The sequence below is a fragment of the Paenibacillus sp. sgz302191 genome, from assembly GCF_057749925.1.
The window spans coordinates 115,343-346,028 of the sequence record NZ_JBYLHY010000002.1 but is presented as its reverse complement, the minus strand read 5'-3'; the positions used below and the strand labels follow the sequence as shown (position 1 = coordinate 346,028).

The following is a 230,686-nucleotide window of genomic DNA, read 5'->3' as shown; positions in this document are numbered from 1 at the left end:
CTCAAACACTTTATCCAGTTGCTGACCGTTAACTGATTCTAATATAATTTTAAACATATTATCACTCTCCAAACCCTAATCCACCTGGAAAAGTATTTACTAGGTTACCTTTTTTATCAGTAATCACTGTTATCGTATTCGTTGGTGCACCGCTCCTATTGATCGGTAAATTACCAACTGGGTAACCAACATCAACCTGGCGAACAAAATCTCCCGAAGTCGGTGAAATATTTACTGGTGAATTCACAACTTGTTTTGATTGTAATAATTTCTTTAATTCATCCCGAGAGATAGAGAATTGTGATTTGTTAGGTCTATCTACTCCACCATGCTTTCCTAGTGCATAATTCAGACCAGAACCTTTCACATTAGCATCACCGTTACGCACATTAATTCTTTTATAAACTAGTTTAGGGATATTTGCAACTTCACCCGCACCCCCGGAGCGAAGCATACTTCCCATATTATCCCCCGCAACGGGGCCATCGAGTTTCCCTGCTCTTCTGACCAAAAGCCCTTCCAGCTTCTGCTCAGCGGCTATAACACCCTTGGTGAGATACTTGCCGCCGACTTTCAGGCCGGGGATAGGGATGATGCCGAGCGTGGCTCCGATGCCTTCGCTCCAGCGGTCCGCAGCAGATAGCTGTTGGCCGGTGATCAGATTCGTGCCGGTGAACGCCTGCTGGAAGCCTTTAACCGTGCCGACCCATGGAATGATGTCGAGCAGGAAGCTGCCGCCTTGCGCCAGGTACGACGTATCGCCGTCGCGGCTGAGGCCGAAAGGATCGACGTACGAAACAGGGTTTCCGTTTACGTATGCATAACGGTTCAGCGATTGCGCCGCGCTGATCGTTCCCGTTACTACATCGCGGTTTACGAAACGGCGGATTTCCGGGTTGTAATAACGCGCCCTCATGTAGTAAAGGCCGTTCGGGTCGGTCATCACGCCGTCGCGCCCGTTGTAGCGGAACGGATTCGGCGTAGTGCCCTCCTCGGAAAGCAGCTCGCCGTACGGTGCGTACGTGTACTTGTCAGTGACTTGACCGCTAATGTCGGTCAGTGCTATTGTGCTGCCCCTGCGGTCGTAGTGGTAGGCCCGATAATCGCCCGAGCTATTTTCCCGGCCGATCAAGCCGAGACCGTAGACATAGTAGGCTTGGGTATTGCCGTTTGCGTCTTTTTCCATCAAGATCTGCGAAAGCATGGCGTTCGGGTTGACGACATATTTGGTCGTAACGCCGTTCACTGTCATGCCGACGCGGATGTTCTCGCTGTTATAAGCGTAGCTGACTCCGCCTGCAGAGATCAAGCGATTTCTAGTGTCGTACTGGTACCCCTGAAGCTGGCCGCCAAGCGGGCCTGTAATCATGTTCCCATCCTGATCGTAGGCGGCATTCATGCCGTTAAAGGTAGCCAGCCTATTGTCGGCCGAATAGGTCATGGTGCCGTAAGCGACAGGCATTTTTGTTGCACCGTAGGTGCTGGAAGTCACGGTCGGCGCATTGTTCTTCTCAGTCAGAACGTTGCCTGTCTCATCATACGTGTACGCATACCGGCTGATCCATTCTCCGCTTGCCGCTTGGTCCGTCAATCCGGTTAATTGGCCGTTCGCGTCATAGGCTCTCGTCTCGACCGATCCGTCAGGACGGGTTGTGGTCGTAAGCCGCCCAACGGCATCGTAGCCGTACGCGGTTTTGCGGCTCGCCCAGTCGGACACTTCTTTGAGCCTATTCACGGCGTCATATGTGTAGGTTACTTTTTTGCCGTCCGGATAGGTCAGGCCCGTCAAGTTGCCGTTCGCATCATATTCATAGCGAAGCGTGTTGCCGTCGGCATCGGTATAGGTCGATACTCTGCCCAGCGCATCGTAGGTGCGCAATAGCGCGGCTCCTTTTTCGTCGGTGACTGCCGTTATGCTGCCGTTCTTATCATACGTGTAGGCGACGGAGCCTGCCGGGTCGGTGAAGCCCGCGAGTCTTCCTGCATCGTCGTATTGATAGGAGGTGTTCTGGCCGCGTCCGTTCGTTTCCTGCTGCAAGCGTCCGTTCGCATCGTACAAATAGCGGATCGCCGCGCCTGCCGCGTTAGTTTCGCTCAAGAGGCGTCCGGCCCGATCATATGTGTAAGCCGTTTCGTTACGATTCGGGTCATAGTAGGAGGCGAGTTGGTCGGCTGCATCATAAGTCTGACCGCTGACACCGTTCTTGGCATCGGTCGCCTGCGTGATTCGGTTCATTTTGTCATACGCGTATTTCGTTTGGCGCCCTTTGGCGTCCGTTATTTGCGTAAGACGATTCAGCGAATCGTACTGTTGGGTGAGCTTGTGATTGAGCGCATCCTTGATTGAAGCTGGGTTGCCCATGGTGTCATAATCAACGGCATACACTCGATTCCCGAGCGCATCGAAGGCAGCAACAGTTCTGTCAACGGCATCGTATTCGTAACGGATCGTTTGGCCGAGTGCGTTGGTGATCTGGGTCAGCCGTCCTTTGGGATCGTAGCCGTACGTCGTCGAGTTGCCGCGCGCATCGGTTTCCTTAACAAGTCTGTCTTCCGCATCGTAGAAAAAGCGTGTTGTATGCCCAAGCGCATTGGTAACGCTGGCCAGATTGTCATTCGCATCGTAATCGTACGTCGTCGAGTTGCCCAATGCGTCGGTTTCGGCAAGCAAATTGCCTCTCGGGTCATAGGAATACGAAACCTGATTGCCCAGCGGGTCTGTGGATGTCAGGATCTGATCCTTGTTGTTGTAGGTCAAGGACAGCTTTTTGCCGTCGTTGCCCGCCAAGCTTATGACGCGTCCCGCCGCATCGTAACCATAGTGCACGGCATTGCCCTCAGCGTTGGATACAGATTCCAGGACACCGCCCGCATAGCTAAAGGTCATCGTTCTTCCCGCGCCGTCTGTCGCGCTAAGCAGCAAGCCGTTGACGTCATACGTATAACGAGTCGTACCGCCGTCCGGAGTCGTCAGGCCGGTCAGATTGTTGGCCCCATCATACGTGCTGAGAAGCTGATCTCCTGCAATGTTCGTCACGCTGATCTGATTGTTGTTCGCATCATACGCCATTGCAACCGTCTTGCCGGATGAGTCCGTCGCACTTGTCATATTTCCTGCGGCATCGTAAGCAAACGTATTGCTTTGGCCGAGCGCATCCGTAACGGAAGTCCGGTTTCCGTTCGCATTGTACGTGTAAGTCGTGCTTGCTCCCAGCTCATCCTGAACTTCGATCAAACGATTGCCGTTATGTTTCAAAATCCGCTTGTTACCCGTGCGGTCGGTTATCGTGGTGGTCAGGGTGCCGCCGTTTTCTTCGTACTTGAACGTTGTCGGCGCATGGTCGGCTACGGCGTCCTGTTGAGCGATTATGCGGCCTCGGCTATCGTACGTATTGGCGAAACGGAGCGTTCCCTGCTCGGTGCCTGTCAAAATGCGTCCCGATGCATCATACGTATATTCGCTCGTACTCCCGTTTGCATCCGTAATCCCGGTCAAGTGATTATTCTTATCATAAGTTAACCGCACCTGTCTGGACATGTTGTCCTGGACCGAAGCCAGCAAGCCGTTCGCCCCATACGCGAAGGTCAGGCTTTTACCCGATAGCGGTTCGTTTGCGGAAGCCAATTTCCCTGCCTGGTTGTAAGCAAAAAGCAGTCCGATTCCATTCTTGTTTTGCAGTTTGGTCAGTTTGCCTGCCGAAGAGAACTCATAGCTGGTTCCTTCTTTCCGCTCCAGCAGGTAGGAGCCGTCTGCTTTTTTAACAAGTTTGTCCTGCTTGGTTGCTTCGTCCGAAGACGTGTAGCTGCCGCTGCCTATGCTTGTAAAATCGTTGTGGCGGTTCGCATTCCAATAAACCTGAACGCCGCCTTGTCCTGTGTCTTTCAGGCTGATCTCATAGAGATGTCCCCAGCCAGGTCCAACGTCGCCTTTATTAAGCAGCAAAGAGTAATATTGGAGCTGGAACGGCACTTCTACCGCACCGTGAACCGTCAGCAAAGTCCGGCTGATCCATTGCGCGCCAGTCGAAGTATCGACCGGATCGGCGTGCATCGATTGGACATCGTAGCTTGCAGGATCAAGCTTGCTGATATCCGTTGCGGTTCCGGCATCCGGCGCATCCTCGAACAGGAAGGAGTCGAAAGGTCCGAACACATCGTAAGCGGCGGAACCAGTGTTGGTAATTCTGAGCTTCTGCCCGGCTGCAATCGTCAACGAGCCTTGACCCTGCTGAGGCGTTCCCCCATCGGAGCCGGCATAGCTGAATGATCCGCCAAGTGTCAACAATTGCGGGCCGCCGGCCTTGTTGGTCACCAGGATGCTTTTGCCGGAGGCGAGAGTTTTCGCCAGCAGCGCCGGAGCCACCCGATCCGTGACGGTAAAAGCGTTTTTGGCGCCCGTTACAGTAATCGTGCCGCTGCTGCGGTTGGTAATGACGATGCGCCCGGAGCTCGGGACGGTCATTTCGCCGGGAGCCGCTTTTTGCCTATATTCCGCGGCAATGCCCGCACTGTCGCTAATCACAACATCTACGGAGCCGGTCACATTCAGCGGCATGTCCAGTGAAGCGTTATTTTGCGCTTCCATGCTCTGTCCGGGAGCCAGAGAACGGGTAAACACGCTCGCCGCCGTACCGTCATCCATCACGACCTTATCGAACGGAGCCGCAATTTCCAGTGGTTTGGCGTCCGCATTGACAACCACAAGGCGATAATAAGATCTTAGCAAAATAATGCCGGCAGGATGCTTGGTTCCTGTGCCTGCAGTTTTGCCCAGAGAGTCGAATAGCGTGTAATCGAACGCGCCGTCGAGTTGCGGCCAATAAGCGGATGACGAGGTGTTAAGAACCGATGCCGTTTGAGCGGGATTCAAGGTCTTGATCATCAAAGCGGGATCGGTACGGTCCGTGACTGTAAATGCATCGAACGAACCTTTCACAGTAAGAGTCCCCGTCCCGCGATTCGTAATAACGATCCGATCGCCTGCGCTGACGCTATTGCTTCCCGTGCCCGTCAGTTTGTCTAAGCCCCGCACTTGTCCTGTGCTTCCGTAGGAGGCATAGTCGTAAACGCCGCCGCTGTTCCTCACGGAAAAGCCCATTTTCGTGTGATTGGCGGCCTGAAGCGTTTGACCGCTTGCCAGATTCTTTACAAACGTAACCGGCGTTTGGCGGCTTTTGGCCTGGAATATGTCAAAAGCGCCCGATACTTCCGTGATTGCCGTTCCCGAGTTCGTGACCGCCAGTCGCTTCCCCGGATTCAGCTGCTTGAAATTTGAAGTGACATCCGGAAGGTAATAGTCAGGCTCCCCGGAGGCATCGTAAGTTGCGTAATCATACGTCCCTTTTATATGGAGCTCAGCGAGGGGAGTCGTACTTGTATTTGCTGCCTCCATGCTTTGTCCGGGAGACAAGCTCTGGATAAACAAAGCCGGGTTCTGACGATCCGTTACTGTAAATGCATCATAAGGACCTGCAACCTGAACGGTTCCGCTGTCGGCATTCGTGACAACCGTCCGCTCGCCGGTGCTAATGCTCAATATTCCGGGAATTCGCATCCGGCTTGAAGTATCCAGATCGCCGCTCTTCTTGTAGTTGGCGAGATCATACTTGCCGGATATCCGGATTGGAAATGCGGAGTCGGATGTATTGAGCGTCTGAAGCGTAGATCCGGGAGCAAGATTTTTGATAAAGGAGACCGGGGTTGCCCGATTTTGAACGGTAAAAGCGTCATAGGGACCCCATACTTCCAATGCGGCGCTGTCCGTATTCATAACGGCAAGGCGCTTGGCTGACGATACCAGCACAATTCCTGCGATGTTGTCGCCTCTATAGGACTCCAGCTTGTCGGTGCTTGCATATATAGCGCTATCGTACACTCCGGTGACATGAACATAATAGGGGAGCGAGGATATATTGACCGCTTCCATGCTTTGCTGCGGCGCCAGCGTCTTAATGAATAAAGCCGGGTTCGACCGCGGGGCGACCTGAAATGCATCGTAAGGCCCGTAAAACTCCATGAAGCCAGCCCCTGCATTCGTAACCGCGAGTCGTTTGGACGCGTCCGCCGATATGGAACCGCCTGATACATTCCGCCCGAAACTGCCCACATCGTCCGTGCTGCCGTATTTGGCATAATCAAAATTGCCTGAAGCGTAAAGGGCAATCGAACGGGCTGTCCGGTTGGTAACATCCAGACTGGAGCCAGGAGACATATTGCGGATGAATAAGGCCGGATTCGTCCGATTGCTTACTTGAAACGCATCAAAAGGCCCGGTTACCGTCAAAGCGCCGTTTCCCGGATTGGTAACGGCCAAGCGATGGGAGGCCGGCACCAGATTCGAGCGGACGTCTTGGCTTCTTTTATATTCCGCAACCGTGCCATCGTCCGCATATTCGGCAAAGTCAAAGGCGCTGCTCAGGGACAAATTAAAGTTGGTCGCAGAGGTATTTACGGCATCCATACTTTGTCCGGCAGATAAAATCTTCGTAAAAGAAACCGGATTGCTCCGCCCGGCAAACGAAATTGCATCGTAAGGCGCCGCAACATCGAATACGCTGCTGCCTGAATTGGTTATTGCCAATTTCTTGGAAGCGGGAAGAAGGACCCCTGTCTGCGCTCCTTGGCGGGTATAGGAGTAAATGTCTCCCGGCACATGATAAAGCGCATAATCATACGTTCCTCCGACCGCAACCGTAACGCTTCCTGCGGTTCGATTCACAGCTTCCAGGCTTTCGCCCAATGATAAAGTTTTGATGTACAAAGCCGGATTCGTGCGATTGTCTACTTGAAATCCGTCATAGGGCCCGGCGACCTCCATCGCGGAAGTTCCCCTATTCGTCACATCCAGACGATCGGCTGACGAAATGGCGTTGGTTGCCGTTTTTTGATTTCTTCCATAACTGATGACTTTTCCCGTTGCGTCGTATTCGGCGTAATCATAGGTGCCGTTTAATGTAAGGGTGAAAAGCCTGGGTGTCTTATTTGTCGCCTGCATGCTTTGTCCGACGGACAACGTTTTGACGAAGGAAGTCGGATTGGTCCGGTCGGCAAATACAAACCCGTCGTACGGTCCCGATACGTTAATGATCTTCGTATCCGAATTCGTAATCGAGAGCCGCTCCGATTTAGTGACGGCCTGACTGGTCGCTGCGCGTTTGCGCCCATAAGCGGATATGCTGCCGTCCGGCTCATAATTGGCATAGTCGAACACACCGCTCATAGACAAGCTGAAACTTCTGCTGCTGGTATTCGTAGCCTCCATGCTTTGTCCGGGAGACAATGTCTTGTAAAAGACGGCCGGGTTTACCCGATACGTTATCGTCCATAAGCCGTTAGCTCCGTAGACGTCAATCGTCTTGGTATCCCGATTCGTGATCGCGATTCTGTTCATGGACAAGAGCGCCTTCGCCCCTTTGGGGCTTCCCTTGGCAAAAGAGGACAAATCGCCGTTCTCGTCATACTTTGCGTAATCGTGAACTCCGTCGATCGTGATCGATTTGCTTCCGCTGCCGGTGTAAGTGGCATCGATGCTTTCTCCCGGCGACAGGAACCTATGCACAAGCGCGGGGGTGGAAACATAGCTGATGTCAAAGTCAAAAGCGCTGGAAAGAGTTAATGTCGCATTGGACGTATTGGTAATGACGAGCTTTTCCGTATGATTGATGCTGTATGAGGAGGCGGCAGTTTTTTTACCGTACATATACAACCCGCCGTCCGAATAATACTCCGCATATTCATGCGCTCCGCTTACCTTGATCCCTATCACCCAAGAACTGTTTGAAGTTCTTGGCATTAATTCCGCCGTAGCGCCGGGACTCAGATTGTACGAGTAATTATCGGCGGCGCTTGCCGTTACCGCCCAGACGGACATCATCAGCAGCATGAAAAGGAGCGAGACAATCAAACGTTGTTTAATCACGGATTACCTCCAGCCTGAAGCAAGCGAATTCCGCTGACGGTTACATCCGCTGACGAGACTTCGGAACCCAGACGTATGGTGAACTGAATTTTCGCTGTAACGGCATCTGAAGGAGCGGTCACTCCGATCGACAGCGCTTGTCCAATCTTCCCCTGCGCATCATAAGTCGCGTTTGACTCACCAACCGGCTGACCGGTATCGTTTGAAAATTGAACGGTAACTTGAATGCTTGCATCATTCAGGGACAACGCATCTATTTCCCCCTGAAGCTGGTAGTAGGTATTTCCTGTTACGGTTGCCGTTTGGGAGATGGATACCTCACCCGGAGATTGGGCAAAGGCTTTGATGCGCACTCCGTCTCCGTATACGGAACTCGCGACCGATTCGTACTCGGCCGATACCCCCGGCGAAGAATAAGTTTCCCATCCATATGCAGCGCCGGCAGCAGCCATCGGTTGTGAAATCGCCATAGCACGGGGAGCCTGCACTTGCCGGACACTCGTTATATTTCCGGAAGCATCATAACTGTACGTTACCCGTTCCCCTGAGTCCATCGTTGCGGAAATCAACCGATTCAGCTCGTCATACTCATATTCATCGGCCAAAGCGGAAGCTGGGTAACACAATAAACAAGCAAACAAAAGCACGCGAAAAACGTGGAGCAATTTCATAGCTCACCTCTCCAAAATGGTTAGTATTGATAATGATTTGAAGCTTTTGCGGTCCTCCTCTACCTAAAAAGTATCTATATAAACCTATTTCCCCCGGAATATAGAATCCGGACGAAATAAGAGAGAAAACCCGCACATTGGAGCAGCGTACCCTTTGTTAAGAAGTCCCGGGCCAGGAATCTGTCCGACGAAACGTTTTGTGTGTATGATCTGTCGGACAGGCTCCCGGAAGAGCAGAGGGGACGCCTAATCGGTGTGCGTTCGGTCTTCCCCGATAAGCGCTGTTACCTGCGTTTGCCTCTGACACGCACTTCTCTCGGGAGGGAGCGCTTAATCCTGTTGTGCGTCCGGTCTTTCCCATCCCGCGCGGCACCGTGCGTGCCTCTCCCGCGCACCTTGGTGCGAGAGGGAGTGCTTAATCCTGTTGTGCGTCCGGTCTTTCCCATCCCGCGCGGCACCGTGCGTGCCTCTCCCGCGCACCTTGGTGCGAGAGGGAGTGCTTAATCCTGTTGTGCGTCCGGTCTTTCCCGATAAGCGCTGCGCCTTGCTTGTATCTCCTGCGCACACTCTCCTGCACCTCTTCCCCCGCACAGTTTGCGGCGCTGCTCAGCGAGAGGAAGGCTCCCGTGCTCGCATCCCGCAAAAACCTGCAAAAGTGCAGGTTTTTTGCGTGAAGGTGGTTCATTTTGGCGAAAAGCCTGCGATTGTGCAGGAATTTTCGTTGAAAATGAACCTGGGCCCCCTGCAGTCGGCGAAAAGCCTGCACAATTGCAGGAATATTTCGTTGCCGGCTGCTTCAACGAGCAAAAAACTGCACTTTTGCAGGCTTTCTTCGCTCGCTACCGCGTGCAGCTCCCAGCGCGTGCCATAACCAGCTCGCCTCTCTCACACACCTCCCCCGCGCGCCTCTTCCCCCGCACAGTTTGCGGCGCTGCTCAGCGAGAGGGGGGCTCCCGTGCTTGCAACCCGCAAAAACCTGCAAAAGTGCAGTTTTTTGCGTGAAGGTGGTTCATTTTGGCGAAAAGCCTGCGATAGTGCAGGAATTTTCGTTGAAAATGAACCTGAGCCCCCTGCAGTCGGCGAAAAGCCTGCACAATTGCAGGAAAATTTCGTTGCCGGCCGCTTCAACGAGTAAAAAACTGCACTTTTGCAGGCTTTCTTCGCTTGCACCGCGTGCAACTCCCAGCACGCGGTGTTTCGATGCGCAGCCAGGCAGAATGTTCGATCAACTCTGGGGTGTGAGTTACCGGACAGCCTGCTACTGCACTAAGGCTAGAGTTTCATAGATATGGGCAAAAAATGAAATAAAACCGATTATACCAGTAAATAACAATACAAAATATGAATAATTTGTGAATATCATTCAACTAAAATGGACGGGATATGTAAAGGCAACCAAATTCCTCGATCTCGGTTTTCCTCCAATCAACTTCACTGGCTCTTTCAATTGGAATATATTACAGCTAAAGTATTTCAACTGGGTATGTTACCATGTAATAGAGAGTTTGATGTTAGGAGTCTGGCGGGCGGAGTTGCTTAAGTGCCGTGTCGGGGAGGATCGTGACCGCATCTATGCCGCTAACACTGCATAGAATCCGTCATTTCGCATAAATTTACCTTCTACTTCATTCATCGGCGAGACTCCTAGACTGCCAGATTTGTTGTTGTCGTTTATGCATCGTTTATGCATCGCTTTTGCAGCAAAGACCGTCTGAAAACACCATAGAACCGCTTGCGAAGAAAATTTTTCTTCGAAAAACGAACTTGGGAGGCTTTCATCATGAAAAAACAACTTTTGACCTTTGCGCTTGTTCCGGCTATTGCGTTTGGAGCCGTTTCGATTCCGCTGCCTCAGCAGGCTCATGCAACGACTGCAGGACAAATTGTAAGCAGCGTCAGCTTCAGACAAAGTCCTGACGTGAATTCCACCCGTATCCGGTATTTGAAGTCGGGCGAGAAGGTTACGATTTTGGAAAAGGTTAATAATTGGTGGTACAAGGTTCAGGATCAGAACGGACGCGTCGGTTATATCAGCACCAATTTGAAATACATACAGACCTTGGGTTCTGTGGTGACGGCGGGGTCTGGCGCGAGTTCGGGCTCTAGTTCCAGCTCAGGCACCGGCACCGGCTCTAGTACTAGCTCAGGCACTGGCTCAGGCTCTAGTTCCAGCTCGGGCTCAAGCTCCAGCCCCAGCACAGGCTCTAGCTCTAGCTCCAGCAGCGCATCCGCCAGCGCCAAAGCGCAAAAAGTGATTGCAGCCGGCGAAAAGTATCTCGGCACTCCTTATGAATTCGGCTCCAGCCGTTCCAATACGAGTACGTTTGACTGCTCCGATTTTGTGCGCCAGGCGTTTATCGACGGTATCGGCTTGACGCTGCCAAGCGATTCCCGGGGCCAAGGCAGCTACGTGAAAGCAAAAGGGAACATAAAGACGAACTGGCGCGATTTGCAGCCGGGGGATCTGATGTTTTTCATGGATTATAAAGGGACGAGCGCTTCGAGTTATTCCGGGATCGATAAATCCACGGCAAGGATTTCTCATGTCGGCATATATTTGGGCGACGGCAAAATTTTGCATACGTATTCCGTTGCGAGCGGCGGCGTGAGGATCGATTCGATCGCGGGCAAGCACTGGGAATACCGGTTCCTCTTCGGCGGCAGTGCAATGTAACGAAAACAAAAAGGACAGGCCTCGATAAGATCGGGGACCTGTCCTTTTTATTTGCGCTTCATATTTGTACCGGATCCAGCAGCGGCTTCCAGTGTACGGTAGGTTCAGCGGTTTCTCCGTCAAGGCCGGCAGAGCCGATCCACGGAAAAGGCGTATTTCCTTCGGCAAAATAGTGCTCGAGCAGACAGCGGAAAATAAAGGGCATGGGACGCTGGAGAACTTCCTCCCGCGGTATCCAGAACAGTTCTCCTTCCTGCGTAATAATCCGCGGGCTTACGTCAGTATGGCCTACGTAGAAGAACTGCTGGCGGATTTCCTGTCCGTTCAGGCGAACCAGCACGTACTGCAGATGCAGGTCATCGATTTCGTCGAATTCAATGCCGGTTTCTTCATAAATCTCGCGCAAGCAAGCGGCTTGCGGATCGTTGATTTCCGCAGGCTCCAAATGTCCGCCGACAGCGGCCCACAGCCCCGGGGATAGCGTCCGGGTTAAGGAGCGTTTCATCATCAACAGCTCGTTACGACTATTCCAGAGGAGCGCCGTAGATATCATTCTTAATGTGATCACAAGCAGGGCCTCCTTTATAATAAAACGGCAGGATTTGAAAAGTATTTTCAATTCAGCTTACCATATGGAAGAGGGGGCCAGCAACGGACAAGGAATACCAATCATTTTGCCTATTGCTTCACGTGCTGCAATTCGATATAATGTCCACTAGAAGGGAACATCAGTCTTTCTAGAGAGGACGATTCATTTGACGCCGGAAAGCAAGGAACTATTCGATCCGATGAAGCCAACCGGGCGGGAACGGTACTATTTAATCCGGGAAGATATTTTGCCCGAAGGTGTGCTCAAGACTGTACAGGCGAAAGAATTGCTCGCTCGTGGAGAAGTGAAGACGATTCACGACGCCGTCGAGCAGGTAGGCCTCAGCCGCAGCGCTTTTTACAAATATAAGGATGGCATCCATGCTTTGAGCAAGCTGGAGCGGGAGCGCATCATTACGATTTCTATGGATCTGGAGCATCGCTCGGGAATTTTATCGAGGGTGCTTGCGCTTATTGCTCATTTGGAGGGCAATGTGCTGACGATCCATCAGACGATCCCTCTTCAGGGCATGGCGAACGTGGTCATTTCCGTCGAAACTTCTTCGATGGGCGAAGACACGAATCGGCTGCTTGACCGGCTTCAGGCTCAGGAAGGTGTCAAGCGCGCCGTGATCATCGGTCAGGGCAGTTAAAGACAGAAGAAATTACTCGGGAGGTATTTGGAATGAAACCGATCAAAGTAGGTTTGCTTGGACTGGGCACTGTAGGGACAGGCGTAGTCCGCATTGTTGAAGGCCATCAGGAGGATTTGCTGCGTCAAACGGGCTCTCCGATTGAAATTGCGAAAATTCTCGTGCAAAATAAAAGTAAAATCCGCAGCATTCCGGTCGATCCGGACAAGCTGACGGAAAACGCCTGGGACGTTATTAACGATCCCGAAATCGACATTATCGTAGAAGTCATGGGCGGCGTAAGCTCGACGAAAGAGCACATTTTAACGGCGCTGGACAACGGCAAGCATATCGTAACCGCGAACAAAGATTTGATGGCGATGCACGGCGCCGAAATACTGGCCAAAGCGGCCGACAAGGGCTGTGACGTACTCTACGAAGCGAGCGTTGCCGGAGGAATACCGATTATCCGCACGCTGGTGGAAGGCTTCTCGTCCGACCGCATCACCAAAATCATGGGGATCGTGAACGGGACGACCAACTATATTTTAACGAAAATGAGCCAGGAAGGCGCCGCTTACGGTGATGTCCTGAAAGAAGCTCAACAGCTCGGTTACGCCGAGGCGGACCCGACTTCCGACGTGGAAGGTCTGGACGCCGCGCGCAAAATGACGATTTTGTCGACGCTTGGCTTCCATGCGAATGTCGCTTTGAGCGACGTTGAAGTGAAAGGCATCTCGCAGGTCAGCAAAGAGGACATTCTTTACGGGAAAAAGCTCGGTTACGAAGTGAAGCTGCTCGGCATTGCCGAAAATCACGACGGCCATATTTCGGTCAGCGTACAGCCGACGATGGTGAAAAGCTCCCATCCGCTTGCTTCTGTAAACGGCGTTTTCAATGCCGTGTACGTGTACGGCGAGGCTGTCGGCGAGACGATGTTTTACGGTCCGGGTGCAGGCGAACTGCCGACAGCGACTTCGGTCGTAGCCGATTTGGTGGCGGTCGTGCGGAATTTGAAGCTTGGCGTGAACGGGCGCACAGTTCCAGGGCCGTACAAAGAGAAGAAGCTGAAAACCGACGAACAGATCGCATCGAAAAACTTTATCCTGCTCCATGTGGAGGATAAAGCCGGTGTGCTTGCGCAAATCACGCAAATTTTCGCCCAGCACGAAGTGAGCCTTGAGTCCGTGTTCCAGCATCCGAACGTGAGCAATCCGAAGGCGGAAATTATCATTATTACGCATGACGCCAATCAGGCAAGCATGAAAAATGTATTGAAGCAGTTTGAATCCATGGACGTCATTCATTCCATCAAAAGCGTGTACCGCGTAGAGGGGTGAATGTTCGTGAACAAGCAAAAAGTGCGGGTTAAGGTGCCGGCGAGCACGGCGAACCTGGGCCCGGGATTCGACTCGCTCGGAATGGCTTTGAATTTGTATGCCTGGATCGATATGGCGATCGCGGAAAAGACGTCTTTTCAGTTGATCGGAGATCAGATGGCGGGCGTCCCGACAGATAAAACGAACTTGATTTACGAAGTGGCGCAAATGGTGTTCAAGCAGGCCGGCGTCTCTCATCCGGAGCTGGAAATTGCGATGTACAGCGATATTCCGCTGACGCGCGGCCTCGGCAGCAGCGCGTCGGCTATCGTCGGCGCGCTTGCCGGCGCCAATGCGCTGATTGGGAACAAGCTCTCAAGCGACGAGCTGTTCCAGATCGCAACCCGCCTGGAGAAGCACCCCGACAATGTGGGGGCGAGTTTGTTCGGCGGGATTGTGGTCGCTTTTTGGGACGGGCAGCGGGCCGAATATATTCGGCTGGAGCCCGATGCGAATTTGGAAGTGCTGGTAGCCATACCGGCGTTCCAGCTTGCCACCGAGAAGGCGAGAAGCATCATGCCGCAGCAGGTTGCGATGCAGGATGCGGTGTTCAACCTCAGCCATTCCTCGCTGCTGGTTGCCGCGCTCAGCACCGGCAACCTGGAAATGATCCGGCACGCCATGAAGGATGCGCTGCATCAGCCTTACCGTGCGCCGCTGATTCCCGGCATGACGACGATTTTGGAGCAGGCCGATCGGCACGGCGCACTGGGCGCGGCGCTGAGCGGCGCGGGGCCGACGATTCTCACGCTGGTCGATGCCCGCAGCGGGCGCAAACAGGAACTGGAGACGTTTTTGAAACAGACGCTGAAAGCCGAAGGTATTGAAGCCGAGACGCTCTGGCTGAAGCCGAGCCGCGAAGGCGTAACCGCCACATTCACGGCTGCCGGCGAACCCGAGCTGCAGGAGTTGATTCATAAGGAGGTAAGATCGTGAAAAAAATCGCCCTCCTGGGGCCGAACACGTTTTCGGAGGAAGCCACCCGCCATTTTCTCGGATCGAAAGAATTCGAATACGTGCCTTTCAAGCTCATTTCCGATGTATTTATGGCGACGGCGGCAGGCGAAACGGATTTGGCCGTCATCCCCATCGAGAACACGCTGGAAGGTTCCGTGCATATGCATGTGGACTGGCTCGTTCACGAAGTGGAACTGCCGATTCGCGCGGAGTATGTGTTTCCGATCGACATGAATTTAATCGGCTATCCGCTGCCTGGGGAGACGCCTGATTCTTCGAATCCGTACGCGCATATCCGCAAGGTGATGTCGCATCATGTGGTGCCTGCGCAGTGCCGAAACTTTCTCAAAACTTATTTGAGCGGGGCCGAATTCGAAATTGTCAGCAGTACGGCCGAAGGGGTCCGGCTCGCAGCTTCGGCACATGATCCGCACGTTGCCGCAATCGGTCCGGCTGTGGCCGCAGTCAATTATGACATTCCTATCCTGCAGCGGGAAATTCAGGACCACAAAAACAACAAGACACGCTTCCTGCTTGTCGGTTCGGAGACTCCGGAGCTCAAGGCGTCGGAGCGAATGAAGACGACGATTCTGGTTACGCTGCCCGAAGACTACCCGGGGGCTCTGCACCAGGTGCTGTCGGCGTTTGCCTGGAGGCGGATCAATCTCTCCAAGATTGAGTCCAGACCGACGAAGAAACAGCTGGGCAGTTACTATTTTTACATCGATATCGAAGGCTCTATGGATTCCGTGCTGCTGCCCGGCGCCATTCAGGAGCTGGAGGCGATCGGCTGCCAGGTGCGTATATTGGGGAGCTACCCCAGCTATTCTTATGAAACCTATCTTTCGGAGGTGTAAGTTTCATCATGGCGCAATGGATTTATTTGGACGGCAATTTTGTAAGCAAGGAAGATGCAAAAGTATCTGTGTATGACCATGGCTTTTTGTACGGTGACGGCATTTTCGAGGGAATCCGCATTTACAATGGGAATATTTTCAAATGCAAAGAGCATCTGGACCGACTTTACGATTCCGCAAAATCCATCATGTTGAACATACCGCTCACCTATAGCGAAATGCAGGATGCGCTGACCGAGACGGTTCGCCGCAATGGGCTTCGCGCCGGATACATACGGCTTGTCGTATCGCGCGGCACCGGCGACCTTGGCCTCGATCCCCGCCGTTCCCCGAAAGCAAGCGTGCTTATTATCGTGGAACAGCTTTCGATTTATCCGCAGGAAGCTTACGAGTACGGTTTGAAAACCGTGTCCGTATCTACCAGACGCAATGTGCCGGACGCTTTGAATCCGAAAATCAAATCTTTGAATTACTTGAACAACATTTTGGTGAAAATTCAAGCCAACCTGGCCGGTGTGGGGGAAGCGATTATGCTGAACTCGCAGGGGTATGTAGCGGAAGGATCGTCGGACAACATTTTCATCGTCAAACGCGGCATCGTGTATACTCCGCCTTGCTATTGCGGCGCTTTGGAGGGAATTACGCGGGCGGCGATCATGGAATTGTGCGTCAAGTCGGGAATTCCGCTCAAGGAGGAGCCTTTTACGCTGCATGACGTGTATGTGGCGGACGAAGTTTTCTTCACGGGCACGGCGGCTGAGGTTATCCCTGTGCGCGAAGTCGACGCCCGCATTATCGGCGAAGGGAAGGCAGGACCGATCACGACTGCGCTGCTTCAACAATTCCGCGGCATTGTAGAAATTGACGGCGTCAAAGTGCTGGATTAACTTTTTTTCACGATTGTCATATTCGCATCCCTTTCGTACGTAAAATCGTGCGAGAGGGATTTTTTTTGTCCGAAAGAAGGTCAAAAGCCTAGACATGTGCATAAACTGTAATGTCATTGTGAAGAGCAGCCGGAAAGGAATCATTGAAGATCAAGCTCTCGATGCAAGTCTTCTAAGAAAACTTTAAGGAGGTAGTGGACTTGAAAATCCATATTGTCAAAAAAGGCGATACCCTGTACGAGCTGGCAAACAAATATCATGTCGAGCTGGATCAGATCATCGCGTTGAATCCGCAAATCACAGATCCGGACAAAATCGACGTAGGGATGAAAGTGAAAATTCCGTCCAAACCGCAGCCGATCCAGCCGCAGGTCGAACATGTGTATAAGCACGTCGTGCAGCAGGGAGATACGCTTTGGAAGCTTGGAAAAGCTTGGGATGTGCCGCTGAACGACATGATCAACGCCAATCCGCAGCTCAAAAACCCGAATGTCCTTATGACGGGAGAAACCGTGTTCATTCCGAAGATGGCGCACCATCATGGGGGACATCACCACGGGGAGCACCATCATTCAGGGGGGTACTCCGGCAAGCCGAGCACCAAGCCGAACACCGAACCGATCAACAAGCCGAGCACGAAGCCAAGCACCGAACCGATCGCCAAGCCCAGCACTGAACCGATTAACAAACCGAGCACGAAACCAAGCACCGAGCCTATTGTTCAGCCGCAGGTCAACAAGCTTCCCGAGGCGAAGCTGCCTATCAACCAGCTGCCGATTTATCAGCCGCCTATCAATCAGCAGCCGGTGGCCCAGGCTCCGATCAAACAGGAGGTTGCACCTCAGCTGCCGGTAAAAGAGAGTCCGCTAATAGTGAGCCCGGCAGCCAAAGAGCCGGTTATCCAGCCCACCGAAAGCAAAACCAAAACCGAAGCCGTCCAGAAACAATTGGCTTCCGAAAATTATCCGATGACTTCTACCAAAGAAGGTCCGCTGCACACGGAGAGCGAGCTCGGCCTGCACGAACCTTATACGCCATCGGTTCATCCATTCCATCAGTACCATATCGAGGCCACGGAAGTGTTTGCCAATCCCGGTTCCGCAGCTGTGGAAGCTTCGGGCTACCCGGATTCGTCCGAATATCCGCAAGCGCCTGAATACGAAGCGCCGGTCATGCCGTGGGAAGGCGCTCATCACGCGCCATGGGGCGGAGCGCACGAAGCGCCGTGGGAAGGCGCTCATCCGGCGCCGTGGATCGGGGCGCACCATATGCCATGGGAAGGAGAGCAGGCAGCGACGTGGATCGGAGCGCACCAAACGCCGTGGGAAGGAACACAGGCGGCGCCATGGAGCGGAGGCCAGCAAGCGCCGTGGGAAGGAGAGCAGGCAGCGCCATGGAGCGGAGGCCAGCAAGCGCCATGGGAAGGGGCTCAGGCGGCGCCGTGGAGCGGAGGCCAGCAAGCGCCATGGGAAGGAGAGCAGGCGGCGCCATGGAGCGGAGGCCAGCAAGCGCCGTGGGAAGGAGAGCAGGCAGCGCCATGGAGCGGAGGCCAGCAAGCGCCATGGGAAGGAGAGCAGGCAGCACCGTTGAGCGGAGGGCAGCAAGCGCCATGGGAAGGGGCTCAAGAATCCCCATGCGCAGGCGGCGTACCCCAAGCACCATGGGAGGCAGTGCAGCCGGCGTCGTGGGAAGGAACGCAGGGAGCGCCATGGACTGACGGGCATCAGGCTCCTTGGGGCGCTTTTCCTTCGCAGGTGCATGCCGCGCAGCTTCCTGTCAGCCATGGAGGCTGCGGCTGCGGGGAAGGGCAGCCTGGAGCAGAGCCCTGGCAGACTTATCCGGCGGCAGCACCGTCCTACCATCCGACGGCGGCCATGCCGATTGCCGCTCCTTACGATATGTACCCGGCGGAGGGCTTTCCTTACGGCGGCGAAGACAATTTGCATCCGCACATGCACCCGCATATGCACCCGCATATGCACCCGCATATGCATCCGCACGGCGTAATGCCTGCTTATGGTATGCCTTACCATGCTCCGTATGAGAGTCCGTATGAGGCGCCTTACGAGACGCCTTATGAGGCTCCGATTCTTCCGCAAGTTCATACGCATGTATTACCGGAAGAAAAAGGCATGGAGGACACCGTCGAATTGGATTACCGGTCAAGCAAAAGAAGCGGCAAAACGGGAAAATCCGGCTCCGGCGCAGGCAGCATGAGAAAAGCCAAAACGTCCGGCATCCGATCCGTTCAAACGTTTTTGAAAAAACAGCAGCGGCGAGCGGAAAAGCCGGAGTCCAAACCTAACTTGCCCTGGATTAACGTATAGCAGGCACTAGACTCTCGTCCTTGATGGACGGGGGTTTTCCGTGCTTTTACCGGCATCAAAAAAAAGCAGGATACGGCGGCAAGAGCCGCTATACCTGCTTTTTTCATTATTTTGCTCAGGCGAGCATCCCGATCGTGAAAAATACCATAAGTCCGACAACGAAATTCATGCCCCACTTTTTACGCAGAAGCTCGCGTCCGCGGTGCAATCTTGTTTTGACGGTCGTCACCGGAAGATTGAGCTTTTCGCTAATTTCCTGCAAGGAAAGTTCTTCCAAATAATAGAGTATAATGATGCTTTTGTATTTGTCGGCCAGCTTGTTAATGGACCTGTGAACGTGCTCCTGAATTTCCGTCTGCAGGACGGCGTGCTCCGGAGACTGGTCTTGGCTCGCCAGCTTGCTGTAATAGCTGTAGTCGTCGTCCTGATCATTCAGTTCGGCATCGAGGGATTGAACGGGCTTTTTCTTGCGCAGCAGGTCGATGCACACATTTTTGCCAATCCGGTAAATCCAGGTGGAAAACTTTTGGCTTTCGTCGTAATGATTCAAATTCAAATATACCCGGATAAAAGTCTCCTGTACGATATCCTCGGAATCAGGTTTGTTGTGCAGCATACGATAAGCAAGCTTTTGAATTTTGGTACGGTACAATTCCACCAATTCTACAAAAGCGTTTCTATCGCCGGTCCGCGATAATTGTATTAGTTGAAGTTCTGCCACATTCATGCTGTTCCCCTCCTCAGCTCTTTTCCAATATATATCGATTTCATTCAGTTTGTATGAAAAAAGTTTACCTACATCTGACTATATCATTTCTACGGCTACAGTCAAATATCTGTTAACGCAAACGGCCTGATTTCCGATATTTTGGGAATAGTTAGGATAATTTTCCTTCAAAGATGTCGGGAACGAGACCGTTGTCCCGCTCTTTCTTACTATGGTAAATGATGTATAGCCCCCGATGCAAATGGAAACAATACCAGAAAAACGAGAATGAAGGGGATTTGGGTGAATGTACAAAGCTTCTTAAAACATTTGAAACGCAAGCTGCGCTGGAAACGAGGCTGGATCGCTCTGGGAATGCTGATCGCGCTCTGCACGGCCGGATATATGATCCATGCCGCAGGGCTGTGGCCGGAAGCGGGCGGCGGCACCGTGGCGCGCATGACTTTGGCGCCGGCGAATCAGGAAGAAGAGGACGCCAAACTTAAGGAAGCGATCGCGAAGCTGAGAGGAATTACGGACAGCAGGGAAACGTATTTGCTCAAATCCTACGTCTGCGGGGAAGAACTGCAGAAGCTCGGCTTGCGCACATCGGATCAACTGGTGACGGAATTAATGAAGAACCCGAACTGGACGTTCAGCTTGAATGCGAAAGGAGAAGTGACGTTCACCGAGCAGATCGACGATCTGTCTCCCGAATGCAAGCAGAAAGCGGTTTTCAGTGTCGACGAAAGCGGCAATCTGTCCCTGTTTCAGGGAACGCCGAGCAAGGAGAACGTCATCAGGACCTTTTTTCAGCTGAACATCCGCCAACTGGAGAGCAGTCTTCCGCAGGAAACAGTCAAGCAGCTGCACGACGGAATCCGGATTACAGACATGGAGGAATACAACAGCGTGCTGTCGACTTTCAGCGATTATGCGGTGGAGGAAAGCGAGAGAGCGATGTTCAATCAATAACGGACGAGTAGACGAGGTAGGCAAGGGCGCATCGGCCCGAGTCTATCTCTTTTTTTTGTTATCTGCTATAATGGGGAATGATACATATGTTCGCTTTTTTGGGATGGGAGAGACAATATTGTGCGCATTCTGGGTATCGATCCGGGGATCGCAATCGTAGGTTTCGGATTTATCGATAAAATCGGCAGCAAGCTCGTCCCGGTGCAGTACGGCTCCATTCAGACGGAAGCCCACACGGACCCTGCGCTCAGGCTCAAGGATGTCTATGATGCGACGAGGCAGCTGATCGAGAAATACAAGCCGGATGCAATGGCGATTGAGAAATTGTTTTTTAACCGCAACGTGACGACGGCGTTTACAGTCGGACAGGCGCGGGGCGTCATGATTCTCGCAGGCGTTCAGGCGGAGCTGGCAATCGCGGAATATACGCCGCTTCAGGTCAAACAGGCTGTGGTCGGATACGGCAAGGCGGAAAAGCATCAAGTGCAGGAAATGGTCAAAATGTTTCTGAAGCTCCAGGCTGTCCCTAAGCCGGACGATGTTGCGGATGCGTTGGCCGTCGCCATCTGCCATGCTCATTCTTCCACCATGCAGACGATGATAAATAATAAGGTCGTGAAACGATGATCGATTTTTTAAGAGGAAAAATAGCGCATCGCGAAAGCGATTATGCGGTCGTTGACGTGCATGGCGTCGGCTACCGGGTATTTTGCCCGAATCCGTACGCGCTGCCGCACAAAGACGGCGAGGACGTCACATTGTACACCCACTATCATGTGCGCGAAGATGCCCATCTGTTATTCGGCTTTACTTCCCGCGAAGAGCAGTCGTTGTTCCGTCTGCTGCTTGAGGTTACAGGGATCGGCCCGAAAGTCGCGCTGGGCATACTGGCCGGCGGCGGCAGGCCGGAAACCGTCATTGCGGCGATCAGCCAGGAAAATCTGGCGTTTTTGACGAAGCTGCCGGGCATCGGCAAGAAGACGGCGCAGCGGATTATTCTCGATTTGAAAGATAAGCTCGGCCAGGTTTCGCTTTCCGACAGCCTGGAGACATCCATCGGCCTCGGATTGCCGCATAATCAGGGTTCCGGCGAAGGCGGGGGCTCCTGGTCGGAAGCGAAGGAAGCGCTTATGGCCCTGGGCTATACGGAAGGGGAGACGGACCGGGCATGGGCAAAAATCAAGCCGAAAGCGAAAGAGTCGGATTCCGTGGACGTCATAATGAAGCTTGCGCTGCAAGCGTTGTATACGATGTAAAGGCGGAACAACCGCTCTATTCTGGATTGAAAAATAGTAGGAGGATACCCCGTGGATAATGACCGGATCATTTCCGCTCATTTGATGATGGAGGATCAGGCGATCGAATACAGTTTGCGCCCCCGGTACCTGGCGGAATACATCGGCCAGAAGCAGGCCAAGGAGAACTTGAAGATTTACATCGAAGCGGCCAAAATGCGCAAAGAAGCGCTCGACCACGTGCTGCTGTACGGACCTCCCGGGCTCGGCAAAACGACGCTGTCCAACATTATCGCCAATGAGCTTGGCGTCAATATTCGAACGACCTCCGGCCCCGCTATCGAGCGGCCGGGGGATCTTGCGGCCATCCTGACGAATTTGCAGGAGGGCGACGTACTGTTCATCGACGAGATCCACCGCCTCCACCGCACGGTGGAGGAAGTGCTGTATCCGGCGATGGAGGATTATGCCCTTGACATTATTATCGGCAAGGGACCGAGCGCGCGCTCGGTGCGTTTGGACTTGCCGGCGTTTACGCTGGTCGGCGCGACGACGCGCGTTGGCCTGCTGTCTGCGCCGCTGCGCGATCGCTTCGGCGTCGTGAGCAGGCTGGAATTTTATACGGTGGAGGAGCTCACCTACATCGTCAGCCGCACCGCCGACATCCTGCAGGTGCAGATCGTCGGCGAAGCCGCGCGCGAGATCGGCATGCGCTCGCGCGGCACGCCGCGCATCGCCAACCGCTTGCTCAAGCGGGTACGCGATTTCGCGCAGGTGAAGGGCGACGGCATCATCACGCTCGACATCGCGCGTACGGCCCTGAAGCTGATCCAGGTGGACGACCTGGGCCTCGATGAGATCGACCACAAAATGCTGCGGGCGATCATCCAAAACTTCCAGGGCGGCCCTGTCGGCCTGGAGACGATCGCAGCGACGATCGGAGAAGAGGGGCAGACGATCGAAGACGTCTACGAGCCGTATTTGCTGCAGATCGGCTTCCTGCAGCGCACCCCGCGCGGCCGCACCGTAACGCCGCAGGCGTACTCGCACATGGGGCTGCCGATGCCGGAACAGCGATAGCTGCACGCGGGAGCCGGCGGCAAGAGCCCACGGCGAAAGTCTGCGCTCATTTGCCGTTAAACACAGCGCAAACATTTTGTCAAGCGGCTTGGCAGACGGTAACGCGAGGAGAAAGACAAGAGCAAACCAAACAAGATAAGAGCAAACAAGGCAAGATAGAGCCATACAAGACAAGGCACAACAAAAGTAATAAGACAAGGCCAAACAAGGCAAGATAAGACCGAAAAAGACAAGACAAGAGCAACAAGATAAGAGCAACAAAACAAGATAAGAGCAACAAGTCAAGATAAAGCCAAACAAGGCAAGACCGTGCAAAACCCATGCAAAATCATGCAGAACAAATACAAACCCATGCGGAGACATGCGCATGAAATAAATGGATAAAAATCCAAATAAAATAAGATAAAGCCAACATAACAAGAAAGAACGAACGAATTTAGAAAAAACCTGCTAAAATACAGTTTTTTTCATCCGAAACGGTTCATTTTCGGAAAAAGCCTGCAATTGTGCAGGAATTTCTTTTCAAAACGGCTTGTGCCCCAGGTATTGTCGTGAAAACCTGCACATTTGCAGGAATTTCGTTACAATCGTGTGAAAGAACAAAAAAGCCTGCACTTTTGCAGGCTTTTTACTTATTGCCAAGTAGATGCACCAGCTACAGCCTGCGAATGCATGCAACAGTCGCCCGTTCGCCAGCTCACTATGTATCTGCCAAGTAGATGCACCAGCTACAGCCTGCGAATGCATGCAACAGTCGCCCGTTCGCCAGCTCACTATGTATCTGCCAAGTAGATGCACCAGCTACAGCATGCGAGCACATCCAACAGTCGCCCGTTCGTCGGCTCACTATGTATCTGCCAAGTAGATGTGCCAGTTTCAGCATTCGAATGCATCCAACAGTCGCACATTCACCGGCTCTCTACGTACCCGGCAAGTAGATGCATCAGCTCAAGCATACGAGTACATCCAACAGTCGCCCGTTCGCCGGCTCACTATGTATCTGCCAAGTAGATGCACCAGCTACAGCCTGAGAATCCATCCAACAGTCGCCCGTTCCCCGGCTTTCTACGTATTACCAGCCCGGCGATGACTTCCGAGATATGTGAAGGACAAAGCTTGCTAGGGGTCTGTCCGACGGAGTTACTTTTGTGCAAACCCAAAGAGTCATGACAAGCAAATACTGTAGCTCACGCTGCATCATAACTGCCATTTCACATACACATACCTTCTACTAAATTTTTCGGACAGACTCCTGGCAGATCGTTTCGTAAATTCGTCCTCTTTCTGCTCGTAGCCTGTCCAGTAGACTATTGAATCCGCAGCGGGAATCTCCGGCAACGAAGCATGTACCTTCAACTGAGTTCTTCGGACAGAACCTCGAGGCGTTGCACAATAATGCCCGTCCCTCGCGTGAAGATGCGGAAACGGGCATTTTTTTGCCGTCTACAAAACTTCTGCGCCTTCATAGAGTCTAACTTACTAGAATACGAGCGAAAGAAAGGAACATTTGTCGAATGAAGTGGGGAAAAGCACTATTCCGTCCAACGATGATTGCGATTGCTTCAACGGTGCTGACCGTAGGGACAGCTCCTGTTTTTCAAAATACGGCCGCGGCGGCTGGTGTAAACCATCTGGATACGATCCGCGTTGCGCTGTTCATTGATGCGGCTAAGTACAGAGTGCTTGAGCCGGTCGTTACTTTGTCGGCCGATAGCGGGTTGGAAATCGGAATCCGCAGCGGCGGCGGAACGCACACTTGGGTTGCGCTGCCCAATCAGGCGGAAATTCGCGCTTCCTTGGATCAGTACAGCGTGAAAATGCTGGAAACGCCCGATTTTGCTGCGGCTGGGGCGCTGCAAGCGAAATTGCTGGCGATGAAGGAGGACGCTTACACCCTCAGCAGGTCAAAACAAGGGAAAACCGTTTTTCAGGTTTTCCTCGGCAGCTACGCCTCCAAAGAAGAGGCTGAAGGAGCCAAGCTGAAGGCGCTGAAAGATGCAGGCGTCGGTGCATTGACGCAGGCTGCGCAGCCTGCGCTCACCGGCCCGCTGCATCTGAGCGCCGGGACGTACCCTACGGAAGCGGCGGCTCTTGGGCAGGCGGCCGCCTATTGGCAGGCGGGGCTCACTGCGGACCTTGCCCTGCAGGAAGATGCAGCGGGCAAGGTCCAGTATGGCGTCTGGCTGGGCGGCGAAGCGACGGCTGAGCAGTTGGAGGCCGTGAAGCAGCAAGCGCTTCAAGCCGTGCCGGGCGTTCCGCTCCAGAACGCGAATACGAATGCCGCGTATTTGCTCCGCAGATCGGACGTGACAGTTGCCTCGTCCGGCGTGCAAGCGGTACCTCATTTTGCAGCCGGTGCAGGAGGGCAAAAAACGCTGATTCATCCCAAAGAAGCGGGAATCACCGTCAAAGAGCGGGCAGGCCGAAGCTACCGCGGAGATATGGAGCTGAGCGCCTACCATGACAAGCTGGCCGTGATTAACGAGCTGCCGCTCGAACAGTACCTGTACTCCGTCGTCGGCACGGAGCTGAATTCGAGCTGGCCGGCCGAAGCTTTGAAGGCGCAGGCTGTAGCTGCGCGTACATTTGCAATCAAGCAGGGCGCCAAGTACGAGATCGCCCAAGTGAGCGATTCCACAATGGATCAGGCTTATTATGGCATGGATCGCGAGTTTCCCGGAGCTCTGCAGGCTGTCGATGCGACCAAGGATGAGGTGCTTGTTGACGACAAGCACAACCTTATCACTCCTGTATTTTCATCCAATGCTGGGGGAATGACGGCGGACCCTTCGGAAGTATGGGGCAACCCCGTTCCATATTTGCGCAGCGTGCCGAGTCCTGACGACGGGGCGGCCAGCGGCAAAGCGGTGTGGTATCGGGTGAAGCTGGCAAGCGGTAAAACCGGATACGTGCACTCGAAGTATTTGAAGGATACGGGGCAAAAAAATGCGGAAGGCGCAGCTGTCTACGAAGCAACCGAATCGGCTGTCAATGTAAGATTAGCTCCGTATGTAGACAATACGGCCAATCCTTCGATCGATCAGCTTGACACCAAGGAAAAAGTGGCGGTCGTGGGCCGGCAGACGGAATCCAACGCCTATTCCTGGGTGCGCGGACCGTATGACGCGGAGACACTCAAAAGCAAACTGGCGGCTGTGGGAGTTGCGATCGACGGTCCTCTCCAGTCTTTGGAAATTTCCAAGCGCGGGCCTTCCGGGCGGGTGACCGAGCTGAAGGCGAACGGCCAAGTAGTAAAAGTGGCTTATCCCGATGCGCTCAGAAACGCTTTGGGCGGACTTCCGAGCACGCGGTTTGAAATTGGATTACCGGGAAGTTATACTGGTAATACTTCAATTGTTCCTCCGGCCGTTCCATCGGCCCGGACCCCGTCTTCGGCAAGCGTATCGATAGCCGGAGCGAGCAGTACGGACAATGGCGGCGACAAAGCTTCAAGCTCTATTTTTGTGCTTTCGGGCGGACAGACGAAGCCTGCCGAGGTGAGCAAGTCCGATATTATCGCAATCGGGGCATCGGGGCAAGCGGCGCCGGCACCTTCCGCTGGAGCGGGCCAACCGGCGGCGAATGGATCCTTTTCCACATCGGGACCTGTGAAAGGCAGCCAATTTATGTTCTGGGGGACCGGTTACGGGCATGGACTTGGCATGTCGCAATGGGGAGCCAAAGGTTACGCTGAGCTCGGATATGACTATAAACAAATACTCCAGACCTACTACATTGGAGTCACCATAACTAAGGAATGAATGCGAACATATGGATGTACAAGCTTTTGATTTTGAACTGCCCGAATCTTTAATCGCCCAGACGCCGCTTGCAAACCGGACGGCGTCCAGGCTGCTTGCGCTCGACAAAGCGACGGGAAACATCGCGCATAACACATTTGAACAGCTAGCGGACTATTTGGAAGCCGGGGATTTGCTCGTGATGAACGATACGCGAGTCATTCCAGCCCGGCTTTTTGGCGTGAAGAGGGATACGGGCGCCAAGGCCGAGATTTTGCTGCTCAAGGCTCTAGGGGAGGACCGCTGGGAAGCTCTGGTGAAGCCCGGGAAAAGGGTCAAGACGGGGGCTATCATCGATTTTGGCGTAGAATTCGCCTCGGGGGACGAGCCTTTGCTTACCGCGGAAGTTTTGGAAGAAGGTGAAATGGGGGCAAGAGTGCTGCAATTTCGCTACCAGGGCATTTTTAACGAAATATTGGATAAACTTGGACAGATGCCTCTGCCGCCTTATATCAAGGAGCAGCTGCCCGAGAAGGAACGGTATCAGACGGTTTATGCGAAGCACGAAGGCTCGGCCGCCGCGCCGACAGCGGGGCTTCATTTTACGGCGGCTTATTTGGATTTGCTTCGCGCCAAAGGAATCCGGACCGCTTTTGTAACGCTGCATGTAGGATTGGGCACTTTCCGCCCCGTTTCGGTAGACCGTATCGAAGAGCATCAGATGCATGCGGAATATTATGAGCTGTCCGCCGAAACGGCTGCGCTTATTAATGAAACGAAATCGAATGGCAAACGTATTATTGCCGTAGGTACAACTTCGGCGCGCACGCTTGAAACCGCGGCTCAGTCAAGCGGGCTTGGCAGCGGGCATACGGCCATCGAGCCGTCGAGCGGCTGGACCAGCATTTTTATTTATCCCGGCTACAAGTTTCAAGCCGTCGATGCGCTGCTGACCAATTTCCATTTGCCCAAATCGACGCTTCTCATGTTGATCAGCGCATTGGCAGGGCGGGAACATGTGATGCGCGCTTATGAAGAGGCGGTCAGAGAACAGTACCGGTTTTTCAGCTTCGGAGACGCAATGTTTATATACTAAGGAGTCTGTCCGATGAACCGCGTAAAGGGCTGCACAATAGTAGCTCCGTCGGACAGACTCCTAGATGATGTTTACTTAAGATAGGAAGTGGTAGTATTGGCAGCAGTGACATACGAACATATCAAAACTTGCAAGCAATCCGGCGCCAGGCTCGGGCGCGTGCATACGCCGCATGGCGTCATCGAGACGCCAGCGTTTATGCCGGTCGGCACGCAGGCTACGGTGAAAACGATGAGCCCCGAGGAATTGAAGGCGATGGACGCTCACATAATTTTGAGCAACACGTACCATCTGTTTTTGCGTCCCGGGCACGAGCTTGTGAAAGCGGCAGGCGGACTGCACAAATTCATGAACTGGGACAGGCCGATCCTGACGGACAGCGGCGGTTTTCAGGTGTTCAGCTTGAGCGACATCCGCAAAATTACGGAAGAAGGCGTCCAGTTCAAGTCGCACCTGAACGGGGACAAGCTGTTCCTCTCGCCGGAGAAAGCGATGGAAATCCAGAATGCGCTAGGCTCCGACATTATGATGGCGTTTGACGAATGCCCGCCTTATCCGGCCGAGTACGATTACATCAAAAAATCGCTGGAACGGACGACCCGTTGGGCGGAGCGCTGCCTGCAAAGCCATGCCAGACCGGAAGACCAGGGGCTGTTCGCTATCGTACAGGGCGGCATGCATGAAGATTTGCGGCGGCAGAGCGCGGAGCAGTTGACTTCCATGGATTTCCCGGGGTATGCTATTGGTGGATTGAGCGTAGGGGAGCCCAAGCATCTGATGTACGAGGTGCTGAACTACACGACTCCGCTGCTTCCGGCGAATAAACCGCGCTATTTAATGGGCGTAGGCTCGCCTGACGCCTTGATCGAAGGCGCTATCCGCGGCATCGACATGTTCGACTGCGTGCTTCCGACGCGCATCGCGCGCAACGGCACCTGCATGACCAGCTCAGGCAGACTCGTAGTGAGAAACGCTGCGTATGCCGAAGATTTCGGTCCGCTCGACCCGAACTGCTCGTGCTACACATGCTCTAATTACAGCAGAGCGTACATTCGCCATTTGATCAAAGCGGACGAGACATTCGGCATCAGGCTCACGACCTATCATAACCTTCACTTTCTATTACAGCTCATGCGCGATGTAAGACAAGCGATTATGGAAGATCGTCTGCTCGATTTCCGCGACGCATTTTTCGAATCGTATGGGCTGAATGATAATGAAAGAGGATTTTAAGAAAGGAGGTTTCCTATGTTCTTGTTGGCTGAAACCGCACCTGCAGCCGATGCCGGTGCGATGGGGTACTTGTATACATACGGGCCGCTGGTGCTCATGTTCGTCGTGCTTTATTTCTTACTTATCCGCCCTCAGCAGAAGAGGCAAAAAACTCGCAACATGATGCTCGGGGCATTGAAAAAAGGGGACAAGGTCGTCACCATCGGCGGTCTGCACGGAACGATTATGGAAATTACGGACGACATTTGCGTACTGCGCGTCAACGACGCCACGAAGATGACGTTCGACCGTTCCGCTATCAACTCCGTCGTATCGAGTGCAGCGAAGGAATAGTGAAAAAAAAGCGAGATCCTATCTCAGGCTCTCGCTTTTTCTATGGCATTTATCTGTATTTCATTTTTCTTATGGGCTATTTGCGGGTATTGACGCCAAGCATGCCGCCAAGCGCTCCGGACGCGAAAAATATGCCGAGCAGCTGCAGCGATTGCAAGTTCAATCCGGCGTCGAACGCAAGAAATCCTACCAGAAAAATGATCAGGAAGTAGATGAGACCGAGCATGCCTCCGTAATACCAGCCTTTGTTGCCGGCTCTTTTGCCGGACACCCAGCCGCCGATAAACAGGGAGACGCCGTGAATGATTGTCGTCAAAGTATGCAGGGCGCTCTCCTGCGTGCTGGTAAGAAACAGCAGCAGTGATGTTACGATTGTGCCGATCGTCATCATAATTAATGAATACACTAACCCGGAAAATAAAGGAGATGTAATTCGAACCTGGCTGACGTTTCGCATAGGGTTCATATGCACCATTCCTCTCATTATATTCGATGTTTAGTTAACATCATTGTATGGCCAAGCACATAGAATTAGTACATACTTGCAGAAAGGAAGTGAGTGCATGAACGAATTTTCTCATGGACCTGCGCTATGGCAGTCCATAGCTGCTTTTCTTATTTTCGCGGCCGCTTTTGCAGGCATATTGATCGAACGCTGGAACAGGTCGTATATTGCGCTTGGCGGCGCTCTTTTGATGCTGCTGCTCGGAATTGTGCCGCTCGGAAAAGCTTTTTCTACATACGCGGATTGGGATACGCTCATCCTTTTAACAAGCCTTTTTGTGCTGGCTTCAGGTTTTCAAAAGACGGGAATTGTCTCCTATTTGGCAGCTGCACTTATTCGCAAATACCGGTTAAAGCCTTTATTTATTTTGCTGGGATTGTCTGTCCTGACGGCCGTTTCGTCGGCGTTTATGGACAGCCTTATGGCCATCGCCGTAATCGTTCCCGTTATGCTCAGCACTGCGCGGGTTCTCAAGCAGTCTCCCGTGCCATTTTTGATAGCGGCTGTCATGTCGGCCAATTTGGGCGGCGCGGCCACGTTGACCGGGAGCGTAACGAACCGGATGATCGGGACGGCGGCGGATTTCAATCTGTGGCAATTTGTTGTAAAAATGGGGCCGCTGGTCATCGTTTCGCTGCTCATCGTTTACGCCGCTATGTGGCTGCTGTACGGCAAGAAAATGATCGTTCCGGAGTCGCAAAAACGCGAGCTGCTAAGCCTGCAGCCTGCTTCGCATCTGGCGGACAAAGCGTTTGTCATCGGCGGGAGCGCGATTTTTTTCCTTTTCATTGCGGCTTTGCTGCTTCAAGGACTGCTCGGGTGGAAGGCCTCTTATACCGCTCTCGCCGGAGCAGTGCTGATCACGGCGCTGGATTACAAAGCGGTTGCCGGCATCGTCACAAACAAAGGCTATCGGGCGCTTTGGCAAGGTGTTCTGGACTCGCAAATTTTGTATTTTTTCGGCCTGTTTGTCATGGCTGGCGGTTTGACGCACGCGGGGATCAGCGGCCTGCTCGCCCTTCGCGCCATGGAGCTGAGCCATGGAAGCATCCCGTTCTTGTCCATGCTGATTTTTTGGCTGACCGGCATCGGTTCCGCTATGGTCGACCATATTCCGTATTTGGCGGGGGTCCGGCAAGTGCTTCATGAAATAGGGGCGCTCGCGCAGACCGTTGAGGGAAGCACGATTGCGCCGTTATGGTGGTCTTTGGCGCTGGGCGCAGCCATCGGCAGCAGCGGAACGATTGCCGGCTCCGTCACAGGCATGCTGGCCGCAGGGCTCGCGATGCGGGACGGCAGCGGTTTTAAGCAGTGGGATTATTTGAAAATCGCGGCGCCGCTTACTTTGATATTGATGATTATCGCCACAGGGTACATCGGGCTGTTTTTGCTTTAATTGCCAACAATTGAATACGCAAATTTTGCATGACGCGGCACATCAGCGGTCAGAATACCATTGAACTCCGGAAGTGAGAAGGAAAGCTTGCTTCGAAAGCATTCGCTTTACAACAGGGAGGCTCAAGCAATGGATATTCTGACCATTTTTTTACGCACGGTGCTGATCTATTTCGTCGTGTTTCTCATGCTCCGCATTATGGGGAAGCGGGAGATCGGGAAGCTTTCGCTGTTCGATCTGGTCATTTCGATCATGGTCGCCGAGATCGCCGTATTCGTTCTTGAAGACGCAAGCAAGCCTTTGCTGGACGGGTTGGTGCCGATGGCGACGCTGGTGCTGATTCAGGTGGCCATTGCGTTCATCGCGCTGAAAAACAGGACGGTCCGCATCATGTTCGACGGGAAGCCGAGCGTTTTGATCGAAAACGGCTCGATCAATCGCGAGGAGATGAGGAAACACCGCTACAATCTGGACGATCTGATGCTTCAGCTGAGGCAGAACAAAATTATGAACGTTGCCGATGTGGAGTTTGCCATTCTCGAACCGTCAGGCAAGCTGAGCGTCGTTGAAAAAGAGAAGAAAATACCGGATGCGGCAAATTCCGGACGCAAAGGCCAAGTCAGATTTGAAGGTTTGCCTCTCCCGCTCATTATGGACGGGAAAGTGCAGGATGAAAATTTGGATAAAATAGGAAAAACGAGATTTTGGCTTAAAAATCAGCTGCAGGCAAAAGGGACGACCGATTTTAAAGATGTGTTCTACTGTTCGATTGACCATAGAGGCAGGCTGTTTCTCGATCTGAAGCGGTAAGGCGGAAATTACCGGATAAATTTTTTGCCCAGCTTCAGCATGCGCAGCATATCGCTTTGATTCACGAGGCGAAAAAGAACGATCAGGAACAAATACATGATGAATCCGATGAGGCAGGAGGCGATAAAACGCAGCCAATCGGTTTGCGTCCAGGGCGCATACATGACGGCGTAGCTGCAAACCCCCGAGAGCGCCATCGCCCCGACGACTTTGGCAAAGTCGACGCCGTGCATGCGGAATTTCAGCAGTCGCACGACGCTGTTCCAGTGAAGCAGCGTAACGAGAACAATGTTCACGTTGATGGCGAAAATCGCTCCGCGTATGCCGAGCTCCGGCTTGCTGGCGAGCACATAGATCAATGCTAACTTGATCGCGGAACCGATCAGGGAGTTCACCAGGGCGGCGCCCGGCCTGTTCAAAGCTTGCAAAGTCGATTGCAGCGGCGCCTGAAAATAAATGAAAATGGCGATAGGAGCCATCATTTTCAGCATGACGCCGACTTCGGGCTGATTGTACATGTAGGTGCAGATCGGCTCGGCAAGGACGAACATGAGAACGGCAAAAGGAGCGCCGGTCACAAGCGCAAGCCGCAGCGACTGATGGAGCCGCGTGTGGATGGTCTGCATATCTTTGCGGGCGGCCGCTTCGCTGAGCGACGGGATCAGCGATACGGACAACGACATCGTAAGCGCGCTCGGCAGCATAATGATCGGAATAATCATCCCCTGCAGGGCGCCGTACTGGGCCGTGGCAATCGCTGTGGTGACGCCGGCAAGCGCCAGGCTTTGGGCAATGAGGATCGATTCCAGCAGGTAAGACCCCGCACCGATCAGCTTGCTGCCCGTAACAGGAACGGATATGCGCAAAATCCGCTTGAGATTGGATACCCGGCCGCCTGTTTTGGTAGTCCCGATCGTCGCTCTGGCAGTATGGAGTGAGGCGTGTTTGCGGCTATTTCTGAACATCATCGCGAGTACGAACAGCCCGCCGATCTCGCCGGCTAATACGCCGATCATCGCGCCTGCCGCGGCGTATTCGATTCCGTAAGGAAGCATTAGGTAAGCGCAGACAAGCACCATAACGATGCGGATCAGCGTTTCCGAGGTTTGCGAGACGGCCGTCGGAATCATGTTTTGCCTGCCCTGAAAGTAGCCGCGGAACACGGAGGCGACGCCGATGATCGGAATCATCGGGCTCATGCACAGCAGCGTGAAATAAACGCGTGAGTCCGTCAGGAGATGGGTTGTAATCCACGCAGAGCAGACTACGCAAATGGCCGTAAAAATGAAGCTTAACCCGGTAGTCAGCAGCAAGGAAATGCGTAAAATGCTGCGAATGCGGGTTTCGTTGCGTTCTGCCTCCGCCTCCGCGATCAGCTTGGCGATGGCAACCGGAATCCCGCCGGTAATGATCGTCAAAACAACTATAAGGAACGGCCACCCCATTTGATAGAGCCCTACGCCCTCAGCGCCGATTACTCGCGGGAGCGTGATGCGGGGAACAAAACCGAGTATGCGGTTGATGATGCCCGCAGCTAGCAAAATCATCGTTCCTTTGATAAACGACTGCTTGGTCAATGCCATTCCTTCTTCCCCGACATGATTACTTATGAGCTTGTTTGCACTCATACTTATGGATATGCGGGAATCGGCCAAGCTCATGCTAACATTTTATGGACATGTTGGGTCTGGAGGGGCAGGAATACGGCCGTCGGCCATCGAATACAAAGGCGAGGGGAGGAAATACCCATGGAACAGGACAATAACGAACCGGAAAGCCCAACCGCCAGCGAAGAGGACAGCGCTTCCGAAACGGAACGGGCCGAGCCGTCCGATCTTGACGGCGGCGAATTGCCGGCAGACGCGGAAGGCGAGGAGGCGTACGATACGATAGGCGATGAAGCCGATACGATGTCGGACGAGGAATTGAGCGAGGTCATCGAGAGCTTGTGCCTGAGCAAAGTCGAGGAGTTCCGGATGCTTGGCTATGAACACGTGACCGGCCAGGATATATGGGAGTGTGTAAGCGACAAGTACCGCAAAACAGGATTGCCGCCGCTTTACCAAATTGTAAACGACATACTGTCGCTCAAATCCACGCAGTTTATGAACTGGATGACGTTGAGCGTTTTTAAAGGGGCCCAATTGTGACGAGAGGCCTTATTTTTTTGCATGAACGGATCATAATTTACGCAAATTACACAAAATGACGTAAATTGACTCGTTTTTCGAGCCTGAGTATAATAGGAATATTGAGTATGGAAGGGAGACAAGCAAGAATGCTGGATTGGAAAAGAATTTCGATCTTCTTTTTGACGGTGGTCATCGTGCTCGGCGCTATCGCCGCAACGAGTCCCTCATTAGTCGATCGAATCAAGCTTGGACTGGATTTAAAGGGCGGTTTCGAAATCCTCTACACAGCGGAGCCTTTGACTGCAGGTCAGCCCTTGACAAAGGAAACGCTGTCGCAGGCCGCGGAGAGCCTGGCCAAGCGCGCGGACAGTCTCGGCGTCGCCGAGCCCGAAGTTTACCCGGAAGGAACCGACCGTATCCGCGTCCGGTTAGCCGGTGTGCAAAATGAGGACGAGGTCAGGAGCCTGATGTCCAAACCGGCCGTACTGACATTCCGCGGTCCGGACGGAACGGTTTATATGAACGGCACCGATTTCGTCGAGAATGCGGCCAAATTGAGTTTCGATCCGAACACGAAACAGCCGATCGTCGAGATCAAGATGAAGAGCAGAGAGAAGTTCAAGGAGGTTACCACCAAGCTGGTCGGCAGCAGTCTGTCCATTTATTTGGACGACGCACTGCAGTCCACCGCGTCGGTTAATTATCCGATCGACAGCGACTCCGCGATCATTACGCAATCGAACATCCAGGAAGCGACCAAAGTCGCGAAGATCATCAACCTGGGCGCAATGCCGCTTAAATTGACGGAGAAGTACATTCAACGCGTAGACGCTACATTAGGGAAAGCTTCGCTGCATCAAACTGCGCTTGCAGGCTTGATCGCCTCCGTGCTGATTTTCCTCTTCATGGTCATTTATTACCGCGTTCCGGGTCTCGTAGCGGCGTTTACACTGATTACTTATATATGGGTGCTTTTGGCCGTTTTCGACTTTATGAACGCGACCCTCACATTGCCGGGTATTGCCGCATTGGTGCTCGGGGTAGGCATAGCGGTCGATGCGAACATCATTACATATGAGAGAATCAGGGAAGAAATCCGCTCCGGCAAAAGCGTTCTGTCATCGTTAAAATCGGGTTCGAAGCATTCCTTCCGGACGATTATGGACGCGAACGTAACCAACCTGATTGCCGGAATCGTACTTTACTATGTTGGTAACGGGGCTATCCGCGGATTCGCCGTCATTAACATGATCAGTATCATTATCAGTATCGCAACGAACGTTATCCTCTCCAGATGGCTGTTGCATCTGATTGTTCGAGGCAACCTGCTCAAGAAGCCGGGCTATTTCGGCGTTAAGGAGGCGGACATACGTGAGCTTTAAGAAACAATACGATTTTGTTAAAAATCGCAACAAGTTTTTTGCCGTTTCGGCTTTAATCCTGATTGCGGGTATAGTGATTATGTTAATTTCGGGAATGAATTTCGGCGTCGATTTTAAAGCGGGAACGAACATCGACCTGGTCGTCGGCAAAACGGTCGACAAGGCCAAAGTGAACGAAATTTTGAAGCAACTGTCGGCCAGCGGCGACATAAAGTCGAGATATGCCGAACCGACAATCGGCGGCAACAATAACGACCGCGTATCGATCCGCTTTGACGACGTGCTCAGTGATGATGCGGTCAACAAAATTCATAGCGCCTTTGTCAATGCTTACGGCGGCGAAGTTTCCAAGGAAATCAATACGGTTGACCCGCAGTTGGCCAAAGAGCTGCTCATTAAGGCCGGATATGCCATAGGGATTGCGAGCATACTCATCTGCGTCTATGTGAGCATCCGATTTGAGTGGCGGTTCGCGCTTGCGGCGATTATCGCCATTCTCCATGACGCCCTCATCGTTATCGCGGTATTCGCCATTTTCCGTATGGAAGTGAATCTGCCCTTTCTTGCGGCGGTGCTGACGACGATCGGTTACTCGATCAACGATAAAATCGTTATTTTCGACCGGATCCGCGAAAACCTCCGCTTTGCCAAGCTGAAGACGGACGAGGATCTGGTAAATCTCGTCAACGACAGTATTTGGCAGACAATGGCGCGGAACATCAATACGGTGCTCGTCGTACTCGTCGCAGCAGGCTGTCTGTATGTTTTCGGCAGCGTATCGATCAAGCTGTTTGCCCTTGCCAAGCTGATCGGTCTGGCGAGCGGAGCTTACTCCTCCATTTTCATCGCTTGTTCGTTATGGTATTTATTTAAAAGAAATTCACTTGGTTCTAAAAAGAAAGCTGCAGCGTAATAACGTTAATAAACGGCCGCGTGATCGATTGCGCGGCCTTTGCATCCGTCTAAACAGGTTTTTCAAGGGGAGTGGCACGGTGTGACTGACCGGCGTTTTGAAAAGGCAGAGTTTGCCGCTTGGGGCGGAATCGCGGGCATTCTGGCACTTGCCGTATTAAAAGGCATTGTCGGCATTATGGCGCAGAGCTCGGGGCTGATCGCCGACGCGGCGCACTCCGCCTCCGGCGCTGCCGGGTCCATTGCCGAGCGGGCCGGGTTCCGCGCAGCCAGGCCGGGGTCCGATGACAATCATATTTACGGACATAACAAAACGGAAACCATTGCGTCCGTAATCGTTTCCGTTTTCATTCTTGTCGTCGGAGCGGAGATTGCGGTGTCTGCGGTTAAGGCGCTGTGGAACGGGGCGGAGCATCCGCCGAAATCGTATGCGCTCATCGCTATCGTCATTTCATTAGCCGTAAACGAAATTTTGTATTATTATAAGCGCAGGCTGGGGAAAAGCCTGGGTTCGCGGGCATTGTTGGCGCAAGCGGAAACACATCGCTCAAGCGTATACTCGTCCCTTGCGGCGTCTCTTGGCGTGCTGCTGGCGGTGTTGGGATCGCAAATCGCCTTGCCTGCGTTGTTTTATTTGGATTCGGCGGCAGGCTTGTTCATATCCCTGCTGGTGCTCAGAATGGGATACAGACTGCTGAACGAGGCTGTCCGCAAAACGGTTGACCGCGTTTTGCATCGCGAGGATGCCGCTGATCTGATCGCCGCCGTGCAGCGTATAAAAGGCGTAATCACCGTTGACGATTTGCGGGCCAGAGAGCATGGCCATTACGTCGTGGTCGATGCGAAGATCAGCGTGAACCCGCGAATTTCCGTTCTGGAAGGACACGATATCGCCCGAAACGTCAAGCAGCAATTGATGAAACGGTTTATTCACGTTGCGGACGTGTTCGTGCATGTGAATCCGTATGATCCCGGGTATCCTTACAAGAACAGTGTGGAATCGGAGCAGGGAGCCCATTCGAATGTTATTCATTGACAGAATTGACGCTTGCGAAGCAAGCACACGGGGAGGGAACGACGGTGCTAGCGCCAAAGGCGAGATGGAATATCGGCAAAGCGGAGGAAGCTCTTGTTGAAACTTTCATTCGCGATTTGAACATAGATCCGCTTGTCGCCCGGCTTCTTGTTCTCCGGGATATACGAACCGCGGAAGAGGCCGAACTTTTTTTAAGCGGCGGCAAAGAACATTTTCACGATCCTTTTTTGCTGGACGGCATGCGTCCGGCAGTCGATCGTATTCACCGGGCGCTCGCCCGGGGTGAATTCATACGTGTATACGGCGATTACGACGCCGACGGAGTGAGCAGCACCTCGTTGATGGTGCATCTGCTCAGAGGGCTTGGCGCCCGCTTCGATACATATATTCCCCACCGCATCCGGGAAGGCTACGGTTTGAACCGCAGCGCGATCGACAAAGCCAAGGAGCAGGGCGTCTCGCTTATCATTACGGTGGACACTGGTATTAGCGCCGTGGATGAAGTACAGTATATTCAGGAGCTTGGCATGGATGTTATCGTAACCGATCATCACGAACCGCCTGAAGTACTGCCTGACGCACTTTCCGTTATAAATCCGAAAAAGCCGGACTGTCCGTACCCATACAAGCATTTGGCCGGCGTCGGAGTCGCCTTCAAGTTAGCTCATGCTCTTCTTGGACGTTTGCCGGAAGAGCTGCTGGAGTTTGCGGCTATCGGCACGGTCGCCGATTTGATGCCGTTAACCGGCGAGAACCGTTTGATCGTCAAATGGGGGCTCGAACGCATGCAAGCTTCCGCTTATGTCGGCATCCGGGCGCTGCTCGGCGTTTCGGGCATCGAGCGGAAGGAAGTGACGGCTTCGCATATCGGCTTTTCCCTGGCGCCGCGCATTAATGCGAGCGGGCGGCTGGAATGCGCGGACGATGCGGTGAAGCTGTTGACGACCGATGCGGAGCAGGAAGCCGAGCATATCGCCTTTGAACTGGACATGCTCAACAAAGAGCGCCAGCGCATCGTAGAGGACATGACGGCCGAAGCGATGGCCATGGCGGAGGAGCAGCGCAGCCAAGGGCTGGATAAAGTCATTGTAGTTGCGAAGGAAGAATGGAACGTGGGCGTAGTGGGAATCGTCGCTTCCAAAATCGTCGAGAAGCATTACAGGCCTGCACTCGTTCTCAGCATCGACCCGCTGACGGGAATTGCCAAAGGTTCGGCGCGCTCCATAGCCGGATTCGATATGTACAAGGCGCTGACGGCTTGCCGGGAGTGGCTTGACCATTACGGCGGCCATCAGGCTGCGGCCGGCATGAGCTTGAACCGCAGCGACGTCGGAGCGTTCTCCCGGAAGCTGAACCAGCTTGCCGGAGAATGGCTCACGGAGCAGGATTTCATCCCGCTGCTCAAAGCGGACAGCGAATGCAGCCTGCAAAGCGTGCCGATAGCGAGCATCGAGCAGCTTGGCAAGCTGGCGCCGTTCGGCATGGGGAACCCGGCGCCAAGGTTCGTTTTCACGGATTTGACGCTCGGCGAAATCCGCACGATGGGCAAAGAAAAGCAGCATCTGAAGCTTGCGCTTTCGCAAACGGAGGACGAGGTCAGCCGGTCCGTGGAAGCTGTCGGCTTCGGCAAAGGAAGCCTGAGCAGCCTTATTGCGCCGACTTCGCGCATCGACGTGCTGGGCGAGCTTTCCGTCAACGAGTGGAACGGAGTGCGCAAGCCGCAGATCGTGATGCAGGATTTGCGGGTGCCGCATATCCAACTGTTCGACTGGCGCGGAGCGCAGCAGATGGAATCGAAGCTGTCCGCGCTTGCGAGCTCTCTCGCCGACATGCCCGGGGCGAGCGACGGCATCGTGCCGCCGGCTATAGTGTTGTTTGACGAAGCCGACTTGGCTGCTGCGGCCGTGCAGGCCGGGTGGAATTACCCTCTCTGGATGCTTCAGCGCTCAGGCACGGTGGTGCCGGGTAATGAGCAGGCGGCGGGCTTGCAGTTTGCCCGTATGCAGGATATTGTGCTATATTCAGCGCCGCGAAGCATCGCGGGCTTCAAGCGTTTACTGCGGCAAAGCCCGGGTATGATGCGCTGCTACGCCGTTTTTGCGGAGCTTGGACAGCAGCATGGCGGGGCCATGCCTTCGCGTGACATGTTCAAGCTGCTGTACGGCACTTTGCAGAAGCATGGGCCGATGAATGCGCAGGACCAGCGCTTCATGCAGTCGTTAAGCAAGCGCACAGGGCTTTCACCGGCTATGATCGAATTTATTTTTTCGGTATTCGAAGAACTGGGCTTTCTTGAGCGGACAGGCGGCATCGTAAAGCTGCAGCCGTCCCCGGACAAAAAAGACCTGGGGTCGTCCAGGCTTTACCAGGACAAATTGCACCGCCAGGAAGTGGAATCGATCATTTTGTATTCCTCGACCAAAGAGCTCGAGCAGTGGATCGTGGAGCAATTGAACAATGATAAACAAGCAGTGGAGGAGATCGTATGAATTTTAAAGAGTATATTCGCGTCATTCCGGATTTTCCGCAGCCGGGAATTAGCTTCAAGGACATTACCACCTTGCTGCAAAACGGAGCCGTCTACAAAGAGGCGATCGACCAAATAAAACAACTGGTGGCCGATAAGCAGATCGACGTCATTGCCGGCCCGGAGGCGCGCGGTTTTGTTGTCGGTGCTCCGCTGGCTTACGCGCTGGGCGTCGGCTTTGTGCCGATCCGTAAAAGCGGCAAGCTTCCGGGGAATACGATTGAGGCGGATTACGCCCTGGAGTACGGCAAGGACAAGCTGGCTATGCACCAGGACGCTATCAAGCCAGGTCAAAAAGTGCTTATTGCCGATGACCTGCTCGCAACGGGCGGCACGATTCAAACTTCGATCAACTTGATCAAGCAGCTTGGCGGAGACATCGTCGGAGCCGCGTTCCTGATCGAGCTGTCCTACCTGGACGGCAGAGAGAAGCTGGGCGGTATCGACGTCGTTTCGTTGGTACAATATTAATCATACGAGGGGTTGTCCCAAAAAGGTCACATATGGCCTTAGGGGCAGCCCCTTTAAAATTGTTGACCAGGCAAAGGCCGGAACAAGCTCCAAACAGGGGGCATGTGGTTGACCGTCATGCAATACCCACTGCGCGCCGGGAACCGTGCGCGGCGAAGATTTAGCCTCTGTTCCAGGACTTGGAAAATGTGGAGGCGGTTTGTTGATCGACTTGGCAGCCCTCGGCGGTCCTTGGAAGTCTCCGGAAGTCCTTGGCAGTCTTTGGCGGCGGCAGACTTTGGCAGTTCTCTGCAGCCCTCGAAAGTCCTTGGAAATCCTTGGCAGTAATCGCCAGCTCCTCGGTAGCCCCTCTGCTGTCCCCGATTAACCAAAAAACCTGCAAAAGTACAGGCTTTTTCCAAGGAAATGTCTCGTTTGGCGGAAAAGCCTGCAATTATGCAGGAATTTCAAGCAAAATGGACTTGTACCTACCGCAGCAGCAAAAAAGCCTGCAGATTTGCAGGAATTTTTCGCTGCAAGCGTATCCGCAGGCAAAAAGATGTATTTTTGCAGGTTTTTCGGCCGCAGCCTGTTGCTGCAAGTAGATCCGTCAGCTTAAGCAGATGAACTTCTCAATGCTCTCCGGCTTGTGCAGTCTTTTTCGAGGGAAACGGTTCGTTTGACGGAAAGGCTTCGATTTGTGCAGGAATTCCCGGTTACAACGGGTCTGATGTGAAACGAACATCAAGCCTCGGACTGCCGCGCATTTAAATTAAACTTGGAAACCGCTTGTTTTTCAATTTCGTCCCAATGGGGAGTTGCAATGTTTGATTGCAGCTTCAACTTATTGAACGAATCAAACAAAGCCGCAATTTCGCCGAAAGATCCAACCACAAATTTCATAAACGGTAAATTATGCAGCAGTTTTAAACCATAATATACACCGTGTTTATGCTTACGAATCCATTTAACTTGGCTTGCAGGAGTGATCGTATAACCCAATTTTTCCAACACCTGAAACCCTTCGTCCACCGCTGATATAGCTTGCTTTAATAGCTTTTTGTCCTTGGCTGCCCGCTTTAGATCACCGTCGTAGAGATAGCCAATGGAGTTTAAAGGCACAATAGGAACGATATGACTTTTAAGCCAAGCGTCCATATCTTCATGATAAGTTAATGTATACTTAACATGCTTGAAAGCATTTTCCAGCAAATGTTGAAATGGAATACCGCCGTATAGACTGCCAAGTACCATATGTCCACCGCCGCGTATGCAGATAATGCGACCGCTCTTTTCTCTGACTCCTCCGCTAAGTTGAAACCCGAAGACTACATGTTTGTTAACGAGGCTATTTTCCTGCAGAAAAATTTGCATCTCGCGGGCATCGGTATTATTGCCGACAAGGACAATATTACGGCTCTGGTTTTTTGCCAAAATCGGCAGTACTGACGGGAAATCATTGTATTTCATAACAACAAAAATGAGATCGTAACTATCATCCGGTTGAAGTGCTTGGATTACTTTTACTTCATCGACAGTAGTTTTTCGCTGAAAATAATGGCGAATGACGAGCCCGTCTTTTTGCAACTGCTCAGCTCGCTTCCCTCTGGCGAGCACCGTTACTTCATTGCTACTCCCACGTACCAAGGCATGAGCAAGATAACTGCCTAAAACTCCCGCGCCGTAAACTAATATTCTCAAGGTATACGCACTCCTTTTTTTACGATTGTTGTTTTTTAACCATTTGTTCAATATAATCAGACTATCAGCTTTCCAAACATGCTTCAATCGTTAATCTTATCGGTAATGTTGGTTTTTCAACAGATTACAATCCATTGTTCAATTAAAGGGGTATCTCGATGGACAGAAGAGTAAAAAAAAACCAAGCAGCCATTATGAAGGCGTTCATTCATCTGATGGCGGAAAAAGATTTTGAAAAAATAACGATTAACGAAATCGCCGAGCGTGCCGATGTAAACCGGGGCACCGTTTATTCGCATTATTCGGATAAATACGATCTATTGGATAAATGCTTGGAGACTCAACTGGGACAACTAATCGAAAGCTGCTTGCCGGTGGACGAAACAGAGACTTATCTCTCGAAGGATTCATTGCTCCGCACATTTGAACAAATGGAGAAGAATGCTCTTTTTTACAGAACTTTTTTAACGAACAGAGGCGTTCCTTCCTTTACAAACCATTTGCAAGAATTAATAAAAAAGGGAATACGGGAACAAATTAAAAACCATTTGAATCTGGATGACCTGAGCAAGGACATTTTAGTGCAATTTTTGAGCTCGGCGGTTGCCGGAGTGATTGAATGGTGGTTTATGCACACAATGCCCTGTTCTGCAGCAGAGATTACGGAAAAGTTATGGCGGCTGCTTGAGCTTAATCAGATGATACCCCGATCTCAACGCGAAACCGCACCTTCGGAAGCTTTATCCTTTGATAAATTAGGTATATCGGGCTGATACTAGTAAAATTTCTAAATACTCCCTGTCTTGCTTATTCGAAATGTGAAAGGTTTGCGAGAAAAGACCGTGTTTTGTCGAAAGTAAGCCGGCGGGCAGTTGACGCGGAGCCTGCCTTGAAGGCATAATGAATAAAAATCGACTAAAGGGAATGGGTAGATGAATGGGTATAGAGCTGCTGCTGGAGAAGGCCGCCACCTATCTGAAGGAGAATGATTTGCAGCGGATTCGGGAGGCCTACGAGTTTGCCGATGAAGCCCATCACGGCCAAGTGCGCAAATCGGGGGAACCCTACATTCTGCATCCTTTGGCTGTTGCTGAAATTTTGGTCAACATGCAGATGGACGTGACCTCCATCATTGCAGCGCTGCTTCATGATGTCGTAGAAGATACGACGGTTTCTTTGGAGGCCGTTCTCGATAAATTCGGAAAAACATGCGCAATGCTGGTTGACGGATTGACCAAACTGGAGAGAATCAAATTCAAGTCGAAGGAAGAGCAACAGAACGAAAATTATCGCAAAATGTTCGTTGCCATGGCGCAGGACATCCGCGTAATTTTGATCAAGCTTGCCGACCGTCTTCACAACATGCGCACACTCAAGTACCAGTCGGAAGAAAGTCAGCGGCGCATTGCGGAGGAAACGCTGGAAATTTTTTGCCCCATTGCGCACCGGCTCGGGATTTCGACGATCAAATGGGAGATGGAGGACATTGCTCTCCGTTATTTGAACCCGCAGCAGTATTACCGGATCGTGAACCTGATGCAGAAGAAGCGCGCGGAGCGGGAGCAGTACATCGAGAACGTTATTCAGAGCATTAAGGAAAAGCTCGAAGAAATGGGCATTCAGGGGGACATTTCCGGGCGCCCCAAGCATTTGTACAGCATTTACAAAAAGATGAGCTCCCGCGGCAAGCAGTTCAATGAGATTTACGATCTGATGGCGCTGCGGGTCATTGTCGATAATATCAAGGATTGCTACGCCTCGCTCGGCATCATCCATACGTTGTGGAAGCCGATGCCGGGCCGTTTCAAGGACTATATCGCGATGCCCAAGCCCAATATGTACCAGTCTTTGCATACGACGGTGATCGGGCCGAAAGGCGAGCCGCTGGAAGTGCAGATCCGCACATGGGAAATGCACAAAACGTCCGAATTCGGGATCGCCGCGCACTGGGCATATAAAGAAGGCGGCTCTGTGGTGCCGTCGGGCACGTTCGAAGACAAGATGAACTGGTTCAGAGAAATTCTTGAGCTGCAGCAGGAGACGAGCGACGCTTCGGAATTTATGGAATCCATGAAAATGGATTTCTTCTCCGACCTTGTTTTTGTCTTTACGCCGAAAGGCGAAGTCATCGAATTGCCGGCGGGATCGGTGCCGCTCGATTTTGCCTACCGCATCCATACGGAAGTCGGCAACCGGACGATCGGGGCCAAGGTGAACGGGCGGATCGTACCGCTGGACCATAAGCTGAAAACCGGCGATATTGTCGAAATTTTAACTTCCAAACATTCGTACGGCCCCAGCCAGGACTGGATAAAAATCGCTCAATCCTCGCACGCCCGCAGCAAGATCAAGCAGTGGTTCAAAAAAGAGAAGCGCGAGGAGAACGTGGAAAAAGGCAAGGAGATGATCGAGCGCGAGCTGAAGCGCTTGGCTATCGATCCTCCGACGCTCATGAGCGACGACAAGCTGCTGGAAGCCGCGAAAAAATACAATTTTAACGACATTGAAGATATGCTTTCGGCAGTCGGCTTCGGCGGCATTACAGCGGCGCAAATTTGCACGAAGCTGACGGAGAAGCTGCGCAAGGAAGCCGAGGAAGCGCAGTCGCTGCAGCTGACCGGCGAGGTCAAAGAAGTGAAGGCGCAGCCGCAAAACGAGCGCAAAGGGCGTCCGACCAACGGCGTACGCGTCAAAGGCGTAGACAACCTGCTTGTACGGTTCGCGCGCTGCTGCAATCCGGTGCCCGGCGATTCCATTATCGGCTATATTACGCGCGGCCGCGGGGTGTCCGTTCACCGTCAGGATTGCTTGAACATTCCTAACAGCATGGGCGAAGAGGAACGCGTCATTGAGGTGGAATGGGCCGAGGCCGTCGAATCCAATTTTAATGTGGAAATCGAGATTACCGGACATGACCGCCGCGGTTTCCTCAACGAAGTGCTGCAGGCCGTCTCGGAAAGCAAAACGATGATATCCGCGGTATCGGGCCGTTCGGACAAAAACAAAATGGCGACGATCCACATGACCATTTTGATCAAAAATATCGACCATCTGCAGTCGGTCGTGGAAAAAATCAAACGCGTCAAGGACGTTTATTCCGTCCAGCGAATTATGCAAACTTAGGAGAGTCGGCAGATCATGCGGGTAGTGGTGCAGCGATGCAAGCAGGCCGCTGTTGCGGTTAACGGAAAGACGATCGGACAAATCGAGCAAGGCTTGATGCTGCTTATCGGCGTTACGCATGAGGATACGGAACAGGATGCGAAATATTTGGCCGATAAAGTTGCGGGGCTTCGCATCTTCGAAGATGAGACTGGCAAGATGAATTTGTCCGTCACGGATACGGGAGGGCAAATTTTGTCGGTTTCCCAGTATACTTTGTACGGGGACTGTCGCAAAGGCAAGCGCCCGAATTTTATGGCGGCGGCCAGGCCGGAGACCGCGGAGCCGCTCTACGAGAAGTTCAACGAGCTGCTCAGAGCGCAGGGTCTGCGGGTCGAGACCGGCGCTTTCGGCGAAATGATGGACGTAAGCTTTACCAACTGGGGACCCGTTACGCTCATTATCGACAGCAAGGGTTAGATTGCCCGCCGGCTGGCAACACTAAGTGTACAAACCAGTCAGTTAGGGGCACCAGGATGCGGCAATCGATCAAGCATAAAGCGATGACGGCGGCGCAGCAGCAACTGCTGCACGGGACTTTTGCAGAAAGACTCAGCCAGGCGCCCGCTTTGGGCGATGTAGAAATGAGCCAGGAGTTCACCTCCGAACAGGAAAAGCTGAAAAGCGTTCCGAAAAAATCATACCGATGATCCGAAAGCCCCGGTCACTGCCGTCATCTTAGGCAGCGCCGGGGCTTTATTCGTGCCGGGCGGCATCGCTCCTTTGACCCGTCAGATTTTCGCCAAATTTCTCACGGCTATGAAAATATGGTAAACTAACAAGTGGCGTAACCGGCAGGATCTGCAAAAGCGATACAAACAATGGAGGGTTTTGTTTGAAAATTCAAGTGACCCGTTCCGGTTTTCACGAGCTGACGACGGAAATTTTACATATTAACCGGCTGTTTTTTGAGGAAGTGGAGATCAGCTATTTGCAGGCCGGCGATGCCGAGCTCCAGATCGATATTGTGCTGGAAACGGCTGAACCCGGCAAAGCTTGCGCTTCCGTTCGGGTCCGCGATGCCGCCGCTGCCGAGGAATGGACGGCGCGCAACGAGCGCTCGGCGGATGCTGCAGACGCGGCGGCAAGCAAAGCTGCTGTTCGCCGGGCTGTGTGCACGGCGCTTTTGCAGGCGCTGCAGCGTATGACGGGGCTTACGCAGCCGTGGGGAATTCTGACGGGCGTGCGCCCGACCAAGCTGATGCACAATTTGCTGCAAAAGCACGACCGCGCCGCCTGTCTGCAAATTTTGCTGGAGCAGTATTTGGTCAGCGAGGAGAAGGCGCGGCTGCTTGTGGAGATCGCGGAGCGCCAGCTCAAGGTCATCCCCGATTTGTTCCACCTGGACCGCGAGGTCAGCGTCTATATCGGGATTCCGTTTTGCCCGACGAAATGCGCCTACTGCACGTTCCCGGCTTACGATATCCGCGGCAATAACGGATCGGTCAACTCGTTTTTGCACGGCTTGCACGAGGAGCTTCGCATCATGGGACAGTGGATGAAGGACGCGGACTTGCGCATCACGACGATCTATTGGGGAGGCGGCACTCCGACAAGCATTACGGCCGAAGAGATGGACGCCTTGTTCGTGACGATGCACGAGTCGTTCCCGGATATGAACGCGGTGCGGGAGCTGACCGTGGAAGCGGGCAGGCCCGATACGATTACCCCGGAAAAAATCGAAGTCATGAAAAAATGGAACGTCGACCGCATCAGCATCAATCCGCAAAGCTTTACGCAGGAGACGCTGGATGCAATCGGCCGGCATCATACGGTCGAGGAAACCGTGGAGAAGTTCAAGCTGGCGCGGGACATGGGGCTCGACAACATCAACATGGATCTGATTATCGGGCTTCCGAACGAAGGCATGAACGAGCTTGAGCATTCCTTGCGCGAGACGGAAAAGCTTTTGCCCGAGTCGCTGACGGTGCATACGCTGTCTTTTAAGCGCGCTTCGCGGATGACGAAAAACCGCGATCAATACGAAGTAGCGGGGCGCGATGAGGTCGAAGACATGATGAATCGGGCTATAGAGTGGACGCAGCAGCACGAATATGTCCCTTACTACTTGTACAGGCAAAAAAATATTTTGGGCAATTTGGAAAATGTGGGCTACTCCTTTGAAGGTCGCGAAAGCTTGTACAACATCCTCATGATGGAGGAGCGCCAGACGATTATCGGGCTGGGCTGCGGCGCGGTCAGCAAAATTTTATTTCCCCGCGATGCCGCGGAGCAGGAGCCGCAGCGGATCGAACGTTTTCCGAATCCGAAAGAACCGAGTGTCTACAATCAGGCGTATAAGGAATATATCGAGAAAAAAATAATGCTGCTGAATGAAGCTTACAAGCCTTCGGGCGCGAGGCTGCAAGAAACGCAGTAAACTTAAGGCTGGTGTCTAATTACGTATGTCAACCCGTTCCCGAACAAACAATGCTCCGTCCAAAGGATGGATTTTCTGGATGGCGGCCCTTATTCTGCTTGCCGTGCTGGCTGCCGCCGCATCGCTGTATTATCAGTACAAGCACTTGGCGATCGGCGCGCCAAGAGGCCACAAGCAGGCGCTGGAGCCGGTGAAATCGCTCAAAAAAGCGAAGGACTCATACGATGTCATCGTAGTCGGAACAGACCCGGAAGGAATCGCCGCGGCTGTGTCGGCGGCCCGCAACGGCCTGTCGACGCTGCTCGTTGACGGGCGCAACCGGGAAATACTCGGCGGTCTCATGACTTTGGGATGGCTGAATACGCTGGATTTGAATTACGCGCCCAAGACGAATCCGCTCGGCAAACACGAATTTCTGAACAAAGGCTTTTTCACCGAATGGTATGCCAAGGTCGAAGGCAGCTCGTTCGACGTCAATACGGCGGCAAACGCCTTTTACGATATCGTCCGCAATGAGAAGAACATTGATATTTTGCTGAAAACTCAAAAGATCGAGCCGGTTACCGTTCAGGGCGCATCCGGAAATCCGCAGGTACAAGGTGCGGCGATCGTTCTGGAGGACGGCACCAAGCAGACGGTGAGGGCCGGATCGGTTATCGACGCGACGCAGGATGGGGATTTTGCCGCTGCGGCGGGCGTTCCGTTCACGACCGGCCGGGAAGATCTGGGCGATCCGAAGTCCAAAATGGCGGTGACGCTCGTATTCCGCCTGGCTAATGTGACTCCTGAAGTATGGAGCCAGATGGCGAAGCGGCTCAACGGCGACAACAATTCGAACACGGGCGTGGACGATGTAAGCGTCTGGGGCTACGGGGAGATGAGCAGCTATCCGCCGATCAATAAAGAACGCGCCAAAATGCGCGGCCTGAACATGGGCAGAGAGAACGACAACACCGTGCTGGTCAACTCTTTGCAAATATTCGGGGTGGACCCGTTCGATCCGAAGTCGGTTCAGGATGCTTTTGAAATCGGGAAAAAAGAACTGCCGAATGTCGTGGAATACATGAAAAAAACGTTCCCGGAGTTTGCCGGTCTGGAACTGGCGGGTACGGCTCCGGAGCTGTATGTGCGTGAAACGCGCCATATGGAGGGCGAATACCGGTTGAGCATCGTCGACGTTTGCTCGAACAACGATCAGTGGGACCGCATCGGCTTTGGCTCTTACGCCGTCGATATCCAGCGGGTGTCCCCGACGGATTCAGGCAATGTCGTCTGCCATCCGACGCAATACGCCATTCCGTTCAGCAGCCTCGTTCCGCAAAAAGTGGACGGCCTCCTCGTCGTCGGGAGATCGGCAAGCTACGACACGCTGCCGCACGGCAGTGCGCGCGTCATTCCGACCGGAATCGCCGAAGGCCAAGCGGCGGGCGTCGCGGCAAAAATCGCCCGGCAGGATAACATGACGTTCAGACAGCTCTCCGCGTCGAAAGAGGCGGTTGCCAAACTCCAGGCGGATTTGGGCAGCCAGGGAGTAGATATTCAGCCTATCCAGCTGAAGCCGGAACCGTTTATGCAGCATAAAGAGTATGAAGGATTGAAAACGGCGCTCATGCTGGGGCTGGCGACAGGCGCATATGACAACAACTTCCATCTGGACGACAAGGCGAATCCGAAGCGCATGGTCAATGTCGTGAACGGTGCCAAAAAAATGAAGCCGGACGCATTCAAAGGCGATCCGTCGGGAGCGATCGCGAAGCTGGACAATTCCGACAAAATCCCGCTGACATTAGAGCAGGCCAGCTATACGATTACGCAGGCACTCGGTATAAAAACTTCTCCGGCAGAAGCGCAAGGCGAGCTTATCCGCGCCGGTCTGTTGACGGATGCGTCGGTTAAGCTCATATCCGACCAGCAAAATCTTACGAATGCAGACACCTATATGCTGATCAAGGACCTGAAGGTCGGCTTGACAGGCAAAGCATTATAAGTCAAGAGCCTTATTACCGCGCAGAACGGGTAATAAGGCTCTTAACCTGTTAGTGGATGGGAATGCTGAGTGCGCTTACAGTTACGCCTCGGAGTCGGAGGCATCCTCTGGGGAATCATCCGCTTCTTCCGCAGCTTCCTCGCCGCTATCCTCATCAGCATCGTCCGCTTCTTCATCCGCCTCTTCAGCATCCGCTTCCCCATCGTCCGCATCTTCGTCCGCTTCGTCGTCCACTGCCTCATCATCGGAAGCAGCGTCTTCTTCGGAAGATTCGCCGCCGTCCGCGCCGTCCGCTTCTTCTACAGCGTCGTCTTCAGCTTCCGAAGCATCCGCTTCCTCTTCGACTGCACCGACTTCGTCCGCGTCTTCGGAGAAGAGCACCAATAAATCCTGCAGCCGTTCTTGCAATTCGTTTTGTGCTTTCATCGCTATCAGCCTCCTCTTTTTTTCGAGGGGATTCTTCCTTCCCCTGCAATACCATGTATATGTGTAAAGAGACTGAATATACGATGCGCAGAAGATGAAAATTGTTGAAAAACAGGCATTTGGTCGACCGACCGCAGTCATGCAGTGCAACACCGCGCACCGGGAGCGCGACGCAAAGCTTTGTAACCGAAATGTAATTTGTTTTTCATACGCTCTTAATCATGGGCGGATATAATAAAACTCGACCCCCTTTAAAATATAAATTCCTTGAAGGCCTGCAGCTTTGTGCTGCAGGCTATTTTCTTGGGCGAAAGTAAAGCCAACACTCTAAAAACTCAGAAAGCCTGCAAAAGTGCATCTTTTTGCTCCTTAAATCGCTTGCCACGGAAAATTCCTGCGAATCAGCAGGCTTTTGCTGCTAAAACTGTAGAAAGAGGCCGAGATGAGGGTAATTCCTGCACAATTGCAGGCTTTTCCCAAAAACAGGCCCTTTCCTTCGAAAAAGCCTGCACTTTTGCAGGCTTTGCCCGCTGCCGCTGCATAGTTAGGCCAAGCCGAGCCATGGAAAGCCAGGCAAAGGCAGGCTAAGTCAGGTCAAGCCAAGCCAGATCAAGCCAGGCCAGATCAAGCCAGGCCAGGCCAAGCCATTTCAAGGCAGTCAAGCCATGCCATGTGAAGTCAGGTTAAGGCAGGCCAGGCGGTGCCAAGTCAAGTAGATTCAGGCCAGGCAAGCCAAGGTATGCCAAGCCGAGCATGTGAAGTCAGGCTAAGGCAGGCCAGGCGGTGCCAGACCAAGCCAGACCAAGTCAGTCAGTGGTCGATCGACCGCCGCCATGCAGCGCAACACCGCAGGCTGGGAGCTGCGCGCCGTGCAGAAAGTCAATGCCGGTCGCAGCCGGCCAAACAAGAAAAGCCGCCCGGGCGCAAACTGCAGCTCCGGGCGGCTTTCATAAATACGCGGCCGCTTATTTTTACATAAGAGCGTCAAGCGAATAGTCGCCTGCGCCGATCAGAGCGACGCCAATTGCAATGGCAATTAACGCAACATTGTACTCCGAACCGTTGGATGTGGACCAGTAGCCGTTCTGGCCGTGCACTTTTACGATAGCGACAAGCATCGTGAGCGCGATCAGCGCGGCGCCGGCGACGGTCCAAAGCCCGGCCGCGAACAGCAGGCCTCCGGCCAGCTCGGCGAGACCGGCCAGCACGGCCATTGTGACGCCGGGTTTAATGCCGATCGAATCGAAGAAACCGCCGGTTCCTTTGGGGCCGTAGCCTCCGAACCAGCCGAACAATTTTTGCGTGCCGTGCGCCGCGAAGGTTAGTCCGATCACCAAACGAATAATAAGTAGTCCTAATGCCATAACTAACAACTCCTTCATAAATTATTTTTGTTTAACAACTTACTTTATGTTAGTATATTATGACGAACACTTACTTTTGTCAAGCAACTATGTTAAAATTGTTTATAAGGAGATGATTCGTATGGAAGACTATCAACTGTGTCCCAAATTCGAAAATGCTTTTGAACTGATTGGCAAACGTTGGACAGGACTTATTATTCGCGTGCTGCTTACGGGCCCCAAGCGGTTTAAGGACATTTCCGAACTCATCCCCAGTATGAGCGATCGTATGCTTTCGGAACGATTTAAGGAGCTAGAAGCTGCAGGAATCATAATCCGTCACGTTTATCCGGAAACTCCGGTGCGTATTGAATACGAATTGACAGAAAAGGGAAAAGGGCTCAAGCCCGTCATGGACGAGCTGCAAAAATGGGCGGACCAACATTAAATTTGCTTACTTGACTTTAACGCTGCCAATGTTTACAATTAGCAATAACGTAATTGGATACTTCAACGATCCGTTGAAGGGACAGAGTAATTCGCCCCCACATATTCAGAGAGGGAAGCCGAGGCTGCAAGCTTCCTTTTGATGAGCGGATGAAAGACTTCCCCGAGGACCGGCAGGGAACCGCATCGAGCCGATGTGCAAGTAGCTGCCGAGCGTATAGCGGGCGTTAACCGCAAAGAGCAGGATTTAGCCGTGATTCGTCTTTTTTGATGACAGGGCAGTCCTGAATGTGGGTGGTACCACGGGTGAATTTGGCAATCGAATCTCTCGTCCCTGACAGATAATGTCGGGGCGGGAGATTTTTTGTTTGGCGTCGCCTTGGAAACTGAAATTAGGAGGTTGAAACCGATGAGCATTCAAAAACCGAAAGGCACACAGGATCTTCTGCCCGGCGAAGTGGAGAAGTGGCAGTATTTGGAGACCAAAGCCAGGGAGCTGTGCCGAAGATTCAACTACAAAGAAATTCGCACCCCGATCTTCGAGCACACGGAGCTGTTTTCCCGGGGAGTCGGCGAAACGACGGATATCGTGGAAAAAGAAATGTATACGTTTCTCGACAAAGGAGACCGCAGCATTTCGCTTCGTCCCGAAGGCACGGCCGGAGTCGTGCGGGCATATGTGGAAAACAAGCTGTACGGGGAGCCTGACGTAAGCAAGCTGTACTATGTGGGCCCGATGTTCCGCTACGAGCAGCCGCAGGCAGGACGCTACCGGCAGTTCCACCAGTTCGGCATCGAGGCTTTCGGCTCCGTCGATCCAAGCATCGATGCGGAAGTGATCGCGCTGGGCTTTACGTTTTACAAGGAGATCGGCTTGAAGAACGTGAGCGTGGAAATCAATTCGGTCGGTACGCCTTCCGTGCGAACCGCTTACCGGACAGAGCTTCAAAAGTTTTTCGCGCCGGTCAAAGATAAGCTGTGCAAAGACTGCCAGTCCCGTTTCGACCGCAACCCGATGCGTATTCTCGATTGCAAAATAGATCAAAAGTACGGGGAAGGGGCGCCGGACATTTTGCAGTTTCTTGATGAAGAGTGTACGACGCACTTCCAGACCGTACAGGATCACCTAAAGGGCATGGACATTCCTTTTACCATTAATCCCCGTCTCGTCCGCGGACTCGATTACTATACACATACGGCCTTTGAATACAAGGCTGCGGGGATCGGAGCGATCGATACGATCGGCGGCGGCGGCCGCTACAACGGTCTCGTGGAGCAAATCGGCGGCAGCGATCAGCCCGGCGTAGGCCTTGGGCTCGGCCTGGAACGGATTTTGCTCGTTCTTGCCAGCCAGGGCGTCGAGGTGCCTAAGCCTGAACCGCTTGACGTCTATTTGATCGCTCTTGGCGAAGCTGCGGAGCGGGAAGCGGCCAAGCTGCTTTACCAGTTGAGGCAGCAGGGAATTGCCGCGGAGAAAGATTATCTCGGCCGGAAGATCAAGGCGCAGATGAAATCGGCTGACCGTTTTCACGCGGCGTATGTCGCGATTCTCGGCGACGATGAGCTGGCCCGGGGAGAAATTACGCTGAAAAAGATGGCGACCGGAGACCAAATGACCGTCAGCTTGGCGGATTTGACCGCGAATGCGGCGAAAACGCTGTTTGCATAACAGACAAATTATTTTAGGAGGCTGCACAACCATGTTGCTCAGAACACATCACTGCGGACAATTGACGAAAGCTGAAGTAGGACAAATAGTTACATTAAACGGATGGGTGCAAAGAAGACGCGACCTGGGGGGCGTACTGTTCATCGATCTGCGCGACAGAAGCGGGCTCGTGCAAATCGTCTTCAACCCGGACTTCTCCGGCGATGCGCTTGCCGTAGCCGACCGTGCGCGCAATGAATACGTGCTGGCCGTGCAAGGAAAAGTCGTAGAACGCGACCCGGAAACCGTCAACAAAAACATCGCAACCGGCGAAATCGAAATCCAGGTTACGGAAATCGAAATCATGAACCCGGCGAAGACGCCTCCGTTCTTTATCGAAGACGGCGTTGACGTGGACGAAGCCGTTCGCCTGAAATACCGCTATCTCGACCTGCGCCGTCCGGAAATGCAAAAAACGTTGATGCTGCGCTCCAAAGCGGCGAAAGTATTCCGCAATTTCCTTGACGATCATGGCTTTATCGAGGTTGAAACACCGATTTTGACGAAAAGCTCGCCGGAAGGCGCCCGCGATTATTTGGTGCCGAGCCGCGTGCATCCGGGCGAATTTTTTGCACTGCCGCAGTCTCCGCAAATTTATAAACAGCTGCTGATGGTGAGCGGCCTTGAGCGCTATTACCAAATCGCGCGCTGCTTCCGCGACGAAGATCTCCGCGCAGACCGCCAGCCGGAATTCACGCAAGTCGACATTGAGACTTCGTTCCTGACGCGGGATCAGCTTCTCGACATGATGGAAGAGCTCGTCGCCGAGCTGATGAAAACTACCGCAGGCGTTGAAATTGCCCGTCCGTTCCAGCGTCTGAGCTATGCCGACGCGATCGGCAAATACGGCTCCGATAAGCCTGACCTGCGCTTCGGGCTGGAACTGCAGGACGTCTCCGACATCGTCGGCGAGTCCGGGGTTCAAGTGTTTGCCAACGTGATCAAAGGCGGCGGTCAAGTCAAAGCGCTGAACGCCAAAGGCTGCGGTACATGGAGCCGTAAGGAAATCGACGATTTGCTGCCGTTCGCGGCCAGGTACGGGGCCAAAGGTCTCGCCTGGATTCAGGTAAAAGACGGCGAGTTCAAAGGGCCTATCGTGAAATTTTTCAACGAAGCCGAGATTGCCGCTCTGACTGAGCGTCTGGGTGCGGAAGAAGGCGACTTGCTGCTCTTCTCCGCCGACAAAAAGAAAGTGGTTGCCGACGTTCTCGGAAACCTGCGTCTGAAAATCGGCCGCGACCTCGGTCTGATTGACGATTCCGTCTTCAAATTCGCATGGGTTATCGACTTCCCTCTGCTGAGCTACGATGAGGAACAAAAACGCTACGTTGCGGAGCACCATCCGTTCACGCGTCCGAAAGAAGAGGACCTGCCTTTCTTCGATACGGACCCCGGCCAAATCCGCGCGCAGGCGTACGACCTCGTGCTCAACGGCTACGAAGTAGGCGGCGGCTCGATGCGTATTTACAAGCGTGAAGTACAGGAAAAAATGTTCGCGGCGCTCGGCTTTTCGAAAGAGGACGCCTACGACAAATTCGGCTATTTGCTGGAAGCTTTCGAATACGGAACGCCTCCTCACGGCGGTATCGCCTTCGGTTTCGACCGTCTGGTCATGCTGATCGCAGGCCGCACGAACCTCAGGGAAACGATCGCGTTCCCGAAAACGGCGAGCGCTACGGATCTGCTGATGGACGCGCCGGCGACAGTCGACGATCAGCAGCTTGAGCAGCTGTCGATCCGCGTGTCTTTGAAGCAGCCTGCGGCTAAAGCTTAAGCGAAGGGGCTTCTATCAATAGCAAAAAAGCCGGAAAGCCCGCGTTACAGCAGCTGGACAAGTGTGCAAATCCAAGCTGTAACGCGGTTTTCCGCGCTTTTTATGGTTCATGCATACCAAAGGGGGACCGTATCTCATGCTTCATCAATTTTCCCGTACGGAGCTGGCGATCGGGCCGGAAGGCCTGGAAGTGATGAAAAACAGCACGGTGGCCGTGCTCGGCATCGGCGGCGTAGGCTCGATTGCAGCGGAAGCGCTGGCACGTACCGGAGTCGGCCGAATTATTCTCATCGATAAAGACGTAGTCGATATTACGAATATCAATCGCCAAATCCATGCCCTGACCACGACCGTCGGGCAGCCGAAGGCCGATTTGATGCGCGACCGGATCAAATTGATCAATCCGGAGTGCGATGCGATCGCGCTGCGCATGTTTTACACCGAAGAAACGTACGAGAAGCTGTTTGAATACAAGCTCGACTACGTGCTTGACGCGAGCGATACGATCAGCTACAAAATACATCTGATCAAGCAATGCCTCGACCGGAAAATCCCGATCGTGTCCAGCATGGGCGCGGCGAACAAAATGGATCCGTCGCAGTTCAAAGTTGCCGATATTTCCAAAACGACTATGGACCCGATCGCACGGGTGATTCGTCATAAGCTGCGCAAGGAAGGCATCAAAAAAGGGGTCAAAGTCGTCTTCTCAACCGAGCAGCCGATCAAGCCGCGCGAAGATGTCACCCAGCAGATCGTGCCCGAAAATGCGCCGGAAATACGCAAAGCGCAAATGCCGCCGGCCAGCAATGCATTCGTTCCGCCTGTAGCCGGATTAATTATGGTGAGCGTTGCCGTTAAAGAACTGCTGGAACGGGCTCAAGCGTAAGCCGATGAGCGGATCAAGTTAACATGAAAGCGGACTGACATGGAAACGGTGTTGGTCCTCTTTTTTTTGAGCGAAGGTCAATTTTAGGTTATCGAGGAAATTTTGCGCTTGCGTTTATGGATATTATTGGTAACCACGAGGTTATCTGAGCTTTCTGCGGCGATTGTCGCGAACTTTAATCCACAGTCCCCCTTCCTCATCCCGGAAAAATCGAATGCCGAACAGGGCAAGCGGGCTCCACAACTCCTTGTAGTGATAATAAGGCACAGTTATCCACTCCAATCTCTATTTTCTGATACATATTGTATCATAAAAAGGAGACGCGATACCACATTTGCTCATGCTTGCATGGGATATCAACGAGGAATTTGTCGAACCCGCTATCATCTGTTCTGCCTATCTCTGAATGTTTTGACGGATTGCCTTTATTTTTTCCTCTGTAAAAACTCCCGAATCCAACAAATCTAAAATGGAAAGCACACCGCCGCGCGAACCCCAGCTTCCTTCTTCAATGACTTGGAAGGATACCCACCATGCAGGAGATGGCTCCGGAACTTCAAGAGCTTTAGTCAAACTGGCAATAATATTCTCAAGGACCTGTTTTCGGACCTCATTAGGCCAATCACCGTCCATCACTAATACGTTAACGGTAATAACGTCACGCTCAGGCATGTCCGAAAGCAGCTTTCCTCCAATAGCCATGTAATCTGCAGGACGCTCTGTAAAGCGCACTTGAAAACCTTCGCGTGCCGGCGGACAAAATTGGCCTACTTCCGGAATAAGTACGGCATCTGTCAAAGATTCCGCTAAAAGACGACGCTGCTCTTTTGTAATCCGATTTTCGGGATAATTCACTGAAATCATAGTCATTTTTGTTACTCTCCTTTTTGCGTATAGTGTTGTAGGAAACCGCTAATGCTTCGACGAAGTCCGGTAATCCATATGAGACCACTGCTCATAACCAAACTCTAAACCTGTTCCAAACCTTTGTCAATAATAATTATTATAATAATATATATTAAATAAATATATAGAATTTTAGGCGTGCGCAGAGCTGCCCGAAACCATTAAATTTGAACTCGGGGGTTCCTCGTATAAATTAGGAAAAATTCGACAATATATTTAACAAGAATGTTATCGAAAGGATTTCATCCCGATGAGGACACTCCGCTTGATCAGAAGCCTGTTCAAAAGATTGAGAGTAGAACCGAATCGCAATCATTTCCAACAAAATAGTTCCGAAATGCCGCAGCCGCAAAATCTGAATTCGAATTTGGATCAAAATGAAGACTCACTTCGCGCACTTTATGACAATTGCTCGGACGTGATTTACCGTTCCTTTCTCATCGGAGGAAAGGCGAAAGCGCTCATCATGTATATTGAAGGCTTGTCCGACCCTGAAGGGATCGAGCGGCATGTCATAGCCCCCCTCATAACGGAAGGAATCGATAATAACGACGGTATCGAGCGGCTTATTGAGCGCAAATTATCCGTATCGAAAGCGGATGGATTCACCACATTTGCACAATGCGTAGAGTATCTTTCGAATGGTTACCCGATCCTGTTGTGCGACAACGAGGTGATCGGTTTTGCTTTGGGGTTGGCCAAATGGGAAAAACGCGGAATTGAAGAACCTTCAGCCGAAGTAGGGATCAGAGGACCGCGAGAAGGCTTTACCGAAACGCTGCGGACCAATACTTCCCAAATACGGCGCATTATCAAGAGCCCTCTCCTCAAAATGGAATCGATGAAAATCGGATCGTATACCCAAACGAAAGTCGTTGTCGCTTATGTCGAAGAACTCGTGGACCCGACGCTGGTGGAAGAAGTCAAAAATCGTCTTAACCGCATTCAGATAGACGGAATTCTGGAAAGCGGTTATATCGAGGAGATGATTGAGGATCACCCTTATTCTCCTTTCCCGCAATTACTTGGTACGGAACGGCCCGACGTGGTCTGCGGTTGTTTGCTGGAAGGAAGAGTGGCGATTTTGACGGAGGGAACGCCCTTCGTATTGGTTGCCCCCATCACTTTTTTTTCATTGATTCAATCTCAGGAAGATTATTACCAGCGTTTTATGGTCTCCACAATTATTCGTTGGCTTCGTTACAGTTTTATCGCTATTTCACTTCTTCTTCCATCTTTGTATGTGGCAACTCTTACTTTTCATCAAGAGATGGTGCCCGGCTCCTTGTTAATCAGCATGGCGAGCTCTCGGGAATCCGTACCTTTTCCGGCTCTGATCGAAGCGCTGATCATGGAAATCTCCTTTGAAGCGCTGCGTGAAGCGGGCGTGCGGTTGCCCAAGCAGGTTGGCGCCGCCGTTAGCATCGTCGGTGCGCTCGTCATCGGTCAGGCGGCGGTTCAAGCCGGTCTTGTGTCCGCGCCGATGGTCATCGTGGTGGCCATTACCGGAATCGCCTCCTTCATGATCCCGCGCTATATTACCGGGATTGCCGTACGGATGCTCCGATTTCCGTTAATCATTCTTGCGGGAACGCTGGGGTTGGTCGGCGTTATGATGGGGATTATCGCGATCGTTCTGCATATGTGCAGCTTGCGTTCGTTCGGCGTTCCGTATCTCTCGGATGCAGCGACTCCTAAAATGGCGGAAATGAAAGACGTTCTGGTCAGGGCTCCGTGGTGGAAAATGGAGACTCGTCCGCGACTTACGGGGACGTATGACCAACGGCGGCAGTCCTCCGGTCTAAAACCGGGACCGGCACAAGGAGGGGAAGACTAATCGAGAACGTCCCGGCAAAGGAGATTGGAAACGATGAATGGCTCGATGAAACCGTTCATAAAAGCAGTTGTCTTCCTTCTGTTGTCAGGCTTGCTTGAAGGCTGCTGGGATCGGACGGAACTCAATGACTTGGCGATCATTACGGCGTTAGCTTTCGATCATGCGGAGAATCATCGGGTTCGAGTGACTGTGCAAGTCATCATTCCTCAAAGCCAAGCGGGCGGAGGAGCGATGGGAGGCGGAATTTCCGGAGGCGGAGCGGCCAAACGGACTACCGTTCGTACGGAGATCGGCATCGATGCTGCGGACGCTCTGTCCAAGCTCCAGCGGCTGTTTCCCCGGAAGCTGTTCTGGGGGCAATGCCAAATTTTTATATTCGGCGAATCGGTAGCCAAATCAGGTATCCGGGACCATCTCGACTTCTTGCTTCGTTTCCCTCAGACGAGAGAGCGGGCTTATATGTTTGTCAGCAAAGGAAAGGCGGCAGAAGCGCTTGAGTTGTTTCCGCCAATCGAGCGCTCTTCGGCAGAAGTTTTGCGGGAATTGGAAGGCTTGCATATCGGGATGCAAGTGACGATGCAGCAGTTGGGCGTCATGTTAAAAGGAGAGGCCCGTTCGGCTGTGCTTCCATTGGTATACATCCTTCCAAAGACTGAGTCGTCAGCGCCTTTTCAAACCATTCCGTATCTTTTAGGAGCCGCTATTTTCAAGGAAGACAAGATGGTCGGAGAAATTTCCGAAAAGACGACACGCGGCGTCATGTGGCTCCGAAATGAAATTGAAGAATATACGGTTGTCTTTAAAATGAAGGACGCGGAAGGGCAAGTATCGTTGAAACCCGTGAAAGCAAGCGTGAAGTTGATTCCGTCTATCCAAGGCGAAACATGGAAGATAACAGTGAAAGTAAAATCGGAAGGAGACATTATTCAGAACGGCACCAACCTGGATCCCATGAATCCCGAATTGCTGGCCTTGATGGAGAAGGCGTTCGAGAATGATGTGACGGAACGCATCCGGCTGGCTCTTCGTGAAGTCCAACATCATTGGAAAGCGGACATTCTTGATTTTGCGAAAGTGTTCCACCGGAAATACCCCGAACAATGGGAAAAAGTGAAAGATCGTTGGGAGCGTCGCTTCCCTGAAGTAGAAGTGACCACGGAAATCGAAACTCGTATACTCAGGCCCGGGACGATCAGTTTTCCGGGGGGAATGCCCAAAGAGGAGGTCAAGGAGAAATGATGTGGGGCTTTTTCTGCGGAGTTACGCTTGCCGCATTGCTGATCGTACGGCTGGAATGGGCAAAATTGAAGGCACTGCCGAAATGGGATCGCGCTGTATTCGTTTCCCTGCTGCTCGTCATTTTGATCCTATCCATGTTGGATCTGCCCCATACACGGGGTCCTACCACTTTTCTTCAGTTCATCTTCAAACCTCTCAGGGGGCTGGTTGAACCGTAGTTTCGGATGCTGCAGCGAAGGAATGAGGATTAATTCGAAGCGTGGTGAATGTTCTTGTTGGAGAAAGGGAAAATTTCAGCTTTTCAAATGGGACTTATGATGGTTCCGACTGTGTTGGCCTCCGGTTTTCTCGTGCTGCCGACCGTTACCGCTCAATATGCTCAAAACGATCTTTGGTTTACGAGCTTTCCGGCCGCTCTCATCGGCCTGATTGCCGTGTATACGGCGACTCGCCTGCATGAGCTTTATCCGAAGCAGACGATCGTCCAATACAGCGAACATATTCTTGGAAAAATACCGGGGAAGCTCGTAGGCATCATTTGCATCACCTACAACCTGCACGCTACTGGGGGCATCACCCGTCAGTATGCCGATTTCGTAGTGGGCAATTTTTTGTTCAAAACCCCTATTCTGATCATCATGTCGTCCATGCTCCTGCTTTGCGCTCTGGCTGTACGCGGGGGAGTAGAAATGCTGGCGAGGAGTACCGTCGTTTTTTTGCCGATGTTTATTGCGCCTGTATTTTTTATGCTGCTTCTTATTCCTGATCTGGATATCAAGAACATATTCCCCATCCTGAGCCATGGGATTGTCCCAGTCGTCAAAGGCTCTTTTTCGATGATGGGCTGGTGCAATGAACTGTTCATGATGTCCTTCTTCCTGCCCTGTCTGACCGATCCGGAGAAAGGGAGGAAGTGGGGCTTCATTTCATTAGGCGGCATCGTATTGTTTTTGACTTATGCCAACCTGATGTGCTTATTTTTGCTTGGACCGGATCTGGGTAATAAAATTTATCCGCTTTTGATGGCTTTCCGCTACATCAGCATCGGTTCATTCTGGGAAAATCTGGAATCCATCGTTCTGGCGATGTGGGTTGTCGGCCATTTCCTGCAGGTCGGCGTTTTTCTCTATGGCGTATCGATCTCATTCGCACAATTTTTTCGACTGTCGGATTACCGGCCCGTCGTCTTTCCGCTCGCGCTTCTTAGTCTGGTGATCGGCATTTGGGATTTGCCCAATTTTTCGGTTTTTGCCACTTTGGTGAAATTGGCGGTTCCGTTTCATATTTTATCGGTTTATATGTTTATTCCGTTGCTTTTGCTTTTAGTTGCCTCTTTACGCAAACGGAAAGCTTTTAATACAAACTAACAGCAAAATTGAAATTGCCGGAATTACAATCTATTTGAATTCGACAGATTTTTCAGATAAGATAGATGAGTTATACCCTAATTCCAACTTTTTTTTATGCGATGATAATGTGCGAATTAATGAATGCGATGAAGGTGGCAGAACATGGACTTGTTTGATTTTGCGGAAAATAATCGATCGGTAACTACCCCACTTGCAGAGCGTATGCGTCCCACGACATTGGATGAATATATTGGTCAGCAGCATATTGTGGGGAAGGGGAAATCTCTGCGGCGTTTGATAGAATCTGACCAGGTTCCGTCTATGATTTTGCAAGGTCCTCCTTCTTCCGGAAAAACCAGTTTGGCGACCATCATCAGCAAAATAACGAATGCCGAATTTATTAAACTTAATGCGGTCTCGCTTGGTATCGCCCAATTGCGTGAAACTTTTGAACAAGCTCAAGATTTAAGAAAGCTTTATGGAAAAAAGACGATTGCTTTTATCGATGAAATCCACGCCATGAAGAGGAACATTCAAGAAACACTGCTGCCATTTGTTGAGAATGGAGTCATTACACTGATTGGCTGCACAACGGAGAGCATCACACACGATATTATTCCGCCGCTCGTATCCAGGTGCCGGGTTTATCAATTGACCGCTCTAGCCCCGGAGGATGTAAAGGGAGTTATACGTTCGGCGTTAAGCGATTCGGAGAGAGGGCTTGGAAACAATCGGTTAACGATTACCGAAGAAGCGTTACATTATATTGCGGATGTATGCAATGGTGATATACGTACGGCGCTAAATGCGCTCGAAGTTGCTGCATACACGCTTCATGATACAACTGAGATCGATTTGAGCGCCATTCAGGAAGCGTTCCAATTTCGCTTAAACGGCATTAACACTAGCGATATGTATAATTTGACTTCAGCTTTCATCAAATCTATGAGGGGCTCCCAGACGGATGCCGCCCTGTATTGGTTAGCCCGGATGCTCGATAGCGGCGTAGACCCGATTTATATCGCGAGAAGAGTTGTAGTACATAGCTCCGAAGATGTGGGGATGGCAAATCCGCATTGTCTGCAGATGGCAATCGCCGCCCAACAAGCGGTGCAATTCGTAGGGATGCCGGAGGGGCGGTTGGCGCTCGCCCAAGCAGTGGTATATCTTTGTGAAAGCCCAAAATCCAACAGCGTCTATAAAGCTATTAACTCGGCTCTGGAGACGGTTCGGGGACAGAGACAGTATGAAGTGCCTAAGGATATTAAGCACGGCACTACAACCTACTTGTACCCTTTTGACAATCCGGGCAAGGATACGAACCAATACCTTCCCAAAGAATTGGAAGGCATTCGCTTTTACCAGCCTATGGATTCCGGGACGGAAAGTAAGATATTCGCCAAATATCAGAATCGCGATCGAAAGTGAAAAAGAGTTTTTCTGCACAATCCGGGCTGTTGAGAAACGTCCATTGGAGAGGCGCATCACTATTAAACGGGTAGAAAGCCTGCGAAAGTGCAGGCTTTTTTAGTATGAATGGTTCATTTTGGCGAAAAACCTGCGAAAGTACAGGAATTTTCGGCGAAAATGAATCCGAGCCCATGTTCACGGCAAAAAGCCTGCACAATTGCAGGAATATGTCGTGGCCAGCGTATCCAGCGAGAAAAAGATGTATTTTTGCAGGTTTTCTTCGCGCAACCCGGCAGATGGTGCGACCCGGCTCTGGCGTGTGGGCTCGCATTGAAGCTTCACCTAAAGAAAGGACCTCATTCTCCGCTTGGCAGTGGAGTTTGAGGTCCTTTTTGCTCGATAAAAGGGCTGTCCCCGTACTATACGGACACTTTTGGGATAGCCCTGTATGATTTACCGGCCTTTTTATTTATGCACCTTGTCGATGATGCCTCCGCCGAGGCAGATTTCGCCGTCGTAGAATACGACGGATTGTCCCGGCGTGACCGCCTTTTGCGGCTTGACAAATGCGACCTCGCAGGTGCCGTCCTCCGCCATAGTCAGCGTCACGCCCTGATCGGGTTGGCGGTAGCGGAATTTGGCCGTGCAGGCGACGGGTCCGGAAGGCTTGTCCGGACTGATCCAATTGACGTCGGCGGCGGTAAGCCCGGTGGAGTAGAGGCCTTCGTACTGTTCACCCTGCACGACGAGCAGTACATTGTTCTGCAAGTCTTTGTCTACGACGAACCAGGGCTCTCCCGTCCCGGAGCCGCCGATGCCGAGGCCTTGCCGCTGGCCCAGCGTGTAATACATCAAGCCGTCATGCCTGCCTTTGATTTCGCCCGTACGGATATCGCGCATATCCCCGGGCTGTGCCGGCAAGTACTGGCTGAGGAACGTCTTGAAATCTCTCTCGCCGATAAAGCAAATGCCGGTGCTGTCCTTTTTCTTTGCCGTAGCCAGGCCTGCAGCTTCGGCGATTTCCCGGACTTTCGGTTTCGGCAGGTGGCCGATCGGAAACATCGCTTTCGCCAGCTGCCGCTGGCCCAGCGCATTGAGGAAATAAGTCTGATCCTTATTCGCATCGTTGCCGCGGAGCAGCACGTATTCGCCGTCACGCTCTTCAACGCGCGCATAATGCCCTGTGGCGAGATAGTCGCCGCCCAGATCCTCGACCTTTTGCAGCAGCTCGCCGAATTTGATTTCCCTGTTGCACATGACGTCGGGGTTCGGCGTACGGCCTTTGCGGTACTCGTCCAAAAAGTAAGCGAAAACTTTATCGTAGTACTGCTTCTCAAAATTCACTGTATAAAAAGGGATGCCGAGCTGATCGCATACCCGTCTGACATCCTCAGCGTCTTCCTCTGCCGTGCAATGTCCGAATTCATCGGTATCGTCCCAATTTTTCATGAAAATGCCGATGACTTCATAGCCCTGCTCTTTAAGCAGAAGCGCGGCGACCGATGAATCGACGCCCCCGGACATGCCGAGAATAACCCGTGCTTTTTTACTCATCATTAATGACCTCTTTTCTGGCTGCCAGTCTTGAAATGGCGAAAAAACCTTTTGATGCTGTGCTTCCTTGCAGGTTTATCTCATCATTATACATCTACAAAGCTTATTTTTAAAATATTTCATGAGAATGCCATTGTTTTTCACCCATTATAGGAGGAATTATGGTAACATATATATGATACGCGGGTGTTTAGGAATGTTTTGGGCAAAAGTGGAAACGCTGTTTAGGAGTTATAGCCCTGTTTTGGACAAGATGGGGACAACTTTGATGGCATAAATGTTAAATGAGGTGTTATTTTTGAAAATATCGACAAAAGGCCGCTACGGCTTGACAATTATGATGGAGCTGGCCAATCGATTCGGCGAGGGCCCGACCTCGCTCAAAAGCATTGCGGAAAAACATCAGCTTTCCGAGCATTACTTGGAGCAGTTGGTCGCACCGCTGCGCAACGCGGGTTTGGTCAAGAGCATCCGCGGAGCTTACGGTGGATACATTCTCTCGAAATCTCCGGAGCAGGTGACTTCCGGCGAAGTTATCCGCGTTCTGGAAGGTCCGATCAGTCCGGTTGATTTTACGGAAGAAGACGACCCGGCCAAGCGCGACCTGTGGATCCGCATTCGCGACAGCATCGCGGAAGTGCTGGATTCCACGACGCTTTCCAACCTGATTTCATTTCACGATGAAGGCAAGAACGACAACTATATGTTTTACATCTAAAGGTGCGATATGATTCCTATTTATCTCGATCACGCGGCTACGACGCCGCTGCATCCCGACGTATTGGAAGCGATGCTTCCTTTTTATACGGAGTTTTACGGAAATCCGTCGAGCATGCACAGCTTCGGAAGGGCGCCGAGAACGGCGCTGAACCGGTTTCGCGACTCGATGGCGGACGCCTTAGGCTGCCGGCCCGCGCAGCTTATTTTCACAGGCAGCGGGACTGAGAGCAGCAATATGGCCATTTTTGGTGTATTGAATGCACAGCGGGACGGCAAGAAGCATATGATTACGACGCAGACTGAGCATCATGCCGTTCTTCATCCGTTCGAACGCCTGGAGAGCCTCGGCTACGAGGTGACCTACCTTCCGGTAGATCCGACCGGTCTTATTCAGCTGGCCGATCTTGAAGCGGCCATTCGCCCGGATACGGCTTTGATCAGCATCATGTACGTCAACAACGAAATCGGCACCATCCAGCCAATTGAGCAGGCGGGACAGTTGGCGCGCGAGCGGCAAATCGTTTTTCACGTCGATGCCGTGCAGGCGCTGGGCAAAATACCGATTCATCTGGAATCGCTGCCGGTTGACCTGATGAGCTTTTCCGCTCATAAAATCAACGGCCCCAAAGGAGTAGGAGCGCTTTATATGGCTCCGAACACGATGCTTGCTCCTTTCATGCTCGGCGGAGCCCAGGAGCGCAAACGCCGCGCAGGCACGGAAAACATGGCCGGCATCGCCGGATTCGCCAAGGCGGTAGAAATTTGCCTGCCTAAGCTTCAAAAAAGTCAACTAATTGCCGCTGAGCTCCGTCAAATTATGGTAAGCAATCTGGAGCGCCACTTGGGCAGCGGCGGTTTCGTCATCAACGGTAACCCGGAACAGAGCATTCCTCATATTTTGAACATCAGTTTCCCCGGCATCAGCACCGAAACTTTGCTCATGAGCCTCGATTTGGACGGGGTTGCCGCCGCAAGCGGGTCGGCATGCACCTCGGGTTCGCTCGAAATTTCCCACGTCTTAAAAGCGATGCATCTTCCAGAAAATATCGTATCCTCCGCCGTTCGGTTTAGCTTTGGAATGGGGAATTCTAAAGAGCAAATCGAAATAGCCGCCCACAAAATTGCAACCATTGTGGATCGTTTGCGTACTAAATAGTACCGGGTGGTTCTAGGAGGAAACCAGCTTGCGCAAAGCGCGTGATCTTATCGGCCTTCCCGTTCTTACGGTAGACGCCGGTAAGCAGATTGGCCAGGTAAAAGATGTATGCATGGACCCGAATTGGAACATAATAGGCATCGTTCTGGAAACGAAGCAATGGTTCTCCGCCGCAAAGCTGATTTTGTGGAACGATATCATTGCCGTCGGAACGGATGCCGTTACCATACCGAACGAAAGCGTACTTGTCGAGCAAGCCGGCGACAAGGAGCTGATTGTTTTGAACGACGTAAGCTGCGGGATTAAAGGGCTTCCCGTAATTACAGTGGACGGCCGCCAATTAGGAATGGTAGAAGATGTTTATTTAGGCCAGGATTGGGGAACACAAATAGTAGGTTATGAATTATCCGAAGGTTTCATTTCCGATTTAAAGGGAGGGCGCAGGTGGCTTCCCGTACCGGAGTCGGCTGTCAAAGGGAAGGATGCGGTTATCGTCCCGGCACATGCTGCTGCGGAATTAGAAGAACTCTTCGTATCCAAAGAAGAATAGGGTGAGTAACATGATGCGTTGTCCAAATTGCAATTCCAAAGATATCGGAAAAATAGGTTCACATCAATTTTATTGCTGGGGATGCTTTATCGAGTTGAGCGTTAACGGCGATAAAATGTCCGTTTATCAAGTTGAGGAAGACGGAACGTTGAGCTCGCTTGACGATTTGTTTTTTGAGGAAGAGATTTCCGGGTCGCACGTACATGCCAATTAGTATTGCACAATGAACGATAAACGTCGTCCTAATCCGGTGCCTTGCATCCGGATTAGGACGGCGTTTTTTTGCGTGGAGCGCATGTTCCCCCGGGTTATTTTGCACAGGTTGTACATATACTGTATATCGAATGTACTAGCCTGAAACAGGGGTGAACAGGATGGACCGCTTTTACAAAAACAAATGGTTTGCTTCTCTGGTTTATGTGCTGCTGGGTCTTGCTGTTATTTTCATGCTGGTGCAGATCAAACCGGTGCTGCTGAGTGTGGCGCAATTCATCAAAGGCGTTGCGGCTCCGTTTTTTATAGCCATGATCCTTTCCTATCTGCTGAATCCCGTCGTCAATATGCTGAACCAGCGCAAAGTGCCGCGCACGATTGCCGTGCTTCTCATTTACAGCGTATTCATTGCGTCGTTGACCGTAATTATTATGAATGTGACCCCGATGTTTATGAATCAGCTTGCCGAGCTCAACGAGCATTTGCCGCAGATGGCGATGAGAGCCCAGTCGCTTGTCGACGGTTTTAATCAAAACCGGCTGCTGCCGGACAGCGTTCGCATGGGCTTCAATCAATCGCTTACCAAAATAGAGGAAGGCATATCTTTGGCCATTTCCAATTATGTGAATCAGATCGGCAGCACGATCAATATGGTGTTCATGGTTTTTATCGTACCTTTCGTCGCGTTCTACATTATGAAAGATTTCCAACTACTGGAAAAAACGGCGCTTGCCATCGTTCCCAAAGATCATCGAAGAGTAACGGTCAAGCTGCTTCTGGATATCGATACGGCGCTCGGCAACTATATCAGGGGCCAGCTTCTCGTATGCCTGATTGTCGGGGTTTTGGCCTACATCGGCTATTGGATCATCGGAATGCCTTATCCGCTTTTGCTGGCAAGCGTCGTTGCCGTTTTCAACATCATCCCTTACCTTGGCCCCTTTTTCGGGGCGGCGCCGGCCATTGTTATGGCTTCAACGGTTTCCTTGAAAATGATTCTGTTCGTCGCGCTGGTGAATCTTGCCGTGCAAATTTTGGAGGGCAACGTGATCTCTCCCCAGGTTGTCGGCAAGTCCCTGCACATGCATCCGTTATTTATTATTTTTGCGCTGCTTGTCGGCGGAGAAGTGGCGGGGGTCATGGGGCTGATTTTGGCGGTTCCGTTTTTCGCCGTTATGAAGGTGATCGTCCAGCATCTGTTTTTGCACTATGTTCACAGGCCGACGTTGTAAAAAGCGGACGTGCAAAACCCCTCTGAGCCATGACTTGCGGGATCATGGTCCAAAGGGGTTTTGCACGAGGGTTGAGGTGAGGATATTGGGTGATTTGGCAATCATTCGTATTACTGTCGATCAGCCACGGAAAAAGTGGTCTTGCTTTTGCTTCTCTCGATAATGAAAATCATTATCAATGAACTTATTATATATTCATTGAGAATGATTGTCAACTGCGTTTTTCGATCTTTTTTGCATGCTTCTCTTTGTCGTCGCCCTGGTCGTCATCTTCTTCTTTTTGTTCTTTTTGCTCCTGGAATTGGACGACGGTTTGACCGGTGATATAATCGAACGGGTTGTACCGGCTGTCGGGGATTTGCTTCCTGATCAGCGTTCTTGCCATAATGTAGATGATAAGAATAAATACGGGACCGATTAAGGACAACAGGACGAGCGAAGAGAAATTCAACAAAGGCAGCCTCCTTACCTAATTAGGTGGTACTAACTTGATAATACGGTTCCCATTGCGGCCCGGTTTCAATCTGTTTGCGCTTCTCGGTTGTTGCCCAGAATTGCGGCCTGAATATTGACAGTGCGAATTCCTAAAGTTATAATTTGCCTATCTGTGACTATGACAAAACATTGATGGAACTAAAGTAAGCCATAGCCCGTCGTCAGAGAGAAGGTTTCGGATTATAACTGTTCGCAGCAGGTGTAATTAGGCTGAAAGAACCTTTCGATGCAAGAATGGCCGAACGCTCGTTCCGGAGTGCGGACGAACTCCGCCGGGTGAATCCGTTAACATTCATATAAGGAGATTGTGACACATTTCGGGCGGCAGCGTCCGCACAATAACCAGGGTGGTACCGCGATGATTCGTCCCTGTTTTGCAGGGGCGTTTATTTTGTTTTGATATCAATTACACTGTGGAGGCGTAACACTTTATGAAAGCAAGCGAAATTCGTTCCAAATGGCTGCAGTTTTTTGCTAGCAAAGGCCACAAGATTGAACCGAGCTCTTCGCTCGTTCCGCACAACGACCCGTCTTTGCTGTGGATCAATGCCGGGATCGCCCCGCTCAAACCGTACCTGGACGGCCGCGAAATTCCGGAAAATCCGCGGATCACGAACGCCCAGAAGTGCATTCGTACGAACGACATCGAGAATGTCGGCAAAACCCGCCGCCATCACACGTTTTTTGAAATGCTCGGCAATTTCTCGATCGGCGATTATTTTAAAAAAGAAGTGATTCCGTGGGCCTGGGAGTTTTTGACGGACCCGCAATGGATCGGCTTTGACCCGAACCGCATTTCCGTTACCGTGCATGAGGACGACGAGGAAGCTTTTGAAATTTGGAACCGGCAAATCGGCATTCCCGAGGAGCGCATCTACAAGCTGAAGGAAGACAACTTCTGGGATATCGGGGAAGGCCCGTGCGGTCCGTGTACGGAAATTTTTTACGACCGCGGCGACGCGTACGGCGATTTGTCCGACCCGGAGTGCTGGCCCGGCGGTGAAAACGAGCGCTTCCTGGAAGTGTGGAACCTCGTGTTCACGCAGTTTAACCATAACAAGGACGGCAGCTATACACCGCTTCCCAACAAAAATATCGATACGGGGGCGGGTCTGGAGCGGTTTGCCTCGATTTTGCAAAATGTCGATTCCAACTTCGATACCGATCTGTTCCTGCCGATTATTGAGCAGACGTGCGGCCTGGCCGGCGTGCAGTATCATGCCAATGAAGAGCACGATGTCGCGCTGAAAGTGATTGCCGACCATATCCGGACGGTAGCGTTCTCGGTCGGCGACGGCGTGCTGCCTTCCAACGAAGGCCGGGGATATGTCATCCGCCGCTTGCTGCGCCGCGCGGTCCGTTACGGCAAAGTGCTCGGCATGGACAAGCCGTTCCTGCATTCGCTTGTGCCGACCGTAGGCGAGATTATGGGCGTCTACTATCCGGAAGTAGTGGACAAGCGCGAATTTATCGAAAAGGTGATCCGTACGGAAGAGGAGCGGTTTCACGAGACGCTCAGCGACGGGCTGGTCATCCTCGCGGAGATGGTTGAGAAAACCCGCCAAGCGGGCGGCGACCGGATCAGCGGGCCGGATGCTTTTAAATTGTACGATACGTATGGCTTCCCGTTTGACTTAACCGAAGATTTCGCCGCGGAAAAGGGCATGAGCGTCGATCGCGAAGGTTTTGACGCTTCGATGCAGGAGCAGCGGGAACGGGCCAGAGCGGCCCGTCAGGAAGAGGGCGGCATGAAGGTTCAGGGCGGACCGCTGGCCGATTTCACGGTTAAAAGCGAATTTGTTGGATATAATGAATTGGTAGTTGACGCTGCTGTCATCGCCATCGTTCACGAGAACCAATTCGTCGATATCGTCGGTGTCGGCGAGACGTGCCAAGTGGTGCTGGACCGCACGCCTTTCTATGCGGAAAGCGGGGGGCAAGTGAGCGATACCGGATACATTCGCAGCGAGAGCGTGCTTTTGAAAGTCGAAGACGTCAGCAAAGCGCCTCACGGCCAGCATGTCCATTCGGTAACGGTGGAATCCGGCGTGCTTCGCAAAGGCGAATCCGTCCGGGCTGAAGTGACCGGTGCGGAGCGGGCGGAAACGGTCAAAAACCATACGGCCACCCATTTGCTCCACAAAGCTTTGAAGGAAGTGCTCGGCGAGCATGTCAATCAGGCGGGCTCCCTGGTGGAACCGGGACGTCTGCGTTTTGACTTCTCGCATTTCGGAAGCATCAGCAGCGAGGAACTGCAGGATGTCGAGCAGCGGGTCAACCGGCAAATCTGGAACAACATTGATGTCGAGATTTCGCTTAAAGCTATCGCCGAGGCGAAAGCGATGGGCGCTATGGCTCTGTTCGGCGAAAAATACGGCGACATCGTGCGCGTCGTGCGCGTCGGCGATTACAGCCTGGAGCTGTGCGGAGGCTGCCATGTGCAAAATACCGGGCAAATCGGGCTTTTCAAAATTGTCAGCGAATCCGGTATCGGATCTGGCGTTCGCCGGATCGAAGCCGTTACGGGACGCAGCGCCTACGAGTACCTGGACGGGCAGCTTCTGCTGTTGAAAGAAGCGGCAGGCTTGCTGAAAGCGAACATCCAGGACGTTCCCAAACGGCTGGAAAGTTTGCAGCAGCAGTTGAAAGAGCTGTCCCGCGAGAACGAATCGCTGCGCGGCAAGCTCGGACGCATCGAGGCTGGCTCGCTCACCGATCAGGTGAAGCAGGCTGCGGGCGTCAACGTGCTGGCAGCGCAAGTCAATGCCGCGGACATGGACTCCTTGCGCAACATCGTCGACGAGATGAAGACGAAGCTGGGCTCGGCGGTCATCGTGCTTGGCGCTGTCGCCGAAGACAAAGTCAACCTCGTTGCGGCCGTCACTCCGGATCTTGTCGCAAAAGGCTTCCATGCCGGCAAAATTATTAAGGAAGTGGCCGGGCAGGTAGGCGGAAGCGGCGGCGGGCGCCCGGATATGGCGCAGGCAGGCGGCAAAGACGCATCCAAGCTGCAGGCGGCGTTGTCGGGCGTGGAAGGACTGCTCTCCCAATTCGTTTAATAGCATGATAAAATAAATATTTTTTGGCCGGACAGGAATTTTTCGCTGGGCAGAGAATATATGACAATATACACTGAGCAAAAATATGTATTTTAAGCGGCAGCAAACGGAAAGTGGGGTGCTCCTGATGAGTTCCATGGATAAAACGATGAAGTTCAACGTGAAAGCGGAAGAAATCGAGACATCACCGAAAGAAGTGTTGTTAGCGGTCTACGATGCTCTTCAGGAAAAAGGGTATAATCCGATCAATCAGATTGTCGGTTACTTGCTTTCCGGAGATCCGGCGTACATTCCCCGGCACAATAACGCCCGAAGCTTGATCCGCAAGCGCGAGCGAGACGAGCTGATCGAGGAATTGGTACGTTCTTATCTGGGCCAGCATAAATAAAAGGAAAAGAGAACCTGCATGAGATGGATGGGCCTGGATTACGGGGACAAAACGATCGGAGTGGCGGTCAGCGACGAAATGGGCTGGACGGCCCAGGGGCTGGAAGTCATCCAGCGCCGCAAGCCGGAACAGGACATGGAGCGTCTGGAAGCGATTCTGCGCGAATATAACGTTACCGAGATTGTCGTCGGTTTGCCTAAAAATATGAACAATACGATTGGTCCGCGAGGCGAGATCGCGATTGCTTTTTCCCGGGATTTGCAGCAAAGATTGAATGTGCCTGTGCATCTGTGGGATGAGCGGCTTACGACCGTAGCCGCTACGCGAACGCTACTCGAAGCCGATGTGAGCCGGAAAAAGAGAAAGGCGGTCATCGATAAGATGGCCGCGGCTCTTATTTTGCAAGGATATATGGATGCCAATACGAAGAGGTGAAATGAACATGTCCAAAGAAGAATTGCGTGAGGAAGAACCGGAAATCATTTATATCCCTGACGATGACGGCAACGAGGAAGAGTTCGAGGTCATCATGAAATTCGAAGTGGACGGTTCCGACAAGAAGTACATGATGGTCGTTCCGCTTGACGGCGGGGAAGAGGAGACAGACGAAGTATACGCTTTCCGTTACGAGGAAGACGACGACGGAGAAGACCTGAAGCTGTTCACCATCGAGGACGAAGAGGAATGGAACATTGTGGAAGAAACGTTCAACACCTTGATGGCCGAGTTTGAAGAGGAAGAAGAGTCATGAGCGTAACGCAAACGGATGTGTTGCGGAATGCTTATGGGGATGATATCATTTTGTTTGACGAGCAAAACGAATCGACAGTTTATCGTCTTCTGACGGAATTCGTTCACGGCGATGTGATATATGCCGTTCTGCAATCCGGCGAACTGAAGAAGGAAGATGAAGTCGCCATCTTTAGGGTGGTTCAGGGAGCGGATCAGCAATATGAGCTGGAAACGATCGAAGACGACGATGAATGGGAAACGGTATCGGAGCTCTACGACGAAATGATGTTTCCGGTGAAGGATGACTTGTAAGAGCGTACACCCGAGCGGAGTGCATCCGCTCTTTTTTGTTTTATCAAACAGGGCATAATGTAGGGAGAACTGCAGGAGGATGGTCGTGAACCAGATGCTGGATGAACAAGGTGAATTTAGTAAGCCAAAGCGCAGCAAGGTTAAGGGTGTGCTGCTGATCGGCGGATTGGTTTTGCTGCTTATCGCCGGGGGAGCCGGGGGGATCGGCTTGTATATCTCGAATGCGCTGCAGCCCGTGGCTCCGGCTGACCAGGATGTTAAAATAACGATCCCGCAAGGCGCCGGTTCTTCGCAAATCGCAAGCTTGCTGGAAGCGGACGGGCTGATCAGGAACGGTTCGATATTTACTTATTATTTGAAATGGAAGAAGCAGGGGGCGCGTTTTCAAGCGGGAGAGTACAGCATGAAGCCCGGCATAACGCTGGATCAAATCATTGACAAGCTGAACAAAGGCGAAACGGTAAAGGAAGACGTCATCCGTATTACGATTCCCGAAGGATACACCGTCCAGCAAATCGCCGCGAAGCTGACTGAGCAGACGTCATGGAGCGCCGACGCTTTCCTCAAGTTGACCGATACTCCGTCCCAGTTTCAGGCGAGCTCGATCGCGTCTCTTCCGGACAACAAAAATTTGCGGCATCCTCTGGAAGGATATTTGTTTCCTGAGACTTACGAATTCAAGCAGGGGACAACCGAGCAGGAGTTTGTAGAACGGACGCTGGAGGAACTTGATAAAAAGCTGGCGACGCTGCCGCCGGACTGGAAGGATAAGCTGAAGGAGCGGAATTTGACGATCCATCAACTGCTGACGGTCGCTTCGCTGATCGAGCGGGAGGTTGTTGTCGATGAGGAGCGGCCGCTTGTGGCCGGCGTCATTTACAACCGCTTGAGCAAAAACATGCCGCTGCAGATCGACGCGACGGTGCAGTATTTATTCGATAAGCCTAAAGAACGGCTGCTGGAAAAAGATTTGCAAATTCAAAGCCCTTATAATACGTACTTGAATCCGGGGCTGCCGCCGGGGCCTATCGCCAGCCCGAGCCTGGCTTCGATCAAGGCTGCCCTGTATCCGCAGGAAACCAAGTATTTGTATTATGTAACGAAGAAAGACGGCACGAAAGGCCATTTGTTTGCAGAAACGTTTGAAGAACATAAAAAGAACATTGCGGCAAGCAAAAAAGCCGCCAATTGACCAGGATCGCCATGATCGGACAGATGTTCGGAAAGAAGGGTATACATGAAGAAACCGGAGTTATTGGTTAGCTGCGGCTCCGTCGATGAGTTGAAAAGATTGGTCGAAGCGGGCGCGGACGCCGTCCTCGTCGGGGAAGAACGCTACGGCCTGCGCCTCCCGGGCGAAGTGAAGCCGGAGGAATTGGGCCAGGCGGTACAATGGGCGCACGATCGCGGGGCGAAAGTTTACGCCGCGGTCAACAACATTTTTGACAACGACAGCCTGGAACAACTGCACGGCTATATCGAGCAGCTGCAGCGGATGGGAGTCGATGCGATCGTATTCGGCGATCCGGCTGTGCTGATGGCCGTACGGAATTTGCCGAAGCCGGTGAAGCTGCACTGGAATGCGGAGATGACATCGACGAACTATGCCACCGCCAATTATTGGGCGAATCAGGGAGCTTCGCGCGTTGTTTTGGCCAGGGAGCTGAACATGGAGCAGGTGCTTGATTTTAAACGTCATGCGCTTTTGGAAGTGGAAGTGCATGTGCACGGCATTACGAACATTTATCACTCCAAGCGCGAGCTGGTGAAAAATTATATGGAGCATCAGGGGAAAGCGGATGCGTCCCGTGAGGACCGTTCATTGGGCCGCGGCTTGTTTCTTATCGAGCATGAGCGGCGCGATCAGCGCTATCCGATCTACGAAGACCGGAACGGCACTCATATTATGAGCTCTGAAGATGTTTGTATGCTGGAAAACTTGCCGGAGCTGATGGATGGCGGCGTGGACTGCCTGAAAATCGAAGGCTCGCTCAAATCGCCGGAGTACAACGAAGCGGTTGTACGAAGCTACCGCGCGGTAATTGACAGCTACGCAGCCGATCCGGAACGCTATGAGTTCAAGGAAGAGTGGCTGGACAGCATTCGGAGCTTGCAAGATCCCGAACGCGAACTGTCGTATGGCTTTTTTTATAAAGAACAGGTTTATTGAGAAAGGAAGGTGGCATCATGACTATGGCGGCTGTAGCAGCTAGAGCCAGAGGCAAGCGCGTAAGGCTGGACAAACCGGAGCTGCTGGCTCCGGCCGGAAGCTTGGAAAAGCTGAAATTTGCGATCCATTACGGAGCGGATGCCGTATATATCGGCGGGCAAAAATACGGACTGCGCTCCAATGCGGACAACTTTACTTTGGAAGAAATGCGCGAGGGCGTGCAATTTGCTAAGGCTTATGGAGCAAAAGTGTTCGTTGCGACGAATATTTACGCGCATAATGAAGATATTGACGGGCTGGAGCCGTATTTGCGCGGCTTGCAGGAAGTCGGAATTTCCGCGATCATTGCCGCGGACCCGATTATTATGCAAACGGCCAGGAAAGTGGCACCCAAGCTCGAAGTGCACCTCAGCACCCAGCAGTCGACGATGAACTGGCAGGCCGTCAAGTTTTGGAAAGATCAGGGCATCGAGCGCGTCGTATTGGCGCGGGAAGCCAGCATGAAAGAGATCGATGAAATCAAGCGGCATGTAGATGTGGAAATCGAAGCGTTCATCCATGGCGCGATGTGCAGCTCCTACTCGGGCAGATGTGTGCTGTCGAACCATTTCACCGACCGCGACTCCAACCGCGGAGGCTGCTCGCAATCGTGCCGCTGGAAATACGATTTGTTCGCCAAGGACCAGCCTTTGGCAGGGCCTTTGGCAACCGATTTGCCGCTTTTCGGAGCGGAGGACGACGCTTTTACGATGGGCTCCAAAGATTTGAGCATGATCGAACACATTCCGGAGATAATCGAATCGGGAGTGGACAGCTTTAAAATCGAAGGGCGCATGAAAAGCATCCATTACGTCGCGACGGTTGTAGGCGCGTACCGGCAGGCGATTGACGCCTATTTTGACGATCCGGACGGCTATGAACTGAAGCAGGTTTGGCTTGACGAAATTCATAAAGCGGCCAACCGTCCGCTGAATACAGGATTTTTCTACGAGTCCCCGGGACCTGAGGACCATATTTATGAGCCTGAAGATAAAGCCGTAGGATTTGACTTTGTAGGTTTGGTCATGGACTACGACGCAGAGACGGGCACGGCGGTCATCCAGCAGCGAAATCATTTCAAAATAGGACAGGAGATCGAGTTTTTTGGGCCCGAGGGCACTCATTTCAAGCAAAAAGTCGAAGCGATCACCGGCGAAGAAGGCCAGCTTCTGGACGCGGCCAGACATCCTTTGCAAATTGTAAAAATCAAAACGGCCCAACCCGTGAAAAAATGGGACATGATGAGAAAAAAAACAGGTAAATAACTTGATGGAAGCTTCCTCCGGCTGTATGGTTCAGGGGGATGCTTCTTTTTTTTCAGCTTCGAAAAACTTCCATGGAAGGTTATCTCATTTTTTGCTCGTTAATTAGAGGATATTGTTAAAAAGTGTCGAAAATTTAGTGTTATAATAAGAGTGAAACCCTTTTCAAACAGATTTTGAATTCCTAATCAAATCATGCTAATCAGAATCTAATGGTGGTGACCTGTGTGAAGAATGGACCTAATCAGTTTACGTCAGCTTTAGTCAAGTTCGGAAAGTCGTGTTGGAAAGCCATTCGTCAAGTAAAATGGGGACGATTGGGCCAACTATTGAAGCGTACGGGGGTGAGCGGATGGAGAATGATGCGGGAGCTTCATTTTGAAAATCCGGTGAAATCCGTAGGAATGAAGCTTTTCCTGATGTTTTTTGCAAGTATTTTGTTCTTTGTCCTGATCGTCGGGATTATTTCTTACTCCGTTTCGAAAAATGTTATTAAAGGCAAGGTTTCCGAATCCAACGTTGAGACGCTTACACAGGCCGGACAAAAGCTCGACTTCCTGTTCCAGACTTTCGATGATGCGTCGCTGCAAATTATGCTGAACAAGGATATTCAGGATATTCTCGATAAGCAGGCGAAGGTCGACCCGAGCACTTATGATTATTTAGACCTAACCCGCCAACTGTCGGAGAAATTAAACGTCATTATTTTTTCCAACAAATCGATTAAGACGCTTCACCTTTATAAGCCTGATGGCTCCCTGATTACGATAACCGGAGCGGGCGGCAGTACGCTGGTCGGCAATGTGAAGGATCAGGACTGGTTCGCAAAAGTTAATGAAGCCAACGGTAAAGTGGTCTGGCTGGACAGCAAAGTCAACGGATATTCGACGAACTCCCCGGGCACGTTTGCCATCGGAAGGGTGCTGCGCAATACGTTGACGAACAACTCGTCTGCGATTCTGCTTTTGGAAATCAGCACCGATCTGTTGTATAAAGAAGTCAACGAAATCTCTCTCGGCGATGACAGTAAGATCGCTATTACAAACTCCTCGAACAAAGTGATCGCTTCGATCGCTAAGGAGACGGTGGAGAAAGATTCGGACATTCAGCTGACGAAAGAACAGATGGATAAAGATGCCGACTCGTTTACAACCAAAGACGACCATCTGGTTTCTTTTTACCGTTCGACGGTGTCCGGTTGGTATTTGCTCGGCGATACGCCGGTGAGCTCGCTGGTGAAGGAAGCAGGAGTCATTTTCAAATATACGATCTATGTGGCCATCGGTGCGGCTATCGCCGCCGTGCTAATCGGATTGTTCGTCGCAAGAATGATCGGACGGCCGCTCATTAATCTCCGCAACCTAATGCGGCAAGGAGCGCGAGGCAATCTTACGGTACGCGCCAATTATCAAACGAAAGACGAGATCGGCCAGTTGGGCGAAAGCTTCGATGTGATGATGCAGCAGATTACATCGCTCGTTCAGCAGACCAGCGCTTCGGCTCAGCAGGTGGCTGAAACCGCTACGGAGCTTTCGAATTCTTCGAAAGTAACCGCTACGGCCGCACGTGAAATTGCAGTAGCGACGGACGAAATTTCGGGCGGAGCGGCAGGGCTTGCCACCGAATCGGAAAAAGGGAACGAGCTTACGCAGCACATCGGCGTGCAAATGAAGCAGGTCATCGAGGCGAACCTGGAGATGGGAACGGCAGCCGCGGACGTGCAAAGCTCGAGTGAGCAGGGTACCAAGTACATGGACGAACTTATCGGCAAGACGAACTTAACGGAAGAAATGATACGCTCCATGGTCGATAAGGTCGACAGACTTAAAGACAGCACCCGGTCGATTCGTAAAATTCTCGAAGTGCTGAACAATTTAACCAAGCAGACGAATATTCTTTCGCTTAATGCAACGATCGAAGCCGCCAGAGCCGGAGCCGCAGGAAAAGGATTCATGGTCGTGGCCGACGAAATCCGCAAGCTGGCGGATCAATCCAGACAATCGATCGATATCGTTGGTCAAACGACGGAAACGATTCAAAAAGAGATCGATGAAACGGTAAAAGCGCTCAACAACGCCAGACCGATTTTCCAGGAGCAAATTTTGGCGGTTAAAGAAGCGGATACGATTTTCAAGCAAGTAACGAGCCATATGGGCGGTTTTATTACGCAGCTTAGCGCTGTGAGCGATTCAATCAGCACGCTGGAGCAGTCGCAGGTCGTGCTGTCGGATGCGATGACCAACGTAAGCGCAGTTGCGGAGGAATCGTTGGCAACATCCGAGGAGGTTGCATCGTTAAGCTCCGAGCAGCTCGGCATCAGCGAAGGGCTGGTGAAGCTGTCCGACAAGCTGGACCAGCTCTCCAAAACATTGAACGAGTCGCTTTCCAAGTTTGAAGTTGAGTAAATATACATAAAAAAGCTATCCCCTTGCGGTATGACGAGGGGGTAGCTTTTTTGTTGAAAGAGCGGCGCAGCGGGCTGTTGTAGGCTAGGCGGCTTTCACCGTGCGCAGCCGGCCGGTGAGGTGACGGCGCGAGCAAATTGTCGTACGGCGAGTTGCGCTCAGGCCAAAGACCTGCAAAAGTGCAGGCTTTTGCGTAGGAACCAGCCCGTTTTGAGGAAAAGCCTGCGATAGTGCAGGAATTTTCGTCCATGAGGAGGCTGAGCTTGAATTTCGGCAGAAAATCCTGCAGATTTGCAGGAATTTAGCAAAGTAAGAGCATCAGGGAGAAAAAAGATGCACTTTTGCAGGTTTTCTGCGCGTGCTGCTGGCCAGTGAGACGTCAGTGAGAGCAAATTGTCGTACGGCGAGTTGCGTTCTGGCCATAAACCAGCGAAAAAGTGCAGGCTTTCTGCGCGCGCTATCGGCCAATGACGCGTCGACTAGCTTTCAGCAGCGGTTTGACAGAAGCTGCTGCTCCCCTCTGAGCGTCTAGTTTTGTGAGGATGACGCCCCGGTGTAATTTGCTTGGCGCAGTTTGCCGGATACGGCTGTTGAACATACTGAGAGCAGAAGCTATTCGTGCGACGAAAGGGATTGCGGCTATGAAACGGAATCAGCTGTCAGCGGCGGAAAAACGCCGAATATTTTTGTCTCTCCTTATTATCATTTGTGCGCTCTCCATTATTGGCGGGAAGCTTTTCTGGATACAGGTTGCCGCATCGGAAAGCTATTCGTCCCGGAGCATCAACCTCGTCGAAAACTCGGTTTTGCAAAGGCAGCGCGCTTTAGTTTTGGATAGCGGCCGCGGGCAAATTTATGATCGGCATATGCGGCCGTTTACAGGACAAACGGTCAGGGCGTTGGTCGTGTTTCCGATCCATAGCCAATACTGGGGCACTGAGGGGCAGCTTGCCCAGATCGCCCGTATATTAGGGACGAGCCCGAAGGATTGGCTCGCCTTCGTGAGCGGGTTGAAGGAGCCGCAGGTTTGGCGAGGCCAAGGCCAAGCTGATATAGTTCCGCTCGCATTGACGCCGGAGGAGGAAGCGGAGATTACGGCTTTGCAGCTCCCGTACCTGAAAGTCGTAAACATGGAAAGCCGATATCCGGCGGAAATGACGGCCAGGCAGCTGATCGGATTTATCGGGCAAAATCCGGATCTCGTCTCTAGCGTATACGGTGCCGAGCTGGCGAGCGGCAGGATGGGGCTGACGAGCAAAATCGGCGGAGCCGGCCTGGAAAAAAGCTTTGATCGGTGGCTGCGCGGGATCGGCGAAACGTCGATCTCGTATTTCACCGATGCGGGCAAAAGGCCTCTGTCAGGCCTCGATGCCAGAATGATTGCGCCGGATAATCCGTATTACCCGCTCAAACTTGTAACTACGCTGGATATGAGCGTGCAGCAAAAAATCGAAGCGCTGATGGACAAGATGCAAATTCGCGAAGGGGCTGCAGTCGTTCAGGATGCCGGCCAAGGCGATGTCGTTGCGATGGCGAGCCGCCCGAACTTTGATCCTGCCCGGGTCGACCCGGGCAGTTCGAACTGGAGCAACCACGCGCTTAAGGCGACGGTGCCGGGCTCGATTTTCAAGATGGTGGTTGCTGCGGCAGCGTTGGATGAAGGCGTCGTAGACCTTCACGAAACTTTCGATTGCGAGGGGGCACTGGGCAAATACGGCTTCACTTGCTGGAGAAAAGAGGGGCATGGCGCTTTGACATTGGAGGAAGGTTATGCCCAGTCCTGCAACATCGTTTTCGCCAAAGTGATGCAGCGCTTGACTGCGGCGCAAGTGGAGACCTATGCGCGCAAGCTTGGGCTGCTGGTAGACGTCGGCTGGACAGGAAAAGCCGGTACGAAGGAGGACATAAGGCAATTCGATCAGGAGGAAGCCGGTCATCTTTTTGATACGCAGACACCCCGCAGCGATGAGGGCGTGCTGATGCAGACGGCTATCGGTCAAAGGGACGTACGTATATCGCCGCTGCAAGCCTCCAACATGGTAGTTGCCTTGCTCCACGGGGGCAAAGCTTTATCGCCAAGAGTGGTGCAGGAAATCCGTTACCGGACGGGCCGCGCCATGGAACAATTTCCTGTGCATGCGCTGCGTCCTGCCGATGGCAGCGTATCCGCGAAGACAAGCCGCAGGCTGCTGGACTGGATGCGGGATGTCGTCACGGACGGAACAGGACAAGGGCTGCAGGGGGCGGAATGGAACCTTGCAGGCAAGTCAGGGACCGCGCAAGTCATACATGACAAACAGGAAAAAATCAATCAATGGTTTATCGGCTACGGTCCTGTCGAAGCTCCGCGGTATGCGGTCTCGGTAGTTATCGAGAATGCGGATGTGCGGGAAAGCAGCAAAGCGATTCCGCTTTTTAAGGGGATTATGAACATATTGGCCGAAGCTTCAAAGGGCGGGTAATGAAATCATAAAGCATGTTCCTTTTCCGGGCTGGCTTCTCACTTCGATGGTTCCTCCCAAGTTTTTGACGATGCGGAAGGAGACCATCATGCCAAGGCCGGTGCCTTTGTGTTTGGTCGAATAAAACGGGGTTCCAAGCTGCTCGATTTGCTCGGCCGTCATACCGATTCCGCTATCCCTGATTTCCAAAATAATTTTGGAGCCGCGCTTATAGCCGCTAATTTGCAGCGTTCCGCCGTTTGGCATTGCTTCGATTCCGTTTTTGGTCAAATTAACGAGACATTGAATCATTTTTTCATAGTTGGCTATGATCCAAAGAGGCGATTCCATATCAAAGGAAATTTGCACCCCTCTCAGCGAGGCATAAGGATTGATCAAATTCCCCAGCTTTTGCGTGAGTGTGGAAGCGTCGAGCCTCTCCGTTTTTTCCGCCTGGGGTTTGGCAAACGAGAGGTAATCGCTAATAATGCTTTGCGCGCGGTCGATCTCTTCGATAACCATCGAAGTATATATCCGCTTTTTTTCTTCGGTAACTTGGGATTGGCTGAGAATTTGCATGAAGCCGCGCGCCACGGTCATCGGATTGCGGATTTCATGTGCTACGGAGGCGGCGAGCTCGCTAAGTACATGAAGTTTCTCGGAGCGTTGAAGCTCGCTTCGCATGGACATATTTTCGCGGATTCTTTCAATAAGATAAGTCAGCATCAACATCGTGACCATATGAATGAGACAGAATAAGCCGCCATACATCCAAAAGCGCAAATCGATCTTTTCATCCATCTGAATCCGGTAAACGAGGTTTATGCAAAAAGCGGCCAAAGCGCTGACGAATGCGAGCAAACTGGGGAACATCACCTTGGTCGTGCGCTGTTTCCAATTGCTGAGCGAGATAAAGGCAAGTATGAAAGGGACCAGAAGTGCGATGAGGGAAACGATCAAAACCAGTTCCGGCCCTCCGATGTAATATCGATAGGCGATGATCACTGCGGATACGATCAAGCCGGCGCCGATGCCGCTGTACAAGAATGCGGCGAGCACGGGAATAACGCGAAGGTCGTATTCGCTGCCGTTGTAGGCGAAGAGCGGATGAGACATGCAAAACACCGCGGCAAGAGAGCAGATGATAGCGATGCTCAACTGGCTGCAGCGGCGGCTTTTAATGGGCCTGGACCGGTCAAGCCATAATATGTAATAGATCAAGATGGGTACCGTTAGAACCAGTACATTAAGCAGCAAGTCATCCATGACTTTCAATTGTTTTCGCCCACTTATCGGAATTTGGTTATATTTGTATTATTTCGACAGAAAAATAGAAATTCCTACCTGTTTGAGTCTGAGATTTTGATGATTTTTGACAATATCTTCTGCAATCCGGGACGGTTCATTGCGATACGGAGGCAGATCCATTACAATTTGAAATGGGTTTGAATACGAAGGTCGGGAGAATCGGGATTATGTCTATACAATTGCTGCCCCCCGGTACGATCGTTTGGGATCGTTCGGATGAAACGGGCTTTCACGATATACTGTACTCGTTTGCTCTGGAGGAGTTGATGTGCAGGGCGATTGGCCAGGGGGCCGCGCCTGTGATTCATATTTGGCGCCATCCGCGGGCTTTTGTGATGGGGCTTCGCGACAGCCGGCTTCCTTTGGCCGCCGATGCGCAGCGATGGCTGCAGGGCCAGGGCTATAGCACGGCGGTCCGCAATTCCGGCGGGGCGGCCGTTCCGCTTGATCTGGGCGTGGTCAATGTGTCGCTGCTGATTCCCAAAGCGGCGGGCGATATGGAGCACCGCAAAGATTTTGAAACGATGGTGGCCTTGATCCGGCAAGCGATGAGCGGTTTAACCGGACAGATCGATCAGGGAGAAGTTGTCGGCTCGTTTTGCCCGGGCGAATTCGATCTGAGTGTCGGCGGGCGCAAATTTTGCGGAATTGCCCAGCGCCGCCAGCAGCGGGCTATCTCGGTGCAAGCTTTTGTCATCGTGGAAGGAAACGGCGAGAGCAAGGCCCGCATGGCGCGCGAGTTTTATGACAAAGCGGCGGGAACGGCTTTGCAGGGGGATTATCCGGCAGTCGCACCGGAGAGCATGGCAAGCCTTGCGGAATGTTTGAACGCTCCGCTGACCTCCGGCCAATTTACGGAGACGCTCATAGCAGAACTCGGCAAAACGGGAATCCGGCCGGCCGCCGCAGAACAAATCGTCGGAGCGCCGACCGGAGAGCAAATTGCGGATATGATCGAATTGCTGAAATCGCGGTATGCGATAAAAAGCGGATAAACAGCGGATAAGTGGTGGCTATCCCAAAAAGTAATGCAGCGCATTAGGCAGCTCCAACTGCCAAAACCCCCATAAATGCTTGCCGGGCTTCTCTACATAATGGAGCGCGGTTTTTTTTCGCTCGAGCACCTCTCTGGTCAGCCGGTTTTCCAGAACGAAATCGAACGTACCGCGCTCTGTCGTCACTTCGGTTTCGTCCAGACCGATCAGCATGTACAGCTCCAGCCAGGATAAATCCTCTTCCCTGGAAAGACGCTCCCTGGTTAAGCCGAAAAATGCGCCGGACAAGGATATAACGCGGCAAAAAAGGCTAGGATAATCTAAGGCAAGGTGCAGAGAAACCGTTCCTCCCAGCGAGTCGCCGGCAACGATGCGTTCGGTGCGGTCTTGGCGGGCCGGATAGAGCCCTTCGATGTAAGGAATCAGTTCCTCAGCAAAAAAACGGGTGTAAGCGGAATGACGCTCGCCTTCAGGGGCGTATTCGCTTGTGCGAACGGCTGTATCGACGTCCACTCCGACAACGATGGCCGGCTCCATTCCGTCATCCAGAATGCAGCGGTTCAGAGTCGTCGCGATGCGGCCGAAATTAAAAAATTGTTCGCCGTCCTGGCAATAAATGACCGGATAGGACAGCAGGTCGTTATAGCCGGGCGGCAGGAAAATGCGGAGGGAGCGCCGTTCGCCCAAATAAGCGGATGTAATTTCGTCTTTGACAATCGTTCTTTTGTAGTAGCGGGAGTCTTCCATTGTATCATGCGCCCCTTTTTTAAAATGATGTCAGCCGTTACCGGCGTGTTATTGAGTGCCAGCAATGTGTGGTGGTTTTTTGCAAAAATTGGGTATTTTTTGGAGAGGTGTATTATAGCAGTTATTAATAAATTGTTAACTGTATTATATATTTTGATGAACTGTACTATTCAATTAGGTTAAAAAATGTCGTATTCCTTAAGGAAACTGGTGTACAATTCACAAAAACAGGTTTATAATAATACTATAACAGAAACGAAGCTAGCAGGCATTAAAATCATATATGAGGTGAAATGGTATGAGTAAGCCACTTGTCAGCCAAGCGAATTATGAAGTGACCACAGAGAAAGTTCAGCCTTTGCAGGTCCTTGCTCCGGACGGTACTGTTGTCAATCCTGACAAAATGCCGAATTTGAGCGACGATCAATTGAAAGAATTAATGAGAAGAATGGTATTCACCCGCGTATGGGATGAAAGAGCCGTTAATCTGGGCCGTCAAGGCCGTCTTGGTTTCTACGCGCCGGTATCTGGACAGGAAGCGTCCATGATCGGCAGCGAGTTTGCTTTGAATAAGGACGATTTCATTTGCCCGGGCTACCGCGATATGCCGCAAATCGTATGGCACGGACTGCCGATGTATCAAGCTTTCTTGTATTCCCGCGGTCACCAGCATGGCGGTCAGATTCCGCAGGATGTGCACGTGCTTATGCCGCAAATCATTATCGGCGCGCAAATTTTGCATGCTACCGGCGTTGCGATGGCGTTCAAAAAGCGCAATCAGCCTCGCGTAGCGATTACTTACACAGGCGACGGGGGCAGCTCCGAAGGCGATTTCTATGAAGGAATGAACTTTGCGGGAGCATTCAAGCTGCCTGTCATTTACTTCGTGCAAAATAACGGGTATGCGATCACGACTCCGTACGCCAAGCAAACAGGCGCGCTTTCCGTAGCGCACAAAGCGCTTGCCGCGGGAATCAAGGGCGTTCAAGTGGACGGCATGGACGTTCTGGCTGTCGTTCAAGCAGTGACTGAGGCTGCCGAGAGAGGCCGTCGGGGCGAAGGCGCAACTTTGATCGAAGCATTAACGTACCGTTTCCGTCCGCATTCGATGGCGGATGATACGACCAAATACCGCACCAAAGACGAAGAAAGCGAATGGGAGCCTAAAGATCCTCTTGCGCGCATGCGCCTGTTCCTGACACAAAAAGGACTGTGGAGCGAAGAGGAAGAGAACCGCGTGAAGGAAGAAGCGAAGGCTACTGTCGCCGAGCATATCAAAAAAGCCGAGGAAACCGAAAAAATGACGATTCCTGGCTTGATCGATTCGATGTTTGAAACTACACCGCAGCATCTGGAAGAGCAAAAGCAAGCGTACAAATAAATGGTTTCGCGGCTGTCGGCCGCGAGAACGAAAGCAATGCTAACGAGGCCAGTTTTTTGGCGAAAAACTCTTAGGAGGCACGGACTGTCATGGCACAAATGACGATGATTCAAGCGATAAAAGACGCGATGCGCGTTGAATTGGAAAGAGATCCCAACGTAGTTTTGTTCGGGGAAGACGTTGGTCATGTCGGCGGCGTATTTCGCGCGACGGAAGGTTTACAAAAAGAGTTCGGCGAAGAGCGCGTATTCGATACGCCTCTGGCTGAATCCGCGATCGGCGGACTTGCCGTAGGTCTTGGCATCCAGGGCTTCCGCCCGATTGCCGAAATTCAATTTGTCGGCTTCATTTATGAAGCGCTCGACCAAATTTGCGTACAGGCTGCCCGTATGCGCTACCGCTCCGGCGGCCGTTACAACGCTCCGATCGTGTTCCGCACGCCTTTTGGCGGCGGGGTTAAAGCGGCTGAGCTGCATACCGACCCGCTGGAAGGGCTGCTGGTGCAAACTCCGGGGATCAAAGTCATTGTCCCTTCCAACCCTTACGATGCGAAAGGGCTTCTCATTTCCGCGATTCGCGATAATGACCCTGTTTTCTTCATGGAACATTTGAATTTATACCGTTCTTTCCGTGCAGAAGTGCCGGAAGGCGAATATACCGTGGAAATCGGCAAAGCGAATGTCGTTCGCGAAGGCTCCGATGTCACGATCATTACTTACGGCGCTATGGTGCACACTTCCCTCAAAGCGGCCGAGGAAATCGAAAAAACGAAGGGCGTCAAAGTCGAAGTCATCGACCTGCGCACACTGCTGCCGCTTGATATCGACACGATCGTCGCTTCCATCAAGAAAACGAACAGAGCGATTATCGTACAGGAAGCGCAAAAAACTTCCGGCGTAGCGGCGGAAGTGATCGCGCAAATCAACGAGAAGGCGATCCTCCATCTGGAAGCTCCCGTGCTTCGCGTGGCGCCGCCGGATACGATTTATCCTTTTGCGCAAATCGAAGACGCTTGGCTGCCTAATCCTGCGAGCGTCATTGCCGGAATCAATCAAGTCCTCGAATTTTAATTATACAGTCGAAAGTAATGGGAGGTAGTGTACGTGGCACTTTTTGAATACAAGTTCCCTGAGCTTGGCGAGGGTATACATGAAGGCGAGATCGTCAAGCTGCTCGTAAAAGCGGGCGACGCCGTAACGGATGAAACGATTTTGATGGAAGTTCAAAACGATAAAGCGGTCGTGGAAGTACCTTGTCCTGTCGACGGAAAAGTCGTCGACGTGAAAGTGAAAGACGGCCAAATCTGCACGGTCGGCGAGCTCGTGATGACGATCGAGGTCGCGGGCGAACTGCCTGCGGCATCGATCCACGGCCACGACGCGCCTGCGGCCGCGGCGCCTGCTCCTGCTGCCCCTGCGGCGGCAGCACCGGCCCCTGCAGCAGCACCAGCGGCTGCTGCTGCAGCTCCGGCAGCGCCTGCTGCAAGCAGCGCCGGCCGCGAAGTGCTTGCGACGCCTAGCGTGCGCAAGCTGGCAAGAGAGCAGGGCGTCAACCTCGCTGAGGTGACGCCGACAGGCAAGCACGGCCGCGTTACGCGCGAGGACGTGCTCGGTTTCACAGCCGGAGGCGGCGCAGCCGCGGCTCCGGCAGCAGTGCCGGCCGCTGCGGAGGCGGCTGGCGCGGCGGCGCCTGCGGCAGCAGCGCAGGCGGCCGTGAGCGGCGATCGCGCCGAAGAACGGATTCCGTTCAAAGGAATCCGCAAAGTGATCGCGAACGCGATGGTCAAGTCCGTGTATACGGCTCCGCACGTGACGCTGATGGACGAGATCGACGTGTCGGCCCTCGTCGCTCTGCGCGAGCGGACGAAGCCTCTCGCCGAGAAAAAAGGCGTGAAGCTGACTTACCTGCCGTTCATCGTCAAAGCGTTGGTAGCAGCTTGCCGCCAATTCCCGGTCATGAATGCGATGATCGACGAAGAGAAGCAAGAGATCGTGTACAAAAAGTACTACAACATCGGCATCGCGACCGATACGGACAACGGCCTGCTCGTTCCGGTCATTCATGACGCAGACCGCAAAAACGTATGGTCGATCGCATCCGCCATCAAAGATCTTGCCGTTCGCGGACGCGAAGGCAAACTGGCTCCTAACGAAATGAAGGGCGGAACGATTTCCATTACGAACATCGGCTCCGTAGGCGGCATGTTCTTTACGCCGGTCATCAACTTCCCTGAAGTTGCGATTTTGGGTGCAGGCCGCATCACGGAAAAACCTGTCGTGAAAAACGGACAAATCGTAGCAGCTCAAGTTATGGCGCTTTCCCTCAGCTTTGACCACCGCATCGTGGACGGAGCGACGGCGCAAAGCTTCCTGAACTATATCAAGCAGCTTCTGGCCGATCCAGAGCTTCTTGTCCTGGAGGTGTAACATATGGTAGTAGGAGACGCTTCTTTAGATATTGACGTATTGGTTATCGGTGCGGGTCCGGGCGGCTATGTGGCCGCCATCCGCGCCGCGCAGCTCGGCAAAAGCGTATTGATCGTAGATAAATCGGAATGGGGCGGCGTATGTCTGAACCGCGGCTGTATCCCTTCCAAAGCTTTGATCTCCGCTGCGCATCAATACGAGCATGCCCTTCATGCCGACAGCATGGGCATCTCGGTTGAAAATGTGAAAGTGGATTTCGCCAAAGTGCAGGAATGGAAAAACGGCATCGTCAAAAAGCAAACAGGCGGCGTCAGCGCATTGCTCAAAGGCAACAAAATCCAGATGTTCCAGGGCGAAGTCATGTTCATCAACGAGCATGAAGCGCGTGTATTCAATGAGCAGGAAGCTCCGCGCTACCGCTTCCAGCACTGCATCATCGCGACGGGCTCCCGTCCGATCGAGTTGAAAGCATTCCCGTTCGGCGGCAGAATCATCTCCTCGACAGAGGCGCTTAACCTGCCGGAAATTCCGAAAAGCATGATCGTCATCGGCGGCGGCTATATCGGCATCGAGCTGGGCCAAACGTACGCGAAGTTCGGTACAAAAGTAACTGTTCTGGAAGGCTCTGACAGCGTGCTGCCGGGCTTTGAAAAAGAAATGTCCAAACTGGTTGCCCGCAACCTGGACAAAGTAGGCGTTGAGGTGCATACTGAAGCGTTGGCGCAAAGCTGCACCAAAACGGACAACGACGTGACGGTTACGTTCACTGTCAAAGGCGAGGAAAAGCAAGTTACGGCCGATTACGTGCTTGTAACGGTTGGCCGCCGTCCGAACACGGACGGCGAGCTCGGCTTGGATCTGATCAACCTGAAGCTGACAGAACGCGGTTTGGTCGAGATCGACAATCAATGCCGCACGAGCATTCCGCATATTTTCGCGATCGGCGATATCGTTCCGGGTCCGGCTTTGGCGCACAAAGCTTCCTACGAAGCAAAAGTGGCGGCTGAAGTGATTGCCGGTCATCCGAGCGTAATCGACTATAAGGCGATCCCGGCGGTCGTATTCTCCGATCCGGAAATTGCCAGCGTCGGTTTGAACGAAACCGAAGCGAAAGCGCAAGGCTACAATGTAGCGATCGGCAAGTTCCCTTACGCAGCCAACGGCCGCGCGAACTCGCTGAACGCAGGCCAAGGCTTCGTCAAACTGGTCGGCGACAAAGATACGGGCATCCTGCTGGGCGGGCAAGTTGTCGGTCCGGAAGCATCCAACCTGATCGGCGAGCTTGGCTTGGCGATTGAAATGGGAGCCACCCTGGAAGACATCGCATTGACCATCCATGCGCATCCGACATTGACGGAAATGGTGATGGATGCAGCAGAAGGCGCTTTGGGCCATCCGATTCATCAGCTTAAATAATAAATTAGAAAAAGTCCCGAAAGATTGGCCGTGGAGCCGATCCTTCGGGACTTTTTTAGCGTTTGAGTTCGATGCAGCGCGGCAACGCATGGAACGGTATTCCGGTTGGCGAACCGGCTTCCCCACCCACCCACGCTGCTGCTCACTTTCGAAACGGGGCGAGGCTGTCGCACAAGTAGTTTGCGGCTGCTTCGGTAAATTAATCCAGAGTAGAATAAACCCATCAACCTAGCAATCACTAGCTACCTGTATAAACCCACCAATCCAGCAATCACTAGCAACGTCCAAAAAACCTGCAAAAGTACATCTTTTTGTGTGTTGATAGGCTTGTTTCAGGAAATTCCTGCAAATCTGCAGTTTTTTTTGGCTATTAAGCAGGGTTCAGCCAATCAAGAGCGGAAATTCCTGCACAATCGCAGGCTTTTCGCCAAAACAAGCATATTCAGCCGAAAAAGCCTGCACTTTTGCAGGCTTTGCGAGCTGCCAAGCCGTTTCCCGAACGGCCGAGCAGGTTTTGCGAGCTGCCAAGCCGTTTCCCGAACGGCCGAGCAGGTTTTGCGAGCTGCCAAGCCGTTCCACGAACGGCCGAGCAAGTTTTGCGTGGCGCCAAGCCGTTCCACGAACGGCCGAGCAGGGTATGCGAGCCGCTAAGCCGTTTCCCGAACGGTCGTGCAGGCTATGCGTACCGCTAAACCATCCCACGGCCACGCCGGCTGTTCGGCCTTACTCTTTTAGTGTCGGATTTTTAACGCCCCGCGACAGCTTGTCGATTGTTTTTTCAACGCGGGTGCGGCGCGTTTCTTCACGTTTGGCGTCGGTGATCCAGCGGACGTATTCTTTGCGGTTCGTGTACGACAGCGTTTCGTAGAACGCGAAGGCTTCGGGGCTGGCGGCAAATGCCACAGCCAGATCGTCCGGCACGACGACGGTTTTGTCGGCGCTTGCCGCGGCTTTGTCGGCGTCCGCCGAGCGGTCTGTTGTGTGCTGGCTTCTCGTCGCTTTTACCTGGCTTGCGTGCCGAAAACGCATGGCTGACCAAGTGTCGTCCAGGGAGATGAGGGAGACGCCTTCGTACTGTAGGTCGTAAACCGGCTGCCACCCGGAATCCCGGTTAATGTCGGTTTTTATTTTTCCCGTACCTTTCGGGTAGCACATCCACAGCAAACCGTCCGGGGCGACGGCCTGGATCGCGATGGGCGCTAGGCTTTGCACTTCAGCGGCGCTATGGAGAAAAACTTGCACAAAATCGTAAGCGTGATCGGCTTCTTTTTGCTCGGATGCCTGCACATCCTCAGGCAGAGGGCCTAGCGATGCGATATAACCTTCAGGCGCATTCAAAATCAAAGCCCGCTTGCAGCTTGCCAAGCGGAGTTTTTTGACCAATTCGTTGCTCATGTGAGGGCTCACTCTTTTCTTTAGTTAGCAATCTTACCCACTATTCTAGAAGCAAGGAAGCCGCTTTGTCAAAATGCCGGCGCGAAATATGGCGAAAAGCGGTCAACCGTGTCTTTTTTGAAAATCGGTCATAAAATCGGCGAGCGCTCTGCACGCTTCCTCGGGTACTGCGTTATAAGCGGATGCGCGCAAACCGCCAACGCTGCGGTGTCCTGCCAGGCCTTCGAAGCCGTTCAGCTCGGACTCCCGGACGAACTTGCGTTCCAGCGCTTCGTCTTTCATTCGCCAAGTGATATTCATATGGGACCGGTCGGCCGGATCGATGATGCCTTTGTAAAATCCGCCGCTGGCGTCAATTACGCTGTAGAGCAGGCCGGCTTTGGCCGCGTTTTGCTTTTCGAGCTGTTCCAGGCCTCCCTGCCGGAAAAACCATTTTAACACAAGGTTCATCATGTAGATGGCATGCACCGGCGGCGTATTGTAAAGCGACCTGTCTTTGGCAAAAGTTCCGTAGCGGAGAATCGCCGGAATCCGCTTCGACGCCTGCTCCAGCAAATCTTCGCGGATGATGACGGCCGTTACGCCGGCAGGCCCGAGATTTTTTTGCGCGCCCGCGTAGATCAGGGAAAAACGCTGAAAATCCAGCTTCCGGCTGAGAATGTCGCTGGTCATATCGCCGATCAGCGGGACCGCCCCGACCGACGGTATTTCAGCATAGCGCGATCCTTCGATGGTGTTGTTCGTCGTGATATGGACGTAAGCCGACGAAGGGGCCAAGTCGCTTGCCGCCAGCTTTGGAATGTGGCGCCATTCCTGCTCGCGCGAGCTTGCCGCAACATGGACCGGGCCTACTTGGGCGGCTTCTTTGCAAGCTTTTTCCGCAAAGCTGCCGGTGAGCGCGTAGCTGGCCGTTGTTCCCTCTTGCAGGAAGTTAAGCGGAATTAATGCAAACTGGGTGCTTGCGCCGCCGCCCATAAAGAGCGTGTGATACTTGCCGTCGTCGAGCCCCAAAGCTTGCAGCAGGAGCTGCTGCGTTTCGTCGTTCAACTGCTCCACTTCTTTGCTGCGGTGCGACATTTCCAGTAGTGAAATTCCTTTGCCTTGGTAGTCGACGAATTGTTCTTTCGCTTGTTCCAGCACTTCGAGCGGCAGCGCAGCCGGACCCGGGTTAAAATTGTACAATCTTTCAGCCATCTCATGATTCCTCCCGTATATCGAATAAAAAACAAAAAGCGCCCTCATCCGATTGGGACGAGGAGCGCTTGCTCGCGGTGCCACCCAAATTGAGGAACTTCGTTCCTCCTCTTGGTTCCGCGGTAACGGGCGGGTCCGGTTAACTTAGAATCGACGCAGCGTCTATCTTGGCGAAAACGCCTCCGAGTTGGATTCTCATCACAGGCATGATCCGGTTATGAATGTTGTTAAGAAGTATATCCCAAGTAGGGGCATATGGCAATACCGGGAAATTATTTTTTTGAAAAGCGCTGCCGGTAGGTGCGCGGGGTAATGCCTTCGTATCTCGAAAAGCAGGATGTGAAATAAGCGGCATGGTTGAATCCGACTTCTTCCGCAATGTAGGCGACGGGTAGATCGGTTTGCAGCAAAAGCAGCTTTGCCTGTTCAACGCGGTAATGCAATAAATAGTCCATGGGTGAACAGCCGAACTCCTTTTGCATGCAGCGGGCGATATAGACCGGATGAAAATTAATCGCTTCGCCAAGCTCCTGAGCGGTAATTCCTTCGCGGTAATGGAGCCGCAAATAAGTGGCGGCCTGATGGGCAACCGCCGCTGCCGGTTTGGCGGTCGTTGAATTCAGGGAGGCGCTGAGCTGCTCCATTATTTCCTGGAAAATAATTTGCTGCTTCCAGCGCACCCAGCTTTGGTGGGAGTTCTTTTCCAACCCGATCAACTGATTCAAACTTTCGTACATTTTGGAGGGCTGGAGCAGCTTCGTGAACTGTGGAACTTGAATTTGAAAAGTTTGCAGCATGAAATTGTTTTCTGCGTGGCCGGTTGAAGAACTTTGGCTGTTCTCCTCGACTGCTTGCCACGAGCCCGTAGTTTGGAAGTGTAGCCAGTACGTTCCGGTTGGGCTGCGGTTGCCTTCAGTCGGATAATGATGAAGGTCGGGCCGGAGAATGAGGGCGTAGTCTTCCGCAACCTCGTAATGGCGGTCTTCCTCGCCGACATAAAGGCAGCCCTTGTCCACTACAAGCAGGTCAAATTCGCCGAGCTTGTAGCGTTCGGGATGTTTTCTGCCTATTTGAGCTACGCTGTAGCCGCCCGAAATGTAATGCGGAAGCGGCGGAGCGGTAAATTGCAGGATGGACACAAGGCAGACCTCCCAGGAAATACAGCTGATCCGAAAAGTTGGAATCTTGATAGTATAGGTTGAAAAACTGATACTTGATGCCTAGTATACCATCTATAATGTGAATAAACGAGCTGTAATTAAACGCGCGTTTAAAGCGTTTACATTGAAGTGGCAGTCGGGCAGCTCCGGTACATACGGCAATCGATACTTTTCGTTTTTGGATGAAAATTATGTAAAGAAAAGAGGCCGGTTCATGATGAAATACCGTAAATTGGGAAGAAGCGGACTGAAAGTTAGCGAAATCAGTCTGGGAAGCTGGCTGACCTACGGGAATTCCGTCGCCGAGGAAACGGTAGCGAAGCTGACTCGCAGGGCGTTCGAGCTGGGCGTTAACTTTTTGGATACGGCGAATGTGTATGCGCAGGGCGAAGCGGAAATATTGCTCGGAAAAGCTTTGAAAGCTTATTCGCGCGATTCTTATGTGCTTGCGACGAAAGCTTTTTGGCCGATGGGAGCGGGCCCGAACGACAGGGGACTCTCGCGCAAACACGTTTTCGAGCAAATTCATGCCAGTCTGCGGCGTTTGCAGACCGATTATGTTGATATTTTTTACTGCCACCGCTACGATCCGGAGACGCCTGTCGATGAAACGCTGCGCACGATTGATGATATGGTCCGCCAGGGCAAAGTGCTGTACGTCGGCGTAAGCGAATGGACGGCGGCGCAAATTCAGGAGGGTTTGCGGACCGCCGACAAATACTTGCTTGACCGGGTCGTCGTGAACCAGCCGCAGTACAACATGTTTCACCGCGGCATTGAAGCCGAGGTGCTGCCGGTCAGCGAGAAGAACGGCATCTCGCAGGTCGTATTTTCGCCTTTGGCGCAAGGTGTGCTAACAGGCAAATACCGTAAAGGCGGGAAGCTTCCCGAAGGAAGCCGGGCGAGCGATCCGACAGCGAATTCGTCGATCGGCAAATTTCTGAGCGAAAGCCACCTGGACAAGGTGGAGCAACTGGCAGGCGTCGCGGACGAACTCGGCCTATCGATGTCGACGCTGGCGCTGGCTTGGGTGCTTCGACAACCGGGCGTCGCCAGCGCGCTCGTAGGCGCGACGCGGGTCGAGCAGCTGGAAGACAACGTGAAAGCGTCCGGCGTCACGCTCCCGGCCGAAATTATCCGAAAAATAGATGAAATTCTCGCTTGATTTTGGATGAATAGCTCCTTGTGAGCAAAGCGGTGGTTCACGGAAGCCGCCGTCTTGCTCACGAGGAGTTTTTTTCGTTGTACAAAGCTGGAAATCGTTATAAAATGAACTCGTTACAGCTGTCAGCGGTTTTTTTTATCAATTTGGGTTACCGATAACACAAGGCTGAAAGGAGCATGTTTGTGAACCTGAAAAATAGGAGATTGTGGTACAGGCAGCCTGCGAACGAATGGACGGAGGCGCTTCCGATTGGAAACGGACGGCTGGGCGCGATGGTATTCGGCGGGACGCACGAGGAGCTGTTCCAGCTGAATGAAGACACGCTGTGGTCCGGATATCCGCAGGACAAGCTCAATTATAAGGCGCTCGGCCATTTGGAAGAAGCCAGGGAAGCTCTGCGGGCCGGCGCATATGCGAGTGCGCAGGATATCGTCGAGACGCATATGCTCGGCCAGGACAGTGAAGCGTATCAGCCGCTTGGAGATCTGCGGATCCGCACGGGCAGCGGGGGGGCAATCAGCGGCTACGAACGCGAGCTGGATCTGGAGACGGCGATTGCGCGGGTCAGCTACGAGCAGGACGGCGTGCGGTTCACGCGGGAAGCGTTTATTTCCGCTGCGGATCAGGTGCTGGTCGTCAGAGTGCAGGCCGATCCACCCGGACGGTTGAATGTGACGGCATCCATAGACAGTCCGCATCCGTTCTCCACCACTGCGGAAGCCGGCGCGCTGCAGGTGAAAGGAGCCGCTCCTTCCCGGATCTGGCCTGAAATTACATACGACGGCAAGGGCATGCTGTTCGAAATCGGCTTGCAAGCTGTGGCGGAAGGCGGTTCGCAAGCTGTGAACGAGCGATCCGAGCATACGTTGACGGACGCAGATGCCGTCACTTATTTATTGACTGCGGCAACGAGCTTTAACGGTTACGACCGGGATCCTGTCCAGGCAGGCAAAGACGCTGCGGCCATTTGCCATAGCATTTTGGCGGCTGCCGGCGCGTATTCGTACGAGGAGTTGAAACAGCGGCATATCGCCGATTATAGCGGGTTGTTTCATCGGGTGGAGTTGGACCTGGGAAGTTCCGGTGCGGCGGAGCTGCCGACGGACGAACGGCTTAAACTGGTGCAAGCGGGAGCCGACGATCCCGGCCTTGAAGCGCTTTTGTTCCAGTATGGGCGTTACTTGCTGATCGCCAGTTCCAGGGCGGGAACGCAGCCGGCTAATTTGCAGGGCATATGGAACAAGGACATCCGCCCGCCGTGGCGCAGCAACTACACGGTTAACATTAATACGCAGATGAACTACTGGCCTGCCGAAATAACGAATTTAAGCGAATGCCATGAGCCGCTTTTCCGGTTTGTACAGGAATTAAGCGAGAGCGGCCAGAAGACGGCCGACGTTCAATTCGGCTGCCGGGGGTGGACGGCTTGTCACAATATCGATCTTTGGCGGCACACTTCGCCGGTATCCGGTTCGGCAAGCTGGGCGTTCTGGCCGATGAGCGGCGCATGGCTGAGCAGGCACCTTTGGGAGCATTATTTGTTTACCGGGGATTTGTCGTTTTTGGAGCGGGAAGCGTACCGGCCTATGAAGGAAGCGGCATTGTTCTGCCTTGATTGGCTGATCGAGGATGGGAGCGGATACCTCGTCACTTCGCCGTCGACTACGCCCGAGAATATGTTTCTCGCGGAGGATGGAACCAAATGCAGCGTCAGCGTTGCGACTACGATGGATATGGCGATAATGCGCGAGCTGTTTGCGCAGGTCGTGCAGGCCGCCGAACTATTGGGCGTGGATGCGGATTTCCGTGCGCAATTGGAGAGCGCCGCTTCCCGCCTGCTGCCTTACAAGATCGGTCCTGCCGGCGAGTTGCAGGAATGGTCGGCCGATTTTGCCGAAGAATCTCCCGGGCACCGGCACATTTCGCATTTATACGGATTTTATCCGGGGAGCGAAATCGATCTGCTGGACACGCCCGCGCTGGCTCAGGCGGTCCGCCGCTCTCTCGAGCGCAGACTGCTTAACGGGGGCGGGCATACGGGCTGGAGCTGCGCCTGGATCATCAACGTCTGGGCGCGCCTGGGCGATGCGGAGCAGGCTCACCGCTACGTGAAGACGATGCTGGCGAAATCGACGTACCCGAATTTGTTCGACGCGCATCCGCCATTTCAAATCGACGGCAATTTCGGAGGCACCGCAGGCATAGCGGAAATGCTGCTGCAAAGCCATAACGGCGAAATCCGGCTGCTGCCGGCGCTTCCGTGCGGATGGGCAACCGGTTCGGTCAAAGGCTTACGCGCCAGAGGCGGCTATGAAATCGACATCGCCTGGAAGGACGGCCGCCTGACCCAAAGTGTGATCAAAGCGGACCGCGATGCGATTTGCAAGCTTCGATCTCCCGAGAAGCTGCGAATTAGCAAGCTGAACGGTGCGGAAGATATCGGGGAGCGGACGGAGCAACCCGGAATCACGACATTTCAGGCACGCAAAGGCGAAGTATACGTCATTCAGGCATAAGCTGCGAAAAGAAACTCAGCCCAGCAAGTGCAGCATCAGCGCTTTTTGAACGTGACGTCTGTTGTCCGCCTGCTGGAAAATGATCGATTTCTCCGATTCGATAAGCGCCTCCTCAATCTCATAACCGGGATGAATCGGCATGTCGTGCATGATGTAGGGCGAGTTGGAACCGAGATTGCTGCGGTTGATTTGATAGGGCAGCATTACTGCAATGCGGCGCTGTTTTTCCTCTTGATAGCCGGGGTGATGGAAAAACTCCATATCGATCCAGGTATCCGCGTAAACAAAATCGGATTGTGAGACGGCTTCCTTGAGATCGTCCATATGAAAAATAAACCCGCTGGCACGCGCTTCCTGCATAAGCTGTTCGTCCCAGGAAGCTTCATTGATGATCGGCGTCACCAGGATCAGCCGTACGCCCAGCTTCATACACCCGGCAATTAACGAGTTGGCGACGTTATTATGGATGCCGGCATAGGTTAGAGTAGCGCCCTCAAAAGATCCGATAGTCTCATAAATCGTCATCAAATCGGCCAACGCTTGGCAAGGGTGATATTTGTCGCAGCATCCGTTAATTACAGGGACGGCTGAAGCCTCGGCAAGCTGCAGCAGGTCTTCGTGCTTCTTGAGCCGAGCCATAATCAGGTCGCAATTGCGCGATACATATTTTGCTTCATACCGAATGGGAGAAAGGCTGAAATTGCTTTTCTCCCATTCCATTTGAATCGGATTTCCACCCAACTGTTGAATCCCTGCATGAAATGAGAGATAAGTTCGGGTTGAAGTTTTTTGAAACAACATAAGAAGTCCTTTGTTGGCGCAGGCGGATGCGTATTTATCAGGGTGAGCTTTCAGATCCAGCCCGGCTTCGACGATAGCGCGGATTTCTGACGCTGATAATTCTTTTAGAGACAATATATGATTCATGAGTTCTCCTACATATAAATTGAATATTTATTCATAATTATGAATATAAATTCATGATAATAAGTAGGGGAACAACTGTCAATCGCAATATTGCTAAAAAAAAGGAGCACCTGGCTGTCGTCAGCCTGTGTGCTCCTTTTTATGACCGCTTATTTTACGGTTTTGTTATAGGCGGCGATTTTTTCAGTGATGCTCTTGGCTGCGCCGTCGAGCGCTTCTTTAATCGCGCCTTCGACGATTTGGCGGGCTTCCGGGAATACGCCCATGACGGCGCCTTGCGTCGCTTTGTTCAATTTGGTGTTGTGAAGCTGATTGATCGCAGTTTGGAACTGCGGATATTTGGCGAGGTTGTCTTTCACGAGCTGCTCGTCATACGCTTTTTTCGTGATTGGGAAGTAGCCTGTATTGACGTGCCAATACGCTTGCGTTTGCGGCGTTGCCAGGAACTTGATGAATTCCCAGGCCGCTTTTTGCTCGGCTTTCGATTTGTTGTTCAAGATGTACAGGCTCGCTCCGCCTACGATGACACCGCCGTCTTTGGCATCGGCAGACTTTGGCGAAAAGCCGGTTCCGACCTGGAATTTGCCTTCGGCGCAGCTGACGATTCCGCGAAGCGAAGCGGTGGTGTCGAGTGTCATTGCGATTTGACCGGCAGCGAACGCTTTTTTCGTGTCATTGGTTTTGCGGCCGAGGTTGGAAGTCGTTCTGTTGTCGACCATTTGCTTCCACCAGGTCAATGTGTTTACGCCTGCGTCGCTGTTTACGAGCGATTCGGTAGCCGGGGCGGTCCGGCCGTTGCCGTTGTTCACGTATTCTGCGCCCTGGTTCGCAAAAACATGAACTGGAAAAAGCGCATGCCCTTCAGGCGGTTGTGAGTCAGCGCAGCGAGCAGCAGCGCCAGCGCAATGCCGGTTGGAACCGTGAGCAGCGTAAAGGCGCCGGTCACTTTTAGACTTGTATAAAACCGTTCCGACGTGAAAATATCGACGAAATTGTCCAATCCCACGAAACCTGCGACTCGGCCGCGCGGATCTGTTTCATGGAAGCTGAGATAGACCGATTGCAAAAGAGGGTAGAACAGAAATATCGCAAACAACAGGATCGAGGGAGACAGGAAGAAATAACCGAGAAGGTTATCTTGCCATTTAAAAGCGGATCGTGTTCCGGCCTTGCGGCGAACGCGAACAGCCGGCGGTGAGAGAACTACATCTCTATCAATCGTATTCATTAGCATCCTCCTAGAATAGGTCGGCAATTCGTTAATTGACCGTTTTTAGTGTATAAGCCCTATATTTGACCAGTGTTAAAAAAATATTAAAAATTGTGTATTTTCCCATTATTAGGTATCTTTTGCCGTCGTACATTGCGTTTATTAATTCTTAACTGTGCACAGGAAGGCAAACTCTACTATAATTGGAGAAAAGCAGTTTACTATCATTTGTCAGGAGTGTTGGATGATGAGCGGACACAAGCCTTTAATCATCGGCCACAGGGGCGCTGCCGGAGAAGCGCCGGAGAATACGCTGGCTTCCTTTGCGCTTGCGCTGCAGCAGGGGGCACAGGGCATTGAGCTGGATGTGCATCTTTCCAAAGACGGGGAAATCGTCGTTTGTCACGATCCAACGCTGAACCGCACGACTAACGGCAGCGGGCTTATCTGCGAGCAGACGGCCGGGGAGATCAAGCGCCTGGATGCGGGATCATGGTTTGGCGAAGCTTACAACGAGGAGCGGGTGCCGCTGCTTCGGGAAGTGTTCGAGCTGATTCCGCCGGGCTATCTGATCAACGTGGAAGTGAAGCTTGCTTATGAAGGACGGATGGAGCAGGCGCTGCTGGCTTTTTTGCATAAAAGCGGCAGACTGGACGACGTCGTTATTTCTTCGTTCGATCATAAATGCGTCAAACGTCTGAAGCAGGCGGAGCCGGAAGCGCGGATCGGACTGCTGTACGTAGGCAATTTGATCGACCACGCCGCTTATGCGCAGCTGCTCGGTGTGGAAGTGTACTCGCTGCACCCCCACTTTGAAGGGATCGGCAAGGCGGATGTGCACGGCGCGGAGGCGGCGGAGCTTCAAGTGTATCCGTACACGGTTAACCTGGTGGAGGATTACCGCAGGCTGATCGGAGCCGGAGTGTCGGGGATCATCACGGATTATCCGGCCCGGTTGGCGGGGCTGCTCAGGGAACAGCGGTGACAGCCGCAAGCCCAACCGAAACATTTTGCATGAACAAAAAAGCGCTGATCCACGGATTGAGATGTGGAAGCTCAGGGCTTTTTTTGCTTTGCAGGAAAAAATCGCTTTTTGTCGAATTATTGGAAATACCAGTATAAAGGAGAGAGAGGAAGATGAACAAAAAGCTGATTGCCGCTTGTATGGCGGGCGTACTGATCTTTGGAATCGGAATTGGCGTGCAGGCCGCATCCGATATCCGGCTGTTCATTCACGGAAAGCAAGTTAATGCCGACGTTCAAATTATTGACGGCTCCAGTTACGTGCCTTTGCGGGTAGTTTCCGAAGCGTTGGGCGCGAATGTGAATTGGGACGAGGAGTCCAGAACGATCAATATTAAAAAAACGAGGTCGTTTGAAGTGAACAGCGTCATATGGTCAGGCTCTTTGTTGATGCAAATATCGAAAGTCACATTGGACACGTCCTACCGCAACAACAAAACCCCGACACCGATTAATGCGGTTATTTTCGATGTTACGATTACGAATAATGCGTACACCAAATTAAAGTGGTACCCGAAAAAAGGGCAGATCCGGTTGAACCTCGACGAAATCGCGGAAATAAGCAATCCTAACGATTATTCGGACGATTTTGACGGCACCTATACGACCCAACAGGTCAGAAAAGGAAAAATTGTCGTTCCGGTGAAAACGAATCTGGATGACGTCAAGACGATCGATTTTCTGATCGACGGCTCCACTGACGGAGAAACTTTCAATAGAGTGGAGTCCACGCCGATTGAATTGAGATAGTGTATGGGGTTGACTGCCGCCATATAGGCCGACGGCCGCTTGCGAGAAATCGCGAGCGGCTTTTTGCTTGCTGACACGCTTGCAGCGAAACATTCCTGCAAAAATCAGGCTGCCGGGAGGCCCATATGCCGGTGTCGATCGCAGCCCCTGCCTGGTTGCGCGAAGAAAACCTGCAAAAGTACATCTTTTTGCTCGATGGATACGCTAGCAGCGACAAATTCCTGCAAATGTGCAGGCTTTTCGCCGCGAACGTGGGCTAAGGTCCGTTTGCGTGGAAAATTCCTGCACAATCGCAGGAATTTCGCCAAAACGAACCGTTTTCCCGGAAAAAGCCTGCACTTTCGCAGGTTTTTGCCTGCCAAGCCGCGTTTGTCTCCCCGCAGATCCCCAACCCGTGCAGGAGAAGCATAGGTTGGCGAAGAGCGCCTAACGTTCCCTCTGGTTCCTCTACTCAGTCACTTTATCAACAATCTGATTTTCGCAAGCATTCGGCTTGCCAAGCCGCTTAACGGACGACCACGGCCGCATCGCGCACAGTTCTCAGCGCACGGTATTGCGCTGCATGACGGCGATCGGTCGAGCACATGTCGTCTTGGACGGCAAAAGCCCTCCATGATTGCAGGGAATATTCTGCAAAATCGCCAAGGGCCGAAAAGATGCACAACCAATCGCAAGCTCTTTTGCGAACCTGAACCAAACTCCCGTCCGACACGCTAGTCGATTCCACGGGCTGCAATCAAGGTACTACGCAAAGTTAGTACTACTCGCGGCGCCGGAAATACATACAATAGAATTAAGACCAGGTATTAAGATGTGCCTTTAGGAGGTTGCCATCATGCTCAAACAACTGTTTTATATCGCTTTAAAACTGCTGCTTCCTATACTGAACCCGCTCGTTCGCGCTTGCTTCCGGCTTCGCGTCAGCGGCATGGAGCGCCTGGATTTTTCCGTTCGCACGGTGCTGATTCCGAATCACGTTTCTTTGCTCGATGCGGTGCTGCTGGCGTTCATTTTGCCGAAAGAAGTAGCGTTTGTCGTCAATACGAAAATTGCCAGACGTTTTTCCTTGATTCTGATGTTTCGCGAACATATTCCGGTAGATCCGCTCAATCCGTACTCGGTCCGAAAAATGCTCAAAACCGTACAGAGCGGAACCCCGCTCGTCGTATTTCCCGAGGGAAGGGTCACGACGACAGGGGCGATGATGAAAGTGTACGGCGGCATAGGCTATATCGCTCTAAAATCGCAAGCCCGGATGGTGCCGGTAGCGATTAACGGCCTGGAATATTCGAAGCTTTCTTATTTGAAAGGCAAGCTCAGGCAGCGCTGGTTTCCCGCGGTCAGCATGCAGATCGGCGAGCCGTTTCAAGTCGAGCCGGAAGAGGGCGTTCCGATGCGCGTGCAAAAGGAACGAGCGGCCGAACTGATCCGCAGCCGTATGCAGAACCACTTGTTCGCAAGCCGGATGAAGCCGCAGCTCAATCTGTTCAATGAACTGCTTGCGGCCGCCGGGGTTCACGGCAAGTCTTTCAAGGTTTGCGAGGATCTCGTAAGCGGCACCGATTTCAGCTACAAAAAGCTGCTCGTCAGCTCCTACACGATGGCTGCCCGTCTGAAGCGGGAACTGGCCGGCCAGCAGCGCGCCGCCGTACTGCTGCCCAACTCCGCGGCGCATGTCATCACTTTGTTCGCGATGTTCCGGCTCGGGCTGACGCCGGCCATCCTGAACTACTCCGCAGGCAAGCAGACGATGCTCGATGCATGCGAAACGGCTGCCGTGCGGACGATACTTACGTCCAGAGCTTTTGCGGAAAAAGCGGGCTTGGCCGATTTCATCGAAGCCGCGCAGGGCCGATTTGCCCTGGTTTATTTGGAAGATGTGAGAGCGGGGATTACATGGGGCGACAAGCTTGCCGGGCTCAAAGATTACCTGCTCCAAGCGAAAGGGCCGGTCGGCGAAGACCGGAACGAAATCGTCCTTTTCACCTCGGGGAGCGAAAGCAAGCCCAAAGGCGTCGTGCTCGCACATCGGAACGTGTATGCGAACATTTTGCAAGCGCGGACGGTCATCGCGTTCAATTCGACCGACAGCGTGCTCGGCGCTATGCCGATGTTCCATTCCTTCGGGCTGACAGCCGGCACGATGCTGCCGATTTTGTCCGGCATGAAAGTGGTGCTGTACCCGAATCCGCTGCACTACAAAGTCATTCCCGAGCTCGTATACGATAGGAACATTACGATTTTGTTCGGCACTTCCACGTTTTTGGCGGCTTATGCCCGGACCGCGCATCCGTACGATTTTGCCCATTCGCTTAAATATGTCGTAGCCGGCGCGGAAAAGCTGAAAGAAGAAGTGCGTCAAATTTGGATGGATAAGTTCGGCATCCGCATTTTGGAAGGGTACGGGACGACGGAGACAGCACCGGTCGTTTCGCTGAATACGCCGATGCACATGAAAAAGGGTACCGTCGGGCGCCTGCTCCCGGGTATGGAATGCCGCCTGGAGGCTGTGGAAGGAATTGAGCAAGGGGGCAACCTGTTAGTGAAAGGGCCGAACGTGATGAAAGGCTATCTGATTCATGAAAAAGGTTTTGTGCCGAGCCCGGAATGGTACAGTTGCGGGGATGTCGTGCACATCGACGAGCAGGGCTACATCACGATTCAGGCGAGGCTGCAGTCTTTTGCCAAAATCGGCGGTGAAAAGGTGTCGCTTCCCATGGTGGAGGAGCTGGTTTCGGCAGCAATGCCGCAGGCGCTCTGCGCCGCCGTCAGCGTCCCGGATACGCGCAAGGGCGAGCGGATTGTCGTCTACCATAACGAGCCCGGCGCTCAAATCCAGCAAGTAAAAGAATTTATGAAACAGCAGGGGCAGTCGCCCATTTATATGCCTTCGGAGTTGAGGTTTGTCGACAAACTGCCTCTGCTGGGAAGCGGCAAAGTCGATTATGTGACATTGAAGAAAATGGCTTTTTAAAACGGAACCTACGAACAGGAGCGAAACCGGCATGAACATCAAACGGATCAAACCGCTGCAAACTTTGTACCTGACGCAATTTCTTTCCGCTTTTGCCGATAACATGATTCTTTTCATTACGCTGGCTATTATTCAGCAAAATGCGTATCCCGACTTTTACATCGGTGTCGTGCAGGCTTCTTTTCTTCTGGCTTTTGTCATTTTGTCCCCGTTTGTCGGAGCTTTCGCCGATAAAAATCCGAAGGCCCACGTGCTGCTGGTCGGCAATGCGATCAAAGCGGCCGGGATCGTCGCCCTGTTCGCGCATCTCGATCCGGCGGTGTGCTACGGCATTGTCGGTATCGGTGCGGCCGTATATTCGCCGGCAAAGTACGGCATCCTGCCGACGCTGACGCATTCCGAAACGGAGCTGCTGCGCGCTAACGCCAAAATCGAAGGCTACACCATCCTGGCGATTTTGATGGGTTCCGTTTGCGGAGGGATCGCAGCAAAAATGTCGCTGACAGGCTCGATTGCCGTCTGCCTTTCCTTGTATCTCCTTTCGCTGGGCATGACGCTTCTGATTCCGAGAATTGCCGGCAATCCGCACATTCAATATATGCGGGAAGCGAGGGCGTTCGCGTCCGATCTGCTTGTTTTGGTGAAGGACCGCACGACCCGGTTTTCGCTGGTGGGCACAGGCTCCTTTTGGATGGCGTCGTCCGTCGTTCGTTTGGCTATTATCGATTGGGTGCCGGCGCACTTGGGCATTCAATCGGTTGATCGAATATCGATGCTCGTCGCGGTAACCGGCATCGGCATCATGATCGGCGCCTTAATGACGCCCAAGCTGATTCCGGCCCGCAAATATTACAACTCCTACGTATTCGGCATTTTGATGATCTGCGCGATCCTGCTGTTTACGGTCATTTCCAACCTGTACCTGACGATCGGGCTGCTGCTTCTCGTCGGCTTCAGCGGCGGCGTGTTTATCGTTCCGATGAACTCGGTACTGCAGGATAAAGGGCAGGGCATGGTAGGAGCCGGCAAAACGATCGCTGTGCAAAATTTTGTGGAAAATGGGCTCATGCTGACAGGGGTGGGGGCCTACACCCAAATTTCCAAGGCCGGCATTTCTGCAGACTTGTCCATCGCCGGAATTGCCGCAATTTTGGCGGCTTTCGTAGCCTACCTGATGGTTCAGCGCCGACAGTTGAAAACGGCTTACACCGGACAGATGGAATAATCCCTAGTGCTTCTCTCCCAGTTTTTTCTTTACAGTCCCGATTCGTTTTTGTAGAATAAACCGTAGGTCAATTAAAGGTGTTATGTTTTCTCACATGCATCTGGCGCATTGGCGATTCGGAAGGGGAGATGGGATTTTGGGGGAGAAGTTTCAATTATTTTCGGGCGGTGCGGCGTTTCGTTTGTCCGGGCTGCGGAATCTCAGGCTTCGTTTTAAATTAATGCTTATGAACGGCTTTGCGATCGGCTTTTTGCTCATTGTTGGTTCCACGGGCTACTACTTCATGGATAAAATGTCGGAAAACTCGTCCCGCATGTATGAGGAAAGCTTGCTCTCCGTACAATGGATCAACCAGTTGAAATCGAGCTTTAACGAAACCGAATCGGAAATTTTGGAAATGATGCTGACCGTCGATATGAAGTACAAAAGCAAACTGCAGGCTCAGCTTGACGCATCGATAAAAGCCAATGACGAATTGGCTGCGAAATTGTCCGAAGTTCCTTTGAATGAAGCGGAGTCGGCCGGTTTTAAAAAGTTTGAGCAGTTGAACGCCAAATACCGGGAGCTGCTTGCCGCAACGATCGAACATGCGACGAAAAATAATCAGGTTGCATACCAGGTGTACAACAACCAGCTTTCCCCGCAAAGCGAGCAAACTTTGGCCGCGCTGAATGAGTTGGCGGCATTGAAGGAAGAAGCGGCCAAACAGTTCCGGAACAGCAATGCGAAAGATTCCGCCCGCGCGCATGCGATCATTGTCGTTACGATTATCGTGGCGATTCTCGTGCTGACCGGAAATGCTCTGCTATTGAACGTATTGCTGACGAATCCGATCGGCAGTTTGCAGGCTCAGCTGGAGAAAGCGGCTGCCGGCGATTTGTCGGTTAAAGGTGACTATCCGTACAAAGATGAGGTCGGGCGTCTGACAGGTGCTTTTAATGCGATGACGGAAAACTTGCGAATCCTCGTCGCCCAGGTGGCAGATAACGCGATCACGCTGTCCGCCAGTTCGGAGGAACTGCTTGCCGGTTCCGGACAGAGCGCGGAAGCGGCCAGACAAGTTGCAGTATCCAGCCTGCGGCTTTCGCAAGATTTTGAGAAGCAGTTTGCCGGCGTCATCCAGGCGAATGAGGCTGTGAGGCAAATGACGATGAGCACCAAAAGGATCGATCATTCGGTGCAGGAAGTCGCCGTTCTGGCGCAAGAAGCTACGGCTGCAGCGCAAAACGGCAAGCGGTCCGTCGTATCGATAGCCGGACAAATGCATGAAATTGCCGACTCCGTCCGGGAAGTGAACGCCGTCATTGAGGCGCTGGGCCGGAACGCCGATGAAATCGGCAACATCGTCAGCGCCATTAACGAAATCGCCGCGCAGACGAATCTGCTTTCGCTCAATGCGGCGATCGAAGCTGCCCGCGCCGGGGAAGCGGGGCGCGGCTTTGCGGTTGTTGCGGGGGAGGTCCGCAAGCTTGCGGACCAGTCTTCGGCCTCCGCGAGGCACATCACGACCCTGGTCGCGACGATTCAGACTCAGATCCGTCGCGCAGTCGTGTCGATGTCGGCCGGGGCGAACAAAGCGGAGCAGGGACTGGCCGTCTCCGATCAGGCTCAAGAGTCTTTCACCGACATCGCCGCATCGGTTGAAAAAGTAAACGTCAAGGTGGAAGACGTGAACCAGGCCATCCGGGAGCTTGCCGATTCGAACGGGCGGATCGAAGAAGTGATGAATGTCGTGAGCAGCGTATCCGAAACGGGAATCGGCGTTAGCCAAGAAGCGTCGGCGGCCAGTCAGCAGCAGCAAGCTGCGACGCAAGAGATCGCAAACTCCGCGAAATCGCTGGCAGGCCTCGCCGAAGAACTGCAAATTTCTTTGCAAAAATTTATCGTTTGAGATAAGTAGTGATTGATTATTTTGTTACAATATGGTATTTTAATGTTCAAGAGAATACCGAATGTGTGCGGAAGAACCGCCCATGTTGTCGCTTATGAAGCTATAACGACAACGTGGGCGTTTTTGCGTTAAATTGGATGATTTTGGAGAAAAATGGTAGACGCTCACAGAAATGCTGTGTCATACTTTATGGCAGGAAGTCACATTTTGAATGGCCGCCAGGCAGCACACATTTATAAAAGGGGAGATTCGTTTTATGAAAAAAATAATTTCTTTCGCAGTACTGATGTCGGTTTGCAGCGCCGGCTGTGAAGCCAGCGAAATTACCGGCGCGGCGGAAGCGGCTGCGCAGTCGCCCGCAGTCGTTGCGTTAAGCGACGTTAGCGGGCACTGGGCGGAGAAGCAAATTGCAGCCGCCGTCAAAAAAGGCTACGTAGACGGCTACGAGGACGCCGCTTTTAGGCCGGAGCTTAACATAAGCCGGGCCGAGTTTTTGAAAATGGCCGTAACCGCGTTAAAGCTTGACGCTGCCAAACCGGAAAGTAGAGATAGCTGGTACACACCTTACATCAACTCAGCCGTAAAAGCGGGAATCCACCGATGGAGCGATTTTACGACAGGCGACTGGAACACCCCGATAACCCGCCTGGAAATGGCGAGACTCGCCGTGCGCGCCACCACCAAAGACTTGCAGCATGCAGCCGTACACATGGATGATAAATCTTTCATGTACAACGCCACGAAAACGGGACTGATCCAGGGACTCGCCGGCGGGGAACTGGGAACGGATAAAGCAACGACAAGAGCGCAAAGCGTAACAATCATCGAGAGGATACTGACCGTGAACGCGGGCGGAAAACTGGAAGTGGACAAATATGCTGTGAACAATGCCGAGCTGGCACTGAAAAAGACTAACATTTTCACGGTTATGCCTGAAATTTTTGGAGGGGAACAAAGTGTACCGTGGAATCCTGAAAATTTGTCGGTGGAAACAGGGGACGGTCTGTACAAGGGCACGATCGATCAAATCGTAGCTATTGACTTGGAAGATCCGAATGATCCGAATTTGGGATTGTTGGGGGATATCAACAAATTGAAGTGGTTCAACGGCAGGTCATATGAAAATAGCCCTTATATCACTAAAGGGTATATGAATAGTTATGTCCTTTATTTCAAGGGGCATGTTGACTATAACAAGGACACAGCAATCTATAAGGAGGATTTTAATGAACCTATAATCACATTGTATGGTTTTTATGATAATGCAGATACCGATAGAATTAATGGAATTTTAAGCAGTACTGCGCCGTTGTTTACAAATGTTGCTGGTGATATTCCGGCGTTGATTATCTCCAAAAGAAGCATTCCAGACGGTTATGTAGCCATTTCTATGAGTGCTCCAGCTATACCACCGGCGCCAAATTACAACAGAGAAATTTTTCATAGTGCAACACAAAAAAATTAATATTAAGCAAATAAAAGGGGGGAATAAATGCGATTCAAAATAAAGTATGTAAGTATCATTATGCTGATTCTACTTGCTATTCAGATTTTTCCGATACAATATATGAAATGGCCATTTGCTAGCGCAGTAATGGAAACATTTGATGAAACAAGAGATATGACATATGCTACTAACTATCAGGGAGGTTATCAAGCTGTCTACAGTGATGCTAGAAATGCAAACACTAATCCATTTACTGTAGCTGCACCTATTGGAAAAGTAATTAAAGAATTAGCATTTTTTCAGGATGGGCAAAAAGTAAAAACAATTGAGGAAGCAGTTGGCTTATCTACTTGGAGAACTTCGGGATTAAATTTTGAAGGTACTCCTGTAGATGTGGAGTCGAAAGCAAATGACACTGCTCAAGGATACTTTGCATGGTATAGGTACACGCCGAATAGTCCAGGAAAAACGCTTGATTGGTATCAGGATGGAGCGATCGGGTGTTCAGATCATTCGGGTCGGGATTATACGGAAAATGTTAATGGATATTTAATGCCCGTAAGTCCAGATTGTTCTGGGGCGGGATTATCACTTAAGGCAAATCGACAAAAGCCATATTTGATCAATAATACCACGACAATATCCTCTTCCATCGTAAATGTTTCTGATATAACGGCGACTGTTAGAAAATTGCCAGGCGTGCCTGTTCCGGGCCCTGACGGTGTTCCTAGTGGTTATATGGATTCAGCAACTACTCAATATGTACAAACTAAAGGTATTACATCCGATAGTTACGAAGTCTTTTACACACAAGACTTAAATTATAAATCTTTGTATGATAAACAACTAGCATTGCCCGGAGCAAAAGTAATGGTTTACTACGCTGCGTTCTCAGTAGATCTAAAATCAAACACCTATAAATATCCCGATCATATTGAAATTTCTTATGAGAACGCAACTGGCCTTCCGAACTTGGGAAATATTAATATGGCTTTGCCCACCTGTGTTGAAGCGGGTAAAGCGGCAACGTTTACTTTCACCTTTTCCAACTCGGGTGGAACGAACGTAACTTCTTCCTTCAACGTAAAAGTACTGATTGACGGATCGACGTTCAAAACGTTTAGTTATTCAGGGTTAGCAGCGTCATCGAGTAAAACTGAAACTTTTACCAAAACATTCGGAGGAACGTCGAGCTATTCGGTAGCTGTCATCATCGATGCTGTAAGCGGGGAAAGCGATACGGCGGATAACAGCAAATCATATTCGGTTACACCCGTTGCCTCTTGCAGTGGAGGCGGCGAAGGGGGAGGCCCTGAGGTCGTAACGGCCAACTTTACCATCGAAAAATCCACGATGCCTTTCGGTCAATCCAATACCTTTTATCCAACTGTTTCCATAACAGGCGGTCAAGATTGCACGCTCCAGACCGTTACATGGACCGTCACGCAAGGAAGTTCAACTTGGTCTGTCACAAATACACAAGCCAGCAACCAAGGCTTTAATGGCCCGCCTTATCCCGGAGGGATCGGAGTAGGAAGCGTCTCGGTTATACTCAAGGTTGTAACGTCATGCGGCACCGTCCAAACAATCGGACCGAAGACGTTTACGATTACTACGCCGGCTTCATGCACCCCTTCCAATCAACCGCCGGTATTCAAAGCGGGCTTTGTTAACCACGGGAACAGCGGGGCAGTGAATGCGGTCACAAAAGCGTTTCCCGGCGATTGGCTGGACTTGCAAATCATTTACGATAATCAGTCGGACCCTCCGTATCCGCGGGATGTGGACGGCGATGCCTTTTATTTTACATGGGATTGGGCCAGCGCAGCGGCAAAAGATGCATGGCTAAAAAAATATGTGGACCTATACGGCAGCCCGTACACGCACGATGATCGCTATTCTTTTGGCTTCAGCATGATATTGACGGCAGCTGAGATCGGTATGCATTCCATCGATGTCTATGCGACGGACTATTGCGGCAACACGTCAAAAGTAACGGCTAATGTGGATGTGACGTACCCGAATCCGATACCTGTAATCTCTATTCCGCCCAAAGTCGTAGAGGGCAGAACATTTACTCCGCTCATTAGCGGAGTCTCCAGCTACAGCCCAAAAGGAAATTCAATCGTCAGCTTCGATTGGCACGGCACGTACTCGACTTATTATGCAAGCCCCGGCGATTATACGATTCAATTGGATGTTTGCGATAGTGCCGGATTTTGCTCTTTGGCACCTGCTGTCAAAATTCTCCCCGTGCAGCCCGATTTGCCGCCCATCGTTCAGATCGTGAACCCGGGCACAGGAATGCGCGGAAACCAAATGGTGTTTCAGGATACCAGTTACAGCCCGGACGATGATCCGATCGCAGTTCATACGAATAAGATCACCTGTGATACGAACAATGACGGTTCCTATGCAGATGAAACGTCTATAACGGTTTCCAAGGACGCAAGCGGATATATTTTTTATACGCCAACGCGGGTGGGCAAGTGCAAGATGGATATATTTATTCAGGAAGGTTTGGGGTATAAAAAATCCGCTTCGAAGACAGTCTACTTCGAAGTTGACAATGATTCACCGAATGCCACGTTTACGATGGCAGGGGCGTACAATCCTCCGGCACTAAGCTTGCCGACGCCGATCTCTATAGACGCGCTGCTCGGGTATTCGCGAACTTCGTTAGATGGCGATATGACGACCGGTTCCAACTGGTATAAAACAAGCAGCGGAACGCTAAAGAACGCGGCTGTCTACGATGTACCGATTTTGACTAATAACAATGTCCCGTATAACGGAATTGATTTGAGCCAGCCCTACACGGTTGCAAGTTCTGCAAAATTAGAATGGGAATGCTCCAATTTTTGTGCGGATAAAGCATCAAATTACAACGATCCATCCGGCTTGCGCTCAGACAACCACAGCGGAGCGATCCCGTTTTATTCTGTTTCCGGCGCCTATTACGTCAAAAACGTCGATGGTGTTCAGCAATGGGCGGTTTTATCGACGGATACCGATCATTGGAACTTCGGCGATGTTCGCAACCATATTACGCCAAGCAAAATTACAGCCGTGAGTCCTGACTTGTCCAAGTTCGCTTATGTCATAACAGATCAACCGACATATGCACCAACTATCATGGAATCCTGGTTGTATATCCGAAATGGTTCCGATGGCAGTCGCCTGCAAAAAGCTCAGTTGACTTACAGGGAAACCATTGCCGGAACGTACAAGAATCTGATTGTCACATCGGGAGGCAGAGCCTACGATTGGGACGGAAATCTCGTTTGGTCGGTCCCTGCCAACGCTTGCATAGTTACAGCCGGCAATCATGGAGCTTATGCCATAACAAAAGACGGGCAGCTATATTGTGCCGTGGCTACCGGGGGAACCGTTCAATTAACCCAAATCAATCTAAACAATGGCACTTTAACCAAAACTATGACTGTGGGCTCGTTCGCACACGGAAGCAATGATGCCGGCGATTATTGGGACGTTGGCACGTACATACAAGCTCTGAACATCGTTAATGAGGGCGAATTGGTACTGCAAGTGCATACGGTTTGGCAGTCAAGGGCGTCGGGTGGAGGAGCGCACACCTATTACGATGATCGAGAGTTTTACTATAGCGGTTCGCTTACGTCTACTGCCGGGAAAGAACCTTATTTCACGTCCGGACAGCTGTATAACCCGGCGGCCAACAATCAAAACGGCGAGTTCACCTACGCGTTTAAGTTTTCGGGTACAACGAAGGCGAACGAGACCGCCGGATTTTCCTTTCGGATGAAAGACCGTTTGAATTTTTATCGGGTTGAAAATGACACGAATACCACCTCGCTCATCGCTTATGTAAACGGCGTTCGGACGGTCATCAAATCGAAGGCGTTTCCGATCCCGGCGAATACTTTTACCAGCGGCAAAATCAAAGTCTCTGCCGACCATATTAAAGTTTATGTGAACGGGGCATTGATCATCGATATATACGACCGGGCAATTGCCGAGAACGGCATGTACGGGATTTATTCGACTAAGGCGGGTACGGAGTTTAAAAACGTTACCGTTCTGGACGGACCGGGTACGAAATATTTGGGCAACGTCGTCGTCGTCGGCAATCCGATACAGTACTCGGTAAATTACGCCGATCCGGAAGGCGATCCGGCACGGCCGGAAACGGTGAAATGGACATTTACGAACGAGCAGCCGTACAAATATCTCGATGCAGGGGACGGCTACTCGGATGCGCCTCCGGCCAACTCATACGATAGTCAGGTCGTCGGTTCGCCAAACGCTTCGCTTTATCGCGTCGGGTATTTTAAGGTCGATTATCAAATTGCGGACGACCCGTCGCCGCGGCCTTACACTTATGCGGACGGAACGTTCAGCTCCTACAGCAAATTGTCGGAGCCGTACACACAGTACGTCAAGGCGGTTCGTCTGCCGGTTGCCCTTTTTACGGTGTATGAAAACGCGGACCATACGCTGGGATATACGGATCAAAGCTACGATCCGGACCACTGGCTCAGCACGACAAACGTTCAAGCCGGCTATGAAAATAGCCGCGGTATTTTCGACCGATTGTGGAAGTATACGGCGCCTGACGGCACTGCGGCCTACGGATTCCCGAGCCGGCCGAATCAAAACGGCACTTACGTCATCAGCGAAGCCGTCATGCAGGAGGATGGGCTTTGGAGTGATTGGTACGATCAAAGCATCAATGTAAGCGTGCCGGTTGCGAACAATCCGCCGGCAGCGGTCCTGACGTTCCCGGACGGAACGCAAGCAAGCCCAAGCTACGTGAACACGCTGACCCCTACGATTACGTGGAATCAGACGGATCCCGATGCGGGCACTGTTTTTGCAGCGTATGAGGTCATCGTCAAGGACGAGGGCGGCAATGTCGCCGCCGCTTCCGGAGTTCAACCGCAAGGGACAACAGCATCAACCGCTCAGTGGACGCTGACGCAAAGCTTGCAGTTGGGTCAAAAATATCAAGCTGCCGTCAGGGTCAATGACGGTCTTGTCTGGTCCAGTTGGTCGAATATCGGCTGGATGGTTACCAATCGTCCGCCGGTGGCGGCGATGACCGTTCCGGATGGAACGCAAGCCAATCCAACGATTGTTAACAGCTTGCAGCCGACGCTGCAGTGGCGGCAGACTGACCCTGATCCGGGGACAACGTTTACGTATTTTCAAATTCAGGTGACGAATGAAGCTAATGACGAGATGATCCTCGATTCCGGCCAGCACTGGCAGGGGACCGCTTCCAATACGGGGACGTGGGCGGTGCCTGTGGATTTGCCGGCCGGCCAAAAGCTGCGTGTTCGCGTTCGGGTTTTTGACGGGTATGTCTGGTCCCCGTACTCCGAACAGACCTGGATGTACATCAATCGGCCTCCTGCCGCTGATTTTGACTGGTCGCCGAAGCCCGTATGGGAAGGGGATTGGGTTCATTTTACGAATCTGTCGTCGGATGCCGACGGCGATCCGTTAACTTACGAATGGAAGATTTCGACTCCAAATGGAGACGTTGCCGTGTTCAGGACACAGCACGCAGCTTATCTTTTTGGCATACCGGGTCCTTACACAGTATCGTTGACGGTTTCCGACGGATATGCGTCGGCTCACGCGGAAAAAATCGTCGCGGCGTCACCGTTAACGATTCAATCGGATGTGACTTATACGGATCGATGGCTCGCCTACCATGAAAGCAAAGGGCACCGAACGACCGAGCATCCGAAGGACTTTTATTCGGGCGAAATATTCATTGTCTCGACCCGAAGCTCCCCGGCTCCGGTTGCCGAAGCTTTGGCCTGGATCGATACGACAGGGCTGGACGGCCATTCTTTGTATGTATCCGACAAGTTAGCGCCTGATCCGGCCGACCCTGCTTCATTCAGAGGGCAGCTGTTCGATGAAAGATTTCTTTCTCTTACCGCGGGGCTGCCTGAAGGGCTGCAGACGATTCATTTTCAAATCCGTTACATGAACGGAGTCGTGCGAACGGAGGATATTGCCGTCCGTATCATCGGCAGCGCAAACAAAACCGTTGGCGTTCATCGGGTTCAATGAATGAGGGTGTTGACAATTGCATATGGTACGTAGTATTATATATAAATTGATATAAATGAAGTATATAAACACTTCGTACCAAAACCTCATTTACCCCTTTGAAATGTTTAGCGAGATGAAAGCAATTCCCTTCCATGTTTCTTTCTCCTTACGCGCAAGATGCTCATTTACAGGTAAACCCGAGGCAGGCGTTACAGTGTTTCGGCAGGCGTTTGTTAGACAATTCTCACTGGCGCGGTCATCGGAGCCGCAAGGATGGAAGAGAGGCAGGGCTTTCGTTGTTTTGATTCAGACACGCTTCTTATGCAAATTCATGAATATCAACTTTATAAAGAGGCCGTTTCTTTGTCCGGCAGGATGAAGAAGCGGCCTTTATTTGCTTTACGGAAGTATGTTTTTGATGCCGGAAATTCCCAAAAAACATTGGGCAAAGAGAACGGTTTCATGTAGAATAATGTCAAAAAGCATAAGGGATTAGGAAGGGGAGTTTCTCAGGTTGAACAGTTTGTTGGCACGCATGGTTTTGTTTTTCTCGGGTCTTATTTTGATTGCGGGAACGGTTCTCGGATTTACGCTGTACCGCTCTTCCGGCAAGTTGGTGGAAAATTCCATGGGACTTCAGGCAAAGGCCGTAGCGGAACGCGCGGCCAAGCTGATCGATGCGGAAGCGTATGCGGGCCTGAGTCTCAAGTCCGGAGCGGAAACGGAATATTATAAAAAGCTGCGTGCGGAGCTTAATGCATTGCGGGAAACGAACGGCTTCAAATATGTATACACGCTCGGAAAAACGGAAAAAGACGGGAAAGCCTCCTACGTTTATATGGTGGACGGGGCTCCGGCCGATGCGAAGGACGGGGATTTTTCGCCTTTGGGGAGCGAAGAGGGGCATGGCTATCCGGGGATGATCAAGGCGTTCGAGGAAGGACAGGTCATGAGCGGCGATTTGTCCAGGGATGAGTTCGGAGCGACGATTACCGCCTATGTGCCGTTTAAAGGGAAGGACGGCAAGCTGCTTGGCGTCGTCGGGGCCGATTTGGATGCGACGGAAGTTTACGCATTGATGGATGCTTCCAGGAAGACGATGATCGGCGTCGCGGCGGGCGTTTTTGCCGTTAGCATGCTGGTCGTGTTCGGGCTGGCCCGCTACTTGACGCGGCCGTTAATCAGGCTGACTGCGCAGGTGGCCAAAGTCGGCGAAGGCGATATGACGGTCGAAATCCCAGTGAACTGCAAGGATGAGATCGGAGGGCTGGCGGCGGCTTTCGGGCTTTTGGTATCCGACACGAGGACGGTGATCCGGGGGATTCGCGGCAGCTCGGACAAGCTGCTCGGCGCATCGGTAGGCGTGGCGGATCACGCGCGCCATACGACATCGGCGAGCCATGCGATCGCGGCGAACATCCGGGAGGCGTCGCAAGGCGCGCAGACGCAGGTGCGGCACGCGGCGGAAATGACCAAGGCGATGGAGGAAATGACATCCGGGATGCAGCGCATCGCCGAATCGGCCTCCATCGTCGCGGAAGTGTCGAAGCAGACGACCCGGGATGCGCACCGCGGCAACGCCTCCATCGTCACGGCGGTCAGCCGGATGGAGGCGATCGTGACGACGTCGGCGCACATGGCCGCCGCAACGAAGCATTTGGAAGGACGATCCGGCGAAATCGGCGAGATCGTCTCGATGATGGCGGAGATTGCGTCGCAGACCAATCTCCTGGCGCTGAACGCGGCGATCGAAGCGGCGCGCGCGGGCGAGAACGGCCGCGGCTTCGCTGTCGTGGCCGAGGAGGTGAGGAAGCTTGCGAATCAGTCGCAAGCTTCCTCACAGCGGATCGCCGAGCTGATCGAGGCGATCCTGGAGCAGACGGCCTCGCTGTCTGCCAGCATGGCGGCGAGCTCGGCGGAAGTGCAGGCCGGCCTCGGCATCGTCCGGGACGCCGGCGGCGCGTTCGGCGACATTGTCGCCGGGCTGGAGCGGATGACCGCGCAGCTCCAGGACGTCTCCGCCGCGTCGGAGGAAGTATCGGCCGGCTCCGAAGAAGCGGCCGCGTCCGTCGACGAGCTGGAGCGCATTTCGCGGCACGCGGCACAGCATTTCCGGGAAATCGCGGACTCTTCCGGCTCGCAGCTGGTATCCATGAACGAGGTAAGCCAATCCGCGGATTCGCTTAAAGCGATGTCGGCGGAGCTCAGACAGCTGATCGATCGTTTTAAAGTTTAACGTCTACAGGGACAGGGGGGAGCGGCAAGTATGGGCATTCATCGGTTTGAATTGGCGGCCCGTTGGTCGGGAGGTTTGCATGGCGCCGGAGAGCTTGCTTCGGGCAAGCTGGACACCGCAATTTCCGTACCGGCGGAGCTTGCCGGTCCGGGCGTCGGAAGCAATCCGGAGGAGCTGCTGCTCGGAGCGGCCGCGGCCTGCTATCTCATTTCGCTGGCGGCGCTCGTGCAGCGGCAAGGAATTGAACGGCTTGAGCTTGTATCGGAGCTGTTTGTAGCCGCAAACCCGGCGATGAAGGTCGACAAAATCGTCCACAAACCGGTTATCGCCGTCCCTGCAGGTTTTATGCCGGAGCAGGCGGATAAGCTCCGCAAAGCGGCCGTTCGCGCGGAGCGAACCTGTATGATCAGCAAGGCGCTCAAAGGAAACGTCGACATCGTCGTCGAACCGGAGCTGCATTTCATGTGACCGGTCATATGACTTCATTCACTAGACGCTGGCCCCCCTCATTGGATAGACTGGGATGGAAAGGGGTGCTTTTTCATTTATGTCACAGTCTGCATCAACCCAGGCGCCAAGCATGCGTACTTTTTTTGCCAACCGTTTCGTCCAGGCGATTTTGCTGTCGGGCCTGTTTCTCCAGATCGGCATTTGGGTCCGCAATTTTGCCGTACTGCTTTACGTTACGGATCAAACGGGAAATGATCCTTATGCGGTTTCATTAATCTCCGTCGCCGAATATGCACCGATCTTTTTGTTCTCATTCATCGGCGGAACGTTTGCCGACCGTTGGCGGCCCAAGCTGACGATGGTATGGTGCGATATACTTAGCGCGGTTTCGGTGTTCGTCGTTATGTTCACGCTCGCTTACGGTTCCTGGAAAGCGATTTTCTTTGCAACGCTCGTATCTTCGATTTTGTCGCAATTTTCCCAGCCGTCCGGTATGAAGTTGTTCAAGCTCCATGTGCCGGAATCGCAAATCCAACTGGGCATGTCCATGTACCAATCGATGTTCGCGATATTTATGATACTCGGTCCGATCCTGGGCACCTTCGTCTACTTCCATTTCGGCATTGAAGTCGGCGTCGGCATTATGGGCGTCTGCTTTCTGATCTCCGCCCTCGTTCTTACTTTTCTGCCGCCGGACCGCCAAACCGAATCTTCCGAAAAGCAGGAGCCTACGCATATTTTCAATGAGATGGCGCAAGGCTTCAGGTACGTGTTCAAGCGCAAAATACTGCTGATGCTTGGCGGATGCTTCGCCGTCGCAGGACTGGGACTCGGACTGATCAGTCCGCTCGGTCTTTACATCGTGACGGAAAATCTGTCCCTGCCCAAAGAGAATCTGCAATGGTTTATTGCGACTAACGGCGTCGCGATGATTATGGGCGGCGCTTTGACGATGGGGTTCAGCAAAAAAATGACGCCCCAGGCAATGCTTGTCGCAGGCATGGTCGTCAGCGTCGTTACGATCTCGGTTATGGGCAATACCCATCTGTTATGGCTTGCGCTTGCCGCCCAGTTCTGCTCGGGCTTCGTCATGCCGGCCATTCAAATCGGCATCAGTACGATGATTCTCGGCTACACGGATGAAGCTTTTGTTGGCAGGGTAAATGGCATCCTGAACCCGCTCTTTATGGGAGCGATGGTCATTACGATGAGCTTGGCGGGTTATTTGAAGGCACTGTTTCCGCTTAATTCGATCTATCTGGCTTCCGCAGCTTTATTTGTTATCGGTGTCATCGTGATGCTGCCTTCGTTGAAATACAGGCCTCAATCGCAGAGCGAGGGAAGTCCGGAAGCGCAGACGGCATCTTAAAAATCGAAAAAACCTCGGTCTCGACGGCATCGGCCGTGGAAGATCGAGGTTTTTGTTTTTACAGAAAAGGCGCTCCCGCTTCCTGGTAAGCGTCCATCATCTCGCGGGATACGGCAGAGTCGCTCAAAATGCCGGTCGTCTCGCGGACATCGCCGATGACGAACAAGGAGCTGCGGCTGAATTTGGAATGATCGGCCACAAGATACGTTTCCATGGACCTGCGCATCATGCAGCGGTTCGTTTCCGCTTCCAGCTCGTTGTAAATCATCATGCCGCGGGACAAGGAAACCCCGTCTACGCCCAGAAACGTTTTGCGGATGCTGAGATTGTCCAGCGTCGCATTAGCCAGCGGGCCGGAGAGCTCGAACGTCTGCGTCCGGATAACGCCGCCTGTAACGATGAGCTGCAGACTGGGCGTGCCGATCAACTCGTATGCGATATTGACCGCATTGGTGATGACGGTCAAGTTTTTGAATTGGTTGAGCTTTTTGGCGATAAACGTCGTCGTCGTGCCGCCGGTCAGCCCGATAATGTCGCCGTCCTCGATCAAGCGGACCGCTTTCTCGGCGATTTCTTTTTTCTCCTCGGTATACAGGTCCATTTTTTTAAAAAACGGCACTTCTACCTTCAAGCTTTCCAGTACGGCGCCGCCGAAAGTGCGGATGCACCGTTTCTCCTGTTCGAGAATTTCGAGGTCCCGCCTGGCGGTAGCTTCGGAAACGGCGAACTGCTGCACAATGTCGGTCAGCGCGATGGAGCCTTTATCTTTAATGATCTGCATAATCGCATCCCGGCGAATGTCGGTCTTTCCCATGGGCCCTCCTAAAGAGTAACAGCTTTCCTTAATAGCGGTAACGCTTACTTGTATCTTATCATGCCGATTGATAAAACGTCCATCATCGGATAAGCTGTAGATAGATTGGGAAAGGGGTGTCGGGCATTGAAGTATTCCCTTTGCATCGGAGCGTATCCGGGTAAAGATGCAGTGTATCATTTGGAAAAGGTTAAGGAGCACGGGTTTGATGGTTTGGAGCTGTACCAGTGGTGGGGGCTTGGCGATTTGCAGCGGTTTGCTGCGGAGCAGGAGCGGATCGGCGTGGGCATCATCAGCACCTGCACTAAGGTGTTCAATCTGGTTGATCCGGCTTACAGAGAAGCTTATGTAAGCGCTCTTCGCGAGACGATCGAGGCGTGCCGCAGGCTGAACATCCCGGCGATTATTACCCAGACCGGCAGCGAAAGAGCCGGCGTCCCCAGGGAGCTGCAGCGGGAAGCGATGATCGAGACGCTGAAGCAGTGCGCGCCGCTGCTTGAGGACGCGGGCATCGTGCTGGAAATAGAGCCGCTCAACGGGCTGGTCGATCACGCGGGCCATTATTTGCAGCGCTCCGACGAAGCGGCGGCAGTGATTGACGCCGTAGGCAGCGAGTGGGTCAAGCTGGTGTTCGACGTGTATCACCAACAGATAACGGAGGGCAACGTGATTCGCAATGCGACAGCCTATCGGGAGCGCATTAGCCATTATCATATCGCGGACAATCCGGGACGCAAGCAGCCGGGAACCGGCGAGCTCAATTACGTGAATATTTTGAAAGCGATTCAAGATACAGGGTTCGACGGTTTTGTAGGACTGGAGTGCGGCTACACGATCGATACGGATCAAGCCGTCGAGCAGTTCAAAAACGATATTCTCGCCAGGCTGTAACGGGAGACCGCCCCGGATTGCACGGAATCATGCAATCCGGGGCGGTTTGTTTCACGCTTTTAACGCTTCCTGCGTCAAGTCGAGCCATTCGAGCTCCTGCGGAGTTAATACCAGCTGCGCGCCGGCGCTGCACGACAGCATTTCGGCTTCGCTGCGGGGACCGATCAGCGCGCACGCCGGGAACGGCTGGTTCAGCACGTAAGCGAGCGCGATTTGAATCGTGGTAACGCCTTTCTCGGCAGCCAGCTGCTCGGCGCGGTGAAGCCGTTCCCAGTTGGCATCGCTGTAAAATACGCGCACGAGATCGGCATTGTCCCGGATGTCGGGCGTGAACCTGCCGCTGAAAAAGCCCCGCGCTTGCGCAGACCAGGAGAGCAGCGGAAACTGATTCGCCGCATGCCACTGCAAGGTGTGCTCGTCGGCCGACACGCAGCCTGCCCAGAACGGCTCGTTCGCCTTGGCGAGGCTGAGGTTGGGGCTGCTGAAGCTGAAGCCGATCAGACCGTGCTGTGCGGCATATTCGTTGGCTTCCTGAATGCGCTGGTGCGTCCAGTTGGAACCGCCGAATGCGCGGATCGTTCCGGCTTCCACCTGTTCGTTCAGCGCTTCGATAATCGCGCCGACCGGAGTCGCGGGATCGTCGCGGTGCAGAGCGTACAAATCGACGTAAGGGGTGCGCAGCCGCTCCAAGCTCGTCAGCAAATCGCTGCGAATCGCCTCGCGGTTCACGCGCGGGCCGTTCTGGTCATGATGCGCGCCTTTTGTAAAAATATTGATCTGTTCGCGGTTGTTCATCGCGTCCAGCCAAATGCCGAGGGCTTGCTCGCTTTCCCCTCCGCAGTAGATAAAGGCCGTATCGATCGTATTTCCGCCGATCGCCAAATAATGCTCCAAAATTTGACTCACTTCGTCGCCATTGTCCAGCCTGAAAAAATCCGAGCCCATGATGAGCTGGGAGACGGGCTTGTTCAGCCCGTTGATTTGGATATGTTTCATTGCGTTTCCCAACCTTTCCGATTATGAGTGAGAGAGAACGATTCGGCTTCGCTCCCTGGCTGATTGCAGACAAGCATCGATCACTTTCATATTCAGGACCGCATCGGAAGGAGCAAAGCGCTGAGGCTTTTTGCCCCATACCGCATAGGCCATATCGTCGGCTTGGAGCGCGTATTGGTTCAGGAACGGGGCTTTCTCTTCGCGGCGGCCGTCGGCATTCCATACGATGAAATGCCCGCTCTCCTCCGTAGGCGTAATAAAGGCGGACGGAACCTCGATGCGGCCTGTCGTTCCCAGCACTTCCACGGTGTTGCGGAAATTCGCCCACATGCCGCAATCGAACGTCAGCGCGACGCCGCCGCTGAACTCGACGAGCCCGGACATGACCATGTCGACGTCGTCATGCTGCGGCGAGAAAAAGGCGTGAGCTGTAACCGCTTCCGGCTCTCGTCCGAGAATGAGTCTTGCCGCGCTGATCGGATAGCAGCCAACATCGTACAGCGAGCCGCCGCCCATTTGCTTGTCAAAGCGGACGTTCCCTGTGGCTCCGGGGTTGTTGAACGTGAAAGTGCCGTGAATGCCCCGGACCTCGCCGATTTCACCGGATGCGATAATTTCGCGGATCCGTTCGTAGCGCGGATGGTGCCGGTACATGAACGCTTCGGCGAAATGTATGCCGGCTTTGGCGCAGGCGGCGATCATTTCTTCCGTTTCAGCGGCCGTAAGCGAGGCAGGCTTCTCGCAAAGCACATGCTTGCCGGCTTCGGCGGCACGAATGGTCCATTCTTTATGCAAATGATTCGGCAGCGGTATGTACACGGCGTCGATATCGGGATCGGCGATGAGCTCTTCGTAACTGCCGTAAGCTTTCGGGATGTTTAAAGACTCGGCGTTTTTTTGCGATTTGTCCAAATCGCGGCTTGCGATCGCGGCTACTTCGCCCGTTTCCGACTGGCGGATGCCCGGAATGCAAGCCCGGATGGCGATGTTGGCGCAGCCCAAAATGCCCCAGCGTAGTTTTGACATGAAAAACAACACTCCATTCTTTTTTAATAGCGTTATATTGTCATTATAAAAGCAGTTGATTAAAATGAATATAATAATATATTGCATTAGATATCGTAATATTGTCATCAGGAGGATGTATGTCCAGACATGTGATGCTGCCAACGCTGCAAAACTCGCCATACTTTATTTTTCCCGAATCCGTCGGATGGTACAGAAATGTGCCGAATCATATCGTGGATCGTGCTGAAGGCGCGTGGGCCAGCTACAGCCTGCACTTCGTGACCGCCGGCAAAGGATACGTAGTACTGGACGGTACGGCGCATACGCTGCAAAGGGGCGACGCCTTTTTGTTTTATCCGCTGCAGAAGCAGAACTATTACAGCAGCAAGGAAGACCCGTGGGACGTGCGCTGGGTGCATTTTTACGGGGATCATTTGAAGGAGTTTTTGCTGGAGAAAGGTTTTTTTCGCAATCTTTGGACGTTGAAGCGGTGGAGCGAGCTGGAGGAGGCGATGGATGAACTGCTGCTGGAAGCGGAGGCGAACAGCATTTTGCGGACGACGAAGCTGACTTCGCTCACGTATACGATTCTCGCCGAATTTATGAGCTATGCCGCGCCGCTTACGGGAGCGAATAGAGGAACGGAGTCGATTGACCGGATTTTGGCGCTGCTGTCCGAGATGCAGCAAAAAGCGTGCGAGCCGTTTGTGCTGGAGGAATGGTCGGAGCGTGCGGGAGTCAGTCCGCACTATTTTTGCAAGCTGTTCCGCAAGGCGACTTCGATGACGCCGCTTTCGTTCATTACGCTCTGCCGCATGCAGTACGCGAAGCAGCGGCTGATCGAGCAGGAGCATTGCAGCGTCAAGGATATCGCCAGAGAAGCGGGGTATCCCAGCGCCAGTTATTTTAACCAGCGCTTTCACGAGCATGAGGGGATGACGCCCAGCGAATTTCGAAGTTTGTATCCGAAACGGCTATGAGCGGAGGCGAGACCGGATCGGCCGGCCGTCCCAAAGCAGTTCCGTCGCCGCTTGGCGGCTCTTGACTTCCGGCTCTTCGAGCAGCAGGAAAAAGTTTTTGGTCGGGAGCTCGCCGAGCCCATGCTTGGCGGACAGCTTGTCCAGGTAAGGCCGCATATTGTCAAGCTGGCCGGACATGTTGCCGCCCTGCTGGGAGAAGGCATAGAGAACGCTGGCGACAGGCGCCCGCTTGACGCGGAACTGCTCTACGGCGCGCAGGAAAAAGTCCCAGTCCCAGTAATGAAACATTTCGGTGTCAAAAGGGCCCAGGGCGTCGAGCAACTGCGGGCGGAACAGGCAGCCTGACGAGAAAAAGGTGGAAAACCTGCGCATCGCCGGCACATCGAACTCGTAGGCGAATACGAACCGGCTGGTCGGCCGGCGGATTCCGTCTTCGATTACATAGTCGAAAATCTCGACATCTGTGTATACAAGATCGCAATCCGCGATTTCTTGCAGCATTCGCTCTACGTGAACGGGCAGCAGCAGGTCGTCGTCATCGCAAAGCATGATGTAATCGCCGCGCGCTTCCTGCAGCCCGCGGTTACGGGCATGAACGTGCTTGAGATTGCGGGGCATGTTGACAACTTCAATGTGCAGCTCCGGGTACAAGCTTTGAATGAAATCGACCGGCTCCCCGCAGTCGTTGACAACGATGATTTGCAGGTTCGAATAAGTTTGCGCAGATAACGATTCGATCAGTTCAGCCAGCTCCAGGGGCCGATTGTAAGTTGGTATTATGACGGAAACTAACGGTTCTGCGGACGGCAAAAGCGGAGCACCTCCTGTTAGGGCTTTGGTTGTGAAGCGGTTCAGTTTCATTATAGTCAACGCTTTTGCAATATGCCAGCGAAACCGTGGATAGACAGAGGTTCCATAAGGATCGGCAAGCAGCCTGGCCCAAACGGCCGCAGGCTGTTTGGCATGGATAAGCTGCAGCTTCCTGTTTAGTACTACTAAAAGTTAGTACTTCCGGCAAACCGGACCGGCAGGGTACCCTTGTCTTGAGAACTTCAGAGCAGGGGGGATCTAACCGTGAAACAGACGCCGAAGCGCGGAGTATGGCTGAACCGGGAAATTCCGTTTAGAGTGAACTGGATGCTGCATGCTGTCATCGTTGTATTTGTCTCAGTATGGACATGGCTGGCCACGGAGCCTTCCAGCAGGTTTGACTGGTTTTTGGAAAATTTGTTGGTCTGGGCTGCACTGCTGCTGCTCGCAGGTACTTACCGTCGGTTCGTTTTTTCCAATTTGTCCTATGTGTTGATCGCCTTGTTTTTGTTTCTTCATGTGTGGGGCGCCCATTATGCTTATAATGAAACGCTGGCCGGCGCATGGATGAAAGAGTGGTTTCATACGGAACGCAACCACTACGACCGGTTGGTTCATTTTAGCTATGGGCTGCTGCTGGCTTATCCGATTCGGGAAGCGTTGAAAGCGCGGACAGGACTCGGCAAAGAATGGCTGTATACGCTGACTTGTACGATCGTGCTGGCCAGCGGGGCATTTTATGAGTTGATCGAGATGTGGGTGGCGAACATCGTCGCGCCGGAAATCGGGACCTTGTTCCTGGGAACCCAAGGCGACCCGTGGGACGCTCAGCACGATATGGAACTGGCCTTGTACGGCTCGATCGCAGCGATGCTCATTACGGCAATGTGCGGACGAATCGGGCGGAAAATGCAGGGCGGATACGTTAAGAAACGGCTCAGGCCGTAAAGAAGCATTTTGTGCGCAATATCGGTTATAATGAGTGACAGGTTTGTATGATTGGGACAAAATGGAACAAAGGCTGGGAGGCTGCTTTATGGCAGAATCGAATGAAAACGTGTATAAATGGTACGCGGGCTCCTATACGGATGCCGGCAGCAGGGTCGGAATTACGTTGTGTTCGTTTGATGCCGGTACCGGCGAGCTTGGCATTTTGGAGACTTATGACGATTTGCCGAACGCTTCTTTTTTGGCGGTCGATTATCGCCGGTCGAGGCTGTATGCGGTCAGCGAAACGGAAACGTACAACGGCATGTACGGAGGAGCTGCCGCCGCTTACAAGATCGACGTCGGGACCGGCAGGCTGACGAAGCTGAACGAGCAGCCGACGCATGGCGCGGCGCCGTGCTACGTCAGCGTGGACCGGACGAGCCGGAACGTGTACGTCGCCAACTATTTGGGAGGCAGCGTTACCGTGTTCCCGGTTGCGGAAGACGGCAGCCTGATGGCCCACAGCCAGCTGCACAAGCACGCGGGCGAGCTCGGGCCGAACGCCGAGCGTCAGGAAGCGCCGCACGCCCACTCGATCGTAGTGGACTCGGATAACCGCTACGCGATCTCGGCCGACCTGGGCCTCGACAGGCTCGTGATCTCGGCCGTCGACGCGGCAGGGCACAAGCTGGAGCCGCACGGCGAAGCGGCATTGACGCCCGGCGCCGGGCCGCGGCACCTCGTTTTCAGCGCAGACAGCCGTTTCGCGTATGCGGTAAATGAGCTGGATTGCACCGTGACGACGCTGCAATACGATGCGGCAGCGGGCACGCTGACCCCGCTGCAGAGCGTTTCGACATTGCCGGCCGGTTTCTCCGGCAAGAACATATGCGCGGACATCCATCTGTCACCGGATGGCCGCTTTCTTTATGCGTCCAACCGCGGGCATGACAGCATCGCGGTGTTCGCGGTGGACGAGCGGCAGGGCGCGCTGTCGCTCGTCCAGGTGCAGGCGACGCTGGGGCGGACGCCGCGCAATTTTGCTTTGACGCCGCAGGGGGATTACCTGCTCGCGGCGAACCAGGACTCGGACCGCATCACGGTGTTCCGCGTCGATGCGGCAACAGGCCGGCTGACCGATACCGGTCAGTCGCTCGGCATTTCGCGCCCGGTATGCATCAAGTTTTTGTAGCGAGCGGATGCGACTCAAACTGTAAAGAACCGTTCAAGTCTTAAACGTGCTCCTCAGAGGCTTTTCTGCATGTAACGAACCGAGACGCCCCTATATTGTGGTAAACCGACTGAAACCGTGGTAATCCGTGGTAACCCGTGGTAACCCGTGGTAGGGAAAAACCTGCGAAAGCGCAGGTTTTTCCTCTGAAAGTGGCTTATTTGGGCGAAAAGCCTGCAAAAGTACAGGGATTTTCGCTGAAAGTTGAGCCTGAACCCCTATCCCCGCTGAAAAACCTGCACAATTGCAGGAATTGTTCGTGGCCAGCGATCAAGGACGCAAATTCATGTATGTTTGCAGGTTTTCTTCGCGCAGCCAGGCAGATTGTGGTTATCGCCTATGACGCGGGGGTTTTTGGACAGCCTGGAAAGTGCAGTTTTTTGCTCGTCGATACACTGGCAGCGAGACATTCCTACAAAAATGCAGGTTTTTCATCGTATACATAGGCTCAGACTAGCATAACCGTCATTTAAAACGCCCAAATGTTATTTTTTTGTAAAAATATCTGTTGCATTTACAACTAATCAGGCGTATGCTGAATTAGTGGCAAGTGCAACTAATCGGTGAAAGGAGGGAACGTATGATTGACGCCAAAAATTCGATACCGCGATGGGTATCGCTGTTGTACCGTTACGGCCAAATGTATATAGGCGATCGCCTGAAAGATTACGACATCGGCAGAGGGCAGCATATTTTTCTCAACGCGCTCTATAAGGAAGACGGCCTGACGCAGGAAGAGATTTCCGATTACTTGAAGATCGACAAAGGTACGACGGCGAAAGCGCTCAAAAAGCTGGAAGAGCAGGGATACATCACCCGGAGCGTCAGCGAAAAGGATAAAAGGTGCAATCATGTCCACCTGACCGAGAAGGCGCTCGGCATTAAGGAAGACGTGCGAAACGTCTTGACGGATTGGAGGGAGAGGTTGACTTTCAGCCTGACGGAAGAAGAGAAGCAGCTCGCTCTTACGATTTTGGAAAAAATGGGGAACAATGCGGCGCGGTTTGCCGCGGAATGTTCGGATTCCCCCGAAAAATCAACATCAAGCTAGCAGGGCAGGTGTTCGCAATGAATATTCGGCTTACCGGGGCTTCGATTATTGACCGGCATTTTCATGCTTTGACTCATCGGAATTACCGTTACTTGTGGCTCGGACAATGCGTTTCGCTGATCGGCACCTGGATGCAAAATATCGGACAGTCGTGGCTCGTGCTGACCTTGACCGGATCCCCTCTGCTGCTCGGGTTTGTGGGCGCTTTTCAATTCACTCCGATTCTTTTGTTTTCCTTGTTCGCGGGCGTTGTCATCGACAAGTTCCCGAAGAAAAACATTTTGATCGTGACGCAGACGATCTCGATGCTGCTTGCTTTTACGCTGGCGATCCTCGTATTTACCGATACCGTGCGGTACAGCTACATCCTGGTGCTTGCGCTGCTGCTGGGTCTGAACAACACGTTCGATATGCCGACGCGGCAGGCGTTCAACATCGAAATTGTCGGTAAGGAAGATTTGATGAACGCAATCGCCCTGAATTCCACTACGTTTAATATGGCCAGAATCGTCGGCCCTTCGATCGGCGCGGTCATGATGGCTTTCTTCGGGGCGGGCTGGTGTTTTTTGCTCAACGGGCTCAGCTTTCTTGCCGTTTTGTACGGTTTGCTGCAAATTAAGGCGACCCCTTATGTGCGCGAAAAGAAATCAAGCGAAAACGTGCTTAAAGAAATTAAAGACGGTCTCCGCTACATCGCGAAGGACCCGCTGCTGTCGCAGACGCTTCTGCTCGTTACCGTAATCGGAACGCTTGCTTTTAACTTCAATGTGCTCATTCCCGTATTTACGAAAGATGTGCTGCACCTCGGGGAGACGACGTACGGAACTTTGATGTCCTGTCTCGGAGCAGGTTCTTTCATCGGGGCGCTTACGATGTCGCTGCGCAGCAAAAAAGGGCCGCGTCTTACGCTCAGCATTATTTGCAGCATGGTTGTAGCGGGCTGTCTCGTGCTGAACGGGCTCAGCAAATCCGTCGTGTTGTGCGGGATCGCGCTGGCGATGACGGGATTTTTCAATATTTTGTTTTCGACCAACAGCAATTCCGCGCTGCAAATGCATGCCAAAGATGAGTTCAGGGCGCGGGTGATGAGCGTCTATGCCCTCGTATTCGCCGGATCGACGCCTATCGGCAATTTGATCGCAGGGTATGTGGCGGACCGATTCGGCGCGGGCGGCGCGTTTCTTTGCTGCGGCATTTTGAGCGCGGTGCTGAGCTTGGTAATTATTTTGAAATACCGCGGAAAAAGCGGCGTCCAGCCGCTGATTGAGGAAGCGAAGCACGCCTAGAAGAAGCTGCAAGCAAGCCTGCTGGCGTTTTCAGACTGAACGGGCAAGAGAAGCGGTCAATAAGTTTTTTGCGACCGATCCATTTTTTGGGTTGTCAAATTTGTCCGAATCCTCTACAATAGGCTGTAGATTCATGTCGGAAACGGAGGAAAGACCATGTTTGATTTTTTGAAGAAAATGTTTCAACCATCGAAGCAGGAACCTGCGGCGGCGGATGATTACAGAACGATGGAAATCGACGTTGTCATTAAATGTTTCGTTTCGGACAAGGAGAAGCCTTTTCGCGTCATCTTTAAGGTGGAAAAGCAGGGCTCGTTTTTTACGAAGGACATCTTCGTGAAACATGCGGATGCGAACACGCAATTTGAGCTGGTGAACAATTTTTCCACACTTGGCATGAATCCCGAGGAACTGCGCAAATACGGGGCGACCGACCATGCGGAGTACGGCTTTGCGACGATCGAAGAAGCGAGGAAAGTCAAGGATACGACCGTGGAATACGTCAGGTTCCTTTTGCGCGAGCACAAGCACGAAACAATGGCGAAAATCTCATAAAATAGATAGCAAAAAGGAGTCGGCGCTAGTTCGCCGGCTCCTTCGCTTTTTTACAAATTGAGGGGCTCCGCATTTCTTTGCAATATTTCTTTTAAACGGTGCTGCCGCAGCTTCGTGATGGGAGCGTACTTGGAATCCGCGCCTTTCATTTCGAAAAATACTTTGCCTTCCTGAACGACGGCGATTTTTTTAATATTCACGTAACAGTCTGTGTTCGCTTTGAAAAATGCGGCGTTCCCGATCAGCGCGCTGAGCTGCTCGGTGGACATGCGTTTTTTTATGTTATAGTTTTTGCCGTGAAAGCTGACGAGACCGTGTTCTCCGACGCGGAAAAACATAATATCTTTTTCCAGAACAAAGTCTTCATAACTGTTTCTTGAACTGAGCGCTACATTCATGTGTATTCCCCCTCATTTTAATGTGAACGACTCAAATGTTAACGCTTTCATTTTAGCACATTTTTCAGTAATGTAAAAGGGCTTTTCACCTAATATAAAAGCCCTCCGTGAGGAAGGCTTTGTCGTTTTACGAAACTGCTTATGCCGAAAATCGCTTCAGCACATTCCGTGCGATCCAGACGCCTGCTGCGCCTGCTTGGGCCAATCCCCGCGTAATTCCTGCGCCGTCCCCTCCGCAAAATAAACCTTGAATCTCGGTCTCGAATTCCTCGCTTAATCGCGGACGCGCCGAGTAAAATTTCGCCTCGACGCCATAGAACAGCGTATGCTCCGCGGCGATGCCGGGCGTGACCTTTTCCAGCGCATGAATCATTTCGATCAGGCTTTTCATGGTGTTGTAGGGCAGCACCAGCCCCAGGTCGCCGGGAACGGCCTCCTTGAGAGTCGGCTCGAGGAAGCCTTCGCGGATGCGATCGACGGTCGATCTGCGGCCGCGCAGGATGTCGCCGAACTTTTGCACGATGACGCCGCCGCCGGACAAATCGTTGGCGCGCTTGCAAATTTCCCGGGCGTACTCGTTCGGCTTATCGAACGGCTCGGTAAATTTGTGCGAGACGAGCAGCGCGAAGTTCGTATTGCCCGACCCGAGCGCAGGATCTTTGAACGAGTGACCGTTGGCGGCCATGACGCCGCTGTGATTTTCGACGACGACGTGACCGGACGGGTTGCTGCAAAACGTGCGGACGCGCGTACCGACGGACGTGTTGAAAATAAATTTGCCCTCGTACAAATGCTCGTTGATTTCGCGCATGACGACATCGGAAGTTTCGACGCGCACGCCGACGTCGACCTGATTGTTGTGCATGCTCAGGCGGCGCTGCTTGAACACCTGCGTCAGCCAGGCGGAACCGTCTCTGCCCGGGGCGAGCATGACGTGGCTGCCGTGTATTTCCGTACCGTCTTTCAGGCGAATGCCCCGGACTTCGTGCTTGCTGCCGCTTTTGACCGTAATGATGTCTTCCACTTCGGTTTTGAACTGCATGTCGATGCGCGGTTTCAAATATTCATAAATGGACTGCAGGATGAGCAAATTTTGCTCGGTGCCGAGATGCCGGACCTGTGCGCGCAGCAGTTTGAGCCCTGCGGCATAGGAGCGCTGCTCGATGTTCCTGACGGCCTCAGTCGTCGGATCCGTAATGCCCGGCGCCGCACCGTGCTGCAAATTGATCCCGTCGACGTAATGGATGAGCTCCAGCACCTGGGACGGAGCCAAATAATCGGTCATCCACCCGCCGAATTCGGTGGTGATGTTGAATTTGCCGTCGCTGTAAGCGCCGGCGCCGCCGAATCCCGCTGTAATGGAGCAGGCCGGCAGGCAGCCGGAGAAATCTTTTTTCCCCGCCGGGGGCGGGCACAGCTTGATTTTATTTTCCAAAATCGGGCAGCTGCGGCGGTAAATATCGTGGCCTTTGTCCACGAGAAGCACTCTTGCCCCGGGCTTGCGAAGGGTCATCTCGTAGCAGGCAAAAATTCCGGCCGGGCCTGCGCCGACCGCAATGAAATCATATTCGCTCATGTTCAGTCTCCTTTGTGCGTTATGCCCCGCTGGGCTAATTGAACACAAAAAATCCCAGCCACCCGGGTATGCGAAAGCAGTACCCGATCGTAGCTAGGAAGTTATGGCTCCCTCTAGAGACCCTCAAGCCGATTCTTAAGGATATACGAACGTTATTTGAAGTGATGACTGTTATTTCGTTTCATAAATATCATAATACGTATGATTGAAATGTGTCAATAAAAGAATGTTCGTAAATTAGCGGAAAAATGCACGAAAGAAAACCACTCTGTCATCGCCCCCCCCCAGCGGGAGCCTATGAACAGAGTGGTTGGCATGCCGCTACAGTTTGACCCAAGCAACCAGGCCATCCGGCTGGTCGGGGTTGATGCCTTGCCGCTCGGCGCTGCTCAAGGCAACGATTTGCGGGATGAAAATGAAAGGAATGCCCTGCGCCGCAATGTCGAGCTCGCTCTCGGAAACGACGGCCAGATCGACGTGCTCGGCCGGGATCGCTTCGGCGCGGTCGGCGAAGGCGATGATCCGCGCGCCTCTGGCTTTAATATCGCGCATCAGGTTGCGCTGATGCTCCGTGCCTTCGCCGGACAGCGCCGCGATGACGAGCGTATCTGCGCCGATCGTCACCATCGGGCCGTGGCGCACGTCCAGCAGATGGAAGGAGCGAGCCTGCACGTTGGCGATTTCCGTCAGGGCGATTGCGCCTTCGGAAGCAAGCCCTTGCAGTTCGCCGTCGGCGAGCACGACGGCATTCGTCCAGGCGAAGCCGGCCGCTTGGCGTATTCCGCTTTCTACGCGGGCCATATAAGCTTCGCCCTGCTCGATCGCCTTCCCGATGTCGGCGATCAGCTTCTCGTCGCCGCCTATGAAGGCCGCCAGCAGCAGGTTCGCAGCGTACAGGTTCGTCACGGTTCTCGTCTGGCAGACGCTGTTATCGAACGCCCAAGGCAGCTCAAGCGACAGGTCGGCTATTTTCGACAACGGAGAATCCGTTACGCAGGACAGCGCGATAACGGGAATGCGTTGGCCGGTTTGAATCAAGCGGACGGCTTCCACCACCTCTGTGGTGGAGCCGGAGCGTGATGGCGCGACCAGCAGCGTGCTCGCGATAAGCGGGCGGTAGCGATCCAGGTTCAGCAGCAGGTCGCCTCCGGCAAGTGCGCTGGCCGGCAAGCCTGCGCGCAGCCGCACGGAGAAAGCGGCGGACTCGCTCAGGCAGTAGCTGGAGCCGCAGCCGACGAAGGTGACCGATGCGGCGGACCCGGCGCGGGCGAACGCTGTGATTTGTTCTCTTTTGGACAGCAAGTAGTCGTAGGTTTGCCGCAAGGCGGAGTACTGCGCAACAATTTCGTTATAAGTCAAGCTCATAAATGATGACCTCCCGAATATGAAGATGTATCGTAAACATAGTTTAAAGCATAGATATGATTTTTTCAATCAAAAAATGATTTTTATGATCAATATATGGAATTTGAAAATCTATAATTAGTGATTATTGTCGAATATCGATTAATTTTGATCAAAAAAAGATTGAAAAAATCATTTAATGGGATTATCATAATCACAAAGATGAAATAAAAAATCAAATGAAACAGCATATGCGCGGCCGGATGTCCGGATGGCGGGTGCGTGCTCGGCCATGTGGTCGACCGACCGCCGCCATGCATCGGAACACCGTGCGCCGCTGGCTGCCGGTTTCATTAGTAGTGAACAAAGCGATACAAGATTGCCTGACTTTTGCCGGAGACCGCAGCTTACGAAGACGGGACTCCGTACTGTTCGGCGGGAGCCGCCTGATGCGGATTTGCTCCAAACGAAGCTTTTTAGGAGGAAGATGCTTGTGAAGTATGCGGCAGGGGTTGACGTTGGCGGTACGAATATCGTCTGCGGCTTGCTGGACGAGAGGGGCCGGATACTGATCAAACGCAAATTTGCGACAGCTCCCGAGAAAGGCCCGGCTTCCATTCTGGAAACAATTGCCGGACAAATTGAAGACATGCGAGAGGAAGCCGAAATTGCCGCAGACGAGTTGGTTGCCGCCGGGCTGGGCATCCCTGGCTTGGTCGACCCGGAAGCGGGAGTGAGCCGCAGAGCGGTCAATTTGCGCTGGGAGCAGGTTTCCGTTGCCGCGGAGATGCAGCGCTTGTTAAGAAGGCCTGTTTTTATCGACAATGACGTGCGCATGTACGCTTATGGCGAAGCGGTTGCCGGCGCAGGGCGCGGCTATCGTTACGTGTACGGCATTACGATCGGCACGGGGTTGGCCGCCGCGCTCGTGCAGTGCGGCGAGCCGTATAGCGGCCACCGCTTTATGGCCGGAGAGATCGGGCATGTCAAAGCGGAGGGCGGACATGCGATGTGCAATTGCGGCAGGATCGGCTGTCTGGAGACGATCGTATCGGCAACGGGCATCGCCCGTCAAGCCAGAGAACGGCTGGCCAAAGGGGAGCAGAGCATCCTGTTGGCCCGGTTCCCGGACCTTGCCGCGATTCGGGCTGTCGACGTTTCGCGCGCCGGCGCCGAAGGAGACGCCCTTTCGCTGGACGTTCTCGCGCATACCGGAAAAACGCTCGGCCGCGCCCTTTCGTCGGTCGTGCCGCTTTTGTCACCGGATGCGATCGTGATCGGCGGCGGGGGTGCTTTGGCGGCCGGCCTGCTCATAGAGCCGATGAAGCGCGAACTGGACGGCGCATTGCTTCATGACTACCGCGGCCAGTATGCCGTCAAAACCGCCGAATTGAACGACGATGCGGGCCTTGTCGGCAGCGCGCTCCGGGCGCTGCACCGCGGCGGTTGGCCGAAGTCAACGATGATTACAAACCATTAGGGAGGAACTTATATGCCGCTTATTTCATCCACAGAAATACTGCAAACCGCCAGAAAGAACAAATACGCCGTCGGTGCTTTCAACGTCCACACGCTGGAAATGCTGCAAGCCGTCGTTGAGGCGGCGGCGGAGACGCATTCCCCGCTAATTATTCAGTCTACGGTCGGCACGGTTAAACATCTGGGCCCGGACTACATTGCTGCGGCCGCGACGGTCGCCGCGAACCGCACGGGAGTGCCGATTGCGCTGCACCTCGATCATTGCACCGATTTTACACTCATCGTTCAGTGCATCCGCGCGGGCTATACATCGGTCATGATCGATGCTTCGATGCACCCGTTCGAAGAAAACGTGAGCCGCACGCGCAGCGTGATGGAAGTGGCGTCGGCAGCGGGCGTGAACGTCGAGGCCGAGCTGGGCAAAGTCGGCGGCGTCGAGGACGATATCGTCGTCGACGAGCGCGACGCGCTGCTGGCCGATCCGGAGGAGTGCAGCCTGTTTATCGAGCGGACCGGCGTCGACACGCTGGCTCCGGCTATCGGAACCGCGCACGGCATTTACAAGGGCGAGCCGAACATCGATTTTGCACGGATCGAGCAAATCGCGTCGCGCGTCGCAGCTCCGCTCGTGCTGCACGGCGGTTCGGGCATTCCGGCCGAGCAGGTGAAGCGGGCGGTGTCGCTCGGCATGGCGAAAATGAACGTGGCGACCGAACTGCGCATCGCTTTCTCGAATGCGATCAAAGACGTATTTGCCACGCATCCGGACGAGAACGACCCGCGCAAATATATGGTTCCGGCCAAAGAAGCGGTCAAACGTCTGGCGATTGAAAAAATGCATCTGTGCGGCTGCATCGGCAAAGCCGGCGATCTGCGATGATTACGACGGTCACGCTGAACGCGGCCATTGACAAGACATATTATGTCACGCAATTCGGCTTGGGGGTCGTGCAGCGCGTCGCCCGGCAAATCGCCGAGCCCGGCGGCAAGGGCAACAACGTCGCCAAAGTAGCCCGGCTCCTGGGCGGCGACGTGACGGCATCCGGCTTCATCGCGGGAAGCAGCGGCTCTTTCATCGCGGAGCGGCTTGAGGAGCGCGGCATCGCGACAGCGTTCGTCCGCGTGCCGGGCGAATCGCGCGTATGCCTGAACATCATCGACGAGTCCAGCGGCACATCGACGGAACTGCTGGAGCAAGGCCCCGCCGTAAGCGAAGCGCACATCGGGGAGATGAAGCAAACGATTCGCAGGCTCGCCTTGCAATCGGGCGTCGTCGTGCTGTCCGGCAGCTTGCCGCCGGGCGCGCCCGCCGATCTGTATGCCGACCTCATCGGCATCATTCGGGCTGCGGGCGCGCGCGCTTTCCTGGACACCAGCGGCGCGGCGCTTGGCAGCGGCCTGCGAGCGCGGCCGCATTTTGTAAAGCCCAACGAGCAGGAGCTGGCGCAATGGCTCGGGGTTGACGCCAGCGCCATCGGCGAGACCGACGGGGCGGAGGCCGCCGCCAAGCTTGCGGACGAAGGCATCGCCCAAGTGTGCGTGACGATGGGCGGTCGCGGTGCGATAGCTGTCATCGACGGCCGCGGCTATCGGGTTATCCCGCCGGTCATCCCGGCGGCGGTCAATACGGTCGGCTGCGGCGATTCGTTCGTGGCCGGGATGGCTTTTGCCGAGGAGCGCGGCGCGTCCGCCGAGGAAAAGCTGCGCATTGCCGCAGCGGCCGCTGCAGCCAATGCGATGTCGGAAAAAGCGGGTCACATCGACTACGCGCTATTTCAATCGTATATGGAGCAGGTACGGGTCACGGCCCTGTAAAGGATCGCCGTCATGCGCCGCCACACCGCGCGGCGAGGGTGCTCCTTTTTGCCGGGAGAGGGGGAATGGTTATGAAACTTGGTGTTGTCGGATATGGGACAAGAATACGCTCTATGATCGACGAGATTATGCAAATTGCTCCCGATACGCAAATTGCGAGCGTTTGCGACCCGCAGTCGGAGCGGGTTCGTGGGCAGTTCGAAGGGACGGGGCGGCCTGTTCCTGCTTTGTTCGACGCCGTGGAACAAATGCTTGCTGAGTCGGATTCGCTGGACGGCGTTATGATCGGGACGCGCTGCTCGCTGCATACGCCCATGGCATTGCAGGTGCTGCCGACGAATCTCCCTATATTTCTGGAAAAGCCGGTCGCTATCAGCGATCATCATCTGGCTCTGCTGCATGCGGCCGGCGGCAAGCGCGGCAGTACGGTCGTCGTCAGCTTTCCGCTGCGGCTCTCGCCGCTCGTCAAACTTGCGAAGGAAATCGTCCAGTCCGGCAAAATCGGGCGAATCGAACACGCGCAGCTGGTCAACAATGTGCCCTACGGCAGCGTTTATTACCAAAATTGGTACCGGGACGAAGAAGAAACGGGCGGATTGTTTCTCCAAAAAGCGACGCATGATTTCGATTATTTGAATGCGATTCTGGACATTGCTCCGACGGAAATTTGCGCGATGACCTCGAAGCAAATTTTTAAAGGCGACAAGCCGGCCGGACTGATTTGCCCCGACTGCGCGGATCATGCGACATGCCCGGAGAGCGCTGTGCGGAAGCGCAGGGAAGGGCGGGAGCCCGAGGGCGAGCAGTGCTGTTTCGCAGTCGATACCGGCAATGAAGACTCCGGTTCTGCCCTGATCCGCTACGAAACGGGCATGCATGCCGCGTATTCGCAAAATTTTTTCGCCCGCGGCGCTGCCGCTGCCCGAGGTGCCAGGCTGCTCGGCTACAAGGGCACGCTGGAGTTCGATTTTTATACGAACGCGGTCAAAGTTTTCATGCATCACACGGCGCGGGTGGAGACGTACGATCTGAGCACGGGGAATTTGAATCATAGCGGCGGCGATACCGCGCTTGCTGCGAATTTTGTCGATGTGATCGCCGGGCGGGCGAAATCCGAGGCGCCGCTCGAAGCGGGTATCGTCAGCGCAGCGATGTGCCTCAGGGCGCGCGAGTCGTCGGCGACGTCCTCTTTTCAGAAGATAACCATTCCTCCGCACCCGCTTGCAATCTAGTCTTTTATCCTCCAAAATTAGGAATACCACGGAAGACGGATGCGGATTCCTCAAAAGGAGAGAGTTATGGAACATTCAAAGAGCGAGCTGCGGAGAATGAGGGCGCTGGAGCTGATCAAACTGCACGGCAAAATCACGGTACAGGAAATCGTCGAGGCCATCGGCTGCTCGGAAGCTACGGCCAGGCGCGATCTCGATATGCTGGAAAAATCGGGCCAAATCATTCGCACCATCGGCGGCGCGATTTATGAGGGAGCGCTGATGCAGACCTCGTCGGAGCTTCCTTTTGCCGACAAGCGTTTCTTTCAGCGCCAAAGCAAGGAGCGCATCGCCAAGGTGGCGGCCGAGCTTGTCGAAGAGGGCGATGTCGTCTGCCTGACGGGGGGGACGACGACGTTTTTTATCGCCAGAGCGCTGAAACAGCATCGCAACATTACGATTGTGACCAATGCGGTCAATATCGCGGCGGAGCTGGCGGATGCCGAAGGCGTGCAGGTCGTCGTCATTGGCGGCGTCATGCGCGCCAAAAGCTACGAGCTGATCGGTCCTCTGGCCGAAAGTGTGATCGACAAAATCAACGTCACCAAAATGTTTCTCGGCGTCGACGGCGTTTCGCTGGAGCACGGGTTTACGATGCATTCGGAGCTGGAAGCGCGCATCGCGCAGCTGCTGATCGAGCGTTCCGGGCAAGTGTATGCAGTTTTTGACCACAGCAAGCTGCAAAAAGCGGCGCTGTTCACGATTATCCCGCTGAGCCGGGCGACGGGAGTGATTACGAACAAGCAGCCGGAGAGCTGGTTCGAGCAGGCTTGCCGGGAGCGGCAAGTCGCCGTGCATCTCGCAGCGGACGATGCCGCGCTGCCTTTGTAGGGCTCTGGCCTGGCCGCAGCGCCTGCGGACATGCGAAAAGCGCCTCCGCGGTTCCGGAGGCGCTTTTTTTGCGGGCGGGGCACGCGGCGCGCCGGCTCCAGTGGGCGGCCTCGCCGCCAGAGCTGCGGAGCCGGGAGCGTGCGGCATCCGCCAGCGCCAGCGCTAGCGCTAGCGCGACGCGGCGAAAACTCTGCGGCGCTTATGCCGCCGCAAATCGCAAGCGGCTCGGACAAGTAATCGGATGCCAAGCCAACAGATGCTGCGCCGATTTGAACGGCTGGTTTCGTGCTCCTGCCGCCTATTATAGTTGGTGCACGGTTCTTTAAGCGACTTGGCATCAGCAGTCGGCAAAAACCTGCGAAAGTGCAGGCTTTTTCCGCGAAAGTAGCTCATTTTTGGGAAAAGCCTGCGATTGTACAGGAATTTTCGAGGAAAATGAGTCTGCGCCGACGTGTTCGATGAAAAACCTGCACATTTGCAGGAAGTTCTTGAAGCCGGCGCTTTAAAGCGCAAAAAGCTGCACTTTTGCAGGCTTTTTACGCGCTGCGTGCGGAATCCACCAGCGCGCCGTGGCGTGCCCGGGCGTCACTGTAATGCACCGCTCCAGCGTGCAGGCTAACCGCATCGCCGCAGAGGCGGGAGCGTGCGGCATCCGCCCGCGCCATCGCGCCGCGTCTCGCCCGGGCGTTCACCGCGCCGCACCGGTTCCAGCATGCGGGCTCGCCGCATCGAAGCGGAGGTGGGAGCTGCGTGGCGAAAACCTTGCAGCTCTTACGTCCGCCGCAAATTGATTCAATAGTCTCGGACAAGCAACTGGATGCCAAGCCAACAGATGCTACGCCGATTTGAGCGGTTGATCGCAATTTCGTGCTAATTCCGCCTAAAGCCGGTGCACGGTTCTTTAAGCGACTTGGCATCAGCAGTCGGCAAAAACCTGCGAAAGTGCAGGCTTTTTCCGTGAAAGTGGCTCATTTTTGGGAAAAGCCTGCGATTGTGCAGGAATTTTCGAGGAAAATGAGCAAGAGCCGATGTGTTCGATGAAAAACCTGCACATTTGCAGGCTTTTCCCAAAGGCAGCGCATTAAAGCGCAAAAAGCTGCGCATTTGCAGGCTTTTTACGCGCTGCACGGGAATGTGCTGTCATTTGGCGTGCGGGTTTACTGGCAATGCGCCGGCTCCAGCGTGTGTACACGCCGCATCGCAGCGGAGGCGGGAGCGAGCAGCACCCGCCCGCGCCATCGCGCCGCGTCTCGTCCTGGCGTCACAGCGCCGCGCCGGCTCCAGTGTGCGTACACGCCGCATCGCAGCAGAGGCGGGAGCGCGCAGCACCCGCCCTCGCCGTCGCGCTGCGCCCCGCCGCCGTGGGCGTTCATTGCGGCCGTGTGACCGGCCAATCGCTCGATTGCCGGAAGATCGGCTCGAACGGCAGCACGATTTTGATCGGCAGCGGGTAGGGCGAGTGGATGCATTGCAAAATCGTTTTTGCGGCGACGATGCCGATTTCGAATGTCGGGATGTGGATCGTCGACAACGGCGGTACCGTGTAGCGCGAAGGCTCGTTGTCGTCGAAGCCGACGATCGCGAAGTCTTGCGGCATGCGGAAGCCTTTCTCCGCAATGGCACGCATGGCGGCCATCGCCATGATGTCGCTGGCGGCGAACACGGCTGTCGGCAGCTGCCCGCGGTGCTCGTCCAAGTATTTCAGCATCAGCCTGTAGGCATGATCCGGCTCCCATTCGGCGTTGATCACATGGTGCGGCGATACGGGCAGACCGGCTTGCTCCAGCGCCTGCTTGTAGCCGCGGTACCTTTTTTCCCGGTCGAATTCGCCGGACAAGCCGGTGCCGCCGATGAACAAAATGTCGCGGTGGCCCTGGTCGACCAGGTGTTTGACGGCAATGCGCGCCGCTTCTACACGGTCGTAGGAAATGGTCGGAATGTCCGGGTCGGACACGTCGATGCCGACGATATGTTTGGTGTGCTTTTTCAAGGAGTTGTATATTTTGGGATCGATGCCTTCGACTACGATTATCCCTTCGATCTGATCCTCAAGCGTAACTTGGCGCAAAATTTCCGCTTTTTTCAAATCTTCCTGCGTATACGTGAAAGCGATTTTATAGCCGTTTCTGGACAATTCCTTCTCAATTCCGTCGAAAATGACGGAGAAATAAGGATGGTAATGACGGTTTTGCATCGTCGACACAATGCATCCGATGCTTTTGGCCGCCGCTGCCGTTACCAGGCCAGGGGTCTTGATATGATAACCGAGATCGCGCGCGGTATCCCAAATTTTTTGCTTCGTCTCGCTGTTCACGGTGCGGTTGGCTTCATTAGCCAGCACGCGGGATACGGTGGAGATGGAGACGCCGACGCGAACAGCGATATCTCTTAAAGTGGTCATGACGATAACCTGCCTTTTTCAACATTCTTATTTTTTTGCCGCAAAATCTCACTCTTTATGTTAAGTAAAAAGCAGCGCAAGGTCAACTTGAATTTGGGTGAAAATATTGCAAAATGATTGTAAAATTTGCGGCAAAATAACGAGAAAAATGCATTGACTGCACCTATTTTTTGCGGTATATTTTTCATATCGGCAATAAAAATGAACTTATACATACGTTCGGAAGGGGTTATTTTTATGCGATTCTCGAAGTTTTTTGCTGTTTTTGCATCTGTTTGCGTAATTTTTGCAATAGTTGGCTGTTCCAGTGATGCAAATTCTCAACCGACGGCGGCCGGATCGTCCGCAGCGCAAGGGAAAGTGAAGCTCGTTTTTTGGAGCCACCAGGAAGACGCTTTTATAAACGCCTACAAAAAGATGATCGAAGCCTACCAAACCGTGCATCCGGGCGTAGAGATCGACTATCAAACTTTCCCCTACGACGTTTATAACCAGAAATTGAAAGCTTCCTTCTCAGCCAAAAATCCGCCGGATATTGCCGAAGTTTTCGGTACGTGGGTGCCGGAGTATTCCAAGAACGGCCTGCTTGCCGAGCTGCCGAACGGCGACGCACTGCGCAAGGAGTACTATGAAGCTCCGCTCGGCGGATACACATGGGACAATAAATTGTATGGCTTGCCGATGGAGTACAACATCGAGAACGGGGGCATGCTGATTCATCCGCAAATGCTGAAGGACAAAGGCATTGCCGGCCCGCCGGCGACATGGCCGGAGCTTGTCGATGCGGCGAAAAAACTGACGGTCCGCGATGGCGGCGGAATTAAGGTGAAAGGCTTCGATTTCGTTTCCGGCGACAATATTACGTTCACGTTCCTTTCATTCATTTTGCAGCAAAAGGGCAAAATTTGGGGCGACAACGGCCACGTAAACTTCCAGACCCCAGAAGCGGTTAAAGCGATGACGGCGCTTAAAACGCTGGTCGCCGACGACAAGGTCGCAGACCTGACAACGTTTGGCGGCGAGCTGGATACGTCCGATTATTTTTTTCGCGGCAATTCCGCGATGACTTACCGCGGTCCGTGGACGATCGCCGCCGGCCTGAACAATTACAAGGCGAAAGATTTTGAATACGTGCCCATGCCTTCCTTCACTTCGGAAAAACCGTACTTCGCAGCGGAATCCGGCTGGGGAACGATTGTGGCGCAAAAGAGCAAAGCGCAGAAGGAAGCGCTCGACTTTGTTCAGTTCATGGCTTCCAAAGACAACCTGCGCACATGGAATCTCGCCACGTTTACGGTTCCGGCCAAAAAGGAAGTGGCTGAAGACCCGGAATTTTTGAAGCAAAATCCGTATATGAAAACGCCGATCGGCGTTCTGCCGTACGGTCAGTGGATCGGACCGGTAGCCGACCGCGATTTTTTCTTCAAACAAGTCAACGACCATTTCCAACTGATGGCGACGGGGCAGGAGAGCGTAGAAGACGGGCTTAAAAAAATCGAGAAAGCGATTAACGATAGCCAGGATCAACATAAGTGATCGGAGTGTTAGGACATGAGCAACCGTACGATAACTAGCGAGAATAGGCGCATGCAGACAGCGGAAGCAGCGCCTGTCCGATACCGCAGCGGGAAACGTTTTGTATTCATTTCACTTGCGCCTGTGCTGCTCCTGTTCGGGATATTCGCCTTTCTTCCGATTGCCTGGAGCTTGATTTTGTCATTGTTCAAATATAATCCGCTCAGCGATCATGCGATCTTCACCGGCGCGGATAATTATGTCCGTATGCTGGGGGACGCGGTTTTTCTCAAATCGCTCTGGATAACGTTCAAATTCGTCATCATTACCGTCGCCGTCAACATCGTCGTTACACTGCTCATTGCCATGGCGATTCAACGGGTGCGGGTGCGCTGGCTGAAAGATTTGTTCCGCACGCTGTTCTTTTTGCCGACGATCGCACCGCTGGCCGGAACCGCCATCGTGTGGAGCACGATGTTCAATTACCAGAACGGCCTGTTCAATATGCTGCTTGGCCAGCTGCATGTTGCGCCGGTTCAATGGCTGAGCGACCCGCGTTATGCCCTGCTCTCCGTCATCATGATGACGCTGTGGGCCGATATCGGCTACAATATCGTGCTGTTCATGGCAGGGCTGGATTCGATACCGGATATGTATTACGAGGCCGCCATTCTGGACGGCGCGAACAGGTGGGAACTGTTTAGACACGTCACGCTGCCGCTTCTAAGAAGAACGACGCTGTTCGTGACGATCACGACCGTGATCTCGTACTTCCAGGCGTTCCCGCAGTTCCAGATCATGACCAAAGGCGAGCCGTTCAACGAGACGAGAGTGCTTGCGCTGCACATTTACGACCAGGCGTTTTCCAACTCGAATATGGGTTATGCGTCGGCGATGGCCGCCGTGTTCCTCGTCGTCATCTTATTGGTCACTTTGCTGCAGCTGAGATGGGGCCGCACGCAATGGGAATATTGACAGGAGGCTGGAGCTTATGCATCGCAAAAGTGTCTGGATCGATACGTTCGTCATCGTCGTCCTCATAGCGGCTGCCGCCGTCATGCTTACGCCCTATCTTTGGATGGCGCTCTCTTCGCTCAAGAGCAACATGGACATCATTTCGGGCTCAAGCGGCTTTTGGCCGAAGCATCCGAGCCTGGACGGCTACCGCACCGTGCTGCGGGACGCTCCTTTCGGCAAATGGCTGTTCAACAGCGCCCTGACTTCCGTCATCATCACGGCGGCGACGCTGTTCACCAGCGCGCTTGCCGGATACGTTTTCGCCAAGCACCAATTCAAGGGCAAGCGCCTTATGTTTCTGCTCATTTTGGCGACGATGATGATTCCGTTTCAGGTTGTGATGATTCCGACTTATTTGATTACGGCGAAGCTCGGACTTATCAACCACTTGATGGCAGTCATTTTACCGAATCTGGTCAGCTCCTACGGCGTATTTTTGGCCAAACAGTTCATTGAGGATATTCCCGAGGACTTGCTGGATGCGGCCAGGATCGACGGTACGGGCGAGCTGAAGCTGATGGTTCGCATCGTTGCTCCGCTCATATTGCCGATGCTGTCGGCGCTGGGCATTTTCACCTTCATGAATTCGTGGAACAATTATTTGTGGCCGCTCATTGTGCTCAACGATATGAACAAAATGACGGTTCCGCTCGCACTGGTCTATTTCAACGGTACGCATGTCGTCAACTACAACGTCGTCATGTCGGCGGCCGTGCTCATTACGATTCCGGTTATTATCGTGTTCCTTATTTTCCAAAAGCAGTTCATCAAAGGCTTGACGATGACGGGCATGAAATAAATGCATACAAGGAGAAGCATATGACGAAAATTACGATCATTGGCGCAGGCAGCGCATTCACGCAGGAGATTGCAATGGACATTTTGAATATTGCAGGAGTGGACGGCGGCACGATTGCCCTTGTAGATATTGATGCGGGCCGGTTGGATATCGCCAGACGGCTGGTGCTCAAAATCGTAGAGATGACGGGCAAAAAGTGGGACGTTATCGCATCTGTCGAGCGCAGGGACGTACTCTCGGGCTCGCAGTTCGTGATCAATCAGATTGAAGTTGGCGGGCTGCAAACCGTCAGATACGAATACGAAATTCCGCTGAAATTCGGCGTCAACCAATGCATCGGGGACACCTTGGGCCCCGGCGGTTTGTTCAAAACGCTGCGCACGCTCCCCAGCTGGATGGACATCGTCAAAGACATCGAGGACTTATGTCCGGACAGCATCATTCTCAACTACACGAATCCGATGTCGGCGGTAACTTTGCTGACCTCCCGCATTACGGACATTCCGGTCGTCGGGCTGTGCCACTCGATTCAGAACACGTCCCGCCAGTTGGCGAAATACGCCGGCGTTCCGTACGACGAGCTTCAGTGGAGAGCCGGGGGGATCAATCACATGTCCTGGTTCGTGGAGCTGACGCATCAAGGGCAAGATCTGTATCCGGTGCTGCGGGAAAAAATCCAAAATCCGGACCTGCTGCACAAAGATCCCGTGCGCTTCGACGCGATGAAATATTTGGGCGCTTTCGTCTCCGAATCGAGCGGCCATTTCTCGGAGTACATTCCGTACTACCGCAAGCGGCAGGAGCTGATTGATCTGCACTGCAATTCCGGCTACAATGGCGCTACCGGCTACTATGCCGACAATTGGCCGATTTGGCGCAAGGAAAACGACGAGAAAATCTTGCAGCAGTTGGAGGGTACGGCGCCACTTGAGCTGCAATCCAGCAACGAATACGCTGCGGTCATTATCGAAGCGATGCTCAAAAACGAGACGAAGGTGATCTACGGCAACGTGCCGAATCAAGGACTTATTCATAATTTGCCGCAAAACGGCGTCGTCGAAGTCGCCTGCATGGTTGACCGCAACGGCGTCAACCCTTGCCGCTTCGGCGAGCTGCCGGAGCATCTGGCGGCGCTGTGCCGCAGCAATATGGCCTTCTTCGAGCTGGCCGTGGGCGCCGTGTTGAACAACGACAAGGAAATGGCCCGCCATGCGCTCATGGTCGATCCGCTCTCTGCGGCCGTCTGCTCGCTGGCCGAAATCAGCGACATGTTCGAGCAATTGTACGAAGCGGAGCGGGATTACATCCCGGCTCTCCGATGATGCGTGCCGGCCAAGGGGCCCGGCCCCGTACCGTTATTGTCGCCGGCGAGCTGAACGTAGACATCATCCTGTCCGGCAGCGACGTCGTGCCGGAATGGAACCGCGAAAAAATAATCGACGGCTTCCACGTCGTCTTGGGCTCTTCCTCGGCCATTACGGCGTGCGCGCTGGCGAGTCTTGGCCTGGATGTCCGGTTCGTCAGCGTAGTCGGCGACGATGACTTCGGAGCGTTTTGCACGGCTGAGCTGCGCCGCATGGGCGTAGACACCGAGCATATCAAGCCGCTGTCCGGCGTGAAGACCGGCGTGACGCTGTCGTTCTCGACGCCGTCGGACCGCGGGCTGCTGACGTACCCGGGCTGCATCCCGCTGCTCGCGCCGGAGCACTTTCCGGAGCAGCTGCTGCAGGAAGCGGACCACCTTCACTTCGGCTCGTACTATTTGCAGGACGGGATGAGGCCGCATTGGAAGGCGCTTTTCGGGAACGCGCGCAGCCAGGACGTCAGCACCTCGTTCGACACGGGATGGGATGTGCGCAATGCGTGGGACCGCGAAGGGATTTGCGCACTGCTCGCGCATACCGATTTGTTTATACCGAGCGAAGAGGAAGTTTTCCATATTTTCGAAACCGATTCGATCGACGGCTTGTTCGCGAAGCTGCCGCCTGACGCCGGGCTCGTTGCCGTCAAACAGGGCTCCAGAGGGGCGACGCTGCGCGAGCCTGGAAAAGCGCCGTTAACAGCGAGACCATACCGCGTAATGCCTGTCGATACGACCGGAGCGGGGGATTGCTTTAACGCAGGTCTGATCTATGGCTATCTGCAAGGCTATAGAGCCGGGCAACTGCTTCAATACGCGAACGCTTGCGGCGCTTTATCGACTCAGGGGTCCGGCGGCACGGGCAGTCTGCCGACGGCGGAAGGCGTAGCCCGTTTGCAGGCGGCTGACTGAGCGCCCATCCGGATTGCACAAACGGTACAGCATCTTTCATTTTGCCTGTGACAGACTCCTGGAATGACGGTTCCGCTTCGGAAAGGGGGTGATGCGAGAAGGTTTCGGGTACTGCAGCCTCAAGAAATTCGCTTGATTTGAAAGCGCAAGGCCAAATACTTGATCAGGGAGATGATGGTTCGTGTTGAAAATTGGGAAAAGTGCAATTATAGGCATGAGTATCGCCGCATTAAGCCTTATAATCGGAGAGGTTCGTCCGTCGTCGGCTTCCGCCTCCGGGCCGGAGTATTACGTATCCGCGACAGGCAGCGATTCGAATGCCGGCACCAGCAGCGCGCCGTGGAAAACGCTGCAGCATGCGGCGGACGCAGCCGATCCGGGGAGCACGATCTATGTGCGGGGAGGCGTCTACAACCAGAAGCTGAAAATAACGCGCTCCGGTTCCGCTGCGCAAGGGCCGATCACGTTCACCAATTATGCTTCCGAGGTTCCGATTATTGACGGAACGGGACTTTCCGTCAGCGGTGCGGAAGGAATCGTCGATCTTACAGACGCCAACTACATAACGATCAAAGGTTTCGAAATCCGCAATTATACGACGACGACGAACGGCGTCATGCCGGTCGGCATTTACGTGCACGGTTCCGGGAGCTTCATCAGCTTGCTGAACAACAAAGTGCATGATATCAAAAATACGGCGACTCCGACAGGCAGCGCCTTGAGCGGCAGAGATGCGCACGGCATCGCCGTGTACGGCACGAAGGCGCCCGATTCGATTCATGACATCACCATCGACGGCAATGAGCTGTACAATAACGTGCTCGGCTCCAGCGAGACGCTTGTATTGAACGGCAATGTCGATACGTTCGCCGTCACCAACAACGTTATTCACGACAATGACAACATCGGCATTGATATAATCGGCTTTGAGGGCAAATCTCCCAATACTGCCTACGATCAGGCCCGCAACGGCTTGGTCAAGGGCAACAAGGTTTACAACATTACGTCCAACAATAATCCGTCCTACGGCAAAACGCTGCCGAACAACAGCAACGCGGCTGACGGCATCTACGTCGACGGCGGCAAAGACAGCGTGATCGAGCAGAACTACAGCTACAATAACGACATCGGCATCGAAATCGCTTCCGAACACGCCGGCAAGTCGACGAGCAACATTACGATCCGCAGCAACATGGTGTACAACAACCGTTTGACGGGCATCGCCATGGGCGGTTACGACACCAAGCGCGGCTCGACCGAAAATTGCAAAATCGTCAACAACACGCTGTACAAAAACGATACGCTCGGCGACGGCAGCGGCCAACTGTACGTGCAGTACGACACGAAAAACAACGTTATTAAAAACAATATTATGGTAGCCAGCTCGTCCGATGTCTTGATCTATAACGAGTACACGAAAAACTCGGGCAATGTCGTCGACTACAATTTGTACTTTGCCCCGGGGGGCAGCTCGAATGCGACCTGGACGTGGAAAAACAAAGCGTACACCGGTTTTTCCGCTTACAAAACAGGAACCGGCAACGATGCGCACTCTTTGTTCGCCGATCCTTTATTTGTCAATGCGTCGGCCAATAATTTCCACCTTCAAGCGACATCCCCGGCGATTGATGCCGGATCGACGGATACGGCGATCATCGGGAATTACGATATCGACGGCCAGGCCAGAGTTCAGGGAGCGGCGGTTAATATCGGCGCAGACGAATAAGGGTCAAGCAACTGAAAGCGCCCAAGCCGCGAAGCCGCGACGTGCTTTGCAAACAAAAAAGCGAATGGCCGGGGAAGTCCCGGTATTCGCTTTTTTTGACGTTGATTCCGCATCAGATCGGAATGTAAACTTTGAACCGGGTTTCGGTTTCGCTGCTTTTTACCTGAATGATGCCGTTGTACGTCGAGACGATTTTTTTCACGATATTCAAACCCAAACCGGAGTTTTTGCCGCCTGTCGGCTTGGTCGTGAAGCCGGGTTCGAATATTTTTTGCTCTATCCCCGCAGCGATCGGCTCTCCGTTGTTGATGATTTCGAAAGTCAGCTGATTGCCCTCGATCCGGCCGATCAGCCGGACTTCTTTATCGGCGTTTTTATTCGACTCGGCAACGGCTTCGAACGCATTATCGATCAGGTTGCTGACGATTTTGACCATATCCGTCGCTTTCAGAGCCCCCAGCTGAATGCCGCCCAGGTTATCCACTTCGTGGTGGAAATTGATTTTTCGTTCGAGCGATTGTATGACTTTGGACTGCACAATCGCGCTTAAGGACGGAACGTTGATTTGGATAATATCGTTGAGAGCGCTCGTCTCGCCGATAATTTCTTTCGTGTACCGCTGCAGCTCGTCGTACTCCTTCAGGTGAACGAGCGAGTGGATCGTCGCGACATGGTTGTTAAAATCGTGCCGCTGCTCCTTCATGGAGCGGAAGAGAGAGTCGATGTTATCGACGTACACTTCCTGAATGCTTTCCGCCGTCGCCTCGCGGTTGCGGTTCACAAAACGGATCGCAATGACAATGATCAAGAAGGCGATCATGGCGGTGGAACCTATGAGCAGAAGCAGGTTGGACTGCTGATGTTGAAGCCATTGCTGCACTTTTTCATAATCGGCGGTAAGTCCGATCACCACCGGAAAATCAAGCTGCAGCGGGATAAACATTTTCAGATAAGGCTTCCCGTCCACGGTTGTCAAAAACTGCTGCCGCTGCTTGGATTGCATCACTTTGCCCACATACTCGGCATCCCGGCCGTCCTGCATCAAATACGACCCGAACAAAATTTCGCGGTCGGAAAACCAGACGTAGCCTCCTTTTTTATACTGCGCTTGCTGCTTCAAAAAAATCGGCGGGTTGTACACCGTAATTTCCTTGGCCCCGTTGACCGATTCGCTATGAATAACTTCGTTGATGAAAGCGTCAATGCCGGTATCCCGCTGGTAATCGCGGAAAAAGGTATCGTGCACGAAAGGGTCGAGGATATAGTTCGTCCGTCCGTCGTAGTAATATCCCCATTTGTCGACATACTTCGGATTGGTCATGGAGGTGTTGATCGGTCCGGACCAATAATGCGGCAGGGCTTGTCCCGATTTTACCTGCGTATTCCCGGTATCCAGCAGCTCGTTGAAAGCTATGAACCAGTCGTCGCCCCATCCCTTGGTGCTCATGCCGATTTCCTTGGGATCGGAGGATTTGTAGCCGATAATGTCGTCGCCGCTGCGTTTCATAAGCGTGATGTGATCGACCATCAAATCTTTGCTGATCTCGGCCAGCTCTTCGTTCGTCACCTGCTCGATGTCCGGGTTCAAGCGGTATTGGGCGGCGATCGAGGCGGTTCGCAGGTTCGTTCCGATCAGATTTTCCACGTATTTTTCGCCGGTTTTCGAATGTTTGATAGAAATCGCCAAGTTGTCCGCGATCAGCTGCATCCTGGCTTCCAGTTCGGAGGTCAGCATCCTTTTCGTATAATGGTAGAATACGCTGTCGGTTAGTAGTACAATGATAAGAGAAATCATTAAAATGACAATTGAGGAACGAAATTGCACTTTTTGCTTCTTTTGTATGTTACTGTTCACGCCAGTCCTCCCAAGAATAAACTCTATTGACATCATACATACAACAGTGCAATTTCACTAGGAAAAATATGGATGGGAGAATTTATTGATGAAATTGACATTTTTGGGCTGCGGCGACGGCTTCAGCTTGCTTCAAGGCCACAACAGCGCGCTGCTACAATTCGCGGACACGAACTTATCCATTGACTTTCCCGAATCGAACCACATCGGCCTGCACCAATTGGGCTTAAAGCTGAACGATATCGCGCATATTTTTGTGACGCACCTGCATGAAGACCATATTAACGGGCTGCAAAAGCTGGCGCTGTTTCACCGCGTCTACCCCGCCGCCAATAAACCCAAGCTGTTCGTACCTGCAGGACTCCGCGAACCTTTGTGGGAATGCCTGCGCCACGGGCTTGAACTGACAACGCGCGGGAAGCGGGTGCTGGAAGATTACTTCGAAGTCATCCTTGTGGAGCGCAGCTTTGAGATCGCGGGCGTGGAATTCGAGCTCGTCCCAACGCTGCATGTTCCCGGCATGCTGAGCTTCGGGCTTTTGTGCAAGCCTTACTTCTACTTCAGCGGCGATACGGTGTTGGATGCGGCATATCTTGACCGCGTAGCGCCTGAGGTGGAAACGGTTTTCTACGAATGCCACATGCAGGACGATGTGCTGCCGTCCCATACGTCGCTGCAGGAAATTCAGTCGCTGCCTGCGGATATTCAGGACAAAACGATTCTCATGCATTATGTGGACGACTATCTGGACGCCGATTTGAGAGAACCGTTCCATTTGCGCGAGCGGGTTCGGCTGGCCGAGCCTTTGGTTGCGTATACGTTTGGGAGCAAGTAAACGGGCCTAAAGGCAATATCAAAAACCTTGATTTCCAGCCGGAGGTGGAATCAAGGTTTTTGGCCGTACGGGCCGGCAATGCCAGACCCTTAGTAGACGGTCGCGCGTTTGCCGGTCGCTTTAATGCCGTTGGTGCCGTTGACGACGAGATTGCCCCAGGCGGTTAGCGTCTTCCAGTCGCTGCTTTGGGCCATATCCAGCCATGCGTTGGAACTGTCGTTGCCGGTCCAGGACCAGGCCAAATATCCGATTCCTTTGGATTGGCACTGGTTCATGACTTCCTGGGCGTCAACTTTGCTTCCCAGATTGTTATTGCCGTTATTGTAATTGTAGCCGAACTCTCCGACGACGACGGCGAGGCCCAAATTTTTGATCGCTTGAAGTTCTGTGCCGATTTTGCTCGAGTCGTTCCATGCGGCGTACATATGAATGGAGAACATCACATTTTTGTTCGGATCATGGTTCAGCAAAGTTTGCCCGTAAGCTTTAATGGGGGAAGAATATTGTCCCCAACCGGAAGCGTCGATCATAATCGTGTTGGTTATCCCTGCGCTGCGTATCGTCGTGATGGCCGTTTTGTAAGCGTCCCGCCAGGTGGTATCGGCCAGATTGTTGTCTCCCCATTCGTTGGCGATGTTGACAATGACGTATTTCGCATTGTTGATCAGGATAGGTTTAATATCGCTTCTGGCAAAATATTGCGCCATGGCGTTGACTTGATTCGGATCCGTCCCGCCGGTCACATCGTGAAGCTCAATGACGCCGATAAGCTTTAATTGCTTTAATCGGTCGACGATTTGCTGCAAGCGCGCGGCCGTACCACTGGTGCTCCAGACGACCCGTACAGTATTGGCGCCGTTTGCGCTAATCGTATCAAGCGCGGCGTACGCCTGGCTGTCGTACCAAATATGAGGGTTGTTGACTCCGCGCATGACAAAATTCGATCCATTGGCATCCTTCAAACTGGAATCGCTTACATAAAACCCGGAAGCTGCATCCACTTTCGTGCCGTTCGTCAAAACGAGCACCAGCATCAACATCAAGCAAAGGGATACAATACCGGCATTTCTACATGTTTTCATCGTCTCATCTTCTCCTTTCAGGTTTGGGTCCTGCAAGTAAATCCCGCCTGCGGCAAGGCGCGTCCGGCTTCGCAGATTTTCCTCCTTTCATGTAAAAGGGTTTGAGTCAAGCGCTCTCCGGCATGCTCACCTCCTTTGGCATTTTCAGTATAAAGGCAATTCACGGAAAAAGAGTACCTGTCAAAACTAATATCGGTACCTGACAAATCTAATCTCTTTGGAACCACAAAAGACGATAGCCTTCGGAAGATTTGTTATTTATATCGCTAACTTTATGATAACTTTTTTTTGTGATTCTAATAAATTTCACTAAAAACAGGATTGAAATTTACATAAATTTGTTTATAATAGCGTTAAAGCGCTTCCAAATCTATTGATTCCCTGGATTCTGTTAGCGATAATGAACTAACAAAATATTTTCGTTAGGAAGGCGGTGCAATGGAAAATCAAAAGTTACGGCGAACCTGGCTTCGGGTCAATTCATGCGAAAAGAAGAGGAGGCAATGCATGTTAAAAGCGAAAAAATGGTTGGGGACCGTTCTGACTGCAGCTATTGTAGCTTCCCCCTGGTCCCAGGCTGCGGCATCGGCTCCGGCAATAGCGGCAGCGAATGCGGGCTTCAGCGATGCTCAAGGGCACTGGGCGCAAGCCAGCATAGAAAAATGGGCGGCGAATGGAGTTTTGAGCGGGTATCCCGGCGGAACGTTTCACCCGGATGACGGGATTACGCGAGCCGAATTTGTTACGGCGCTGAACAAATTGTTCGGTTTCTATGTCAAATCCGATCTCGCTTTTGCCGATGTGGTCGCATCGGACCGGTATGCGGAGCAGTTCGCGTTAGCCCGCAAAGCGGGTTACTACGAAGGCTTCCCGGGCAACCGGGCGCACGCCGCCGAAAAGTTGACCCGCCAGGACGCGGTCACACTGTTGGCCCGCATTTTTGCTCTGCCGGCCCGCAAAGATGCGGGGAAATTTCGGGATGCGGCGCAAATTCAGGCGTATGCGTTGAACGCGGTGAATGCGCTTACGGGATTCGTCAACGGTTATGACGACGATACGTTCAGGCCAACGGAGCCGATTACGCGGGCGGAAACCGCTGCGCTGATCGACAAGCTGGTTGCCGGCTTTTATGCAGGCGAGGGAACATTCGAGGGAGGGACGATCACCGGCAACGTCGTCGTGAACCATGGAGGCGCCGTGCTGAAACATGCGACCATCAACGGCAATTTGTACCTTGCCGCAGGTATCGCGGATGGTGACGCAGCGCTCGACGGTGTGAAGGTGACAGGCCGGACGTTCGTCTCGGGCGGCGGCGTCAATACGGTTACTTTTCACGATTCCGATTTGAACGAAGTTTACGTGAACCGCAAGGAAGGCGAGGTACGCGTGGTGGCGAGCGGGACGACGCAAATGGCTCATATTGCCGCGGACCGTTCCGCCAAGCTTGAGTTCGGCGCGGGAACGGCGGCTGCGGCGGCGGATATCAACCAAACGGCAGAGGTCGCCGTGGGCGAAGGGGCCGCCATTGGGGAGTTGAACGTAGCCGGCACGGCAGGTGGAACGAAGATTGCCGGGAACGGGGACATCGCAAAAGCGCAAATTGCGGCGGCCGGAGTTACGCTCAACGGCAGCGAATTGAAACCCGGCTCATACGCAATCGCCAAGGGAAGCGCCGGACCGGCAGCGAACCCTTCGGCGGCGGGGCCGGTATCGTCCGGGCCTGCGTCATCCGATTCGTCGGGCGGCTCCGGCGGTTCCAGTCCGGTGCGCACCGAAAACTTTGCGGATCAAAATGCCAGCTCCGAAACCAAGTCATTATTCGCTTATTTGGAAGATATTCGCGGCAAGGAAATTTTGTTCGGCCACCAGCATGCGACGACAGAAGGCATTTCGATTACGGCCAAGGATGGGACGCAGTCCGATGTAAAGAATGCGGTCGGCGACTTCCCCGGCATGTTCGGTTGGGATACGCTTAGTCTGGAAGGCAAAGAAAAGCCGGGTGCGCTCGGCGCAACCAGGGAAGAAAACCGCGATAAACTGATCGCCGTGATGAAATCGGCTTATCAGGCAGGGGGTGTGCTTACGCTGAGCTCGCACATGCCGAACTTCGTAACGGGCGGAGGCTTCTATGATACGAAGGGCAGCGTCGTTTCCCACATCCTGCCGGGCGGCGACAAGCAGGCGGAGTTCAACCAGTTTCTCGATATGGTTGCCGACTTTGCGCTCCATTTGAAGGATGACAACGGCAAGCTGATTCCCGTTATTTTCCGCCCGTTCCATGAGCAAAACGGAGGCTGGTTCTGGTGGGGCGCGCCGTACCGCACGAAGGAGCAGTATGCGGAAATTTACCGCTATACGGTGGAATATTTGCGCGATAAGAAAGGCGTGCACAACTTTTTGTATGCGTTCTCGCCGAACGGTCCGTTCAACGGGGCGGATGCATCGTTTCTCGAATCGTATCCGGGCGACGACTACGTCGACATTCTCGGTTTCGACTATTACTATGACGGAACGAGCGAAGGCTGGTACGATGCGGCCATGAAGAATGCGAAGCTCGTATCCAAGCTGGCCGACGCCAAAGGGAAAGTCGCCGCCGTCACCGAATTCGGCTATTCGAACGTGAAACCGACGGGAACGAAAGATTTGAAGTTTTTCACCAAGCTGATCGCAGCGCTGCAAGCCGATCCGGACGCCAAGCGCATGGCGTATATGCTGACCTGGGCGAACTTCAGCACTGATTCCATTTTCGTTCCTTACAAAAATGCGCCGAACGGCCTTGGCGATCATGAACTTTTGCCGGATTTCGTCAACTATTACAACGATCCTTATACAAGCTTCAGCCGGGAAGTCAAGGCGGCCGATGTTTATAACAAACCGATCGCGGCAGCTCCCGAGCAGCCGTTCATGCACATCGCGTCCCCGACCGCCAACCAGACGGTGCCGACGACGAAGGCGTCGACGATCCGTGCGCGGGTGCTGAACCAGGATGTGGACAAAGTGGCGTATTATATCGGCGGCGATACGACGGAACACATCATGGCAAGGGACGCCGACGGCTTTTACTACACGGCCGACTGGACGCCGGGGGCAGCGCTGGACGAATCAGGCACGACGCTGACGGTCAAGTCTTACGCGAAGAGCGGCGCTGTGCTGTCACAGACGATTCAGGTGTTTGTAAGCGACGTGCAGGGCAATACGAATCCACTTGTTGTAGACACGTTCGAGAACTATAAAGGCAGCGACGAGCTGCTGCAAGCGGCTTACAGCCCGGCAGGCGATCTGAATACGATATCGTTGGCTGCGGATCACGCGAATGGAGGCAAATACGGCCTGAAATTGGCCTATAACGTAAACGGCCAAGGCTACACCGGCCAGACGAAAAACATGAACAACGCCGACTGGTCGGACGCCAACAAGCTGAAGTTCTGGCTTGCTCCCGACGGCAGCGGCCAAAAGCTTGTCATCCAGATCAACGCAAGCGGCATTTCTTTTGAAGCGTACCCGTCTCTGGCGGGAACCACGGCGGGCATGGTGGAGATTCCGTTCAGCCAATTCGTTCCGGCGCCATGGGACACTGCGAATGCAGGCAAGGTCATAACGAAAGAGAATCTGAAGGACATCCGCGCCTTCTCGATCTATGTGAACAAAGCTGCAGGTACAGCAGGTACGTCCGGCACTTTATATTTTGACGATATCGAGGCTTACAACGACGGCACGGGCGGCGTGCCGAACGGCGGAACCGGACCGGGAAGCACGCCTGCGCAGCCAGGGCTTCTGTACGGGTTCGAATCCGGCACGCAGGGCTGGACCGTTGACGTGAACAACGCAAGCGCTGCAGCGGTCACGGCGGATGCGTCGGCAGAAGGCACGCACGCGCTTAGTGCGGCATTCTCGCTGGCAGGTTCCGACTTCGAAATCGTCAAGTTCGAGGACATCGATCTGAGCGCTGTAGATACGCTCAGCGCGATGGTGAAGCTGGCCGGCGGCACGGCCAAGGCCCGTTTATACGTCAAGGCAGGCCCAGACTGGGCGTGGTCGGACAGCGGCAGCTACGATATCGGCTCTGGCGGTTTCACGACTATTTCGCTTCCGCTCGCCGGCATTGCAAATCTTAGCAGCGTCAGGGCAATCGGCCTTAAGCTGGAAAGTTTTAGCGGAATGGGCGAGTCCGCCGTTTATTTTGACAATGTGCGGCTTTCCAAAGGGGGCGCGGTGTTTCAACCCGTCATTTACGGGTTCGAAGACAGCACGGTGCAAGGATTCAGCATCAATACCGATAACAACAACCAGTACAATACGGCGCTCGCCGGCGGGCTTTCGGTAACGGATGCCGCTTACGCCGCAGCCGGTGCGCACGCGGTAAAAACCGACTTTTCGCTTAACGGCGGCCAGTTCCAAATGAGACGCATGGCGCTGGCAGACTTGTCTGGCGCGTCCGCGATCACGGCCAAGGTCAAAATCGTTCCCGCTGCCGGGGCCAACATCGCAGGCGGCGCAACGCTGCAGCTGTTCATGCAAAGCGGAGCAGGCTGGGGAACATGGACAGCTTCCACAGCCGACCCGGCAGCACAGACGGATGCCAGTGGTTTTGTTACATTAACGCTGAATATCGGCCATGTAAGCGACCGAAACCTTACGCAAGCGTTCGGGATTCAAGTCATCACGCCTTCCGGCTCCTCCAGTACAGCCACGGCCTATGTGGATGAAATAACGATCTCATAGCAAGCGGGCAAATCACTTTCAGCCTTCAAGCAGCCTTTCGATGCAAACCTGCATCAGAGGGCTGCTTTTTGCTGTTCGCGCTGGCCCGGACTCGCCTGCGGCTCATCCGTGAATAATTGGTGCAAACTTTCGGGTACAGGCACTTCTGGGCAAACACCCACATACAATGATACTATTCACCATACGTTCAGCATTGGAATCATGGAGGGGGTTGTTGATATGCCCGGTTTTTTCGCCGCCATTGCGATTTTCGTCAAACAACTTACGCTGCTCGTTTCATATGTCAAAAATAATGCCTTCCCGCAACCCTTAACCGAGGAAGAAGAAGAAAAGCATCTCAGGCTCATGGCCGAAGGCAATGATCATTCCCGAAACATGCTGATCGAACATAATTTGCGGCTTGTCGCCCATATCGTCAAAAAATTCGACAACACGGGTGAAGATCTGGAGGATTTGATCTCCATCGGGACGATTGGATTGATCAAGGCGATCGAATCGTTCTCGCCGAATAAGGGGACTAAGCTGGCGACGTTCGCAGCGCGGTGTATTGAGAACGAGATCTTGATGCATCTGCGATCGCTCAAGAAAACGCGCAAGGATGTATCCCTACACGATCCCATTGGCACGGATAAAGAGGGGAATGAAATTACATTGATCGATATCCTTGGCACGGAAGCCGACGATGTTGTGGATAAGGTGCAGCTCAAGATTGAGAAGAGCAAAATCTACAAGAATTTAGATATATTGGATGAGCGAGAGAAGGAAGTCGTGGTCGGGCGGTTTGGATTGGAGCTTGGCGGGGAGGAGAGAACGCAACGGGAGATAGCGAAGGAGTTGGGAATATCGCGGAGTTATGTGTCGAGGATAGAGAAAAGGGCGCTCATGAAGCTTTATCATGAGTTTTATAAGGCGAAGCGGTAATGGGAAGGGCTAAGGTCCTTCCTATTTTTCGTTATTTTGTTCCGGAAATAAGAATGAAAAAAAAGTATTAGGGCTGCGAATGTAAAGTTTTAGACTGGACGCCAGCGTCAAACGAGGAACGATAACTGAATAAAGACATGAAGGCAGCCGGCCAGTACGATCGGCTGGCTTTGTTGAACTTCGGGCAGTAGAGCGTGGTGTTCCATTTCCCATCATCACATTGTGCATGATACTCCCGAATCAAGGTCCCGATTTGCTTCGTAATCAATCGATTCTCTCAGCCCTTCATCAAAATATTGAATGACGAGCTAACTTGCGAATTGTTGCACAGTTGCCCTTTCTCCTAGACCTGCCGTACATACTCATAAAAAAGCCTCGTTGTCATGCATTCCAGTGATTCCAGTTCATGGATCCATAGAGCTGCAGGCCTGTCGTCCGATTCATGCTCCGAAGGAGCGGAAGAAAGGGAGGCGATACGGTCCAGTACGCTGGCATGGGTTTCCGTTTCGACGTTCAAAGCCGCTCCGGACAAAGCTTCACGTTCTTCCTCCAATTTGTTCGTCCATTCCGTCCAAAACGACAGATACAGGTTATCGACATCTCCACCAGCTTCCGGATTGTTATCGGTAAGAATCCGAGCGGCATAAGTATGAAAATCATTTCCGACACCTTCCACTTTACTCAACGCTGCCGCGAGATAGCCTCCCCCTGCGTACCCGGCGGCACGCCGATCAGCCAGAAATTCTTGCGTAAGGCTGATCTCCATACTTTTGCGATGGAACCATCTCGCATACCCTTGCAGCAAAAAAAGCGGAACGATGAGTGGAAGAACGGACAAGGAATATTGTTCGCGATTGAGGAGCAGTTCTTCCTGGATGCCTCGGGCTGCCTCGCCGGCCATTGTAAGTGCGGGCTGAACTTTACGTATATAGTGGATATCGCCGCCGGTTACATGAGCCAATTCATGGTGAATAACGGCACGAAGTTCACTTGCTGTCAAGTAGCGGAACATCGGGAGACTGAGGATCAGGCACGTGCCGCTGTATATGTCGCCGCCTAAGAAGCGCAAAGGACCGGCCGTCACCATGCATTCGCTCGTCGCATGTAAAGCGATCTGATCCGGCATCGGGCATTTCGCTTTATTGCAGCATCTGCGGATCAGTTCGAACAATTTCGGCTGATTATTTTCGTCGATCAATAAAGCGGGTTCGTTCTCGGGAATAGGCCGGAATGTTCGCAAGATCCCGCGGTAGATCATGGCCGATCCGATGTACAGTCCGCGACCGAGCGGCCATGCCGTGAATACAGCTAGGATAGGGATCAGGTCGATATAGCAATAAAGTAACGCAACCCAAATGCCGAATGCACCAAAAGCTGTAGCAAACAGTGATGCCGGTACGACAGCATAAACGCCATAGGCATATAACATTATCATCCGCCTTCGCGAATAAAGGGTCGAAAGTTCCGCCTGCATGATATCACCACTTAATCGAAAATGTCGAAAATATACTATATTTTTAAATATTAATAAATATTGACTATTTTGTATAAATAAACTATATTAATCTCGCAACCAAGACGAACAAGGAAGGAGGTTATAGCCATGACTTCAAGTCACTGCCAAGGGGTTTCAAGTGTAGGTCCAATTTCAAGCATTCGCCTCACTGCGAAGAAAGCCGTCATCGCTAAGAAGTAATCTTGCTGAACCAAACGCCCGGGATCCGGGCGTTTGGTTCATTAATGTCCCTCGCGGGACTGAATTTTTGTTCTGGCGTTCATCTTCCCATACCGCCCGATAAATTCATCAAACTGCGCGGAATATGTGCAGTGTACCCCGTAATTGCTTTGGAATTCTCCGGTTTTCCGTGCCATTTTGCTATACATGGCATTCAGGTATTCGTTTTCTTTAACCGCAAGGAAATAAACGTCGGTAACCGGAATCTCCGCGCCCATCATCCCATCGATAAATGCCCTCCAGCCCAAATACAGCAGCTTGCTGAAACGGAATTGTTCAAGAATAATGACAGTACCAATGAAAACGGTGGAAGGATCCTCGAAATTCCGGTCTGGAGTTCCTACGGAATATCCGATATATCCGGCGATCTCGCCTTCGCTTTCTCCGTAATACACGCCGCCGTGCTCTTTGTACATCATAATCTCCAGAAGCGCCGATTCGGGATCGAGTGTCGGGTTCATTTGCTTGTAATGCTTGATGTAAAACTCGGAAAACCGGTACCACTGGTCGTCCGTTTCGCATTTATCCATGTGAAAAGCCATCGATCGTCGTCCCCTGTCTGCAAAGTGTTGCTGTGTAGGCAGCAAGTTCGTTGGTCTGTACGCTATAATAATCCAATAACCCGCACGCTTTCTCCAAAGTGTCCTGATAGACTGCGAATTTGCCGAACAGCTTCCGATAACACGGCTGCGGAGCGGCATAAAACATGACCCGATGCCCCCCGGCAGTCCTGACTCTATCCGTTAACAGAGCTAAACCTTGGGCGAACAAGCGACTCCGCCGATACTTCTGATTCGCAAAGGCGATCAGCACTTCCACGTTCTCCACGTCCTGATATTCCCCAAGATCGGTGCCATATGTATAAACTACGACAGCGACAGGTCGTCGGCATTCATCCCGGCAAAGTAAAAATTCTCCTTGGGTGACGGAAAGGTACAACGACCCGATCACCGTTTCAAACGCATATGGCAAACTAAGCTCACGACGTCGGCTCAAAAGAAACAAAATCGCGTCTTCCACATCCCCGTCTGCCTGACAAATCGTCCATGTATTCATAAGCTTCCTCCTCCACTCGACCTAATTGAAATACGGTGAAAAAACCGCGGAGCAGGGCGGAATTATTATGCCTTAACTTAGAATAAATCGGTGTCTCCTTTACTTCTATACCTAAAAAGGGGTATTTTTGTTCATCGATTAAGATCCCGGCGGTCTGTTCCTGTCCGGTGAAAATAAAGTTAGACTGAGAAGCCTTTGCAGAAAGTCTCGTCTCATGCGCTCATAACCTTGACTTGCTATATATTACTTGCGGAGATGAAGACGCAATAGCGATTGACAGCTATATAAAATCCATAGCTGGGCTTAGCTGTTATGCGGGGGATCATCTTCATCATTTTTATCACATTCTGATTAAAGATGGTTTACATGATTTTCATGTTTGGAATATTGGAGTCTACAATTTTAGTCGATTGATTTTCAAATGAAATAGGTGACAAAAAAAGTCTCGCCTTTTTTCTAAATCAAATAAAGATGCTGCCGTGATAAACGACAGCATCTTTATTTATAGTGTATCTAACAGAATAAGCTAAGACTAACCAATATTCCTACAAAATTCCTTCCAGCCGTATTATTGTCTCTGTACGAAGGAGTCACGAAAAACTACAATGAATTCAGAAATGATATCGCTTACAAAATGCTGTTAAGTCCTTAATGGAAGGGGGGATTCGAACAAAGCACCTGCTGGCGTGCTAAGAAGAACAGTACAGATTCCAAATTCGAGGAGGGAACAGAGTATGTTAACAACGATTTGGTCAAGGCAGAAGAGGTTGTCCTTGCAGGCGCTACTTCTGATCTTCGCAATGCTGATTGCAAGCGTTACAGTTCCGGCACCGGCGTCTGCGGCAACACAAGCCCAATATTACGTTTCACCCAATGGCAGCGACAGTAATGCGGGAACGCTCGCCTCGCCTTTCAAAACGGTGCAGCACGCGAGGGACGTTGTACAGACGATCAACAGCAGCATGACAGGTGATATCATCGTATATCTCCGTGGCGGCAACTATCCCGTGACGAATTCTATCGATTTCGGTCCTAACGACTCCGGTGCGAATGGATATCGGATTATCTATCAAGCCTATCAGAACGAGACTCCAGTTCTAAACGGTGGCGTCCAAGTCACTGGATGGTCGCAGCATAGCGGAAATATTTGGAAAGCACCGCTTTCGCGAAGCAACAAATTGCGCGCGCTGTACGTGAATGACAAAAGAGCAGCGATGGCTACCAAGACAGTCAGTTCCGCAGGTTGTTATGGAACCTACAACGTGACGGCTGGAACAGCACCTTGGGCGTGGGAATCGGGCTCGCAATGCGATGGAGCCAAGTATAGTTTGAGCGACTTCCCCGCGATTGCTTCTAATCAAGACGATATGGAGATCGAGACGCGGACGACGTGGACGACCTCTATTGTCGGAGTTCGCCAAGTGACGGTGAACGGCAGCAATCGTGTAGCCCTTTTCCAGCAGCCTGGTGCAGCGATTGCCCAGGGCGCCTACAACGGTAATTTCCAGATTAACGGAAGCCACAAACTCATGAACGCCTATGAATTTTTGGATACACCTGGCGAGTTTTATTTCGATAAAACCAGTCAAACTGTTTACTACTATAAGAGCTCTTCCGAAAACATGACGACGGCAACAGTATTTGCACCTAACAATGTTGAAACAATCCTTAACCTGAAGGGGACCTCAACGAGCAATCATGTTCGCAATATTACGTTCTCGGGTATTACCCTCTTGCATTCCGATTGGAACTTGGCAAATGTCGACGGCTCTTCATTCAAACAAGCACAACAAGGCAATCTTGTAAATACAGCTTATACCAAACAAAATTTCCATGATTATACTTATCGGAATTTGGACTTGATGCCCGGCATCGTGAAAATCGCAAATGCGGACGGGATCCTGTTGGAGAAAAATACCGTTAAACATACCGGTGCCGACGGCATTTCTTTGATCAACGACGTCAAAGACTCACAGTTAATCGGCAACTCCATTAGTGATATCGGCGGAACCGCAGTTAATGTGGGTCATCCCCAGCACGTGTATATTGGGGATTATACATCATCGAATCGAGAAAAATTTTCGGTTAGTGTAGAGAGCGTTTGCAAAAACATTGATATCAAAAATAACTATATTTATGATTCTGCGGTATTGTTCAACGGCAGCGCAGCCGTTTCAGGTTATTTTACGGATACGCTTAACTTCCAACGAAACGTCATCGAAAAGACACCTTGGGCCGGCATCTCTCTCGGCTGGGGTTGGTGGAATTTTAACGGCTCATCCGGCTCTGAGCGGCCTGGCGTCCCAACCACAACGGCACAAAATAATAACATCAGCTACAACCAATTTATCGATACTGTTCAAATATTGGATGATACCGCTCCCATCTATACACTCGGCAGTCAGCCGAACACCGTTATCTCCAATAACTACATTAAGGGCGTGCCATCCGGACATAAATACGGCATGCATCCGGACGAAGGCTCTGCCTACATCTCAATCCAGAATAACGTCTTGAATATCAACCCAGGGATCAACTGGACGCTGAATTCTGATAATTTTGGCAGCAAGCACGATTTGACCTTCACACAAAATTACGGGACTGTCAATAAAATCTCCAATTACAGCCTTCCGAATAGCGTTATTAATGACGTAAGTGCTTATTCCGATAACGTATGGCCGCTTCAAGCCTATAACATTGCATTGAACGCCGGTTTGGAAGACGCCTACAAGAGTCTTGTTACACCGTCGCGCGTGCCTGTGCAGGATTACGTTCTTCCTGCAAGCGTGTTTGTAGGCAGTTCGGCAACAATCGGCATACGTTCTACGGGGGATGCGAGCAAATCCGTCTGGCTTGCGCCATCGGGCACGACGAGTTTCGCGGAGGGCGCTTCCATGACGAGAGCGAATGGAAACGCAACCTCCATTGCAGCGCCTCAGACAGCAGGCAACTATAAACTGTTTATTATTGATGCTCAAGGCAATCGCTCTTTGGAATCCGCGTCGCTTGTAAGAGTGAACAGTGGTTCCTATGTCAGGATTCGCAATGCGGCAACGGGACTTTACATTGATGGAGTGAGTTCAACTACTAACGGAGCAGATGCCGCTCAATGGAGCGACAGCAGCTCCTCCAACGCCCAGCAATGGACGATCGAAACGTCGGGAAGCTACGTTCTGATAAAAAACCGTCAAACTGGCTTGTATCTGGATGGCATGGCTCGGACTGGAAATGGCGTCAATTGCGGACAGTGGAGCTACAGCGGCGGCAACAATCAACAATGGACGATGGAAACGTCGGGAAGCAACGTTCGTTTCAAAAACCGCCAAACTGGCTTGTACCTCGATGGTATGGGGCGAACTAGCAACGGTTCCATTTTGGGACAATGGGGTGATAGCAACAGCAGTAATCAGCAGTGGCAAATTCAGTAATCGACTTTAGATAAGTATGCTAGTTAGTGCCCAATAAGCTGCATGTCTCATTAAGGATGACATGTGCTAATTGGGCTTTTAATGCCAAAAATTTGCGCAAGAATGAGGATTGTATTGTTAATTTCCTCCTTGTATAATGATGGGAATGGGATGAGTTGGTTAATTCGTAAACGCTTACATTAAAGTTTTACTTGCTTTGGTTGAAAGGTGGCACCAACATGAAAGGGTTCGCGAAATATTTCAGTGGAATCTCCATTAAAAACAAAATTTTCAGCACAAATATTTTGATTATTATCATTTCAATTTCAACCCTTGCGTTTTTCGCCAATATCGTTTCGCAAAAAGCAATTATCGAGAAGGCAGTCAAAAACTCGTCAAGAGAACTTGTTCTCATTGATAATAACTTGCAGACACTAATAACTACAGTGGAAGATTACTCGAAAATATTAGCAACCGACTACAGATTGCAAAACGAACTGTATATCGATTTTTTGGAGAACAATAACTCATCCTTCTCTCACCATGTCGGAGGTCTAGATAATTTATCAATGAAGAATACACTCTCTGAAGTCATTAGCAATATCGTGGAGCCCAACACTAATATCAAAGCGGTAAGCGTTCTCACGTCGAATCAACAATGGGTCGATGTCGGCTTTGCCGATAATGAATTCGCATCTCGCATATTCGGTTCCGGTCCTGAAGCGACCAACCATTCCTATCAGCCTGTTTTGACAGGCCTAATGAAATTCAAGTTCCGTTACGAAGGAGACGACAATGTATTTGCCGTTACCAAAACGGTCATCCATAAAGATACAGGCAAAACGGTTGGTTTAGTTGTTCTATACGTAAAAGAAACAGTTATCGCTTCTATTTATGAAAGAAAAATGAATTACAAGGGAGGAAACTTTTACATCCTCGACAGTAACGGGAAAATTATCTCCTCACAGAATAAAGCTAATTTGTATCGGGATTTCAAAGAGGCAACTTCTATTTCGATCCCTAATTCGACACAAGAAGAAAACAGATTCTTTCAAGGGAACGGCAGCGAGAAGGTGCTGGTCTCTACCCACCGTTTGGAACCGTTGCAATGGTCGATTGTGAGCGTTATTCCTATTGATGAAATTACAGTGGAGCGCAAAGAAATTAACAAATTAATTATTTGGATCGGCTCCTTATGTCTGCTGCTCGCATTTATTGTCTCCTATCTGTTGTCCCGATCGATCACGAGGCCGATCTTCCAACTTTCCAGAACGATGAGAGATATTCGGACTGGCCATTTGACGGTCAGAAGCTCGTACCAATCATCGGATGAAATCGGTTATTTGAACTATGTGTTTAATAATTTGATGGACCGTATCGAAGAACTATTGGCCGAAAATGTTGAGGAACAGAAGACAAAGGCCGAGATTGAATTTAAATTGCTGCAAACACAGGTGCAGCCCCATTTTTTGTATAATACACTTGAAACGATTATATCGCTTATTAAGCTAAATATGAAAACAGAAGCCATTACAGCAGCGAAATATATGGCTAATTTCTATAAAATTTCGTTAAGCAAAGGAAACGATATTATTTCGCTTCGAGAAGAAATGCAGTTATCCGAGAGTTATTTGGAAATCCAGCAATTGCGCTATGTGGAATATATGGAGTATACAATGGATATAGACGAGGAAATTATGTCATGTTCAATTTCGAAGTTAACGCTGCAGCCAATCGTGGAAAATGCCATCTATCATGGACTTAAGCGGAAAATGGTAAAAGGTTTGTTGAAGATCACTGGACTACGCTTGGGTGACGAGGTGCGTATTGAAATTTACGATAACGGCGTTGGAATAGAAGAATCACAAATAAAGGACATGTTGAAGGAGGTTCCGGGCTCCAGAGAAAGAGCGGGCTTCGGAGTCAAAAGTGTCCATAATCGGATCAGAATGCTGTATGGGGACAGATACGGGTTAGAAGTAGAGAGCGAAGTAGGCTTCTATACCAAAGTTACCATCCGTTTGCCTTTCAAACCATTGCGGGAGGGTTGACATGCTAAAAGTACTCATTGTCGATGATGAATATTACTTTAGACAAGCGTTGAAAATATCACTGCCTTGGGAAGAGTTGGGTTTGCAGATCGCTGGCGAAGCGAAGAATGGTGAGGAAGCTCTGTCGTTGATGTCTGAAATCAGTCCGGATATCGTCTTGGTAGATATTAATATGCCCATTATGGGCGGCATGGAATTTATTCAGAAAGCCAAACAATGTGAGCAGGAAACAAAGTTTATCATGTTAACAGGTCAAAGCGAGTTTGTATATGCCAAAATGGCTGTGCAGCTTGGTGTTTTTAATTACGTGCTCAAGCCGATTGACGAAGATGAACTTAGAAACTCCTTACTTGAGATTAAGAATTTAATCTACAAGGAGCACTCCGTAAAGCTGGATTATGAACACTTAAAGAAGCAGGCAAAAGAGCATATGCCGATGTTGAAGGAGCGATTATTGAATGAATGGCTGCAGGGCAGTAGAGTTATAGATCCCTTGTCCTCTACAGAACGGTTGCAGTATCTGGGCATCAATCTGGATGCTCCATTTCATATGGTGGTCGTAGCCGATATCGATTCTCATGATGATCTTGTTACTAAAGAAGACATGCATATTCGCAAGCTGGCTGTTCAAGATATAGCCCAAGAATTTATTCATAACACGTACCCGTTTGCCAGTTGCCATGATACGAACGATAGGTATGTTATGATTATTGGCGTTCCTACGAGTTCTTACGACCAACTGGATTCGATCTGTGAAGCGATTCGGAAATCTGTTCAGGGGAATTTAGGGTGTACAGTAACGATTGGCGTTGGCAATGGATATACGGCCTATACGTCGATTTCCGTGTCCTACCAAGAAGCGTTATATGCATTGAAGCATCGGTTTGTTTTAGGCGGGAATCAGGTTATTCTTCATTCCATGATCGCTGAAACGGGAATGAAGGTCAGTTTATTCTCCGTAGAAAGGAGAACCGCTCTATTAATGAGTATGCGAATTGGAAATATCTCCGAGACGGAGGAGTGGCTCACGGCTTTCTTCCAGGATGCTCGCTCCAAGAACGCTTCCATAGAGATGCTGTATGTTGCCGCGCTTGAAATCCTATCCACCTGTTTGGAATTTTTGAATGAGATGTCGCAAAGTTTCGAACACGTATTTGAGAATACAGTTCAGACTGATATTTTTCAGTTCATTCAACAGTTGAGCTCCTTTGGGGAATTAGAAAGGTGGATTCGCTATCTGATTCTCAAGGTAATCGCGCATATCCATGGCAGGAAGCAGAATAGAGCTGCCAAAGTGGTAGACGAGGTAAAGACCTATATTCACAATCATTATGGGAACGAAGAACTGCGTATCGTAGATCTCGCTAAGAGTGTGCATATGAACTACAATCATCTCTGTTATGTGTTCAAAAAGGAAACTTCCATTACCATTAACGACTATTTAACCGAAATACGCATCACGAAAGCGAAGGGACTTTTTGATCAAGGAGAGAAGATTGTTCAACACGTCGCAAGTCAGGTTGGGTATGCAGATGCCAATTATTTCGGTAAATGCTTCAAAAAGTATATAGGTATTTCACCCAGTAAGTACGTGAGCAATATTCAATAAAGTAATTTTTTACATAGGGCACAATGAGACAAGAATCTCGACAACGTCTCGTTGCGTCTTTTTTTGCAATTGCAAACAATTTTCCTTTCTGTCCGAGAATAATCTCTGTAATTAATGAAGTGGAATCCGTAGAATGAAATCAAGGATGATACCGCTTCCATTGGGAATCAACCCAGTAGATACGATACTTTAAACAAACTTAGGAGGTCAACAAATGGTAAGAACAGTAAAAGTACTCAGTACGTCACTTTTGGCAAGTATGCTTCTCGTTTCAGCCGGTTGTAGTACGAAGAATGAAGCCCAACCTCAAGGAACTACCGGAAGCGCACCAACCCCGGCGGCAACGACGGCTAGTAAAACCAGTAGTGATAAGAAAGTAAAGCTGAGAGTTGTAACGATCACAACGGACGAGAATCGCAATAATATCATGGAAAAGTTTATTAAACCGAATGTTGCGAAGGCGATTCCAAACCTAGAAATTGAATTTGAGCCAGGCGGCGGCGGCGAAGATATGGCCAACAAATTGAAAACGTTTAATGCCGCAGGTGATATGCCCGACGTATTCTGGGACGATGCAGGGTACTTTACGCCCTTGAACAGTACCGGCAGCATTATGGATTTAACTTCAGCGATTACCAAGGATGGCTTCTTGAACAAGTATGCTGTTCCTGATGCATTGAAACATGTTGACGGGAAGATTTACAGCTTATCTTCCGGAGCGGATACCTATTTCACCCCGGTCATTTTCTATCATAAGGATATGTTCGAGCAAGCAGGCGTGCAAGTGCCGAAAACCTTCGACGAATTTATCGAAGCATCGAAGAAGCTAAAAAGCAAGGGGATGGTTCCTGCGGTTACCCCTGGCAAAGATGGATGGGGACCTAAACTTTTCCTGCTGCAGCAGATGATCCAAATTGGCGACCCGCAAGCGATGGCAGATCTCGTGAGCAATAAGACAGACTTTAATAATCCAGCCGTCAAGGCAGGGGTGTCTCGCATTGAGAAGATGGTGAAGGAAGGTGTCTTTCCTGAAGGGATTGCGAATCTAGATTACGGTCCAGCCAACGAAATGTTTACATCAAAGAAGGCAGCTATGTACATGATGTTTACATGGGAGCTTCCGAATTTGGCTAAAGATGATACCGTCGATTTCTTCCCGTTCCCAAGTGCTAGCGACAAATACGACCCAACTAAGCACGTTCAGTTCTGGGGATCTCCACTGAACGGATATGCAGTTAGCGCAAAAACCAAGTATCCTGAAGAGGCAGTAAAGTTGGCAGAATTCCTGGCTATGGCAGACGCTCAATATTTCGAATCTACGGGTGCCCCAATTGCCTTGAAGACGGGGAATACAGTGGGGGAACCTAAGCCTTTAATGAAGAAATTCATTTCCTGGTACAATCCTATTCCTACCAAGATTGCTTCTCTTGCACTTAACTCGTTGGATGCAAAAACATCGGCAGAGCTTGCAACGCAAGGGGCAAAATTGCTGACGGGCCAATACCCGGCCGATAAGTTTAGTACAGATATGGGCAAGATCTGGAGTGAAAATACATGGTTTAAAAAGTAAGTTGTCTATGTGGATGAAATCAATCGAATTCCCCTTGGAACTTAACTTCCGGGGGAATTCTATAACAAATTAGACGGTGGAGAGAGCCATGAACAAGTACTTCAGCACCCATGTATCCATATTCATTTTTTCCGCGCCTGCGTTGCTTTTGTTTACTGTATTTTGCGTTTATCCACTTTTTCCTGAAATATGGATGAGTTTGAATCATCATGATGGTTTCCGAAATTTAGGGTTTGTTGGTTTGGATAATTATAAAGACATTTTTGCATCTTCTTCTTTCTGGACAGCTCATAAAAATACGTATCTAATTGTAGGAATTTCCGTCTTTCTGGGATTGCCGCTCTCCTTGATGTTTGCTCTTTTTATGGATGTTCAAACACCAAGGTTTCGTCGTTTTTTTAAATCTTCTGCGATGCTTCCTGCGATTTTGTCCGTTACGGTCGTGGCGGAAATGTGGATATCCTTCTACGAACCAACCTGGGGGTTGTTTAACAGTGTTTTGAGATCCATTGGTCTTGGATCTTGGACTCATTCCTGGCTTACTGAAAAAGAAACCGTGATGCCAAGCATCGGATTGACATTTCTATGGCAGTATGTTGGGTTGAACGCCATGCTATACTATACAGGAATCAAGACGATTCCCAAGAATTATTACGAAGCTGCTTTAATTGACGGTGCTAGCTTTGTCCAAGTCTGCTTACGAATTACAATTCCACTTCTTCAAGATGTAACGAAGTACGTTTTAATTTTGTCGACATTAGGCTCCATGGCCTTTTATGCGCAAGTCCGCGTCATGACAGCTGGTGGTCCGGGTGATTTGTCCAGGACGGTCATTTACCAAATGTATTATACGGCCTTCGAAACGTCTGAATTTGGTAAAGGAACGGCTATCGCGGTAGTATTTATTCTAGAGTGCCTTTTCATCTCCTTTCTCATTCAACGGTTCGTCGCCAGAGAAAAGCTGGAGTTCTAAGGAGGAGATCATCTTGAGATACTTAATCCGTGTATTTTGGCTAGCCGTAGCCTGCACATTTCTGTTTCCCCTATACTGGATGATTACGATGTCACTCAAGTCCAAAAGCGAAGCTTATAACAATCCTTTCGGCATCCCCCATTCCTGGGAATGGATAAATTATAGTGAAGCGTTGTCGAAGTATCATTTTTTTGTATACTTCGAGAACAGTTTAATTTACACGGTAGGGACCATTGCAATCACACTGACAACGGGGAGTATGCTGGCGTATAGTCTGAGCCGAATGCATTGGAGATTCAATTCGGCGGCACTATTCTATGTGTCCTTAGGGTTGATTGTACCTATTGAAGTAGTTGTCATTCCCTTATTTCAATTAATTAAATCGTTACACCTTAAAGATACTTACTTGGGGCTCATATTGCCGTATTCCGGATTCGCAATGGCTTCCTGTGTGCTGATGTTATTTGCTTTTCTCCGTTCACTTCCCAAGGAGTTGGAGGAAGCTGCCTGTATTGATGGGACGAATGTGTATCAGACATTCTTCAGAATTATATTTCCGATTGTTACGCCTGCACTAATGACACAATGTGTGCTGTTGTTCATGCGGATATGGAATGAGTTCCCGCTGGCTTTCATTATTGCCTCTAAAGATCAATTCCGACCATTGACTGTCGGCTTGCTAAGCTTTTTCGTGAGCGTCGGTGTTTCAGACTGGGGACTTATTGGGGCAACGATGGTGCTCTCGAGTTTACCTATGATCATCGTATATATGATAGGAAATGAGAGAATTGAACATGCATTGACGGCAGGAGCGATTTTGAAGTAAGTGGAGTAGGCTAAGATGAACAACTCCCTGGGGATGATTTAAAATTCTCACACAAATTAGTCAATTCGAAGGATTGCATGATGGTGTAAGTACTGGTGTAAGTGGAGCGACCAAGCATAGGTCGAGTGAGGTAGCAGGTGGGAACCCAGCTTGGAAAGGTGTTAGCCACACCACCAATAACGAGTCTTGGAGCGAACATGGTAACAGGTTTGTTTAAGCGTAGACAGATAGGGTGTAGGCCTGAAAGTGATTGAGCCTCGAAATGCAGAAAACGGGAACGGCCGACAGGTCACTTTACTGGAAGGCAACACGACTTTGAACTATAGAAGGCGAGTTCGAAGGAGCTTCCCCGGGGTCGAAGAGCCAGGCATGCAAACCAATAATCACTCGGCAACTGGGGAGACCCTGACCGTTCTTCCGCTAGACAAGTTGAAGAAAACACGTAAAGACGTATCCTTGCACGACCCGATCGGAACGGACAAAGAGGGGAATGAAATTACGCTTATCGATATCCTCGGCAGTGAGGCGGACGATGTGGTTGACGCGGTACAATTGAAAATCGAGAAGAGCAAAATCTATCGGAACTTAGAGATTTTGGACGAACGCGAGAAGGAAGTTGTCGTCGGTCGGTTCGGCTTAGAGCTTGGTGGCGAAGAGCGGACGCAGCGGGAGATCGCGAAAGAGCTAGGAATTAGCCGTTCCTATGTGTCGCGGATCGAAAAAAGGGCGCTCATGAAGCTCTATCATGAATTGGGCGGGGAGACAATCCGCGCCCTAGATGACATTTCACTGGACATTGTACAGGGCGAATTTGTCGCTATATGGGGCCGTCAGGCTCAGGAAAGTCCACGCTGATGAATATCATTGGCTGCTTGGATATTGCCGATCACGGAGAGTATATGTTGGATGGGAAGGCAATTAATCGGCTTAAGGATGCTCAGTTGGCTGAAATAAGGAATCGGAAGATCGACTTCGTTTTTCAGAGCTTTAATTTTCTGCCACGGCTTAATGCAAATGAGAATGTGGAGCTGCCGCTCATTTATCGAGGTATGAGTCGGCGTGAAAGGGAGCCGCTTGTCATGCAGGCATTGGAAGCGGTGGATTTGGTAGATCGGAGGCGGCATCTGCCATCGGAGCTGTCCGGCGGGCAGCAGCAGCGGGTTGCGATTGCCCGGACTTTGGCGGGGGATCCGGCGATTATTCTTGCGGATGAGCCGACGGGGGCGTTGGATTCGAAGACGGTGTGGAGATTTTGGAGATTTTTAAGCGATTGAATGAACAGGGCAGGACGATCGTTGATTACGCACGACTTGGCGATTGCGCAGCAGGCGAAGCGGGTTGTGCATTTTCGGGATGGGCGGTTGAGTGAGGTTGATTGATGTTTTGATTGCGCTTGCTGGTGCCTCGGGTGGAGCGATGTCCGGCATGGTTGTAGCTCATTCAAGCTATGCAACGTTGTCGCTCGCTGGGGGAGGACTTGCCCCTTTGCTTATACCTGTTGTCATATGGTTTCGAAGTAAATCAAATGTACCGGTTCAAAATAATAAATCTAACTCCAAAGATTAAACTAAGAACGATAGCACAAAAACCAGGGAGCAGATCGCCACACGGCAGTTGCTCCCTGGTTTGGTTGACGGCAGTATAATGGAATGGTTATAAAGAATTTGTGCAGTCGCGGTATAGGGAAATCCTTACATGAGGCTCCAACAGACAGCCCTCCCGGCAGGCAAAACCAGGTCGTGTAAGGCAACCGCCATTTCGAGGCGGAGTAAAAGGGCTCAACAAGAAGCGACGTCGTTCCATGCATTCGCAGGGAATAACGTCGCTTCTTCATTTTTGCGGAACTGGTCCTCATCATTTGCTGTAAGCATCCAGCCCCTTCTGCATGATCGTGATCATCTCGTCCACGCGCATGCTCTTCAGCTTCGCCACATAGGAATCCCACTCCTGCTCGATGCCGCCTTTGACAACCCAGTGAATCAACGTCTGTCTGACGTACTGCTTGACGTTCATCTGCAACTGCGTCAGCTTGTCGCGGTCGTCGGGCGAGTAGGCGACATAATCGGGAAAGAACATGTCGAGCGGTGCGACAACTGGCTCGTAGATCGCAACGGCCCTGGCGCGGTCGGCATTGCTGTTTCCCGGCAGGTAGCGGAGCTTTGCAGCCAAGTCCGACGTCATGGCCGATATGGCATCCACATTGGGAAAATCGCCCTCGTTCCCGGTTTCCGGCAAAATATCGTACGTCCCGTCGTCATTTTTCCTTGTCCCGTCTCCGAACAGCCCATACAATTCCTGTACGGTCCAATCGGGATCGGCCAGCAGGTCCGCCAGCCGGGCCGTGGCGACCGGATACTTGTTGTTTTTGAAAATGGTGAACTGATTGTTGCGGACGATCCAGGTTTGCTGCCGGAACAACTGCCTGGAAACGCCTTCGGCTCTGGGCGGGAGCATCGGCACATAGACGTCGGGGTTCGGATTGCTGTAGGCTTCAAAGGATCCGGCAATCTCCGGCTTGGCTCCCCGTTTCGCATAAAAAGCGCTCCAGTCGTCCGTGAATACTTCGGGCGGAATCAAGCCATCCTCGTACAGTTTATGTAAGTAGGAAAGCGGCTTTTTGATTTCCGGATTCAAGGCCTGGAATCGGACCTTGCCGTTCTCGACCGACACGTAGTTTTCGTCCGGCACGAGGACGCCGAAGGAACCCCCGAACAAGTCCAACTGACCGCCAACATATTGATCCCAACGAAAATAATACGGAATCATGTCTTTCGGAATGTCTCCTTTACCGGCGTTCGCCTTGAATTGCGCAAGCGTATAGGCGAACTGCTCGGTTGTAGCTGGAACCTGCAAACCGAGCTGATCCAGCCACTTCTTGTTGATCAGCCATTGGTCGCGTATGCCCAAATAGACGTTGTTCTGTTGAACGAGGCCGAGCGCGTAAATGTTTCCGTCTGCGGCTGTCATCGCTTTCTTGACGGAGGGATTCGATTGAAGCAGCTTCGTCCAATTGGGCGCGTATTTCAGCAGGCTGGAGAACGGTACGATGTCTCCGGCGCTTTGCGCCGTTTCGATTTGAAACGGCGACGGGTCGGCGCGCAGCATGAGATCGGGATATTGCCGGGAGGTAAACATCAGGTTCAGCTTGTCCCGGTTGTCGACGGAAATTTGTCTGATATCGAGATGAATGCCGCTCTTCTTCTCCAATGCCTGGAAAAACTTCGATTGATTGTAGTCGCTTTTAAACGACGTAACGATAACGGTTTTGAGCGTAATCGGCTGGTCCACGATCGGATACCCGGTCAAATGGACGGCGACGCCGTTCTCGATAATCCGGTCGCCGATCGTTTCCTTGGAGCTTCCTGAAGCTCCGGCGGAGTCGGAAGTCTCCGGTCGTTCGCATCCCGGTAAGAGTATGGCGATCCCTAACGTGACGACGAGAAGCAATCCGGTCCATTTGTTCACGATTCCATCATCCTTTCCGTTTTGCCGCAGATCGGTCAACCCAACAGCGCTAATTAATACAACAATAATAGCAAGCAAGCATGTTTTCGTAAATATGCGGTTGTTGGGGCATAGGCGATTATTCCAAAGCGGGCGGCGGGACGTCCGGCGAATGTACATTCCCGGAAGTTTGCGATATATTTATAACAAAAACAGAGTGAAAGCGTAATCATGAAAGGCGGTATGCGAATATGCTTTGGCCAAAACGTAACGTTTTGCAAAGAAATCGGCTGTATCTGCAGTATTTGTTTTCCTACATACTGGTATTGGCCATCCCTCTCGCGATCATCTCCATGCTGGTATACAACTATTTCTTCCATTTGCTGAAGGAGGAAGTGGTCAAGAACAACGTCAATCTGCTCCAGCATGTCGTCACGGCCATCGATACGAATATTTCAGGCATGAACACGGTGGCCTACCAAATCTACAACAACCCGGACCTGACGACCCAGCAAATCGGCGACGGTCCGAACAATACGTCCAGAGGCATTCATCAATTAAAAAGCTATATTTCCGGCGGCAACTTTATAACCGATGTCGTGGTTTACTACAACCAATTGAATAAGTTCGTCTCCTCGACGCGAACGTTCACGATGAAGGATTTTTTGAAAACGTACTACGGCGATACGGTCTCCGAAGAACAATTTCAAGTCTCGACCCAGAACATAAACGGCAATGCGGTCTGGGTGCCCGGCAGCGATTCGGATGGAGGCGAAGCGGGCAAAGTGGTGACGTATTTGGTGCCCAACAGCTCCAATTACGACAAACGCATGGTGCTGTTTATTATCAAGCAGCGGGCGTTTGAACAGACCATGGGCAGCGACAAAGGCAATATTATGGCGGTACACCCGGATCGCAAGATCGTCGCCGCCTCCAAAGAAATCGATCGTCCGACCGGGCAGGAGCTGTTGGCCTTCATTCGACCGGATCTGCTCGAGCAGTCGATCATCACGAATATAGGCGATTCCTCCCATTTCGTTTCTTACATCCAGTCCCCGGAAACCGACTGGAGCTACTTTATGATCATGCCTGTCGGCGAAGCGATGAGCCAAGTTATCGCTGCCAAGCAGACCTTCCAGTGGGCGTTCCTTGCCATCGTCCTTGCCGCGGGCATTATGATCCTGTTCAATATGCGGGTCAATTATCGGCCGATCCGCCAGCTGCGCCTGTTTGCGGAATCGGAGACCGGCAGCGTCGCGGAGACCGGAAACGAGTTCGAAGCGGTGCGGATGACGATCAACCGGATCAACCGTACGAACAAGATGTTGAACGATCAGGTCAAAAGCAATCACAACGCAGTCAAGGACTTTCTGCTGAGCAGCTTGATCCGTGGGTCTTTTCCGCATGCGGCCGCCTTTAACGAGCAGGGAGGAGATATCGGCATTTCCTTCAGCAAGTCGTTGTTTCGCGTCGCCATCTTCTCCGCGTCCCTGTCGGAGCGGCAGCGGAACCAGTCCGCGGCATCGCTTCCCGAGCTCGTCGAGCTGCTAGAACGGGAGCTGCAAGGCAAACTCGAAGGTTACGGCCGCATGAACATCGACAATCATCTGATTTTCGTTCTGGCGGACCGTCAGGAGCCGGACCGTCAATCGCTGTATGAAGCTTTGACGCATATGCAGCAGATCATGATGAATCGGCTGGGCACCCATGTTGCGGTCGGTGTCGGCAAAGGATATACGGAAACGGGACAGATCGGCAAATCGTGCATCGAAGCGTATACGGCGCTCGATTATCGGCTGGTCAAAGGAAAGGACCAAATCATTTATTTCGAAAATACGCAAATCGTTGCCGCATCGGACTATCCGTATCCGGTCGAGGCGCTTAATACGCTCGAACTGTCCATCGTCGAAAGCAATACCGAGCAAATTTCCACTACCGTTTCTGATCTCGTAGACCAAATTACCCGGTCCGACATGACACTGTTCGAAGCTCGCTGTCTGTGCTTCGATATTATCAATACGGTATTGAAGACGATGCAATTGATCAATAAAAAGTTCGTCGGCCTGGACAAAGGCTATATCGACGTCATTTCGCTCGCCCAATTCGAAACCGTGAAGGACCTCGGACGGAGCGTCAACGAGGTTTGCCAGACAATCTGCAAATACATCAAGGAGAATCGCGAGAAGCACGATCAGGAGCTGCTCCAGCAGTTGGCCGCCTATATCGACGGCAACTATTACCATATAAATTTTACGGTCCAGAACATGGCCGATCATTTCCACATGTCCCTGTCCAATTTGAGTTATTATTTCAAGAAATGCTCCGGCCAGAATATCTCCGATTACATCAATTACCTGCGCATTGAAAAAGCGAAGCAGCTGCTTAGCTCGACGGAGAAGCCGCTGAGCGAGATCATCTCCGAAATCGGGTATTGCGACGTATCGAGCTTCGTACGCAAGTTCAAGAAGGAGGTCGGCACGACGCCGGGCGTTTTTCGCAAGATCATGTATAAAGGCGTTTAGGCAGGGAAAAAGGGAGCCGGCTTTCGATGACGGCGCATCGACGATGCGTTGTTACCGGGAGCCGGTTTTTGTGTGGGGAACCCCTCGCCGATCTCCCCGGTAATGCCCTCGCTAATTGAAGAATGGGATTGAGGCCCCCCTAACGCTGTATTTCGATTTTGCCTCCCTAGCGAACGGTTTTTCCAGTATGTAGGGGCAGATAGGCTCTTCAAATGGACATTTTCTGACTCCAGACGAGGGAAGAAGTCAAGACTCGATTCTAATTGGGCAAAATTGGACTGCAGTGCGTGTAGGGCAATAAGCGATGTTCGGTGACTTGAGGTGAAGGTGTGCAGCAAACGAGATCTGCTGAAGAACGTAGAAGAAGCAGCAAGGCGGGCGAAGGAACGGGAGGGAGAATCAGCGGAGCGGATGTGTAAGAAATCGGCGATGAGAATGCAAACTGCCAACGTGAGCGGTAACCATGCGACGCACATGAATAGAAACTCGTATACTGCCCATGCGCAGAATGCCGCCGACTCATGCCAAAGCCTTACGGCGCTTGGTTTTTTCGCCTGTTGGAAAACGGCATATCGCTAGATAACGGCTGATTTACGTTTCTGCACCGCATCTGTTAGCCTGAAGAAGCGATCGATCAGCATGCGTATGTAATCGTTTACAACGCAAAAACAAGTCAAATTTGAAAGCAGGAAGCAAACGCAAGAATCAACGAGCAAGGAGCAAACGCGGAAGCCATAAGAAAATAGGGGGAATTCAAATGAGCAGAAATTGGATCAGGCTCGTTTCTGGAACCGTTTGCATCGGCGTACTGGGAGGGATGTTGATCGCATGCTCGTACAACGCCGGCAAAGCCGGAGAGAACACGCCGACCGCGAGCGGCAGCAGCAATGAAGCGCAGCTGCTGGACGGCGGCACAACGAATGCGACGGGTTATCCGATTGTGAAAACGCCGATCACGTTGAATGTGGGCATTATTTCCTATGCGAACATGGGAGATTTAACGAAGTACGATATTTGGAAGAAAATTGAGGAAAAAACGAACATCAAAATCAACTTGAAAGTGTACAGCGGTGTGGAAAAGGTTAATCTGATGTTCAGCAGCCGGGATTATCCGGACATTATGCTGCGGATGGATCCTACGCCGCAGTCGATTTCCGATGCAGTCGACGCGAAGGACATCGTAAGCGTCGACAGCCTTCTGAAATATGCTCCGAATTGGAGCAAGTTTTTCGAGACGAATCCGGATCTCAAGCAGCAAGCGCTGATGCCGGATGGCAAATTATACGGCTTTCCATACGTGCTGCTCGACGAATACAGCTACGGCCTCCGGGATCAATGGTTTATCAATCGGAAGTGGCTGGATGAGCTCGGTTTGAAAATGCCGGCCACGACGGAAGAATTCAAAAACGTCTTGATGGCCTTCAAACAAAATGCCGGCAAAGGCTCCATCCCCAAAAACGTGATTCCCTATTACTTTCAGTACGGCAACTACATCGGCGGTCAGTTCGATATGTACGGTACTTTCGGCGTGTATACAACCGCAGCCTCCCTAAGTACACCTGACCATTATTTTATTGTCGAAGACGGCAAGTTCAAATCGCAGGCGACTAATCCGGACTTGAAAGAACCCATTCGCTTTTTGGCCGACCTGTACAAGAATGGGCTGATTCCTCCGGAGGCCTTCACGGACGACTGGGGTAAATATACAGCCGCCATTTCGTCCAACCCGCCGATCGTAGGTTCGATGACCTCGTATGGCGATCAGAATGAAAACTATATGGATGGCAAATGGTGGTACCCGATGGCGCCGCTCAAATCCCCGAACGGGAAGCAGCCTCTCATTCGCCGCCAGAACCGCAGCATATGGCCGAGAAACTTCGTTATTTTCAAGAACAACAAATACCCTGTTGCATCGGCAAGACTCGCGGATATGCTGGCGGAACAGGATTGGTCCATGACGGAGAGATATGGCAAAGAAGGCGTGGCATGGACGAAATCGGACGACGGCAAATTCCAATTGACAAATCAAAAAATCGCTGCAGACGAAGACAGAGGGCTCGATAACTTTGGCATTGCCCTTCTCGACGAGAACCTGTTCAAGAATAAAATCGTCAACAATAACGTCAACAAGGAAGGCACAAGAGAATGGGCATACAACAACATTTATAAAAATTATTTACCTGCCAAAAACTTGAACATTCCGAAATTGCCGGAAGGCCTGCTGAAGGACATGGAAAAGCAGCGCCTGTTGGTTTTGGATACAGCGATCAATGATTATATTAAGGCAACCATTGCAAACTGGATATCGGGCAAGGGCGATGTGGACGCCGAGTGGGATGGTTATGTGAAGAAGCTGCAAGGCCTGGGGCTGGACGAGTTCATGCAATTGTATCAGAAACAGCTGGATGCAGCAGCCAAACTTGGCAAGTAACCGGCAGCGGGGGATCGGGCAGCAGGCAAGAGGATATATTCACATATGCGGAGTGGGTCCTCCTGACCGTCTGCCGTCCGATTACCGCATCCATCGAACGTACGGGAGGATTCAGCATGATCGATTCAAATTCGGCGATTCCGGAGATTCGGGAGCAAACCACGATGCGTTTATTCAGCAGGAGAATGCTCAAGGTGAAAGAAAATATCGGACTATACTTTCTAGTTCTTCCCGCGCTCATCTATGTCATTCTATTCGAATATGTTCCTTTATACGGCGTATTGATCGCCTTCGAGAACTTTAAACCGGTTAAGGGCATATGGGGGAGCGATTGGGTAGGGCTGTATCATTTTAAGCAATTTTTCAAGCTGGACATTTTTTGGATGCTGATCAAAAATACGTTGACAATAAGCATATATTCCCTGCTGGCGGGTTTCCCCATTCCGATCATACTTGCCTTGGCTCTCAACAGCACGAACAGCAAGCGGTTGAAAAGCGTTGTGCAGACGATCACATACGCGCCCCACTTCATATCGACGGTCGTATTGGTAGGCATGATCAATGTATTTATGGCTCCCAATTTAGGGGTTTTCAGTCAATTGCTGAATAAGATCGGCTTGACGAACGGTCCGCTCATGATTCTTACCGATCCTAACGCCTTCGTGCATCTGTATGTATGGTCCGGCGTCTGGCAGGGGATGGGCTGGGGGAGCATCATCTATTTAGCGGCTTTGTCTGGCGTGGATACTTCGCTTCATGAAGCGGCGATCGTGGATGGCGCGAATAAATTTCAACGCGCGTGGTATATCGATCTGCCTTCGATCCTGCCGACCATCGTCATCATGCTGATCTTGAACTGCGGAGGCATCTTGAGCGTCGGCTTCGAAAAAGTCTTTATGATGCAAAACCCGTTAAATTTGGGCAATTCCGAAGTGATTTCCACTTATGTTTACAAGATCGGCCTACTTCAATCCCAATACAGTTTCTCTGCGGCGGTTAGCCTGTTTAATTCGGTTGTGAATTTGATTCTGCTGCTGTCGGTCAACAAATTAGCCAAAAAATTGGGCCAAAGCGGTATTTTCTAAAGGCGGGTGATCAGGGTGACGGACTTAACGAACAAAAGTGGATCCGACAGGGCGTACGATATCATGAACAGCATATTTTTGCTGTTGCTGCTGATCATGGTAGCGTACCCGTTGTACTTTATTGTGATCGCTTCTTTCAGCGACCCTTCCGCAGTCGGAACGGGCAAGGTGATCTTGTTTCCGAAGGGCATGAATCTGAACGGATACGAAATCATTTTCAAATACAAGCAGTTATGGGTCGGATATGGCAATACCATTTTGTACACGGTCGGGGGAACGCTGCTTAGCGTCAGCTTGACGCTTATGACGGCCTATGCTTTTTCGCGGCAGGACATGGTCGGGCGGGGCTTTATTGTAACGGTGTTCATCATCCCGATGTTTATCAGCGGGGGGCTGATCCCGACTTATTTGCTGATCAGAGAGCTGCACCTGGTCAATAATCCGCTTATCATCGTCATTCTCGGAAGCGTCAGCATGTGGAACATCATCATTACAAGAACGTTCTTTCAGTCCACCATACCCGTGGAGTTGTTCGAAGCGGCGAAGATGGACGGCTGCGGCAATATCAGCTACTTTGTCAGAATCGTCCTGCCGCTGTCTAAAGCGATCATTGCGGTATTGGTCGTATTCACGGCAGTCTGGCATTGGAACTCGTTTTTTAATGCCCTGATTTATTTGAACAACCAGAAATATTTCCCGCTGCAACTGGTGCTAAGGGAAATATTGACGAGCCAGACGCAGATGATGCAGCAGCTTGATCTCGGTGTCATGGACCAGAACATGGCTGAAAAAACGATGTTGGCCGAGTCCGTCAAATACGGCATCATTATCGTTTCCAGCTTGCCGATTTTGTGCCTGTATCCGTTTGCACAAAAATATTTCGTCAAAGGGGTCATGATCGGTTCGCTGAAAGGCTGAGAAGCCGGGCATCGAAGTAACCCCGCCCCATCCATTTTAAACAGAGGTGAAAGCAAATGAAGGCACTGGCCGACGATTATGTCAACGTTTACGAATCCGAAGATCCGTCCCGCATCTATTGCTACAGTCCCGGTCTTGCGCAGCTTCCTTCCGGCCGACTTGTGTCGACGCTCGACCTTGACGGTCCCGGCGTGAAGCCTCCATACGGAAAGGTGCTTACCTCGGACGATAAGGGCCGAACGTGGGCGCATCGGACCGATTTTCCGTTCGTGCATGCGAGACCGTTCACCGCGGGCAGCTCCCTGTACGTGATCGGCCACAACGGCGATTTGACGATTATGCGATCAGACGACGGAGGGGATAGCTGGACGGAGCCGATTCACCTGACCGAAGGCAAGGAATGGCATCAGGCGCCGTGCAATGTCCATTATGCAGGAGAATCGGTCTATCTGGTCATGGAAAAACGCAAATACCGCCGTATCGAAAGCTGGCCCGTTGGGGAATTGGCGCCCGTGCTGATGCGCGGAAGGACGGATTCCGATCTAACCCTGGCAGCGAACTGGACGTTCGCCTCCGAGCTCGCCTTCTGCGATGCCGTTCCGGCGGATAAGCTTACTGATTTCGGCGTTCCTTTCTACCATAGCGATCCGTTGCGCTCTATCAACATTGCGCCTGGCAGAGACTGTGCCCCTGCGGGATGGCTGGAAACGAACGTCGTGCAATTTGTCGACCCCGATCATGCATGGTTCGATCCGGAGGGGAGAACGTTTCATTTGTGGCTGCGCGCGCATACGGGGGGAAGCGGCTATGCGGCTATCGCCAAAGTCGTGGAGGACGAGAACGGCGCGATGACGACCATGCTAGAGACCGTTCCGTCAGGGAAACGCGTCGTGTTTGTTCCCTGTCCGGGCGGACAAATGAAATTTCATATCCTGTACGACGACCGGACCCGATTGTATTGGCTACTCAGCACGCAGGCGACGGACAGCATGACGCGAGCGGACAGACTGCAGCCCGACCGGTACAATTTGCCGAACAACGAGCGGACGAGGCTGCAGCTGCATTTTTCCAAAAATTGCATCGATTGGTGCTTTGCCGGTTTGGTTGCTGCCGGACCGGGGGCGAAGCATTCTCGGCATTATGCCTCCATGGTGATCGACGGCGATGACATGTATATCTTGAGCCGATCTGGCGATGAGCGAGCCGCCAGCGCACATAACGGTAATTTCATCTCGTTTCATACCGTCAAGCGTTTCCGCGAGCTGGTTTATTGAAAAATTCAGCATATCCTTTCCAGACGGAAAGCGCAGCAAATGCTTACGAAGCGAGTTTTGCTCTCGCAAAACTTTTAGGAGGAATGATTCATGTCCGAGCACAAGGATTCGAACGAAAAGTTGTCCCGTAGAAAGCTCCTCGCTTCGATGGGAGCGGCGGGAGCCGCGGCTATTCTGTATGGCGTGACGACGGGAACGGGGAATGCGAAGGAGTCTTCCGTGACTGATGCCGTCTATGGAGACGATCGTGATCGCGATTCGGGTAAGTCCGGCAGCAATATCCGAGCGCGCGGCGTTTTTCGGCCTCGGGTGAAGATCACGCAGGAATGGGATGTACTGGAATTCACCGCGGCCGACGGCATCACGACCGGATACCGGTGGGCCGGTCTGCTCCCGCACACGACGAGGGCAGACAACCCGGTTGCCGACGGAGGGATAGGATCTGCCGTGTGGGTGGCCGTTTATCAGACCGGGCTTGAAGAAGCGCTGGCTGAAACCGGAGGCGTCAATCTTATCGGGGGCGCCAGACCGGTCTGGCGCGTTGTCGACACCGATTTATGGCTCACCGACCCGTCTGCCGCGGTCAAATCGGTGCTGGGCCTCGCGGCCGTTTCGGGTGGCGTCGTCCTGATTCCCGCCGGTACGCACAACTTTACGGCAACGGGCGGCAATATCGATTTGCCGCCGAATGTCATCATCACGGGCGAAGGGGTCGGCGTGACGAATCTCGTCTGGAACGGCGACGGTTACCTGTTCCGCTACTGGAGAAGCTCGGCGACATGGGGCGACGCCGTCGGCACGAGCCATGCGATCACGGATTTGTCGATGAACGGCGGAGATAATCCGAATTCGACCGCGGTCGAAATCTCGGATACGTACGGGTTCAAGCTCCGCAATATCAGCATGTACGGGTTTACGGCCGGCTGTGGCCTGGTGCTCCACACCCGCAAGTTCTGGGTCGAGGGAACGACGCTGGAAAACGTCTCCATCAGCAACTGCAAGCGCCAAATCGTGTTCAAGCGTCAGCCGGGAACGTCAAGCATGCCTTCGTATGGCTATACCACGTTCCGCAATGTGTCGCTTAATCTCCGCGACGGCCAGATTGGGATGCTGGTCGGCGACGATGCGTATAACAACGCACAGCATGAAATCTACAACGCGATTTTGGAAGTCAACATCTGGACGACCGGTAGCTCGATAGGCGTCGCCTTCGGCAAAAACGGCACCATCCGGGACTCCAGCGGCATCTTCCGCTGTGAAACGCCGCCGGAGGGGGCTCCATTCTCGGGCAGCTTCTTTCAAATCGTTTACCCGGAAACGTCGGGCATGTTTAACTTTGACGGGCCTGTAAGAACCTCGCATTTGAGTAAAGCCGAGGACTGGAGAAATACGTGGCGTGATTTGCGTTACAAGAAGCTGCGCGACATCGGGGAGCCCAAGGCTGGCGGCTTGCAAAACTATGCGCAATGGTTCCGGGTATGCCGGATCGGCGGGGACCGCTCGCTGTTCAGCGGACGCGTGAGGATGACGACGGATTACGGCAAGGCTTCCTACCGCACCGCATCCGCGGAATTTGCGTTCGGCGTCCGCGGCAATGAGGCAGGCGGCTTTAAGCCGATCTTTACCGTCGACGGCGACGGGTTTAACGGAACAAGCGACGTGTTCGCCAAATTTTCAGTTTATATCGATGCGAGCGGGAAATATTGGCTGTATTTCCGCCGTCCGAAATATACGAACTATTGCGTGTTCGAGTATACGTACGACCTGTATCCGCAAGGGACCTTCGAATATTGGGACAAGGTGGATTCGCCGGAGACGGACTCTTCCCTGACGAAGGTATGGGATTCCGTGTCTTATCCGTCCCAGGCATCCTACATCGGCGACGAAATGGTGTTTACCGGCCAACGGGCCATCGCTGCGGCCAATGGCGGCAATGTTTCGTATCAAGTGGCGCACCAGTTGGGCGTCGCACCCGAATGGTACACGGCAACGGCGTTGTCCGTGGATGCCAATGCCGTCGGCATTTCCTCGATCATGGCTGACGCGAACAATATTACGGTCACGTTCAAATCAGCAACGCCCGCCGGCATCGGGAATATCAAATTCGGAGTCGAGTGGGGACGCAAGCAGTTCAACAACCGTTTCCGGCCGTCGTGACGCTTCGTCCGGGCCGCCACGCTTGGCCTACGATGATCACCCCGTTTACGGAGTCCGGCCAGATCGATTATTCCGGACTCGAGCAGTTGATCGAGTGGTATATCGGGCGCGGGGTGGACGGCCTTTTTGCGGTATGCCAATCAAGCGAAATGTTCTTTCTCGGCCTGGAGGAGCGCGTAAATCTGGCCCGGTTTGTCAAGGGAAAAGCGTCTGGCCACCTCCCCGTCATCGCTTCCGGCCATATTTCGGATGATTTGGAACGCCAAATCGACGAGATCCAAAGCATTGCCTCTACGGGAATCGACGCGTTTGTTCTGGTGACCAATCGGGTTGTGGTGCAAGAATTAAAAAAGATAGCAATTTCCCAATAAATTAAAATTAACTATGCCATAATACCAAATATCTTATTAAGCCATTCAACTGCAGAGAGGACAGACGAATTATTTTCGGCCTGCCCTTTCCTAATCATATGCATTAATTTTTGTATTGCTGGTGGATATGCTGGATTTTTATCCAAGGTGATTACACGTGGGATTTGATTATGTGGAGAGGACAAGGCCTTTGTAAAGAAACGCTTAGCTGCCGGCATGTCCCGATTTTCAGATAACATGAAATCAATGGTTTTCCCCATAGAATCAACTGCCCGATATAGATACTTCCACTGACCTTCGACTTTGACATAGGTTTCGTCAGTCCTCCAAGAATCGTTTGTAGGTTTCAAATAGGGACGGATTCGTTTGTCGATTTCGGGTCCAAATTCATGGACTCATCTCATGATCGTCGTATGGGAAATCTTGGGGAGACAGCAGACCAAAAAGTTTCATGGATTCAGGATATTTTCAAAGAGCGTTACTTTCGAAATTCAGGATAGTATTACTCTAATGAGTTTGAAAGGGGATGCTTACGATTGTCCAATACTTCAACGCCCACATCAAACGTAGTCTCTTTCCCCATAAAATGAAGCAATATTTTCGCTCTATTTTTATGTTTATCGACCTTTTTAATAATGTTCTCTTTACCCAGCAGGGGACCGGAAATGACAACAATTTTGGAGTTTTCCACATATACATTCGAATAATTGATCGTATCTCTCTCATCGAGAAGCTGTAGAATTGGAGAAATCTCATTTTCACATATTTTCGAAAAATATATGCCTTGATCCCTTGAATAAAAAAATCCATTATTTACTAACCATAAGCATTTGGGAATTTTTTTGAGCTGATAAAAAATATCGGTGTTCATGTTCGTTTTTATGAGTACGTAACCAGGGAAAAAAATTTTGAGCACATGATTGATGATGCCAGACTTTTTCTCAGGAATTTTTCTTTTAGGAACTATGGATAATAAGGTTTGATGATCAAAATAGAGTTGCAAAAATTTCTGAACAACTTCTTCTTTCCCTGTTTCTACGAAAAGTGCATACCAATCCAAGAAGATCAGTCCTTTCTATGTAAAATTGGTGCCTATGAATAAGGCCAACAATGCTGAAATGGGGTGTAGATAATTATACAATGATTGATTTGAAAAAAATGTAAAAATACGTCGGAATGGAAAAAAGTATCAAATGCAGACCGGATTATTGGCCTGTGCGTCGAGGGCGTCAGTACCCGGGACATTCTCTTATTAATAATAGTTTGACACGTATCAAATGATTGAATATACTAATTTTGGGAGATTATTAAATTTATCCCGCGTAATTGAACTGGATTGTCAACTTGGAAGCAATAGAAACAATTGTGTTTGATTTACTTGTTCTTGCTGTCAGTGGCAAATTTTCCTTTTGATCTGGTTACCACTGATCCAAGTAGTTACTATTTTTTATGAATTTATATTCTATATTAATCATCTAAGTAGTCTAATCGGTGTTTCGGCACGTTGGAGGAGTTTAGATGTTCAGAGAACCATTCAAATGGGTATAGGGAGTAGTTCTCCTATAAATAATAGTGTATCCCTTAAATTATCAGAAAATTCAATCTATTTTAGGGGTGATTTTATTCCTAACGGGTTCCTTTCAATAAATCCAACTACGATGATACAAGAGCTAGTATTCGAAGGATTAGCTCGAGAATATAAAGCTTATTTTTGTATTTCTTATTTTCATGAGGATTACCAGTACGCTGATATGACCCCGATTCTGCATCCGAAAGAACTTGAATATTACACGACGCTCCGATTCGAACGTCGGATACAGAGCTACATTGCCGGCCGATATGTTGCTAAGAAAGCAGCCTCGCTGCTTTTTAAAGTGGATAATATGGCGTCTATTTTTATTGACCAAGGGATTTTTTATCAACCGATCGTTGTCTACCCGACCATTTCCAATACGCAAGTAAGCATCACACATGGTGATGGTCTTGCGGCAGCACTTGCATTTTCAGAACGATTTCCGTTGGCAATCGATATAGAAAAGATATTGAATAAAAAGGAATTTTTTATGAGTCAATTTACTGATCTAGAGATTACTCTTATTCAAAGATTGTCGTTTGCGAATGATACGGCCTTTACAGTATTGTGGACGGTGAAAGAAGCTTTGTCTAAGATATTGAAAACAGGTTTGACGGTCCCACTTTCCATTTATGAAATAAATCACATGGAAGCAAGGGAGGGCGTTCTATACAGTTCCTTTGCAAATTTTATGCAGTACTCGGCGGTTTCGCTTATTTTCGATACTTATGTATGTTCGATTGTCTATCCGAAGAGAATGCCACTTGTGGTCGGATCTCTAAAGGAAGCGCTGGTACGTTTCATGGCGATTTCGAAAATCCCCCCAACAAAGTTGGAGGGGAATTTTCAGTACGCCCGGCAGGAGTTTGCAATGTCAAGGCAACAAATCGATTGACTGTATTCCAAGGGGATAACCAAATTTACTATAACAGGAGGAATTTAGAATGAGTACACCCGTTGAGCCGATTTATTTGAAGGAAATTTCCAAGCCTGGATCGCCTAAGGAAGGATGGGAGCCGTATCAATGGTACAAGGAGATGAGAGACAATCAACCCGTCTATTACGATGCTGAGCAAGATGTCTGGAACGTTTTCCTATACGAAGATGTCAAGCGGGTTTTATCTGATCATGAGCTATTTACAAGTAAACGGAGTAGGAGCTTTTTCCCTATCGCTCATTCCATGGACAGTAAAAGTAATGTCAATTTTTCCGATCCTCCTGTGCATACTCATCGCAGGGCTTTTCTCGGGAAAGCTTTTAGCCCGAAAAATTTAGTGAACTGGGAAGCCCGGATTCAACGCATCGTCAACGAAATGCTGGATGATCTTGCGGGCCGCAAGCAATTTGATATTTTGGATGATTTTGCGATTCCGCTTCCGATCATCGTAATGGCCGAGCTATTGGGAGTCCCTGCGAAAGATCGCCAGTTATTCAAGGGATGGTCTACCGTGATGTTTCTTCCTCACAACAAAGACTCCCAGCAAAATGTTATGGAAAGAAAACAGCAAGTGTTAAAGGAATTTGCCGGGTACTTGTTTCCTTTTGTCCAAGAGAAACGGAACAATCTTGCCGATGACATCATATCGGATTTAGTTCAGGCCGAGTCCGAGGGCGAGCGGCTAAATGATCAGGAGGTTCTTGCCTCGGCTATGGCTCTGCTTGGGGGCGGCTTCGAACAAACGACGAATTGGCTTGCGAATTCATTGTATTGTTTCTTGTACGATAAGCCGGATACGTATCAGGAATTGCGTGATCGTCCGGAATTGATCCCTCAAGCGATTGAAGAAGTTTTGCGCTATCGGTTTCCGGTTTGTCTGGATCGTCAGGTCGTTCAGGATACGGCGGTCTTCGGCCCTGAGATGAAACAAGGGCAAATGGTTGTAGCATGGGTCAGCTCTGCCAATCGCGACGAACGGCAATTTTCACATGCTGAACAGTTCGATATCCATCGGGAAGGCAATCCAAAGCACTTGTCATTTGGGGCAGGCTCCCATTTTTGTCCAGGTTCTTCGTTGGCCCGCTTGAAAGTAAAGACGGCATTAACGACGTTTATTCAACGATTTTCACACGTGCAGTTGCCTCCTTCATTTGATGTAACGGAGCACTTGATCGAGTCGACAATTGGCCAATCTTTAAAGAGCCTGCCGGTGATTGTTCAGGGGTAAAAATGAATAGTACCTATGAGATCATTCAACTGAAGGCCGGTTCTTCGTTGATGCCTAACTACATGTACGTCATTTTGGACAGAGCTACTCATAAAGCTGCCATTATTGATCCGGGGTGGGATCTGGAGCTGATTACGACATGTTTTTGGGAATTGGGGGTGCAGTCCTCTATCATCTTATTGACGCATTCCCATTTTGACCATGTGAATATGGTAGAGCCTTTAGTTGAAAGATTCGGATCGTCGGTGTACATGTCTGCCGTAGAAAGCGGGTATTACCAATTTACGTCAACCAATTTAATCCGATTTCACGATATGGATGTCATTTATTTGGGCCAAACTCGCATTCAATGTCTCGTAACCCCAGGCCATACTGCAGGAGGGAGTTGTTTTCTTCTGACCGACAGTCTGTTTACTGGAGATACGGTTTTCACTGAAGGCTGCGGCGTGTGCGATATGGCGGGTGGATCTCCCGAGCAGATGTATGAGAGTATCCAAAGAATTAAACGGATCGTAGCTCCTCATGTTCGCATTTATCCGGGGCATTCGTATGGAAAACCGCCAGGCTGTGCTTTGATCGATTTGGAAAAACACAATATTTACTTTGGTTTGGACAACAAAAAGCATTTTGTCGATTTCAGAATGCGTAAAAATCAGAAGTCTTTTATCCAGAAATGAAAGAAGCGGTGCCGTTTTGCGAAAAGGAATATCGTTGAAAGGGATACTGCGTAATTCTAATGTAAGGTCATAGAACATAGGACCGGGAAGGATGCAAAGATGAGTGTACAAGCTCAATTAAAGAATGGGGCAGGAGGAATTCTGCTGGCTGCAGGAATTGCATTGTCCCTTGCTCAGGCTCTATTCTATTTCGCTATTGATTCGAGTTCGATTGCCTCAACGGTGAAGAGCCCAGGATATGTTTATTACAACATACTCAACATATTGGGTGTTATTTTGCTGGTGGTTGGACTCTGCGGGTGGTCGCTGAGGCCTTCATTCGGGACAGGAATGTTTGCGGTAATTCGGTTTTTCCTTGCAGTTGCCGGGACGGTCTTTTTATTTGGGGACGTGTGGTTTGAGTCGTTTGCGGTACCTTCAAGCGTACAGACAGCGCCTCAACTGCTTGATCTGCCTCCGGGAATTACGCTCGTTGCCGGGATGCTGATTTCCTCTGTGCTGTTTAAATTGGGTTGGTTTATCATTGGTGTTCATATCACGATCAAGGGAACGATTGCGCGTTGGTACGGGGTGCTTTTAGCCTTGAGCTGTCTATATGGAGTTCTTCCCTTAGTTTTCCCGCATCTGCTCCCTTTCGCTATAGCGGTAGGATTAATCGGGCTCCATTTGCATGCAGCGCGCAGCGATGTGCGTACGAGTGAGACGAACAAGATCTCGATTCAAGCCTGATGACATCGATTCTGAAGGTATTGGAAGAAAGGAAGTGCTGACATGCTAACCTATATGTTTCCGGGACAGGGCTCCCAACACAAAGGGATGGGCGGTGAGCTCTTTGACGAGTTCCCGGACATTAGCCGCAAAGCTGACGATATATTGGGTTATTCGATTAAGGAGCTGTGTTTATACGATCCCTTGCAGCAATTAACGAATACACAATATACGCAGCCTGCGTTATACATAGTGAATGCCCTCAGCTACCTGAAAAAAATCAAGGATGGACATGCAAAACCTGATTTTTTGGTTGGGCACAGCTTGGGCGAGTATAATGCGCTGTTGGCGGCAGGGGCTTTTGATATGGAAACAGGCTTGCAGCTCGTTAAAAAAAGAGGGGAATTGATGAGCAAGGCAGTCGGCGGAGGCATGGCTGCCGTTCTTGGCTTTCATGCGGATCGAGTGCGTCAGGTGTTGGTAGATAATAAGTTGGATCAAATTAATATCGCCAACGATAATGCGCCTACACAGATTGTAATAGCCGGTTTTAAAGAGGATATAGAGCGCGCCAAGACTATTTTTGAAAATGCGGGAGTCCGCATGTACATTCCGTTGAATGTGAGCGGTGCATTTCACTCCATTCATATGGCAGACGCACAAAAAGAGTTTGCTCTGTTTTTGCACAAATTTCATTTCTCAGGGATTGCTATCCCCGTTATTTCAAATGTGGAAGGATTGCCTTACCGGAGCGATGAGGTGAAAACAAATGTAATCAAACAAATTACGCATCAAGTGAAGTGGACAGATACGATCCGTTATTTGATGGGATATGAAGACATGCAGTTTGAAGAAATTGGGCCTGGCAATGTGCTGACCAAGCTTCTTAGCCAAATCCGTAAAGAGGCAACGCCGCTTCAACCGCTTCCAATCGTTGAACCGATTCACGGCAGCGTTCAGACCTTTGTATCCAAGGCGCTGCAGGAGGAGCCCGTTCTTCCGAAGCAGGCGGCGCAACCGCGTTTCGAAATTACGGAAAAGAGCCTTGGAGACAGCCAATTCAAAAAGGATTACGGCCTAACTCGCGCTTATGTGACTGGAGCCATGTACAGAGGGATTGCATCCGAGCAGATCGTTGTGAAGATCGGTAAAGCTGGCATGTTAGGTTTTTATGGGACAGGCGGACTCAGTTTGGAGCATATCGAAGGAGCCATTCAGCGAGTTCAAGAGGAACTGGGACGGAACGGATCTTATGGATTTAATTTGCTTCATCATCCTGTTGATCCTTCCAAGGAAGAAAAGACGGTAAATCTGTACTTGAACTATGGAGTTCGGAATGTCGAGGCATCTGCTTTCATGACGATCGTTCCGGCCTTGGTTATTTATCGGGCTAAAGGGTTAAAAAGGACTACAGACGGCGGGGTGCACATAGGAAATCGGATCATGGCCAAGCTGTCCAGGCCCGAAGTGGCGGAAGCCTTTCTGAGTCCGGCGCCTGAACGAATCGTAGACAAGCTGCTTCAAGAGTATAAAATCACGCCGGAAGAAGCCGCTATGTTAAGCGAAGTTCCCATGGCAGACGACTTGAGCGTAGAAGCGGATTCCGGCGGTCATACCGATCTTGGTGTGGCCTATGCGTTGATGCCGGCCATGGTCAAGCTTCGGGACGAGATGATGAAAAAGTACGGTTACGTGAAACAAATCCGTATAGGAGCTGCCGGTGGCATTGGAACGCCAGCCTCTGCTTCTGCGGCCTTCATGCTGGGCGCCGATTATATCGTTACCGGCTCTATCAACCAGTGCAGTGTCGAAGCAAAAACGAGTGACGCTGTGAAAGATTTATTGCAGCAGGCCAATGTGCAGGATACCGATTATGCGCCGGCAGGAGATATGTTTGAGCTTGGGGCCAAGGTGCAGGTATTGAAAAAAGGATTGTTCTTCCCGACAAGAGCCAATAAGCTGTACGATTTGTACCGTCAATTTTCTTCCTGGGAAGAAGTTGATGAAAAAAACAAAGTGATGATTCAAGAGAAATACTTCAAACGAAGTTTTGAACATATTTTTGAAGAAATCAAAGCGACTCGCCCGGAGCAAGAAATTGAGAAAGCAGAGCGAAACCCCAAATATAAGATGGCCTTGGTATTCAAGTGGTATTTCGGGTATACGACTCAACTGGCACTGAGCGGTGAATTAGATCATAAAGTTGATTTTCAAATCCACTGCGGTCCTGCATTAGGCGCTTTTAATCAATGGGTCAAAGGTACGCCCATGGAGAATTGGCGCAATCGCCATGTCGATGAAATCGCAATTAAGCTTATGAAGGAAACAGCAGCATTCATGAATCAACGCTTTTTGACGTTAACCAGTTAAATTAGCGGAAGGATGGATATACCATGAAATTGGAAGTTTTGGAATATGCGCCGGAGACGAAATCGGAACTGCCTCCACTGTTATTTGTGCATGGCGCTTCACATGGGGCATGGTGTTGGAAAGAAAACTTTTTACCTTATTTTTCTGCCAAAGGCTTTCCGTCCTATGCGCTCAGCTTTCGCGGGCATGGCGAAAGCGAAGGACGAGACCAGCTGTATTCTTTTACACTGGGGGATTATACGGAAGATGTGCTGAAGGTGATAAAGGGAATGAAGAGCAAGCCTGTTCTCATTGGACATTCGATGGGCGGGGCTGTCGTTCAAAAAATTATGCATACGTATCCTGATCAAATCCGGTCCATGGCGCTTATGGCCTCGTCGCCTCCAAGCGGGATGGGGAAAGAATGGGCGAAGATCGTATTAACCCGATTCAGACTCGTCTATAAGATGTATCTCTTTAATAAAGGGAGCAGCACGGTATTCCCTGAAAGGCTCTTGTTCTCCGAAGGGCTGGAGGCCGCCAAAAAAAACGAATATATGAGTCGATTGCAACCGGAGTCGATGAAAGCAGCTGAGGAAATGATCAGGCAAACGTTGGATACCAAGGCTTTAAAAATAACGATGCCGATCTTGGTGCTTGGTTCGCGCAAGGATGAGTTTTTCTCAGACAAGATAGCAATTAAAATTGCAAAAGCTTATCAAACGGAGCCGATTATTTTCCCAAATATATGTCATGATATGATGCTTGACCCCAACTGGGAACATGTCGCTGAATCACTCCTCCACTTTTTTCACGAGACGGCATCTTAATTAGGGAGAAGGGAGTATATAGCATGAATGGAGCGGGTTCTTATCAAATTAAACATATTGCCAGCAATGTTGACGCTGAGATTAATCGGCTGAAAGCCCAGGTAGAATTATTTTGGGAAAAAGAATTCAAACGATATAAGGAATTCGGATTAACGGATGGATTGAAGGTGATTGAGCTCGGAGCGGGACCTGGATTTGTGATTAAGAAGATACTGGATCATTTCCCTAATATTTCTATAACGGCATTGGAAATTGAACCGTTGCTGGTCGATTATGCCAAAGCCTATTTATCGAAAAAGAAGTACAAGCAGTGCAAAGTTGTTCAAGGTTCCATTATGGAAACGGGGCTTCCGGAGCAATCGTTTGATTTTGCCATTACAAGGCTTGTTTTGGAGCACTTGCCTGACCCGATTGGCGCCGTCCGGGAGGTCTGCCGGATACTGAAGCCGGGAGGCAAAGCGATTTTCGTTGATAATGACTTTGAAATGCATATTATGGCCCACCCTACTATTCTGGAGTTGAGGGATTTATACGGCGCCTACTGCCAGTCGCGATTTGCCGAGGGAGGGAATCCTAGAATCGGACGGGAATTGCCTCGGATATTAAAGTGCGGAGGGTTCTCCAACGTTGACTTTGAAGTGATCAGTGCCCATAGCGATATCGTGGGGGATGAAATGTTTTTTAAGTCTGAAGGAATCGGAATCCCGGCCAAATTGGTGCAGGACGGTTATCTGTCGAGCAAAATGCTGGGGAAAATCTCTGTCGAATGGAGAAATATGATCAAAAACGAGAATCATTCCATAATTCGCCAATTATACATGGCCGTTGGCGAGAAATTGCTCTAAAAGGGGAATGAATGATGGAGAAAACAAATTTTCCAATAGATGTGGATCAAGTGACGGACAAAGTGAAGGAAATCGCAGCCGAGGTCTTGCAGATGGCGAGCGATTCCATCCATAGCAAACAGAGCTTTATTGAGCTGGGTATGAATTCAGTATTAAGCGTTGATTTTATTGAAATGATCAATCAATCATTATCGATTCGTCTAGGCGTTGAAAGTGTGTACGACTATCAGAGTATGGAGCAGCTTGCCGGGCATATTGTCGATATGATGACAATCAACAGCCAAAGCTCCAGCCTTTCAGGCGATGGAAAAAAAGGAAATGGAAAAAGGAAACGCAAGAAAATGGATGCGGGGCACGTGTCGGTCGATTCGCTCGCAAAAGGAATCTTAGCCGAGGTTTTGAACGTACCGAGCGATACTTTGGATACTGCCAAAAGCTTGGTCGAGCTTGGTTTAAGTTCCGTGCTTGCTGTGGAATTTATTGAAAGCGTAAATCACAAGTTGGGTACAAAGCTGGGCGTAGAGGTCGTCTATGATTATCATTTAATTGGCGACTTGATAGGATATATTGCAGCGATGATCCAGCCCGGAACGAGGCAAACGGAAGAAGAAAAAAATACTCTGTCGCCAGATTCTCTGGAAGAAAGAGATTCGGATATAGCGATTATCGGCATTTCTGGAAAATATGCAGGTTCAGATACGATCGAGCAATTTTGGGAACATTTACAGGCAGGAGACTGTTGTATAAAGGAGATTACGCGCAAAGACTGGGTGAAAAGTCGTTATTACACATCGGATCCGACACAAAAAAATAAATCGGTGAGCAAATGGGGGGGATTATTAGATCAGATTGATGAATTCGACGCTGCTTTTTTTCATATATCCAGACAAGAAGCCGAAAGAATGGACCCGCAGCAACGTTTATTTATGGAAGAAGCCTATAATGCAATTGAAGACAGCGGATATTCGGCCGAGCAGTTGGCAGGAAGCAAAGTAGGCGTATTTGTCGGAGGGAGATCCTCCGATTATAAAGGCAATCGCCTGGAAGGCGAGAATAGCTCGCAAACTTTTTTGGGAAACGAAATGTCAATACTGGCATCGAGGATTTCCTACTTTTTTAATTGGAAAGGTCCTAGTTTTGCTATAGATACGGCATGCTCTTCTTCTCTTGCAGCCATGCATATCGCGTGTGAAAGTATTCGCAGGGGAGAATCGGAGATGGCTTTGGCCGGAGGGGTTTTTGTCATGAGCTCGCCGGAGTTTATGGTTATGTCCTCCCAAATGGGCATGCTGTCGCCTGAGGGTGTATGCCATACCTTTGATACGAAGGCGAACGGAATGGTATTGGGCGAGGGTGTCGGTATTGTCGTTCTGAAAGGGCTGCAGGAGGCTGTCGAAGACAAGGATCACATTTACGGAGTTATTAAAGGTTCCGCCATGAATCAATCCGGCAAGACGAATGGCATGACCGCGCCAAGTATGCTTTCACAAAAGGAACTCCTTATAGAAGCCTATCGAAATGCGGATATCTCGCCGGAAACGGTCAGTTACATTGAAGTACATGGAACGGGAACGAAATTGGGGGACTCGATTGAAGTCAAGGCATTGACAGAGGCCTTTCGAGCATTTACGGAGAAAACAGCCTATTGCGCGATTGGTTCTCACAAGCCTAACTTTGGGCATGCTGCGATGTCGGCTGGCATTGCCGGCGTATTCAAAGTGTTAATGGCGATGAAGCATAAGAAAATTCCACCGACGATCAGCATGAAACAAGTAAATGAACACATCCATTTTAACGAAAGCCCGTTTTATGTGAATGAGCAGCTTATGGATTGGAAGGGTCCGGACGGGATTCCATTAAGAGCAGGCGTCAGCTCCTTTGGCTTTGACGGAACGAATTGCCATCTGGTGCTGGAGCAGTTTGTAAGAAAGCTGAACCCTGTGGAACGATCTGTGCAGCCGTTATACATATTGCCGCTTTCCGCAAAGACAAGGGCAGCTTTGCGCCGAAAGCAGCTTGACTTGATCAATTGGCTGGACAAAGCAGGGGATGCATGCTCTCTAAGTGACATCGCTTATGTGTTAACGGTAGGCAGAACCCACTACCCGATACGATGCGCGTTTATTGCCGGAAGCTTGCAGGAGTGCAGAGAAAAGCTGGCGGAGCTTTATGGGCAAGCTGCAAGAGGCGATGAGAGTAGTAACGAAGAAGAAAATGATGCAATCCATACAGATTCAGCCTATCCTGATTTCTATGCTCAGCTTATGGAACAAATGAAGGATTCAAGCAGCACATATACTGAGAATTTTTCAGCGGCATTGTCTCAAATTGCCGGATTTTATGTAAGGGGAGGGCAACTAGATTGGGGAATTCTTTACAGCAAAGATTTCCACTATCGGATTCCCTTGCCTGCCTATCCGTTTGAAGACGAACGCTATTGCATGGAAGAGTCCGGTGCTCAGGCTAGTCTCAAAACTCAACCCAACTCCGAGTCAAATCAGTCATGGATTGAAAATTTGCGCAGTCGCGAAACGCAATTTGACTATCAAGCCAAAGGGTTGTCGACAGAAGGCGGACTAAGGGTTGCCGGTATGGATGAACTGCTCGCTTCCTTGTTAGCGAAGCAACTGCAGTCGATCGCTTCGTTCGCGGATCATCCATTCTCTATTCCGAAGATGAAGCAGGCGGGGATTCGCGATACGTATGATCGATGGCTTGAAGTAAGCCTGGCATTTCTGGTTCAACGCAATTATCTCGACTGCGATGGAGAGTCTTACTGCGTAAGGGCCGCCAAAGTGCACGACATCGAGCATGCCTGGGAAGCATGGGATCGTCAGAAGGAAGTTTGGCTGACAGACCCGAGCACAAGCGCTCAAGCCGTATTAGTTGAGACGATGCTGCGGGCATTGCCGGAAATTGTGACCGGCAGGAGACCTTCTACCGACATTATGTTTCCTGAATCCTCTATGAGGCTGGTTGAAGGCATCTACAAAAACAACGCTGTAGCCGACTACTTCAACGAAACGCTGGCGGATACCCTGGTCGCTTATCTGGAAGAACGACTGAAGCAAGACCCGTCAGCTTTGTTCCGATTCATTGAGGTGGGGGCCGGTACAGGGGGAACAAGTTCCATTATTTTCGAGAAACTGCGAGCATATCAAGACCACATTCAAGAATACTGTTATACAGATATCTCGAAGGCTTTTTTAATGTATGCCGAAAAAGAATATGGGAAACGGTATCCTTATTTAACTTTCAAAAAGTTGCATGTCAATACCCCGTTCGAAGGCCAGAATATCCAAACGGGTCTCTACGATATCGTCATTGCAGCGAATGTGCTGCATGCTTCCCAAGATGTAAAGGAGGCCCTGCGCAATGTCAAATCAGCTTTGAAAAAGAATGGTGTCATTTTGCTTAATGAAATTAGCGGCAATTCTTTGTTCCTTCATTTGACCTTTGGCTTGCTGGACGGATGGTGGCTTTATGAAGACCGGGAGTTAAGGATTCCCGGAAGTCCCGCTTTGACTTCCGACAACTGGGAATTGGCGCTTACCAGCGAAGGATTTCAGCAAGTTTTCTTCCCACGGGAAGAAGCGCACGAACTGGGACAGCAAATTATCGTGGCTGAAAGCGATGGAATCATTCGTAAGGCACCGACAGTCGAATGGCATGAGGAAAGGACACCTGCAACTCGTATGAAGCCGGTGCAAGATGCAGGTCGTGTGCAGAACGACAAGGGGAAAGATTACATTAAAGAAACAATTCTCGATACATTATCCTTGGCGTTGAATGTTAGCCAGGAGTGGATTGATGCGGAAACATCGTTCAGGGATTTTGGAGTCGATTCAATTATTGGCGTCAATTTGGTTAACGCGATTAATGAAGCTTTAGCTGTCGATATGGAAACGACCATTTTGTTTGACTATAGCTCGGTGAATCAGTTGACAGCTTATATCATATCTCAATACGGAGAGCAGCTCGCTGCTTTGCCGCAATTTGAAGAATCTGTCCCGGTTCCTGAATTCTTGAACGAGGCAGCGCGGCACAGCGGAAATAAGAGCATCGATAAGAATACCAATGTTCAGAAAAACGGCGGCGAGAGCGGAGCAGGAGCAGCCCTGTCCAAAGAACCGATTGCGATTATCGGGTTGAGCGGAAGGTTTGCACAGAGTGAAACGGTCCACGAATTATGGCAGCATCTTGTTCAAGGCGCCCATTTGATTGAAGAAGTGAAGCGTTGGAATTTATCGGATCACTACTCGGACGAGTCGGCTTATTGCAATTACGGCGGATTTTTAAAAAATATCGACCAATTTGATCCGCTATTTTTCAACATATCCGGACTTGAAGCGGCTTATATGGACCCGCAGCAGCGTATTTTCCTGGAAGAAGCATGGAAGGCGTTGGAAGATGCGGGGTATGCAGGGGCCAAAGCAGCGGGAACTCGCTGCGGCGTGTATGTCGGATGCGATAAAGGAGATTATCAGCAATTAATTGAAGCCGATTCGCCGCCGCAAGCTTTTTGGGGGAATTTGGGGTCTTTGATTCCTGCCCGGATCGCTTATCATTTGGATTTGCAAGGCCCGGCGATTGCTGTGGATACAGCCTGCTCAAGCTCTTTGGTATCCATTCATCTGGCCTGCCAGGGCTTATGGTCGAGGGAAACGGATATGGCTTTAGCCGGCGGGATATTCATCCAGGCGACTGCCGGATTTTATGTATCGGCTAACCGGGCGGAGATGCTGTCCCGTTCCGGCAAGTGCTACACCTTTGACGACCGGGCTGACGGAATGGTTCCCAGTGAAGCTGTCGGCATCGTCGTGCTCAAACGTCTCCGCGACGCGGTCGCTGACGGGGATCATATCTACGGCGTTATTCGCGGCTCGGGCATCAATCAGGATGGCACGACCAACGGCATAACTGCTCCCAGCCTCAAGTCGCAAGAACGGCTGGAGCGCGAGGTATATGAAACGTTTGGCATCGATCCGGCACAGATTCAAATGGTTGAAGCGCATGGAACGGGTACCAGGCTCGGTGACCCGATCGAGTATCAGGCGCTCAGCCGGGCTTTCCGCCATTATACAGATAACGAGCAATATTGCGCTATTGGCTCTTTGAAGACGAATCTCGGGCATCCCCAAATTGCTGCCGGCGTCACAGGTTTGATTAAGATTTTGTTAAGTTTGAAACACAAGCAAATACCGCCTTCTCTTCACTTTGAGTCTGGCAATACGAACATTCAGTTCGCAGGCAGCCCCTTTTATGTCAATACGGAACTAAAGGATTGGAAGGCGGGGGCAGGCGGTAAACGTTTGGCTGCACTAAGCTCTTTTGGTGCCAGTGGAACGAACGCGCACATGGTGATCGAAGAAGCTCCGCAGATGGAGCGGGTGCACGCCGGGAAGCCGGGTTATCTGGTCGTCTTGTCGGCGCAAAGCCAGGGGCAGCTGCGTCAGCAGGCTGAACAGCTGGCTGCCTTTTGCACGCAGGAGCCCGGCATCGACTGCGGCAACATCAGCTATACGCTTTTGCTCGGCAGAAAGCACTTCAAGCATCGCTTGGCCTGTGTGGCACGCACGGCCGAAGAGGTGGCAGCCCTCCTTCGCGGCTGGATGCAAAAAGGGAAGCAGCCGCAGGTATATGTCTCCGAGGTTCAGGAGAATGAACGACGCGAGCAGCCATCGCTGAAACGTTATGGCAATGCGTGCATCCGCAGCTGCCGGGAAATCGGGGAAGCTGGCGAGTATATGGAACAATTGTCAGCGATCGCCGATTTATACAGCCTGGGCTACGGCTTGGAGTATGAAGAGCTGTTCGCGGATGGCGGGTATTCGCGGATTCCGCTGCCGACGTATCCGTTTGCGCGGGAGCGTTACTGGGTGCCGGAGAAAACCGCGGCGGCAACCGTGGAGGCAACTGCGGAGGCTTCACACAGCGACTCTGTCTGGGCTAGTAGAGAGGCAGCGAGCGAACAGGAAGCGGCAGAGCTGCTGACCTTTGAGGAGCGGTGGCAGGAGCGGGCGCTCACGGGCGAAGCGGCCGGACAGCGGCAAGAAGGCCGGCGGCAGACGCTGGTCTGTTTCTTGTCTGCGCCGGAGCGGCAGCAAGCGGTCAGCGAAGCTCTTCGGAGGCTGGCCCCGGCAAGCCGTGTGATCTTCATCGGCGAGGGCTCCGGCTTCGAGCGGCATTCGCCAAGCTTCTACAGCGTTCGGCGGGATCAAGGCGATACGTATCGGGAAGCCTGGCAAGCGATTGGCGCCGAACACGGGGAGATCGCTGCGGCCTTCTATCTGTGGCCGCTGGAGGATGCGGGCTTCAACCGGGATTACACGAGCCTGCTGCTGCTGCTGCAAGGGGCAGCGGCAGCGCCGTTCAAGCCTCGGCGCCTGCTGCTTGCCGGACGTTATGAGGAGGGGCTGGAGCGCAGCTTCCTGGAATCGTGGATCGGGCTGGAGCGCTCCTTGGGCATGGCTATGCCGGACGTTCAGGCGGCCTGCATCTATGGCGAGGAAGCCGCTGGAGTCGAAGCGGACCTGAGCGCGTGGACGCAGCGGCTGTGGGCGGAGCTGCAGGAGCCGAAGACGCAGAGCGCGCGTTATCAAGCGGGCAAGCGCTATGTGTGCGAAGTGAAGCCGGCGGAGCTGCCGGCGGTGGACCGGCCGTTCCGAGCGGGCGGCACGTATGTGATCACGGGAGGTCTGGGAGGTCTGGGTCTGCTGTTCGCGGAGCATTTGTTGAAGCGGCAGCCCGTGAACCTGATTCTGACGGGAAGAAGCCGTTTGGATGCGGAGAAAGGCTCCCGAATTCGGGAGCTGGAGGCGGCGGGCGGGCGCGTGATGTATCTGCAAGCCGATGTATGTGATCGGGAAGGGATGGAAGCGGGGCTGAGACAGGTCCGGGACCGTTTTGGCGCCATCCATGGCGTGATTCATGCGGCGGGACTGCTCAGCAGCCAGACGATCCTGAGCACAACGGCAGCGGAATTCCAGCGCATCCTCGATCCGAAAATCGAGGGCGCCCTTGTGCTGGATGAGCTATTGAGGGAGGAAGCGCTGGATTTCGTCTGCTATTTTTCCTCCTCGTCGGCGATTCTGGGCGACTTTGGCTCCTGTGACTACGCGATGGGCAACCGGTTCTTGATGGCGCATGCGAATTACCGGAACGAGCTTAGCCGGCGCGGGCAGAGGCAGGGCAAAACGGTAGCGATCAACTGGCCGTTATGGAAAGGCGGAGGCATGGGAGCCGGCGACGGCGAGCATGCGAAGATGTATTTGCAAGCGAGCGGTCAGCGTTATTTGGAAGCGGAAGAAGGCTTCGCGGTCTTTGAACGATTGGTGAGCGGAAGCAGCGCTCACACGCTGGTGCTTGTCGGACAGCCAAGCCGTATACGGCGGTTTCTGGGATTGAACGGGGCTTCGGTAGAAGCGAAGCCTCAAGGTGATTCGCTGTCGCCAGCCGTTGCCGCTGCCCGTCCGTCAGGGCAAGGAAGACGCCCTGAGATGAGGGGCTGGAGCGTGGAGCAGTGCTTGGAGCGGGAACTGAAAGAGCTGGTCAGCCAACTGCTGAAAATATCCCGCGAGCGGGTTGACCGAACGTCGAATCTGGCGGAATTCGGGTTTGATTCTTTAAGTCTCGCCCAATTCGCGGCAGCGTTAACGAGCTGCTTTGGCATCGAGACGTCACCTTCTGTGTTTTATGGGTACCCGACGCTAGGGCGCTTGGCCCATTATTTTCTGGGTAATCATGAAGCCGCTATTCAAGCTCATTATCAGGAACACGAGGAGAGTTCCCAGCCAATGAGCGCGCTGAAGATAGCTGCAAAAGAGGTTGCCCGGAAACCGCAGAACCCGAGCGCCAATGACCGCATGTCACGTATTGCCCCGTTAGACGAGAATGGGGGAGATGCATCCCGGCAGTCCAGTGAGAAGATTGCGATCATTGGCATGAGCGGCCGCTTCCCGGATGCTCGCAATATCGACGAGCTCTGGCGTGTTTTGGCAAACGGAAGAAGTGTTGTAACCGAATATCCGTCTGAGCGTTTGGCAGGAAGGGCTGCCCGGACAGCTTCAGTGAAAGGCGGTTGGGTGCCTGGCGTTGACGAGTTTGATCCTGCCTTTTTTGAAATATCTCCACGCGAAGCGGAAAGTATGGACCCTCGGCAGCGGCTTCTTTTGCAGGAATCGTGGAGAGCGCTGGAAGATGCCGGATACGGGAACATGCAGATCGAAAAGAGCAAAATCGGCATATTTGTCGGCGTGGAGCAGGGTGACTACCTTATTTTAGATAGAGACACAAGCAATATTACGGCGAATCATAATGCGATTTTATCAGCCAGGCTTGCCTATTTCCTTAACTTGGAAGGCCCGGTCATGTCGATTGATACCGCATGTTCGTCGGGATTAGTAGCTGTGCATCAGGCTTGCGCCAGCCTGCGGAATGATGAATGCGATACAGCGGTGGCAGCAGGTGTCAGTTTGATTCTGTCTGATGAAACGATAGCCGGCATGGAACAAGCCGGCATGCTGTCCGAGGACGGTGCCTGCTATGCGTTCGATAAGCGGGCCAATGGGATGGTTCCCGCGGAAGCGGTGGCTGTAGTTGTACTCAAAAGGTTATCCCAAGCCGTGGCCGACGGTGATCCAATCTATGCGGTTATCAAAGGGAGCGGGATCAATTACGATGGCAAAACAAACGGGATAACCGCGCCGAACGGCGTCGCGCAGACCCGCTTGCTGAACGCGGTTTACGATAAATGCAAGGTGGACCCTGAGCAAATCGACTATATCGTGACACATGGGACTGGAACCAAATTGGGAGATCCGGTTGAAATCAATGCGCTGTACGACATGTTTAAAAGCCGTACCTCCAAGCAAGGCTACTGCGCGTTGACGTCAGTGAAAAGCAACATCGGGCATACGCTTGCCGCGTCCGGAATCGTCAGTCTCATCAGTCTCGTGCAGGCGCTGCGGCAAGAAGTGATTCCTGCCAGTCTTCACTGTGAGACGGAGAATGATTATATCAATTGGAAAGATAGCCCTTTTTATGTGAACAAAGCAGCCCGTCCCTGGCTGAAAAAGCAAGGGCAAAGCCGGATAGGCGCAGTGAGTGCTTTCGGCATGAGCGGAACGAACGCCCACCTGGTTATAGAAAGCTACGAAGAGAACAGCTTGAAACCAAGTAAAGGCCGCGCTCCTTATTATATGCTGGCATTTACAGCAAAGACGGAGAGCATTCTGCAAGAAAAGATCAAAGATATGGTCGCTTTCTTACGGGATGGAGAAGATGAACAGCTTCATTTGTCGAATATCAGCTATACCTTGCTGAAAGGGCGGCACCATTTTCAATACCGCTGTGCTGTCGTGGTTCAAGATAAGGAAGATGCCATTCATGTCTTAACTCAGGCTGTGCGTAAAGAACAATCGCCGTCTTTGTTTACAGGCACTGTTTCCCGTGATTTTACGGGGCAGAAAACGATTGAATGGTTTGTCCGGAGCCTGTTAGGGCAAAGCGAGTCGCTGCAAACAGATAAGCAGAAGTATCAGGAAATGCTGAAAGCTTTGGCCGAATTTTATTGTCAGGGTTATGACATGGATTGGGAACCGTTATTTGGCGAAGCGGCAGCAGCGCGCATCCATCTCCCTGCTTATCCATTTGCCAGAGAGCACTATTGGGTTCGGAAAGCTGTATCTCCTGCCCTTTCGTTACCTGTTCTACAAGCTGAAAATAACGGATGGACAACTGGGAACCCAGATAAACCAAGTAAAATCTCGCTGGTATCGTTAAGCGAAAGTTTGCCGTCTGCCCTGCAATCGGAGCAACCCGTTCCTCGCCGCATTAAACTCTCAACGCAGGACGGCACAAGGCCACTGGAGCTTGTTGAGCCTATTCGGGCAAAGTCTGCACCGTTGGCTGATCCGACGCCGGAACAGATCCGTTCCTTGCAGGAAGATTTGAAGTCCGGCCTGGCGGATGTTTTATATATGAAGCGTCATGAGGTTGATTTGGACAAAAATTTCGTGGAGATGGGACTCGATTCGATTATCGGCGTGGAATGGATGAAAACGATCAATCACCAATTCGGAACATCGATTACCGCAACCAAAGTGTATGATTATCCAACGATTCGAGAGTTTGCAGCTTATTTAGCCGACCAGGTGAAGCTGAAGCTTTCCTCTCAGACTTATGCGGGCGCAAGCCAGAAAACGGCATTGAATGCCGGAGCGGAATTGGCCGCATCGCCTTCGCCTTCGCAAGAAAGCGAACGCTTGACAAAGCTGAATCAGGAACCTTCAATCGCGGCTTTGCAAGCGGAGCTTGCGGCCAGCTTAGCCCGCATTCTTTACATGAAACCAGACGATGTGCATGCGGACAAGAAGTTTATCGAGATGGGACTTGATTCCATCTTGGGTGTGGAATGGATCAAAGATATAAACAAGCAGTACGGCATGTCAATTACAACAACCAAGGTATATGACTATCCGACGATTGAGGCATTCGCAGTTTTCCTTAGCGAACAAATCAGGAGGGGCGGTCAAAACCGGCCTTTACAAGAGTCGCCTGCCCGCCCTGAGCAATGGGGAAATTCGGTCTTTCAGTCGCGATACCGTTCCAAATGGAGTTATTATGCAGGTTCAATGGGACGCGGTGTTGCTTCGGAGTCCTTAGTCGTAGCTATGGGCAAGGCCAAATTGTTAAGTATTTTTGGGAGTGCGGGTTTTAGAACGGAGCAAATCGAAGGGCATATCCAAAAAATCCAAGCTCAATTGAGCGCGGATGAGCCTTATGGCATGTGTCTGATCTCCAATTTTCACGATCCTGAAGAAGAGCGGCGGCAGGTTGAGCTGTTTCTTGCATACAATGTGCCTGTGATTGAGGTTTCGGCCTTCGCGGGCATGACCGAGCCGTTAGTTTACGGCAGAATTAAGGGAATTAGCCGGCAGCAAGGCCGGATTATGCTGCCCCGCCGAATGATTGCCAAGTGCTCGCGGCTGGAAGTAGCACGTCTGTTTCTGTCGCCGCCACCCATCGATCTTGTAGAAAGTTTGCTGCGCAAAGGATGGATTAATGAAGAGGAAGCGAGATTATCGCAATGCATTCCGATGGCCGATGATCTTGCCGTAGAGGCCGATTCAGGCGGGCATACGGATCAGGGTGTGGCTTTTTCTTTGATTCCTTCCGTGATTGCTCTGAAAAAGCGGTTGCATCAGCATTACGCTTACGAGGAAGAAATTATGATTGGCTGCGGCGGAGGAATCGGATCGCCTGAAGCGGTTGCATCAGCTTTTTCGTTGGGAGCAGACTTTATTTTCACTGGCTCCATTAATCAATGCACTGTGGAAAGCGGCGCTCACGAGGCGGTCAAGGATATTTTGAAAACGGTATCCATCCATGATACGGCGATCACGATTGCGGGAGACATGTTTGAGGCAGGCGCCAAGGTTCAAGTCGTCAAAAAGAACAGTCGCTATTATGCGCGCGCCCAGTCATTATTTCAATGGTATGCCCATTATAATGCCATCGATGAACTGCCTGCGTATATAAAGAACGAAATTGAAACAACCATTTTTAAGAAGACATTTACTGAAGTGTGGGAGCTTGTTTGCAATTATAAAAATCGCTGGAATCCGGAAGAAATCAGGGAAGCGGAGCATAATCCCCGCTTGAAAATGGCACTGATTTTCAAGTGGTATTTTGCCCATTGCGGCCAGATTACGCGCGACGGCGACGTATCTGAAGCGGACAATTTTCAGATTTTTTGCGGCCCGGCTATGGGGTCGTGCAACGAATGGTTGAAAGGAACGCCCTATGAGGATTGGAGAAACCGCCATGTGCATGAAGTGGCCGAATGGTTGATGGTTCAGGCATGTGCACGCAGACAACCCGTGCCGCCGACTCCAGAGAAGCAGGAAGAGCAGGGCCAGGCAAAGGGATATACGAAGATACAGGCTGACGATACGGCGATTGCTGTCCTCGGTATGTCGGGACAATTCCCCAAATCCGCGAACTTGGCGGAGTATTGGAACAATCTGGCGCAAAAAAGGGATTGCATTTCCGAAATTCCGGCGTCACGCTGGCCTGTTGCAGCTTATTATGATTCGAATCCAGAGAGTCCTGGAAAAACCATCAGCAAATGGATGGGGGTGCTGGAGGATGTGGATTTATTCGATCCCTTATTCTTTCATATCACTCCGGTTGAAGCTGAACTCATGGACCCGCAGCAGCGATTGTTTCTGGAGCACTGCTGGACTTCTATAGAAGATGCCGGGTTGCTGCCGTCCTCCCTGTCCGGCAGCCGATGCGGCGTATTTGTCGGCTGCGCCGCAGGCGATTACGGCAAGCGCGTCAGCCGGCAAGAGCTTAATGCGCTCGGGCTGATGGGTGAAACCCCCTCGATCCTGGCGGCGCGGATTTCGTATCTGCTGAATCTTAAGGGTCCGAGTATGGCGATTGACACAGCTTGCTCGTCGTCGCTTGTCGCCATCGCAGAGGCGTGCAACAGCTTGCTGCTGCGCAATACCGATCTGGCTTTGGCCGGCGGAGTCAATGTGATGGAAGGCCCGTCGCTTCATATTATGACGAGTAAGGCAGGCATGCTTTCTGAAGACGGACGGTGCTACTCGTTTGACAACCGGGCCAACGGATTTGTTCCCGGGGAAGGTGTCGGCGTTGTCCTGTTGAAACGGTTATCCGATGCGGTCAGAGATCAGGATCAGATTCAGGCGGTGATTCGAGGCTGGGGCGTGAATCAGGACGGGAAGACCAACGGCATTACGGCTCCCAGTGCAAAGTCGCAGCGAGAGCTTTTACAGGATGAGGTATATGAACGCTTTGGAATTGACCCCTCGACTATTACATTAATTGAAGCTCACGGAACGGGGACGAAGCTGGGCGATCCCATTGAAGTGGAAGCCCTTACTGAAGCTTTTCAAGTCTATTCAACTCAACAAAATTATTGTGCATTAGGATCTGTGAAAAGCAATATCGGTCATCTGCTGCCAGCGGCGGGCATAGCGGGAGTATTGAAGGTGATACTTGCCTTGAAACAACAAATGTTGCCGCCTACGATCCATGTTGAAAAGGTGAATGAGCATATTGCGTTAAACGACAGCCCTTTTTACATCAATACGGAATTGCGGAAATGGGAGCTTGCTCCGGGAATACCGCGGCGTGCGGGTGTCAGCTCCTTTGGATTTAGCGGAACAAATGCTCATTTGGTGATTGAGGAGTATGTCAAAGTCTCTGCCGACTGGGATCGTAACGATTTGGCTGATCCACAGGCTCCAGTACTGTTTACCTTGTCAGCCAAAAGTGAAAAGCAGCTCATTGCCTATGTGGAGTCGTTCAAAAGGTTTGTTCAAGCTCATGGGCAGCTTGATATCGCGAACATGGCTTACACGCTTCAGACGGGAAGGGAAGCGATGAACTATCGCATGGCGTTCGCGGCCGGTTCACGGGCCGATGTGCTGCATACGCTGGAAGCATTTATCCGGGGAGAAGCCACACCGGCAACGGCAATTGGACAGGTGAAAGCGAATAACTCCGATGGGGATACGCAAGCCTTGCTCCGGACAACGTTGCGGGAGCGAAATCTGCGGCGGCTTGCAGAGTATTGGGTAAGCGGTCTGGAGCTTGACTGGAGCTTGCTGTACGGCGAACGATTCCCTCAACGGATCAGTTTGCCAACCTACCCGTTTGCTAAACGGCGTTATTGGGTAGAGCACAAGCATACGGGCGCAGACGGGGCAGAAGGAATACACAAGCAAGCCGATGCTGAAAGTTTCGACTCTGCGGCCGCAATGACGGAAACCGCTAATCCGGGTCGAATAGTCTTGCTGCCATTAACCGAATCTCAGCCGATCGCTGGTTCCCAAAGAGAGCCGTTCGCTGCCGCTGTTACGTTGGCGCCGTTAAGCTCTAAGTTGGGCTCGGAACAGTCGCTTTCGAGAGAAACGGAAAGCGCTGCTTTGCTGAAAGAGCTGGCTGCCTGCCTGGCTGAGGCCTTATATCTTGATCATGACGACGTTGAAGCGGATACGAAATTGGTAGACATGGGTGTAGATTCCATCGTCGGTGTGGAATGGATTCAAACGATTAACAAGAAGTATGGGACATCTTTCCCGGCGACGATCATTTATGAGTATGCAACGCTGCGCGAACTTGCTCCTCTGGTGCAAAAAGAGGGAAGCCGGCGTGATTTGCTTCATCCCAATGGGATGTCGGCATCAACGGATGAGCGGCAACTTCCTTCTGCGGCAAGCGCCAAGGTTGATATAGAGCCGCAATCTGTGGTATCTCTTCGGGACGAACAGAGTATCTCTGTTTCCAATCAATCGGAGATTGCCATAACGGTTTTACTGGAAGAGTTGGCGGCAAGTTTGGCTGAGGCGCTGTATCTGGAGCCTTCCGATATTGATGTGGATGCCAGATTCGCGGATATCGGGCTGGATTCGATTGTGGGCGTAGAGTGGATCAGGGCGATAAACAAAAAGTATGGAACTTCATTTGGGGCTGCGATCATTTATGAGTATTCCTGCATCCGGGAGTTCGGACAATTTTTGAAAAGCGACTTTCATTCACAGGTAAGCCGGGCTGCTGCAATTTCGAAAACCATTTCCCAATCAACGACGGGAACCGTATCGGAAATCATAACGCAATCTGCGCCGCAAGCTCCGTCAGAAGTCATGACGGAAACTACGCCGCATGCAGCGTCCCAAACGGGCGGGGAGCCGTCTGCTTCCAGCGAATATATAGAGGGGATTGCCATCGTTGGGATGTCGGGAACCTATCCGGATGCTAAGGATCTTGATCAGTTCTGGGACAACCTGGCTCACGGCAAAAACTCGGTTCGCGAGATTACTGAGGATCGTTGGGATGTCAACGCCTATTATGATTCGCGTCCTTTCCAAGAAGGCAAGGTGAACTGCAAATGGCTAGGGATGCTGAACGATATAGATTGTTTCGATCCGCTGTTCTTCCATATTTCTCCCGGCGAAGCCGAAGCGATGGACCCGCAGCAGCGACTGTTTTTGCAGGAAGCTTACAAAGCTTTTGAGCATGCGGGGTATAGTCCGGGATCACTCAGCAATCAAAAATGCTCGGTTTATCTGGGCATTATGAGTAACGAATATGGAAAGATGGCTGCCCAAAGTCACGCCAGTATTGCGAGTACGACAGGTAACAGCTTTGCTATCGCGGCAGCCCGCATTCCCTATTTTCTCAATTTGAAAGGCGCTGCGATCGCTATTGATACGGCTTGTTCCTCTTCATTGGTGGGGATACATCTGGCATGTCAGGCTTTATTGCAGCACGAAATTCATATCGCTTTGGTCGGCGGAGTTACGCTGTATTTGACCCCAGAAGGGTATGTGGACATGTGCGCGGCGGGAATGCTGTCTCCGGACGGCAAGTGCAAAGCATTTGACAATAATGCCAACGGATTCGTGCCTGGTGAGGGCGTGGGAGCCTTGGTACTGAAGCGATTGAAGGATGCTGAGGCGGACGGTGATACGATCTATGGCGTGATTGTCGGTTCCGGGGTTAACCAGGACGGCAAAACGAATGGGATCACGGCCCCGAATATGAGCAGTCAAATGGAGCTAACCGGGGATATTTATGAAAAATACAAGATTGCTCCGGACAGCATCAGTTATGTTGAAATGCATGGAACAGGAACGAAGCTGGGCGATCCGATCGAACTGGAGGCGCTGTCTCAAGTATTCAAGACTCATACAACGCGCACAAATTTTTGTGCAATCGGGTCGGTCAAAAGCAATATCGGACACACCTCCGCAGCCGCCGGCATAGCAAGTGTACAAAAAATCTTGTTATGTTTGCAGCATAAAAAACTGGTGCCTACACTGCATTTTGAACAGCCGAATCAACATTTTGACTTTGATGATTCGCCATTTTATGTCAATACCGAACTGATTCCCTGGAAAGCAGTATCCAATAAGCCTCGACGGGCCTGTGTGAGCTCCTTTGGCTACAGCGGCACCAACGCCCATCTTGTCATTGAGGAATACAGACCGAAGATGGTTCGGGAACCTGAGTCATTCGAGGGCGAAGATGGGCATTCACCGATGACGGTGGTATTGTCGGCGCAAAGCGAAGATCAGTTGGCGAATTATGCGGAAAAGCTGGGCGCTTGGATAGACAGCCACCCGGATTTCGAGCTGAGCGACCTGACCTATACTCTGCAGACAGGGCGCGATGCGTTGGATTACCGGTTGGCGTTGGTGACTGATTCCAAGCAAGAAACGCGCAGAGCATTGGCCGAATTCGCATCCCATCGGGCAGGCAAGGGCATTTATACAGCTAAAGTCGCCAAAGGGAAAAACGGCATCGGCCTGCTTGAGAACGATGGGGAAATCAGGTCCCGGATGCCCGCCTGGATCAAGGAGCGAAATATGCATGCTATCGCACAAGCTTGGGTGTCCGGTTTCAAAGTCGATTGGAGTATGCTGGAGGTCTCCAAACGTCCGCGTCGGATCGGCTTGCCAACCTACCCGTTCGCTAAGGAAAGATACTGGCTGCCGCTGAAGAAAGCAGCCGTTCTCGAAAGCGCCGGGATGACCTCGCGGACGGCTGTCCTGCATCCTTTACTGCATCAAAATACGTCGATTCTCACCGAACAAAGGTTCCGCACCACACTGACGGGTGAAGAGTTTTTCATAAAGGATCATCAGGTCAAAGGAGAACGGATTTTGCCTGGGGCAGCTTATCTGGAGATGGCTCGGGCCGCCATCGAACGATCAACCGAGCCTGAGAAAGCCGGGCAATTCTCCGTAAGGCTTCAACATATCGTGTGGACGAGCGCCGTTATTGTCAAGGATACGCCTGTAGAGCTTTATATTGGGGTATATGCGGGTGAACAAGGTGAAATCGGCTACGATATCTACAGCATACCGGAAGAGGCCGGAGGCGATCACAAGATTCATGGTCAAGGACACGGAGCTCTGGTCGCACAAGAACAAAGCCCTGTTTGCGATCTGCCGGCTTTGCGGGAACAGTGCAAGGATCGTGTGCTTTCTGCTGAACAATGTTACGGAGCTTTCAGTGCGATGGGGATCGATTACGGTCCAAGCCATCAGGGGATTGTACATCTCCATACAGGCACCGATCAAGTATTGGCGAAACTGGCGCTGCCTTCTTGTGCAGCCGATACGCAAAAGCAGTATACCCTGCATCCAAGCATAATGGATGCGGCTTTTCAGGCCTCCCTCGGCTTGCTGATGGATTCAGGCCTTCGCGAGCCCGCCTTGCCTTATGCGTTGGATGAACTTACTGTACATGCTGCCTGCACGTCCGCCATGTGGGCTTGGGTGCGGTACAGCGAAGGAAGTCAGGCCGACGGCAAGATCATGAAGCTGGATATCGAACTGGTTGATGAGAACGGCCGGGTCTGTGTCAGTATGAAAGGCTTCTCGACGCTGATATCTCAAGGGAAGGTTATCGCCAACCGCAAGGATTCGAACTTGCATATGCTTCAGCCAAGCTGGCGTCAGCAGAGCATTGCCCAAACGGCTGCCGTTTCTGATTTTACGGTTCGCCGCGTGCTGGTGTGCGATCCGGACGCGCCATTCTCAGGAAATGGAAATGGAAATGACCAAGCAAAGGGGGGACGCGGATTTGTTGTACGTTCCGAATAACAAGGGCATTGGGGAACGTTTTCAAACCTATGCCATTCAGGTATTTGAAGAGATTCAGCATATGCTTCAGGGTAAGACTAAAGGCAAGATGCTGCTCCAACTGGTGATTCCCTTGCAGCGGGATTTGCCTATCTGCTCGGGGCTTTCCGCTCTGCTAAAAACAGCTCAACTGGAAAATCCGAACTTTAACGGGCAAATCATCGAAGTGGAGACGACGGACAGGAGTCAAGCGGAAATCGAAGCCTTATTGGAAGCAAACAGCCGTTTCCTCGACGATCATTGGATTCGGTATCAGGATGGCGAAAGATACGTCGCCAGTTGGAGCGAGGTGGAATCATCCCAACAGGATTCCGCGATTCCTTGGGTTGACCGCGGCGTTTACCTGATTACGGGCGGAGCAGGGGAGTTGGGTCTTCTCTTTGCGAAGGAGATTGCCCGGAAGGTGAAAGAGGGGATCGTGATTCTTGTAGGCCGTTCCCCGCTTAATGAGAAAAAAGAAGCCAGTCTCCGCGAAATTGAACGATTGGGCGTTCGCGTTTCGTATCGGCAGGCCGATGTCGCTGACGAGACAGAGGTCATCCAACTGGTTCAAAGTATTCGTGAAGAATTCGGAGGAATTCATGGAATCATTCACAGCGCAGGCATCATTCGCGACAATTTCATTATCAAGAAGACCAGAGAGCAGTTCATGGAGGTGCTTGCCCCCAAGGTGACGGGATTGCTCAATCTGGATCATGCCACAGCGGCGATGGAGCTTGACTTTTTTATCATTTTTTCCTCGACGGCAGGAATTTTAGGCAACCCGGGCCAAGCGGATTATGCGGCAGCTAATGCTTTTATGGACGCCTACGCCAAATATCGCAATGGTTTGATGGCTCACAACCAACGAAAAGGACGCACAATTTCGATCAACTGGCCGTTGTGGAAAGAAGGCGGCATGCAGATCGACCCTAGATTCGAACAAATGATCGAGCACAGTACAGGGATGCTGGCGATTGACACAGCTTGCGGCATTCATGCTTTTTATCAAAGTGTGGCTTCGGGACAGGAACAGGTAGCGGTGATCAAAGGCGATGCGCGGAAGCTTCAGGGAGCCGCAGGAGCTCCCGAGGCGGATATAGAAGCTCCGAAAGCAGAAGCCGGAAAACAAAGTCCGGCCGACCTGCAGGCAGGAGATCACGAGTTGGAGGAGCAAGCGGCTGTTTATGTGAAAAAGTTGCTTTCCTCCGTCATCAAGCTCCCGCCGGCACGTATCCAGGCCGAGATCCCGTTCGAACAGTACGGAATTGATTCTATTATGGTTATGCAAATGACGAATCAACTGGAGCAGGTATTCGGATCTTTACCGAAAACGCTATTCTATGAATATCCCAATATAGCCGAATTGACGGCGTATTTCTTGCAAGTATATCCGGAACGATTGAAAGACAAGCTCGGGTACGCAGACAAAGCAGCCGATAAAGAAACGGCGTGGTCTTCGGTTCCGCAGATAAGCCATACGCGGCTTATCGAGTCCAAAGATGAACAGCAGGCCGGAGCGGCGGATATCGCCATTATCGGGTTGGCGGGACGATACCCGGGAGCCGGCCATATCAGGGAGTTTTGGAGGAACTTGAAGGAAGGCAAAGATTCCGTTGCCGAAATCCCCGCAGACCGCTGGGATTATAAGCAGTATACGCACAGCAAATGGGGCGGCTTTGTAGATGGAGTGGATCAATTCGATCCGCTCTTCTTTTCGATTTCGCCTCGCGAGGCGGAATTGATGGATCCGCAGGAACGCTTGTTTTTGCAATGTGTCTATGAGACGTTGGAGGATGCCGGGTATGCGTCCCGAGCTCCGATCGGCGCGAATGGCAGCGCGAGTCCGGATGCTGTCGGTGTATTTGTCGGGGTCATGTACGAAGAGTACCAGTTGTATGGAGCGCAGGAGCAAGCAAAGGGAAGGACCGTTACGCTTTCGGGAAATCCATCTTCGATTGCGAACCGCGTATCGTATTTTTTTGATTTCCACGGACCGAGTATGGCGATAGACACGATGTGCTCATCTTCCTTAACGGCGATCCATTTGGCTTGCCGCAGCATACTATCGGGCGATTGTGAGCTGGCGATTGCCGGAGGCGTGAATGTGTCTGTGCATCCGAATAAATACTTGGCACTGGAGCAAAGCCATTTTACCTCCAGTAAAGGGCGCTGTGAAAGCTTTGGCGAAGGCGGCGACGGTTATGTGCCTGGCGAAGGCGTAGGTTCTCTCCTGCTTAAGCCGCTTTCAAAGGCCATTGCCGGCGGGGATCACATCTATGGAGTAATTAAAGGAAGCGCAATTAATCATGGCGGAAAAACGAACGGCTATACGGTCCCGAATCCGAACGCGCAGGCCAAAGTAATTGACAAAGCCTTGAAGAAAGCGGGTATTGATCCGCGAACGATCAGCTATATCGAGGCTCACGGCACAGGCACTTCTTTGGGAGACCCCATCGAAATTACAGGTCTGGCTAAAGCGTTCCAAGCGTCTACGCAAGACAAGCAGTACTGTGCTATAGGCTCAGTAAAGTCAAACATCGGACATGGAGAGAGCAGTGCCGGCATCGCTGGACTGACGAAAATCCTTCTGCAAATGAAATATCGGCAGTTGGCGCCTTCTTTGCATTCCAAGGTATTGAATCCTCATATTGATTTTGGCAGTACGCCCTTTATCGTTCAGCAGGAGCTGGCTGAGTGGCAGCGTCCGTTGGTTGAGGTAGACGGGGAAATGAGGGAGTTTCCGAGAATTGCAGGCATTTCCTCTTTTGGAGCGGGAGGTTCCAACGCCCATATACTGGTCGAGGAATATATTCCCGGGCAGCCAGCGGCGGGCTGCTCGGCTTCGGCGGCGGAGAGTACTGTGCTTATTGTGCTTTCCGCCAAAAATGAGGAGCAGCTTCGCGGTCGTGTCGAGCGTATGGTAACCGCGATTCGAGAATGGCCGTTAACGGATGGCGATTTGCTCTCGATGGCATACACCCTCCAGACGGGACGGGAGCCTATGGAAGAACGGCTGGCTGTTAAGGTGGACTCGGTACAGGAGCTTGAGGCCAAATTGCTGGCCTATTTGAATGATCAGGCCTCGCTGGAAGACGTGTTCCTCGGGCAAGCCAAGCTCATTCAAACGGGGCTTGATGGATACGCCAACGATGAAGATATGGAAGAAACAATTGCAGCATGGATTCAAAAAAAGAAGTACAGCAAGCTGCTTAAGCTTTGGGTGAACGGCTTGCATGTGAACTGGAACTTATTATACGGCGATGTGAAGCCAGGTCGCATCTCTTTGCCGACATATCCGTTTGCGAAGGGCCGCTATTGGATCGCCAGGTCAGAAGACAAAATACCTGCAGCCGTAGAGGCTCAGCTGTCAAACCTGCCGGCAGAGGACATAGAGCCGACGACATGTCCGAAGCGTAATTTGCCGCCAGTCGGAATGGCGGGAGAATTTGCTTCGAGCCAGGCCGATAAACCAAGCGGCATTGCTTTGACGCCGGTGGCAAACGAAGCAGAGCTTGCGGCTCCGCAGCGCTCTGCGCCAAGCGTCTTTCCTGCCAAATCCGCCGCAGCGATCCGGAAGGAATTAGCGTCCAGTCTCGCTGCTGCTTTGTATATCGATCCCGGTCAAATCGATCCTGATCAAAAGTTAATCGATATGGGAATGGACTCGATCATAGGCGTGGAATGGGTTCGTATGATTAACAAAGATTACGGAACTTCTTTTGCGGCTACCGTCATCTATGATTATCCGACGATTCGCCAGCTTGCAGGACTGTTGCAAAACGAGCGGATTGAAGAGAAGGTCCCGGAGAAGGTCCCGGAGAACGTCCCGGAGAACGTCCCGAAAGAAATCGAAGCCGTTCCAGTCAGTCAGGCAGTTCCGGATGCTGTCGGACTTGCGAAAGAAGACAAGCTTGCCGGCGCCGAACATCCTCCTGCTGGCAAGGCTAATCAGCAAGCGCACTATACGGAAAACCCAGCTTGCAGAGAAGCTGTGGCGATTGTGGGAATTTCCGGCAGATACCCGGGTGCGGAGGATGTTGATCAATATTGGCAAAACCTCGTTGCCGGCAAAAATTCCGTCAGGGAAATTCCCCCGGATCGTTGGGATATTAACCGTTATTACAAACAGGGGCAGGGTCAAGCCGGTCCTATGTATTGCAAATGGCTCGGGGTACTGGATGAAATCGAATACTTCGACCCATTATTTTTCAATATTTCACCGAGTGAGGCGGAGATGATAGATCCTCAACAGCGCATCTTTTTACAGGAAGCCTATAAAGCCTTCGAGGATGCAGGATACGGTCCTGATGAATTGAACAATCAAAAATGCGGCGTCTACCTGGGCATGATGGGTAACGAGTACGGCCGCAGGACGAGCAGCAGCAAGACTGGCATTTCGAGTACGACAGGCAACAGTGCAGCGATTGCCGCAGCACGCATTCCGTATTTTTTGAATCTGAAAGGCCCTGCAATCTCGATTGATACAGCCTGCTCATCCTCTTTGGCAGCTGCCCACCTGGCAAGCCAGGCGCTTTTGAACCGGGAAGTGAACATCGCGTTGGTTGGCGGGGTGACGCTGTATTTGTCGCCGGACAGCTTTTTGGACATGTGCTCGGCGGGGATGTTGTCTCCGGACGGTCAATGCAAGAGCTTTGATAACAGCGCCAACGGCTTTGTTCCCGGGGAAGGTGTCGGAGCATTGGTGCTGAAAAGGTTGGAGGATGCTGAAGCGGATCATGATCATATCTATGGAGTCATTATCGGATCCGGTATGAATCAGGACGGCAAAACGAATGGGATCACTGCGCCCAGTATGAGCAGCCAAATAGAATTGGTCCGTGACATTTATCAAAAATACGATATTTCTCCGGAATCAATCCGTTATGCGGAAATGCATGGCACGGGCACCAAGCTTGGCGATCCGATCGAACTGGAGGCGCTGTCGAAGGTATTTAAAGAGCATACGGAAGACAAACAGTTTTGCGCGATCGGATCAGTGAAAAGTAATATCGGCCATACGTCCGCTGCTGCCGGAGTCGCCAGTGTGCATAAGGTTTTGTTGTGTCTTAAACATAAAAAGCTGGTACCGACTCTTCATTTTAATGAGCCGAATCAGCATTTCAACTTCAAGAATTCACCTTTTTATGCCAATACGGAAGTGAAACCTTTGCAGGGGAAATCATCGTCTCCTCTTCGCTGCTGTGTAAGCGCCTTTGGATACAGCGGAACGAATGCCCATCTTGTGATTGAGGAATATCGCAAGCCGGACAAGAAGCTGAAACAAGCTGACGCCAGAGGCGATCAGCCTGTTCTCATCGTATTATCGGCTCAAAGCCGGGAGCAGTTGATACGTTATGCGCAGGCAATGAAAAGCTGGCTTGAAATTGAAAAAGATGCGGATTTGCAGGATTTCGCCTATACCTTGCAAGTAGGGCGCGGCGGTATGGACTATCGACTGGCATTTGTGGCGTATTTTGTTGAAGATGCGGTGAAGGCGTTCGACGATTTTATTCAGGGTCGTCCTTCCGCCCAAATGTGGAATGCAAAGGTTAGTAAGAGCAATGCGGAAATTTTTGAAACGGAAGAAGAAGCTCAGCTTGCTTTGCAGCATTGGCTTCGCACCGACCGTCTGGACCAGGCTGCGGAAGTATGGGTGAAGGGCCAACCTTTATGTTGGAACTTGTTGTACGGTTCAGAGAAGCCTAACCGCATCAGTCTGCCAACTTATCCGTTCGCGAAGGAACGCTGCTGGATTGCAGATGACTTCGTGCAGACGAGCGGTAATCAGGAGGGGGCTGATTGCTCTTCTTTCATTCACCCGATGCTGCACCGCAACGTGTCGGATTTTTCGGGAACTCAATTCAGCTCCGTTTTTACAGGAAAAGAGTTTTTCCTGGCTGATCATACGGTGCGAGGAGAACGGGTTTTGTCAGGGGCAGCTTGCCTGGAGATGGTTCGAGCGGCTATTCATGAGGCGGCAAACTTATCGCGTGCGGATCAGACGATGATTCGGTTGAAGGAAATCGTCTGGCACCGCCCCCTTGCTTTCAGGAATCCGCTGCTTGAGGTTCATATCGGATTAACGCAAACGGGCAAGGGTTCCATGAACTTTGAGATTTACAGCGGATCAGGGGAAGACAACACGGCGAAATCTGCTGTGTACAGCAGCGGAAGTGCCGAGCTTGTTGCAAAATCCGGGAATTTCAACCTGGATATAGAAGCCTTGCTGTCTCAATGCAAATCCGCGGCGCTTACTTCCGGCGACTGCTACGATGCGTTCAAACGGATGGGCATTGAGTATGGCGCAAGCCATCGCGGAATAGACAAAATTTATATAGGAACCGATCAAGTTGCAGCAAAGCTTTCACTGACATCCTTGGCGAGTCGTGTACAAGACTCCTGCTTCCTCGATCCCGGTCTGATCGATTCAGCCTTCCAGGCATCAATTGGTCTCGTATACGGATCAGTGAATTTGCAGCTGTCGGTACCCTTTGCGCTGCAAACCGTAGACATCTTGCGGGATACGAACGCTTCCGGCATGTGGGCGTGGATTCGTTACAGCAAGGATGAAAATGCGGATGACAAGTCACGGACAGTGGATATTGATATTTGCGACGAGGAAGGGATCGTATGTGTGCGAATGAAAGGATTTTCGACCTGGGTATTGGAATCGGAATCGTCTATAGATGCCAGTGAAACCGAGTTCTATATCCGGCTTACCAAGCAAATATCCGAGGGTGACTGGTCGGAAGAGGAAGTTGAACAGATCCTGCGGTCTCGCATCGGGGCAGGAGGGGCATATGGCTAACCAACCCAAATTGAAATCCTTGTATCAGCTAATTAAAGAAGGAAAAATAGATCCGGAGGATGCCGTTCAGCAATTCAAGCGTTTGGCCTTGGAGCATGCCGGGCAATCCGGCCCTTCGAATCCCGTGCAAGCAGCTTTTCAGGGCGGCTCACATGCAGTTCACCTATCCATCGATACTGTAAAAATAACTCTGCGGGAAACCATCGCTTCGCTCTTGAAGGTGGGAATAAGCGATGTGGACGATGCAATCCTGTTCGATCAGGGGCTGGACGCGGTCCAGCGGACCGAACTGGCCCGGATGCTTCAGCGGGAATACGGCTTTGAGCTTGATCCTGCTGTATTCGCCGAGCCTATTGACTTGCAGAGTCTGGCGGCTTCTCTGATAGAGGAGAACCGCCATGCAATCTCGGAGCACGTGACGCCGCCGCAAGCAGCAACTTCCCCAAATTCAGGGGAAGCTTTCTCGGCAGACTTCAACCAATGGCTAAGGGATAAAGCGGAGGGTTATATCAAGCGATTGCTGTCCCCCGTGATTAAGCTTCCGGCGCATCGCATCGAATCGGATGCTCCGATCGAGAGATATGGAATTGATTCCTTAATGGCAGTTCAATTAACGAGTCAATTAGAATCATCGTTCGGGCCGCTGCCCAAAACGTTGTTTTTTGAATATCAGAACCTTCGGGAATTGACGGCTCATTTCTTGGGGAGCTATCGGCAATCGTTTATGGATGTATTGGGAGTCTCTTCTTATATGGAGACAGGAACTGAACACAAGAGCAAACCATCAGCCATTGCCGATATATCAGAGAAAACCGTTCAGGGGTATGCGGAGAGCGGAGCTCTGGATATTGCGGTCATAGGATTAGCCGGGAAATACCCCGGAGCGAACCATATACAAGAGTATTGGCACAATTTACAGCAGGGCATAGATTGCGTAACGGAGATTCCTTTGGACCGCTGGGATCATAGCGAGAACAGGGGCAGCAAATGGGGCGGCTTTCTGGAAGGTGCGGATCGGTTCGATCCCCTCTTCTTCCAAATAGCGCCGAGAGATGCGGAGACCATGGATCCCCAGGAACGTTTATTTCTGCAATGCGCTTATGAAACGCTGGAAGATGCCGGATATACGCGAAAATCTTTTCAGGCAAGCGCAGACGGAGGCTTGGGCGGGAACGTGGGCGTCTTTGTAGGGGTCATGTACCAGGAGTACCAATTGTACGGCGCGCAGGAACAGGTACGGGGCCGCTCGGTGGCACTCTCCGGAAACTCATCGTCCATTGCCAACAGGGTTTCGTATTTTTTTAACTTTCATGGACCAAGCATGGCGATCGACACGATGTGTTCTTCTTCCCTGACAGCGATTTATTTGGCATGCCAAAGCATCAAAAGCAGGGGTTGTGAATTAGCGATTGCCGGAGGGGTCAACCTCTCCATTCATCCGAATAAGTACCTGGCGCTTGAGCACGGAAAATTCGCATCGAGCAAAGGGAGGTGTGAAAGCTTTGGTCAGGGCGGAGACGGTTATGTGCCTGGAGAAGGCGTAGGCGCTGTGCTTTTGAAACCTTTGGATAAGGCCGTTGCTGATGGAGATCACATATACGGTGTCATTAAAGGGGTTTCCATCAACCACGGCGGCAAGACAAATGGTTATACAGTGCCGAACGTCAATGCGCAATCAGCCGTCGTTGCCAGTGCCTTGAAAGAGGCGGGCGTTGATCCGCGGAAGGTCAGTTACGTCGAAGCGCACGGCACGGGGACCTCTCTTGGCGATCCGATCGAAATCTCAGGATTAACGAAGGCATTTCAGGCATATACCCAGGACAAGCAATTCTGCGCAATCGGTTCGGTAAAGTCGAATATCGGGCATGCCGAAAGCGCGGCGGGAATTGCCGGATTGACCAAAATTTTGCTGCAAATGAAACACGGTCAGTTAGTTCCTTCTTTACACGCGGAAGCGCTCAATCCGCATATCGATTTCGACCATACCCCCTTCTTCGTTCAACAGAAGTTGGCGGAATGGCAGCGTCCCGTCATCAGGGATCGAGAGATGACCGGAGAGTATCCGAGAATTGCAGGCTTGTCTTCCTTTGGCGCAGGGGGATCGAATGCTCATATTGTGATTGAAGAATATATACCGGATAGCCGGGAACGGGCGATGCCTCTCATCACGATACAGAACCCGGCTCTTATCGTGTTATCGGCAAAAAATGAACAGCAGCTCCGCCAGCAGGCGGAACGTCTCCGATTGGCTTTAAGTGACGGCGGCTTCTCTGACGGGGATTTGCCGGATATTGCTTATACGCTCCAGATTGGACGGGAGGCTCTGGAAGAAAGATTGGCGCTGACGGCTGTATCGATTCGTGAACTGGAAGCCAAGCTGAATATGTTCCTGGAAGGCCATGAGGAAGCGGAGGATATGTATCGCGGGCATGTTAAGGCGCACAAGGAATTGTTGAGCTTTTTCGGAGACGATGAGGAGTTGAAAGAAGCTGTTGAGAAATGGATCAAGCGTAAGAAATACGGTACGCTGCTTGATTTCTGGGTGAAGGGAATCACGCTGGATTGGAGTCTGTTATATGGCTCGAACAAACATAAACTGCGTCGCATCAGCCTGCCCACGTATCCCTTTGCCAAAGAGCGTTATTGGGTGCCCGAGGGCGCCATTAGGGAACTCGCAGCGGGAGCGGGATTTATTGCTGCGCTTCATCCGTTGGTTCAACAAAACAGCTCTATTTTTGAGGAAATGCGGTACAGCTCCGCCTTTACAGGTCAGGAATTTTTCTTGAAGGATCATGCTGTGCAAGGGCGGGCTGTTATGCCGGGTGTCGTACATCTGGAGATGGCGCGTGCAGCCGTCAAGGCCGCGTTGGATGGCCGCCCGGCTGATCTTGCAACTGCGGATCAATGGGGGATTCGCCTATATAACGTACTTTGGACGCGTCCCTTGGCAGTAGATAAGCCCGTTCAGATTCACATCCGTTTAACACCGGAGGAAGAAGGGGACATAACCTTTGACATATTCAGTGAGCAGGAGGAACAGGAAGGAGAGCCTGTATGGTACAGCCAGGGAAGCGCCGTTTTGCATCAGGTTCATCACCCCCCTTCCCTGGATCTTCTGACCATTCGGGAATCCTGCTCGATAAACCGATATTCCTCTACGGATATTTATGATACGTTTCGTTCGATTGGTATCGAATATGGTCCAAGACAGCGGGCTATTCAGGAATTGTACGCGGGGCATGGCCAAGTTTTGGCTAAGCTTGCGCTGCCCGAATCCTTGAATCAGACATTAAAGCCCTACATTCTTCATCCGAGCTTAATGGATGCGGCACTCCAAAGTATGCTTGGTTTGGGCATGGGAGATGCCGCGAATATCCGACTTTTGTTGCCTAACGCTTTGCAAGAACTGGACATCTTTGGAGCCTGCGGTTCTTCCATGTGGGCCTGGATTCGATATCAGGTTGACAGTGAAACGGATGTGCGGGGCAATAAAGAGACAATCATGGATATTGATTTGTGCGACCAAGAAGGAAAAGTCCTGGTACGGATGAAAGGTATTTCTTGCGCGGAACTTGCTGGAGTCCGGATTCGGGCAGCCAGGGATACGAAGGATACATTGAGGCTTCATGCGGAATGGCGTAATCAGCCGATTACGTTGCAAGCATCATCGGCTGATTACGGGGATCATTGGATTATTTTATGTGATCCCAAGGCTGATTGGGCAGAACAGATTGAGAGCCGGATGAGCGGAGTCCGCTGTCTTGTTTTGAATTCGAAATTGTCAGGCCCGGCCGAAAAATATCAGAGCTATGCGCTTCAGATGTTTGAACACATTCAAGCGCTGTTGAGAACGAGAACTGAACGCAGCGTGTTCATGCAGCTTGTCGTGCCCTTGCGTGCAGAAAGCCGACTGTGCGCGGCGCTCGGCGCTCTGTTGAAAACAGCGCAAGCGGAAAATCCGCGTATCCGCGGACAAGTCCTCGAAGTCGAGGCGGACATTGGCTCCGACGTTTTGGCAGCCATATTGAACGAGAACAGCCAATTGCCTGATGACGAGCGAATTCGCTATGCGGGCTCTCAACGATCTGTATGTTTCTGGAAGGAAACGCCCATTCCAAATGAAGAACAGGCAATCCCTTGGAAAAAGCAAGGGGTCTATATCATAACAGGCGGAGCAGGCGGTTTAGGGTTGATTTTTGCGAAAGATATGGCGGAGCAGGTCGGCAATGGCGTGTTGATTTTGTCTGGCCGATCCCCGCTGAACGCGGAGAAGCGAGCCAAGCTGAAAGAAATCGAAGCGCACGGAACTCAAGTGGTCTATCGACAGATGGATGTGACAGATCCCGCAGCAGTTGAGGAGCTTATACGTGAATCAGTAAGACGGTTCGGCGGCATCGATGGCATTATTCACAGCGCAGGCGTTACACGCGATGCCTATATGATTCAAAAGTCCGCCGAACACTTCAATGAGGTTCTCGCCCCCAAGGTGGCAGGTTTAGTAAATATGGACGAAGCTGCCGGCGCCATGGATCTGGATTTCTTTATGATGTTCTCCTCGATTGCCGGAGCGGTCGGCAATCCGGGTCAGGCAGACTATGCCGCAGCGAATGCTTTTATGGATGCTTATGCGAATTATCGCAGCAGTCTCGTTTCTCAAGGAAAGCGCAAGGGACGGACACTATCGATCAATTGGCCGCTCTGGCATGAAGGCGGGATGCGCGTGGGAGGCGAGATGGAAGCCATGATGGCGAAGCATACAGGCATGACATCTCTGAAGATCCCTGTTGGTCTGCAGGCCTGTTATCAAAGTCTTGCTTCCGATTGGGCGCAGATGCTTGTATTGCACGGCGACCGGGAAAAATTACGGTATTTTATAGGAGGCTTTGAGAGCAATGAAGAAGCAGAGTCTCCTGCCGATGCCTATTTTGTAAGGATTTCGGAAAAAGTTTCCAGCGGCGAATTAACTGAAGAACAATTCAGGGAAATTATCCTTTTGCGGTAAGGTGAGGTGGGAAACAGAATGGATCAAGATGTGAAAGGGTTATACCGTCAAATCAAAAGCGGGAAGATCACCCATGAACGAGCTGCCAGAAAAATTCAGGAGATGGTGCGGAGCAAGCAAATTCCGATTCTTAATTTTGCGGCCGATCCGGACAGTGGAGCCATTTTCGAGTCAGAACCGGCGCTGCAAACTACAGGAGAAGAACAACTGCGCAAGCAAGCGGTCAACTACATGAAGCATCTGCTGTCTTCGGTACTGAGACTGCCGGCAGAGCGTATTGAAGCAGACGCGCCTATGGAGAAGTATGGCATAGATTCAGTCATGATGATGGAATTAACCGAGAAGCTGGAGCAAAAGTTCGGTTCGTTGCCCAAAACGTTGTTTTTTGAGTATCAGACGATTCAGGAATTGACGAATTATATATGGAAAGTATGCAGGAAATCGTTCATCGGCTTGCTGGATATCGAACTGAAAGCGCCAGCCGTCAAGGAGGCGGAACGCATATCCCCGGAAAAGACGTCAACATCTGCAATTTCCGCGCCGGCCGTCACTCAACGCCGCAAGCGGACTCGCTCCGCTGGTTCCGCGAAGAAACTTTTGGCTGATAAAAAGCCGGAAGCGCTGGATATTGCTATTATCGGGCTTGCCGGGCGATATCCGGGGGCTCGTAATGTTCGGCAATTGTGGGAGCAGTTAAGCCAGGGAAAGGACTGTATAATCGAAATACCCGCTGATCGGTGGGATCACGGTCTCTATTTTGACGAAGAGAAAAATAAATCTGGAAAAACTTATAGTAAATGGGGAGGCTTCCTGGAAGGGGTGGATCAGTTTGATCCGCTCTTCTTCCATATCTCGCCGCTTGAAGCGGAAGGGATGGACCCGCAGGAGCGCCTGTTTCTGGAATGTGTATATGAAACGATGGAGGATGCAGGTTACGCCCGGTCTATTGCCGGAAGCAAAGGAACGAATCTCGGCAAGAGCGGCGCAGTTGGCGTGTATGTAGGCGTGATGTACGAAGAATATCAGTTATATGGAGCTCAGGAGCAGACACGGGGACGCAATGTGGCATTGGGTGGAAATTCATCCTCTATCGCGAACCGGGTATCTTATTTTTTTAATTTTCACGGGCCGAGTATAGCTCTGAACACGATGTGTTCTTCTTCTTTAACCGCGATCCATTTAGCTTGCCAAAGCTTGCAAAGAGGCGAATGCAGCGCCGCCATTGCCGGCGGAGTCAATGTATCCGTACATCCGAATAAGTATTTGCTGCTCGGACAGGGAAGCTTTGTCTCAAGCAAAGGGCGCTGTGAAAGCTTCGGCGAAGGGGGCGACGGCTATGTGCCAGGCGAAGGTGTAGGCGCGATATTGCTTAAACCGCTCGATAAAGCTGTTGCTGATGGCGATCACATCTACGGCGTGATTAAAGGAACAGCGATTAATCATGGAGGCAAAACCAACGGGTATACGGTTCCGAATCCGAATGCGCAGGCCGAAGTCATTTGTCAGGCTTTTCAAGGGGCGGGCATTGATCCTCGAACGATTAGCTATATCGAAGCTCACGGCACCGGCACTTCATTAGGCGATCCTATAGAGATTGCGGGTTTGACAAAAGCTTTTGAAGTCTATACGCAAGACAAGCAGTACTGCTCCATCGGCTCGGTCAAGTCGAACATTGGACATTGTGAGAGCGCAGCTGGAATTGCTGGTATTACCAAAATTTTGCTTCAGATGAAGCATCGCCAGTTGGCTCCTTCCCTGCATGCCAAGCAGCTCAATAAACATATTGATTTTGCAAACAGTCCCTTTGCCGTTCAGCAGAAGCTGGAAACATGGCAGCGGCCTGTTATCGGGCAGCGTGAGCTTCCGCGGATTGCCGGCATTTCATCATTTGGCGCCGGAGGGGCTAATGCTCATATCGTTATCGAGGAGCATATCGCGAACGGCGACGAGCTTGCCCTTCCTTCGTCTAACCCGGATCAACCGGTTATCATTGTTTTATCCGCCCGGAACGAAGAGCGTCTCAAAGAAAAAGCGCGTCAATTGCTTGCTTTTATTGTCGAGCAAGGTCTGTCTGAGCAGCATTTGGTTTCGATGGCTTACACGCTTCAAGCAGGCCGGGATGAGCTGAAAGAACGCCTGGCCATGACTGCAGGCTCGATCCGTGAGCTTACAAATAAGCTGGAAGCTTATCTCGCTGGCGGGCAGGAGATTGAGAATCTGATGCAGGGTCAAGTCAAACCTATTCACGAGGCGATGGCAATCGGGGAAGATGGGGATATCGAGAAAGTCATCGAAAGTTGGCTTGAGGAAGGATCCTATGCCAGGCTGCTTGAGCTATGGGTCAGCGGAGTATCTATAGACTGGAATAGATGGTACAGCGGCAAAAAAGTAAAGCGAATGAGCCTGCCCACGTATCCTTTTGAACGGAAGCGGTATTGGCTGGAGCAGACAAAGCCGATGCCAGCGGCAATAACGGCAGATGAGCCGAATCAACTGCACCCACTGGTTCACGCAAATACGTCCAATCTGGCTGAGCAGCGGTTTCGTTCCACCTTTACGGGACAGGAATTTTTTGCAGCGGGCCATATTGTGCAGGACCAGCGATTGTTTCCCGGCACAGCTTGTCTGGAAATGATTCGGGCCGCTGTGGAGCAAGCGGCAGAAGGCATCGATCCAAGTGGCAAGGCGCTTCAATTGAAGAATATAACCTGGATGCGTCCTATTAAATTCGAGGATCGCCCGGTTGATATCCAAATCGGAGTATACCCTCAAGATAACGGGGAGATTAATTGTACCATATCCAGTGCAGCGGAACTCCCGGCTGCTGAACTGACCGTACACAGCCAAGGAACTGCAGTGCTGCTTGCGCCCATTGCGGAAGCACCGAGATTGAATCTGCAGGCGCTTCAGGCGGCATGCAGGGGCGGATATGTATCGGCTGATGAATGTTATAGCCTGTACAGAAGGATGGGCGTGCATTACGGAGAAGAGCAGCAGGGGATCGAGTTTATTCATGCTGGCGAAGGCTGCGTGCTGGCTCATTTGAAGCTGCCCGTCTCCGCAGCCGATGGGCTGGATTCCTGGGTGCTGCATCCGGTCCTGATGGACGCTGCCATTCAAGCAGGATTGGGCTTGCGGTTGTCCGGCTTCTCGAATCGGACAAAAAGCGGGGCGGCGTCCCTGGCTATGTTCACTCCGTTTGCTCTGGAGGAGCTTGTCATATATGGGCGCTGTCTGCCTAGTATGTGGGTGTCGATTCGTTACAGTGAAGACGGGTCGAACAGGGATAGAGTGGAGAAGCTTGACCTTGACCTGTGCGATGAGCAGGGAACTGTTTGTGTGCGGATGAAAGGCTTTTCGATGATTCGCAAAGAGGGGAGCACGTCAGCTTCTTCCCAGTCGGATCCTGCCGCTGTAGCTTCTCAGAAGCATTCGGAGGCGCTGCTGCAGCAGCCGGTGTGGGACGTTGTCTCTATAGCGGATTGGGGGACGGCGTCTCCATACCCAACCGATCATGTGCTGTTGATTGGCGGCACTGCCGATCAGCGAAACGCCATCAAACTCAGCTATCCTGGGTTGCAAGAGCTGTTTGTACAGCCTGGCGCGACGATCGAAGAGATCGCCGCTCAGTTAAAAGCACTGCCGGCTATAAAGCACATCATCTGGATCGTTCCTCATTCCGACCTTGTCTCTTACGCTTCCGACGCTGTTATTCAGAGCCAGCAGGAGGGGGTGATTCAACTTTTTCGATGGGTCAAATCGTTGCTGAGCCTGGGATTCGGGTCTAAGGAACTGTACTGGACAATCTTGACAACCGGGACACAGGCGGTTCATCCGCAGGATGCGGTACATCCAACTCATGCAAGTGTTCACGGATTTGCAGGTTCCCTGGCAAAAGAATGGACAGAATGGAAAATTCGCCTGATTGATTTGGAGCCGGATTCAGATATTCCTTACGGCCAAATGACCATGATTCCGCCAGACCCGCAAGGAAATGCGTGGGCTGTGCGCAATCGGCAGTGGTACCGTCAGAAGCTGCTGAAGGTGTACGGTATTCATGCACCTTCGTCCACCGTGTACCGAAAGAATGGGGTGTATGTCGTCATTGGCGGAGCCGGAGGCATCGGTGAAGCCTGGAGCGAATACATGATCCGCACCTACCAGGCCCGAATCGTATGGATCGGCCGACGAGCGCAAGACGACAGCATCAGCGCTAAGCTCGATCGATTGGGCAATTGGGGCCCGGCACCTGTATATCTCGCTGCGGACGCAAGTGATTATCAGGCTCTTCAAGCCGCTTATGAAGATATCAAAGCGAGGTACGCTGTCATTCATGGGGTGATTCACTCGGCCGTCGGTGCACTGGATCAAAGTTTGGCCCAGATGAACGAATCCCGGTTCCAGGCGGGACTGTCTGCGAAAATAGACGTAAGTGTACGAATGGCGCAAGTCTTTGGAAGAGAACCGTTGGATTTTGCCCTGTTTTTTTCATCGATCGGTTCTTTCGGCAAGCCGCTCGGACAAAGCAGTTACACAGCCGGCTGTACGTTCGCGGACGCTTTTGCTCTTCAGCTCAGGAAAGAATGGTCTTCTTCGGTCAAAGTGATGAACTGGGGTTACTGGGGCGACATCGGGATAGGAAGCGCAGTCCCGCGAGCCTTTAAGAACAGGATGGCGCAAAGCGGAATCGGCTTTATCGAGCCGGCTGACGCCATGATCGCTTTGGAAGCGCTGCAGGCAGGACCCATCGATCAATTATCGTTGATCCAATTGGATCAATCACGGGCCCAGCAGTATGCGGATGAGGATGAATGGCTGGAGGTATACCCCGAACAGCGTGCAGTATCCGGTTCGAGTATTCGAAACTTGATGCCGCAGGCGGGGCCGCAAGTGGAACAGTTGATAGCCAATGGGGCTGCCTTAAGAGAAGGGATGGATCGTTTGCTTGGCCGACTGCTTTGGGGCGAGCTGCAGCGAAGCGGGATACTCGCGGATCAAAGTAGACTACTGGATATGTACAAGCGTTGGTTCGAGGAGAGTATGTCGCTTCTGACGAAACATGGAATATTCCCGCAAGCAGGTAATTACGACAGCGCTTACAGGGATTCTTTAAACGAAGGGGATGCAGCTTGGCAGGAGCAAAAAGAGCGATGGCGGGAAGAGACGAACTTGAGGGCCCAATTGTCGCTGGTGGAAGCAGCGCTGCAAGCACTGTCGGATATTTTAACAGGCAAACGTCCGGCCACTGAGGTTATATTTCCGAATTCTTCGATGGAGCGTGTAGAAGGTATCTACAAAAATAATGAGGCAGCCGACCACTTCAATGAAGTGCTTTCCGATACGGTCATTGCCTGTATCCAGGAACAGCTGCGGCATGATCCCGACGCACAGATTAGTATTCTTGAGATTGGAGCTGGAACAGGGGGGACGAGCGCCATTGTTCTGGACAAGCTCAAGCCGTATCGCAACCGCATTCGGGAGTATGCGTATACGGATCTTTCCAAAGCCTTTTTGATGCATGCCGAAAACGAGTACGGTTCCGATCATCCTTATTTGACAACTCATATTGTGAATGCAGAACAATCGCTGTTCGAGCAGCTTGTACCAACCGACAGCTTTGATATCGTTATAGCGGCTAACGTGCTGCACGCGACCAAAGACATTCGCCAAACGATTCGGAACGTGAAGGCGGCTTTAAAGTCCAATGGCTGGATTGTAATGAATGAGCTTAGCGCCCATTCGTTATTTACCCATTTGACTTTCGGCCTTTTGGAAGGCTGGTGGTTGTACGAGGATGCAGAAATAAGAATTCCGGGCGGGCCGGGAGTATCCTCGACAGAATGGAAAAATCTATTGGAACAGGAAGGATTTAGGGATGTTTTCTTTCCCGCAGCAGATGCGCATGAGTTGGGACAGCAGATTATAGCAGCTTCCAGCGACGGAATGATTCGCATTCGACGCAAGCATGAATCAGGGCAATCTCCCCAGATCGGCGCCGAAGAACGGACCCGCTCCGCTTTGCGCGAAAATAAACAGAATAAGCCGGATGTTTGGCAAGATTTATTGTTGGAGAGAAGTTTGAGCTATTTCAAGAAATTGATCGGCGATACCCTGAAAATACCGACGCAGCAAATTGATCCGTCCGAGCCATTGGAGAACTACGGCATTGATTCGATTCTGGTTGTTCAGATGACCGACACGCTTCGCAAAGCATTCGGAGAAGTAAGCAGCACCCTGTTTTTCGAATACCAAACTTTGGATGCGGTGATTGACCATTTTATCCGGACGAGGAAAGAGAAGCTGGCAGCCCTGCTGGGATTAGAACAGAACGAGCTTGAGGCACACAGCGATGATGCGGCGGCTGCGCCAAGGGCTGTTCCTTCAGCTCCGAAGCTTCTTGGCAAGGAGAACAGACGCTTTATTCAAGTAACAGAGCCGGCGGGCACTGGGCTTTCGCCTTCTCGCGAACCGATCGCAATCATCGGGGTCAGCGGACGATATCCGCAAGCAAACAATCTGGATGCTTATTGGGAGCAGTTGCAGAAGGGGGCCGATTGCATAACGGAGGTTCCCGCCGATCGGTGGGCGATGGATGAACTGTTCGAAGCAGATCCGAAGAAAGCGGCAGAGGCTGGCAAAAGCTATGGCAAATGGGGCGGATTCATAGACGGCTTTGCCGAATTTGATCCCTTGTTTTTCAATATTTCCCCGCGCGAAGCATTAAGTATGGACCCGCAGGAACGGTTGTTTTTAATGTCGTGCTGGGAAGTTATGGAAGATGCCGGGTATACAAGGGAACGTTTGGCCAAACACTTCAATCGCCAGGTCGGCGTTTTCGCAGGCATTACTAAAACGGGATTTGATTTGTGCGGGTCGGAAGACTGGAAAAGAGAGGAGCGTATTTATCCTCATACTTCCTTCGGTTCGGTGGCTAATCGGGTCTCCTATCTGTTAAATCTGCAAGGCCCCAGCATGCCGATTGATACGATGTGCTCTTCCTCATTGACCGCTATACACGAAGCTTGTGAGCACCTGCATCGACAGGAATGCGAGATGGCTATTGCGGGCGGGGTGAATCTCTATTTGCATCCGTCCAGCTACATCGCTCTTAGCGCGCAGCAGATGCTTTCCGCAGACGGACAATGCAAAAGCTTCGGTCTGGGCGGCAACGGCTTCGTACCGGGGGAAGGCGTCGGTACCGTGCTGTTGAAGCCGCTGTCGCGGGCGATTGCCGATCAGGATCACA

The 230,686-nt window shown here is 51.9% G+C and carries 154 protein-coding genes, 7 pseudogenes and 1 riboswitch (2 of these 162 cut by a window edge); of the genes and pseudogenes, 124 read left to right on the top strand and 37 right to left on the bottom strand.

From position 1 onward, the window contains the following. The 3 genes in view from AC3G2T_RS03890 to AC3G2T_RS03880 are tightly spaced (at most 4 nt apart) and all read right to left on the bottom strand, a layout consistent with a single transcriptional unit that may run on beyond the window. Window positions 1-57, bottom strand: partial view of a hypothetical protein gene (locus AC3G2T_RS03890; protein ID WP_488434584.1) — the beginning only. It extends 240 nt beyond the left edge of the window; 57 of the gene's 297 nt are visible here — the first part of the coding sequence; the start codon lies at window positions 55-57; its stop codon lies beyond the left edge, outside the window. Window positions 58-61: 4 nt separating this feature from the next. Beyond that, complete coding sequence (locus AC3G2T_RS03885) at window positions 62-7,918, bottom strand: RHS repeat-associated core domain-containing protein (RefSeq protein WP_488434583.1); 7,857 nt, start codon at window positions 7,916-7,918, stop codon at window positions 62-64. Next, window positions 7,915-8,589, bottom strand: a complete 675-nt coding sequence (locus tag AC3G2T_RS03880; protein ID WP_488434582.1) for an RHS repeat domain-containing protein — start codon at window positions 8,587-8,589, stop codon at window positions 7,915-7,917. Before AC3G2T_RS03880 ends, AC3G2T_RS03885 begins: the two co-directional genes overlap by 4 nt. 496 nt (window positions 8,590-9,085) lie before the next feature. On the opposite strand from AC3G2T_RS03880, the gene AC3G2T_RS03875 reads away from it, so the two are divergent. The 3 genes from AC3G2T_RS03875 (at window position 9,086) to AC3G2T_RS03865 (ending at window position 11,263) form a co-directional block, all read left to right on the top strand. Then, window positions 9,086-9,460: a hypothetical protein gene (locus AC3G2T_RS03875; protein WP_488434581.1), complete on the top strand. Its 375-nt coding sequence runs from the start codon at window positions 9,086-9,088 to the stop codon at window positions 9,458-9,460. An 84-nt stretch (window positions 9,461-9,544) separates the two neighbouring features. Then, entirely contained in the window at window positions 9,545-9,724 is a 180-nt protein-coding gene (locus tag AC3G2T_RS03870) for a hypothetical protein (RefSeq protein ID WP_488434580.1), read from the top strand. A gap of 645 nt (window positions 9,725-10,369) precedes the next feature. After that, window positions 10,370-11,263 (top strand): C40 family peptidase, encoded by an 894-nt coding sequence (locus tag AC3G2T_RS03865; protein WP_488434579.1) that lies wholly within the window; start codon window positions 10,370-10,372, stop codon window positions 11,261-11,263. 58 nt (window positions 11,264-11,321) lie between these two features. On the opposite strand, the gene AC3G2T_RS03860 is transcribed toward AC3G2T_RS03865, so the two are convergent. Further along, complete coding sequence (locus AC3G2T_RS03860) at window positions 11,322-11,831, bottom strand: NUDIX hydrolase (protein WP_474680402.1); 510 nt, start codon at window positions 11,829-11,831, stop codon at window positions 11,322-11,324. A 220-nt stretch (window positions 11,832-12,051) separates the two neighbouring features. On the opposite strand from AC3G2T_RS03860, the gene AC3G2T_RS03855 reads away from it, so the two are divergent. The 6 genes from AC3G2T_RS03855 (at window position 12,052) to AC3G2T_RS03830 (ending at window position 18,890) form a co-directional block, all read left to right on the top strand. Further along, window positions 12,052-12,504: an ACT domain-containing protein gene (locus tag AC3G2T_RS03855; protein ID WP_488434732.1), complete on the top strand. Its 453-nt coding sequence runs from the start codon at window positions 12,052-12,054 to the stop codon at window positions 12,502-12,504. Window positions 12,505-12,536: 32 nt separating this feature from the next. Beyond that, window positions 12,537-13,823, top strand: a complete 1,287-nt coding sequence (locus tag AC3G2T_RS03850; RefSeq protein ID WP_488434578.1) for a homoserine dehydrogenase — start codon at window positions 12,537-12,539, stop codon at window positions 13,821-13,823. Then, a complete protein-coding gene (gene thrB / locus AC3G2T_RS03845; protein ID WP_474680400.1) occupies window positions 13,824-14,798 on the top strand; it encodes a homoserine kinase in 975 nt (324 codons plus the stop codon). Continuing rightward, complete coding sequence (pheA, locus tag AC3G2T_RS03840; protein WP_488434577.1) at window positions 14,795-15,676, top strand: prephenate dehydratase; 882 nt, start codon at window positions 14,795-14,797, stop codon at window positions 15,674-15,676. The genes thrB and pheA overlap by 4 nt, the downstream gene beginning before the upstream one ends. 8 nt (window positions 15,677-15,684) lie before the next feature. Beyond that, window positions 15,685-16,563 (top strand): branched-chain-amino-acid transaminase, encoded by an 879-nt coding sequence (gene ilvE / locus AC3G2T_RS03835; protein ID WP_474680398.1) that lies wholly within the window; start codon window positions 15,685-15,687, stop codon window positions 16,561-16,563. A 200-nt stretch (window positions 16,564-16,763) separates the two neighbouring features. Continuing rightward, the gene (locus AC3G2T_RS03830; protein WP_488434576.1) at window positions 16,764-18,890 is read left to right on the top strand and encodes a LysM peptidoglycan-binding domain-containing protein; all 2,127 of its coding nucleotides are present in this window, start codon (window positions 16,764-16,766) and stop codon (window positions 18,888-18,890) included. A gap of 115 nt (window positions 18,891-19,005) precedes the next feature. Here AC3G2T_RS03830 and sigW read toward each other — a convergent pair whose 3' ends face one another. After that, complete coding sequence (gene sigW, locus AC3G2T_RS03825; protein ID WP_474680396.1) at window positions 19,006-19,617, bottom strand: RNA polymerase sigma factor SigW; 612 nt, start codon at window positions 19,615-19,617, stop codon at window positions 19,006-19,008. Between the two features lie 282 nt (window positions 19,618-19,899). Between sigW and AC3G2T_RS03820 the strand changes: the two genes are divergently transcribed. The 8 genes from AC3G2T_RS03820 (at window position 19,900) to yajC (ending at window position 29,288) form a co-directional block, all read left to right on the top strand. Beyond that, a complete protein-coding gene (locus AC3G2T_RS03820) occupies window positions 19,900-20,571 on the top strand; it encodes a BofC C-terminal domain-containing protein (protein WP_488434575.1) in 672 nt (223 codons plus the stop codon). A gap of 120 nt (window positions 20,572-20,691) precedes the next feature. Continuing rightward, entirely contained in the window at window positions 20,692-21,198 is a 507-nt protein-coding gene (gene ruvC, locus AC3G2T_RS03815; RefSeq protein WP_474680394.1) for a crossover junction endodeoxyribonuclease RuvC, read from the top strand. Continuing rightward, window positions 21,195-21,827: a Holliday junction branch migration protein RuvA gene (gene ruvA / locus AC3G2T_RS03810; protein ID WP_474680393.1), complete on the top strand. Its 633-nt coding sequence runs from the start codon at window positions 21,195-21,197 to the stop codon at window positions 21,825-21,827. The genes ruvC and ruvA overlap by 4 nt, the downstream gene beginning before the upstream one ends. An 84-nt stretch (window positions 21,828-21,911) precedes the next feature. Then, a complete protein-coding gene (gene ruvB, locus AC3G2T_RS03805; RefSeq protein ID WP_488434731.1) occupies window positions 21,912-22,886 on the top strand; it encodes a Holliday junction branch migration DNA helicase RuvB in 975 nt (324 codons plus the stop codon). Window positions 22,887-24,400: 1,514 nt separating this feature from the next. Next, window positions 24,401-26,647 carry a SpoIID/LytB domain-containing protein gene (locus AC3G2T_RS03800; RefSeq protein WP_488434574.1) on the top strand — a complete coding sequence of 749 codons (2,247 nt, stop codon included), beginning with the start codon at window positions 24,401-24,403 and terminating at the stop codon, window positions 26,645-26,647. A gap of 10 nt (window positions 26,648-26,657) precedes the next feature. Further along, entirely contained in the window at window positions 26,658-27,722 is a 1,065-nt protein-coding gene (gene queA, locus AC3G2T_RS03795; RefSeq protein WP_474680391.1) for a tRNA preQ1(34) S-adenosylmethionine ribosyltransferase-isomerase QueA, read from the top strand. A gap of 96 nt (window positions 27,723-27,818) precedes the next feature. Continuing rightward, the gene (tgt, locus tag AC3G2T_RS03790) at window positions 27,819-28,955 is read left to right on the top strand and encodes a tRNA guanosine(34) transglycosylase Tgt (protein WP_474680390.1); all 1,137 of its coding nucleotides are present in this window, start codon (window positions 27,819-27,821) and stop codon (window positions 28,953-28,955) included. Between the two features lie 15 nt (window positions 28,956-28,970). Further along, window positions 28,971-29,288 carry a preprotein translocase subunit YajC gene (yajC, locus tag AC3G2T_RS03785; RefSeq protein WP_474680389.1) on the top strand — a complete coding sequence of 106 codons (318 nt, stop codon included), beginning with the start codon at window positions 28,971-28,973 and terminating at the stop codon, window positions 29,286-29,288. A 76-nt stretch (window positions 29,289-29,364) separates the two neighbouring features. Here the strand turns inward: yajC and AC3G2T_RS03780 are convergent, their stop codons facing one another. After that, on the bottom strand, window positions 29,365-29,754 hold the full coding sequence (locus AC3G2T_RS03780) for a TIGR04086 family membrane protein (protein ID WP_474680388.1): 390 nt from the start codon (window positions 29,752-29,754) through the stop codon (window positions 29,365-29,367). Window positions 29,755-29,851: 97 nt separating this feature from the next. Between AC3G2T_RS03780 and AC3G2T_RS03775 the strand changes: the two genes are divergently transcribed. Both AC3G2T_RS03775 and AC3G2T_RS03770 read left to right on the top strand, forming a co-directional pair. Further along, a complete protein-coding gene (locus tag AC3G2T_RS03775; RefSeq protein WP_488434573.1) occupies window positions 29,852-31,189 on the top strand; it encodes an ArsB/NhaD family transporter in 1,338 nt (445 codons plus the stop codon). A 129-nt stretch (window positions 31,190-31,318) separates the two neighbouring features. After that, window positions 31,319-31,999, top strand: coding sequence for a DUF421 domain-containing protein (locus AC3G2T_RS03770; RefSeq protein WP_474680386.1), 681 nt, complete (start codon window positions 31,319-31,321; stop codon window positions 31,997-31,999). A gap of 8 nt (window positions 32,000-32,007) precedes the next feature. Here the strand turns inward: AC3G2T_RS03770 and spoVB are convergent, their stop codons facing one another. Continuing rightward, the gene (spoVB, locus tag AC3G2T_RS03765; RefSeq protein ID WP_488434730.1) at window positions 32,008-33,576 is read right to left on the bottom strand and encodes a stage V sporulation protein B; all 1,569 of its coding nucleotides are present in this window, start codon (window positions 33,574-33,576) and stop codon (window positions 32,008-32,010) included. 171 nt (window positions 33,577-33,747) lie between these two features. On the opposite strand from spoVB, the gene AC3G2T_RS03760 reads away from it, so the two are divergent. The 7 genes from AC3G2T_RS03760 (at window position 33,748) to AC3G2T_RS03730 (ending at window position 41,043) form a co-directional block, all read left to right on the top strand. Next, on the top strand, window positions 33,748-34,149 hold the full coding sequence (locus tag AC3G2T_RS03760; RefSeq protein ID WP_488434572.1) for a post-transcriptional regulator: 402 nt from the start codon (window positions 33,748-33,750) through the stop codon (window positions 34,147-34,149). Between the two features lie 107 nt (window positions 34,150-34,256). Further along, window positions 34,257-35,513, top strand: a complete 1,257-nt coding sequence (secD, locus tag AC3G2T_RS03755) for a protein translocase subunit SecD (RefSeq protein WP_488434571.1) — start codon at window positions 34,257-34,259, stop codon at window positions 35,511-35,513. Further along, entirely contained in the window at window positions 35,503-36,426 is a 924-nt protein-coding gene (gene secF, locus AC3G2T_RS03750; protein ID WP_474680384.1) for a protein translocase subunit SecF, read from the top strand. Before secD ends, secF begins: the two co-directional genes overlap by 11 nt. A gap of 81 nt (window positions 36,427-36,507) precedes the next feature. Further along, window positions 36,508-37,461 (top strand): cation diffusion facilitator family transporter, encoded by a 954-nt coding sequence (locus AC3G2T_RS03745; RefSeq protein ID WP_488434570.1) that lies wholly within the window; start codon window positions 36,508-36,510, stop codon window positions 37,459-37,461. Window positions 37,462-37,505: 44 nt separating this feature from the next. Then, window positions 37,506-39,950: a single-stranded-DNA-specific exonuclease RecJ gene (gene recJ / locus AC3G2T_RS03740; RefSeq protein ID WP_488434569.1), complete on the top strand. Its 2,445-nt coding sequence runs from the start codon at window positions 37,506-37,508 to the stop codon at window positions 39,948-39,950. Further along, window positions 39,947-40,459, top strand: a complete 513-nt coding sequence (locus AC3G2T_RS03735) for an adenine phosphoribosyltransferase (protein WP_488434568.1) — start codon at window positions 39,947-39,949, stop codon at window positions 40,457-40,459. The genes recJ and AC3G2T_RS03735 overlap by 4 nt, the downstream gene beginning before the upstream one ends. 251 nt (window positions 40,460-40,710) lie before the next feature. Beyond that, window positions 40,711-41,043, top strand: coding sequence for a hypothetical protein (locus AC3G2T_RS03730; RefSeq protein ID WP_488434567.1), 333 nt, complete (start codon window positions 40,711-40,713; stop codon window positions 41,041-41,043). Window positions 41,044-41,182: 139 nt separating this feature from the next. Here the strand turns inward: AC3G2T_RS03730 and AC3G2T_RS03725 are convergent, their stop codons facing one another. Then, window positions 41,183-42,139, bottom strand: a complete 957-nt coding sequence (locus AC3G2T_RS03725) for a ketopantoate reductase family protein (protein WP_488434566.1) — start codon at window positions 42,137-42,139, stop codon at window positions 41,183-41,185. Between the two features lie 158 nt (window positions 42,140-42,297). On the opposite strand from AC3G2T_RS03725, the gene AC3G2T_RS03720 reads away from it, so the two are divergent. From AC3G2T_RS03720 to AC3G2T_RS03695, 6 genes are all read left to right on the top strand, one after another. Then, window positions 42,298-42,912 carry a TetR/AcrR family transcriptional regulator gene (locus AC3G2T_RS03720; protein ID WP_474680379.1) on the top strand — a complete coding sequence of 205 codons (615 nt, stop codon included), beginning with the start codon at window positions 42,298-42,300 and terminating at the stop codon, window positions 42,910-42,912. A gap of 163 nt (window positions 42,913-43,075) precedes the next feature. Further along, on the top strand, window positions 43,076-45,262 hold the full coding sequence (locus AC3G2T_RS03715; protein WP_474680378.1) for a RelA/SpoT family protein: 2,187 nt from the start codon (window positions 43,076-43,078) through the stop codon (window positions 45,260-45,262). 15 nt (window positions 45,263-45,277) lie between these two features. Continuing rightward, window positions 45,278-45,721: a D-aminoacyl-tRNA deacylase gene (gene dtd, locus AC3G2T_RS03710; RefSeq protein ID WP_488434565.1), complete on the top strand. Its 444-nt coding sequence runs from the start codon at window positions 45,278-45,280 to the stop codon at window positions 45,719-45,721. 56 nt (window positions 45,722-45,777) lie between these two features. Then, a complete protein-coding gene (locus AC3G2T_RS03705) occupies window positions 45,778-45,951 on the top strand; it encodes a hypothetical protein (protein WP_474680376.1) in 174 nt (57 codons plus the stop codon). 185 nt (window positions 45,952-46,136) lie between these two features. Beyond that, window positions 46,137-47,681, top strand: a complete 1,545-nt coding sequence (locus AC3G2T_RS03700; RefSeq protein WP_488434564.1) for a coproporphyrinogen III oxidase — start codon at window positions 46,137-46,139, stop codon at window positions 47,679-47,681. Window positions 47,682-47,760: 79 nt separating this feature from the next. Continuing rightward, window positions 47,761-49,668: an FAD-dependent oxidoreductase gene (locus AC3G2T_RS03695; RefSeq protein ID WP_488434563.1), complete on the top strand. Its 1,908-nt coding sequence runs from the start codon at window positions 47,761-47,763 to the stop codon at window positions 49,666-49,668. A gap of 81 nt (window positions 49,669-49,749) precedes the next feature. On the opposite strand, the gene AC3G2T_RS03690 is transcribed toward AC3G2T_RS03695, so the two are convergent. After that, window positions 49,750-50,094, bottom strand: a complete 345-nt coding sequence (locus AC3G2T_RS03690; RefSeq protein ID WP_474680373.1) for a hypothetical protein — start codon at window positions 50,092-50,094, stop codon at window positions 49,750-49,752. A 303-nt stretch (window positions 50,095-50,397) separates the two neighbouring features. Between AC3G2T_RS03690 and AC3G2T_RS03685 the strand changes: the two genes are divergently transcribed. Beyond that, window positions 50,398-50,682: a hypothetical protein gene (locus AC3G2T_RS03685; RefSeq protein ID WP_488434562.1), complete on the top strand. Its 285-nt coding sequence runs from the start codon at window positions 50,398-50,400 to the stop codon at window positions 50,680-50,682. Between the two features lie 383 nt (window positions 50,683-51,065). On the opposite strand, the gene AC3G2T_RS03680 is transcribed toward AC3G2T_RS03685, so the two are convergent. Next, window positions 51,066-51,458 (bottom strand): DoxX family protein, encoded by a 393-nt coding sequence (locus AC3G2T_RS03680; RefSeq protein WP_474680371.1) that lies wholly within the window; start codon window positions 51,456-51,458, stop codon window positions 51,066-51,068. A gap of 121 nt (window positions 51,459-51,579) precedes the next feature. Here AC3G2T_RS03680 and AC3G2T_RS03675 point away from each other — a divergent pair, with 121 nt between their 5' ends. The 4 genes from AC3G2T_RS03675 to AC3G2T_RS03660 all read left to right on the top strand — a co-directional run bounded on the left by AC3G2T_RS03675 (window position 51,580) and on the right by AC3G2T_RS03660 (window position 56,252). Then, window positions 51,580-51,885 carry a winged helix-turn-helix transcriptional regulator gene (locus tag AC3G2T_RS03675; protein ID WP_474680370.1) on the top strand — a complete coding sequence of 102 codons (306 nt, stop codon included), beginning with the start codon at window positions 51,580-51,582 and terminating at the stop codon, window positions 51,883-51,885. A gap of 408 nt (window positions 51,886-52,293) precedes the next feature. Then, the gene (hisS, locus tag AC3G2T_RS03670; protein WP_474680369.1) at window positions 52,294-53,553 is read left to right on the top strand and encodes a histidine--tRNA ligase; all 1,260 of its coding nucleotides are present in this window, start codon (window positions 52,294-52,296) and stop codon (window positions 53,551-53,553) included. Window positions 53,554-53,584: 31 nt separating this feature from the next. Continuing rightward, a complete protein-coding gene (gene aspS, locus AC3G2T_RS03665; RefSeq protein ID WP_474680368.1) occupies window positions 53,585-55,366 on the top strand; it encodes an aspartate--tRNA ligase in 1,782 nt (593 codons plus the stop codon). A 136-nt stretch (window positions 55,367-55,502) separates the two neighbouring features. After that, window positions 55,503-56,252 carry a tRNA threonylcarbamoyladenosine dehydratase gene (locus AC3G2T_RS03660; RefSeq protein WP_474680367.1) on the top strand — a complete coding sequence of 250 codons (750 nt, stop codon included), beginning with the start codon at window positions 55,503-55,505 and terminating at the stop codon, window positions 56,250-56,252. 396 nt (window positions 56,253-56,648) lie between these two features. Here the strand turns inward: AC3G2T_RS03660 and AC3G2T_RS03655 are convergent, their stop codons facing one another. Beyond that, window positions 56,649-57,122, bottom strand: a complete 474-nt coding sequence (locus AC3G2T_RS03655) for a tautomerase family protein (RefSeq protein ID WP_474680366.1) — start codon at window positions 57,120-57,122, stop codon at window positions 56,649-56,651. Between the two features lie 286 nt (window positions 57,123-57,408). On the opposite strand from AC3G2T_RS03655, the gene AC3G2T_RS03650 reads away from it, so the two are divergent. From AC3G2T_RS03650 to AC3G2T_RS03630, 5 genes are all read left to right on the top strand, one after another. After that, window positions 57,409-58,995: a spore germination protein gene (locus tag AC3G2T_RS03650; RefSeq protein ID WP_474680365.1), complete on the top strand. Its 1,587-nt coding sequence runs from the start codon at window positions 57,409-57,411 to the stop codon at window positions 58,993-58,995. 33 nt (window positions 58,996-59,028) lie between these two features. After that, the gene (locus AC3G2T_RS03645; RefSeq protein WP_474680364.1) at window positions 59,029-60,234 is read left to right on the top strand and encodes a Ger(x)C family spore germination protein; all 1,206 of its coding nucleotides are present in this window, start codon (window positions 59,029-59,031) and stop codon (window positions 60,232-60,234) included. After that, entirely contained in the window at window positions 60,231-60,452 is a 222-nt protein-coding gene (locus AC3G2T_RS03640; protein ID WP_474680363.1) for a hypothetical protein, read from the top strand. The genes AC3G2T_RS03645 and AC3G2T_RS03640 overlap by 4 nt, the downstream gene beginning before the upstream one ends. Window positions 60,453-60,500: 48 nt before the next feature. Beyond that, on the top strand, window positions 60,501-61,601 hold the full coding sequence (locus AC3G2T_RS03635; protein WP_488434561.1) for a GerAB/ArcD/ProY family transporter: 1,101 nt from the start codon (window positions 60,501-60,503) through the stop codon (window positions 61,599-61,601). A gap of 144 nt (window positions 61,602-61,745) precedes the next feature. Next, the gene (locus AC3G2T_RS03630) at window positions 61,746-63,011 is read left to right on the top strand and encodes a replication-associated recombination protein A (protein ID WP_474680361.1); all 1,266 of its coding nucleotides are present in this window, start codon (window positions 61,746-61,748) and stop codon (window positions 63,009-63,011) included. Between the two features lie 447 nt (window positions 63,012-63,458). On the opposite strand, the gene mnmA is transcribed toward AC3G2T_RS03630, so the two are convergent. Continuing rightward, window positions 63,459-64,547, bottom strand: coding sequence for a tRNA 2-thiouridine(34) synthase MnmA (mnmA, locus tag AC3G2T_RS03625; protein ID WP_488434729.1), 1,089 nt, complete (start codon window positions 64,545-64,547; stop codon window positions 63,459-63,461). A 298-nt stretch (window positions 64,548-64,845) separates the two neighbouring features. Between mnmA and cymR the strand changes: the two genes are divergently transcribed. From cymR to AC3G2T_RS03600, 5 genes are all read left to right on the top strand, one after another. After that, complete coding sequence (gene cymR, locus AC3G2T_RS03620) at window positions 64,846-65,265, top strand: cysteine metabolism transcriptional regulator CymR (protein ID WP_474680360.1); 420 nt, start codon at window positions 64,846-64,848, stop codon at window positions 65,263-65,265. 9 nt (window positions 65,266-65,274) lie between these two features. Continuing rightward, entirely contained in the window at window positions 65,275-66,423 is a 1,149-nt protein-coding gene (locus AC3G2T_RS03615; protein WP_474680359.1) for a cysteine desulfurase family protein, read from the top strand. A 28-nt stretch (window positions 66,424-66,451) separates the two neighbouring features. Continuing rightward, window positions 66,452-66,973 (top strand): PRC-barrel domain-containing protein, encoded by a 522-nt coding sequence (locus AC3G2T_RS03610; protein ID WP_474680358.1) that lies wholly within the window; start codon window positions 66,452-66,454, stop codon window positions 66,971-66,973. A gap of 10 nt (window positions 66,974-66,983) precedes the next feature. Then, the gene (locus AC3G2T_RS03605; RefSeq protein WP_474680357.1) at window positions 66,984-67,187 is read left to right on the top strand and encodes a hypothetical protein; all 204 of its coding nucleotides are present in this window, start codon (window positions 66,984-66,986) and stop codon (window positions 67,185-67,187) included. A 160-nt stretch (window positions 67,188-67,347) separates the two neighbouring features. Continuing rightward, window positions 67,348-68,418, top strand: a complete 1,071-nt coding sequence (locus tag AC3G2T_RS03600) for an AI-2E family transporter (RefSeq protein ID WP_488434560.1) — start codon at window positions 67,348-67,350, stop codon at window positions 68,416-68,418. A 211-nt stretch (window positions 68,419-68,629) separates the two neighbouring features. On the opposite strand, the gene AC3G2T_RS03595 is transcribed toward AC3G2T_RS03600, so the two are convergent. Then, a complete protein-coding gene (locus tag AC3G2T_RS03595) occupies window positions 68,630-68,869 on the bottom strand; it encodes a DUF3951 domain-containing protein (protein ID WP_474680355.1) in 240 nt (79 codons plus the stop codon). 475 nt (window positions 68,870-69,344) lie between these two features. On the opposite strand from AC3G2T_RS03595, the gene alaS reads away from it, so the two are divergent. From alaS to AC3G2T_RS03545, 10 genes are all read left to right on the top strand, one after another. Next, complete coding sequence (gene alaS, locus AC3G2T_RS03590; protein WP_488434559.1) at window positions 69,345-71,972, top strand: alanine--tRNA ligase; 2,628 nt, start codon at window positions 69,345-69,347, stop codon at window positions 71,970-71,972. Between the two features lie 127 nt (window positions 71,973-72,099). Further along, window positions 72,100-72,360 carry an IreB family regulatory phosphoprotein gene (locus AC3G2T_RS03585; protein WP_134753304.1) on the top strand — a complete coding sequence of 87 codons (261 nt, stop codon included), beginning with the start codon at window positions 72,100-72,102 and terminating at the stop codon, window positions 72,358-72,360. An 18-nt stretch (window positions 72,361-72,378) separates the two neighbouring features. Then, window positions 72,379-72,795, top strand: coding sequence for a Holliday junction resolvase RuvX (gene ruvX / locus AC3G2T_RS03580; protein ID WP_474680353.1), 417 nt, complete (start codon window positions 72,379-72,381; stop codon window positions 72,793-72,795). A 7-nt stretch (window positions 72,796-72,802) separates the two neighbouring features. Further along, window positions 72,803-73,111 carry a DUF1292 domain-containing protein gene (locus AC3G2T_RS03575; RefSeq protein WP_474680352.1) on the top strand — a complete coding sequence of 103 codons (309 nt, stop codon included), beginning with the start codon at window positions 72,803-72,805 and terminating at the stop codon, window positions 73,109-73,111. After that, the gene (locus AC3G2T_RS03570) at window positions 73,108-73,404 is read left to right on the top strand and encodes a DUF1292 domain-containing protein (RefSeq protein WP_474680351.1); all 297 of its coding nucleotides are present in this window, start codon (window positions 73,108-73,110) and stop codon (window positions 73,402-73,404) included. The genes AC3G2T_RS03575 and AC3G2T_RS03570 overlap by 4 nt, the downstream gene beginning before the upstream one ends. Before the next feature lie 79 nt (window positions 73,405-73,483). Then, the gene (mltG, locus tag AC3G2T_RS03565; RefSeq protein ID WP_488434558.1) at window positions 73,484-74,596 is read left to right on the top strand and encodes an endolytic transglycosylase MltG; all 1,113 of its coding nucleotides are present in this window, start codon (window positions 73,484-73,486) and stop codon (window positions 74,594-74,596) included. Window positions 74,597-74,641: 45 nt separating this feature from the next. Beyond that, complete coding sequence (locus AC3G2T_RS03560; protein WP_488434557.1) at window positions 74,642-75,574, top strand: peptidase U32 family protein; 933 nt, start codon at window positions 74,642-74,644, stop codon at window positions 75,572-75,574. A 23-nt stretch (window positions 75,575-75,597) separates the two neighbouring features. Next, complete coding sequence (locus tag AC3G2T_RS03555; RefSeq protein ID WP_488434728.1) at window positions 75,598-76,878, top strand: peptidase U32 family protein; 1,281 nt, start codon at window positions 75,598-75,600, stop codon at window positions 76,876-76,878. 356 nt (window positions 76,879-77,234) lie between these two features. Continuing rightward, window positions 77,235-79,280, top strand: coding sequence for a methyl-accepting chemotaxis protein (locus AC3G2T_RS03550; RefSeq protein ID WP_474680691.1), 2,046 nt, complete (start codon window positions 77,235-77,237; stop codon window positions 79,278-79,280). Window positions 79,281-79,921: 641 nt separating this feature from the next. Then, window positions 79,922-81,742 carry a peptidoglycan D,D-transpeptidase FtsI family protein gene (locus tag AC3G2T_RS03545; RefSeq protein ID WP_488434556.1) on the top strand — a complete coding sequence of 607 codons (1,821 nt, stop codon included), beginning with the start codon at window positions 79,922-79,924 and terminating at the stop codon, window positions 81,740-81,742. Here AC3G2T_RS03545 and AC3G2T_RS03540 read toward each other — a convergent pair. Beyond that, window positions 81,728-82,987 (bottom strand): ATP-binding protein, encoded by a 1,260-nt coding sequence (locus tag AC3G2T_RS03540; RefSeq protein WP_474680690.1) that lies wholly within the window; start codon window positions 82,985-82,987, stop codon window positions 81,728-81,730. The genes AC3G2T_RS03545 and AC3G2T_RS03540 overlap by 15 nt on opposite strands. Before the next feature lie 209 nt (window positions 82,988-83,196). Between AC3G2T_RS03540 and AC3G2T_RS03535 the strand changes: the two genes are divergently transcribed. Continuing rightward, window positions 83,197-84,024, top strand: a complete 828-nt coding sequence (locus tag AC3G2T_RS03535) for a lipoate--protein ligase family protein (RefSeq protein WP_488434555.1) — start codon at window positions 83,197-83,199, stop codon at window positions 84,022-84,024. Window positions 84,025-84,042: 18 nt separating this feature from the next. Here the strand turns inward: AC3G2T_RS03535 and AC3G2T_RS03530 are convergent, their stop codons facing one another. Further along, the gene (locus AC3G2T_RS03530; RefSeq protein ID WP_488434554.1) at window positions 84,043-84,771 is read right to left on the bottom strand and encodes an alpha/beta hydrolase; all 729 of its coding nucleotides are present in this window, start codon (window positions 84,769-84,771) and stop codon (window positions 84,043-84,045) included. 298 nt (window positions 84,772-85,069) lie between these two features. Between AC3G2T_RS03530 and pdhA the strand changes: the two genes are divergently transcribed. The 4 genes from pdhA to lpdA all read left to right on the top strand — a co-directional run bounded on the left by pdhA (window position 85,070) and on the right by lpdA (window position 89,994). Then, window positions 85,070-86,152: a pyruvate dehydrogenase (acetyl-transferring) E1 component subunit alpha gene (gene pdhA / locus AC3G2T_RS03525; protein ID WP_474680344.1), complete on the top strand. Its 1,083-nt coding sequence runs from the start codon at window positions 85,070-85,072 to the stop codon at window positions 86,150-86,152. 89 nt (window positions 86,153-86,241) lie between these two features. Continuing rightward, window positions 86,242-87,222 (top strand): alpha-ketoacid dehydrogenase subunit beta, encoded by a 981-nt coding sequence (locus AC3G2T_RS03520; RefSeq protein WP_474680343.1) that lies wholly within the window; start codon window positions 86,242-86,244, stop codon window positions 87,220-87,222. 33 nt (window positions 87,223-87,255) lie between these two features. Then, window positions 87,256-88,578, top strand: coding sequence for a dihydrolipoamide acetyltransferase family protein (locus tag AC3G2T_RS03515; protein ID WP_488434553.1), 1,323 nt, complete (start codon window positions 87,256-87,258; stop codon window positions 88,576-88,578). Window positions 88,579-88,581: 3 nt separating this feature from the next. Next, entirely contained in the window at window positions 88,582-89,994 is a 1,413-nt protein-coding gene (lpdA, locus tag AC3G2T_RS03510) for a dihydrolipoyl dehydrogenase (protein ID WP_474680341.1), read from the top strand. Window positions 89,995-90,717: 723 nt separating this feature from the next. On the opposite strand, the gene AC3G2T_RS03505 is transcribed toward lpdA, so the two are convergent. From AC3G2T_RS03505 to AC3G2T_RS03495, 3 genes are all read right to left on the bottom strand, one after another. Then, window positions 90,718-91,389 carry a YdeI/OmpD-associated family protein gene (locus AC3G2T_RS03505; RefSeq protein ID WP_488434552.1) on the bottom strand — a complete coding sequence of 224 codons (672 nt, stop codon included), beginning with the start codon at window positions 91,387-91,389 and terminating at the stop codon, window positions 90,718-90,720. Window positions 91,390-91,491: 102 nt separating this feature from the next. Further along, window positions 91,492-92,583 carry a 3-phosphoserine/phosphohydroxythreonine transaminase gene (gene serC / locus AC3G2T_RS03500; protein WP_474680339.1) on the bottom strand — a complete coding sequence of 364 codons (1,092 nt, stop codon included), beginning with the start codon at window positions 92,581-92,583 and terminating at the stop codon, window positions 91,492-91,494. Between the two features lie 272 nt (window positions 92,584-92,855). Next, window positions 92,856-93,722: a helix-turn-helix transcriptional regulator gene (locus AC3G2T_RS03495; protein WP_488434551.1), complete on the bottom strand. Its 867-nt coding sequence runs from the start codon at window positions 93,720-93,722 to the stop codon at window positions 92,856-92,858. A gap of 238 nt (window positions 93,723-93,960) precedes the next feature. On the opposite strand from AC3G2T_RS03495, the gene AC3G2T_RS03490 reads away from it, so the two are divergent. Further along, entirely contained in the window at window positions 93,961-94,908 is a 948-nt protein-coding gene (locus AC3G2T_RS03490; RefSeq protein ID WP_474680689.1) for an aldo/keto reductase family protein, read from the top strand. Window positions 94,909-95,084: 176 nt separating this feature from the next. Beyond that, window positions 95,085-97,424, top strand: coding sequence for a glycoside hydrolase family 95 protein (locus AC3G2T_RS03485; RefSeq protein WP_488434550.1), 2,340 nt, complete (start codon window positions 95,085-95,087; stop codon window positions 97,422-97,424). 15 nt (window positions 97,425-97,439) lie between these two features. Here the strand turns inward: AC3G2T_RS03485 and AC3G2T_RS03480 are convergent, their stop codons facing one another. The 3 genes and pseudogenes from AC3G2T_RS03480 to AC3G2T_RS03470 form a co-directional block, all read right to left on the bottom strand. Next, entirely contained in the window at window positions 97,440-98,351 is a 912-nt protein-coding gene (locus tag AC3G2T_RS03480) for a Rossmann-fold NAD(P)-binding domain-containing protein (RefSeq protein WP_474680336.1), read from the bottom strand. Between the two features lie 149 nt (window positions 98,352-98,500). Then, window positions 98,501-99,199 (bottom strand): annotated as a pseudogene (locus AC3G2T_RS03475) (extracellular solute-binding protein); the annotation flags it as partial. Then, window positions 99,157-99,579 (bottom strand): carbohydrate ABC transporter permease, encoded by a 423-nt coding sequence (locus tag AC3G2T_RS03470; protein ID WP_488434549.1) that lies wholly within the window; start codon window positions 99,577-99,579, stop codon window positions 99,157-99,159. The pseudogene AC3G2T_RS03475 and the gene AC3G2T_RS03470, both read right to left, overlap by 43 nt. A gap of 226 nt (window positions 99,580-99,805) precedes the next feature. Between AC3G2T_RS03470 and AC3G2T_RS03465 the strand changes: the two genes are divergently transcribed. The 12 genes from AC3G2T_RS03465 to AC3G2T_RS03410 all read left to right on the top strand — a co-directional run bounded on the left by AC3G2T_RS03465 (window position 99,806) and on the right by AC3G2T_RS03410 (window position 118,974). Next, a complete protein-coding gene (locus AC3G2T_RS03465) occupies window positions 99,806-100,546 on the top strand; it encodes a glycerophosphodiester phosphodiesterase (RefSeq protein WP_488434548.1) in 741 nt (246 codons plus the stop codon). 152 nt (window positions 100,547-100,698) lie between these two features. Further along, on the top strand, window positions 100,699-101,334 hold the full coding sequence (locus AC3G2T_RS03460; RefSeq protein ID WP_488434547.1) for a stalk domain-containing protein: 636 nt from the start codon (window positions 100,699-100,701) through the stop codon (window positions 101,332-101,334). A gap of 125 nt (window positions 101,335-101,459) precedes the next feature. Next, a complete protein-coding gene (locus AC3G2T_RS03455) occupies window positions 101,460-101,594 on the top strand; it encodes a hypothetical protein (RefSeq protein WP_488434546.1) in 135 nt (44 codons plus the stop codon). A 575-nt stretch (window positions 101,595-102,169) separates the two neighbouring features. Then, window positions 102,170-104,308 (top strand): AMP-binding protein, encoded by a 2,139-nt coding sequence (locus AC3G2T_RS03450; RefSeq protein ID WP_488434545.1) that lies wholly within the window; start codon window positions 102,170-102,172, stop codon window positions 104,306-104,308. A gap of 31 nt (window positions 104,309-104,339) precedes the next feature. Next, window positions 104,340-105,533 carry a lysophospholipid transporter LplT gene (gene lplT, locus AC3G2T_RS03445; RefSeq protein ID WP_488434544.1) on the top strand — a complete coding sequence of 398 codons (1,194 nt, stop codon included), beginning with the start codon at window positions 104,340-104,342 and terminating at the stop codon, window positions 105,531-105,533. 136 nt (window positions 105,534-105,669) lie between these two features. After that, window positions 105,670-107,424 carry a methyl-accepting chemotaxis protein gene (locus AC3G2T_RS03440; protein ID WP_488434543.1) on the top strand — a complete coding sequence of 585 codons (1,755 nt, stop codon included), beginning with the start codon at window positions 105,670-105,672 and terminating at the stop codon, window positions 107,422-107,424. 256 nt (window positions 107,425-107,680) lie between these two features. Beyond that, window positions 107,681-108,889 (top strand): S-layer homology domain-containing protein, encoded by a 1,209-nt coding sequence (locus AC3G2T_RS03435; RefSeq protein WP_488434542.1) that lies wholly within the window; start codon window positions 107,681-107,683, stop codon window positions 108,887-108,889. Between the two features lie 852 nt (window positions 108,890-109,741). Then, window positions 109,742-114,937 carry a glycoside hydrolase family 78 protein gene (locus tag AC3G2T_RS03430; protein WP_488434541.1) on the top strand — a complete coding sequence of 1,732 codons (5,196 nt, stop codon included), beginning with the start codon at window positions 109,742-109,744 and terminating at the stop codon, window positions 114,935-114,937. A gap of 255 nt (window positions 114,938-115,192) precedes the next feature. Then, window positions 115,193-115,387 (top strand): hypothetical protein, encoded by a 195-nt coding sequence (locus AC3G2T_RS03425; RefSeq protein WP_488434540.1) that lies wholly within the window; start codon window positions 115,193-115,195, stop codon window positions 115,385-115,387. Between the two features lie 46 nt (window positions 115,388-115,433). Beyond that, a complete protein-coding gene (locus tag AC3G2T_RS03420) occupies window positions 115,434-117,155 on the top strand; it encodes a methyl-accepting chemotaxis protein (protein WP_488434539.1) in 1,722 nt (573 codons plus the stop codon). A gap of 30 nt (window positions 117,156-117,185) precedes the next feature. Continuing rightward, window positions 117,186-117,623: an OsmC family protein gene (locus tag AC3G2T_RS03415; protein ID WP_474680324.1), complete on the top strand. Its 438-nt coding sequence runs from the start codon at window positions 117,186-117,188 to the stop codon at window positions 117,621-117,623. Between the two features lie 112 nt (window positions 117,624-117,735). Further along, window positions 117,736-118,974, top strand: a complete 1,239-nt coding sequence (locus AC3G2T_RS03410) for an MFS transporter (RefSeq protein ID WP_474680323.1) — start codon at window positions 117,736-117,738, stop codon at window positions 118,972-118,974. A 58-nt stretch (window positions 118,975-119,032) separates the two neighbouring features. Here the strand turns inward: AC3G2T_RS03410 and AC3G2T_RS03405 are convergent, their stop codons facing one another. After that, entirely contained in the window at window positions 119,033-119,788 is a 756-nt protein-coding gene (locus tag AC3G2T_RS03405) for a DeoR/GlpR family DNA-binding transcription regulator (RefSeq protein ID WP_474680322.1), read from the bottom strand. A gap of 126 nt (window positions 119,789-119,914) precedes the next feature. Here AC3G2T_RS03405 and AC3G2T_RS03400 point away from each other — a divergent pair, with 126 nt between their 5' ends. Beyond that, window positions 119,915-120,679, top strand: a complete 765-nt coding sequence (locus tag AC3G2T_RS03400; RefSeq protein ID WP_488434538.1) for a TIM barrel protein — start codon at window positions 119,915-119,917, stop codon at window positions 120,677-120,679. Between the two features lie 51 nt (window positions 120,680-120,730). Here AC3G2T_RS03400 and AC3G2T_RS03395 read toward each other — a convergent pair whose 3' ends face one another. Together AC3G2T_RS03395 and AC3G2T_RS03390 are read right to left on the bottom strand one after the other, a co-directional pair. Next, a complete protein-coding gene (locus AC3G2T_RS03395) occupies window positions 120,731-121,675 on the bottom strand; it encodes an aldo/keto reductase (protein ID WP_474680320.1) in 945 nt (314 codons plus the stop codon). Between the two features lie 21 nt (window positions 121,676-121,696). Continuing rightward, complete coding sequence (locus AC3G2T_RS03390; protein WP_474680319.1) at window positions 121,697-122,701, bottom strand: Gfo/Idh/MocA family protein; 1,005 nt, start codon at window positions 122,699-122,701, stop codon at window positions 121,697-121,699. A gap of 119 nt (window positions 122,702-122,820) precedes the next feature. On the opposite strand from AC3G2T_RS03390, the gene AC3G2T_RS03385 reads away from it, so the two are divergent. Further along, window positions 122,821-123,663: a helix-turn-helix transcriptional regulator gene (locus AC3G2T_RS03385; RefSeq protein WP_474680318.1), complete on the top strand. Its 843-nt coding sequence runs from the start codon at window positions 122,821-122,823 to the stop codon at window positions 123,661-123,663. On the opposite strand, the gene AC3G2T_RS03380 is transcribed toward AC3G2T_RS03385, so the two are convergent. Beyond that, a complete protein-coding gene (locus AC3G2T_RS03380; protein ID WP_474680317.1) occupies window positions 123,658-124,473 on the bottom strand; it encodes a glycosyltransferase family 2 protein in 816 nt (271 codons plus the stop codon). The genes AC3G2T_RS03385 and AC3G2T_RS03380 overlap by 6 nt on opposite strands. A 264-nt stretch (window positions 124,474-124,737) precedes the next feature. On the opposite strand from AC3G2T_RS03380, the gene AC3G2T_RS03375 reads away from it, so the two are divergent. From AC3G2T_RS03375 to AC3G2T_RS03355, 5 genes are all read left to right on the top strand, one after another. Further along, window positions 124,738-125,421 carry a DUF2238 domain-containing protein gene (locus AC3G2T_RS03375; RefSeq protein ID WP_474680316.1) on the top strand — a complete coding sequence of 228 codons (684 nt, stop codon included), beginning with the start codon at window positions 124,738-124,740 and terminating at the stop codon, window positions 125,419-125,421. A gap of 88 nt (window positions 125,422-125,509) precedes the next feature. Then, window positions 125,510-126,595: a lactonase family protein gene (locus AC3G2T_RS03370; protein WP_474680315.1), complete on the top strand. Its 1,086-nt coding sequence runs from the start codon at window positions 125,510-125,512 to the stop codon at window positions 126,593-126,595. 619 nt (window positions 126,596-127,214) lie between these two features. Next, complete coding sequence (locus tag AC3G2T_RS03365) at window positions 127,215-127,685, top strand: MarR family winged helix-turn-helix transcriptional regulator (RefSeq protein ID WP_488434537.1); 471 nt, start codon at window positions 127,215-127,217, stop codon at window positions 127,683-127,685. 17 nt (window positions 127,686-127,702) lie between these two features. Next, complete coding sequence (locus tag AC3G2T_RS03360) at window positions 127,703-128,971, top strand: MFS transporter (RefSeq protein WP_474680313.1); 1,269 nt, start codon at window positions 127,703-127,705, stop codon at window positions 128,969-128,971. 156 nt (window positions 128,972-129,127) lie between these two features. Continuing rightward, window positions 129,128-129,526 (top strand): hypothetical protein, encoded by a 399-nt coding sequence (locus tag AC3G2T_RS03355; RefSeq protein WP_474680312.1) that lies wholly within the window; start codon window positions 129,128-129,130, stop codon window positions 129,524-129,526. 50 nt (window positions 129,527-129,576) lie between these two features. Here AC3G2T_RS03355 and AC3G2T_RS03350 read toward each other — a convergent pair whose 3' ends face one another. The 3 genes from AC3G2T_RS03350 to AC3G2T_RS03340 all read right to left on the bottom strand — a co-directional run bounded on the left by AC3G2T_RS03350 (window position 129,577) and on the right by AC3G2T_RS03340 (window position 132,865). Further along, window positions 129,577-129,924 carry a LytTR family transcriptional regulator DNA-binding domain-containing protein gene (locus AC3G2T_RS03350; RefSeq protein ID WP_488434536.1) on the bottom strand — a complete coding sequence of 116 codons (348 nt, stop codon included), beginning with the start codon at window positions 129,922-129,924 and terminating at the stop codon, window positions 129,577-129,579. Window positions 129,925-130,063: 139 nt separating this feature from the next. Beyond that, a complete protein-coding gene (locus AC3G2T_RS03345; RefSeq protein WP_488434535.1) occupies window positions 130,064-131,500 on the bottom strand; it encodes an NAD(P)/FAD-dependent oxidoreductase in 1,437 nt (478 codons plus the stop codon). 70 nt (window positions 131,501-131,570) lie between these two features. Then, a riboswitch (purine riboswitch) is annotated at window positions 131,571-131,669 on the bottom strand. A 152-nt stretch (window positions 131,670-131,821) separates the two neighbouring features. Then, window positions 131,822-132,865 carry an SIS domain-containing protein gene (locus AC3G2T_RS03340; protein WP_474680309.1) on the bottom strand — a complete coding sequence of 348 codons (1,044 nt, stop codon included), beginning with the start codon at window positions 132,863-132,865 and terminating at the stop codon, window positions 131,822-131,824. 472 nt (window positions 132,866-133,337) lie between these two features. On the opposite strand from AC3G2T_RS03340, the gene AC3G2T_RS03335 reads away from it, so the two are divergent. From AC3G2T_RS03335 to AC3G2T_RS03315, 5 genes are all read left to right on the top strand, one after another. Further along, window positions 133,338-134,324 (top strand): ROK family protein, encoded by a 987-nt coding sequence (locus tag AC3G2T_RS03335; RefSeq protein WP_488434534.1) that lies wholly within the window; start codon window positions 133,338-133,340, stop codon window positions 134,322-134,324. A gap of 12 nt (window positions 134,325-134,336) precedes the next feature. Then, complete coding sequence (gene fba / locus AC3G2T_RS03330) at window positions 134,337-135,203, top strand: class II fructose-1,6-bisphosphate aldolase (protein WP_488434533.1); 867 nt, start codon at window positions 134,337-134,339, stop codon at window positions 135,201-135,203. Next, the gene (locus tag AC3G2T_RS03325; RefSeq protein ID WP_488434532.1) at window positions 135,200-136,138 is read left to right on the top strand and encodes a 1-phosphofructokinase family hexose kinase; all 939 of its coding nucleotides are present in this window, start codon (window positions 135,200-135,202) and stop codon (window positions 136,136-136,138) included. Before fba ends, AC3G2T_RS03325 begins: the two co-directional genes overlap by 4 nt. A gap of 71 nt (window positions 136,139-136,209) precedes the next feature. Next, on the top strand, window positions 136,210-137,370 hold the full coding sequence (locus tag AC3G2T_RS03320; protein ID WP_488434531.1) for a Gfo/Idh/MocA family protein: 1,161 nt from the start codon (window positions 136,210-136,212) through the stop codon (window positions 137,368-137,370). Window positions 137,371-137,436: 66 nt separating this feature from the next. After that, window positions 137,437-138,240, top strand: coding sequence for a DeoR/GlpR family DNA-binding transcription regulator (locus AC3G2T_RS03315; protein ID WP_488434530.1), 804 nt, complete (start codon window positions 137,437-137,439; stop codon window positions 138,238-138,240). A 1,369-nt stretch (window positions 138,241-139,609) separates the two neighbouring features. Here the strand turns inward: AC3G2T_RS03315 and AC3G2T_RS03310 are convergent. Then, entirely contained in the window at window positions 139,610-140,641 is a 1,032-nt protein-coding gene (locus AC3G2T_RS03310; protein WP_474680303.1) for a LacI family DNA-binding transcriptional regulator, read from the bottom strand. A gap of 360 nt (window positions 140,642-141,001) precedes the next feature. On the opposite strand from AC3G2T_RS03310, the gene AC3G2T_RS03305 reads away from it, so the two are divergent. The 6 genes from AC3G2T_RS03305 to AC3G2T_RS03280 all read left to right on the top strand — a co-directional run bounded on the left by AC3G2T_RS03305 (window position 141,002) and on the right by AC3G2T_RS03280 (window position 147,970). Continuing rightward, window positions 141,002-142,177 (top strand): ABC transporter substrate-binding protein, encoded by a 1,176-nt coding sequence (locus AC3G2T_RS03305; protein ID WP_488434529.1) that lies wholly within the window; start codon window positions 141,002-141,004, stop codon window positions 142,175-142,177. 15 nt (window positions 142,178-142,192) lie between these two features. Further along, a complete protein-coding gene (locus tag AC3G2T_RS03300) occupies window positions 142,193-143,131 on the top strand; it encodes a carbohydrate ABC transporter permease (RefSeq protein ID WP_488434528.1) in 939 nt (312 codons plus the stop codon). 16 nt (window positions 143,132-143,147) lie between these two features. Beyond that, window positions 143,148-143,972, top strand: a complete 825-nt coding sequence (locus tag AC3G2T_RS03295) for a carbohydrate ABC transporter permease (protein WP_474680300.1) — start codon at window positions 143,148-143,150, stop codon at window positions 143,970-143,972. A gap of 20 nt (window positions 143,973-143,992) precedes the next feature. Next, window positions 143,993-145,294, top strand: coding sequence for an alpha-galactosidase (melA, locus tag AC3G2T_RS03290; RefSeq protein ID WP_488434527.1), 1,302 nt, complete (start codon window positions 143,993-143,995; stop codon window positions 145,292-145,294). After that, a complete protein-coding gene (locus AC3G2T_RS03285) occupies window positions 145,291-146,244 on the top strand; it encodes a carbohydrate kinase family protein (protein ID WP_488434526.1) in 954 nt (317 codons plus the stop codon). Before melA ends, AC3G2T_RS03285 begins: the two co-directional genes overlap by 4 nt. 181 nt (window positions 146,245-146,425) lie before the next feature. Next, entirely contained in the window at window positions 146,426-147,970 is a 1,545-nt protein-coding gene (locus AC3G2T_RS03280; RefSeq protein WP_488434525.1) for a right-handed parallel beta-helix repeat-containing protein, read from the top strand. Window positions 147,971-148,082: 112 nt separating this feature from the next. Here AC3G2T_RS03280 and AC3G2T_RS03275 read toward each other — a convergent pair whose 3' ends face one another. Next, the gene (locus AC3G2T_RS03275; RefSeq protein WP_474680296.1) at window positions 148,083-149,825 is read right to left on the bottom strand and encodes a sensor histidine kinase; all 1,743 of its coding nucleotides are present in this window, start codon (window positions 149,823-149,825) and stop codon (window positions 148,083-148,085) included. Between the two features lie 88 nt (window positions 149,826-149,913). On the opposite strand from AC3G2T_RS03275, the gene AC3G2T_RS03270 reads away from it, so the two are divergent. After that, window positions 149,914-150,660, top strand: a complete 747-nt coding sequence (locus tag AC3G2T_RS03270) for an MBL fold metallo-hydrolase (RefSeq protein WP_488434524.1) — start codon at window positions 149,914-149,916, stop codon at window positions 150,658-150,660. Window positions 150,661-150,749: 89 nt separating this feature from the next. On the opposite strand, the gene AC3G2T_RS03265 is transcribed toward AC3G2T_RS03270, so the two are convergent. Then, window positions 150,750-151,742: a cellulase family glycosylhydrolase gene (locus tag AC3G2T_RS03265; RefSeq protein ID WP_488434523.1), complete on the bottom strand. Its 993-nt coding sequence runs from the start codon at window positions 151,740-151,742 to the stop codon at window positions 150,750-150,752. A gap of 507 nt (window positions 151,743-152,249) precedes the next feature. Between AC3G2T_RS03265 and AC3G2T_RS03260 the strand changes: the two genes are divergently transcribed. Further along, window positions 152,250-156,464, top strand: coding sequence for a glycosyl hydrolase (locus AC3G2T_RS03260; RefSeq protein ID WP_488434522.1), 4,215 nt, complete (start codon window positions 152,250-152,252; stop codon window positions 156,462-156,464). 219 nt (window positions 156,465-156,683) lie between these two features. Then, window positions 156,684-157,385, top strand: coding sequence for an RNA polymerase sporulation sigma factor SigK (sigK, locus tag AC3G2T_RS03255; RefSeq protein WP_488434521.1), 702 nt, complete (start codon window positions 156,684-156,686; stop codon window positions 157,383-157,385). Window positions 157,386-157,728: 343 nt separating this feature from the next. Here the strand turns inward: sigK and AC3G2T_RS03250 are convergent, their stop codons facing one another. The 3 genes from AC3G2T_RS03250 to AC3G2T_RS03240 form a co-directional block, all read right to left on the bottom strand. Beyond that, window positions 157,729-158,814 carry a M48 family metallopeptidase gene (locus AC3G2T_RS03250; protein WP_488434520.1) on the bottom strand — a complete coding sequence of 362 codons (1,086 nt, stop codon included), beginning with the start codon at window positions 158,812-158,814 and terminating at the stop codon, window positions 157,729-157,731. A gap of 308 nt (window positions 158,815-159,122) precedes the next feature. After that, window positions 159,123-159,662, bottom strand: a complete 540-nt coding sequence (locus tag AC3G2T_RS03245; RefSeq protein WP_488434519.1) for a hypothetical protein — start codon at window positions 159,660-159,662, stop codon at window positions 159,123-159,125. Beyond that, window positions 159,643-160,176, bottom strand: a complete 534-nt coding sequence (locus AC3G2T_RS03240; RefSeq protein WP_474680289.1) for a hypothetical protein — start codon at window positions 160,174-160,176, stop codon at window positions 159,643-159,645. The genes AC3G2T_RS03245 and AC3G2T_RS03240 overlap by 20 nt, the downstream gene beginning before the upstream one ends. A gap of 734 nt (window positions 160,177-160,910) precedes the next feature. Between AC3G2T_RS03240 and AC3G2T_RS03235 the strand changes: the two genes are divergently transcribed. The 9 genes and pseudogenes from AC3G2T_RS03235 to AC3G2T_RS03195 all read left to right on the top strand — a co-directional run. Then, window positions 160,911-163,604, top strand: a complete 2,694-nt coding sequence (locus AC3G2T_RS03235; RefSeq protein ID WP_488434518.1) for an RICIN domain-containing protein — start codon at window positions 160,911-160,913, stop codon at window positions 163,602-163,604. Between the two features lie 218 nt (window positions 163,605-163,822). Further along, window positions 163,823-165,634, top strand: coding sequence for a cache domain-containing sensor histidine kinase (locus AC3G2T_RS03230; protein ID WP_488434517.1), 1,812 nt, complete (start codon window positions 163,823-163,825; stop codon window positions 165,632-165,634). 1 nt (window position 165,635) lies between these two features. Next, window positions 165,636-167,243 carry a response regulator gene (locus tag AC3G2T_RS03225; RefSeq protein ID WP_488434516.1) on the top strand — a complete coding sequence of 536 codons (1,608 nt, stop codon included), beginning with the start codon at window positions 165,636-165,638 and terminating at the stop codon, window positions 167,241-167,243. 214 nt (window positions 167,244-167,457) lie between these two features. After that, the gene (locus tag AC3G2T_RS03220; RefSeq protein ID WP_488434515.1) at window positions 167,458-168,813 is read left to right on the top strand and encodes an ABC transporter substrate-binding protein; all 1,356 of its coding nucleotides are present in this window, start codon (window positions 167,458-167,460) and stop codon (window positions 168,811-168,813) included. Window positions 168,814-168,901: 88 nt separating this feature from the next. Beyond that, window positions 168,902-169,786 carry a carbohydrate ABC transporter permease gene (locus tag AC3G2T_RS03215; protein WP_488434514.1) on the top strand — a complete coding sequence of 295 codons (885 nt, stop codon included), beginning with the start codon at window positions 168,902-168,904 and terminating at the stop codon, window positions 169,784-169,786. Window positions 169,787-169,799: 13 nt separating this feature from the next. Further along, window positions 169,800-170,612, top strand: coding sequence for a carbohydrate ABC transporter permease (locus AC3G2T_RS03210; RefSeq protein WP_488434513.1), 813 nt, complete (start codon window positions 169,800-169,802; stop codon window positions 170,610-170,612). A 420-nt stretch (window positions 170,613-171,032) separates the two neighbouring features. Further along, window positions 171,033-171,362, top strand: a pseudogene (locus AC3G2T_RS03205) (sigma-70 family RNA polymerase sigma factor); the annotation flags it as partial. 71 nt (window positions 171,363-171,433) lie between these two features. After that, a complete protein-coding gene (locus AC3G2T_RS03200; protein WP_488434512.1) occupies window positions 171,434-171,886 on the top strand; it encodes an ABC transporter ATP-binding protein in 453 nt (150 codons plus the stop codon). A 100-nt stretch (window positions 171,887-171,986) separates the two neighbouring features. Beyond that, window positions 171,987-172,178, top strand: a pseudogene (locus AC3G2T_RS03195) (MFS transporter); the annotation flags it as partial. A gap of 288 nt (window positions 172,179-172,466) precedes the next feature. Here the strand turns inward: AC3G2T_RS03195 and AC3G2T_RS03190 are convergent. Continuing rightward, on the bottom strand, window positions 172,467-174,077 hold the full coding sequence (locus AC3G2T_RS03190) for a type 2 periplasmic-binding domain-containing protein (protein ID WP_488434511.1): 1,611 nt from the start codon (window positions 174,075-174,077) through the stop codon (window positions 172,467-172,469). A gap of 230 nt (window positions 174,078-174,307) precedes the next feature. Here AC3G2T_RS03190 and AC3G2T_RS03185 point away from each other — a divergent pair, with 230 nt between their 5' ends. From AC3G2T_RS03185 to AC3G2T_RS03155, 7 genes are all read left to right on the top strand, one after another. After that, complete coding sequence (locus AC3G2T_RS03185; protein WP_488434510.1) at window positions 174,308-176,578, top strand: helix-turn-helix domain-containing protein; 2,271 nt, start codon at window positions 174,308-174,310, stop codon at window positions 176,576-176,578. 757 nt (window positions 176,579-177,335) lie between these two features. Beyond that, complete coding sequence (locus AC3G2T_RS03180; protein WP_488434509.1) at window positions 177,336-179,009, top strand: type 2 periplasmic-binding domain-containing protein; 1,674 nt, start codon at window positions 177,336-177,338, stop codon at window positions 179,007-179,009. A gap of 116 nt (window positions 179,010-179,125) precedes the next feature. Then, entirely contained in the window at window positions 179,126-180,094 is a 969-nt protein-coding gene (locus tag AC3G2T_RS03175) for an ABC transporter permease (RefSeq protein ID WP_488434508.1), read from the top strand. A 63-nt stretch (window positions 180,095-180,157) separates the two neighbouring features. Continuing rightward, on the top strand, window positions 180,158-181,012 hold the full coding sequence (locus AC3G2T_RS03170; protein ID WP_488434727.1) for a carbohydrate ABC transporter permease: 855 nt from the start codon (window positions 180,158-180,160) through the stop codon (window positions 181,010-181,012). 56 nt (window positions 181,013-181,068) lie between these two features. After that, a complete protein-coding gene (locus AC3G2T_RS03165; RefSeq protein WP_488434507.1) occupies window positions 181,069-182,286 on the top strand; it encodes a sialidase family protein in 1,218 nt (405 codons plus the stop codon). A gap of 90 nt (window positions 182,287-182,376) precedes the next feature. After that, the gene (locus AC3G2T_RS03160; RefSeq protein WP_488434506.1) at window positions 182,377-184,443 is read left to right on the top strand and encodes a hypothetical protein; all 2,067 of its coding nucleotides are present in this window, start codon (window positions 182,377-182,379) and stop codon (window positions 184,441-184,443) included. Next, on the top strand, window positions 184,401-184,814 hold the full coding sequence (locus AC3G2T_RS03155) for a dihydrodipicolinate synthase family protein (protein ID WP_488434505.1): 414 nt from the start codon (window positions 184,401-184,403) through the stop codon (window positions 184,812-184,814). Before AC3G2T_RS03160 ends, AC3G2T_RS03155 begins: the two co-directional genes overlap by 43 nt. Before the next feature lie 104 nt (window positions 184,815-184,918). Here the strand turns inward: AC3G2T_RS03155 and AC3G2T_RS03150 are convergent. Together AC3G2T_RS03150 and loaP are read right to left on the bottom strand one after the other, a co-directional pair. Then, a pseudogene (locus AC3G2T_RS03150) lies at window positions 184,919-185,236 on the bottom strand (IS6 family transposase); the annotation flags it as partial. A gap of 80 nt (window positions 185,237-185,316) precedes the next feature. Continuing rightward, window positions 185,317-185,874, bottom strand: coding sequence for an antiterminator LoaP (gene loaP / locus AC3G2T_RS03145; protein ID WP_474680275.1), 558 nt, complete (start codon window positions 185,872-185,874; stop codon window positions 185,317-185,319). Window positions 185,875-186,472: 598 nt separating this feature from the next. On the opposite strand from loaP, the gene AC3G2T_RS03140 reads away from it, so the two are divergent. The 11 genes and pseudogenes from AC3G2T_RS03140 to AC3G2T_RS03090 form a co-directional block, all read left to right on the top strand. Next, window positions 186,473-187,282 (top strand): 4'-phosphopantetheinyl transferase family protein, encoded by an 810-nt coding sequence (locus tag AC3G2T_RS03140; RefSeq protein WP_488434504.1) that lies wholly within the window; start codon window positions 186,473-186,475, stop codon window positions 187,280-187,282. 49 nt (window positions 187,283-187,331) lie between these two features. Continuing rightward, the gene (locus tag AC3G2T_RS03135) at window positions 187,332-188,552 is read left to right on the top strand and encodes a cytochrome P450 (protein WP_488434503.1); all 1,221 of its coding nucleotides are present in this window, start codon (window positions 187,332-187,334) and stop codon (window positions 188,550-188,552) included. 2 nt (window positions 188,553-188,554) lie between these two features. After that, entirely contained in the window at window positions 188,555-189,229 is a 675-nt protein-coding gene (locus AC3G2T_RS03130; RefSeq protein ID WP_488434502.1) for an MBL fold metallo-hydrolase, read from the top strand. A gap of 99 nt (window positions 189,230-189,328) precedes the next feature. Next, on the top strand, window positions 189,329-189,958 hold the full coding sequence (locus AC3G2T_RS03125) for a hypothetical protein (protein WP_474680271.1): 630 nt from the start codon (window positions 189,329-189,331) through the stop codon (window positions 189,956-189,958). Window positions 189,959-190,000: 42 nt separating this feature from the next. Continuing rightward, window positions 190,001-192,307, top strand: coding sequence for an ACP S-malonyltransferase (gene fabD / locus AC3G2T_RS03120; RefSeq protein ID WP_488434501.1), 2,307 nt, complete (start codon window positions 190,001-190,003; stop codon window positions 192,305-192,307). Between the two features lie 38 nt (window positions 192,308-192,345). Further along, window positions 192,346-193,116: an alpha/beta hydrolase gene (locus tag AC3G2T_RS03115; protein WP_488434500.1), complete on the top strand. Its 771-nt coding sequence runs from the start codon at window positions 192,346-192,348 to the stop codon at window positions 193,114-193,116. A gap of 23 nt (window positions 193,117-193,139) precedes the next feature. Beyond that, complete coding sequence (locus tag AC3G2T_RS03110) at window positions 193,140-193,961, top strand: class I SAM-dependent methyltransferase (protein ID WP_474680268.1); 822 nt, start codon at window positions 193,140-193,142, stop codon at window positions 193,959-193,961. A gap of 11 nt (window positions 193,962-193,972) precedes the next feature. Next, on the top strand, window positions 193,973-211,609 hold the full coding sequence (locus AC3G2T_RS03105) for a PfaD family polyunsaturated fatty acid/polyketide biosynthesis protein (RefSeq protein WP_488434499.1): 17,637 nt from the start codon (window positions 193,973-193,975) through the stop codon (window positions 211,607-211,609). A 370-nt stretch (window positions 211,610-211,979) separates the two neighbouring features. Beyond that, window positions 211,980-218,291, top strand: a pseudogene (locus tag AC3G2T_RS03100) (SDR family NAD(P)-dependent oxidoreductase); the annotation flags it as partial. 349 nt (window positions 218,292-218,640) lie between these two features. Next, window positions 218,641-223,134: pseudogene (locus AC3G2T_RS03095) on the top strand (SDR family NAD(P)-dependent oxidoreductase); the annotation flags it as partial. 513 nt (window positions 223,135-223,647) lie between these two features. Beyond that, window positions 223,648-230,686: pseudogene (locus tag AC3G2T_RS03090) on the top strand (SDR family NAD(P)-dependent oxidoreductase); its annotated part runs 10,613 nt beyond the window's last position; the annotation flags it as partial.

Bases quoted from the DNA above. Each gene is read 5' to 3' on its own strand.
- AC3G2T_RS03880 (WP_488434582.1), bottom strand. From the start codon at position 8,589: ATGAAATTGCTCCACGTTTTTCGCGTGCTTTTGTTTGCTTGTTTATTG.
- AC3G2T_RS03865 (WP_488434579.1), top strand. From the start codon at position 10,370: ATGAAAAAACAACTTTTGACCTTTGCGCTTGTTCCGGCTATTGCGTTT.
- AC3G2T_RS03855 (WP_488434732.1), top strand. From the start codon at position 12,052: ATGAAGCCAACCGGGCGGGAACGGTACTATTTAATCCGGGAAGATATT.
- AC3G2T_RS03850 (WP_488434578.1), top strand. From the start codon at position 12,537: ATGAAACCGATCAAAGTAGGTTTGCTTGGACTGGGCACTGTAGGGACA.
- thrB (WP_474680400.1), top strand. From the start codon at position 13,824: ATGTTCGTGAACAAGCAAAAAGTGCGGGTTAAGGTGCCGGCGAGCACG.
- ilvE (WP_474680398.1), top strand. From the start codon at position 15,685: ATGGCGCAATGGATTTATTTGGACGGCAATTTTGTAAGCAAGGAAGAT.
- sigW (WP_474680396.1), bottom strand. From the start codon at position 19,617: ATGAATGTGGCAGAACTTCAACTAATACAATTATCGCGGACCGGCGAT.
- ruvA (WP_474680393.1), top strand. From the start codon at position 21,195: ATGATCGATTTTTTAAGAGGAAAAATAGCGCATCGCGAAAGCGATTAT.
- ruvB (WP_488434731.1), top strand. From the start codon at position 21,912: ATGATGGAGGATCAGGCGATCGAATACAGTTTGCGCCCCCGGTACCTG.
- AC3G2T_RS03800 (WP_488434574.1), top strand. From the start codon at position 24,401: ATGAAGTGGGGAAAAGCACTATTCCGTCCAACGATGATTGCGATTGCT.
- queA (WP_474680391.1), top strand. From the start codon at position 26,658: ATGGATGTACAAGCTTTTGATTTTGAACTGCCCGAATCTTTAATCGCC.
- yajC (WP_474680389.1), top strand. From the start codon at position 28,971: ATGTTCTTGTTGGCTGAAACCGCACCTGCAGCCGATGCCGGTGCGATG.
- AC3G2T_RS03780 (WP_474680388.1), bottom strand. From the start codon at position 29,754: ATGAACCCTATGCGAAACGTCAGCCAGGTTCGAATTACATCTCCTTTA.
- AC3G2T_RS03775 (WP_488434573.1), top strand. From the start codon at position 29,852: ATGAACGAATTTTCTCATGGACCTGCGCTATGGCAGTCCATAGCTGCT.
- AC3G2T_RS03770 (WP_474680386.1), top strand. From the start codon at position 31,319: ATGGATATTCTGACCATTTTTTTACGCACGGTGCTGATCTATTTCGTC.
- AC3G2T_RS03760 (WP_488434572.1), top strand. From the start codon at position 33,748: ATGGAACAGGACAATAACGAACCGGAAAGCCCAACCGCCAGCGAAGAG.
- secD (WP_488434571.1), top strand. From the start codon at position 34,257: ATGGAAGGGAGACAAGCAAGAATGCTGGATTGGAAAAGAATTTCGATC.
- AC3G2T_RS03735 (WP_488434568.1), top strand. From the start codon at position 39,947: ATGAATTTTAAAGAGTATATTCGCGTCATTCCGGATTTTCCGCAGCCG.
- AC3G2T_RS03720 (WP_474680379.1), top strand. From the start codon at position 42,298: ATGGACAGAAGAGTAAAAAAAAACCAAGCAGCCATTATGAAGGCGTTC.
- AC3G2T_RS03715 (WP_474680378.1), top strand. From the start codon at position 43,076: ATGGGTATAGAGCTGCTGCTGGAGAAGGCCGCCACCTATCTGAAGGAG.
- dtd (WP_488434565.1), top strand. From the start codon at position 45,278: ATGCGGGTAGTGGTGCAGCGATGCAAGCAGGCCGCTGTTGCGGTTAAC.
- AC3G2T_RS03705 (WP_474680376.1), top strand. From the start codon at position 45,778: ATGCGGCAATCGATCAAGCATAAAGCGATGACGGCGGCGCAGCAGCAA.
- AC3G2T_RS03695 (WP_488434563.1), top strand. From the start codon at position 47,761: ATGGCGGCCCTTATTCTGCTTGCCGTGCTGGCTGCCGCCGCATCGCTG.
- AC3G2T_RS03690 (WP_474680373.1), bottom strand. From the start codon at position 50,094: ATGAAAGCACAAAACGAATTGCAAGAACGGCTGCAGGATTTATTGGTG.
- AC3G2T_RS03680 (WP_474680371.1), bottom strand. From the start codon at position 51,458: ATGGCATTAGGACTACTTATTATTCGTTTGGTGATCGGACTAACCTTC.
- AC3G2T_RS03675 (WP_474680370.1), top strand. From the start codon at position 51,580: ATGGAAGACTATCAACTGTGTCCCAAATTCGAAAATGCTTTTGAACTG.
- hisS (WP_474680369.1), top strand. From the start codon at position 52,294: ATGAGCATTCAAAAACCGAAAGGCACACAGGATCTTCTGCCCGGCGAA.
- aspS (WP_474680368.1), top strand. From the start codon at position 53,585: ATGTTGCTCAGAACACATCACTGCGGACAATTGACGAAAGCTGAAGTA.
- AC3G2T_RS03660 (WP_474680367.1), top strand. From the start codon at position 55,503: ATGCTTCATCAATTTTCCCGTACGGAGCTGGCGATCGGGCCGGAAGGC.
- AC3G2T_RS03655 (WP_474680366.1), bottom strand. From the start codon at position 57,122: ATGACTATGATTTCAGTGAATTATCCCGAAAATCGGATTACAAAAGAG.
- AC3G2T_RS03650 (WP_474680365.1), top strand. From the start codon at position 57,409: ATGAGGACACTCCGCTTGATCAGAAGCCTGTTCAAAAGATTGAGAGTA.
- AC3G2T_RS03645 (WP_474680364.1), top strand. From the start codon at position 59,029: ATGAATGGCTCGATGAAACCGTTCATAAAAGCAGTTGTCTTCCTTCTG.
- AC3G2T_RS03640 (WP_474680363.1), top strand. From the start codon at position 60,231: ATGATGTGGGGCTTTTTCTGCGGAGTTACGCTTGCCGCATTGCTGATC.
- AC3G2T_RS03635 (WP_488434561.1), top strand. From the start codon at position 60,501: ATGTTCTTGTTGGAGAAAGGGAAAATTTCAGCTTTTCAAATGGGACTT.
- AC3G2T_RS03630 (WP_474680361.1), top strand. From the start codon at position 61,746: ATGGACTTGTTTGATTTTGCGGAAAATAATCGATCGGTAACTACCCCA.
- mnmA (WP_488434729.1), bottom strand. From the start codon at position 64,547: ATGAGTAAAAAAGCACGGGTTATTCTCGGCATGTCCGGGGGCGTCGAT.
- AC3G2T_RS03615 (WP_474680359.1), top strand. From the start codon at position 65,275: ATGATTCCTATTTATCTCGATCACGCGGCTACGACGCCGCTGCATCCC.
- AC3G2T_RS03605 (WP_474680357.1), top strand. From the start codon at position 66,984: ATGATGCGTTGTCCAAATTGCAATTCCAAAGATATCGGAAAAATAGGT.
- AC3G2T_RS03600 (WP_488434560.1), top strand. From the start codon at position 67,348: ATGGACCGCTTTTACAAAAACAAATGGTTTGCTTCTCTGGTTTATGTG.
- alaS (WP_488434559.1), top strand. From the start codon at position 69,345: ATGAAAGCAAGCGAAATTCGTTCCAAATGGCTGCAGTTTTTTGCTAGC.
- AC3G2T_RS03585 (WP_134753304.1), top strand. From the start codon at position 72,100: ATGAGTTCCATGGATAAAACGATGAAGTTCAACGTGAAAGCGGAAGAA.
- ruvX (WP_474680353.1), top strand. From the start codon at position 72,379: ATGAGATGGATGGGCCTGGATTACGGGGACAAAACGATCGGAGTGGCG.
- AC3G2T_RS03575 (WP_474680352.1), top strand. From the start codon at position 72,803: ATGTCCAAAGAAGAATTGCGTGAGGAAGAACCGGAAATCATTTATATC.
- AC3G2T_RS03570 (WP_474680351.1), top strand. From the start codon at position 73,108: ATGAGCGTAACGCAAACGGATGTGTTGCGGAATGCTTATGGGGATGAT.
- mltG (WP_488434558.1), top strand. From the start codon at position 73,484: ATGGTCGTGAACCAGATGCTGGATGAACAAGGTGAATTTAGTAAGCCA.
- AC3G2T_RS03560 (WP_488434557.1), top strand. From the start codon at position 74,642: ATGAAGAAACCGGAGTTATTGGTTAGCTGCGGCTCCGTCGATGAGTTG.
- AC3G2T_RS03555 (WP_488434728.1), top strand. From the start codon at position 75,598: ATGGCGGCTGTAGCAGCTAGAGCCAGAGGCAAGCGCGTAAGGCTGGAC.
- AC3G2T_RS03550 (WP_474680691.1), top strand. From the start codon at position 77,235: ATGATGCGGGAGCTTCATTTTGAAAATCCGGTGAAATCCGTAGGAATG.
- AC3G2T_RS03545 (WP_488434556.1), top strand. From the start codon at position 79,922: ATGAAACGGAATCAGCTGTCAGCGGCGGAAAAACGCCGAATATTTTTG.
- AC3G2T_RS03540 (WP_474680690.1), bottom strand. From the start codon at position 82,987: ATGGATGACTTGCTGCTTAATGTACTGGTTCTAACGGTACCCATCTTG.
- AC3G2T_RS03535 (WP_488434555.1), top strand. From the start codon at position 83,197: ATGTCTATACAATTGCTGCCCCCCGGTACGATCGTTTGGGATCGTTCG.
- AC3G2T_RS03530 (WP_488434554.1), bottom strand. From the start codon at position 84,771: ATGGAAGACTCCCGCTACTACAAAAGAACGATTGTCAAAGACGAAATT.
- pdhA (WP_474680344.1), top strand. From the start codon at position 85,070: ATGAGTAAGCCACTTGTCAGCCAAGCGAATTATGAAGTGACCACAGAG.
- AC3G2T_RS03520 (WP_474680343.1), top strand. From the start codon at position 86,242: ATGGCACAAATGACGATGATTCAAGCGATAAAAGACGCGATGCGCGTT.
- lpdA (WP_474680341.1), top strand. From the start codon at position 88,582: ATGGTAGTAGGAGACGCTTCTTTAGATATTGACGTATTGGTTATCGGT.
- AC3G2T_RS03505 (WP_488434552.1), bottom strand. From the start codon at position 91,389: ATGAGCAACGAATTGGTCAAAAAACTCCGCTTGGCAAGCTGCAAGCGG.
- serC (WP_474680339.1), bottom strand. From the start codon at position 92,583: ATGGCTGAAAGATTGTACAATTTTAACCCGGGTCCGGCTGCGCTGCCG.
- AC3G2T_RS03490 (WP_474680689.1), top strand. From the start codon at position 93,961: ATGAAATACCGTAAATTGGGAAGAAGCGGACTGAAAGTTAGCGAAATC.
- AC3G2T_RS03485 (WP_488434550.1), top strand. From the start codon at position 95,085: ATGTTTGTGAACCTGAAAAATAGGAGATTGTGGTACAGGCAGCCTGCG.
- AC3G2T_RS03480 (WP_474680336.1), bottom strand. From the start codon at position 98,351: ATGAATCATATATTGTCTCTAAAAGAATTATCAGCGTCAGAAATCCGC.
- AC3G2T_RS03470 (WP_488434549.1), bottom strand. From the start codon at position 99,579: ATGAATACGATTGATAGAGATGTAGTTCTCTCACCGCCGGCTGTTCGC.
- AC3G2T_RS03465 (WP_488434548.1), top strand. From the start codon at position 99,806: ATGATGAGCGGACACAAGCCTTTAATCATCGGCCACAGGGGCGCTGCC.
- AC3G2T_RS03460 (WP_488434547.1), top strand. From the start codon at position 100,699: ATGAACAAAAAGCTGATTGCCGCTTGTATGGCGGGCGTACTGATCTTT.
- AC3G2T_RS03455 (WP_488434546.1), top strand. From the start codon at position 101,460: ATGCCGGTGTCGATCGCAGCCCCTGCCTGGTTGCGCGAAGAAAACCTG.
- AC3G2T_RS03450 (WP_488434545.1), top strand. From the start codon at position 102,170: ATGCTCAAACAACTGTTTTATATCGCTTTAAAACTGCTGCTTCCTATA.
- lplT (WP_488434544.1), top strand. From the start codon at position 104,340: ATGAACATCAAACGGATCAAACCGCTGCAAACTTTGTACCTGACGCAA.
- AC3G2T_RS03435 (WP_488434542.1), top strand. From the start codon at position 107,681: ATGAAAAAAATAATTTCTTTCGCAGTACTGATGTCGGTTTGCAGCGCC.
- AC3G2T_RS03430 (WP_488434541.1), top strand. From the start codon at position 109,742: ATGGTTTACTACGCTGCGTTCTCAGTAGATCTAAAATCAAACACCTAT.
- AC3G2T_RS03425 (WP_488434540.1), top strand. From the start codon at position 115,193: ATGGAAGAGAGGCAGGGCTTTCGTTGTTTTGATTCAGACACGCTTCTT.
- AC3G2T_RS03415 (WP_474680324.1), top strand. From the start codon at position 117,186: ATGGGCATTCATCGGTTTGAATTGGCGGCCCGTTGGTCGGGAGGTTTG.
- AC3G2T_RS03410 (WP_474680323.1), top strand. From the start codon at position 117,736: ATGCGTACTTTTTTTGCCAACCGTTTCGTCCAGGCGATTTTGCTGTCG.
- AC3G2T_RS03405 (WP_474680322.1), bottom strand. From the start codon at position 119,788: ATGGGAAAGACCGACATTCGCCGGGATGCGATTATGCAGATCATTAAA.
- AC3G2T_RS03395 (WP_474680320.1), bottom strand. From the start codon at position 121,675: ATGAAACATATCCAAATCAACGGGCTGAACAAGCCCGTCTCCCAGCTC.
- AC3G2T_RS03390 (WP_474680319.1), bottom strand. From the start codon at position 122,701: ATGTCAAAACTACGCTGGGGCATTTTGGGCTGCGCCAACATCGCCATC.
- AC3G2T_RS03385 (WP_474680318.1), top strand. From the start codon at position 122,821: ATGTCCAGACATGTGATGCTGCCAACGCTGCAAAACTCGCCATACTTT.
- AC3G2T_RS03370 (WP_474680315.1), top strand. From the start codon at position 125,510: ATGGCAGAATCGAATGAAAACGTGTATAAATGGTACGCGGGCTCCTAT.
- AC3G2T_RS03365 (WP_488434537.1), top strand. From the start codon at position 127,215: ATGATTGACGCCAAAAATTCGATACCGCGATGGGTATCGCTGTTGTAC.
- AC3G2T_RS03360 (WP_474680313.1), top strand. From the start codon at position 127,703: ATGAATATTCGGCTTACCGGGGCTTCGATTATTGACCGGCATTTTCAT.
- AC3G2T_RS03355 (WP_474680312.1), top strand. From the start codon at position 129,128: ATGTTTGATTTTTTGAAGAAAATGTTTCAACCATCGAAGCAGGAACCT.
- AC3G2T_RS03350 (WP_488434536.1), bottom strand. From the start codon at position 129,924: ATGAATGTAGCGCTCAGTTCAAGAAACAGTTATGAAGACTTTGTTCTG.
- AC3G2T_RS03345 (WP_488434535.1), bottom strand. From the start codon at position 131,500: ATGAGCGAATATGATTTCATTGCGGTCGGCGCAGGCCCGGCCGGAATT.
- AC3G2T_RS03340 (WP_474680309.1), bottom strand. From the start codon at position 132,865: ATGAGCTTGACTTATAACGAAATTGTTGCGCAGTACTCCGCCTTGCGG.
- fba (WP_488434533.1), top strand. From the start codon at position 134,337: ATGCCGCTTATTTCATCCACAGAAATACTGCAAACCGCCAGAAAGAAC.
- AC3G2T_RS03325 (WP_488434532.1), top strand. From the start codon at position 135,200: ATGATTACGACGGTCACGCTGAACGCGGCCATTGACAAGACATATTAT.
- AC3G2T_RS03320 (WP_488434531.1), top strand. From the start codon at position 136,210: ATGAAACTTGGTGTTGTCGGATATGGGACAAGAATACGCTCTATGATC.
- AC3G2T_RS03315 (WP_488434530.1), top strand. From the start codon at position 137,437: ATGGAACATTCAAAGAGCGAGCTGCGGAGAATGAGGGCGCTGGAGCTG.
- AC3G2T_RS03310 (WP_474680303.1), bottom strand. From the start codon at position 140,641: ATGACCACTTTAAGAGATATCGCTGTTCGCGTCGGCGTCTCCATCTCC.
- AC3G2T_RS03300 (WP_488434528.1), top strand. From the start codon at position 142,193: ATGAGCAACCGTACGATAACTAGCGAGAATAGGCGCATGCAGACAGCG.
- AC3G2T_RS03295 (WP_474680300.1), top strand. From the start codon at position 143,148: ATGCATCGCAAAAGTGTCTGGATCGATACGTTCGTCATCGTCGTCCTC.
- melA (WP_488434527.1), top strand. From the start codon at position 143,993: ATGACGAAAATTACGATCATTGGCGCAGGCAGCGCATTCACGCAGGAG.
- AC3G2T_RS03285 (WP_488434526.1), top strand. From the start codon at position 145,291: ATGATGCGTGCCGGCCAAGGGGCCCGGCCCCGTACCGTTATTGTCGCC.
- AC3G2T_RS03270 (WP_488434524.1), top strand. From the start codon at position 149,914: ATGAAATTGACATTTTTGGGCTGCGGCGACGGCTTCAGCTTGCTTCAA.
- AC3G2T_RS03265 (WP_488434523.1), bottom strand. From the start codon at position 151,742: ATGAAAACATGTAGAAATGCCGGTATTGTATCCCTTTGCTTGATGTTG.
- AC3G2T_RS03260 (WP_488434522.1), top strand. From the start codon at position 152,250: ATGTTAAAAGCGAAAAAATGGTTGGGGACCGTTCTGACTGCAGCTATT.
- sigK (WP_488434521.1), top strand. From the start codon at position 156,684: ATGCCCGGTTTTTTCGCCGCCATTGCGATTTTCGTCAAACAACTTACG.
- AC3G2T_RS03250 (WP_488434520.1), bottom strand. From the start codon at position 158,814: ATGTTATATGCCTATGGCGTTTATGCTGTCGTACCGGCATCACTGTTT.
- AC3G2T_RS03245 (WP_488434519.1), bottom strand. From the start codon at position 159,662: ATGGCTTTTCACATGGATAAATGCGAAACGGACGACCAGTGGTACCGG.
- AC3G2T_RS03240 (WP_474680289.1), bottom strand. From the start codon at position 160,176: ATGAATACATGGACGATTTGTCAGGCAGACGGGGATGTGGAAGACGCG.
- AC3G2T_RS03235 (WP_488434518.1), top strand. From the start codon at position 160,911: ATGTTAACAACGATTTGGTCAAGGCAGAAGAGGTTGTCCTTGCAGGCG.
- AC3G2T_RS03230 (WP_488434517.1), top strand. From the start codon at position 163,823: ATGAAAGGGTTCGCGAAATATTTCAGTGGAATCTCCATTAAAAACAAA.
- AC3G2T_RS03225 (WP_488434516.1), top strand. From the start codon at position 165,636: ATGCTAAAAGTACTCATTGTCGATGATGAATATTACTTTAGACAAGCG.
- AC3G2T_RS03220 (WP_488434515.1), top strand. From the start codon at position 167,458: ATGGTAAGAACAGTAAAAGTACTCAGTACGTCACTTTTGGCAAGTATG.
- AC3G2T_RS03215 (WP_488434514.1), top strand. From the start codon at position 168,902: ATGAACAAGTACTTCAGCACCCATGTATCCATATTCATTTTTTCCGCG.
- AC3G2T_RS03200 (WP_488434512.1), top strand. From the start codon at position 171,434: ATGGGGCCGTCAGGCTCAGGAAAGTCCACGCTGATGAATATCATTGGC.
- AC3G2T_RS03185 (WP_488434510.1), top strand. From the start codon at position 174,308: ATGCTTTGGCCAAAACGTAACGTTTTGCAAAGAAATCGGCTGTATCTG.
- AC3G2T_RS03180 (WP_488434509.1), top strand. From the start codon at position 177,336: ATGAGCAGAAATTGGATCAGGCTCGTTTCTGGAACCGTTTGCATCGGC.
- AC3G2T_RS03175 (WP_488434508.1), top strand. From the start codon at position 179,126: ATGATCGATTCAAATTCGGCGATTCCGGAGATTCGGGAGCAAACCACG.
- AC3G2T_RS03170 (WP_488434727.1), top strand. From the start codon at position 180,158: ATGAACAGCATATTTTTGCTGTTGCTGCTGATCATGGTAGCGTACCCG.
- AC3G2T_RS03165 (WP_488434507.1), top strand. From the start codon at position 181,069: ATGAAGGCACTGGCCGACGATTATGTCAACGTTTACGAATCCGAAGAT.
- AC3G2T_RS03160 (WP_488434506.1), top strand. From the start codon at position 182,377: ATGTCCGAGCACAAGGATTCGAACGAAAAGTTGTCCCGTAGAAAGCTC.
- AC3G2T_RS03140 (WP_488434504.1), top strand. From the start codon at position 186,473: ATGATACAAGAGCTAGTATTCGAAGGATTAGCTCGAGAATATAAAGCT.
- AC3G2T_RS03135 (WP_488434503.1), top strand. From the start codon at position 187,332: ATGAGTACACCCGTTGAGCCGATTTATTTGAAGGAAATTTCCAAGCCT.
- AC3G2T_RS03130 (WP_488434502.1), top strand. From the start codon at position 188,555: ATGAATAGTACCTATGAGATCATTCAACTGAAGGCCGGTTCTTCGTTG.
- AC3G2T_RS03125 (WP_474680271.1), top strand. From the start codon at position 189,329: ATGAGTGTACAAGCTCAATTAAAGAATGGGGCAGGAGGAATTCTGCTG.
- fabD (WP_488434501.1), top strand. From the start codon at position 190,001: ATGCTAACCTATATGTTTCCGGGACAGGGCTCCCAACACAAAGGGATG.
- AC3G2T_RS03110 (WP_474680268.1), top strand. From the start codon at position 193,140: ATGAATGGAGCGGGTTCTTATCAAATTAAACATATTGCCAGCAATGTT.
- AC3G2T_RS03105 (WP_488434499.1), top strand. From the start codon at position 193,973: ATGATGGAGAAAACAAATTTTCCAATAGATGTGGATCAAGTGACGGAC.